192 protein-coding genes (1 of these 192 only partly in view) are annotated in these 230,686 nt (G+C 60.7%); 102 read left to right on the forward strand and 90 right to left on the reverse strand.

All coding sequences use genetic code 11. The features are described 5' to 3' along the window. Together rfbA and CLV45_RS20725 are read left to right on the forward strand one after the other, a co-directional pair. Positions 1-801 carry the 3' portion of a glucose-1-phosphate thymidylyltransferase RfbA gene (gene rfbA, locus CLV45_RS20720; RefSeq protein WP_100338398.1) on the forward strand. The gene continues 78 nt to the left of window position 1, outside the view, so only the last 801 of its 879 coding nucleotides appear in the window; its start codon lies off the left edge, out of view; it ends in the stop codon at positions 799-801. Between the two features lie 100 nt (positions 802-901). Continuing rightward, positions 902-1,426, forward strand: coding sequence for a class IV adenylate cyclase (locus CLV45_RS20725; RefSeq protein WP_100338399.1), 525 nt, complete (start codon positions 902-904; stop codon positions 1,424-1,426). A gap of 52 nt (positions 1,427-1,478) precedes the next feature. Here CLV45_RS20725 and chrA read toward each other — a convergent pair whose 3' ends face one another. Both chrA and CLV45_RS20735 read right to left on the reverse strand, forming a co-directional pair. Beyond that, positions 1,479-2,726, reverse strand: a complete 1,248-nt coding sequence (gene chrA / locus CLV45_RS20730; RefSeq protein WP_245882938.1) for a chromate efflux transporter — start codon at positions 2,724-2,726, stop codon at positions 1,479-1,481. A 181-nt stretch (positions 2,727-2,907) separates the two neighbouring features. Further along, the gene (locus CLV45_RS20735; protein ID WP_100338400.1) at positions 2,908-3,885 is read right to left on the reverse strand and encodes an isopenicillin N synthase family dioxygenase; all 978 of its coding nucleotides are present in this window, start codon (positions 3,883-3,885) and stop codon (positions 2,908-2,910) included. A gap of 136 nt (positions 3,886-4,021) precedes the next feature. On the opposite strand from CLV45_RS20735, the gene CLV45_RS20740 reads away from it, so the two are divergent. Continuing rightward, positions 4,022-4,843 carry a hypothetical protein gene (locus CLV45_RS20740; protein ID WP_100338401.1) on the forward strand — a complete coding sequence of 274 codons (822 nt, stop codon included), beginning with the start codon at positions 4,022-4,024 and terminating at the stop codon, positions 4,841-4,843. Positions 4,844-4,924: 81 nt separating this feature from the next. On the opposite strand, the gene CLV45_RS20745 is transcribed toward CLV45_RS20740, so the two are convergent. Then, positions 4,925-6,904 (reverse strand): hypothetical protein, encoded by a 1,980-nt coding sequence (locus CLV45_RS20745; RefSeq protein WP_100338402.1) that lies wholly within the window; start codon positions 6,902-6,904, stop codon positions 4,925-4,927. A 282-nt stretch (positions 6,905-7,186) separates the two neighbouring features. On the opposite strand from CLV45_RS20745, the gene CLV45_RS20750 reads away from it, so the two are divergent. Then, the gene (locus CLV45_RS20750) at positions 7,187-9,229 is read left to right on the forward strand and encodes an OmpA family protein (RefSeq protein WP_100338403.1); all 2,043 of its coding nucleotides are present in this window, start codon (positions 7,187-7,189) and stop codon (positions 9,227-9,229) included. 260 nt (positions 9,230-9,489) lie between these two features. Here the strand turns inward: CLV45_RS20750 and floA are convergent, their stop codons facing one another. Next, positions 9,490-10,467 (reverse strand): flotillin-like protein FloA, encoded by a 978-nt coding sequence (floA, locus tag CLV45_RS20755; RefSeq protein ID WP_100338404.1) that lies wholly within the window; start codon positions 10,465-10,467, stop codon positions 9,490-9,492. A 62-nt stretch (positions 10,468-10,529) separates the two neighbouring features. Continuing rightward, positions 10,530-10,997 carry an NfeD family protein gene (locus tag CLV45_RS20760; protein ID WP_157807688.1) on the reverse strand — a complete coding sequence of 156 codons (468 nt, stop codon included), beginning with the start codon at positions 10,995-10,997 and terminating at the stop codon, positions 10,530-10,532. Between the two features lie 112 nt (positions 10,998-11,109). Here CLV45_RS20760 and CLV45_RS20765 point away from each other — a divergent pair, with 112 nt between their 5' ends. The 3 genes from CLV45_RS20765 to CLV45_RS20775 all read left to right on the forward strand — a co-directional run bounded on the left by CLV45_RS20765 (position 11,110) and on the right by CLV45_RS20775 (position 12,635). Further along, positions 11,110-11,691: a Crp/Fnr family transcriptional regulator gene (locus CLV45_RS20765; protein ID WP_100338406.1), complete on the forward strand. Its 582-nt coding sequence runs from the start codon at positions 11,110-11,112 to the stop codon at positions 11,689-11,691. A 75-nt stretch (positions 11,692-11,766) separates the two neighbouring features. After that, complete coding sequence (locus tag CLV45_RS20770; protein ID WP_100338407.1) at positions 11,767-12,342, forward strand: DinB family protein; 576 nt, start codon at positions 11,767-11,769, stop codon at positions 12,340-12,342. A 50-nt stretch (positions 12,343-12,392) separates the two neighbouring features. Then, positions 12,393-12,635: a hypothetical protein gene (locus tag CLV45_RS20775; RefSeq protein WP_100338773.1), complete on the forward strand. Its 243-nt coding sequence runs from the start codon at positions 12,393-12,395 to the stop codon at positions 12,633-12,635. A 103-nt stretch (positions 12,636-12,738) separates the two neighbouring features. On the opposite strand, the gene proS is transcribed toward CLV45_RS20775, so the two are convergent. Further along, positions 12,739-14,214, reverse strand: a complete 1,476-nt coding sequence (gene proS, locus CLV45_RS20780) for a proline--tRNA ligase (RefSeq protein WP_100338408.1) — start codon at positions 14,212-14,214, stop codon at positions 12,739-12,741. 196 nt (positions 14,215-14,410) lie between these two features. Between proS and CLV45_RS20785 the strand changes: the two genes are divergently transcribed. Both CLV45_RS20785 and CLV45_RS20790 read left to right on the forward strand, forming a co-directional pair. After that, positions 14,411-15,817 carry a hypothetical protein gene (locus tag CLV45_RS20785; protein ID WP_157807689.1) on the forward strand — a complete coding sequence of 469 codons (1,407 nt, stop codon included), beginning with the start codon at positions 14,411-14,413 and terminating at the stop codon, positions 15,815-15,817. Positions 15,818-15,879: 62 nt separating this feature from the next. Then, positions 15,880-17,373, forward strand: a complete 1,494-nt coding sequence (locus tag CLV45_RS20790) for an OmpP1/FadL family transporter (RefSeq protein ID WP_100338410.1) — start codon at positions 15,880-15,882, stop codon at positions 17,371-17,373. 72 nt (positions 17,374-17,445) lie between these two features. Here CLV45_RS20790 and CLV45_RS20795 read toward each other — a convergent pair whose 3' ends face one another. Continuing rightward, positions 17,446-18,387, reverse strand: coding sequence for a hypothetical protein (locus tag CLV45_RS20795; protein WP_100338411.1), 942 nt, complete (start codon positions 18,385-18,387; stop codon positions 17,446-17,448). A 243-nt stretch (positions 18,388-18,630) separates the two neighbouring features. Between CLV45_RS20795 and CLV45_RS20800 the strand changes: the two genes are divergently transcribed. The 3 genes from CLV45_RS20800 (at position 18,631) to CLV45_RS20810 (ending at position 23,880) form a co-directional block, all read left to right on the forward strand. After that, a complete protein-coding gene (locus CLV45_RS20800; RefSeq protein ID WP_100338412.1) occupies positions 18,631-20,853 on the forward strand; it encodes a S9 family peptidase in 2,223 nt (740 codons plus the stop codon). 110 nt (positions 20,854-20,963) lie between these two features. Then, positions 20,964-22,439 (forward strand): energy transducer TonB, encoded by a 1,476-nt coding sequence (locus tag CLV45_RS20805; protein ID WP_157807690.1) that lies wholly within the window; start codon positions 20,964-20,966, stop codon positions 22,437-22,439. Positions 22,440-22,527: 88 nt separating this feature from the next. Beyond that, entirely contained in the window at positions 22,528-23,880 is a 1,353-nt protein-coding gene (locus CLV45_RS20810) for a hypothetical protein (protein ID WP_100338414.1), read from the forward strand. A gap of 6 nt (positions 23,881-23,886) precedes the next feature. Here CLV45_RS20810 and CLV45_RS20815 read toward each other — a convergent pair whose 3' ends face one another. Next, positions 23,887-25,329 carry an aldehyde dehydrogenase gene (locus CLV45_RS20815; RefSeq protein WP_100338415.1) on the reverse strand — a complete coding sequence of 481 codons (1,443 nt, stop codon included), beginning with the start codon at positions 25,327-25,329 and terminating at the stop codon, positions 23,887-23,889. Between the two features lie 89 nt (positions 25,330-25,418). On the opposite strand from CLV45_RS20815, the gene CLV45_RS20820 reads away from it, so the two are divergent. Next, on the forward strand, positions 25,419-26,960 hold the full coding sequence (locus CLV45_RS20820; RefSeq protein ID WP_100338416.1) for an ArnT family glycosyltransferase: 1,542 nt from the start codon (positions 25,419-25,421) through the stop codon (positions 26,958-26,960). Continuing rightward, positions 26,957-28,720, forward strand: a complete 1,764-nt coding sequence (locus CLV45_RS20825; protein ID WP_100338417.1) for a glycosyltransferase family protein — start codon at positions 26,957-26,959, stop codon at positions 28,718-28,720. Before CLV45_RS20820 ends, CLV45_RS20825 begins: the two co-directional genes overlap by 4 nt. Positions 28,721-28,732: 12 nt before the next feature. On the opposite strand, the gene CLV45_RS20830 is transcribed toward CLV45_RS20825, so the two are convergent. Together CLV45_RS20830 and CLV45_RS25065 are read right to left on the reverse strand one after the other, a co-directional pair. Continuing rightward, positions 28,733-29,698 carry a glycosyltransferase family 2 protein gene (locus tag CLV45_RS20830; protein ID WP_211289984.1) on the reverse strand — a complete coding sequence of 322 codons (966 nt, stop codon included), beginning with the start codon at positions 29,696-29,698 and terminating at the stop codon, positions 28,733-28,735. A 152-nt stretch (positions 29,699-29,850) separates the two neighbouring features. Continuing rightward, positions 29,851-32,157 carry a glycosyltransferase family protein gene (locus CLV45_RS25065; protein ID WP_157807691.1) on the reverse strand — a complete coding sequence of 769 codons (2,307 nt, stop codon included), beginning with the start codon at positions 32,155-32,157 and terminating at the stop codon, positions 29,851-29,853. Between the two features lie 180 nt (positions 32,158-32,337). Here CLV45_RS25065 and CLV45_RS20840 point away from each other — a divergent pair, with 180 nt between their 5' ends. The 4 genes from CLV45_RS20840 to CLV45_RS20855 all read left to right on the forward strand — a co-directional run bounded on the left by CLV45_RS20840 (position 32,338) and on the right by CLV45_RS20855 (position 36,297). After that, positions 32,338-32,868: a carbohydrate binding domain-containing protein gene (locus tag CLV45_RS20840; protein ID WP_100338418.1), complete on the forward strand. Its 531-nt coding sequence runs from the start codon at positions 32,338-32,340 to the stop codon at positions 32,866-32,868. Positions 32,869-33,122: 254 nt separating this feature from the next. After that, positions 33,123-33,662 (forward strand): hypothetical protein, encoded by a 540-nt coding sequence (locus tag CLV45_RS20845; protein ID WP_100338419.1) that lies wholly within the window; start codon positions 33,123-33,125, stop codon positions 33,660-33,662. A 178-nt stretch (positions 33,663-33,840) separates the two neighbouring features. Next, entirely contained in the window at positions 33,841-34,389 is a 549-nt protein-coding gene (locus tag CLV45_RS20850; protein WP_157807692.1) for a carbohydrate binding domain-containing protein, read from the forward strand. Positions 34,390-34,398: 9 nt separating this feature from the next. Beyond that, positions 34,399-36,297, forward strand: a complete 1,899-nt coding sequence (locus CLV45_RS20855; protein WP_100338421.1) for a hypothetical protein — start codon at positions 34,399-34,401, stop codon at positions 36,295-36,297. A gap of 36 nt (positions 36,298-36,333) precedes the next feature. On the opposite strand, the gene CLV45_RS20860 is transcribed toward CLV45_RS20855, so the two are convergent. Beyond that, a complete protein-coding gene (locus tag CLV45_RS20860; RefSeq protein ID WP_100338422.1) occupies positions 36,334-37,125 on the reverse strand; it encodes an SDR family oxidoreductase in 792 nt (263 codons plus the stop codon). A 197-nt stretch (positions 37,126-37,322) separates the two neighbouring features. Between CLV45_RS20860 and CLV45_RS20865 the strand changes: the two genes are divergently transcribed. The 6 genes from CLV45_RS20865 to CLV45_RS20890 all read left to right on the forward strand — a co-directional run bounded on the left by CLV45_RS20865 (position 37,323) and on the right by CLV45_RS20890 (position 43,367). Then, complete coding sequence (locus CLV45_RS20865) at positions 37,323-37,850, forward strand: 3-hydroxyanthranilate 3,4-dioxygenase (RefSeq protein ID WP_100338423.1); 528 nt, start codon at positions 37,323-37,325, stop codon at positions 37,848-37,850. Positions 37,851-37,976: 126 nt separating this feature from the next. Beyond that, positions 37,977-39,323 carry a hypothetical protein gene (locus CLV45_RS20870; protein WP_157807693.1) on the forward strand — a complete coding sequence of 449 codons (1,347 nt, stop codon included), beginning with the start codon at positions 37,977-37,979 and terminating at the stop codon, positions 39,321-39,323. Positions 39,324-39,387: 64 nt separating this feature from the next. Continuing rightward, entirely contained in the window at positions 39,388-40,416 is a 1,029-nt protein-coding gene (locus tag CLV45_RS20875; protein ID WP_100338425.1) for an amidohydrolase family protein, read from the forward strand. A 285-nt stretch (positions 40,417-40,701) separates the two neighbouring features. Beyond that, positions 40,702-41,991 carry a kynureninase gene (gene kynU / locus CLV45_RS20880; RefSeq protein WP_100338426.1) on the forward strand — a complete coding sequence of 430 codons (1,290 nt, stop codon included), beginning with the start codon at positions 40,702-40,704 and terminating at the stop codon, positions 41,989-41,991. A 74-nt stretch (positions 41,992-42,065) separates the two neighbouring features. Further along, entirely contained in the window at positions 42,066-42,761 is a 696-nt protein-coding gene (locus CLV45_RS20885) for a hypothetical protein (protein ID WP_100338427.1), read from the forward strand. Positions 42,762-42,767: 6 nt separating this feature from the next. Then, on the forward strand, positions 42,768-43,367 hold the full coding sequence (locus CLV45_RS20890; protein WP_100338428.1) for an alpha-ketoglutarate-dependent dioxygenase AlkB family protein: 600 nt from the start codon (positions 42,768-42,770) through the stop codon (positions 43,365-43,367). 53 nt (positions 43,368-43,420) lie between these two features. Here CLV45_RS20890 and CLV45_RS20895 read toward each other — a convergent pair whose 3' ends face one another. Further along, positions 43,421-46,147 (reverse strand): TonB-dependent receptor, encoded by a 2,727-nt coding sequence (locus tag CLV45_RS20895; protein WP_100338429.1) that lies wholly within the window; start codon positions 46,145-46,147, stop codon positions 43,421-43,423. A gap of 515 nt (positions 46,148-46,662) precedes the next feature. Between CLV45_RS20895 and CLV45_RS20900 the strand changes: the two genes are divergently transcribed. Continuing rightward, positions 46,663-48,048 carry an FAD-dependent oxidoreductase gene (locus CLV45_RS20900; RefSeq protein ID WP_100338430.1) on the forward strand — a complete coding sequence of 462 codons (1,386 nt, stop codon included), beginning with the start codon at positions 46,663-46,665 and terminating at the stop codon, positions 48,046-48,048. A 22-nt stretch (positions 48,049-48,070) separates the two neighbouring features. On the opposite strand, the gene CLV45_RS20905 is transcribed toward CLV45_RS20900, so the two are convergent. Continuing rightward, positions 48,071-48,556: a hypothetical protein gene (locus CLV45_RS20905; protein ID WP_170061909.1), complete on the reverse strand. Its 486-nt coding sequence runs from the start codon at positions 48,554-48,556 to the stop codon at positions 48,071-48,073. 286 nt (positions 48,557-48,842) lie between these two features. Between CLV45_RS20905 and CLV45_RS20910 the strand changes: the two genes are divergently transcribed. Beyond that, positions 48,843-51,485: a T9SS type A sorting domain-containing protein gene (locus CLV45_RS20910; protein WP_157807695.1), complete on the forward strand. Its 2,643-nt coding sequence runs from the start codon at positions 48,843-48,845 to the stop codon at positions 51,483-51,485. Between the two features lie 489 nt (positions 51,486-51,974). After that, positions 51,975-54,866 (forward strand): T9SS type A sorting domain-containing protein, encoded by a 2,892-nt coding sequence (locus CLV45_RS20915; RefSeq protein WP_157807696.1) that lies wholly within the window; start codon positions 51,975-51,977, stop codon positions 54,864-54,866. Positions 54,867-54,945: 79 nt separating this feature from the next. Here the strand turns inward: CLV45_RS20915 and rpoN are convergent, their stop codons facing one another. Further along, on the reverse strand, positions 54,946-56,532 hold the full coding sequence (gene rpoN, locus CLV45_RS20920) for an RNA polymerase factor sigma-54 (RefSeq protein WP_245882939.1): 1,587 nt from the start codon (positions 56,530-56,532) through the stop codon (positions 54,946-54,948). A 241-nt stretch (positions 56,533-56,773) separates the two neighbouring features. Between rpoN and asnS the strand changes: the two genes are divergently transcribed. Then, positions 56,774-58,177, forward strand: coding sequence for an asparagine--tRNA ligase (gene asnS, locus CLV45_RS20925; RefSeq protein ID WP_100338435.1), 1,404 nt, complete (start codon positions 56,774-56,776; stop codon positions 58,175-58,177). A gap of 377 nt (positions 58,178-58,554) precedes the next feature. Here asnS and CLV45_RS20935 read toward each other — a convergent pair whose 3' ends face one another. From CLV45_RS20935 to CLV45_RS20945, 3 genes are all read right to left on the reverse strand, one after another. After that, positions 58,555-58,806 (reverse strand): hypothetical protein, encoded by a 252-nt coding sequence (locus tag CLV45_RS20935; protein ID WP_100338437.1) that lies wholly within the window; start codon positions 58,804-58,806, stop codon positions 58,555-58,557. 58 nt (positions 58,807-58,864) lie between these two features. Beyond that, a complete protein-coding gene (locus CLV45_RS20940) occupies positions 58,865-59,890 on the reverse strand; it encodes a hypothetical protein (RefSeq protein ID WP_157807697.1) in 1,026 nt (341 codons plus the stop codon). Positions 59,891-60,004: 114 nt separating this feature from the next. Then, positions 60,005-60,478 carry a hypothetical protein gene (locus tag CLV45_RS20945; RefSeq protein ID WP_100338439.1) on the reverse strand — a complete coding sequence of 158 codons (474 nt, stop codon included), beginning with the start codon at positions 60,476-60,478 and terminating at the stop codon, positions 60,005-60,007. Positions 60,479-60,763: 285 nt separating this feature from the next. Here CLV45_RS20945 and uvrA point away from each other — a divergent pair, with 285 nt between their 5' ends. Continuing rightward, positions 60,764-63,688 carry an excinuclease ABC subunit UvrA gene (uvrA, locus tag CLV45_RS20950; RefSeq protein WP_100338440.1) on the forward strand — a complete coding sequence of 975 codons (2,925 nt, stop codon included), beginning with the start codon at positions 60,764-60,766 and terminating at the stop codon, positions 63,686-63,688. Between the two features lie 77 nt (positions 63,689-63,765). Here uvrA and CLV45_RS20955 read toward each other — a convergent pair whose 3' ends face one another. From CLV45_RS20955 to CLV45_RS20970, 4 genes are all read right to left on the reverse strand, one after another. Then, on the reverse strand, positions 63,766-64,446 hold the full coding sequence (locus CLV45_RS20955; RefSeq protein WP_100338441.1) for a TMEM175 family protein: 681 nt from the start codon (positions 64,444-64,446) through the stop codon (positions 63,766-63,768). A 146-nt stretch (positions 64,447-64,592) separates the two neighbouring features. Further along, a complete protein-coding gene (locus CLV45_RS20960) occupies positions 64,593-65,294 on the reverse strand; it encodes a DUF4142 domain-containing protein (RefSeq protein WP_100338442.1) in 702 nt (233 codons plus the stop codon). 75 nt (positions 65,295-65,369) lie between these two features. Continuing rightward, complete coding sequence (locus CLV45_RS20965) at positions 65,370-65,603, reverse strand: hypothetical protein (protein ID WP_100338443.1); 234 nt, start codon at positions 65,601-65,603, stop codon at positions 65,370-65,372. A 55-nt stretch (positions 65,604-65,658) separates the two neighbouring features. After that, the gene (locus tag CLV45_RS20970) at positions 65,659-66,243 is read right to left on the reverse strand and encodes a DUF4142 domain-containing protein (protein ID WP_157807698.1); all 585 of its coding nucleotides are present in this window, start codon (positions 66,241-66,243) and stop codon (positions 65,659-65,661) included. A 202-nt stretch (positions 66,244-66,445) separates the two neighbouring features. On the opposite strand from CLV45_RS20970, the gene CLV45_RS20975 reads away from it, so the two are divergent. Continuing rightward, positions 66,446-67,303, forward strand: coding sequence for a hypothetical protein (locus CLV45_RS20975; RefSeq protein ID WP_100338445.1), 858 nt, complete (start codon positions 66,446-66,448; stop codon positions 67,301-67,303). A gap of 127 nt (positions 67,304-67,430) precedes the next feature. On the opposite strand, the gene CLV45_RS20980 is transcribed toward CLV45_RS20975, so the two are convergent. The 3 genes from CLV45_RS20980 to queA all read right to left on the reverse strand — a co-directional run bounded on the left by CLV45_RS20980 (position 67,431) and on the right by queA (position 70,178). Continuing rightward, the gene (locus CLV45_RS20980) at positions 67,431-68,210 is read right to left on the reverse strand and encodes an enoyl-CoA hydratase-related protein (protein ID WP_100338446.1); all 780 of its coding nucleotides are present in this window, start codon (positions 68,208-68,210) and stop codon (positions 67,431-67,433) included. 62 nt (positions 68,211-68,272) lie between these two features. Beyond that, positions 68,273-69,016 (reverse strand): 2-C-methyl-D-erythritol 4-phosphate cytidylyltransferase, encoded by a 744-nt coding sequence (locus CLV45_RS20985; RefSeq protein ID WP_100338447.1) that lies wholly within the window; start codon positions 69,014-69,016, stop codon positions 68,273-68,275. Between the two features lie 112 nt (positions 69,017-69,128). Next, entirely contained in the window at positions 69,129-70,178 is a 1,050-nt protein-coding gene (gene queA / locus CLV45_RS20990) for a tRNA preQ1(34) S-adenosylmethionine ribosyltransferase-isomerase QueA (protein WP_100338448.1), read from the reverse strand. 202 nt (positions 70,179-70,380) lie between these two features. Here queA and CLV45_RS20995 point away from each other — a divergent pair, with 202 nt between their 5' ends. The 11 genes from CLV45_RS20995 to CLV45_RS25070 all read left to right on the forward strand — a co-directional run bounded on the left by CLV45_RS20995 (position 70,381) and on the right by CLV45_RS25070 (position 78,941). Further along, positions 70,381-71,640, forward strand: a complete 1,260-nt coding sequence (locus CLV45_RS20995; RefSeq protein WP_100338449.1) for an ABC transporter permease — start codon at positions 70,381-70,383, stop codon at positions 71,638-71,640. A 206-nt stretch (positions 71,641-71,846) separates the two neighbouring features. Further along, a complete protein-coding gene (locus CLV45_RS21000; RefSeq protein ID WP_100338450.1) occupies positions 71,847-72,710 on the forward strand; it encodes an LOG family protein in 864 nt (287 codons plus the stop codon). Between the two features lie 117 nt (positions 72,711-72,827). After that, on the forward strand, positions 72,828-73,994 hold the full coding sequence (locus CLV45_RS21005) for a lycopene cyclase family protein (protein ID WP_157807699.1): 1,167 nt from the start codon (positions 72,828-72,830) through the stop codon (positions 73,992-73,994). 487 nt (positions 73,995-74,481) lie between these two features. Further along, positions 74,482-74,913, forward strand: a complete 432-nt coding sequence (locus CLV45_RS21010) for a carboxypeptidase-like regulatory domain-containing protein (RefSeq protein ID WP_100338452.1) — start codon at positions 74,482-74,484, stop codon at positions 74,911-74,913. Positions 74,914-75,265: 352 nt separating this feature from the next. After that, positions 75,266-75,655, forward strand: coding sequence for a cytochrome c family protein (locus CLV45_RS21015; protein WP_157807700.1), 390 nt, complete (start codon positions 75,266-75,268; stop codon positions 75,653-75,655). Between the two features lie 79 nt (positions 75,656-75,734). Next, positions 75,735-76,331, forward strand: coding sequence for a YceI family protein (locus CLV45_RS21020; RefSeq protein WP_245882940.1), 597 nt, complete (start codon positions 75,735-75,737; stop codon positions 76,329-76,331). Between the two features lie 23 nt (positions 76,332-76,354). Continuing rightward, complete coding sequence (locus tag CLV45_RS21025) at positions 76,355-77,266, forward strand: DUF5777 family beta-barrel protein (RefSeq protein ID WP_245882941.1); 912 nt, start codon at positions 76,355-76,357, stop codon at positions 77,264-77,266. Positions 77,267-77,286: 20 nt separating this feature from the next. Then, positions 77,287-77,715 (forward strand): hypothetical protein, encoded by a 429-nt coding sequence (locus CLV45_RS21030; RefSeq protein ID WP_157807701.1) that lies wholly within the window; start codon positions 77,287-77,289, stop codon positions 77,713-77,715. A gap of 51 nt (positions 77,716-77,766) precedes the next feature. Beyond that, positions 77,767-78,276 carry a group I truncated hemoglobin gene (locus CLV45_RS21035; protein WP_100338456.1) on the forward strand — a complete coding sequence of 170 codons (510 nt, stop codon included), beginning with the start codon at positions 77,767-77,769 and terminating at the stop codon, positions 78,274-78,276. 204 nt (positions 78,277-78,480) lie between these two features. Further along, the gene (locus tag CLV45_RS21040) at positions 78,481-78,771 is read left to right on the forward strand and encodes a hypothetical protein (RefSeq protein ID WP_100338457.1); all 291 of its coding nucleotides are present in this window, start codon (positions 78,481-78,483) and stop codon (positions 78,769-78,771) included. A 32-nt stretch (positions 78,772-78,803) separates the two neighbouring features. Then, on the forward strand, positions 78,804-78,941 hold the full coding sequence (locus CLV45_RS25070) for a hypothetical protein (RefSeq protein WP_211289985.1): 138 nt from the start codon (positions 78,804-78,806) through the stop codon (positions 78,939-78,941). A 28-nt stretch (positions 78,942-78,969) separates the two neighbouring features. Here CLV45_RS25070 and CLV45_RS21045 read toward each other — a convergent pair whose 3' ends face one another. From CLV45_RS21045 to CLV45_RS21055, 3 genes are all read right to left on the reverse strand, one after another. Beyond that, on the reverse strand, positions 78,970-79,641 hold the full coding sequence (locus tag CLV45_RS21045) for an ABC transporter ATP-binding protein (protein WP_245882942.1): 672 nt from the start codon (positions 79,639-79,641) through the stop codon (positions 78,970-78,972). Between the two features lie 163 nt (positions 79,642-79,804). Then, on the reverse strand, positions 79,805-80,026 hold the full coding sequence (locus tag CLV45_RS21050; RefSeq protein WP_019948259.1) for a DUF2795 domain-containing protein: 222 nt from the start codon (positions 80,024-80,026) through the stop codon (positions 79,805-79,807). Between the two features lie 134 nt (positions 80,027-80,160). Then, the gene (locus CLV45_RS21055; protein WP_100338459.1) at positions 80,161-81,474 is read right to left on the reverse strand and encodes a DUF349 domain-containing protein; all 1,314 of its coding nucleotides are present in this window, start codon (positions 81,472-81,474) and stop codon (positions 80,161-80,163) included. A 508-nt stretch (positions 81,475-81,982) separates the two neighbouring features. Between CLV45_RS21055 and ettA the strand changes: the two genes are divergently transcribed. Beyond that, entirely contained in the window at positions 81,983-83,647 is a 1,665-nt protein-coding gene (gene ettA / locus CLV45_RS21060; protein ID WP_100338460.1) for an energy-dependent translational throttle protein EttA, read from the forward strand. Between the two features lie 156 nt (positions 83,648-83,803). On the opposite strand, the gene CLV45_RS21065 is transcribed toward ettA, so the two are convergent. The 5 genes from CLV45_RS21065 to CLV45_RS21085 all read right to left on the reverse strand — a co-directional run bounded on the left by CLV45_RS21065 (position 83,804) and on the right by CLV45_RS21085 (position 91,285). Then, complete coding sequence (locus CLV45_RS21065; RefSeq protein ID WP_157807703.1) at positions 83,804-84,760, reverse strand: hypothetical protein; 957 nt, start codon at positions 84,758-84,760, stop codon at positions 83,804-83,806. A 125-nt stretch (positions 84,761-84,885) separates the two neighbouring features. Next, positions 84,886-85,290: a hypothetical protein gene (locus CLV45_RS21070; protein WP_157807704.1), complete on the reverse strand. Its 405-nt coding sequence runs from the start codon at positions 85,288-85,290 to the stop codon at positions 84,886-84,888. 80 nt (positions 85,291-85,370) lie between these two features. Then, positions 85,371-86,807, reverse strand: coding sequence for a hypothetical protein (locus tag CLV45_RS21075; protein WP_100338463.1), 1,437 nt, complete (start codon positions 86,805-86,807; stop codon positions 85,371-85,373). Positions 86,808-86,941: 134 nt separating this feature from the next. After that, on the reverse strand, positions 86,942-90,448 hold the full coding sequence (locus CLV45_RS21080; protein WP_100338464.1) for a patatin-like phospholipase domain-containing protein: 3,507 nt from the start codon (positions 90,446-90,448) through the stop codon (positions 86,942-86,944). Between the two features lie 63 nt (positions 90,449-90,511). Further along, on the reverse strand, positions 90,512-91,285 hold the full coding sequence (locus CLV45_RS21085; RefSeq protein ID WP_157807706.1) for a LysM peptidoglycan-binding domain-containing protein: 774 nt from the start codon (positions 91,283-91,285) through the stop codon (positions 90,512-90,514). Between the two features lie 312 nt (positions 91,286-91,597). Between CLV45_RS21085 and CLV45_RS21090 the strand changes: the two genes are divergently transcribed. Both CLV45_RS21090 and CLV45_RS21095 read left to right on the forward strand, forming a co-directional pair. Next, on the forward strand, positions 91,598-92,218 hold the full coding sequence (locus CLV45_RS21090; protein ID WP_100338466.1) for a toll/interleukin-1 receptor domain-containing protein: 621 nt from the start codon (positions 91,598-91,600) through the stop codon (positions 92,216-92,218). A gap of 271 nt (positions 92,219-92,489) precedes the next feature. Beyond that, on the forward strand, positions 92,490-96,509 hold the full coding sequence (locus CLV45_RS21095) for a hypothetical protein (RefSeq protein ID WP_157807707.1): 4,020 nt from the start codon (positions 92,490-92,492) through the stop codon (positions 96,507-96,509). Positions 96,510-96,595: 86 nt separating this feature from the next. Here CLV45_RS21095 and CLV45_RS21100 read toward each other — a convergent pair whose 3' ends face one another. From CLV45_RS21100 to CLV45_RS21120, 5 genes are all read right to left on the reverse strand, one after another. Further along, entirely contained in the window at positions 96,596-96,847 is a 252-nt protein-coding gene (locus CLV45_RS21100; protein WP_100338468.1) for a hypothetical protein, read from the reverse strand. A 42-nt stretch (positions 96,848-96,889) separates the two neighbouring features. Continuing rightward, the gene (locus CLV45_RS21105; RefSeq protein ID WP_100338469.1) at positions 96,890-97,288 is read right to left on the reverse strand and encodes a DoxX family protein; all 399 of its coding nucleotides are present in this window, start codon (positions 97,286-97,288) and stop codon (positions 96,890-96,892) included. A 334-nt stretch (positions 97,289-97,622) separates the two neighbouring features. Continuing rightward, complete coding sequence (locus tag CLV45_RS21110; protein WP_100338470.1) at positions 97,623-99,245, reverse strand: Na+/H+ antiporter; 1,623 nt, start codon at positions 99,243-99,245, stop codon at positions 97,623-97,625. 424 nt (positions 99,246-99,669) lie between these two features. Beyond that, positions 99,670-100,188: a hypothetical protein gene (locus CLV45_RS21115; RefSeq protein WP_100338471.1), complete on the reverse strand. Its 519-nt coding sequence runs from the start codon at positions 100,186-100,188 to the stop codon at positions 99,670-99,672. 9 nt (positions 100,189-100,197) lie between these two features. Next, entirely contained in the window at positions 100,198-100,818 is a 621-nt protein-coding gene (locus CLV45_RS21120) for a hypothetical protein (protein ID WP_100338472.1), read from the reverse strand. 343 nt (positions 100,819-101,161) lie between these two features. On the opposite strand from CLV45_RS21120, the gene CLV45_RS21125 reads away from it, so the two are divergent. The 4 genes from CLV45_RS21125 to CLV45_RS21140 all read left to right on the forward strand — a co-directional run bounded on the left by CLV45_RS21125 (position 101,162) and on the right by CLV45_RS21140 (position 106,380). Continuing rightward, on the forward strand, positions 101,162-102,118 hold the full coding sequence (locus CLV45_RS21125; RefSeq protein WP_100338473.1) for an HNH endonuclease: 957 nt from the start codon (positions 101,162-101,164) through the stop codon (positions 102,116-102,118). A 142-nt stretch (positions 102,119-102,260) separates the two neighbouring features. Beyond that, entirely contained in the window at positions 102,261-103,604 is a 1,344-nt protein-coding gene (locus CLV45_RS21130; RefSeq protein WP_100338474.1) for a hypothetical protein, read from the forward strand. Between the two features lie 68 nt (positions 103,605-103,672). After that, positions 103,673-104,938, forward strand: a complete 1,266-nt coding sequence (locus tag CLV45_RS21135; protein ID WP_100338475.1) for a hypothetical protein — start codon at positions 103,673-103,675, stop codon at positions 104,936-104,938. A gap of 482 nt (positions 104,939-105,420) precedes the next feature. Beyond that, positions 105,421-106,380, forward strand: coding sequence for a DUF3592 domain-containing protein (locus CLV45_RS21140; protein ID WP_100338476.1), 960 nt, complete (start codon positions 105,421-105,423; stop codon positions 106,378-106,380). A gap of 205 nt (positions 106,381-106,585) precedes the next feature. Here the strand turns inward: CLV45_RS21140 and CLV45_RS21145 are convergent, their stop codons facing one another. The 4 genes from CLV45_RS21145 to CLV45_RS21160 all read right to left on the reverse strand — a co-directional run bounded on the left by CLV45_RS21145 (position 106,586) and on the right by CLV45_RS21160 (position 110,038). Next, on the reverse strand, positions 106,586-106,975 hold the full coding sequence (locus CLV45_RS21145; protein WP_100338477.1) for a hypothetical protein: 390 nt from the start codon (positions 106,973-106,975) through the stop codon (positions 106,586-106,588). A 118-nt stretch (positions 106,976-107,093) separates the two neighbouring features. Next, entirely contained in the window at positions 107,094-108,086 is a 993-nt protein-coding gene (locus CLV45_RS21150; RefSeq protein WP_100338478.1) for a hypothetical protein, read from the reverse strand. A gap of 67 nt (positions 108,087-108,153) precedes the next feature. Next, complete coding sequence (locus CLV45_RS21155) at positions 108,154-109,305, reverse strand: hypothetical protein (RefSeq protein WP_157807708.1); 1,152 nt, start codon at positions 109,303-109,305, stop codon at positions 108,154-108,156. 82 nt (positions 109,306-109,387) lie between these two features. Next, positions 109,388-110,038 carry a helix-turn-helix transcriptional regulator gene (locus CLV45_RS21160; protein ID WP_157807709.1) on the reverse strand — a complete coding sequence of 217 codons (651 nt, stop codon included), beginning with the start codon at positions 110,036-110,038 and terminating at the stop codon, positions 109,388-109,390. A 260-nt stretch (positions 110,039-110,298) separates the two neighbouring features. Here CLV45_RS21160 and CLV45_RS21165 point away from each other — a divergent pair, with 260 nt between their 5' ends. Both CLV45_RS21165 and CLV45_RS21170 read left to right on the forward strand, forming a co-directional pair. After that, positions 110,299-111,012 (forward strand): head GIN domain-containing protein, encoded by a 714-nt coding sequence (locus tag CLV45_RS21165; RefSeq protein ID WP_157807710.1) that lies wholly within the window; start codon positions 110,299-110,301, stop codon positions 111,010-111,012. Positions 111,013-111,272: 260 nt separating this feature from the next. Beyond that, positions 111,273-111,686, forward strand: a complete 414-nt coding sequence (locus CLV45_RS21170) for a carboxypeptidase regulatory-like domain-containing protein (RefSeq protein ID WP_100338482.1) — start codon at positions 111,273-111,275, stop codon at positions 111,684-111,686. Positions 111,687-111,735: 49 nt separating this feature from the next. On the opposite strand, the gene CLV45_RS21175 is transcribed toward CLV45_RS21170, so the two are convergent. Both CLV45_RS21175 and CLV45_RS21180 read right to left on the reverse strand, forming a co-directional pair. Further along, a complete protein-coding gene (locus tag CLV45_RS21175; protein WP_100338483.1) occupies positions 111,736-112,380 on the reverse strand; it encodes a helix-turn-helix transcriptional regulator in 645 nt (214 codons plus the stop codon). A 235-nt stretch (positions 112,381-112,615) separates the two neighbouring features. Next, a complete protein-coding gene (locus CLV45_RS21180; protein ID WP_100338484.1) occupies positions 112,616-113,527 on the reverse strand; it encodes an SMP-30/gluconolactonase/LRE family protein in 912 nt (303 codons plus the stop codon). A 200-nt stretch (positions 113,528-113,727) separates the two neighbouring features. On the opposite strand from CLV45_RS21180, the gene CLV45_RS21185 reads away from it, so the two are divergent. Continuing rightward, the gene (locus CLV45_RS21185; protein WP_245882943.1) at positions 113,728-114,675 is read left to right on the forward strand and encodes a cation diffusion facilitator family transporter; all 948 of its coding nucleotides are present in this window, start codon (positions 113,728-113,730) and stop codon (positions 114,673-114,675) included. A gap of 19 nt (positions 114,676-114,694) precedes the next feature. Here the strand turns inward: CLV45_RS21185 and CLV45_RS21190 are convergent, their stop codons facing one another. Further along, a complete protein-coding gene (locus CLV45_RS21190; RefSeq protein ID WP_100338485.1) occupies positions 114,695-115,132 on the reverse strand; it encodes a DUF2141 domain-containing protein in 438 nt (145 codons plus the stop codon). Positions 115,133-115,367: 235 nt separating this feature from the next. On the opposite strand from CLV45_RS21190, the gene CLV45_RS21195 reads away from it, so the two are divergent. The 3 genes from CLV45_RS21195 (at position 115,368) to CLV45_RS21205 (ending at position 117,546) form a co-directional block, all read left to right on the forward strand. Beyond that, positions 115,368-115,775 (forward strand): hypothetical protein, encoded by a 408-nt coding sequence (locus CLV45_RS21195; protein ID WP_100338486.1) that lies wholly within the window; start codon positions 115,368-115,370, stop codon positions 115,773-115,775. Between the two features lie 95 nt (positions 115,776-115,870). After that, positions 115,871-116,860 carry a glycoside hydrolase family 43 protein gene (locus CLV45_RS21200; RefSeq protein ID WP_100338487.1) on the forward strand — a complete coding sequence of 330 codons (990 nt, stop codon included), beginning with the start codon at positions 115,871-115,873 and terminating at the stop codon, positions 116,858-116,860. Between the two features lie 134 nt (positions 116,861-116,994). Beyond that, positions 116,995-117,546, forward strand: coding sequence for a DUF2911 domain-containing protein (locus CLV45_RS21205; RefSeq protein ID WP_100338488.1), 552 nt, complete (start codon positions 116,995-116,997; stop codon positions 117,544-117,546). 63 nt (positions 117,547-117,609) lie between these two features. Here the strand turns inward: CLV45_RS21205 and CLV45_RS21210 are convergent, their stop codons facing one another. After that, positions 117,610-117,936, reverse strand: a complete 327-nt coding sequence (locus CLV45_RS21210; protein WP_100338489.1) for a hypothetical protein — start codon at positions 117,934-117,936, stop codon at positions 117,610-117,612. 289 nt (positions 117,937-118,225) lie between these two features. Here CLV45_RS21210 and CLV45_RS21215 point away from each other — a divergent pair, with 289 nt between their 5' ends. Further along, positions 118,226-120,481 carry a pectate lyase family protein gene (locus tag CLV45_RS21215; RefSeq protein WP_100338490.1) on the forward strand — a complete coding sequence of 752 codons (2,256 nt, stop codon included), beginning with the start codon at positions 118,226-118,228 and terminating at the stop codon, positions 120,479-120,481. Between the two features lie 104 nt (positions 120,482-120,585). Here the strand turns inward: CLV45_RS21215 and CLV45_RS21220 are convergent, their stop codons facing one another. Then, positions 120,586-122,397 carry a M61 family metallopeptidase gene (locus tag CLV45_RS21220; protein ID WP_100338491.1) on the reverse strand — a complete coding sequence of 604 codons (1,812 nt, stop codon included), beginning with the start codon at positions 122,395-122,397 and terminating at the stop codon, positions 120,586-120,588. Positions 122,398-122,829: 432 nt separating this feature from the next. Here CLV45_RS21220 and CLV45_RS21225 point away from each other — a divergent pair, with 432 nt between their 5' ends. Both CLV45_RS21225 and CLV45_RS21230 read left to right on the forward strand, forming a co-directional pair. Continuing rightward, positions 122,830-125,004: a T9SS type A sorting domain-containing protein gene (locus tag CLV45_RS21225; protein ID WP_100338492.1), complete on the forward strand. Its 2,175-nt coding sequence runs from the start codon at positions 122,830-122,832 to the stop codon at positions 125,002-125,004. Positions 125,005-125,240: 236 nt separating this feature from the next. After that, on the forward strand, positions 125,241-125,918 hold the full coding sequence (locus CLV45_RS21230; RefSeq protein ID WP_100338493.1) for an SOS response-associated peptidase: 678 nt from the start codon (positions 125,241-125,243) through the stop codon (positions 125,916-125,918). Here CLV45_RS21230 and CLV45_RS25075 read toward each other — a convergent pair. The 7 genes from CLV45_RS25075 to CLV45_RS21260 form a co-directional block, all read right to left on the reverse strand. Further along, a complete protein-coding gene (locus tag CLV45_RS25075; RefSeq protein ID WP_157807711.1) occupies positions 125,915-126,154 on the reverse strand; it encodes a hypothetical protein in 240 nt (79 codons plus the stop codon). The genes CLV45_RS21230 and CLV45_RS25075 overlap by 4 nt on opposite strands. A gap of 163 nt (positions 126,155-126,317) precedes the next feature. Continuing rightward, the gene (locus CLV45_RS21235) at positions 126,318-126,533 is read right to left on the reverse strand and encodes a hypothetical protein (protein WP_100338494.1); all 216 of its coding nucleotides are present in this window, start codon (positions 126,531-126,533) and stop codon (positions 126,318-126,320) included. Positions 126,534-126,702: 169 nt separating this feature from the next. Next, a complete protein-coding gene (locus CLV45_RS21240) occupies positions 126,703-127,050 on the reverse strand; it encodes a hypothetical protein (protein ID WP_157807712.1) in 348 nt (115 codons plus the stop codon). A gap of 191 nt (positions 127,051-127,241) precedes the next feature. After that, a complete protein-coding gene (locus tag CLV45_RS21245) occupies positions 127,242-128,831 on the reverse strand; it encodes a DUF1501 domain-containing protein (protein ID WP_100338496.1) in 1,590 nt (529 codons plus the stop codon). 95 nt (positions 128,832-128,926) lie between these two features. Next, positions 128,927-130,648 carry a DUF1800 domain-containing protein gene (locus CLV45_RS21250; RefSeq protein ID WP_100338497.1) on the reverse strand — a complete coding sequence of 574 codons (1,722 nt, stop codon included), beginning with the start codon at positions 130,646-130,648 and terminating at the stop codon, positions 128,927-128,929. A gap of 295 nt (positions 130,649-130,943) precedes the next feature. Further along, positions 130,944-132,104 carry a S1C family serine protease gene (locus tag CLV45_RS21255; RefSeq protein WP_100338498.1) on the reverse strand — a complete coding sequence of 387 codons (1,161 nt, stop codon included), beginning with the start codon at positions 132,102-132,104 and terminating at the stop codon, positions 130,944-130,946. Between the two features lie 43 nt (positions 132,105-132,147). Beyond that, positions 132,148-132,735 (reverse strand): RNA polymerase sigma factor, encoded by a 588-nt coding sequence (locus tag CLV45_RS21260; protein ID WP_100338499.1) that lies wholly within the window; start codon positions 132,733-132,735, stop codon positions 132,148-132,150. Positions 132,736-132,870: 135 nt separating this feature from the next. Between CLV45_RS21260 and CLV45_RS21265 the strand changes: the two genes are divergently transcribed. Further along, positions 132,871-133,113 carry a hypothetical protein gene (locus CLV45_RS21265; RefSeq protein ID WP_100338500.1) on the forward strand — a complete coding sequence of 81 codons (243 nt, stop codon included), beginning with the start codon at positions 132,871-132,873 and terminating at the stop codon, positions 133,111-133,113. Between the two features lie 208 nt (positions 133,114-133,321). Next, positions 133,322-133,501, forward strand: coding sequence for a hypothetical protein (locus tag CLV45_RS25080; protein ID WP_157807713.1), 180 nt, complete (start codon positions 133,322-133,324; stop codon positions 133,499-133,501). Positions 133,502-133,516: 15 nt separating this feature from the next. On the opposite strand, the gene CLV45_RS21270 is transcribed toward CLV45_RS25080, so the two are convergent. From CLV45_RS21270 to CLV45_RS21295, 6 genes are all read right to left on the reverse strand, one after another. Continuing rightward, positions 133,517-135,322, reverse strand: a complete 1,806-nt coding sequence (locus CLV45_RS21270) for a hypothetical protein (RefSeq protein ID WP_100338501.1) — start codon at positions 135,320-135,322, stop codon at positions 133,517-133,519. 11 nt (positions 135,323-135,333) lie between these two features. After that, positions 135,334-137,580, reverse strand: coding sequence for a hypothetical protein (locus CLV45_RS21275; RefSeq protein ID WP_100338502.1), 2,247 nt, complete (start codon positions 137,578-137,580; stop codon positions 135,334-135,336). Then, positions 137,577-139,127 (reverse strand): BatA domain-containing protein, encoded by a 1,551-nt coding sequence (locus CLV45_RS21280; RefSeq protein ID WP_100338503.1) that lies wholly within the window; start codon positions 139,125-139,127, stop codon positions 137,577-137,579. Before CLV45_RS21280 ends, CLV45_RS21275 begins: the two co-directional genes overlap by 4 nt. Positions 139,128-139,196: 69 nt before the next feature. Then, entirely contained in the window at positions 139,197-140,078 is an 882-nt protein-coding gene (locus tag CLV45_RS21285; protein ID WP_100338504.1) for a DUF58 domain-containing protein, read from the reverse strand. A gap of 101 nt (positions 140,079-140,179) precedes the next feature. Continuing rightward, positions 140,180-141,157 carry an AAA family ATPase gene (locus CLV45_RS21290; protein WP_100338505.1) on the reverse strand — a complete coding sequence of 326 codons (978 nt, stop codon included), beginning with the start codon at positions 141,155-141,157 and terminating at the stop codon, positions 140,180-140,182. A gap of 59 nt (positions 141,158-141,216) precedes the next feature. After that, positions 141,217-141,840: a DUF4159 domain-containing protein gene (locus tag CLV45_RS21295; protein WP_100338506.1), complete on the reverse strand. Its 624-nt coding sequence runs from the start codon at positions 141,838-141,840 to the stop codon at positions 141,217-141,219. Between the two features lie 455 nt (positions 141,841-142,295). Between CLV45_RS21295 and CLV45_RS21300 the strand changes: the two genes are divergently transcribed. Together CLV45_RS21300 and CLV45_RS21305 are read left to right on the forward strand one after the other, a co-directional pair. Continuing rightward, on the forward strand, positions 142,296-142,925 hold the full coding sequence (locus CLV45_RS21300) for a porin family protein (protein WP_157807714.1): 630 nt from the start codon (positions 142,296-142,298) through the stop codon (positions 142,923-142,925). 66 nt (positions 142,926-142,991) lie between these two features. Then, positions 142,992-143,558 (forward strand): outer membrane beta-barrel protein, encoded by a 567-nt coding sequence (locus tag CLV45_RS21305; RefSeq protein ID WP_100338508.1) that lies wholly within the window; start codon positions 142,992-142,994, stop codon positions 143,556-143,558. Between the two features lie 110 nt (positions 143,559-143,668). On the opposite strand, the gene CLV45_RS21310 is transcribed toward CLV45_RS21305, so the two are convergent. The 6 genes from CLV45_RS21310 to CLV45_RS21335 form a co-directional block, all read right to left on the reverse strand. Next, positions 143,669-145,003, reverse strand: coding sequence for a TldD/PmbA family protein (locus CLV45_RS21310; RefSeq protein WP_100338509.1), 1,335 nt, complete (start codon positions 145,001-145,003; stop codon positions 143,669-143,671). Between the two features lie 56 nt (positions 145,004-145,059). Beyond that, on the reverse strand, positions 145,060-145,440 hold the full coding sequence (locus CLV45_RS21315; protein ID WP_245882944.1) for a four helix bundle protein: 381 nt from the start codon (positions 145,438-145,440) through the stop codon (positions 145,060-145,062). Between the two features lie 65 nt (positions 145,441-145,505). Next, on the reverse strand, positions 145,506-147,155 hold the full coding sequence (locus tag CLV45_RS21320) for a TldD/PmbA family protein (protein WP_100338510.1): 1,650 nt from the start codon (positions 147,153-147,155) through the stop codon (positions 145,506-145,508). A gap of 413 nt (positions 147,156-147,568) precedes the next feature. Beyond that, on the reverse strand, positions 147,569-148,600 hold the full coding sequence (locus CLV45_RS21325; protein WP_157807715.1) for a 5-methylcytosine restriction system specificity protein McrC: 1,032 nt from the start codon (positions 148,598-148,600) through the stop codon (positions 147,569-147,571). Between the two features lie 7 nt (positions 148,601-148,607). Beyond that, positions 148,608-149,918 (reverse strand): AAA family ATPase, encoded by a 1,311-nt coding sequence (locus CLV45_RS25085; RefSeq protein WP_170061918.1) that lies wholly within the window; start codon positions 149,916-149,918, stop codon positions 148,608-148,610. A gap of 91 nt (positions 149,919-150,009) precedes the next feature. Beyond that, positions 150,010-152,103: a sigma-54-dependent Fis family transcriptional regulator gene (locus tag CLV45_RS21335; protein ID WP_100338512.1), complete on the reverse strand. Its 2,094-nt coding sequence runs from the start codon at positions 152,101-152,103 to the stop codon at positions 150,010-150,012. Positions 152,104-152,318: 215 nt separating this feature from the next. On the opposite strand from CLV45_RS21335, the gene CLV45_RS21340 reads away from it, so the two are divergent. From CLV45_RS21340 to CLV45_RS21350, 3 genes are all read left to right on the forward strand, one after another. Beyond that, positions 152,319-153,644: a TolC family protein gene (locus CLV45_RS21340; protein ID WP_100338513.1), complete on the forward strand. Its 1,326-nt coding sequence runs from the start codon at positions 152,319-152,321 to the stop codon at positions 153,642-153,644. 115 nt (positions 153,645-153,759) lie between these two features. Beyond that, positions 153,760-154,188 carry a universal stress protein gene (locus CLV45_RS21345; RefSeq protein ID WP_100338514.1) on the forward strand — a complete coding sequence of 143 codons (429 nt, stop codon included), beginning with the start codon at positions 153,760-153,762 and terminating at the stop codon, positions 154,186-154,188. 71 nt (positions 154,189-154,259) lie between these two features. Then, the gene (locus CLV45_RS21350; protein ID WP_100338515.1) at positions 154,260-155,369 is read left to right on the forward strand and encodes an HlyD family secretion protein; all 1,110 of its coding nucleotides are present in this window, start codon (positions 154,260-154,262) and stop codon (positions 155,367-155,369) included. 68 nt (positions 155,370-155,437) lie between these two features. Here the strand turns inward: CLV45_RS21350 and CLV45_RS21355 are convergent, their stop codons facing one another. Next, entirely contained in the window at positions 155,438-155,824 is a 387-nt protein-coding gene (locus CLV45_RS21355; RefSeq protein ID WP_100338516.1) for a four helix bundle protein, read from the reverse strand. Between the two features lie 87 nt (positions 155,825-155,911). On the opposite strand from CLV45_RS21355, the gene CLV45_RS21360 reads away from it, so the two are divergent. After that, positions 155,912-157,483 (forward strand): DHA2 family efflux MFS transporter permease subunit, encoded by a 1,572-nt coding sequence (locus tag CLV45_RS21360; protein WP_100338517.1) that lies wholly within the window; start codon positions 155,912-155,914, stop codon positions 157,481-157,483. Between the two features lie 640 nt (positions 157,484-158,123). On the opposite strand, the gene CLV45_RS21370 is transcribed toward CLV45_RS21360, so the two are convergent. Further along, a complete protein-coding gene (locus tag CLV45_RS21370; protein ID WP_211289986.1) occupies positions 158,124-159,161 on the reverse strand; it encodes a hypothetical protein in 1,038 nt (345 codons plus the stop codon). 289 nt (positions 159,162-159,450) lie between these two features. Here CLV45_RS21370 and CLV45_RS21375 point away from each other — a divergent pair, with 289 nt between their 5' ends. Together CLV45_RS21375 and CLV45_RS21380 are read left to right on the forward strand one after the other, a co-directional pair. After that, entirely contained in the window at positions 159,451-160,674 is a 1,224-nt protein-coding gene (locus CLV45_RS21375; RefSeq protein WP_245882945.1) for an alpha/beta hydrolase family protein, read from the forward strand. Between the two features lie 433 nt (positions 160,675-161,107). Continuing rightward, positions 161,108-163,513, forward strand: coding sequence for a T9SS type A sorting domain-containing protein (locus CLV45_RS21380; RefSeq protein WP_170061911.1), 2,406 nt, complete (start codon positions 161,108-161,110; stop codon positions 163,511-163,513). Positions 163,514-163,590: 77 nt separating this feature from the next. Here the strand turns inward: CLV45_RS21380 and CLV45_RS21385 are convergent, their stop codons facing one another. From CLV45_RS21385 to CLV45_RS21395, 3 genes are all read right to left on the reverse strand, one after another. Then, positions 163,591-164,421 carry a TPM domain-containing protein gene (locus tag CLV45_RS21385; RefSeq protein ID WP_100338521.1) on the reverse strand — a complete coding sequence of 277 codons (831 nt, stop codon included), beginning with the start codon at positions 164,419-164,421 and terminating at the stop codon, positions 163,591-163,593. Further along, a complete protein-coding gene (locus tag CLV45_RS21390) occupies positions 164,418-164,873 on the reverse strand; it encodes a TPM domain-containing protein (protein WP_100338522.1) in 456 nt (151 codons plus the stop codon). The genes CLV45_RS21385 and CLV45_RS21390 overlap by 4 nt, the downstream gene beginning before the upstream one ends. Before the next feature lie 87 nt (positions 164,874-164,960). After that, the gene (locus CLV45_RS21395; protein ID WP_100338523.1) at positions 164,961-165,539 is read right to left on the reverse strand and encodes a LemA family protein; all 579 of its coding nucleotides are present in this window, start codon (positions 165,537-165,539) and stop codon (positions 164,961-164,963) included. Between the two features lie 194 nt (positions 165,540-165,733). On the opposite strand from CLV45_RS21395, the gene CLV45_RS21400 reads away from it, so the two are divergent. Continuing rightward, positions 165,734-166,732 (forward strand): sugar phosphate nucleotidyltransferase, encoded by a 999-nt coding sequence (locus CLV45_RS21400; protein WP_100338524.1) that lies wholly within the window; start codon positions 165,734-165,736, stop codon positions 166,730-166,732. 52 nt (positions 166,733-166,784) lie between these two features. After that, positions 166,785-167,426 carry a DUF4272 domain-containing protein gene (locus CLV45_RS21405; RefSeq protein ID WP_100338525.1) on the forward strand — a complete coding sequence of 214 codons (642 nt, stop codon included), beginning with the start codon at positions 166,785-166,787 and terminating at the stop codon, positions 167,424-167,426. A 10-nt stretch (positions 167,427-167,436) separates the two neighbouring features. On the opposite strand, the gene CLV45_RS21410 is transcribed toward CLV45_RS21405, so the two are convergent. Continuing rightward, positions 167,437-168,645 carry a hypothetical protein gene (locus tag CLV45_RS21410; protein WP_100338526.1) on the reverse strand — a complete coding sequence of 403 codons (1,209 nt, stop codon included), beginning with the start codon at positions 168,643-168,645 and terminating at the stop codon, positions 167,437-167,439. A gap of 315 nt (positions 168,646-168,960) precedes the next feature. Between CLV45_RS21410 and CLV45_RS21415 the strand changes: the two genes are divergently transcribed. The 11 genes from CLV45_RS21415 (at position 168,961) to CLV45_RS21470 (ending at position 184,987) form a co-directional block, all read left to right on the forward strand. Beyond that, positions 168,961-170,340: a hypothetical protein gene (locus CLV45_RS21415; protein ID WP_157807717.1), complete on the forward strand. Its 1,380-nt coding sequence runs from the start codon at positions 168,961-168,963 to the stop codon at positions 170,338-170,340. Positions 170,341-170,433: 93 nt separating this feature from the next. Further along, complete coding sequence (locus CLV45_RS21420) at positions 170,434-170,826, forward strand: hypothetical protein (RefSeq protein ID WP_100338528.1); 393 nt, start codon at positions 170,434-170,436, stop codon at positions 170,824-170,826. 160 nt (positions 170,827-170,986) lie between these two features. Further along, positions 170,987-172,435 (forward strand): hypothetical protein, encoded by a 1,449-nt coding sequence (locus CLV45_RS21425; RefSeq protein ID WP_100338529.1) that lies wholly within the window; start codon positions 170,987-170,989, stop codon positions 172,433-172,435. Between the two features lie 284 nt (positions 172,436-172,719). Beyond that, positions 172,720-176,190 carry a hypothetical protein gene (locus CLV45_RS21430; protein WP_100338530.1) on the forward strand — a complete coding sequence of 1,157 codons (3,471 nt, stop codon included), beginning with the start codon at positions 172,720-172,722 and terminating at the stop codon, positions 176,188-176,190. 625 nt (positions 176,191-176,815) lie between these two features. After that, positions 176,816-177,073, forward strand: a complete 258-nt coding sequence (locus CLV45_RS21435) for a hypothetical protein (protein ID WP_100338531.1) — start codon at positions 176,816-176,818, stop codon at positions 177,071-177,073. 75 nt (positions 177,074-177,148) lie between these two features. After that, the gene (locus CLV45_RS21440; RefSeq protein ID WP_100338532.1) at positions 177,149-178,705 is read left to right on the forward strand and encodes a hypothetical protein; all 1,557 of its coding nucleotides are present in this window, start codon (positions 177,149-177,151) and stop codon (positions 178,703-178,705) included. 177 nt (positions 178,706-178,882) lie between these two features. After that, positions 178,883-180,340: a hypothetical protein gene (locus tag CLV45_RS21445; protein WP_100338533.1), complete on the forward strand. Its 1,458-nt coding sequence runs from the start codon at positions 178,883-178,885 to the stop codon at positions 180,338-180,340. Positions 180,341-180,593: 253 nt separating this feature from the next. Continuing rightward, entirely contained in the window at positions 180,594-181,271 is a 678-nt protein-coding gene (locus CLV45_RS21455; RefSeq protein ID WP_100338535.1) for an OmpA family protein, read from the forward strand. A gap of 429 nt (positions 181,272-181,700) precedes the next feature. Next, positions 181,701-183,944 (forward strand): prolyl oligopeptidase family serine peptidase, encoded by a 2,244-nt coding sequence (locus tag CLV45_RS21460; RefSeq protein WP_100338536.1) that lies wholly within the window; start codon positions 181,701-181,703, stop codon positions 183,942-183,944. 79 nt (positions 183,945-184,023) lie between these two features. Then, complete coding sequence (locus tag CLV45_RS21465) at positions 184,024-184,263, forward strand: hypothetical protein (protein WP_100338537.1); 240 nt, start codon at positions 184,024-184,026, stop codon at positions 184,261-184,263. A 196-nt stretch (positions 184,264-184,459) separates the two neighbouring features. Then, positions 184,460-184,987, forward strand: a complete 528-nt coding sequence (locus CLV45_RS21470; protein WP_100338538.1) for a GNAT family N-acetyltransferase — start codon at positions 184,460-184,462, stop codon at positions 184,985-184,987. Here the strand turns inward: CLV45_RS21470 and CLV45_RS21475 are convergent. From CLV45_RS21475 to CLV45_RS21530, 11 genes are all read right to left on the reverse strand, one after another. After that, entirely contained in the window at positions 184,921-186,174 is a 1,254-nt protein-coding gene (locus CLV45_RS21475; protein WP_100338539.1) for a sterol desaturase family protein, read from the reverse strand. The two genes, CLV45_RS21470 and CLV45_RS21475, sit on opposite strands and share 67 nt — an antisense overlap. Before the next feature lie 540 nt (positions 186,175-186,714). Further along, the gene (locus CLV45_RS21485) at positions 186,715-187,017 is read right to left on the reverse strand and encodes a DUF4286 family protein (RefSeq protein WP_100338541.1); all 303 of its coding nucleotides are present in this window, start codon (positions 187,015-187,017) and stop codon (positions 186,715-186,717) included. A gap of 145 nt (positions 187,018-187,162) precedes the next feature. Then, a complete protein-coding gene (locus CLV45_RS21490) occupies positions 187,163-187,609 on the reverse strand; it encodes a DUF6526 family protein (protein ID WP_100338542.1) in 447 nt (148 codons plus the stop codon). A 111-nt stretch (positions 187,610-187,720) separates the two neighbouring features. Further along, positions 187,721-188,062, reverse strand: coding sequence for a hypothetical protein (locus tag CLV45_RS21495; RefSeq protein WP_100338543.1), 342 nt, complete (start codon positions 188,060-188,062; stop codon positions 187,721-187,723). A gap of 68 nt (positions 188,063-188,130) precedes the next feature. Next, entirely contained in the window at positions 188,131-189,402 is a 1,272-nt protein-coding gene (locus CLV45_RS21500) for an MFS transporter (protein ID WP_100338544.1), read from the reverse strand. Between the two features lie 49 nt (positions 189,403-189,451). After that, positions 189,452-189,784, reverse strand: coding sequence for a hypothetical protein (locus CLV45_RS21505; RefSeq protein WP_100338545.1), 333 nt, complete (start codon positions 189,782-189,784; stop codon positions 189,452-189,454). Beyond that, entirely contained in the window at positions 189,781-190,746 is a 966-nt protein-coding gene (locus CLV45_RS21510) for a cation diffusion facilitator family transporter (RefSeq protein WP_100338546.1), read from the reverse strand. Before CLV45_RS21510 ends, CLV45_RS21505 begins: the two co-directional genes overlap by 4 nt. Positions 190,747-190,934: 188 nt before the next feature. Beyond that, positions 190,935-193,397 carry a TonB-dependent receptor gene (locus CLV45_RS21515; protein ID WP_100338780.1) on the reverse strand — a complete coding sequence of 821 codons (2,463 nt, stop codon included), beginning with the start codon at positions 193,395-193,397 and terminating at the stop codon, positions 190,935-190,937. A gap of 170 nt (positions 193,398-193,567) precedes the next feature. Further along, on the reverse strand, positions 193,568-194,131 hold the full coding sequence (locus tag CLV45_RS21520) for a hypothetical protein (RefSeq protein ID WP_100338547.1): 564 nt from the start codon (positions 194,129-194,131) through the stop codon (positions 193,568-193,570). Between the two features lie 32 nt (positions 194,132-194,163). Then, positions 194,164-196,500: a TonB-dependent receptor gene (locus CLV45_RS21525; RefSeq protein WP_170061912.1), complete on the reverse strand. Its 2,337-nt coding sequence runs from the start codon at positions 196,498-196,500 to the stop codon at positions 194,164-194,166. A gap of 208 nt (positions 196,501-196,708) precedes the next feature. Further along, a complete protein-coding gene (locus tag CLV45_RS21530) occupies positions 196,709-197,014 on the reverse strand; it encodes a hypothetical protein (RefSeq protein WP_100338549.1) in 306 nt (101 codons plus the stop codon). 565 nt (positions 197,015-197,579) lie between these two features. Between CLV45_RS21530 and CLV45_RS21540 the strand changes: the two genes are divergently transcribed. The 3 genes from CLV45_RS21540 (at position 197,580) to CLV45_RS21550 (ending at position 201,315) form a co-directional block, all read left to right on the forward strand. Then, complete coding sequence (locus tag CLV45_RS21540; protein ID WP_157807718.1) at positions 197,580-198,092, forward strand: hypothetical protein; 513 nt, start codon at positions 197,580-197,582, stop codon at positions 198,090-198,092. Positions 198,093-198,289: 197 nt separating this feature from the next. Continuing rightward, complete coding sequence (gene htpG / locus CLV45_RS21545) at positions 198,290-200,119, forward strand: molecular chaperone HtpG (protein ID WP_100338552.1); 1,830 nt, start codon at positions 198,290-198,292, stop codon at positions 200,117-200,119. A 266-nt stretch (positions 200,120-200,385) separates the two neighbouring features. Beyond that, positions 200,386-201,315: a toxin-antitoxin system YwqK family antitoxin gene (locus CLV45_RS21550; RefSeq protein WP_157807719.1), complete on the forward strand. Its 930-nt coding sequence runs from the start codon at positions 200,386-200,388 to the stop codon at positions 201,313-201,315. Positions 201,316-201,383: 68 nt separating this feature from the next. Here CLV45_RS21550 and CLV45_RS21555 read toward each other — a convergent pair whose 3' ends face one another. Then, a complete protein-coding gene (locus tag CLV45_RS21555; RefSeq protein ID WP_100338554.1) occupies positions 201,384-201,743 on the reverse strand; it encodes a YraN family protein in 360 nt (119 codons plus the stop codon). A gap of 200 nt (positions 201,744-201,943) precedes the next feature. Here CLV45_RS21555 and lipB point away from each other — a divergent pair, with 200 nt between their 5' ends. The 10 genes from lipB (at position 201,944) to porN (ending at position 212,216) form a co-directional block, all read left to right on the forward strand. Beyond that, the gene (lipB, locus tag CLV45_RS21560; protein ID WP_100338555.1) at positions 201,944-202,732 is read left to right on the forward strand and encodes a lipoyl(octanoyl) transferase LipB; all 789 of its coding nucleotides are present in this window, start codon (positions 201,944-201,946) and stop codon (positions 202,730-202,732) included. Positions 202,733-202,735: 3 nt separating this feature from the next. Beyond that, complete coding sequence (locus CLV45_RS21565) at positions 202,736-203,152, forward strand: hypothetical protein (protein WP_100338556.1); 417 nt, start codon at positions 202,736-202,738, stop codon at positions 203,150-203,152. 115 nt (positions 203,153-203,267) lie between these two features. Continuing rightward, entirely contained in the window at positions 203,268-204,287 is a 1,020-nt protein-coding gene (locus CLV45_RS21570; RefSeq protein ID WP_245882946.1) for an MraY family glycosyltransferase, read from the forward strand. Positions 204,288-204,333: 46 nt separating this feature from the next. After that, positions 204,334-205,488 carry a DUF4271 domain-containing protein gene (locus tag CLV45_RS21575; RefSeq protein WP_157807720.1) on the forward strand — a complete coding sequence of 385 codons (1,155 nt, stop codon included), beginning with the start codon at positions 204,334-204,336 and terminating at the stop codon, positions 205,486-205,488. A gap of 74 nt (positions 205,489-205,562) precedes the next feature. Then, the gene (locus tag CLV45_RS21580) at positions 205,563-206,393 is read left to right on the forward strand and encodes a uroporphyrinogen-III synthase (protein ID WP_100338558.1); all 831 of its coding nucleotides are present in this window, start codon (positions 205,563-205,565) and stop codon (positions 206,391-206,393) included. 142 nt (positions 206,394-206,535) lie between these two features. Further along, positions 206,536-207,528 (forward strand): PorP/SprF family type IX secretion system membrane protein, encoded by a 993-nt coding sequence (locus CLV45_RS21585; RefSeq protein WP_100338559.1) that lies wholly within the window; start codon positions 206,536-206,538, stop codon positions 207,526-207,528. A gap of 236 nt (positions 207,529-207,764) precedes the next feature. Further along, complete coding sequence (gene porK, locus CLV45_RS21590) at positions 207,765-208,769, forward strand: T9SS ring complex lipoprotein PorK/GldK (RefSeq protein ID WP_100338560.1); 1,005 nt, start codon at positions 207,765-207,767, stop codon at positions 208,767-208,769. 110 nt (positions 208,770-208,879) lie between these two features. Then, positions 208,880-209,650 (forward strand): type IX secretion system motor protein PorL/GldL, encoded by a 771-nt coding sequence (gene porL / locus CLV45_RS21595; protein WP_245882947.1) that lies wholly within the window; start codon positions 208,880-208,882, stop codon positions 209,648-209,650. 53 nt (positions 209,651-209,703) lie between these two features. Continuing rightward, a complete protein-coding gene (porM, locus tag CLV45_RS21600; protein ID WP_100338562.1) occupies positions 209,704-211,284 on the forward strand; it encodes a type IX secretion system motor protein PorM/GldM in 1,581 nt (526 codons plus the stop codon). A 47-nt stretch (positions 211,285-211,331) separates the two neighbouring features. Beyond that, positions 211,332-212,216: a type IX secretion system ring subunit PorN/GldN gene (gene porN / locus CLV45_RS21605; protein WP_100338563.1), complete on the forward strand. Its 885-nt coding sequence runs from the start codon at positions 211,332-211,334 to the stop codon at positions 212,214-212,216. 74 nt (positions 212,217-212,290) lie between these two features. Here the strand turns inward: porN and uvrC are convergent, their stop codons facing one another. The 3 genes from uvrC to porW form a co-directional block, all read right to left on the reverse strand. Continuing rightward, positions 212,291-214,117 carry an excinuclease ABC subunit UvrC gene (uvrC, locus tag CLV45_RS21610; protein WP_100338564.1) on the reverse strand — a complete coding sequence of 609 codons (1,827 nt, stop codon included), beginning with the start codon at positions 214,115-214,117 and terminating at the stop codon, positions 212,291-212,293. 169 nt (positions 214,118-214,286) lie between these two features. Then, complete coding sequence (locus CLV45_RS21615; protein WP_100338565.1) at positions 214,287-216,614, reverse strand: penicillin-binding protein 1A; 2,328 nt, start codon at positions 216,612-216,614, stop codon at positions 214,287-214,289. Positions 216,615-216,706: 92 nt separating this feature from the next. Next, positions 216,707-219,739 (reverse strand): type IX secretion system periplasmic lipoprotein PorW/SprE, encoded by a 3,033-nt coding sequence (porW, locus tag CLV45_RS21620; protein WP_100338566.1) that lies wholly within the window; start codon positions 219,737-219,739, stop codon positions 216,707-216,709. Positions 219,740-219,958: 219 nt separating this feature from the next. Between porW and CLV45_RS21625 the strand changes: the two genes are divergently transcribed. From CLV45_RS21625 to CLV45_RS21665, 9 genes are all read left to right on the forward strand, one after another. Then, positions 219,959-220,198, forward strand: coding sequence for an AtpZ/AtpI family protein (locus tag CLV45_RS21625; RefSeq protein WP_100338567.1), 240 nt, complete (start codon positions 219,959-219,961; stop codon positions 220,196-220,198). Between the two features lie 11 nt (positions 220,199-220,209). Next, the gene (locus CLV45_RS21630; RefSeq protein WP_100338568.1) at positions 220,210-220,614 is read left to right on the forward strand and encodes a hypothetical protein; all 405 of its coding nucleotides are present in this window, start codon (positions 220,210-220,212) and stop codon (positions 220,612-220,614) included. A 33-nt stretch (positions 220,615-220,647) separates the two neighbouring features. Then, the gene (gene atpB, locus CLV45_RS21635) at positions 220,648-221,724 is read left to right on the forward strand and encodes a F0F1 ATP synthase subunit A (RefSeq protein ID WP_100338569.1); all 1,077 of its coding nucleotides are present in this window, start codon (positions 220,648-220,650) and stop codon (positions 221,722-221,724) included. Between the two features lie 52 nt (positions 221,725-221,776). Beyond that, positions 221,777-222,034 (forward strand): ATP synthase F0 subunit C, encoded by a 258-nt coding sequence (gene atpE, locus CLV45_RS21640; RefSeq protein WP_100338570.1) that lies wholly within the window; start codon positions 221,777-221,779, stop codon positions 222,032-222,034. 141 nt (positions 222,035-222,175) lie between these two features. After that, the gene (locus CLV45_RS21645; protein ID WP_100338571.1) at positions 222,176-222,670 is read left to right on the forward strand and encodes a F0F1 ATP synthase subunit B; all 495 of its coding nucleotides are present in this window, start codon (positions 222,176-222,178) and stop codon (positions 222,668-222,670) included. A gap of 84 nt (positions 222,671-222,754) precedes the next feature. After that, complete coding sequence (gene atpH / locus CLV45_RS21650; protein ID WP_100338572.1) at positions 222,755-223,318, forward strand: ATP synthase F1 subunit delta; 564 nt, start codon at positions 222,755-222,757, stop codon at positions 223,316-223,318. 4 nt (positions 223,319-223,322) lie between these two features. Beyond that, positions 223,323-224,906, forward strand: coding sequence for a F0F1 ATP synthase subunit alpha (gene atpA / locus CLV45_RS21655; RefSeq protein WP_100338573.1), 1,584 nt, complete (start codon positions 223,323-223,325; stop codon positions 224,904-224,906). Positions 224,907-225,005: 99 nt separating this feature from the next. After that, a complete protein-coding gene (atpG, locus tag CLV45_RS21660) occupies positions 225,006-225,899 on the forward strand; it encodes an ATP synthase F1 subunit gamma (RefSeq protein WP_100338574.1) in 894 nt (297 codons plus the stop codon). A gap of 216 nt (positions 225,900-226,115) precedes the next feature. Next, a complete protein-coding gene (locus CLV45_RS21665) occupies positions 226,116-226,721 on the forward strand; it encodes a hypothetical protein (RefSeq protein WP_157807722.1) in 606 nt (201 codons plus the stop codon). A 123-nt stretch (positions 226,722-226,844) separates the two neighbouring features. Here the strand turns inward: CLV45_RS21665 and CLV45_RS21670 are convergent, their stop codons facing one another. The 4 genes from CLV45_RS21670 to CLV45_RS25245 all read right to left on the reverse strand — a co-directional run bounded on the left by CLV45_RS21670 (position 226,845) and on the right by CLV45_RS25245 (position 230,429). Beyond that, on the reverse strand, positions 226,845-227,270 hold the full coding sequence (locus CLV45_RS21670; protein ID WP_157807723.1) for a hypothetical protein: 426 nt from the start codon (positions 227,268-227,270) through the stop codon (positions 226,845-226,847). Between the two features lie 365 nt (positions 227,271-227,635). Beyond that, positions 227,636-228,214: a hypothetical protein gene (locus CLV45_RS21675; protein WP_100338577.1), complete on the reverse strand. Its 579-nt coding sequence runs from the start codon at positions 228,212-228,214 to the stop codon at positions 227,636-227,638. Between the two features lie 10 nt (positions 228,215-228,224). Beyond that, entirely contained in the window at positions 228,225-229,385 is a 1,161-nt protein-coding gene (locus CLV45_RS21680; protein ID WP_100338578.1) for a zinc-dependent alcohol dehydrogenase, read from the reverse strand. Between the two features lie 426 nt (positions 229,386-229,811). After that, positions 229,812-230,429, reverse strand: a complete 618-nt coding sequence (locus CLV45_RS25245) for a hypothetical protein (protein WP_211289987.1) — start codon at positions 230,427-230,429, stop codon at positions 229,812-229,814. Positions 230,430-230,686 lie beyond the last annotated feature (257 nt).

Raw genomic sequence — 230,686 nt, forward strand, 5'->3', positions numbered from 1 at the left:
CCGGTGTACGACAAGCCGATGATTTACTATCCGCTGTCGATTCTGATGATGGCGGGCATCCGCGAAATCCTGATCATCACCACGCCCCACGACCAGGAGCAATTCAAGCGCCTCTTGGGCGACGGGCAGAAGCTGGGCTGTAACTTCCAGTACGCGGTGCAGGAAGTGCCCAACGGCCTGGCTCAGGCCTTCGTAATCGGCGCCGACTTCATCGGTGACGACAAAGTAGCCCTGGTCCTCGGCGACAACATCTTCCACGGCGAAGGCCTGGAGGAACTGCTCAAGAGCAACAACAGCCCCGACGGCGGCGTGGTGTATGCCTACCACGTGCACGACCCCGAGCGCTACGGCGTGGTGGAGTTCGACGAAAACAAAAAAGCCCTCAGCATCGAGGAGAAGCCCAAGCAGCCCAAGAGCAACTACGCCGTGCCCGGTCTGTATTTCTACGACAACGAGGTAATTCAGATTGCCCGGGACCTGAAGCCCTCGTCCCGCGGGGAGTACGAAATTACCGACGTCAACCAGGAGTACCTGCGCCGCGGCAAGCTGAAAGTGGGTATTCTGGGCCGCGGCACCGCCTGGCTCGATACCGGCACGTTTGAGTCCTTGATGCAGGCCGGCGAGTTTGTGCGCGTTATTGAGCAGCGCCAGGGCCTGAAGGTGGGCTCCATCGAGGAAATTGCTTACCGTCAGGGTTTTATAACTGGCGACGAGTTGCGCGCCATTGCCGAGCCCCTGCGCAAGAGCGGCTACGGCGACTACCTGATGGGCTTGCCCGAGTCGTTGTTGCTGGAGAAGTAAGCTGCGCGTATTGCGCCTGAGTGTCGAAAAGGCCTCTGCTATTCGTAGCGGAGGCCTTTTTATCTTTCCGGAAGTTCTCACTCCCAAACCTTAGCCCGCCGTGCCCCTGCAGCCCATGACCTATCAGGATTTCACGCTCAAAGCGCGCCTGTCTGACCGGGCCCGGGTGGAGCGGCAGCTACTGGCCCTCGGGTTCACCTACATCGGCCTAGACGAGCAGCGCGACACGTATTTTCGCGTCGGCCAAGGCAAGCTCAAGCTCCGGCAGGGCACGATTGAAAACCTGGTGACGCACTACGAGCGGCGGGTGGATAAGGCTGCCGAAAAAACTGTGGTCTACGTGTACGACCTGAACCCTTCAGCCCAGCAGATTGCGGCGCTGTATGCGGCTCACCAAGTCATCGGGGTGGTGGAGAAACGCCGGCGGATTTACCGCCTGGGCAACGTCAAAATCCACCTCGATACCATGGCTGAAGGAGCCGAATTTCTGGAAATTGAAGTGTTTGACCACTCTAATACGCGGCCGGCCCCGGAACTGGAAGCCCGCTGCCACGAGGTGCTACGCAGCCTGGAAATTACCGTCGCGGACCTGTTGCCCACGGGCTATTTCAAAAGTGGTTGTTAGTTGTCAGATATTCAGCTGCTGTCGGCTGCTTCTAACAACGGACAACTAATAACTAAAAGATAATGCCCGCTGCCAAGCCGGCCAGCACAATGACGTAGGAGGGAAATTTGTCCCAGAGCAGGACCAGAAACGTAGCCGCTACCAGGGCCAGATTCACGGGCGTATCGGGCAGGGGGTGGTAGAGCAGAAATGTAGCGGCGCACACCAGCCCGGCCGACACGGCGTTGATGCCCTCCAGCGAGGCCTTGACCACCCGATATTGCTTGAGCTGGTCCCAGAACCGGATGAGGAAGAAGATGAGCAGGGTGCCTGGCATGAAGATACCCGCCGCGGCCACTACCGCGCCCAGAATCTGACTGCCGATGCCGCCGCCGACCTGCCGCATGGCCAGGGCCCCAATGTAGGAGGCAAATGAGAAATTCGGCCCCGGCATGGCCTGCACCAGTCCTAGCCCGGAGAGAAACTCCTGGGTGGTGAGGTAGTGCTTGAACTCCACGAACTCGGCGTAGAGCAGGGGCGCCAGCACCTGCCCGCCGCCAAATACCAGGCTGCCGTTGCGGTAGAAGTTCTCAAAGAGCCGCACGGGCAGCATCCGCTGGTCGGAACGGGTGTAGTGGCCCAGTATGGCTGCACCCACCAGCACGGCCAGCCAGAGCGCGAAATTGGCCCATTCAATGTTGAGGGGCTGCTTCTTCTCCAGCACCGGCATTTTGCGGTAGCGGAAGGTGGTAATCACGCCGCCCGCAATAAGCAGCAGCGGCAGCACCGAGGGCAGCTGAAACCGGTAGGCCAGCATGGAGGCGGCCACCATCAGGGCCACCGAGGTTTTGGTATGGATGACCTTCTCCGAAATCTTGTAGGCCGAGTACGCCACAAACCCTACCGCAATGGGCTGGATGTACTGCACCAAGTGGGCCACCTGGTCTTTGTCGAGGTAAGAAATGGTGAGGCCGGCCAGGGTCATCAGGGCCACGGCGGGCAGCATCCAGACCAGCACCGTGAGGTAAGCCAAGTTGGGCCCGCCCAGGCGGTAGCCGATGGCCGTAATGGTTTGGGTCGAGGTGGGGCCGGGCAGGATCTGGCACAGGGCGGTGAGTTCCAGCAGCTCGGCGGCCGTCAGGTAGCGGCGTTTATCTACCAGCAAGCGCAGCATCATGGCCATGTGGGCCTGGGGGCCGCCAAAGGCGGTAAGGCCCAGGGCGGCCACGTCTTTCAGGAAAATAATTCCTCGTACCCGCTTCGTGCGGGCCCCGCGAGTACCCCGGGGTGGCGGTGCGAGCTGAATTTCTTCCGTTTCCAAAACGTGGTACTTAGTGGTCTGGCAAGGACGCGCAAAGCCGGGGTAAAAGCAATGGTGGGGCTTGGGAAATACGCGTCAAACCGTTGTTGATCAGCAAGAAAGCGGCCGGCTGCTGAAAGGACAACCTGGAAATTCCAGAAAGCTCACTTTCAACAACCGGCCGCTACCAATCTGCTACTACTTATTTTTTCTTGAGACCCAGCTCAATCAGCCGTTCGTTGAGGAATTCGCCGGCGGTAATGTCGGCTTCCTTCTTGGGGTTTTCGGGGGTTACGCAGCTTTCCAGGGCCGCCAGGCTCATTTCCGAGCGGGGGTGCATAAAGAAAGGCACCGAGAAGCGCGAGGAGTTCATTTTCTCGCGGGGCGGATTTACCACGCGGTGAATGGTGCTCTTGAGCACGCCGTTGGTCAGGCGCTGCAGCATGTCGCCCACGTTCACCACAATCTGGTCGGGCAGGGCCGTAATTGGAATCCACTTCCCGTCGCGGCGCTTCACCTGCAGGCCATCGGCGGAGGCGCCCATGAGCAAGGTAATCAGGTTGATGTCGCCGTGCTCGGCGGCGCGGACGGCGTCGGCGGGCACTTCCTCGGGGTTTTCGATGGGGAAGTAGTGGATCGGGCGCAGGATGCTGTTACCGTTGCGGACCTTGTCGTCGAAATAATTTTCGGGCAAGTTCAGGTACAGGGCAATGGCGCGCAGCACGTCCTTGCCGGCCGCTTCCAGGGTGCGGTAGGTCGTGAACGTGCTCTGCTGGAAGGAGGGAATTTCGGCGGGCCAGATGTTGGCCGGGTACTCTTTGCCGATGGGGTCAGTGGCATCGTCAACCTCCTGGCCCACGTGGAAAAACTCCTTCAGGTCGCCGGTGTTGCGGCCCTTGGCGTGCTCCTTGCCTTTGCTGATATAGCCGCGCTGTCCGGCCAGTTCGGGGTTTTCGTAGCGCTGCTTGGCGTCGTCGGGCAACGCGAAGAAGGCCTTTACGTCATTGTAAAGGGCTGCCGTTTGTTCGTCGGTCAGGCCGTGGTTTTTCAGGGCCACAAAACCGATGTTCTGATACGCTTCGCCGAGCTGTTGTACGAAGCGGGCCTTACGCTCCGGGTCACCGGAACGGAAATCGGCCAAGTCGAGGGAGGGAATTTCTTCCAACAATTTTTCTTCCATAGCGGAAAATCAATATACTTTTGAGCAAACCTTACGTATTGCGCAAGGTACTTAAAAAATCATTCGTCGTCCCGGTGTCGGGGCGCGGCCGGACGAGCGGTCCGGTGGTCTTTTTACTCTTTCCACCATTTCCCTCATGAAAGCATCTGCTTTACTAATGAGCAGCGCCATGCTGCTTGGTCTGGCCGCCTGCGACACGGCCAAACAAACACAGGAGTCGGGTACTCAGGCTACGTCGGAACGCGTGACCAACATGGCTTCCATGGAGAAAAACGGTATCCGTTTGACACCGTTTAACGACTCGCCCAAGAATCCCGAAGCGCAGCTGCAACTCAAGTCGCCGGTGACGGGCTCCACGGTGCCCAGCGGCAGCGTGTCGTTCGACTACGACATCACCAACTTCCAGCTCACCAAGATGACGGGGGGAATGCATTCGGAAGAAATGGCCAACTCGGAAAAAGGCCAGCACATTCACAATATCGTGGATAATGAGCCTTACACGGCCCACTACACCACCGAATTCACCAAGCCCATTGCCGACGGCCAGCACGTGGTCCTCTCGTTCCTGTCGCGCTCCTACCACGAAAGTCTCAAGCACCGCGGCGCCTACGATCTGCGCGTTATTACGGTCGGCAACGCCGCGGCCACGCCCCTGAATGCCGACCTGAAAGCTCCCCACCTGTTCTACAGCCGCCCCAAGGATACCTATTCCGGCAAGGATGCGGCCAAGGTAATGCTGGACTTCTACCTGGTAAACACGACGTTGTCGCCGGAAGGCAATAAGGTGCGCGCCACCATCAACGGCACCGAGTTTATGCTCGACCAGTGGGCTCCCTACATGATGGAAGGTCTGCCCGCCGGCCAGAACACCATCAAGCTGGAGTTAGTGGACGCCAGCGGCAACCTGATTCCCGGCCCGTTCAACTCGGTTACGCGCAACTTTACGCTGCAGCCCTAATGCCCGAGCTACTCCGGGATAATACAAAGCCCGTCGGCCCCGCGCCGACGGGCTTTTTGTTGCCAGCAATCTTCTAAACGCTCAGCTGCGGCGCAGGCCGCGCAGGCGCCAGTTGAGGGCCACTTCGAAGTAGGGGTAGAGGTTTTTGGTTTCGCGCTGCAAGTCCTCGGGCGTGTAGCTGGTGCCCACGTAGGTACCCTGGCCCTCGGAGTAGCGGTAAAACGTGCGCAGCTGCTGCAGCCACAGGCTGGCTACCAGCGTGAAGCCCGTGGTGGTGCGGCGCTCGTAGGCCACGTCGGGGCCCTGCTGGCGAGTAAGGCTGCGCAAGAAGATGAGCGTGGTGGCGCTGGGCCCGATGAGGGCCGCCCGGCCGTGGGTGCGCTGCTCCAAAAACCGGTAACCCAGGCGCAGGCTGCTCGCGCCCCGCACGCCGCTCCAGCTGTGGCGCAGGCCGGCGGCCAAGTCGTGGGTGATGGTCGTGTCCAGGGGGCTTTCCTTGAACTCGGGCCAGTTGAGCAAGCCAATGCGGTTTTCGCGGCGCACGTAGTCCAGGGATGCCAGCAGGCGGGGCGTAAACTGGTAGCCCAGGTGCTGCTGCTGCTCCAGGACCCGGCTGGCCCGGTTTTTCAGCTGCTCGCTCAGCCGGTCGCGCACCTGGTAGCTCACCCAGAGGTGGTAGGTCGATTTGAGCGTGAAGTGGCCCGGGGCCCAGGTAAACGACGGTTCCCAGTGCAGCAGCCGGTCGGTATAATTCTCGGCGCTCAGGGCGGCCCGGATAAAGACGAACTGCCGGTACTCGGCCCCAGCCGCCAGCGAAGTCCGGAACGCCCCGGCCCAGCGGCCCACCCATACCAGGCGCAGACTGTGCTGGGCTTCGTCGCGGTCCTGGGTGTTGTCCTTGCTGGGCGTATCCACGCGCAGCAGTTGAGCCGAGCCCAGCAGCGTGAGCGAGTGGCGGGCCACCGGCAGCCAGGTCAGCTCGGATTGCCAGAGCGTGGTTTTTTCGGAAATATCCTTGATCTGCTCCCGCTCGGTGGCAGCTCTAAAGCGGCTCTCCGACAGATTGCGGTTGTTGTCGAGGGAATAGTTGCGGTTCCGTTCCCGGTAGTTGAACAGGAGCATAAACTGCAGCTTTTTGCCCTGTACCCGTACTTCCTGGCGGGTGTCGAGTTCCTGCTGGCGGTAGCCCAGGTTCTGCACCGTGTCCGACTCGGCGCTGAGCTGGCGGTAACCAAACGCCCGGCGGGGTAGCGCCAGCAGGTTGTCGGAGCGGAACGAGACCTTGTCGCCGAGCTGGTAGAGCCAGCTGAGCTGGGTTGAAATCGTGTCGCTCTGAATGCGCTGCACATTGCCGGGCACGTAATCCTCGGCCCGGTTAGAGCGGTAGCCCAGGCGCAGGGAGCCGCTGGAATATTCGTCGAGCGTCCGTTCGTAGTAGCCTTCGGCCAGGGTGCGCTGCCAGATGCGCGGGCCCAGTTGGGAGCGGGTCCCAAACAGGCGCACGGCCACCGGCTGCCGGGCCTGGCGGCTAGGATAAATCAGGGTCGTAACTTCCAGGCCGTAGGAAGGGCCCGCGTCGCGGCGGCCATTGCGGGCGTCGTAGGCTCCGCCGCCAAAGAGCACGTAGCGCGCCGTCGAAAGCGTATCGAGCACCTGGGCCAGGCGCAAGCGGTGCTCGTAGCCCAGGCGGGCCAGCCAGGCCCCGGTGCGGGTGGCATTGGTGCGGCTTTGCTCGTAGTGCAGCAGCTGGCCCACCTGCCAGCGCGGGTTCAGGGCCACAGTATGCAGCAAGTTGGCGCCGTAGTCTTCGCGCACGAAGGGCGGCTCCCCCCGCTCGTCATAAATCCAGTCGCTGAGCAGGCGGTAGTCCAGCTGCTGCCGGGGGGTGAGGCGGGCCCGGCCGCGCAGGTCGGTTTGCTGGGAATAGGTGCTGATGCCCACGCGCCGGGTGCGGAAGGAAAGCAGCAACAGCGAGTCGGAACCGGCCGCCGTGGTTTCGGGAGCTACCGCCTGGGCCGCCGCAGACGGGGCCAGCGCGCCGGCCAGCCAAAACAGGAGCAAACAGGCAGCAGACAAGTAAGCTCGACGGCAATGCATGGCAAGGACACGGCCGGGAGGAACCGCAAGGCGTAAGTTAGCTAATCGAAGAACGGACTGCAACCATCGCCTAAATCTAGGTTTTAGACAAATAATCGAACTTTATAAGTATCGGAGTGCGTATTTTTGGCTCACCGGGCATGTGCTACGAAACCTGCGTGCTGTTCAGGACGTCTTGAGTGTTCGGAACTGTCGCCCCGACAGGTCCGCAAGCTCCCGCAGGCCTCCGTTTTGCCATCTAAGCTTATGATTGTTCGAAAACTTGTTCTTTCCCTCGGGTTAATTGTTGGTGTGGGCAGCTGGGCACAAGCGCAGCGGGCTATTTGGGCGGCGAAAGTAGTAGAAGTATCATCCCAGAAAGCAGAGGGGAAAGAGGCCTTTTCGCCCGATAAAGTGCTGGGGGAGCCCAATGCCCAGCCTTTGGGCCAGATCAACAACGACGCCTGGATTCCAAAAAAGGAAGGAGCCAACGAATTTATTGAGGTGCGCTACGGCAAATCCATCATTGCCAAGCAAGTGACGGTCGTGGAAAACTTCAATCCGGGCTCCATCACCAAAATCGAGCTGGTCGACACCCGCGGCACCCGGCACCAGGTATACGAAAACAAAAGCCCCGGCCCGCTGGCCGAGCCGTTTCGGTCGTTGAGCGTCACGTTTCCGGCCGCCACGTACCGCACCGTGGGCGTGGTGGTGTCGATGAACACGAAGGCTGTGGAAGGAGTCAACCAGATTGACGCCATCGGCATTGCCGACGTGGCCGAAACCATGGTCAAGAAGGAATTCGTTGCCCAGGCTGAAGGCGTCAAGTTCGACTCGGCCATGGTCAACCTGGGTACTAACGTCAACTCCAAATACGTAGACACTCACCCCGTTATTGCTCCCGACGGCAAAACGCTGTTCTTTGCCCGCCAGGAAAGCCCGCAGAACGTGGGCGGGGCCAACGACGTGCAGGACGTGTGGTACAGCACCCTGGCCAACGCCGCCAAGAAAACCTGGAACCAGGCCAAGAACATCGGCGGGCCCATCAACACGCCCGGCCCCAACGGTCTGGCTTCGGTATCGTCGGATGGCAATACGGCGCTGCTGATCAACGTGTACAACCCCGATGGGACGCTCGACCCAAAGGGCGCCAGCATTTCGCGCCGCACCAAGACGGGCTGGGGTATGCCAGTCAAGATTGAAATTGAGGATTTCTACAACGACGACGAGGAAAACGTCGACTATTTCCTGAGCACCTCGGGTAAGTTTCTGCTGATGGCCGTGCAGCGCAAGGACGGCAAAGGGGAGCAGGACATCTACGTGAGCTTCAAGAAGGAAGACGGCCGCACCTGGACCCGACCCAAAAACCTGGGCGGCACCATCAACACCAAGAAGGCCGAGTTTGCGCCCTTCCTGGCCGCCGACGGCAAAACCCTGTACTTCGCCTCCGAAGGCCTGGGCGGCTACGGCAAGAGCGACATTTTCTCCTCTAAGCGCCTGGATGACAGCTGGACCAACTGGTCGAAGCCGCGCAACCTGGGCCCCAACATCAACTCCCCCGACTTCGACGGCTACTTCACGCTGTCGGCGGCCGGCGAGGATGCTTACCTGGTATCGTCGCGCAACGGCCTGGGTGGCTCGCGCGACATTTTCCGGATCAACCTGACCCCGCAGTTCAAGCCCGAAGTGGTGACGCTGGTGCGCGGCCGGGTGCTGGACGCGGCCACCAAAAAGCCCGTGACGGCGACCATTAAGTACGAAAACCTGCTGACCGGGGAAGAAATCGGCGTGGCCGAAACCAGCCCCGTGGATGGCTCCTACACCATTGTGCTGCCCTCGGGCGCCCACTACGGCTACCGCGCCGAAGCCGAAAACTACCTGGCCGAAAGCGACAACCTGGACGTGACAGACCGGCAGAACTACTCCGAAGTCACCCACGACCTGTTTCTAGTGCCCTTCGCCGTGGGCTCGACCATCAAGCTGAACAACATCTTCTTTGCCCAGAGTAAATACTACCTGCGCGACAATTCTTACCCCGAGCTGCTACGCTTGGTGCGCATCCTGAAGGATTATCCCACGGTAGAAATCAAGCTCGAAGGCCACACCGACAACCAAGGCGACCCGGCGCTGAATCTCAAGCTCAGCCTGGACCGGGTGAACGAGGTGAAGAAGTACCTGGTATCGAAGGGCATCAGCGGCCACCGCATCACCACCGAAGGCTTTGGCGACAAAAAGCCCATTGCCAGCAACGAGCAGGAAGAAACCCGCAAGCTCAACCGCCGGGTAGAATTCCGAATCACCAAGAAATAGCGGGGTAATGTGCTAATTCATAGTGTGCTGATGTGCTAATGTGGGGAATGTGAGAATGAAGGCCTCGTGTCCTTGCGAGGAACGAAGTCATCCTTCCTCTGCGCAGCATAAACTGTCTTTTTACCAGAAAGCCCCTGACTACTGCGTGTAGTCAGGGGCTTTTCACATTAGAGGACGCAGCGCATTTCAGCGGCCGGATGGCTTCGCGTTGCTCGCAAGGACACATTCCTCACATTAACCAAGCATTAGCACCTTAACAATCAGCTTTTCGTGTTGCTGGTGGGGCCGCCGGGGTTGGCAATGGAGTCGCGCATGTCGGTGTCGGCCTGCACGTTGCGCATTTTGTAGTAGTCCATCACGCCCAGGTTGCCGGAGCGGAAGGCGTCGGCAATGGCTTTGGGTATCTCGGCTTCGGCCTGGACCACCGAGGCCTTGGCTTCCTGGGTTTTAGCGCGGTTTTCCTGCTCCACGGCCACGGCCATGGCGCGGCGCTCCTCGGCTTTGGCCTCGGCCACTTTCAAGTCGGCCGTGGCTTGGTCAATCTGCAGCTTGGCCCCGATGTTTTCCCCGATGTCGATGTCGGCAATGTCAATGGACAGAATCTCGAAGGCCGTGCCGGCGTCGAGGCCCTTGCTGAGCACGAGCTTGGAAATTTTGTCAGGGTTTTCGAGCACCTCCTTGTGCGACACCGACGAGCCAATGCTAGTCACGATACCTTCCCCGACCCGGGCCAGGATGGTTTCTTCACCGGCCCCGCCCACGAGCTGGGTGATGTTGGCCCGCACCGTAACGCGGGCAATGACGATGAGCTGGATGCCGTCCTGCGACACGGCCGCCACGTTGGGCGTGTTGATGACTTTGGGATTAACCGACGTCGTGACGGCCTCAAACACGTTGCGGCCGGCCAGGTCAATGGCGGTGGCCTGCTTGAAGTCGAGCGGAATATTGGCCTTGTCGGCCGAAATCAGGGCCTTGATGACGTTGGGCACGTTGCCGCCGGCCAGGTAGTGGGTTTCCAGCTCATTGCTGGTGATGTGCAGGCCCGCCTTGGTGGCCGTAATCAGCGAGTTGACGATGAGCGTGGGCGAGACTTTGCGCACCCGCATCAGCACCAGCTGAAACAGGCTGACCCGGACGCCGGAGAAAATAGCCGTAATCCAGAGGCTGATGGGGAAAAAGTAGAGGAAAACCAGCAGCGCAATGGCGGCAATGATAAAGGGGGCGAAGGGCACGTTCATACCAAGGGAGGCTAAGACCGGCTCCGAGTTACGAGTTTTTCCGTGGTTTTCGGCGGTAGCCGCTACGCCTGCTCTACCACAATGCGGTTTTGCTCGATGCCCAGCACCCGCACGGGCGTGCCGGCCGCCAGAAATTCGCCCCGGGTCACGACTTCGCGCCGCTGCTCATCGTCGAAGAGGGCGGTGCCGGCCGGGCGCAGCGCCGACAGGGTGCGGCCCACGGTGCCGGGTTCCACGTCGGGCCGGCGGGCGTCGCGCACACTCGTGTTGTTAACGTCGGTGAGGGCGAAGCGGTGCAGGTTTTTGGGCCGCAGCCCGAGGTAGAGCACCACGCCCGCCAGCACTGCCGCCGTCACCAGCGTGAGGTGGCCGCCGGTGCTGCCCAAGTCGCGGTAGCCCAGCCAGATGCCCGTGACCAGCAGGGCAAAGCCGACCAGGCCAACCAGCGTGGTGCCGGGAATAAACAGGACTTCGGCCAGCAGAAACAGCAGGCCGAAAAGCAAGAGCAGGGAAATGGTAATCCAGTCCATGAGCAGGGCAGTAGAGGTTACCTGAAATATACGCAGAAAGCGCCGGGCGGCGGTGAGGACAGCTCGGGTGGAGTTGCTATTTTCGGCTTCCAAACTTATTGCCCCTCCGCGCATGGCTGCTGAGCTTTCTTCCGGCGTATCAATGCTAACGGCCCTGCTCGAGCGGGTGCCGTATCTGCCGGCGGCCGAAGTAGCGGAGTTTGTGGCCCTCTGGAAACGCCCCGTCACGCTGCGCCGCCACGATTTTCTGATTCAGGCCGGGCAGGTCGAGCACAACCTGTACTTCGTGGTGAGCGGTGTGCTGCGCATCTACTACCCGAGCCAGGACGAGGAAATCTGCGTCGGGTTTGGCTACGCCAACAATATGGTGTGCTCATTTCCCTCGTTTGTGGCCAATCAGCCCTCCGACTACTGCCTGCAGGCCCTGAAGAAGTGTGAGCTGCTGGCCATTTCCCGCGCCGACTTCAGCGCCTTTGTGGAGCAGAATGCGGCGTTTGCCCGGTTTTGGCGGCTGGAGTTGGAGCGGGTGCTGGTGGGCCGTATCGAGCGGGAAATCGACTTGCTGCTGCCCGCGCCCGAGCAGCGCCTGGAGCGGCTGCTGCAGCGAAGCCCGCACATTTTTCAGCTGGTGCCCAAAAAGTACATTGCTTCCTACCTGCGCATGACGCCCGAAACCCTGAGCCGGCTACGCTAAGTCTTGATTCCCGTCAAGGTTTGGCGGGGTGCCGGGGCCCACCTTTGCCAGCAGCAAACCCAAACGTCTTTCGTCATGCTTTCCACCGCCTTTATTGCCCAGCTCGAAACCCAGGTTCAGGCGCTTTCAGCCACCGTGGACGGGCAGCTGCGCCCGTTGCCCAGTCAGGAGCTCAACTACAAGCCGACGCCCACCGCCTGGAGCGTGCTCGAGTGCCTGGAGCACCTGAACCGCTACAGCCGCTTCTACAACCCCGAGCTGGCCCGGGCCCTGCAAAGTGCGCCGGCCGGAGCGCCGCACGAAGTCGGGTTCAGCTGGCTGGGCCGCAAGTCGTACGACACGGTGAAGCCCGAAAACCACAAGCTGCAGAAAACCGTCAAGCACATGAACCCCGCCGGCAGCCAGCTCACGGCTGAAGTTGTGGAAGAGTTTCTGCGGCACCAGCAGCAGCTCTTGCAGCTGCTGGCTGCCGCCCGCACTGCCAACCTGAACCGCAAAGCCGTGCGCGTCGAGTTTTTCCGGCTGCTAAAGCTGCGGCTCGGCGAAGCGCTGCAGTTTGTAGTTGCCCATGAGCAGCGCCACGTGCAGCAGGCCCTGCGCGCGGCGCAGACTGCCCAGGCTCGTGGCCAAGAGGCCGTACTAGTGGTATAGGCCGCCGGGGGCTCGTACGCAAGGGCCGGTTTTGCGTATGCCCGCCTATGATGAAACAACGCGAAGTAACTACCCCCGATAATACCCAGTGGACCTGCGTGCAGGCCTATTCCGCCCAGGACGGCGATGCTGCCGATAAAGCCGCTACCCTCAGCCAAACCGAAGACGGCGGTGTGCCGGTGGTGTGTACGCCCAGCGGCGGGGCCCAAACCATACGCCTGGAGCTTGAGCTGGACTGGCTGGAAAATCTTTCGGATGAAGAGCTGACCCAGGCCATTCAAGCTGCTCAGTAAACTTGTATAGCGCACAGAAAAGGCCCGCTGCCAATTTGGTAGCGGGCCTTTTTTGTGAATACCAACGCGGAAATTTCTCCCTGGAGTCTGACTAATCCAGAGCCTAGTACGCCCGGGCGAAGTACACGCGCCGGCTGCTGGGCTTGCCCGTCAGGATGCAGGTACCTTCCTCCTCGGGCTCGCTCAGGGCAATGCAGCGAATCGTCGCCTTGGTTTCCTCCTTGATGCGCTCCTCGGTTTCGGAAGTGCCGTCCCAGTGGGCCACCACGAAACCGCCTTCGCCTTCCAGGGCCTGCTTAAACTCCTCGTAGGTATCTACGCGGGTCGTGTGCGTTTCGCGGAAGTGCAGGGCGCGCTGGTAGATGTTGGTCTGGATGTCGGTCAGCAGCTGGTCTACGCTGTTCACGATGTCGGCCAGCGGCAGGTTCATCTTTTCCTTCGTGTCGCGGCGGGCCACTTCCACGGTGCCGTTTTCCAGGTCGCGCATGCCCACCGCAATGCGGACCGGCACGCCTTTGAGCTCCCACTCGGCAAACTTGAAGCCCGGCCGCTCGGTATCCCGGTCGTCGAACTTCACGCTGATGCCGCGCTCGGCCAAGCCCAGCTGCATGGGCCGGATCCGCTCGGCGAGTTCTTCCAGCTGGCCGGTTTTGTAAATCGGCACGATAACCACCTGAATCGGGGCCAGCTTGGGCGGCAGCACCAGGCCTTCGTCGTCGGAGTGGCTCATGATCAGGGCGCCCATCAGGCGGGTGCTTACGCCCCACGAAGTGCCCCATACGTGTTCCAGCTGGCCCTCCTTGTTGGTAAACTGCACATCAAAAGCTTTGGCGAAGTTCTGGCCCAGGAAGTGCGAAGTCCCGGCCTGCAGCGCTTTGCCGTCCTGCATCAAGCCTTCGATGCAGTACGTATCGAGGGCGCCGGCAAACCGCTCGTTCTCGGTTTTCACGCCTTTCACCACCGGCAGCGCCATCCATTCCTCGGCAAACTGGGCGTACACTTCCAGCATCTGCCGGGTTTCGGCTACGGCTTCCTCGGCGGTGGCATGGGCCGTGTGGCCTTCCTGCCACAAAAACTCGGCCGTGCGCAAAAACAAGCGGGTCCGCATTTCCCAGCGCACCACGTTGGCCCACTGGTTGATCAGCAGCGGCAAGTCGCGGTAGCTCTGAATCCAGTTTTTGTAAGTGCTCCAGATAATAGCTTCCGAGGTTGGGCGCACAATAAGCTCTTCTTCCAGCTTGGCGTTGGGGTCCACGCGGAGCTTGCCGGGCTTGTCGGGGTCGTTCTGCAGGCGGTAGTGCGTTACTACGGCGCACTCTTTGGCAAAGCCCTCCGCGTTTTTCTCCTCAGCCTCAAACAAGCTTTTGGGTACAAACAGCGGAAAATAGGCATTCTGGTGGCCCGTGCGCTTGAACATATCGTCGAGCTGGCGCTGCATTTTCTCCCAGATGGCGTAACCATAGGGTTTGATGACCATACAGCCCCGCACGGCCGAGTTTTCGGCCAAGCCCGCGCGCTTTACCAACTCATTGTACCACAGTGAATAATCTTCACTACGCTTTGGCAAACTTTTACTCATATTCGAGGTATCTTTGGGTAAGCGAAATAGTTCCCAAATCTGGTATAAGATTTGTCCTAGGGAAAGGGCACCGTTTCGGCGCCAAATTACGTTATTAAACCGGAGCTCACCGCGCCGGTCTCTTATAAGTCAGGCAACCAATTTGGGGTTTCTCTAATCTGTTCCTTGCAAGGTCCACTTTTCAGCGTCAGCAGCCATGAAATCAATCCTTAACACTGTTTTGCCCGCCATGGCCCTGCTCGCGCTGGGTGGCTGCGCAAGCACCTCGGCTCTCACCTCTACGGAGAGCGACGGGGTTTATTATTCCTCCAAGGACCGCACTATCTACAATGAGCCCGTTGGCTCGACGGCCTCGGCGCAGGATAATACTTCCGGCGGCAGCTCGGCTACCGATGCGGAAACTAATCCGGACTACGCCAGCTCCGGCAATTCCTCGTCCTCGAAAAGCGGCGGCTCGGAGTATTACGACGACGATTATAGCTACTCGGCCCGGATTCGGCGGTTTCACCAGCCGGCTTACCGTAGCTTCAGCTACGGCTACTACGACCCATTCTACTCCGACCCGTTCTGGTATGGCGGCAGCGCCTACTCCTACTACGGGGGCGGTTACTCGCCCTACGGTTGGGGCCCGGGCTACTACGGCTCGTATTATGACCCCTTCTACAGCCCGTATGGCTACGGTAATACGGCTGTAATTATCAACATCGGCTTTGGTCGGCCCTACTACAGCCCCTGGGGCTACGGGTATGGTGGCTATGGCTACGGCCGTGGTTACTACGATGGCTACCGCAACGGCTTGTATAGCGGCTACGGCAATTACTACGGCGGCACAGTTGGCAGCAGCCGGAACGTGCACTATGGCCCCCGCACGGGTCGTAGTCAGGAAGCTACTACCGATGGCCGTGCCGCGACGGGTGTTAGCCCGGGCCGGGGCCGCACCCGTGAGGGGGGCGTAGCCAACTCGGAAGGCGGAATAAATACGACTGGCTCTGGTGCCGGCACCAGCTCCAGCTGGAACGGCCGGGGGCGGGAGCGGAGCACCGACAACCCAACCGGGGGCGTGTCCTCATCCTCGGATGTTCGGGCCAATGACGTAAATACCGGCCGCAGCCGTGACGGCAGCGAGCAGGTGCAGCGCCGCAACAACACGGCCGTCTTCACCGACGAAAACGGGACTCGGGTTCAAACCCGCAGCCGCGAAGGCGCCGAGCAGCCCCGCACCACCGAAAACGCCGGTCGCCGCTGGCGGACAGTGGAAAATACCGGTAATGCTGATGGACAGCCCGCCACGAACCCAACGTACCCCAATTACTCGGAGCAGCGCCGCAGCCGCAGCCGGGAAGCGTATAGCGGCGACCAAAGCAACGGTCAGAACAACGGTGGGCAGCAAGCGGAGCAACCAGCTCGTCGGCAGCGGACCTACGAGGCCCCAGCGCAACAGCCGACCCGTACCTACGAAGCTCCGCAGCGGACGTATGAGGCTCCCAGCCGTTCGTACGAACCCTCGCGCAGCACTACTCCTGCTCCGTCTATGGGCGGTGGCAGCAGTGGTGGCGGTGGTGGCCGCAGCAGCGGTGGCGGCGGCCGTGGCCGCGGCGAATAAGTTAGCTACTCGGAAATCTTATTGTGGCCGGCCCCTGGCCGGCCACCTTTCTTTCCCATCCTATGAAAAACCTGAAATATTTACTTGCCGTGGCCTTTTTAGGTCAGGCTAGCTACGCCTTTGCCCAATATGAAGTGGATGCGCTCCGGTTTTCCCAGACTCAGTTTGGGGGTACTGCCCGCACCCTCGGCATCGGGGGCGCAAACGTGGCCGTGGGAGCTGATCTGAGCAGCCTAGCTACTAACCCCGCGGGATTGGGGATGTATCAGCGTTCGGAATTCAGCTTTTCGCCCGGCTTAGGGCTTGGCAATACGGAAAGTACAGCCTTTGGAACTACGACTACCGACGCTCGCAACAGCTTGCACATCGGTAGCCTAGGGGCCGCCTTTGTAAACCGCCGCCCGGATAGTGACTCCAATCCCTGGCGTAGTGGCACGTTTGCCCTGGGCCTGACGCGTATTAACGACTTTAACCAGAGCTTCCGGTACCGGGGCAACCCTAGCCGGGGGCAGGATATCTTCCAGCGACTGAGCACGGATCGACGGCAGGATCTGGACGATCTGGCATACAAGACCTACCTCACGGAAGAGGATTCCAAGGGCATTTACGTGCCCTCCGACTACAGCCTCTCCCGCGGCAAGCTGACGCAGGAAGAAACGGTACTGACCACCGGCTCGCAAACCCAGTTCGACTTTGGCTACGGCGCTAGCTATAAAGACCGGCTCTACATTGGCGGCGCCATCGGTTTGGTAAGCACGCGTTTCAGCTCGACCAGCACGCTGAAGGCTATTGACCCCAATACGTATCCGGCCGGAACCGAAGGGGCCGCCTTTAGCTCCCTGACGTACCGGGAGACTTTGGATACTCGCGGCTCGGGCATTAATGCCCGCGTGGGAGCCATTTACCGGGCCAGTGATGTACTGCGCGTGGGGGCTTCCATTCAGACCCCGACGTACATGCAGCTATCCGAAACCTACGGGGCCAAGATGGATGCTGCCTATGACCAACCAATTCAGGTTGGCGGCAAAACGATTAGCTCCAGCAGCGAATCTATTGACCCCGGAGCTTTTGACTATGCCCTGACGACGCCGTTCCGGGCCTCGGGTGGGGTAGCGGCCATTATTGGCAAGCACGGCTTTATCAGCGGGGATGTGGAGTACGTGAATTACAGCAGTGCTCGGCTTAGCAATGACAACAGTGACCCAGCCGTCAATAACAGCTACGATTTTGGGCCTACCAACGATGATGTGCGCCAGCTCTACCACTCGACGGTAAACTTGCGGGTTGGCGGGGAGTTACGGGCGGATATTTTTCGTTTGCGTGCCGGCTACGCCCGTTATGGCGACCCATACAAGGAAAACTCTTTTGACCGGACTCAGAACTACTTCACGCTCGGGGCCGGGTTGCGCCAGAACAACTTCTTTATAGACGTGGCCGGGGTATACAGCACCAATAAGCGCTTCTATAGCCCCTACGTGCTGGAAACTGACACGCCGGTAGTTGGTATAGATGGCAGCCGGTATACCACCACTCTCACGGCCGGCTGGACTTTCTAATAGCCGCCTGAGTAGGCCACAAAAAAGACGCCCTGGTCGAAACCAGGGCGTCTTTTTTGTGGCCTACTCAGCTTATTTGGCAATGCGGACTTGCAAATCCAGGGTTGGAACAGGCAAGGAGCGAATTTCAACCACCGTCAGCAGCCCGTACTTGCCGTCGGCCGTGATAAAGGCAAATAGTTGATTCTTGAGCAGGGGCCCCGTGTTCGTTATTGTCTCGCCCTGGCTGTAGAGGTCCGTAAAGTTCTGCGCCGTGACGGCCGAGCTGAAGGTATTCTGGTCGGCCGGCACGCGGCGCAACTGCGTAATACGCGGATTGAGCCACTTGGTGGAATCCCGCTTGAAAGCTTTGTCGGCTAATGTGGCTAGGCTGGGCTTGCCGGTGGCGGTAGGCACGCAGATCAGGTCAACGAGCTGTTGGGCGGCGGGGTTGGTGCGCACCGTGAAGCCCGGCAGCGCCAATCCCGACGGCAAGGCCAAACAACTGCGGCTGGTCGTGTTGCGGGCTTGCTGCAGGTGCACCGTGTAGCGGTGGTACACCAGGGCTGAGTCGCTGTTGCGCAGGGTGAGGCGGAAGCCGCGGCTGGAGCTGTGCTGCTGCGTGTCGAATACTGCAAAATTCCATTGTTCACTACCCGAAGTGGTGCGGGTATTAAAGGTGAACTGGTAGGCCAGCGCATCCCTCTCACTCAGCGTAGAGTCGAGGTAAACCAGGTCCGGCTCGGCGAAGTTGTTCGGATTATAGCCCGTGGCCGGGTAGGTAATGGGATTTTTACGGGGAGAGTACCCCACCGTAATAAGTAGCCGCTTCAGCTTCGTGCTACCGGTTGCTTCGGCATAGAGCTTACTGGTGAGCGTGTCGCCGGCGGTGGTAGCCAAGCGGCTGGCGCTGACGTAGCGGGAACTGCCCACCAGATTGACATAGGGGTTGGGGCCGGTGTCCGAGTCGGGGGCGCAGGCGCTGGCCAGCAGGCCGGCCGCTACCGCAGCAGAAAGGGGAAAGCGAAGACGCATAGGGCGCAAAGGTCGGAAGTGGGCGACTAAGTTGGTCCGGAAGCCCGGCAAAGAAACCAGGTTCCTATAACGCGCCCGGCGCCGGATTCATGCCCGGTCATTAAAAAGAACCCGGCGAGGGCCGCTATTCCTGGTTTGAGGGCTCCGACGGCGCAACCCCGGCCCGGTAACGTTGACTTTAGAGCCGTCTTTTCGTGCGTAACTTGCCGGACATCCTTTCGGCCGCTCACTTTACTTGTTTCTATGAATTTTCGCTTTCTCGGACTGGCTTTCTTCCTCTCGGCGGTCAGCCCAGTCGTGTTGCCTGCTTCGGCCCCGGTGGCCCTGGCCCAGCAAAAACAGAATATCACCCTCGAAGACATCTGGTCGAAGGGTACGTTTCAGGCTCGCTCGGTGCCGGGCTTCAACTGGATGCGGGACGGCCGCTACTATTCCTCGCTCGACAATGGGGACCTGGTGCAGCACGACGTGACGACTGGCAAAGCCGTGCAAACCCTCGTGGCGGGCCAGGATTTGAAGCTGCCCGGCAGCAGCCAGCCGCTGCCGGTAGAAGGCTACTCGTTTAACTCCGACGAGAAGAAAATCCTGTTCTGGACGGCCGAAGAGCCCATTTACCGCCGCAGCTCCCGGGCCACCTTTTTCGTGTACGACCGGGCCAGCAAGCAGCTCGTGCCCCTGAGCGCCGGCGGCAAGCAGGGCTACGCCACCTTCTCGCCCGACGGCAAACGCGTGGCTTTCGTGCGCGACAATAACCTGTTTGTGACCGACCTGGCCACGATGCAGGAAAAAGCCGTGACCACCGACGGCGTGCAGAACAAAATCATCAACGGCTCGACCGACTGGGTCTACGAAGAGGAATTCGAGTTTGCCCAGGCTTTCTTCTGGTCGCCCGACTCGCGGCAGCTGGCCTTTTACACCTTCGACGAAAGCCAGGTACCGGAGTATAACATGCAGGTGTGGGGGGAGCTCTACCCGCAGGACTACCGCTACAAGTACCCCAAGGCCGGCGAGAAAAACTCGGTCGTCAGCATTTCGGTGCACGACGTGGCCGCCGGCCGCACCACCAAGATGGATGTGGGCCCCGAGCCCAACCAGTACATTCCGCGCATCATCTGGACCGAAACGCCCAACCTGCTCAGCATCCGGCGGTTGAACCGCTTGCAGAACAAGCTCGAAATCCTGCACGCCGACGCGGGCACCGGCAAAACCCAGGTAATCCTGACCGACGAGGATAAGGCCTACGTGGAAGTCAACGACGATTTGCGCTACCTCGAAGATGGCAAGCAGTTCCTGTTTAGCAGCGAAAAGGACGGCTACCGCCACCTCTACCTCTATGACATGAAGGGCAAGCTGGTGCGCCAGCTCACCAAGGGCAACTGGGAAATCACCAGCATCGACGGTTTCGACGAGGACAAAGGCATCGTGTACTACAGCAGCACCGAGGTTTCGCCCTTGCAGCGGCAGCTCTACCGTATCAGCCTGAAGGGCAGCGGCAAAACCCGGCTGAGTGAAGCCGCCCACGGCAACAACACCGTGAACCTGAGCCCCGACTGCAAGTATTTCCTCAACTACTTCTCGGCCGCCGGGGAGCCCACCACGGTGAGTTTGCGCAACGGCAAGGACGGCAAGCTGGTGAAAGTGCTGGAAGACAACGCCAAGCTGCGCCAGACGATGAGCCAGTATAACCTGAGCAAAATGGAGTTTATCAGCTTCAAAACCTCGGAAGGTGTAACGCTCAACGGCTCGATGCTGAAGCCCACCAACTTCGACGCCACCAAGAAGTACCCGGTGCTGATGTACGTGTACGGCGGCCCTGGCTCCCAAACCGTGAAAGACGACGTGGGCGGCGGCATTGCCCTGACCAACTACCTCTGGCACCAGCTGCTGGCCGAGCAGGGCTACATCATCGTGTCGGTGGATAACCGCGGCACGGGCGCCCGGGGTGCCGAGTTCAAGAAAAGCACCTACGCCAACCTGGGCAAACTGGAAACCATCGACCAGGGCGAAAGCGCCAAGTACCTGGGCACGTTGCCCTACGTGGACAAGGCCCGCATCGGCATCTGGGGCTGGAGCTTCGGGGGCTACATGACGGCCCTGGCCATGACCAAAAACGCCGACCTGTTTAAGATGGCCATTTCGGTGGCGCCCGTGACCAACTGGCGCTACTACGATACGGTCTACACCGAGCGGTTCCTCAAAACGCCCCAGGAAAACCCCGGCGGCTACGACGACAACTCGCCCGTGCAGTTTGCCCAGCAGCTCAAGGGCAAGTACCTGCTCGTGCACGGCACCGGCGACGACAACGTGCACTTCCAGAACTCCACGGCCTGGGTCGACGCCATGGTAAAAGCCAACAAGGATTTCCAGTCGTTATACTACCCCAACCGCAACCACGGTATTTACGGGGGCAACACCCGGCTGCACTTATATCGGCAAATGACTGATTTCGTGCTAAAAAACCTGTAACTAGCCGGTGCTGCGCACCGCTACCCTCAGTTTTAGCATAAGAAAATGCTGCCAGGCGGCGTTTCCTTCGGATAGTTTCGCGTAGAGTGGTCTTTATGCGCATGCTCCGAATGAAACGCCGTCTACTTTTTTATATCCTGTTCCTGTTCACCGCCGCGGCCTGCCAGCGCGAAAAGCCGGTCCAGTCGGAAGCTTCCCGGCCGGTTGAAGCCGCCCCCGCCCTGGCCGATTCCTTGCCCGACTCCCCGGCTACCGGCGCCGTCAATAGCCGCTCGTGGCACCACCTGGGCCGCCGCACTTCCCGTTCGGCCCCGCTGGTGGTGTACCGGCGCGGCGTGCTGCACGGGCCCGACACGGCTGCGCTGCCGCCCTCGGAAGCCCGCCTCCACGACCTTACCCTCAAGGCAAGTGAGTATTTCAAGATTGACCCCACCCAGCCGGCCGAAGTGCACGGGCGCGAAGGCACCGTGGTCCGGATTCCGGCCGGGTCCCTGGTGGATAACAGCAACCGCACGGCCACCAACCCCGTGTGGGTGGAAATGAAAGAGTGCTACAGCGTGGCCGACATGCTGCTCTCGAACCTGACGACGTTAACGCCCGACGGGGAACTGCTCGAATCGGGCGGCATTGTGCTGGTGCGGGCCTCGGCCAATGGGCAGCAGCTCCGGCTGGCGCCCGGGCAGGCGTTTCAGCTCGAAATGCCCGGCCCGGCTTCGCGCCGCAAAGAGCTGAAGCTGTTTTACGGGCAGGGTGGCCGCGGGCAGCAGCCCCTGCGCTGGGTGGCCGCCGGCCCCGCCGCCGACTTGCCGCCACCGGCCGCGGTAGCCAGCTCTACCGACCAGATGCCCACTTACGGCAACGGCCCGGCCGACATCAACAAGCTGGTGCGCTACCCCCAAACAGCCGTCGAAAACAAAACGGAGGGCATCGTTTACGCCTCGTTTATGGTCGATGAGCAGGGCCGGGTGGAGGCGCCGAGCATCGTGCGGGGCATTGGGGGCGGCTGCGACGAGGAAGTGCTGCGGGTGCTGCGCCAAACCTCGGGCCACTGGACCCCGGCCCGCAGCGGCGGGCAAGCGGTGAAAGTGAAAATGATGCTGCCCATCCGCTTTTCCTTCCACGAAGGCTTGGCCAACGCCGACGAAACCGCCGTAGCCTCGGCCGATACCGCCGGCCCCTCACCCGTAGCGTTGGCCACCGACGACGAGGCCGCCGAAGTGCAGGAGCAGTCGGACCGGCGCGTGTACACCTGCCGTAAGCTGGGCTGGCTCAACGCCGATAAGCCCATAGTCCTGGGGCAGGCCGTTGATTTCACGGTGCCCGTGGATGTGGAGCCTAGCACCAGCATCCGGCTGGTGGTGGAAGGCTCCGCGGCCATTGCCGAAGCCCGGCCCCAGGCCGACGGCTACGCGTTTCAGGGTATTCCCGGGGGGCGCAAGGTGCTGCTCATCGGTACCCAGTACCGCAACGGCACGCCGTACCTGGCTTTGCGCCGCACCGTAGCCGGCCAGGCCAGCAGTGAGGCGCTGGTGTTTCAGGAAACAACCTTGGAGGAGTTGGAGCGGGCCCTGGAGAAAATTCAGTAACTCGGCCTTTCGTACGCTCTTTTTCCCGCCCACGTAGGGCCTGGCGCTGTGCTGTGGGTACGGGGCCGGGCCTATTGCCTTTTTCTGCATGAGTATTCCTGGTGCGGCCCGCGGGGCCACCAGCTCCGTGCTAATAGCCGGTATCGGCCTGCTATTTGTGCTGGAAGTGCTGTTCTTCACGTATTTGCGCAACAGTCTGGGGCCGTACTGGAGCCCGGTGACCCTGTACGCTCTGAGCCTGGGCTTGTGCCTGCTCACGGCCCGGGCCGTGCTGGGTTACCGGTTTGCGTGGCCGGCCACTACGGCCGCCGTTGCCTGGCCGCGCCTGGCAGTTGCCGCCGCCCTGACGCTGGTCAGCTGGCTGATAACGATGCCGGTGTTGCGCAAGCTCATGGCCCAGCACGTGGTTAGCACCATCGGCAGCCGCTCCGATATCCTGCCGGCTCTGCAGGTCTATGTCACCCGGTTTCTGGGACCCGAGCCAGTTTACCGGCCTATTACGCTGCTGGGCTATACTTTTCTGCCCAACTATCCGCCCCTGCAATGGCTGCCCTTTGTGCCGGCCGAGGTGCTGGGGCTCGACTACCGGGCCTGGGCGTTTGGGGCCCTGCTACTGGCCTTGCTGGTAGCGTATCAGTGGCAATTGGTGCGGCTGGCGTTGCCGCGGGGCGAGTGGCTGCTCAAGGCCGTGCTGCCCGTGCTGGTGCTGCACTTCGCGGTGCTCACCGACAAATCCATGTTTGGCCTGACCGTGGAAAGCCTGATTGTGGGCTACTATTGCATACTGGCCATCAGCACCCTTAGCTCTAACCCCTGGCTGAAGGCGCTGGGACTAGTGCTGTGCCTGTTGTCGCGCTTTTCTCTGGTGCTCTGGGTGCCGCTCTACGGCTTGCTGCTGCTCCGGGAAAACCCGCGGCGGGGCTGGCGCACGGCGGGTCTGGCCCTGGCCGGCGGGTTGCTCGTGCTGGGGCCCTTCCTGCTCCACGACCCCACCATCTTTTTGCGGGCCCAGCTCGAAAACCTGGGTATTGCCGAGGGCGAATGGCAGCACATCGATCCGCTGGCGCCGGTGGCCGTGCCCATGCACCTGTTCAACGGCGTCGGGATGGCGCCCTGGTTTTACGACCTGCCTGGCACGCTCACCGAACGGATTACCCGCCTGCAATTCGCCCAATTCGGGCTCTGCACCGCCGTGGTAGTGCTGGCCGGCCTGCTGTTCTGGCGCGTTCGGCACCGCTTCGACCCGCGCCTGGCGGCCCTGCTCAGCCTGAAGGCCTACCTGGCCACGTTCTACGCCTTCCTGATTATTCCCTACACCTACCTGGCCTCCGTGAGCCTGTTCACCTCGCTGTTCGTAGTGCTGATTGTCAGCCGAAAAGCGCCCTTTCTGACGCCGTATTCGACTGCGGTTGCCATCGAGCCAGCAGTAGGAGAGGAGTGAGGCGCATTAGAGCCTGACGCAGACGTTCTGGGGCTCGGTGAAAAAGCGCAACGCTTCCAGCCCGCCTTCCCGGCCCACGCCCGAGTTTTTCATGCCCCCAAACGGGGTGCGCAGGTCACGCAGCAGCCAGGTGTTAATCCAGACGACGCCGGCGTGCAGCTGGTGGGCCACGCGGTGGGCCCGGTCCAAATCGGTGGTCCAGATGGTGGCCGAGAGGCCGTAGTCGGTGCCGTTGGCCCAATTAAGAGCTTCGTCCTCGGTGTCGAAAGGCGTGAGCGTGACGACGGGACCGAAGATTTCCTCCCGGTTGGTGCGACAGTCGGGCGCGAGGCCCTCGAATACCGTGGGCTGCAGAAAGAAGCCGTCGGCGCAGCGGCCGGGCACCTGCACGCGCTGCCCGCCGGCCAGCAGCGTACCGCCTTCCTGCCGGGCCAACTCAATGTAGGACAGAACTTTGTTTAGGTGCGCCTCGCTGACCAGGGCGCCCTGCCGGGAAGTGGCCAGCTGCGGGTCGCCGACGGCGAGGCCGGCCACGCGGGCCAGGAACAGCTCCTTGAACTGCTCGTAAATGGGCCGCTCGATGAAGATGCGGGAGCCGCAGAGGCAGATCTGGCCCTGATTGGCAAAGCTCGACTGAATGCTGGTACTCACGGCCGCGGCCAGGTCGCAGTCGGCAAAAATCAGGTTGGGGTTCTTGCCGCCCAGCTCCAAGGACAGCTTTTTGAACATGGGCGCGGCCGTACGGGCAATATGCTCGCCGGTTTTAGTGCCGCCCGTAAAGCTGATAGCCTTAATGGCCGGGTGCTCCACCATGGCCTGCCCCGCGCCCGGCCCGGTGCCGTGCACGATGTTGAGCACCCCGGCCGGCAAACCCGCTTCCTGGCACAGCTCCCCCAGCCAGTACGCCGTGGCCGGCGTGATTTCCGAGGGCTTGGCCACCACGCAGTTGCCGGCGGCCAGGGCCGGGGCAATTTTCCAGGTAAACAGGTATAGCGGCAAGTTCCAGGGCGAAATGCAGGCCACCACGCCCAGCGGGTGACGCACGGTGTAATTGAGCGACTGGCCTTCCTGAAAGTGGCTTTCGGAGGAAAAGTGGCCGATGCCGGTGCCGAAAAAGGCGAAGTTGCTGGCCGCCCGCGGGATGTCGACGGTGCGGGCCAAAGCCACGGGCTTGCCGTTGTCCTGACTTTCGGCCTGGGCCAGCCGCTCCAGGTCCCGCTCAATCAGCTCGGCAATGCGCACCAGCAGCCGGCCCCGCTTTTCGGCCGGCAACGCCCGCCACGCCGGAAACGCGGCCTGAGCGGCGGCCACGGCCTGCTGTACGTCGGTAGTGTCGGAGTCCGGAATCTGGCTGTAGACCTGGCCGGTGGCGGGTTCCACGTTGTCGAGGTAGCGGCCGTTGGCGGGCGGCACAAACTGGCCGTTGATGAAATTCTGGAGCTGGAGCATGGCGGGTGGCACGGGGGTGAGACGTCAGCAAATCTAGCCATACTAAACCACTACTTTTGTGGTTCGGGCCGCGCCGGCCTTTCCCGCTTATGAAACTTTCTTTCCTGGATGGCCACACGGTGCCCCGCTGGTTTTGGCCGCTGGTGCTGGGCCTGAACCTGCTGCTGCATCTGCCGTTTTTCGCGCAACCGCCCAACAGTGTGCACGTGTGGCGCCAAAGCAACACGATGGCCGTGGCCCGCAACCTCTACGAGGAGGACATGAACCTGCTGCGCCCCCGCGTGGATAGGCGCAACGAGTCGGACGGCGTGACGGGTATGCAGTTTCCGAGCTACGAGTGGGTGGTGGCCGTGGGCTACAAGGTGCTGGGCTTCCACGAGGCCATTCCGCGGGTCGTGACCTGGCTGATTTTTGCCGGCGGCGTGCTGGCCTTTTTTGCCCTGGTGCAGCGCCTGTCGGGTTCCCGCTGGCTGGCCGCGGTGGGCGCCTGGGGTTTGAGCTGGAGTCCGGAGCTGTTCTACCACAGCATCAACGCCCTGCCCGACGTGCTGGCTTTGTCGGCGTCCGTGGCGGGCTTGTTTTACTTTCTGCGCTGGTACCAGGAGCGCCGCGCCCTGGATTTTTGGCTGAGTTTGCTGCTGACTACCCTGGCCGGCCTGACCAAGCTGCAGTACCTGGTTATCGGCTTTCCCATTGCCGTGCTCATCCTGCGCGACCTGTGGCAGCGCCGCCTCAGCTGGCGCCGCGACGCGCTGCCGCTGCTCGTGTTTGCCGTCGTCACGGTGGGCTGCACGCTGGCCTGGTACGCCTACGCCGTGCGGCTGATTGAAACCTCCGGCCTGGCCGACTTCGGCCTGGAGCTCCGCCCCGCCTCCGACCTGGCCGCGGCTGTTAAAACCCTGACCCACAACCTGATTTCTGATATTCCCGAGCTGCTCATCAACTACGGCAACTTCGGCCTGCTGGTGCTGGGTTTGGTGGCCGTGGCCCGGGGCGGCTACGTGCGCCGCTACTGGTTTGGGCCGCTGCTGGCCTGGGCCCTGGCGTTGCTGGCCTACCACCTCATCGAGCTGCGGCAGATGAGCGTGCACCAGTACTACATGCTGCCCTACCTGCCGGTGCTGTTGCTGGTGGTGGTGGTGGGAGCGGGCTGGCTGGCCCAACAACCGAAGTGGCGCTGGGCGTTGGCCTTGCTGCTGGTGGCCCAGCCGGTGCTGGCCTTCGTGCGTATCGCGCCGGCCCGCTGGATGGGTGGGGCCCGCGAAGTGCCCACCGAGCTGTTTGAAGCTGCTACCCGGGCCGAGCTCAGCAACGCCGTGCCCGACTCCGCCCTGTGCGTGGTCGGCCCCGACGAGTCGGGCTGCAAGTACTTTTACTTCCTGCACAAAAAAGGCTTCGGCTACAACGAAAGCGCCCAGCTGTTTGCGCCCGGAGCCGGCGGACAACCGTATCTGGCCAACTGCATTCAGCGCGGCGCCCAATACCTGTACACCAACGACACCACGCTGCTAACCCAGGACCCGCGCCTGCAGCCCTACGTGGCCCGCACCGTCCGGCAGGTTGGCAGCTTCCGGGTGCTGGCTCTGCGCCCGGCTGTTTCCGCTACTCCTGACTCCACCACGTCCCGATGAACACACGTTTTTGGCTCCTGGTGCTGGGCGTACTGCTGAGCTACCTGCTCGTTTTCGGGGCTTGGACCTGGCCCCTGGCTTCGCAGCTGAGCTCAGCCTTCCCGGCCTTCGCCGACCAGGACGGCTACATGCAGCTCTGGAACGTGTGGCACTTCCGGGAGGCCGTGCTCAGCGGACAAAACCCGTTTTTCTCCAACTGGCTGCTGTACCCCGACGGCGCCTCGCTGTGGCTGCACACCTATATTCCGGTGGCGGGCATGGTCAACGTGTTCATCGGCAACGAAATGTTGGCCCTCAATCTGACCCTGGCCGCCGAGTACGCGCTGTCGGGGCTGGGGGCCTGGCTGCTGGCCCGGCGTTGGGTGCGGCAGCCGGTGCTGGCCTGGCTGGCGGGGCTCTACTTCGCCTTTTCGCCCTACAAGATGGTGCGCCTGCCCTACCATTTCGATTTGGTGCTCACGGCTACGGTCCCGTTTTATATCCTGGCGTTTCTGCGCGCGTTCTGGTTTGAGCCCGGCCGGTTCTGGCCCCAGGTCCGCAGCTGGAAAGCCGTGGCGGCCTGCTTTGTACTGGGGGTAATTACCTTGTTCAGCGACTATTACGTCCTGTTTGCCCTGCTGTATTTTTCCTTGGCCTACGCCCTGTGGTTCTGGCTGGCGCTGGGCAACATCAATTGGCGCAAGCCCCGGCCCTGGCTGATTCTGGCCGTGGCGCTAATTGTCACCCACATTGCCATCCGCCTGATTCGCCTGGCCGGCGTGCCCGATAATTCCGGCTTCTGGTGGGGCGGCGACCTGGTCGGCTACTTCCTGCCCGCCGACAACAGCCGCTGGCTCAACTTTGCCTGGGCCCGGCAGCTGTACAACGACCCCAAGGTGTTCAACATGCCCGGTTCGGTCGAAAACGTCATGTTCCTCGGCTACGCCGTGCCGCTGGTGGTGGTGCTGGCTTCGTTCTGGCCCGGGCGGGCGGCTTCCCGGCGCCACCACGATTTGCAGGGCCGGCCGCTGGCCTGGGTCTTGCTGTTTTTCGTGCTGCTCACGTTGCCCGCGCTGCGGGTATTGGGCCATGTCAATTTTAACCTGCCCAACGGGCTGCTGCACTTTATTCCCTTCTTCAACAACATTCGCTGCCCCACCCGCTGGGTGCTGCTGGTCACGCTGCTGCTGCCCATCGTGGGCTTTAGTGCCCTCGAAGCCGCCTGGGACCACGCCGCCCGGCCGGTGGCTCGGGGCCTGCTGAGCGCGGCGCTGCTGGCCGTGGTGTTGTTTGAGTTCTGGCCCGTGCCGCCGCCCCTGGATTCGTCGCGCCGGCTGCCGGCCGCCTTTCAGGCCGTGGCTAAGCTGCCCGGTGAAGCACTGTTTACCCTGCCCGTGGGCCTGGTAGACGGCTACCGGCAGGTGGGCAAAACCGAGTTGCGCAATTTCCTCTACCAGCCCTACTACCGCAAGAAAATTCCCTCGGCCTACATTTCCCGCGTTGCCGCCGAGCAGTTTGCCCAGTTCGAGGCCGATACCGTGATGCACACGCTCGTAGTGCTGCAGGAACTGCCAGCAGAATCTGATACGGTGGTAGTAGCGCCTTCGGCTACGGCTGCGGCCCGGTTCCGGCGGCGTTACCAGCCCAGCGGCGTGCTGGTGAGCCCAGCCTGGCGCAACGGGCCGGCCCACCGTTACCTACGCCAGGTATTCCCCGATTTTCGGGAGCAGAGCTTCCCGGACGGCTACGTGCTGCTGGCTCCCGCTGGGTCTGTTCGCTAAAGCGGCTCAGGCTTAGCGCGCGGGCAATTCGGCGGACTGAGCCGTGGCGTGCGTCACGGGGATATTGGTGTCGGAAATGATGTAGAGGGGGCGCTGCCGCACGTTGGCGCTCAGGCGGGCAATGTACTCGCCGATAATGCCCACGGCAATGAGCTGCACCCCACCCAAAAACAGGATGCTGATCATCAGCGACGCCCAACCCGGCTGGTAGTCGTGAGAGATAAAGCGGGAGTAGAGCGTGTAGAGCATTACCAGAAAGGCTATGCCCGAGACGATAAAGCCGCTGATGGTGGCTGCCTTCAGGGGCGCGTCCGAGAAGCCGGTGATGCCGTCCAGGGCCAGCCGAATCATCTTGCGGTAGGTATAGCCCGTTTCGCCCCCGGCCCGTTCGGCCCGGTCGTACTCGATATAGGTTTGGCGGTAGCCAATCCAGGAAATCTGGCCCCGGATAAACTTGTTCTGCTCCGGCATCTGCTTCAGGGCGTCTATCACCTTGCGCGAGATAATGCGGAAGTCACCCGTATCTACCGGAATGGAAATGTTGGTAATGCTGGCCAGTAGCCGGTAGAATAGCTTGGCGGTCAGCTTCTTGGCCGTACTTTCGCCCTGCCGGGAGCGGCGTTTGGCATATACTACCTCGTAGCCTTCCCGCAGCTTGGCGTAGAGCTCGGGAATCAGCTCGGGTGGGTCTTGCAGGTCGGCATCAATAATGACTGCCGTGTGGCCCGCCGCTAGGTCCAGGCCCGCCGTGACGGCAATCTGGTGGCCGAAGTTGCGGCTGAAGTCGATGTAGCGCACCCGCGGGTCGCGGGCGGCCAGGTTCTGCACCAGCGCCAACGACTTATCCCGGGAGCCGTCGTTGATGAAAATAAACTCGTACTGCACGCCCATTGGGTCGAGCACGCCGCCCAGGCGCGTGTAGAGCGCCGGAATGTTGGCTTCTTCGTTGTAAATGGGAATAATAACGGAGAGGTCCAAGGGCAGGGAAGGGCGAAATGAAACGAAGTCAGAAAAAGCCAGCCAGGGAAGCCAGCTGGTGGCCGCCGGATTCAGAACCGACGGCCACAACCGAAAGCTCCACTGGTAAGCCGACCACAAAGGTAGCTAATCGGCCTGCACGACGAGCCGACCTAGCGCGCCAGCGGATACGTGTTCAGCACCGGCTGCCGGCGGCTGTCGTACCAGTACACATCCGTGGTCAGGGGCCGGATCAGCAGGTCATCGGCCAGGATATCCCGGCCCCCAAAAATAACCTGGATTCGGTTGACGCCCGGGGCCGGCCGGAAAACCACTTGCAGGCGCACCCAGTCGCCGTCCACTTCAGTTGTCAGGCGGCCATCCACGGCGTGGTCACTCACCTCGCTGTTGCCATTAAACTGCTTGACCCGCAGCACGCCGTAGCCGTAGTCGAGCTTACCATTCACCCATACGCTGGCCTCGTAGCGGGCCGTATCGGTGGGCGTGGGTAGGGGGCCGTCGTAGAGCACCGTGTTGGCTTCTTTGGGTTCGTACAGGGCGCCGGGGGCCAGCCGGCCGCGCCGGTCGGGCTTATCCGCAAACGACTCGTAGACCACACCCCGGTCGGTGGAGGTGTACAGCCCGCCGGGGCGCTGGGGCAAGGTGGGCAGCAGGGCCGCCGCTTTGGCACGCTCCTGGGCCAGGCTGGTAGCTCCCAGCGCCGCCACCGGCAGCTCGTAGAGCGTCACGTTTTCGACCGTCACCAACCGGGTGGCAATGCTCACCAGGCGCTGCTCGGCCGGGGTCAGGGCGTCGGTGGTTACCAGCAGCAGAATGGGCTTGTCCGAGGGAAATTTCTGCAGCAGGGTCTTTTCCACCAGCGGGCTGCTCAGCAACTGCACGTGGCGCAGCATGTGTTCCACCGAAGGCCGCGAAACGTAGGTCGATAGCTCCGGGAGGCCCGTGGCCACGGCCAGGCGGTGGGCCTCATACGTGGCGGCCGCCGAGCCGCTCAAGTCGATTTTGTCGCTGCCCTTGTTCATATAGGGCAGGGGCATAATGGCCTGAAAGTCTTTGGGCGAGCGGCTGGCCCAGCTTAGCTGCTGCACCAGGTTGTTTTGGGGGGCCAGAAAGGCGGCAGCTCCGAAACCCTGCTTAGCCGCTTGGGCTTTCGACGAAATATTAATCCACGCTTCGCCGGCCCAGAACAGTAGGAGCATCGGCACCCAGGGCGCGGCCAGTATGGGCAGGCGCCGCAGCCGCTGGTAGCGCAAGAGCCGGTACAGATAGTACGCGGCATAAGTGCTCATCACGTAGTAAAAAGGCCAGGCAAAGCGGCCCAGCGCCCGGAACTGCTTGAGCGGCCCGAGGTAGTCAATCCAGTGCTCGAAACCGGGAAAGGTGAAGGGAATAGCAAAGGAAAACAGCAGGAGCAGGGACGCCGCGCCCAAGCCCGCCGACAGGTGGGGCGGCATGAGCTGGCGGGCCAACAGGCGGGCCGGGCGCTGGCGCAGCTGCCAGGCCCGCCACAGCAGCAGCAGGCCGGCGGCCACCAGCACACCCGTGGCCACCAGCCCCACGTACGACATCGACTCGTAGCTGATTTCCTCAGTCGGAAATACGGATTGCCACAACCCGTGCAGGGGCTCCAGACTAGGTGTGAACACGCCGCGGGGCGTGGCCATGTACACCAGGAAGCCGTACGGGTTTGGGGGCCGGTCGGCAGTGGGGTCAATGGCCAGCATCCACACCCGGAATACGACCAGGGGCAGAATAGCCGTGAGGGCCATGCGCCAGATCAGGGCCAGTGGGCGGGGGCGCCGCAAGCTCAGAATGACCACGTGACCCAGCAGAAAGAAGCAGCCGCAGGTCAGGAAGTACAGCATTACGCCCCCCATCAGGAGGCTGCTCACGCCAAAAAGCACGTACCAGCGCCACTGCCGGGGGGCCTCCTGCATGCGGATGATAAAATACCACAGCAGCGGCACAAAGCACGTGTAGCTGAGCGACATATGGTCGCCGAGACGTTGAATCTGGGGGGAGAGGAAGCCAATAATCAGGGCCAGCACCGCCGCGTACCCCACCGACATGCGCGTGCGCCGCAAAATGGCGTACAGAATCATGGGCGTGACCAGCACGCTGGCCAGTGCCACCAGGTTGGTAATGGCAATGGTGTGCTGCCCGGCCGGCACCCCCAGGCGCTGCAGCAGGTTCATCACCCAGGCAATCAACGGCTGCAGGTTAGGGTAGTTAAAATCTTCCCCAAACGGGTAGTTCATCCCCGAAAAATGGCTCCCGGAGTCGTACAGCGCATAATAAGCCGTGGCAAAATAGCTCTGAATACCGTCGCCCCCGGCCTGGAAAAAGTAATCATCGGGGTGCGCCAGGGCAAAGGAGAACAGAAAAGTCAGAATGGCGGCCGTAGCCAGTCCCACCCCGGCCAGACCCAGCCAATGGTAATTTCGACGAGATAAAATCATGCAAAGAAAACTAACGTGCCACCCGCAAAAAGCACCAGAATACGAGCAAACTAGAGGGCCAGAGCTCGGCCACGGGTTGGCGCCGTCAAAACTACAGGTTTAGCGGCATAATAACCCTTCGTATGTCGAACAGCTACTCTATCTTTGCCGAAAATTCGCCCGTCGCAATCTGTGCTTACTATGCGCTGTTTTTACTTCTTGTTTGTGCCACTTTTCCTGACGGCGGCCTGCTCCAAAAAATCATCGGATGAAACGGCCGGGCAGCAATCGCAGGTACTGGTACGCAACGGGTTTGAAGATTTGGACGGCTGGGTGCCCAACAACCCGTCGCTGACCAAGGAAAAGCCGCACGCCGGGCAGTATTCGGTGAAAGTCGACCAGAATATCGAATATGGCCTGACCTATATCAACCAGATCGGGCGCCTGTCGCCGACCCGCATCAACAAGATTCGCCTGACCGCCTGGGCCTACCAGGAGAAGCCCGGAAAGGCCGCCGTGGTGGTGCAGATCAACAGCCCGGTGCCCAACGCGCCGGGGGTATTCTATCAGAAAATTGATATTACCGAGGTCGGCAAGTGGACCAAGCTCAGCCAGGTCCTAACGATGCCTGCCGTGGTGGACCCCGCCAGTGAGATTCGCATTTACCTGTGGCGCCACGAGGCGGGCGGCCCCGTGTACATGGATGACCTTGAGTTGAGTGTCACGCCCTAAAAAATTACTCGATTTCGTGTTTCTACTGGCTGGTTTTCCGGCCGCTTACTTTTGCCCTGCCCTGGTTGCTAGCTTAGTGCTTTGGGTAGTTATTCCTTCCTGGCCAGGCACTGCCGGGGCTCCGCACCAAAGGAGCCGACCAGCAGCCACCGGGAGGCCCAATACAAACGAAAATCGGACTTGGTTGATGTCTGACACGGCATCCATCTTCTGATAATCACATACTTAACCTCAAACCTTTTTCATATTCCCCGATGCGTACTCTTACCGCCTCACTCGCCCTGCTGCTAACTGGTCTGACGCTGACAAACTGCGGCAGCGACAAGAAAGCAGATGATGGCAAGACCCTGATTAACACTTCGTTCGACGAGTTTCAGGGCTGGATCGACAACTCTAGCGGCACGCTGAGCAACAAGGTTGCTCACAGCGGCCGCTATTCCATTACCGTGGGTGGCGGTAAGGAGTACGGTCTGACGTTTAAGTCCCCGCTGGGGCAGATGATTGCGGCCAAGCCCCGTAAGCTGGCCCTGGAAGGCTGGGTTAGAACCGAAGAGGCCAACACGCCCGCTCAACTGGTGGTGCAGGTTACGAAGCCCGGTACCGACGAGAAGGTTTTCTGGAAAGGCATCAGCCTGGCCGAAGGCACCAAGCCCGGGGAGTGGACCGAGCTGAACATGAACCTGGACCTGCCCGATAATGTGGCTTCCGACCAAGTGCTGGGCGTGTACCTGTGGGGCAACAACGCCGGCAAGCCGGTGTACCTGGACGACCTGCGCATCACCAACGCAGACTAGTTACAGTAGAGCACCTGCGGGGGCCTGTCGGGAAGCTGGCAGGTCCCCGCAATTAGTACCGGGGCTTAGGTAACCTGGTCCAATCAGGCGTAGATTACGAGCAAATCCTGGGGCCCTTCGGCGCCGGGCGGCCGGGTATATTCACCGGCGTACTGTATTGTGATTATTTGAAAGCTGTATGAAATCAACGATTTACACGTATTCTGGCTGCGCTTTGCTACTGTTGTTGCTGGGCTGCCAACAAGCTGCTCCCACCGCCGAAAAGTCGAATGCCCTGATGGCCAACGACTTTGAAGCCAGCGTGGGGTGGAATGAGGCCAAGGAAGGCTCTCTGACCACGGAAAAAGCCCACTCCGGCGGCTGGTCGGTGCAGGTGCAGCCGAGCACCCCGTTTAGCTACACCTTCGTGCGCCAGCTCGGCCAGCTCGACCCCAAGCTGACGCGGAACTATCAATTGAAAGGCTGGGCTTTGCGGGCCAGCACCGGCAGCCTGGGCAGCCTAGTCGTGCAAGTCAATAAAAGCAGTGCCGACACGGCCAAGGTGTTCTACGGCGCCTTGCCCCTGGCCGACGCGGTGAAGTCCTTCAACAAGTGGGAAGCCGTTTCGATGCCTTTCACCCTGCCTGCCTCGGCCACAGCCGAAAATGTGGTGAAGATTTACCTCTGGAATGATAAGTCTACCGCCCCCACGTACCTCGACGACCTGGAACTGACGGCAGCCCAATAATTCCTGATTATGCCCGACTCAACCCCCGTCGTCCAGGCATCCCGGAAAGCCGTGTGGAGCGGGCTGGCCCTGGTGGTGCTTTTCATCCTGATGGTGCAGGCTCGTTTGTGGGCTCCTTATTGGGATACGCATAACGTACAGGCCATTCTGACCTGGGACGCCATGGGGTATTACCTCTACCTGCCCGCGCAGTTTATCTACCACGACCTGTCGCACCAGGCTTTTGTGGCCGACATTATGCGGGAGTACAACCCTAGCAGCTCATTTTACCAGGCTTTTCAGGTGCCCGGCGGGCCTGAAGGCGCTCTGGTAATGAAGTATACCTGCGGGCTGGCCATCCTGTTTATGCCGTTTTTCTGGCTGGGTCACTGGGCCGCGGGGCTGCTGGGCTACGCCCAGGACGGGTTTTCGGCTCCGTACCAGATTGCCATTGCCTTCGGCGGGCTGGTGTATGCGCTGCTGGGCCTGGGGCTGCTGCGCCGGGTGCTGCTGCGGTATTTCTCCGACGTCATTACGGCCCTGGTGCTGGTAGTGCTGGTGCTGGGGACCAACTACCTGCAGTACACCGTCTTTGATGGGGCTATGGCCCACAACTACCTGTTTACGCTTTATGCCCTGCTGCTTTGGCTTACCATTCGGTGGCACGAGCGGCCAGGGCGGGGCGGGGCGGCGGCCATCGGCCTCACGCTGGGCCTGATGATTCTGATTCGTCCCACCGAGGCCGTAGCCATTCTGGTGCCCGTGCTGTGGGGCGTCAGCTCCCTTGCTACGGCCCGGCAGAAGCTGCAGCTGTTGCTGAAGCGTTGGCCCGACGTACTCGTGCTGGGGCTGGGCATCGGGCTGGGCGTGCTGCCCCAACTGCTGTACTGGAAGTGGGCCACCGGGCATTTCCTGTTTTATAGCTACCAGGAACAGTCGTTCAATTTTCTGCATCCGCACACGTACCAGGTACTGTTCAGCTACAAAAAAGGCTGGCTGCTGTACACGCCGCTCATGTTCCTGGCACTGGGGGGCATGGTTGTGCTCTGGCGCCGCCACCGGGCCCTGGCCGTGCCCGTGCTGGCTTATTTTCTGCTAAACCTCTGGATTGTGTCGGCCTGGGACATCTGGTGGTACGGCGGCAGCATCGGGCAGCGGGCCTTGGTGCAGTCGTACGCGGTGCTCAGCTTGCCGCTGGCCTGCTTTCTGGCCTGGGTCAGTGAGCCCCGCCACCGGGTAGCGCTGCGCATGGCCGTGGTAGTAGGAGTGGTGCTGTTGGTTGATCTGAACCTGTTTCAGCACTGGCAGTATATGTACTCCATTATTCACCCCGAAGAAATGAACCGGCAGTATTACTGGTCAATCTTCAACAAAACCAAGCCCGGTCAGGCCGACTATGCCCAGCTCGACGTGCCCACGCGCCTGCCCCGGGCCGAGGCCGAGTACGACCGGCGCTTTGTGGCCAAGCTCGACTTCGACACGCCGCCGGCCACGCCCGAAACCGGCATTACCGCCGATTTGGGCTACTACAGCAAACAGTCGTTTCGCACGGAAGCCAGCCGGCAGTATAGCCCGGCCCTGACGATGACCGTGGGCGAGGCCAAAGTACAGCCGGGCCAGTGGCTGCGCGCCTCTTGCCAGGTCTATTCCGACTATGGCGCCTGGAATACAAAGCTCGTTATGTCCATCGAGCGAAACGGGCAAAACGTGCAGTGGAACGGGGTGCGGCTGCAGAACAATCTGAGCATCAACCGCAAATGGAACCAGGTATGGTTCGACGCTCCCGTGCCCACCGACGCGCAGCCCAATGATGTAATCAAGCTGCTGGTCCTGAACGAGAACGGGGCGGCAGCTTTTGTGGATGACGTGCAGATAGAAGTGTTTTCGCCCAAAACTCCGGGCGCCAACCTTGCCGTAGCTACCGAGTAAGCCGTCCGGTAACGGGCCGGTAGACGGCGGGCGGCCTTACAGGTTGCCGGTCCGCCCGCCGTCTACCGGCACGTTGATACCGTTGATGTAAGCTGCCGCCGGGGAGGCCAAAAAGGCGACGGCCGCCGCGACTTCGGCGGCCTGCCCAAAGCGCCCGGCCGGAATACTGCGCAGCATGGTGGCCTCTATTTCGTCCACGCTCTGCCCGGTTTGCTCCACGCGCTTCTCAATTAGGGACGTGTGGCGCTGGGTAACGGTGGCCCCCGGCAGCACGTTGTTGACGGTAATTCCGCTGCCGCCCAGCTCGTTGGCCAGGGTCTTGGCCCAGTTGGCCACCGCCGCCCGAATGGTGTTTGAGACACCCAACCCCGCCAGCGGCTGCTTTACCGAAGTGCTGATGATGTTGATGATGCGGCCGTAGCCGCGCTCTTGCATCCCGGGCACCACGGCCTGGGCTAGCAGATGGTTACACACCAGGTGCTGCTCAAAAGCCGCCCGGAAGGCATTCACCGGCGCGGCCAGAATCGGGCCGCCCGCCGGCCCGCCGGTGTTGTTGACTAGCGTATGAAACCCCTCGGGATGAGCCGCCAGGTACTCCTGCAGACGGCTGGCCAGCTGATCCGGGTCAGTAAAGTCGGCGACGAGGTAGTCGTGGGCTTGGCCCTGGGGGCGGGGCAGCTCGGCCACTGCTTGGCGCAGGCTGGCTTCGTTGCGGGCCAGCAGCGTAACGGTAGCGCCAAGCTGAGCGAGTTCGTCGGCGACGGCGCGGCCGATGCCTTGGGTACTGCCGCCGACAAGGGCGCGATGGGAGGTAAGGTCGAGTTGCACAGACTGAAAGTAGGGTTTACGGGCCGAAAATACCCAGTTCCGTTGTTTTGCGTAAGTTGAGTACCGAAGTGCGTTTGTGCAATGGTGAAATAATGGGTTTTTGTTCGGGGCCCGCCGTGCGGCGCCAACCAACTTGCAGCTCGTTATTTCACTACTTCCTAAACTCACCATTTCGCCATCTCACTATTTCGTCGCACATGCCCGTTACTCGCCCTTTTAACTTTCAGCGCTGGATTGAGGAGCACCGTCATCTGCTGAAGCCGCCGGTCGGCAATCAGCAGGTCTTCAAAGACAACAAGGACTTTATCGTGATGGTGGTGGGCGGCCCCAATGCCCGCAAAGACTACCACTACGACGAAGGCGAAGAGCTGTTCCTGCAAATCGAGGGCGACATTGTGGTCAAGATCATTGAGGACGGCAAGCCGGTGGACATCGAAATCAAGGCCGGGGAAATGTTTTTGCTGCCCGGCGGCGTGCCCCACTCGCCCCGCCGGCCCGCCGGCACCGTGGGCCTGGTGCTGGAGCGCTACCGCACGCCCGGAGAGCTCGACGGCTTCCAGTGGTACTGCGAAAACTGCGGCCACAAGCTCTACGAGGAGTTTGCCGAAATTACCGACATCGTGCAGCAGCTGCCGCCCATTATGAATGCCTTCTGGCAGAACGACGACCTGCGCACTTGTAAGAACTGCGGCACTTACATGGCCGCCCCGGCGCCCGTGGCCTAACCCGGGGCCGGTACCGCCGCCGAGTTTTTCTTTCATTAATGTCAACTAGTCGGGGCTTTATCGATTCCTTTGTAAGTACAAAGGACAGCTCAGTGCTGGCCGTTAGACCATCGAAAGTTGAATTGAATGAGTGCTTTAGGACAACGACTGGGTAAACTGTTCCGCTTATCGCACACCAGCTACGTGCTGCTCTGCATCGGAATGCTCATGTTGGCTGCCATCTGCAAAGAGCCGCGTTGGGACCGGAACGACGTCTTCGTAAGTGACCGGGGCGGGTATTACATGTACCTGCCCTCGGCCTTTCTGCTGCACGACCTGGGCGACGGGACCTGGGTGACGCAGGCGCGGGTAGCGTCCCGTCCCGACATTGACCCCCAGTGGGACTTTGTGAAGCTGCCCAATGGCAAAACGGTCTTTAAGTTTCCCATGGGCATGTCGGTAGCGTACTCGCCCTACTTCTTTCTGGCCAAAACCGCCTACCAAGTGCAGGGCCGGACCGGTACTACCGGCTACGAACGGGCGTACCAGTACATGATTTCGCTGGGCTGCATGCTCTACGTGCTGCTGGGCCTGCTGCTGCTGGGCAGGGAGCTGCGCCACTTTTTTGCCGACCACGTCGCGGCCCTTACGCTGCTGGTGCTGGCCCTGGGCTCCAACTTGTTCAGCTACGCCACCCACGAGGCCCTCATGGCGCACGGCACGCTGTTTTTGCTCAATACCCTGCTGCTGATATTTACGCGGCGCTGGTACGAGCGGGGCCGCCTGGCCGACGCCGTGGCCCTGGGCCTGACGGGCGGCCTGATGGTGCTGGTACGGCCCTCGGAAGTATTGCTGCTCACGGTGCCGGTGCTGTATGGCCTCACGAGCTGGGCGGCCGTCGGGGAGCGGCTGCAGCTGTGGCTGCGGCGCTGGCAGCACTGCCTGCTCATCGGCGCCCTGATTCTGGGAGTCGGGGGCATGCAATTCGTGTTCTGGAAGCTGGTGGGCGGAATGTGGGTAGTGCCCTTCTACGCCGGCGAAACCTTCCACTTCAACGACCCCCACGTGCTGGAAGGCCTCTTTAGCTTCCAGAAAGGCTGGCTGTTGTATTCCCCCCTGATGGCGCTGGCCATCGTTGGCACGCTGTGGGTGCGGCGCTGGGCCCCGGCGGTGTTTCCCGTGCTGCTGATTCTGTTTCCGGTGTTCGTCTACGTCACGTTTTGCTGGTGGAACTGGCAGTACGGCGGCAGCTACGGCGGGCGGGCCATGATTAGTATTTACCCGGTGCTGAGCTTTGGCCTGGCCGCTTTCTGGCAGCGCTTTATCGGCCAAACCACCCGCCTGGGCGTTGCCCCGGTGCTGTTGGGCACGCTCACGCTGGCGTTGCTGCTGCTGAGCCTGACGCAGAACTACCAGTTCAGCCGCGGTATTATTGACTGCTGCTACGAAACCAAGGAAATGTACCTGAGTCGTTTCGGGCAGCTCAGCTGGTAAACTTGCTGTCCTTCTGCCCGTAGGCACCGCCCACCTTCCTTCCCACCCATCCCACCCCGCTGGCGTGCTCAAAATCGACATTCACACCCACATTCTGCCCGAAACCTGGCCCGACCTGCGCGAGCGGTACGGCTACGGCGGCTTTATCCGGCTCGAACACCACAAGCCTTGCTGCGCCCGGATGATGCAGGACGACAAGTTCTTCCGCGAAATTCAGGACAACTGCTGGGACCCCGAGGTGCGGATGCGCGAGTACGACCAGTTTGGCGTCGATGTGCAAGTGCTCAGCACCGTGCCCGTCATGTTTAGCTACTGGGCCAAGCCGCTGGACGCGCTGGATTTGAGCCGCCTGCTCAACGACCATATTGCCGGCGTAGTGGCCCGCTACCCCGACCGATTCGTGGGCCTGGGCACTATTCCGATGCAGGCCCCGGATTTGGCTATCAAGGAGCTGGAGCGCTGTGTGAAGGAGCTCGGGCTGGCCGGCGTGCAGATTGGCTCCCACGTCAACGACTGGAACCTGGACGCGCCCGAGCTCTTCGAGGTCTTTGCCGCCGCCGAGGAGCTGGGCGCCTGCGTGTTTGTGCACCCCTGGGATATGATGGCCCAGCAAAAAATGCCCAAGTACTGGCTGCCCTGGCTCGTGGGGATGCCCGCCGAAAGCACCCTGGCCCTGTGCTCGTTGATTTTCGGCGGCGTGCTGGAGCGCCTGCCCAAGCTGCGCGTGGCCGTGGCCCACGGCGGCGGCTCGTTTGCCTCCACCATCGGCCGCATCGAGCACGGCTTCCACGTGCGCCCCGACCTCTGCGCCGTCGATAACCCGGTAAACCCGCGCGAGTACCTGGGCAAGTTCTGGGTTGATTCCTTGGTGCACGACCCGCTGATGCTGGACTACCTGGTCAAGACCATGGGCGCCGACAAGATTGTGCTCGGCACCGACTACCCGTTTCCGTTGGGGGAGCTGGAACCCGGGCAGCTCATTGAGTCCATGCCCTACCCCGACGAAATGAAGGCCCGCATGCTGGGAGCCAATGCCCTGGAATGGCTGGGTTTGCCCCAGCAGAGCTTCACTAAGCTTCTGGCCGGCCGGTAGAGCTTGCCCAAATACCTCTCGGTAAAAGGGCTTTAGCAGCACCTTGCGCACTTTAGGCTCCAAATTGGTGCTGGTATACGAATTGCTGTATATGGGCTATGTGTTTACAAAGCTTGATTTCTTGTTGGGTATGCGTGAATAATTTTTATTAATACTTGTATACCATATTGGTATTTATGTTTAATAAAAGTTAAAATATGTATACCATTTAACAAGGCTATAAACTTTTGGCAATTCTGGCCTAGTACTGCCGCCTAGCGGGCCAGCCGCCTATCTTTACCCCCAATGACTTCCTTTCAGCCCACTGCCGAATTTGCCGCCGAGCTTGACGCTCAGGATGCGCTGCGTGACTTTCGTAACCAGTTTCACATTCCGCTGGCTCCCAACGGGCAGCCCAGCATCTACCTCTGCGGCAACTCCCTGGGTTTGCAGCCCAAAGCGGCCCGTGCCGCCGTCGAGCAGGAGTTTGAGAGCTGGGAAAAGCTTGGCGTGGAAGGCCATTTCCACGGCACTTCGCCCTGGATGCACTACCACGAAACCCTCACCGCCAGCACCGCCCGCCTCGTGGGAGCCAAGCCGGTGGAAGTGGTGGTGATGAACAACCTGACGACCAACCTGCACCTGCTGCTGGTGTCGTTTTACCAGCCCACAGCCACTCGCTACAAGGTGCTGATGGAAGGTGGCGCTTTTCCGTCCGACCAGTACGCCCTGGAGTCGCAGGCCCGGCTGCACGGCCTGGCGCCCGATGAGGCCATTGTGGAGCTGCGGCCCCGCGCCGGCGAGCATACCCTGCGCACCGAAGACATTGTGGCCACCATTCAGGAACTCGGCGACTCGCTGGCCACGGTTATTCTGGGCGGGGTCAACTACTACACCGGGCAGGCCTTCGACATGGCCGCCATTACCCGGGCCGGCCACGCGGTGGGCGCTATGGTGGGTTTCGATTTGGCCCACGCCGCCGGCAATCTGCTGCTGCACCTGCACGACTGGGACGTGGATTTTGCCTGCTGGTGCTCCTACAAGTACCTCAACTCGGGCCCCGGCGGCACCTCGGGCGTGTTTGTGCACGAGCGGTTTGCCGAGCGGCCCGACTTGCTGCGCCTGGCCGGCTGGTGGGGCCACGACCCGGCCGACCGGTTTCAGATGAAAAAAGGTTTCCGGCCCATGACGGGCGCGGCGGGCTGGCAGCTGTCCAACGCCCAGATTTTCCCGATGGCCATTCACCGCGCGGCCCTGGCCCTGGTGGATGAGGCCGGGGGCATGCCCGCCCTGCGCCGCAAGAGTGAGCAGCTCACCGCCTACCTCGAATACCTGGTGCGCCGCCTGGAACTGCCCGCCACGGTGCTCGAAATCATTACGCCCGCCGACCCCGCCGCCCGCGGCTGCCAGCTCTCGATGCTGGTGCACCAAAATGGCCGGCAGCTGTTCGACTTTCTGGCCGCGGCCGGCATCATTGCCGACTGGCGGGAGCCCAACGTAATCCGGCTGGCGCCGGTGCCGCTCTACAACTCGTTTGGGGACGTGCAGCGCGCCGGGCAGGTGCTGGCCGAGTGGGCCGCCGGGAAAGCCAAATAGTTGTTCGTTTTTTGTTGCCCATCTTACGTAGAAGCAACAGTAGTTTCTGATTACGTTCTAGTTCCTGTAAAATCATGGCCGAAGAATACGCGGATAAAATGGCCCGCAAAACCGACGCCGAGCTGCGCCAATACGTGACGGGCCGGGACCAGTACCGCGACGATGCCGTGCTGGCCGCCTTCGACGAGTTGCGGCGCCGGGGCCAGCCCCACCCCGACGAGGAGCTGGTGCGCCCCGCCCTGGAAACGGCCGTGCAGGCCCAGCTAGCCCGGGAACAGGCCGCCCGGGAACTGGCCGAGCAGGAAGCCCGGGCCGCCGACCCCGCCACAATTTCGGCCGCGGTACCCGAGCTGTACTCGCCCAGCTCCATTGCCATTTTCTCGATGCTCCCCATGTCGATGCTCGGGGGCGGTGTGCTGCTGGGCATGAACCTGTTTCGGCTGGGCCGCAAGCGGGCCTTGCTGGGCCTGCTGCTCTTTATTGTGCTGTACCTGATTGTGGCCGGGCAGGCGCTGCAATGGGCCGTGTTTCAGCAGGGGCTGCACCCGTTTGTGGGTACGCTGCTGTTCAACGTGCCGGCTATTCTGGTGTATCTGCTCTGGTTTTGGCCCCGCTACGTGCAAACTGAGCAGTACCGCAGCCGGGGCATCATCATCCCGATTCTGGTCAGCTTTGCCCTGGTCTGGGGGCTGCAGCAGGCCTTGCCCTACCTGATGAAGCAGCAGCCCAAAAAAGTGCAGGCCGAAGTGGAGCAGCTCCTGAAACGCTAGCTGCCCGTGGCCCTGACCTTGCTGCCGCTGCCCGCCGCCGAAGTGCTGCTGGATACCGAATTTCTGCCCGCCCCACTGGCTGAGCAGCTGCTTACGGAGCTAACCACCGGCATTGCCTGGCGGCAGGAACCCATCAAGCTTTTTGGCAAGCAAGTGTTGCAGCCCCGCCTCACGGCCTGGTACGGCGCCGCCGGCGCCCAGTATTCCTACTCGGGCCTGACCTGGCAGCCCCTGCCCTGGACGCCGGCGCTGCAACGGCTGCGCGGGCAGGTGGAAGCCGCCTGCCACACTAGCTTTAATAGCGTACTGCTCAACCTCTACCGCGACGGACAGGACAGCATGGGTTGGCACGCCGACAATGAGCCCGAGCTGGGCGCCGCGCCGGTTATTGCCTCCGTGAGCCTAGGCGCCACCCGCCGCTTCCGCCTCCGCCCCCGCGACCCGCAGCGCCCCCCGCACGAGCCGCTTACGCTGGAGCTGGCCTCCGGCAGCCTGCTCGTCATGCGCGGGCCCACCCAGCAGCACTGGCTGCACGCCGTGCCCAAAACTGCCCGGCCCGTGGGCTCCCGGCTCAATCTTACGTTTCGCCGCATCATAACGGCATAAAAAAAGCTCTTCCCATTACGGGAAGAGCTTTTTTGTTAACTCTGGCTGGTCGACTATTTGATGTCTATCAGCAGGCCGGCGAAGAGCAGACGACCGATGTTCGGGCCGCCGTACACCTGGGTGTTGGTGGCGTTGAACAGATTGGAGCCGCCCACCTGAATCGTGGTGTAAGCCTTCGGAATAACGTAGCCCACGTAGGCGTCCACGGCGCTGTAGTCCTGCAGGGTGCCCACGGCAAACGGCATTTCGTACAAGTGGCCCTGGGCCCAACGGTAGTTTACCGAGTAGTTGAAGTGCTTTGCCACCAGGCCGTTGGCGCCCACGTTGTACTTGTGCTTGGGCGTGTTGAAATAGGTCTGGAAGCCCTCGGGCAGCTTGTCCTTGTCAATCAGATTGAGCGAGTAGTTAGCCGTGATGGTCAGGGGCCGGGCTACGTTGTAGCTCAGGCCCAGCGCCGCGCCCTGGGTTTGTACTTCCTGGCGGGCGTTGGTCCACACCTGCAGAATCCGGGTGTTGCCGCCGGCGGTTTGCAGCGTGGCGGCGTTGGCGCCCAGCTGCTGGGCGGTGGGGCGGCTGCCGTCCCGGTTGCCCACAAAGCGCTGGGCCCCGATAAAGTCGTTGTAGTAGCTGCGGAAGTAGTTCACGTCTACTACCATCTTGTCGTTGAACGTGCCTTTGTAGCCTACTTCGTAGGTGCTCAGGCGCTCCAGCTTCAGGGGTGCCACGCTGTACTCATACTGGGTCAGCACGGCCGGGTTCGACTGCGCAGCGCCAATAACCTGGGCGTTGGCGGCAGCCAGCGTGTAGCCCTGGAAGCCGTTGCCCACGTTGCCCAACAACAGCACCTGGCCGATGTCGATGCGCACGTACTGGTCGAGCTGGGTGGGCGAGCGGAAGGCGCGGCCAAACGAAGCGCGGAAGTTGTGCTGCTTGTTCTCGCCGGCCGAGTACACGGCCGAGGCCCGGGGCGAAAGGGCCGGGCTGAAGTTCTTGAAGTCATCCACGCGGCCGGCCAGGGCTAGCTTCAGCCGGTCGCCCAGCATGGTGTGGGTCAGCTGGGCGTAGCCGCCCAACTCGTGGTTCTGAATCCGCTCGTTGTCGTCGGAGAAAAAGTTGCCGTTCGAGCCCAGGCGGAATTTGCGGTAAGCCGCGCCCACAATCAGGCTGGTGTTTTCGGCCAGGGTGAAGTTGTACTGGGCGTTGCCTTCGTTCAGGTACGAGCTGGGGCTGAGCTTGGCACCCAGGCCCGGCCGCGGGTCGTTGATGATGCGGCTGCGCAGCTCGCCGAAGCGGGCACTGCTGGGGTCGAGCTGGGTGGCGTTGGCCTGGGCCTGGGCAAATGCCTGGGCCTGCTCCATCGTCTGGCCCTGGGCGCGGGCACCTTTGTAGGCAGCGTTATAGGTGCCAAAATACTGGTCGACGTAGCGCACCGTGCTGCCTTCAGCCACCGGCGAGGTCTGAATAAACGAGCCCAGGAAAGTCAGGTCATACGAGTTGCCCCCGAAGTCCTGCACCGACTGGCCGCGCAAAAACCACTTGTTGCCCTTGATTTCGCCGTGCAGCTGGTTAATGCCAAAGTCGCGCAGGCGGTAGCGGCTGGCGCTCTGGTAGCTGGCCGTGCCGCGCGAGTAAGCGTAACCCACGGTCATCTTCACGTTGTCGGTTACCAGGTACGAAAGGCTGGGATGCACCTTCAGGGCCTTGGCCTGGTTGTCGTTGGCAATCAGCGTCGACTCGGTGAAGCCCGGCATGAAGACCGTCTTGCCCACCAGCTCGGCCGATACGCCGCCGGGGAAGGGCTGGGTGCTGGTGTAGGTGTTGCCCACGTCGCCGTAGCGGTTCACGGCATTGTAGCCGAGGGCCGAGCCTTCGGCGTTGTTGGCTCGCTCGATAAGGGGGCTGGTGGCCGAGTAATTGCTGGCCAGCCAATCGTTAGCCTTCGTATAAGAGCCCACCACTTTGAAGGCCAGCTTTTCACCCAGCTTCTGGGCGTAGCGCAGCTGTCCGTCGAAGTAGCTCCGCTCACCGCCGCGCACCCGCACGCTCAGGCCTTCGCTTACGAAGGGGTCCTTGGAGTTAAGCAGCAGCACGCCGTTGAAGGCGTTGGCGCCGTACAGGGCCGAGGCCGGACCGTGAATGATTTCCACGCTTTCCACGTCCAGCTCGGGCAGGCCCGTCAGGTTGCCGGCGTTCAGGTTCAGGCTGGGACTCTGGGTGTCGAAGTAGTCGGTGAGCTGAATCAGGCGCTCCGACTTGGCCGAGTTGAAGCCGCGGGTACTAATTGAGTTCATCAGCAGGCTGCTGCTGTTCACGTCGATGCCCTTGTACTGGCTTAGGCCGCCTTGCAAATCAGCCGTGGTAATGCGCTCCACTTGCTGGGCATTCAGCTTTTCTACCGTCACGGGGGCCTGCAGAATCCGCTCTTCCACGCGCGAGGCCGAGGCAATTACCTCACTGGTCAGCACCGAGCTGGCCTTGAGCTGTACTTTCACGGCCCGGTCGGGCTGCTGCAGGGTTACTTCGCGGCTCTCGTAGCCCACAAACGATACCGACAGCACCACGGGCGGCGTGCTAAAATCGGCCCGAAGCTGAAATTTGCCGTCCCGGTCGGTGCTGCTACCAATGAAGGTGCCTTTGACAAATACCGTAGCGCCCGGCAAGGCTTCGCCGGACTCAGTTTGTACTACTCCGCTAACGGTTACATCGTCTTGGGCCCAGGCCCGCGGCGCCGCCAGTAGCAGCGCAAATAAAAGCAGAAGGAAATGGTAAGGTTGCTTCATAGAAAAGTGTGCAAAAGGTGGGAGACTAGGAAAAAAAAGCGCAAGAAATTCGGCAAAAATAAAGTAGTCATGCCGAACATCCAAATTGGAATGCGCCGTTGGTAAATGGGTTTGCGGAGGAGGTTAATTGAATATTTGCGGCATAGGGCCTGTGTTATAGCTCTAAAGCTGAATGTTTCAATAAGGAAAATGTTCAATTACACCGCCTCGAGTCTGCCTGCGCCGGGCTAACAGAACACAAATCTGCCAATAGCCCGCGCTGAAGAGCTTAGCCGGAAACCCAGCTGCCGTGGATAGTTGAATGGAAGGAGGAAAGTCAGCCCGTGTACCGTGCCCTTCGTTGCTGTCGACTTAACGCTGCAAGGTACTGACCCAACCGGGGGAAATTTTCGTATTTCCGTCCAACCTCGGTTTCTTACCCGTCGAAGGCGGATAATTTCCAGCTTAATCAACCCACGGGAAAAGGCTTACTTGCGCCCGTATTCTTTCCGCTCTCCGTCCCCGTCTTGCCTGCCATGTCCTCCCAGCCTGTTTCTGCTCCCGATTCCGCTACTGCCGAGCCGCTTACCATTATGGGTGCGGGCTTGGTCGGCTCGTTGCTTTCCTTGTTTTTGGCCCGGCGCGGCCACCAGGTCGACGTCTACGAGCGGCGGGCCGATATGCGGCGGGGTGGGGCCGTGGAAGGCCGCTCCATCAACCTGGCGCTGTCGGACCGGGGCTGGCGGGCCCTGGAGGCCGTGGGCATCGGCGACGAAATCCGGCAGGTGGCCATTCCCATGTACCGCCGGGTGATGCACGACGTGCACGGTAACCTGAGCTTTCAGCCCTACGGCAAAGACAACCAGGCCATTTATTCCGTGTCGCGGGCGGGCCTCAACCGCACCCTGCTGACGCTGGCCGAAGCCGAGCCCCGCATCCGGCTGCACTTCAACCAGCAGCTGACCAGCCTCGACCCCCGCCACCGCCGCCTGGAGCTGCGCGACACTGTGACCGGGCAGGAGCAGGAACTTGCTTTCCGCCGCCTGTTCGGCACCGACGGGGCCTTTTCGGCCGTGCGCAGCGCCCTGCAGAAAACCGAGCGCTACAACTACTCCCAGAGCTACCTCGACTACGGCTACAAGGAACTCAACATCGAGCCCGGCCCCGACGGCGAGTGGCTGCTGGAAAAAAATGCCCTGCACATCTGGCCCCGGGGCCAGTACATGATGATAGCGCTGCCCAACCTCGACGGCTCGTTCAACTGCACCCTGTTTTTCCCCTACGAAGGCAAGCACTCCTTTGCTTCGCTGCAAACGCCGGCCCAGGTACAGGCCTTCTTCGAGGAAATTTTTCCCGACGTGGTGCCCCTGATGCCCGAACTCACCGACGAGTACTTCCGCAACCCCACGGGCTCCTTGGTCACCATCCGGTGCTTTCCCTGGGCCTTCGACGATGATGTGCTGCTGCTCGGCGACGCCTCCCACGCTATTGTGCCCTTCTACGGGCAGGGCATGAATGCGGGCTTCGAGGACTGCACCGTGCTCAACGAGCTCATGGAACAGCTCGGCGACGACTGGCCGGCCATCTTCAGCCAGTTTCAGCAGCAGCGCAAGCCCAACGCCGACGCCATGGCCGAGCTGGCCGTCTACAACTTCGAGGAAATGCGCGACCGGGTCGGCGACCCGCGCTTTTTGCTGCAGAAGAAGATTGAAAGCAAAATCTCGGCCCAGTACCCGGATCAGTGGACCCCACTCTACTCCCAGGTCACGTTTTCGCACACGCCCTATGCCGAAGCCTGGCAAAGCGGCCGGGAACAGGAGCAGATCATGAGCCGCCTCATGTCCCACATCCAGACCGAGACCGACTACGACCGGCCCGAGGTGCAGGCCCTCGTGGCCCAGGAAATGGCCGCGCGGAGTTAGGCCCGCGCGGCCCGGGGCGGTTTTAAACCGGCAGCCACACCCCCAAGCTCATACCCGCCACAATACCCAGGCCCAGGCTAAGCCCGGCCCAGACTTGGGTTGGGGTGTGCGCGTCCAGGGCCAGACGGGCGCTAAGTACGGCGCCGGCCAGTATCACCATTACCAGCAGCGCCCACAACGCGGCGGTAGCCGGCGCCAGCAAGTAAAACCGCAGGAGCAGCCCCAGGCCGCCGCCCACCCCCACGGCGTGGGCACTGATTTTCCAGCGCAGCGAAATAAGAAAAGTCAGGAACACACCGGCCGCCATTCCCGCCATCAGGTGGCTGAGGAGCGGGTCAAAAACGGCGGGCTGGTAGAGCACAATGGCGGCCATACCAAAGCTAAACGTGGCCAGCAGCAGGGGTAGGGGCCGCTGCGCCCGTTCGCGCAGGAGCAGGGAGTCGACGTGGCCAAACCAAAACAGCGCACCCGTGCCCAGGGTCGGCAACAGAAAAGAAAAGCCGAACACAATAGCCAATACAACCCACCGGTCGGGCTGCGCGGGCAGCCAAAGTACCCCCGGCAACTGATAACATATCATATAAAAAAGATACGAAGGCAGTAAAAGCGGGTGAAGAAACCCAGATAATATATTGGCAATCAGCTTATTCAAGTATTAAGCAAAAATTAATGTGGTAGGGGGTAGAACGCCAAAACTACCAAAAGCATTATATTTATTCCTCGCTAAGGCTAGTTAAGCCCAGCAGTTCACCCAATAACACACCTTCCTTTTGTTCTATTTTACTCTCTAACCTGTGAAATCATCTACTTCACGTACCCGGCAGTGGTGGGCTATGCTCTTGTTGGGCGTCACCACCGTTTCCGGCGGTAGCCTGTACCTGTGGCAGCACGGCGGCACCAAGGCCATGGCCCAATCCCTCGAACAGCGCCTGGAGGGCGAAGAAGAAGAGGAAAACGAAGACCGCCCCGATCTGGCCCTGGAGCAGGACGTTGAGCGCACGCTCGATCCGGCTCTGGGTACCGTGCCCCGGGAGCGGCTGCTAGTAGCCCAAGAATACGCCCAGCAGCTGCTGGCGCAGCGGGCCTCCCGCCGCCTGCCCGTGAGCAGCCTTACCCAAACGACGTGGGTAGAGCGTGGTCCTAACAACGTGGGCGGCCGGATCCGGGCCCTGGTAGTCGACCCCGCCGACGCCACCGGCAACACCGTGTGGGCTGGTACCGCTGGTGGTGGCCTCTGGAAAACCACGACCGGCGCTGCCACCACCCCCATCTGGCAGAGTGTGGATAACTTCTTCGCCAACCTGGCCGTGACGGCTATTGCCTTCCAGCCCAGCAACACCAACATCATGTACTTCGGTACGGGTGAAGGCTACTACAATGCTGACGCCGTCCGCGGCCTGGGCATCTGGAAATCGACCGACCACGGCGTAACCTGGACGCAGCTTACCAGCACGGCCCGCAGCGCTAACTTCCAGTACATCCTTAAAATTGCCGTCCACCCGGTTACCGGCGACGTGTACGCCGCTACCCGCGCGGGACTTTTCCGCAGCACCAACGGCGGCACGAGCTGGGATAAAGTTCTCGGGGCTGGTACCGGCGCCGTTATCGACCGGGTATCTGACATCGAAATCAGCGCCGACAACAAGATCTACGTGGGCATGGGTATCCAGGCCGGCGACGCCATCTACCGCTCTACTACGGGCAATGCCGGCAGCTGGGTAAACCTGAATACGGCCGCCAACTCAGGTTTGCCAACGACCGGGTACGAGCGGATTGAGCTGGCCTGCGCCCCGAGCGATGCTAACCGCGTGTACGCCATGTTCCAGAGCACTTCGGATGCTCTGCTCGATATCTACCGCTCCAACGACGGTGGTGCTACCTGGACGGCCCTGAACAAGCCCCGGTGGGAAAACTCCGACGACTTCACCCGCGGCCAGGCCTGGTATGATTTGTCCATCGGCGTAGCGCCCAACGATGCCAACAAGATTTACGTGGGCGGAGTAGACCTGTTCCGTACCCTGGACGCCAGCGCTACGCCCGTGGTGTGGCAACAGGCTACCTACTGGAGCACCGCCAAAACCAACCCGGGCTACTCCCACGCCGACCAGCACGCGGTGGCTTTTGCCTCTAACGACGGTAACATGGCCTACTTCGGGAGCGACGGGGGCGTGTCGCTTTCCACAAATGCCTTCGACCCGAGCACGACTCCGGTATTCAAACAGCGTAACAACGGCCTGAACGTAACCCAGTACTACGCTGCTGCCATTCACCCCACGCTGCCGAACTACTTCCTGGCCGGCGCGCAGGACAACGGCACGCAGAAGTTTACGGCGGCGGGCCTGAATAATACCACCGATGCTTCGGGTGGGGATGGTGCTTTCTGCTTTATTGACGAGGACGAGCCCCAGTTCCAGTTCACGGCCTACGTGTACAGCAACTACTACCGCTCTTTCAACAGCGGTGCAACCTTCCCGCGGGTAATCAACAACAACAACGGTTCGTTTATTAACCCCACCGACTACGACAGCAAGCACAATACGATGTACGCTGGCTCTACGGCCGGAACCTTGTTTGTGTGGCCCGAGGCAACAACCAAAAACGTGACCACCACGCTGACCCTGCCTTCGGGTGCGGGTACCGTAACGCACGTAACGGTTTCGAAAAAAGTGGACGACCGGGTGTACGTTGGTACCAACACGGGTAAAGTAATCCGCATTGATAACGCCCTGGCAGTAGCTCCGGCTACTCCCACCTTTACCGAAATCCGCACCGGTACGGGCTCGGTTTCCTGCGTGGCCGTAGACCCCAACGACGAAGCTCACCTGCTGCTGACTTACTCTAACTATGGCGTGGTTAGCGTGTGGGAAACCACCAACGGTGGCACCGCATGGCGCAACGTGGAAGGCAACCTGCCGGATATGCCAATCCGCTGGGCCATTTTCGACCCCGCCAACGGCAAGCGGGCCTTGCTCGCTACTGAGCTGGGCGTGTGGGGTACCGATGACCTGTCGGCTACTGGCGTAAGCTGGGATCCTGCCAACACCGGCATGGCCAACGTGCGCGTCGACATGCTGCGCATGCGGACTTCCGACAAGCAAATCGTAGCCGCTACCCACGGCCGGGGCCTGTTTACGACGGATGCTTTCCTGGTACTGTCTAACAAAGGAGCCATAACGGTCAACAACAAGTTTATCGGCAGCGTGTATCCCAACCCGTTTGTGCAGACGCTAAACGTAGATCTGAGCCAGGCTGCCGCCGCCGGCACCACGGCTACTTTGACCGACCTGCAGGGCCGCGTGGTGTTCAAAGCTGACGTGAAAACGGCCGAGCGCCAACTGCGGTTGAACGTACCCGCCAGCCTGAGCGCCGGAATGTATACGCTCACTGTCCGCGACGCGAAGCAGACGGCTACTCGCCAGGTGATGCTGCGCCGCTAAACGCCAGCCGTTTACCCAATAAAAAAGGGAGCTCCGCACTGGGGCTCCCTTTTTTATTGGGTAAACGCGGCCTACTGCCTTTGCCATTCAGCGGGTAATGGGAAGGAATATGCAAATACCAGCCGGGGCTCCCGCTATAGCTGCCAGGGTCGGAGAATTTGGGGAAGATATAATTTTGCAAGGATGCACCATTAGCAGGTACCGAACTCAATTTAGGACCTATCCTTAGTAAGAACTACGATTTGTTCATTAAGCAGTGCATGATCAGAACAATACATAGAAAGGTCTGATACAGCATACTAATATTTTTAATACAAAAATTAAATTTTTCTAATGGCAGCAAATAGATATATTTGTAGTTAGCCAATTCCATTTACCTTTTTTCTCCCCCTGTTGAAAACACTTTACTCTAATTTGCGCCGGTGGCAATGGGCTATTGTCGGTGCCCTAACTTTAGGAGCTGCGGGCAGCTACTACTCACCCCAGCAGGTGTCTTCTCTGCTGACTTCAGTTGAGGCAGAAGAGGAAGATGAGGAGGATGAGGACCGGCGGGACCGTCCGGATCTGGCCATGTTGCAGGAGTTCAACCGGACGCGGGACCCTGCCACCGGTACCGTACCCCGCGAACGGCTGATTGCGGCCCGCGCCCGGGCCGAAGCGCTACTCTCCCAGCAAGCGGCCCAGCGGGCCGTAGCTGGTTCGTTGGCCTCTGCCAGCTGGACGGAAAAAGGACCTTCCAACGTGGGCGGACGAGTACGTGCCATTCTGATTGATCCGGCCGATGCTACGGGCAACACCGTATGGGTGGGCTCGGTAGGTGGTGGCCTGTGGAAAAGCACCAATGCTACCAGCGCTACACCCACCTGGGTGAGCGTGGATGGCTTTATGGCCAACTTGGCTATTACGTCGCTGGTATATGATCCTACCAACCCGGATATCATGTACCTGGGCACGGGCGAAGGCTACTACAATGCCGATGCCATCCGGGGCCTGGGCATCTGGAAATCGACCGATCATGGCGTGACCTGGACCCAGCTGGCTAGCACCTCACCGTCCACCAGCCAAGACTTTTACCGGGTGCAGCGCCTGGCCGTGCAGCCTAGCACGGGCTATGTTTTTGCCGCCACCCGCACGGGGCTGTTTCGCAGCAAAGACAAAGGAGCTACCTGGACGGCCGTGCTGCAGCCCAGCGGTATTAGAATGGCCGACGTGAAGATCAGCGCCAACGGGACGATTTTCGTGGGCGCGGGTATTTTCCAAACCGGCGGTATCTACCGGTCCACCGACAACGGCGACACCTGGACTAACCTCAACACCCTGGCGGGCTCGGGGCTGCCCACCACGGGCTACAGCCGTATTGAGCTGGCCTGCGCCCCCAGCGACGCTAGCCGCGTGTATGCCATCGTTACGACGACTGCCGACGTGCTGATGAACATCTACATGTCGAAGGATGGCGGTACTACCTGGGGCACGATTCGCAAGCCCGGTGGCAACTCCTTTGACTTCACCAGCGGGCAGGGCTGGTACGCGCTGGCTATCGGCGTATCGCCCACGAGCCCTAACACGCTGTACGTAGGCGGGCTCGACTTATGGATTACAACCAATGCCGATACGCCTCAGTCGGGTAACCCCAATTCGGGCGCTACCTGGACCCAGACATCTATTTGGTATAACCCCAAAACCAACAGCGACTATGTGCACGCCGACCACCACGCCGTGGCCTGGGTGCCTACCAGCTCGGGTACCGCAACGAAGGCATTTTTTGCCAGCGACGGAGGTATTGCCTACTCGGCCAATGCCAACTCGACGACGCCAACCTACGGGCAGCGCAATACCGGGTTGAACATCACCCAGTTTTATGCCCTAGCCCTGCACCCCAGCGACGTGGACTACTTCCTGGCCGGTGCGCAGGACAACGGTACGCAGCGCTATACCAAAACTGGCGGCCAGGTTACGACGGAAGCTACCGGCGGCGACGGGGCTTTCTGCTTTATTGACCAGAACGAACCTCAATTCCAGTTTACGGCCTACGTGTATGCCCAGTACCGGCGCTCCACGAACAGCGGCGCCGCGTTTACCAACCTGAACTTGAGCAGCTCTGCCGGACAGTTCATCAACCCGACCGACTACGACAGCCGCAGCAACACGCTGTACGGGGGCTGGACGGTTGACCGGTTTTTCCGCCTGCCCAACGCCACCACGGCTGCCGCGTCGGCGGTGAGCAACGTGCTGCTGGCCACCGGGGCTGGCATGGTAACCCACGTGACGGTTTCGCCCAACAACCAGGACCGCCTGTTTGTGGGCACCGAGCCGGACTTTTCGGCGACTACCCCCGGCCCCGGCCACCTATACCGCGTCGATAACGCCGCTTCGACCACGCCCACGGTGACGCTGCTGTACACGGCTCCGGCGGGTTTGTCGATATCGAGCGTGGCCGTGGAAACCGGCAACGACGCTCACCTGCTGATGACCATCTCGAACTACAGCGCCACCGAAGCCAAGGTGCTGGAAACCAAGGAAGGCACGAACACCGGTAGCGCTACGGTAGCCGCTGCCACCTGGACCAAGCGCCAAGGTGACCTGCCCGACATGCCCGTGCGCTGGGCCGTATTCGACCCGACCAATAACAAGCGCGCCATGCTGGCCACCGAGCTGGGCGTGTGGAGCACCGACGACCTGACAGCTGCCAGCCCGGTGTGGAAGCCCTCCAGCACCGGCCTGGCCAACGTGCGCGTCGACATGCTGCGCATCCGCGCCTCCGACCAGCAGGTTGTGGCCGCTACCCACGGCCGGGGCCTGTTTACCTCCGATATTCTCAAAGACCAGCCGCTGCCAGTGGAGCTGACCAGCTTCACGGGGCAGATGACCAGCCAGGGCGTGGCGCTGCGCTGGAAAACGGCTTCGGAGAAAAACTCGCTGCGTTTCGAGGTGGAGCGGGCCGCCAAAGACCAGAGCTTCCAGCTGCTGACCAAGGTAGCCGCCGCTGGCACGACCAGCGTGGCGCACACGTACGCCCACACCGATGCTACCGTGGGAACCGGCCTCTACTACTACCGCCTGCGGCAGGTAGACCAGGACGGCAAGACGTCGTACTCGCCCGTGGTGACGGTTGACATCAAACCCAGTTCGGCCCCTTTGCTGACGGGCTTGTACCCCAACCCCTTCGAGCAAAACTTCACGCTGGAGCTGCGCGAGCCTATGCGCGGCGACATCCTGACCACGCTGACCGACATGCAGGGCCGTCTGGTGTTCAGCGCCACAACCCAGAGCCCAAGCCGAGTGTTGCCCGTGACAGTGCCTGCCACTGTGAAGCCCGGCAACTACGTGCTGACGGTGCGCGCCCAGGGCCAGCAGGCCACCCGCCGCGTAATTCACCGGTAGCCGCCATTCTGGCTAATAACCCAAAAAGGCCGCTGGAGCAATTCCAGCGGCCTTTTTGGGCTTTAAGCAGTCAGCTGGCCTACAACTCCTTGCGCAGGCGGGCTACCGGAATATTGAGCTGCTCCCGGTACTTGGCCACGGTGCGCCGGGCAATGTTGTAGCCGCGGGCGTTGAGCATCTTTTCCAGCTTGTCGTCGCTCAGGGGCTTGTTTTTCTGCTCCCCCTCAATGATTTCCTTCAGGATGTGCTTCACCTCCCGCGAGCTGGCGTCCTCGCCCGAGTCGGTGGCAATACCCTCGGAGAAGAAGTACTTGAGCGGGTAAATGCCGAATTCGGTCTGCACCGATTTGGAGTTGGCCACCCGGCTCACGGTGCTGATGTCCATGCCGATTTCGGTGGCTATGTCCTTCAGAATCATGGGCCGCAGCTTGCTTTCGTCGCCTTCCAGGAAGAAGTCGTGCTGGTAGCGCACGATGGAGTCCATGGTGCGGAGCAGGGTTTGCTGGCGCTGCTTGATGGCGTCGATAAACCAGCGGGCCGAGTCGAGCTTCTGCTTGACGAAGGTCACGGCCTCCTTCATCTTCTTGTCCTTCTTGGCCGCCTTGTCGTAGGTCTGGAACATCTCGGTGTAGGCCGGGGCCACCCGCAGGTCCGGGGCGTTGCGCGCGTTCAGGGTAAGGTTGAACACGCCGTTGTCGTTGGTCAGGATGAAGTCGGGGATGATGTACTGCACCTTGCCCATGCCCACCGGGCCGGTGCCGCCGGGCTTGGGATTAAGCCGCAAAATCAGGGCAATAGCTTCCTTGAGCTCATCGTCCTCCAAATCCAGCTTCTGCTGAATGCGGGGGTAGTGCTTCTTGGTAAACTCGTCGAAGGTTTCGGTCAGAATCCGCTCGGCGTGCTCGGTTACTTCGTCCTGGTGGCGGCGCTCCAGCTGCAGCAGCAGGCACTCCTGCAAGTCGCGGGCGGCAATACCGGCCGGGTCGAAGCTCTGAATCACGTGCAGCACGCCCTCAATTTCGGCTTCGTCGGCCTCGATGTTCTGGGAAAAAGCCAGGTCGTTGGCAATGGCCGACAGGTCGCGGCGGATGTAGCCGTCGTTGTCGATGGAGCCGATAAGCTGGCGGCCAATGGCTTCCTGCTTTTCGTCGAGGTCGGCAAAGCCCAGCTGGTCGAGTAGGGCGTCGGTGAGGGAGGCGCCGGTGTCGGCCAGGGGCATTTCCCGGTCGTCGTCGGGCTCGCCGGGCCCGTCGCCCTGCATCTTATAGCCGGCTATTTCGTCGTCGTTGAGGTAGTCGCCCAGGTCCAGCTCCTCGTTGTCCTTGGTAGCTTCCACCGGGTCGTCGTCCTTGGTCGGTACCTCGATTTCGGGCTGCTCCTCGCTGCCCGCGTCGAAATCCTCATCGAGGGTATTGTCGTCGTTGTCGAACTCGGAATCCGGGTCGTCGTAGTCGTCGGCATCGTCCGAATCGTCGTCTTCGCGCTCCTGATCTTCGAGCTCGTCGTCGGTGTTTTCGTCGCCTTCTTCCAGGGCCGGGTTTACTTCCAGCTCTTCCTTGATGCGCGCCTCCAGCTCTGCTGTCGGGATTTGCAGCAGCTTAATGAACTGTATCTGTTGGGGAGACAACTTCTGCGAGAGAAGCTGCTTCATGTCAAGTCTTTGCATACTCTGGAAAGCGTGGTGCGTCACAAAAATACAAGGTGGCGCGCTTGTCAAATATAGACCTTTCTGTACTTGAGTTAGGTCAAAAAAGTTGAGGCCGGGGCCCCACATCATTTTGGCAAAACAACGCCGAAGGCCCCGATTCACAAAACAAACGACGCGAAACGGCTAAACTGATTTTTACGGCCCGCAAAACTCCTACCTTTGCCGACTTAACGATTTTAATTACCGAAAGCTGAGTCCGATGTCTGTTAGAAGGTCGAGTGTGCAGGAGCTGCTCCACAGCCAGGAGCTGGAGCGCGAAGTAGTAGTGAAAGGCTGGGTGCGCACGCGCCGCGGCAATAAGTACGTGCAGTTCATTGCCATCAACGATGGTTCCGGCTTTAATTCGATTCAGGTGGTAGCCGACGCCGAAAACTTTCCCGAGGAAAAGCTCAAGGCCGACGGCGTCGAAAACGGCGCGGCCGTAATGGTGCGCGGCAAGCTCGTGGCTTCGCAGGGCAAAGGCCAGAGCGTCGAAATCCAGGCCTCGGAAATCAGCGTTTACGGCAAAGCTGACACGGAAACCTACCCGCTCCAGAAAAAAGGCCACTCGCTCGAATTCCTACGCGAAATTGCCCACCTGCGCCCCCGCACCAACACGTTTGGAGCCGTGCTGCGCATCCGGCACGCCATGGCTTTTGCCGTGCACCAGTTCTTCAACGACCGGGGCTTCTACTACGTGCACACGCCCATCGTGACGGGCTCTGATGCCGAAGGTGCCGGCCAGATGTTCCGCGTGACCACGCTGCCCGACCAGAACCCGCCGCTGACCGAGGACAAGTCGGCCGTGGATTACAAGCAGGACTTCTTCGGCAAGCAAACCAACCTGACCGTATCCGGGCAGCTGGAAGGCGAGGTTACGGCTATGGCCCTGGGCAAAGTCTATACCTTCGGCCCCACGTTCCGGGCCGAAAACTCCAACACCGCCCGCCACCTGGCCGAGTTCTGGATGATTGAGCCCGAAGTGGCCTTCAACGACCTGCAGGACAACATGGACCTGGCCGAGGACTTCCTCAAGTACCTGGTGCGCTACGCCCTGGACAAGTGCCAGGACGACCTCAAGTTCCTCAACGAGCAGTACGACAAGGAGCTGCTGGGCCGCCTGCAGTTCGTGGTCGACAACGACTTTCAGCGCCTGAACTACACCGAGGCGGTGGAAATTCTGAAAACGGCCAAGCAGAAGTTCGAGTTCCCCGTGGACTGGGGCACCGATTTGCAGAGCGAGCATGAGCGGTACCTGGTGGAGAAGCACTTCAAGAAGCCCGTTATCCTGACTAACTATCCCAAGGATATCAAGGCCTTCTACATGAAGCTCAACGACGACGACAAAACGGTGCGGGCCATGGACGTGCTCTTCCCCGGCATCGGCGAAATCATCGGTGGCTCGGAGCGGGAAGAAAACCTCGAGAAGCTTACCAAGCGCATGGCCGAAATGCACGTGCCCGAGCACGACCTGTGGTGGTACCTGGAGCTGCGCAAGTACGGCACCGCACCCCACTCGGGCTTCGGCCTGGGCTTCGAGCGTCTCATCCTGTTCGTCACCGGCATGGGCAACATTCGCGACGTTATTCCCTTCCCCCGCTTCCCCAAGAGCGCCGAGTTTTAGGCCGGGAAGCTTTATAGTTTGAGTAAATCAAAAAATCGGTGGTCTGTAGAAGGCCACCGATTTTTTTAGTCCTTATGGTGCCGATTAATAAGTGCAAACGATGACTGAAATACCTCTTAGAATTTTATTGTTCATAGCTTTTTGGCTGCCAATAGTGGGCATAAATCAGATAATGGTGGCATATGATCGTAACAGGTACAAGAAGAATAAACAGAACAAGGAGTATAAATGGGGCGTCATAAATTGCGTTACCTCCTTCATCCTGTACTGTTATCTGCTGTATGAAATTGAATTGGTAGTTCTCATTGTAGCAATTCCAGCACTGCTCGTAATCCTATTTATGTGGCTTTTTGATTGATAACAAAGTGCTAGCAATACTAGCAGTAATTGCGCAGCTCCTTGTCATCCACGGCTACCAGCGCGTCCAGCCGCAGTTCAAAGCCGTCCTCCAGGCGCAGGTATTCTACTTTTTCTTGAATGAACAGGTCGGTGATGATGCCGGTATAGGTGCTCGGGGGCGTGTCGGGCTCGGTGCGGTAGAGTAGGGTGCACACCTGGCGCGTGGTGGCGCGGGCTTCGAGCTCGTCGTAGAACGAGCAGCTGATGGGCTGATACTCTTTAGAGGCCATAATCCGTCGGAAAATAGAGTGGGTGGGAAGTATCTTACGTGTATCAACCCGCCCCGGGCTATTCTGTTTCCGGCAGTGGAGCCAAGCCCGCTACCCGGCGCCACGGCGCAAACAGCGGGTGCCGGTCCAGAATTAGTGCCACCGCTACGCCGACGACCGGGCCCGCCAGCAACCAATTTGTTTCGCCCCCCAGCAGGACCTGGCCCAGCACGGCCAGCAGTAGCAACAGGGTAGGCACGGGCCGCAACGGGGCAAGCCACTGGCGCATAGCTGCCAAACCGCCCCAGCCGCCCGCCAGCAGCACCAGATTAAACGGGAAAAACGCCCCGGCGCCAGCTAACAGTCCGCCCCAGTTGCCGGCAAGGAGGTGACTATAAGCCAGGACGGTTGGATTACTACCCGCCGCCGGGGTCGGAGCCAGCAGCGTATCTACCGCCCAGTGCCCGGCCACTAGCAGCAGCAGGCCGGCGGCCAGAGCCAGCAGCCGCAGCCCCCAACGCGCAAAGCCGCCGCAGAATAGCACCACGGGCAAAAACAGCAGAAAAGATTCGGTTAGCAGCGGGCCGAGCACCACGGCCGTGAGCAACGCCGGCCCCGAACGGGCGAGAATGGCGTAATACAGCAGAGCTACCACCAGCACCAGGGCGCTGTCTACCACCAGCCGGCCCGCCACGTAGGTAGCAGTGCCGCAGGTGAGCAGGGCGGCCGTGCCCAGCAGCGCCGAGCTGGGGGCTGCCCCGGTGGCTACGGCGCTCCGGAACGTCAGCAGCCCGGCCCCGGCGAGCAGCAGGGTGTTTACCAGAAAAAAGCTGAAGCCAAACGGGGGCTTGTCGGCCGGCGAAATAAGATTGGCCAGGCCCCGGGCCCCGTAAGCCAAGCCCCTGGCCAGCAGCGGCACCACCACCTGGTAGCGGAGCGGGGCGGGCACTTCGAAGTCGCCCTGGGCCATGCGCAGGTAGCTCAGCTCGGCCGGGGTATGCGCCGCCGGGTGGTTGACCAGCAGAAAATACGCGTTGCTCCAAAGCAGGGCGAGGGCCAGCAAATAGACGAGCAGCAACGACTGACGGGAAAGCGCGGGCGGCATACGGCGGGCAGGCCGGGAAAAGTACGGCCGGCAATGTTACGGGAGTCCGGGCAGATTCAACAAAAAAGGCTCTTCCCCACGGAAGAGCCTTTCTCAATCTTTGGCAGATAAGGCTTAGTGCTTGCCTTTGCCGTGGCCGTTGCCATGGCCTTTCCCATTCCCATTACCGCGGCCGTTACCATTGCCCTGGTAGGCGGGACCGTTGACAATAACCGTCTGGCCGCCGCGCATTTTCTTGGCCTGGCCGGGCGGCATGCCGTGGGGGTGACCCTTGTACTTGGTGCGGTATTCCTCGATGCGGACCCAGGGCTGGGCGCCCACATAGTCAACCACGACGGGGTGGAAGGTGCGCGGGTCGTAGCCGGGGTTGGCCACGCGGCCCCAGCGGCCGTCGCGCAGCAGCACGTACTGCCGGTCGCGCACGTCGTAGTAGCCGTCTACTTCCGGGATGTAGTAGTACTGGCTGTTGGGGCCAATAGCCGGGCCCCAGGAAGGCGGCGCGATGTTGATATTAACCTGGGCCTGGGCCGTGGTGGTGTGCAGGGTGAGGGCAAACAGACCCGCGGCGGCAATTTTGAGCAGTTTCATGATGCGGTGGGAGTAGAGTGAATGGCCCCCAAACGGAACCATAGCGGAGCCAAGGCAAATACGGCGCCAATCCTATCCGGTTCAGGCTGGCCCCGGCTTCCCCGATTTATTTAAAAGTGGCGGGACAATCTGCCGGGCTTGGCTGTTATACCTCCTCCGCCGGGCCACTCGCCGCTCGGAGCCTCCGAAGCCGCTGCCCGCTAAAACCACTGGCAAATAAGCTATTCGGGGTAGCCAAAGGGCCGCGTTTTGCGTACCTTTGCGGACTTATTCGACTTGCTTTGCATGGCCAAGAAAACGACTGCCTCCCGTACTGCTGTTCCATCACCCGCCGCGGTGGCCGCACCCGTTGCTCCGTCCCAACGGGCGGCCGATGTGGAAGCTCCCTTTATTGAGGTATACGGGGCCCGGGAGCACAACCTGAAAAACGTATCGGTTCAAATTCCGCGGGGCCAGCTGGTGGTATTTACCGGGATTTCGGGCTCGGGCAAGTCCAGCCTGGCCTTCGACACGATTTACGCCGAAGGTCAGCGGCGCTACATGGAGACGTTTTCGGCCTACGCCCGCTCCTTTATGGGCGGCCTGGAACGGCCCGACGTGGACAAAATCGAAGGCTTGTCGCCGGTTATCAGCATCGAGCAGAAAACCACCTCGCGCAACCCCCGCTCCACGGTGGGCACCATCACCGAGATTTACGACTTCCTGCGTCTGCTCTACGCCCGCACCGCCGAGGCCTTCAGCTACGCCACCGGCCAGAAGATGATCCGGCAGAGCGACGAGCAGATCATCAACTACATCCTCAAGCACTTCGCCGACAAGAAGCTGGTGGTGCTGGCCCCGGTGGTGAAAGGCCGTAAAGGGCACTACCGGGAGCTGTTCCAGCAGATTGCCAAGCTGGGCTTTACCAAGGTGCGCGTCGATGGCGAGCTGCTCGACATCACGCCCAAGATGCAGGTGGACCGCTACAAAATCCACGACATCGAAATCGTCATCGACCGCCTCAAGGCCACCAAGGAAGACCGTTTTCGCCTCTCGGGCTCGGTGCAGAACTCCCTGACCCACGGCAAGGGCACGATGCTGGTGCTGGATTCGGACTCGGGCAAAACGCAGTTTTTCTCGCGCTTCCTGATGGACCCCACCACCGGCATTGCCTACGACGACCCGGCGCCCAATACCTTCTCGTTTAACTCGCCCTACGGCGCCTGCCCCACCTGCAACGGCCTGGGCGAGGTGCAGGAGATTACCGAGGAGAGCGTAATGCCCGATAAGAAGCTGAGCATCAGCCGCGGCGGTATTGCGCCCCTGGGCGAGTACCGCGACATCTGGATTTTCCAGCAGCTCAGCACCATCCTCAAGCGCCACAAAGCCAGCCTTTCCACGGCCCTGGATAAGCTGCCCGCCGACCTGCTCGACAAGCTGCTTTATGGAGTGGAGGAAGAGGAAGGCAGTGACCCCAAAAAGGCCGGTTACGTGGAGCCTTTCGAAGGCATCATCCCGTTTCTGCGCCGCCAAATGGACTCCGACTCGGAAAACATCCGGGCCTGGATTCAGGAGTATACCCAGGCCAAGGAGTGCCCCGAGTGCCACGGCTACCGCCTCAAAAAGGAGTCGTTGCACTTCAAGATTGCCGATAAGAACATTGGCGAGCTGTCGGTGATGGACATTGCCCAGCTGGCCCAGTGGTTTGAAGGCCTGGAAGACCGGATTTCGGACCGTCAGAACCTGATTGCCCGCGAGCTGCTCAAGGAAATCCGCAAGCGGATCGGCTTTTTGCTGGAAGTGGGCCTCGAATACCTGAACCTGCACCGCTCGGTCCGGACCTTGTCGGGTGGGGAGTCGCAGCGCATCCGCCTGGCCACCCAGATTGGCACCCAGCTCGTGGGCGTGCTCTACATCATGGATGAGCCCAGCATCGGCCTGCACCAGCGCGACAACGAGCGGCTCATCAAAGCCCTGCAGCACCTGCGCGACATCGGCAACTCGGTCATCGTGGTGGAGCACGACAAGGACATGATTATGAATGCCGACTACGTGCTCGATATTGGCCCCGGGGCCGGTATTCACGGCGGCAGCATCGTGGCCCACGGCTCCCCCACGGAGATTTTCCAGTCGGGCAGCCTGACCTCCCAGTATTTGAGCGGGCAGAAGCACATCGAGCTGCGCCGCCAGAAGCGCAAGGGCGACGGGGGCCAGCTGGTGCTCAAAGGTGCCACCGGCCACAACCTGAAAAACGTCACGGCCAAATTCCCGCTGGGCAAGCTGGTGGCCGTAACCGGCGTGTCGGGCTCGGGCAAGTCCAGCTTGATTCACGACACGCTCTACCCGATTCTCAACCAGCACTTTTTCAACGCCAAGCGCGACCCGCTGCCCTACCAGAGCATCGAGGGCCTGGAGCTGATTGACAAAGTAATTGAGGTCGACCAGTCGCCGATTGGGCGCACCCCGCGCTCCAACCCAGCCACCTACACCGGCGTGTTCACCGAAATCCGCAGCTTGTTTGCCTCCTTGCCCGAGGCCAAAATCCGGGGTTACGGACCGGGGCGCTTTTCCTTCAACGTGAAGGGTGGGCGCTGCGAAACCTGCGAGGGCGCCGGTATGCGCACCATCGAAATGAACTTCCTGCCCGACGTGCACGTGCCCTGCGAGAGTTGCAAAGGCCGGCGCTACAACCGCGAAACGCTGGAAGTGCGCTTCAAGGGCAAGAGCATCACCGACGTGCTCGACATGACGGTGGAAAAAGCCGTGGAGTACTTCGAAAATCAGCCCCGGATTCTGCGCAAGATTCAGGTGCTGAACGAAGTAGGCCTGGGCTACCTGACCTTAGGCCAGCAAGCGACGACCTTGTCGGGTGGCGAGGCTCAGCGCGTGAAGCTGGCTACCGAGCTCGGCAAAAAGGACACTGGCAAAACCTTCTACATCCTCGACGAGCCCACCACCGGCCTGCACTTCGAGGACATCAACCATCTGTCCGACGTGCTGCAGAAGCTCGTCGACAAGGGCAACACGGTGCTCATCATCGAGCACAACCTGGACCTGATTAAGGTAGCCGACCACATCATCGACCTCGGTCCTGAGGGCGGCGGGGGCGGTGGCACCATCGTGGCCCAGGGCACGCCCGAGCAGGTGGCCAAGGTCAAGAAAGGTCACACGGCCCGCTTCCTAGCCGAGGAGCTCAAAGTCAGCAAGTACGCCGAGGAGAAAAAAAGCTAAGCCAAGCTGCTGCGCCAACAACGCAAAGGCCCGTACCAACTGCTGGTACGGGCCTTTCTGCTGAATGAGAGTCACACTTAGGCCAGCACGGTAGCGCCGTGCTTGCCGTGGTAGGCGGCCGTCAGGCGCTTATGGCGCTTGCGGTTCAGGAAGGCCAGCAGGGGAAAAGCCACGGCCGGAATCATGCGCAAAGCCAACGGTGGCAGCACGAAGGCCAGAGCAATGCTGCTGATAAACACCACCGGCGACATCAGCGGCCGGGCTATATCCAGGTCGGGATGCTCGTGCTCGGGGTGGGCCACCAGCTTGTGGCGGGCATTGCTCAGGTGGCGCTGCAAGGCAATCTGCATCAGGCCGGTAAAGGCAATGTTGATGCTGTACAGAATCCAGGGCGTGCGCAGCAGGCTATACTCGCTCTGGTAAGCCGTGGTGAAGGGCATCAGGATAATGCTGAGCAGAAACACCAAATTCAGCCACAGCAGCCGGTTGTCGAGGCGGCGCACGAAGCGGAAGATGCGGTGGTGGGCCGTCCAGTAGATGGCAATGATGAAGAAGCTCAGAAAAAAGCCCACGAACTTCGGAATCAGGTGGGCCAGCACAACCTGCACGGCCTGCTCGGTGGGGTGCTCCAGCTCCGGTACCTTGATTTCAATGACCAGCAGCGTAATAGCAATGGCAAAAACAGCGTCGGTAAACAGAATTACCCGTTCAATCTGGAAAGCGTCACGGTTGTGCTGGGCTTTTTCGTTGCCATCCATAGTCTAGTTGCGCCGGCCATAGTAAGCCGGATGGTCAAATATAGAGCATGGTCTATAAGCCGCCAACCGCGGGGCGCGGAAACCCGCAAATGCAAAAAGCCGCTACGAACCAGTCGTAGCGGCTTTTTAGGAGAAGCTCAGCCCAGTTACATCTTCATGTCGCTGTGCTGCTTCGACATATCCAGGTGGCTTTGCACCACGGGCGTTACTTTGGTAATAAAGCCCTGCAGGTCGGCATCCTTGGTCATCGTCTGGTGCGCTTTGAGCGTGTTCAGGGTTTTCTGGTGGTCAATGACCATCTGGTCCATGAACTTGGTTTCGAAGTCCTTACCCGATAATTTCTGCATCGTGGCCGCAATGGCCTTGTGCTCGGCGTCCATGTCGGTGGGCAGGGTCACCTTCTTCTTGGTGGCAATGGCCTTCAGGTCGGCCGTCGACTTGGTGTGGTCCTTAATCATCATGTTGGCGTGGTCCTTGGCCGCACCGGTTACGCCTTTTTCGAGGGCCAGCTTGCTGAGCTGAATCTCGTTTTGGTCGCTGTGAGCCGCCGACATCATAAACTCGGGGTCGGTGGAGTGGGGGGCTGTGTCGCCGGGGCCGGGACTGCCGTTCATGTCGGCCGGGGCCGTGCGGTTGGCCGCCGCGCTACCGGCCTGGGTGGTGTCGCCGGGCATGCTGGTCGAAGCCGTGTCGCCGTTGGTGGCGGCATTCATGTAGTTGTCACCAGCATTGCCGCCCGCCTCTTCCGAGTTTGTATTCGTATCGGTCGTGGTGGTGCTGTCGTTGCTGCTGCAAGCGCCCAGGGTAAGCAGGCTGGCGCAGAGCAAGCTGAGGGGAATCCGTTTCATAGCGGTTGGTTTGGTTGGTAAAGAAAAAGGGGGCAGGAAAAATCAGGGCGGATTAGGTAGTAGGAGCGGGGGCGGTTACTTGGCCATCGTGGTGTCGGCCGCGGCCGAGTCGGCGTTGGCCGTTACCGTGGGGCCGGCTTCGTTGTCGATTACCGTCGCGTCGGCCTGGACGCCGCCTTCGTCAGCGGCCTTGTCCATGTCGCTCACGGCTTCGCCGGCGGTGCCGTCGGTACGCTTCTCGGCGTTGTTGCAGCTGGAGAAAGACAGCACGGCCCCCAGGGCCAGTAAGGAGAAAAAGCGGATTTTCATGGGTAATTAGGTGTAGGTTGGTTGAGAATACGAGAATAGAAATGCGGGTGGGAGGCTAGGGAAGGTCTTCTACCTGCTCATTGACCTGCTTGGCCATGTCGAGGTGTTGTTTCAGCACGGGCGCGTATTTGGCCGCGAAGCCACGAATGTCGCCGTCATAGGCGTCCTCGCTCATGTCCTCGAACTCGTCGACGTCCTTTTTGTGGTCATCGACCATCGTGGCCATGTACTGCTTGTCGAACTGGGTGCCGGTCAGGGCGGCCAGCTTGGCGTAGGTATCCTGCTGCTCCTGGCCCAGACCCGCGGGCAGGGTCAGGCCTTTCTGTTCGGCCAAGGCTTTCAGGGCGCTATTGGCTTCGCCGTGCTGCTCTACCATGTGCTGGCCAAAGTTTTTGACGGCCGGCGTGGTGGCTTTTTGCTGGGCCAGCTTGCCCAGCTCCACTTCCAGCAGCCCGTCACTGGCCCCATCCACCATAAACTCGGCGTCGCGCTCCTGCTTTTCGGTCACGTTTTCGTCGCCGATGCGCTTCTCGTTCTGAAACTGCGCTTCCGCAACCGGGTCTTTTTTGCTGGCATCCGGCGAGCAGGCGGCCAGTAGCAGGGGAAAGGCCAGGGCCAGAATTCGGGAAGAATAGTGCATAAGGAAGTGGCCTGAAGGGTGGGGATGAAGAGGAGCTTCCATCTATACGGGCCGTTTGGCCGGCGGTTCAATTCAAAATAGTTCCGGCTTTTGAAAAAAAGTTTGCTGCGTGATTAAACTACGGCTTGGCTTTGACCTCTAACCGCTACAAAACCACCAAGTACCACACCTTTTTCAACCTCCCATTCCCATTTTCACTCCCATGACTACTGCCACACTCCGCTCCCTGGGTCTTGCTGCGCTGGCCAGCGGCCTGCTCTGCTTCACCGCCTGCAACAAAGACAAAGACGCCGCCCCCGAAAACCTGGAATCGGCGGAGGACAATGGCAATGCCGAGGATGAAAACGCCAACATCGGCGACATTATCGAAGTAGGGGCACCCGACAACGAAAAGCTCTCCAACGGCCCCGTGCGGGAGCCGGCCGACGTGGCCCGGGTATTCGGCACCTGCGCCACGCGCACCTACAACGCCGAAACCCGCACGTTGACTATCGATTTTGGCACTACCAACTGCCTGTGCCCCAACGGCAAAACCCGCCGCGGCAAAATCGTTGTCGTCTTTGGCGGCCCTTACCGCCTCAATGGCGTGGTGCAGGCCGGCGCTACGGCCACCGTCACGTTGGTCAACTACTTCGTCAACGATAAGCAGCACACCGGCACCCGCGTCTTTACCAGCCTGGGCAGCGGCTCCTTCACTCTCGACGTGCAGAATGCCAGCATCATCACCCCCGACGGTACCCACAGCTGGACCTCGCAGCGCACCTACACCCGCACGGCCGGTTTTGGTACGGCTACCATTCAGGACGATAAGTACCAGGTGACGGGCCAGGCCAGCGGTACCAACCGCAAAGGCGTCGGCTACACGGCCCAGATTCAGCAGCCTTTGGTCAAGAACTTCGCCCTGGGTTGCGCCCGGCACTTCACGGCCGGCACCGTGAATATCAGCAACGCCAAGGGTCAAAGCCTGGTGCTGAACTACGACCCGACCGGTACCGAGGCCTGCGACAATATTGCCAGCGTAACGGTAAACGGCGTGACGCGCACAATTCGCCTCAAGTAACCTTCGTTAGTGCCCCAGTCTTACTTGCCGCCATCGGCATGTACATAGTAAAAGCGGCCCGGTATCCGGGCCGCTTTTCTTTTGTCGGGGGCTGGTAGTTGAAGTTCCGCGTGGCGGAATGAGACGCTTATTCGCCGCGGAACGTGGGCTTGCGTTTTTCGGTGAAGGCCGCCACGCCCTCCCGGTAGTCCGCCGATTCGCCGGCCGTTTGCTGGCAGTCGGCCTCGTAGTCCAGCATTTCATCCAGCGTGGCGGTGCCGGCCTTGTTGAGCATCTGCTTGATAAGGCCAATGGATTTGGTGGGAGCCGAGGCGTAGCGCGCGGCCAGGGCGGCCACGGCGGCGTCCAGCTCGGCCGGGGCCACCACCTGGTTTACCAAACCCAGGCGCAGGGCTTCGTCGGCCGTCACCTTCGAGCCCAGGGTGCACAGCTCGAAAGCCTTGAGCGTACCCACTAGCCGCGGCAGAAAGTACGACGAGCCCGAATCCGGCACCAGCCCGATGTTGATAAACACCTCAATTAAAGAGGCTTCCGACGAAGCCACCAGCACGTCGCAGGCCAGGGCCAGGGAGCAGCCGGCCCCGGCCGCCACCCCGTTGAGCCGCCCGATAATGGGCTTAGGCAGGTTGCGCATGGCGCGGATGATGGGGTTGTAGCGCTTGTGCAGGGTTTCGGCAAAGGAAAAGTTTTCCTCGTCCTGCGTCGCCTTCAAATCCTGGCCCGAGCAGAACGCCCGGCCGGCCCCGGTCAGCACGACCACCCGCACCGAGTTGTCGTCGGCCACGCGTTGCAGGGCATCCTGCAGCTCGTAGCTCTGCGGGTTATTGAAGGCGTTGAACACCTCGGGGCGGTTCAGGGTAATAGTCGCAACGCCGTTTTGAACGTCGTACAGCAGGCAGGTATACATAAGCGGAAGTTCGGGAAAAAGGATGGGAGCCGAAAAGTACGCCGAAGCCGGCAAACCTGGCCCTACTGAGGCTGCTGAGCACCTTGCTCAGCCCGCAGCAGGGCCTCGGCCACAATCAAATCTTCGGGCGTCGTGATTTTGAGGTTGCGGTAGTCGCCGGCCACCATATAAATGGGCTGCAGGTCTTCCACCACGCTGGCATCATCGGTGAAGGTGGGCAGCTCGGGCAGCTGGTAGGCCCGCCGCAACAGGTTTAGCTCGAAGCACTGCGGCGTCTGAACCAGGCGGAGCCGGCTGCGGTCCAGGGCGTAGGAGCCCTGCTGGGCCAGCCCGCGCACCGAGTCTTTGGGGGCCACCGCCGCCACCGCCGCGCCGTGCTGGCTGGCCGCCGCAAACGTCTGTTCAATCACCACCGCCGATACCAGGGGCCGCACCCCATCGTGCACCGCCACCAGACCGGCCGGGTACTGCTTGAGCTCCGCCAGCCCGTTGCGCACCGAGGCCCAGCGCGTTTCTCCGCCGGCCACCACCCGGTGCCGAATCGTTACGTGGTGCTGCTGGCAGAGCTGCTCCCAGGTGGCAAACTGCTCGGCGGGCAGCACCACCACGCATTCGGCAAGCTGCACGGCCGGGTCCGTAAAGCGGCGCAGGGTGTGCAGCAAGACCGGCTCCCCCAGCAGGTTCAGAAACTGCTTGGGCCGGTCGGCACCCATGCGCGAGCCGCTGCCGCCCGCCACCAGAATGGCGTAGCGCGGCACGGCCGCCGAAGAGGAAACGGGAAGAGCGGAAGTCGAGGTCGAAGTCATGAAGGGGAAAAGGGCCCAAGCGCTGCCCGAAGGTACTTCTTTGCCAAAAGAAACGCCGGAGCCATTACGAGAATGACTCCGGCGCAACCGGTTTTTTAGCAAACGACGAACTCTACAGAATCAGCATGGCGTCGCCGTAGGTGAAGAACTTGTACTTCTCCTTAATGGCGGTTTGGTAGGCTTCAATCAGGAATTCGTGGCCGGCAAAGGCCGAGGCCATCATCATCAGCGTGCTTTCCGGCATGTGGAAGTTGGTCAGCAGCGCGTTGGCAATTTTGAACTCGTGGGGCGGGAAGATGAACTTGTCGGTCCAGCCCTGATTTTCCTTCAGGCGGGCGTGGGCCGAAACCGACGACTCCAGGGCGCGCATCGTGGTGGTACCCACGGCGCACACGCGCTTCTTGGCGTCCAGGGCGCGGTTTACTACCACCGCCGACTCGGCCGGCACGATGAAGTTCTCCGAGTCCATCTTGTGCTTGGTCAGGTCCTCCACGTCCACGGGGCGGAAAGTGCCCAGACCCACGTGTAAGGTTACTGGCACTACATCCACTCCCTTGATTTCCAGGCGCTTCATTACCTCGCGGGTAAAGTGCAAACCGGCCGAAGGCGCGGCTACGGCACCTTTGTGCTTGGCGTAAATAGTCTGGTAGCGCTCCTTGTCGGCCGGCTCCGCGTCGCGGGTGATGACCTCGCGGGGCAGGGGCGTCTCGCCCAGGTCGTTCAGGGCCTTATAAAACTCCTCGTCGGAGCCGTCGAACAAGAACTTAATCGTGCGGCCGCGGGAAGTAGTGTTGTCGATTACCTCGGCCACCATGTCGCTTTCGCCGAAGTAGAGCTTGTTGCCCACCCGGATTTTACGGGCCGGGTCTACCAGCACATCCCAGAGGTGAATTTCCTTGTTGAGCTCACGCAACAGGAACACCTCAATTTTGGCGCCGGTCTTCTCCTTGTTGCCGTACAGCCGCGCCGGAAACACCTGAGTATCATTCAGAACAAACACGTCACCGTCGGTGAAGTACTCGATGATTTCCTTAAACACGCGGTGCTCGATTTTACCCGTTTCGCGGTGCAAAACCATCAGGCGCGATTCATCACGAGTTTTGGCCGGATGTTGCGCCAGCAGGCTTTCGGGCAAGTCAAATTTGAACTCGGACAGTTTCATGGGCTAAACAAAGGCAATAGGAGGGGAATCTAACAAAATTTTGGGTTGGCAAAAGTACGTACAATGGCCGGATAAATCGTTACTTTTCGCCCGGAAAGGTGAAATGGAGAAGTTGTGAAATTGCGTGTTCCTGTTCTAGCCGCTCAGGTTTGCGCCATCCAACCATCAACCTCACAATTTCACCACCTCACAACTTCACCGCATGAAAACGCTGCGCCTGACTCTGGAAAGCTTCCGCTTCGCGTGGCAAGCTCTCAAATCCAACCTGTTACGCACGATTCTGTCGCTGCTGGGCGTCACGGTGGGTATCTTTGCCATCATTGCCGTGTTTGCCGTCGTCGACTCGCTCGAGGCCAACGTGCGCAAGAGCATGAGCTTCGTGGGCGACAAGGTGATTTACGTCGGGAAGTGGCCCTGGGCCTTCGGGGGCGAGTATCCGTGGTGGAAATACTTCAACCGGCCGGTGCCCTCGGTGCGCGAATTCCGGGAGCTGCAGAAAAACCTGGGTCCCAACAACAAGGGCGTCGCCATTTTCGGAGCCGTGGGCGGCAGCGTGCTCAAGGCCGGCAGCAACAGCGTGTCGGACTGCGCCTTGCAGGGCGTGAGCTTCGACTACCGTAAAGTCTCGGACGTGCCCATTGCCGAAGGCCGCTATTTCACCTCCCAGGAAGTGGATGCTGCCCGTAACGTGGCCATCATCGGGGCTACCATTGCCGAAAACCTGTTTCCGAACGGCAGCGCCATCGGCCAGGAGTTCAGCGCCAAGGGCCGCAAGTTCGTTATCATCGGGGTGATGCAGAAGGAAGGCAAGAAGCTGCTCGATACGCCCAGCAACGACACCAACTGCCTGATTCCCTTCGGCATGTTTACCAAGATGTTTGCCCTCAACACCGGCGGCATGACCGGCGTGACGCCCACTATTGCCGTAAAGGGCTCCGACGATGACCCCGGCCTGCTCGACCTGGAGTACGAACTGCAGGGCGTGATGCGCAACATTCGGGGCCTCAAGCCGCGGCAGGAAGACAACTTTGCCCTGAACCGGCCCGAAATGCTGGCCAATGCTATTACCCAGCTGTTCTCCATCATTGGCATTGCCGGCGCCGTCATTGGCTCGTTTGCCATGCTGGTGGGCGGCTTTGGCATTGCCAACATTATGTTCGTCTCGGTAAAAGAGCGCACCAACATTATCGGAATTCAGAAGTCGTTGGGAGCCAAGAACTTCTTTATTCTGTTCCAATTTCTTTTCGAAGCCGTTTTTCTGTGCTTAATTGGCGGCGCGGCGGGCATCTTTCTGGTATTCCTCATCACGATGATACCCCAGGATTCGTTGCCGTTGTTCTTATCGGCGGGCAATATTGCGTTGGGGCTAACCGTGTCGGTGGTAATTGGGGTCTTGGCCGGGATTATTCCGGCCGTGCTGGCCTCCAACCTGGACCCGGTAATTGCCATTCGTTCGAAGTAAGTCGCCAAGCAGGGTATTCTCCGGCAGGGGGTTAGGCTATTGTTAACAAATTGTTAACTTGCACGCCCCAATTTTTAGTCGCCCTGTTTCCGCGGGGCGGCTTTCTTTTGCCCCCACTCTTTTTTAATTTTTCACTAGCGGGTCGGCTGTACCGCTACGGGCAACGTCGTTGCCTCCGGCTGACCCTGCAATTCCCATGTGTAGCCATGACGAAACTCAAAAAAACCAGTCGGACCAAAGCCTCCGACGAGGCCCTCAACGCGGGCAGCGGCCAGACCATCGTTCAGCCCAACGTAAACGATAACAAAGTCACCAGCATCAGTGACATCCGGGAGCAAACCCACGGGGAGCGGACGGTGCAGCTCGACGACGAGCAGCGCATCCGCAAGGCGTTTGTCGATAAGGACTGGAACGAAATCAAGATTGCCGACTCCTGGCAGATCTTTAAGGTGATGGCCGAGTTCGTGGAGGGCTTCGAGAAGATGTCCAAGATTGGCCCCTGCGTTTCGATTTTCGGCTCGGCCCGCACCAAGCCCGACAACCCGTACTACCAGATGGCCGAGGAAATTGCCTCCAAGCTGGTGCGGCACGGGTACGGCGTTATCACGGGCGGCGGCCCCGGCATCATGGAAGCCGGCAACAAGGGCGCCCGCGCCGAAGGTGGCAAGTCGGTCGGTCTGAACATTGAGCTGCCCTTCGAGCAGTTCCACAACATCTACATCGACTCGGACAAGATCATCAACTTCGACTACTTCTTCGTGCGTAAGGTGATGTTCGTGAAGTACGCCCAGGGCTTCATTGGCATGCCCGGCGGCTTTGGTACCCTCGACGAGCTCTTCGAAGCTATTACTCTGATTCAGACCAAGAAAATCGGTCGTTTCCCCATCGTGCTGGTGGGTACCAAGTACTGGCAGGGCATGTTCGACTGGATTCAGCAGGCTATGCTGGAAGACGAGCACAACATCTCGCCCGAGGACATGGACCTGGTGCAGCTCGTGGACGACGCGGCTTCGGCCGTGAAAATCATCGACGATTTCTACTCCAAGTACCTGTTGTCGCCTAACTTCTAGGCCCGCAACGCTACTGCTCAGAAAGCCAGGCCCCGCGCCTGGCTTTTTTTGTGCCCTGCCGCCGGGCTTTGCACCAGGTCACCGAACAATTCGGGAGCGGGCTGCTTTCTTTACTGCGTGAAGCCTGACTTTGACTACCTACTCGCCGGCGGCGGCGCGGCCGGCCTGAGCCTGGCCTACCACCTGAGCCAGGAGCCCCGGCTCCGTGACCAGCGCGTGGTGCTCATTGAGCCCAGTGCCAAAGATCAGAACGACCGGACCTGGTCGTTCTGGACGGCTGCGCCCACGCTCTTCGATTCGATTGTGGCCCACGAGTGGCGGCAGCTGGCGTTTCGCAGTCCCACGTTCGAGCAGGTATTCCAGCTGCAGCGCTACCGCTACAAGATGATTCGGGGCCTGGACTTCTACCAGTTTGTGCGCGCCGAACTGGCCCAGAATCCGCAGTTTACCTTCGTGCAAGCCACCGTCGAGGCCCTGACCAATACGCCGGAGGGCGTGATGGCCACCACCAGCGCCGGTGTGCTTACTGCCCGCTACGCCTTCGATAGTCGGCCCCCGCAGCTGAATAAGCAGCCCGAAAAGCACCGCTACCTGCTGCAGCACTTTGTGGGCTGGGAGGTGGAAGCGGAGCACGACGTATTTGATCCGGCGACGGCCGAATTCATGGATTTTCGGGGGGCGCAGCATCAGGAAGCGCGGTTTATCTACGTGCTGCCGTTCAGCCCGCGCACGGCCCTGGTCGAGTATACGCTCTTCTCGGAAGAGCTGCTGCCCAAGGCCGAGTACGAAGCGGCTATGGCGGACTACCTGCGCAATACGCTGGGGCTGAGTTCTTACCGGATTGTCAGTGAGGAAATTGGGGCCATCCCCATGACCGACCATGCGCTGCCCGTCCAGCAGGGAGCCCACATCATCAACCTGGGGACCCGCGCCGGCCGGGCCAAGCCCAGCACGGGCTACGCCTTTATGCGCATTCAGGAACACAGCGCCCGGCTGGTGCAGGCCCTGGCTACCACTGGCCAGCCGCCCCGTGACCTGACCGGCGACCAGTTCCAGTTTCACCTCTTCGATACGCTGCTGCTCGACATTATGAAGCGCCGCGGCGAAACCACCCGCGACATTTTCACGGAATTGTTTCAGCGCAACCCCATCGAGCGGATCCTGGCTTTTCTGGACGAGCGCACCGGGTGGCTCAACAACTTCCGCATCATGAACTCAGTGACGCCCTGGCCCTTCCTTCTATCCATCTGGCACGTGCTGCGGGGCCGTCCAGGCCGCCGGTAAAAATTGCAAACGGGTCAGGTCAAGCCGTACTCAGGCCCAGCTTGCTTTTGTCGTATTACAACTACGAACCCAATTAAATATAGGGGCCAACAGCGCCAGAATTACAATAGGTACTACTCTATTCATAAGCGCCTTATTTATTCGTATGGTTGAGCTTATGGTATTATTTGTAGCTCAACAATAAAACATTTTGTTTAAGCTTTTGTCTGTATAGCCTAAACAAACCCCGGGAAGCACCGTATCAAGCGGACCAGAATTCGTTTTGGGCTGTGGTTCAGCCGAGCAATTGCTGCGTTTAAATCTGTCGGCCTTACAGCTTACGTATGATTGCCCATTGCTAGGCTGCTTTCCAATACAGCCAGCGGTTGAGGCAAATAGCCAAATAAGTGACGGCAGGTCGAGCTCAGTTTTTCGGCCCACTAGTCTCCTGGTACAAGCAAACGGATGGCTCACCGCGTCTGGATCTACAAACATTAAGTCTCTTTTTATGCTGCACATTTCCACATTGATAGGCTTGGTCTTACTGTTTACTGCGCAAGATGCTCTGGCTCAGAGCTTGGTCAGTATGGATGCCGACAGGGAGACGGGTGCCGAAGTCTCCACCCGGCTGAATTGCCAGCCGCTGGCCGGGCAGGTCGTCGATGCCATGGGGCAGCCTATAATCGGCGCAACATTGCTTCTAAAAGGCACGACTAATGCCTATATCACCGATGGCAAGGGCAGTTTTGAGATTACGGCGCCTGTGTCGCAGAAGCAAGTAGTGGCCGTTGAGGCGGCGGGCTACCTGCCCGCAATGATAACCCTGACCAGCTGTGCGCTGTCGGACATCGTGCTGGAGCGAGACCCGGCCGTGCGCATTAAGCGCGGTGGGAAGAAAGCCGGGCAGATAGTACGCTACGGTGATGCGTACCGGCAGTAGCTGGACTGGGAGTGAGTTGCAATAATCCCAGACTGTTGTGGTGCTACGTGGGGGCTTAGTAAGGAGCGAGGTTTGATTAATACAATTAATATAGACCTGGAGCTATATTAATGATATATCATCTGCTACGCCATAATACTAGCTTGACAGCAGCCAAATTGCTGATTTGGCGCTAAAAACGCAGTTTTTTTATAAAGAGGGATAAGTTCCCTTTAACGAGTGATTCTTGAGTTTCACCGAATAGTAATAAATGAAGTAGATTATTCATTTTATCTTTCGGAGTTAAAAATCATTTGCCGGTTTTGTCCTAATCCTGGACAGGTACGCCTGTTTCCGACCTTCCCACCGCCTGATGCAAAAACGTATACTCTCGTTGCCGACCCGGGCTTTTGCCGGGGTCGCCGTAGCTTTTCTTGCCCTTGCTACCGCCTGCACTTATTCCAAGGGGCAGGAGCCAAGCCCGTGCGCCGATACGACGCCGGTAACGTACCAGGCGGTTATTTCCCCCATTTTCGATACCAACTGCCGGGCCTGCCACGGAGCTGGCGTTTACCAGCAGCTGGGCGGCGGCAACGACTACAGTACGTACCAGGGAATCAAAAACCAGTCGGCTTCGCTGATTCTGGGCTGCATTCAGCACCAGCCCGGCTACGACCCCATGCCCAAGGGCCTGGCCAAGCTTTCGACCTGCGACATTGCCAAGATCAAAGCTTGGATTGACGCTGGTCAGCCCAACAACTAGGCGCGTGCTTCCCCGCGGAGTACCGCCGCTTGCCCCGCCCGACTCTCTTCCTTCCCGCCGCTTATGCCCCTTTTCCATGATGAGGCTCGTGTCCTTAGTGCTTATTCCATTGCTTTTAGTGGCCGCCCCGGCCAGCTTTGGGCAAAGCAAGTTCATGACCAAGACGGGCCGGGTTACTTTCTTCTCCACCAGCATCATCGAGGACATAGAGGCCATTAACAACGCTACGGCCGCAGTTATTGACCTTAATACTAGTCAACTAGCTTTTTCAGTGCCGATTAAGGATTTCACGTTTAAGCGCACCCTGATGCAGGAGCACTTCAACGAGAACTACATGGAATCGGGGAAATTTCCCCGGGCCACGTTTACCGGCCGTTTTGTGGGCCTCGACGTGAGTACGCTCAGCACGGCTGGCACCCATCAGGTGAAGGCCGAAGGTGATTTGACCCTGCACGGCGTAACTCACCACGTCACGGTGCCCGGCACGCTGGAAATGAAGAACGGGCAGCTCCAGGCCTTTGCCCTGTTCAGCGTAGCCCCAGCCGATTACGGAATCGAAATTCCGCTGCTGGTGCGCGAGAACATTGCCAAAATAGTCAGTATCCGGGTCATTCTGATTGGCGACCCGGTAGGCGGCTCAGCAGCCCCGGTTTCGCGCTCGGCTTCTCCTAACTAATTCAAAAACAAGTTTTTGTTTATATGAAAACACTTCAACGCACGAGTTCTTTTTTCTTTAGCCTGGCAGTGCTGCTGCTGGCGGTGCCCCTGGCGCACGCCCAGACCGATTTGCTGGGGCAGCTGGAAAAGGAGACGGTTGACCCGCAGAAGCGCGAGGTAGTGGCCGCCACTTTCAAAGGCACGCACATCATCAACTCGCAGTCGGTCGAGACGCCCGGGAAAGGTACCCTGGCCTTTCTGATTCAGCACCGCTTTGGCACGCTCAACAGCGGGGCCTACAATTTCTTCGGGCTCGACCAGGCCGTGCTGCGCCTGAGCTTCGAGTACGGCCTGACCAGCCGCCTGGCCGTGGGCGTGGGCCGCAGCTCGCAGGAGAAGACTTTCGACGGGTTCGTAAAGTACCGGGCCATTCAGCAGTCAACCGGCACGCGGGCCATGCCGGTTTCGGTGACGTTGTTTGCCTCTTCGGCCATTACCACGCTGAAGTTTAACGCGGCCGAAGACCGGAACCGCACTACGGCTTCGCGGATGACCTACGCGTACCAAGCCCTGATAGCGCGTAAGTTCAGCCCGGAGCTGTCGGTGCAGCTCATGCCCACGCTGATTCACCGCAACTACGTGGCCACGGCCCCCGAGGAAAACGACGTGTATGCGCTGGGCGGGGCTCTGCGTCAGAAAATCACCAAGCGTACGGCCCTGACAGCCGACTATTACTATCTGTTTGGGGGCAACACGGCCAGCAATTTTCGCAATGCCCTGGGCCTGGGCGTCGACCTGGAAACTGGTGGCCACGTGTTTCAGCTGCACGTGACGAACTCTCTGGGTATGACCGAAAAGTTTTTCGTGCCCGAAACCACCGGCAAGTTCTTCTCCGGCGACCTGTACTTCGGTTTCACGGTAGCCCGCAACTTCACGGTTAAGTCCCAGATTTAAGGCTGCCTCCGCTTCTGGCTATGAAATTACGGCTCCTTTTGCGTCCTCGGGCGTGGAAAGTGGGGGTATTGGCTGTGCTGGCCCTGCTGGTTTGGAGCAGCTGGACCGAGCCTAGCCTGCACGAGTATGCCCCAACTACTGAATTTATTACCCTGAGTGCCCCCAGTCTGCACCCGGGCCCCGCGGCCCAGCAGCTGCAGGCCCGGGCCCAGGCCCTGCCCGGCGTAACGGCCTGCGCCCTGCGCCCCGATAAGCAGCTGCTGACCCTGGCCTACCATCCCGACGAAGTGACGGCCGACGAAGTAAGGCGGCGGCTGGGGCTGAGGCCCCTGGCGGTGGCCGCCCCCGACCCTTCGGAGCGGCAGTGCCCGGTGCCGGCCGGCTACGTGCTAGCCCTGGAGCGGGTGCGCTTTGCCCTGAATCTGCGCCGACTCTTCGTGTCGTTGTAGGCGGCGGCCGGGGTTTCTATCCGTCTTCCCCAACCATTTTTACCACACTTAATGAAAAACACCTTACTCCTGGCTGGCCTGCTGGCTAGCACTCTGCTGTTGGGCTCTTGTGGCAGCAAAGAAGAAGAAGCTCAGGCCACGGCCCCCACGCTCTACGACCGACTGGGCAAAACGGAAGGCATTGCTAAAATCGTGGATGGCCTGATTGCCAATGTTGGCGCCGAAACGGCCACGGCCAACTCGGTGATGCTCCGCTCACACAAGCCTATGCTCGACGCCGTGAATGGCGTGAACGGCCAGGCTCCTACCGACCCAACCCGTCTGCAGCGCCTGCGCAACAACTTTATCGACCAACTGGGAGAAGCCGCCGGCGGCCCGCTGACGTACAAGGGCAAAAGCATGCTCGTGGCCCATACCGGCATGAATGTGACGGCCCTGGAATTCAGCGTGTGGCACAAGCAGCTCGAGGCCTCCCTGGCTTCGAATGGCGTAACGGAGTCCGATAAGGCGGCCGTGTACGCCATTGTCGACAAGATGCAAGGCGACGTAGTGGGTCACTAAACCCGCCCCACTTGGTCCCGAAGGTCGGCGGCGGATGCGGCCATCGGGGCCAAATTGGGGTGGGGAAGGGGGGACCTGGGCCACTCTGCGCAGTGCGGGCCGGCCGCGTTGGGAATGTCCTTCTAAACGCAAGACTTCCCTAGCTCGGCCGCGCCGTCGGTGGCGTATCCGAAAGTGCGGTACACACCATTATACATTCAAGGCATGGACGATTTGCGCGAACCAAGTGCTGAAATGGCCGCTGCGGCGACGATTCAGAAGCTGGAACATGCCTGGGAGCAGCTACGACGGGAAGAAGTGCGGCGCTACGGCAAAAAGCTGACGCCCGAGGAAGCCATGCTGCTGGAAGAAATGACGAAGTCCTTGCTGCAAAAGGTGCTCAGGCAGCCCGTGCAGCAGGCCGCTGGCCACCGGGGCGAAACCGGTGCCTGGATTAACTCTCTGACCGAGTTGTTTGACCTGGAAAAACAACCTGCTCCCCTGGCTCGGCGGTGAGCTTGCCGGGCTTATTAAGCTGCCGCATGAAGATGGAGGACGTAGAAGAGCTAATGCGGCGGGCGGCCGACCAATACCCGGAGCAACCCGACGCGGATACTGGCTGGCAACTGCTGCTGGCGCGGTTCGACTTACCCACATCATTGCCCACCGAGCTTCGGCCCGATTAACTATTCACGGGCAGTATTGCTATCTGCCTCAGCGGGCCGGGGGCACCGCCAAACTGGCCTCACTTTCCAGAAATTCCCGCTCGGCCTGCACCACGGCGGCCGAAAGTGGCTGCAGCTGGGGCTCAGGCCTCGACAGATTGAGCAAGTAGCCCGGCAGGGCCGCAAGGTTGTCAAGGTCGTGGGTGATGCAGAGGATGGTTTTGCCGGCCTGCGCCACCCACTCGTGGAGCAAATCGAAGATGCGGCGGCGGTAGTACACGTCGAGCTGCTGGGTGGGCTCGTCGAGCAGGTAGAGGCCCGCATCCTGCAATGCCAATTGGGCCAGCCACACCAGCTGCTGCTCCCCGCCCGAGAGCTGGGTAAAGTCGCGGCGGGAGAGGTGAGCCGCGCCCACGCGCTGCAGGGCCGCTTCGGCCAGCTCGTAATCCCGCTTGCTATAAGAGCTCAGAAAGCGGTGGTGGCGAAACCGGCCCATGACCACCAGCTCCCGCACCTCAATGGGAAAGCCCACCGAGCTGCGCTGGGGCAAATGGGCCAGCAGGCCGGTAGCGGCGGGGCGGCGCACCTGGCGCAGGTCGTGGCCGGCAAGGTGGACCGTGCCCTGGTAGGGAATCTGGCCGGTCAGGGCCCGGAACAGGGTGGTTTTGCCGCAGCCGTTGTGCCCAATAATGGCTACGAAAGCCGGCCCGGGCAGGCACAAAAAAAGGTTGCGGAGCAGAACGCGCTGTTCGTACCCCGCAACCAGATTTTGAATGTTGAGTGCTGGTTGTTGATTGTTGCCTGGTTGGTTACTCAAAATGGAGTCTACAGCCTGCATTCAACAATCAATCTTTACTAATCAGCAATCAACAATCATCATTTCCTTAGTATTCGTCCTCGTTGAACATGAAGTCCTCTTTGGTCGGATAGTCCGGCCACACTTCTTCGATGTTCTCGTAAGGTTGGCCATCATCTTCCAGGGCCTGCAGGTTCTCTACTACTTCCATCGGGGCGCCCGAGCGGATAGAGTAGTCAATGAGTTCATCCTTGGTGGCAGGCCAGGGGGCATCTTCCAGATACGAAGCCAGTTCGAGGGTCCAATACATAGTCGTGTGTGCTACAAAAAAAGGTTGGCAAAAGTAGTGTTAAAAAGGAATCGGTGAGCCGCCTACTTGCAGAACACGGCTCAGGTGGAATGGTTGCTTCAGCAGGACAACGTAAAATACCGCTGAATGTTGGGCTACGCAACTAAGCGGCGCCGTAAGATTTCGATGAGCTCGGTTTTGGTCCGGATTTTACGGTCGAAGGCCCGCACTTTACCCTGCAGCATGGTTCGGAACGTGTCGTTGCCGGGAGAGTCGCTGAGCTTGCCCAGGTTTTCTTCCAGCGTCAGGCGCTCCTGCTGGTCCGACTTGATAAAGTCGCGCAGGGCCTGAATCCGGGTGTTTACCTGCTCGTCTTTGGTTAGCACTTCGGGGTTGCTGGCCTGCCGCTTACGGATGAAGTGCTCCAGGGCACTCATTTCGAACACCTTGTCGCAGGCCAGGATAAAGGCCTCCCACACCCGGTCCGACTCCTCACCGCGCACGGGGCCCACCTTCTTCCAGGCGGCCTGCAGCTCTTTGGCCCGGGCCACGGCCTCGTTCATAGGGCGGTTGAGCAGGGCGTCGGCTTCGGCTACCAGGGCCCGCTTGCGGCTCAGGTTGTCGTCGGGGCCGCCGCTGCTGGCCGTCACGGTTTCGACGCGCTTGGTGCTGATGTGTTCCTTGAGACGCTCGAAGAAGTGGTTGTGCGCCGCCCGGAAGCGGGTCCACAGCTCGTTGGCCTGCTTGCGCGGCAACGAGCCCCCGACTTCCTTCCACTCCTGCTGCAGCTGCTTGAGCTTGGCGGTGGTGCCTTCGAAATCGTCGGAGTTCTGCAGCGCTTCCGACTTGTGAATGAGCTCTTTGTACTTGTCGAAGACGCGGTTGGTCATGGCCTTTTTCTGGGCCATAAACTCCTTTTTCTTGACAAAGAACTCCTCTACTGCGTCGCGGAAGCGGGTTTCCAGCTCCTCGGTAATCTGCTTGTCCACTGGGCCGGTCTTGATCCAGGCCTGGCGCAGGTCCTTGAGCTTGTCGCCGGCGGCCTGCCAGTCGATGGAGTCGCGCAGGGCTTCGGTTTCCTGAATCAGGCTGATCTTGGTGGCCAGGTTTTTTTCCCGGTTGCGGGCAATGGTCACCTTGATATTTTCCTCGGCCTCGGTCAGGCGGCGGTGCAGGGCCTCAAAGTCACCGAGGCCGTCGTAGGTGGCGGTTTGCTCTTTCAGGTGCAGGGCCTTCATCAGAAAGGAGCCCTTGTTTTCGGACTCCTCCATCTTGTGCAGGAGTTCGTCGACCTTGGCGCGGAAATTTTCGAAACGCTGGGCAAAATATAGCAGAGCGGCTTCCTCAGTGTCTTTTACCAGGCCAATTTGCCGGGCCGGCAAATCCATAACGGGTTGTAGCCACACCTGGTCGCCCTCGATGTAGCCATATCGGCGAGCTTCGGCCAGTAAGTGGTCTTGTGGTTCCATAAACTAATAACGCAGGGCGAATAGGGTGAAGTGGGGGTTCAGAGCGGAAATATGTACAAGATTTACGGCATGCCTAACAGTTCCATTGGTTTTTTGCCGGCCGCCGGCCAATTGGCGGAATCTTAGGCCGGGCTGCCTACCTTTGGAGAACCGACTTGACCATTTGGACGGCCCGGGAAGCCGAACTGCAAGAATGCTCTCGAATGGTAGGCTACGCACTGGCAGCCTGCACGGTTATGACATTCACGCAACACGCCGCCGGCTGCTAAGGGATGCAGCCACGGCAAACAGAACAGGTTAGGGTACCGCAATGAGCCCGCAAAATATCGAGTATTACCAAATACCCAACTGTTTACCGTTTTCGGCGGCCTTGCCCGCCCCGTTTTACGGCCCAAACCCACGCCTTGCGCCCCGGCTGGCCGGCCGCAGCGGCGCCCTTGGGCAAGTGCCCCTCTCTTCGTACGTTTACCTGAGGCCCTGAGGCCCTACTACTTCCAACCACCCCTCCATGAGCGACCAGACGATTATCTTTTCGATGGCCGGCGTGACTAAAGTCTATCCGCCGCAAAAAACAGTTCTCAAAAATATTTACCTCTCGTTTTTCTACGGGGCCAAAATTGGGGTGCTCGGCCTCAACGGCTCGGGTAAGTCTTCGCTGCTCAAAGTCATTGCCGGCGTCGACAAGCAGTTTCAGGGCGAAGTCGTCTGGTCGCCGGGCTACACGGTGGGCTACCTCGAGCAGGAGCCCCAGCTCGACCCCACCAAGACGGTGCTGGAAGTAGTGCAGGAAGGCACCGCCGAAACCGTGGCCCTGCTCAAGGAGTTCGACGAAATTAACGAGGCCTTCGGGGCCGAAGATGCCGACTTCGACAAGCTGCTCGAGCGTCAGGGCACCGTGCAGGAGCGCCTCGACCAGCTCGACGCCTGGAACCTCGACTCCAAGCTGGAGCGGGCCATGGATGCCCTGCGCACTCCCGACGCCGACGCCATCATTGGTAACCTCTCGGGCGGGGAAAAGCGCCGGGTGGCCTTGTGCCGCCTCCTGCTACAGGAGCCCGACGTGCTCTTGCTCGACGAACCCACCAACCACCTCGACGCCGAGAGCGTGCTGTGGCTGGAGCAGCACTTGCAGCAGTACAAGGGCACCGTCATTGCCGTAACCCACGACCGGTACTTCCTCGACAACGTAGCTGGCTGGATTCTGGAGCTGGACCGCGGCGAAGGTATTCCGTGGAAGGGCAACTACAGCTCGTGGCTGGAGCAGAAGTCGAACCGCCTGGCCCAGGAGGAAAAGACGGAAAGCAAGCGCCACAAAACCCTGCAGCGCGAGCTGGAATGGGTGCGCATGGCCCCGAAAGCCCGCCAGGCCAAGAGCAAGGCCCGCTTGGCCAGCTACGACAAGATGGTGAACGAAGACGCCAAGGAGAAGGAGCAGAAGCTCGAACTCTTCATCCCCGATGGTCCGCGCCTGGGCTCCCAGGTAATCGAGGCCGAGGGCTTGACCAAGGCTTTCGGGGAGAAGCTGCTGTTCGAAAACCTGAGCTTCTCGCTGCCCCAGGGCGGAATTGTGGGCATCATCGGGCCCAACGGCGCGGGTAAAACCACGTTGTTCCGTCTCATTACGGGCCAAATGCAGCCCGACGCGGGCACGTTCGAAGTGGGCCCCACGGTGCAGACGGCCTACGTGGACCAGCAGCACGACACGCTGGAGCCCAACAAATCGGTGTTCGAAACCATTTCGGGCGGCACCGAAACCATGCTGCTGGCCGGCCGGCCCGTGAATGCCCGGGCCTACGTAAGCAATTTCAACTTCCGCGGCGGCGACCAGGAAAAGAAAGTCGGCAGCCTCTCGGGCGGGGAGCGGAACCGGGTGCACCTGGCTACGACTCTGAAGCAGGGCGCCAACCTGCTGCTGCTCGACGAGCCCACCAACGACCTGGACGTGAATGCCATCCGGGCCCTAGAAGACGCGCTGGAGAACTTCGCCGGCTGCGCCGTCATTATCAGCCACGACCGGTGGTTCCTGGACCGCCTGGCCACCCACATCCTGGCCTTCGAGGGCGACTCGCAGGTGGTGTGGTTTGAGGGCAACTTCTCGGACTATGAGGAAGCCAAGAAGAAGCGCCTGGGAGATGTCGAGCCCAAGCGGGTTCGGTACAAGAGCCTGGGGTAAGACGGTTAGTAATGCCAGCTACAACACAACGAGCCGCCGAAAATTATTTCGGCGGCTCGTTGTGTTGTAGCCCTATTGGGCGTGGGTAGTTTTGGGCCAGGTTGCTCGTGCGGCAGTGCGTGGCTGGGCACAAGAGCCGAGGAAAAGCCGTGCTGTTTAATCCTTTTGGGAAACGGCCCATTTAAGAGCTGTCTTAAACCCAATAGTATTACGATTCAAATCCTTGGCGAATTCGCTGTATAAGGACAAGTGCAGCCAGAGGTTTTCGGTTAGCCGGGGCTCTAGTACCGCCGAAATGAGCCCGGCCACATCGGTAGGCGGAGTGCTGCCATCGGAGGTTTTTACGTCACGGTGAGTAAAAGTGGCCGCGCCTTCCAGCGAAGCCTTGACCGAGCCGAAGCTACCCCGAAGTCGCAGACCAGTTAGGAAGGTGTTTTGCGAGTAGGTTCCGCCCAGCTTATTGGTATTGACGACCTTCTCATCCCACCGGCCCCGGGCGTGCAGAATGCCCTGCACGGTACTGCCCAAGCCGTAGCTCACGGACGTCCAGGCCGCGAAGCCGTTGTATTGTAAGTCGTTTATCCGGCTTGAGTCGCTACGGCTGCTCAGGGCCGCTGCGGCCGTCCACGCGAAACCCTGCTCGCCGGTTTGGCGGAGTTTGGCGGCCTGCTCCTCCTTCAAGCGGGCAATTTCCGCGTCCTTGGCCCGAGCCCCTTTCTCATCGGGGGTGAAAATAATGTTGGCCATTGCCTGGGCATCCAGCTTGTCGTAAAAGTCTAGTACCGCATCGTCCAGGCGGGGGTCACTGGTGTTGACAAGGGTAAAGTGAATCCCGAGGGCACCCTGCAATGCTTCGTCGACGGAGCTTTGGCCTTTGGTGGTGCCCAGGGAAAACTGGGTATTAGCAAAAAAGCGCCGTACCGCGCTGGTGCGGTATTGCTGCAGCGTAGTAGTAGCCATGAAAGGCGCCGCATCGATAGCTACTCCGTTCTGGATACGCCCCCGCTGGTCGATGGCGTCGGCTAGGGAGGCGGCAAACAGGCGGGGGCTAATCGGCCGGACCACGTTTTCGGGCGCCACCCCCAGCGTGACAAAGGCTGGGGAGGCAGGCACCGAAAAGTCTAGGCTGCGGTTGCTGGCGGGGCTATTATCCCCCTGGTGCTGGGCCCCCGCATGCCGGGAAAGCAGAACGCCAAGGAGGAAAAAACTGGCCGTCGAAAAAGTGCGGGTACGGTTGTTCATACGGCCAAGTCACAAGAACCATTAAAGCTTTTGGATGGCGCATCGAAGGAGCCACGCGCCGAAATGGGCGGAACCAAGACGTCCTGGTCGTTCTGGGTGATGCGCAGGGTGAAGTCGTAGGGCTCCTCTGAATTATCACTGAAGCCGAAAAAGGTAATGGACCAGCCCAGCTTCCAGCCTGCCATTTCCTTGATGGCGTTGACTTTGGGCTCGTGAGGCGGAAAGATGGTGGGGTCAAGCACTACTTTCCGCAGGCTCTGCTGGTTGTCGCCCTGGTTGATTTCAACCCATCTGCCACTGCCCGGCGCCTGTACCAGGAAGTGAAACTTGCAGTAAGAAATACCGCCCATGGAGAGCTCCACAACGGGCATTGGGCCAGCCGGGTCGAAGGTTGCAGTCATAGAAGCCATAGCTGTTGAAGGATGAAAAAGTGAGAAAATAGAACCACGGTATTGGGTGCGGTGGGCCAGCGGCGGCACCGCTAGGACTTCTGAGGCATCCGCGGGGGCTTGATGCCCAGGTTGCGAATATTGACGACGCGGCAAAGCAGATCAAACCAGAAGGGGGCGCCTACCGCCAGCAACAGGGCCGTAATAACCCAGCCCAGCCAGGTTTGCCAGCCTTGCTGCACCTGGTACTGCGGATTAAACCAGTGGCTTTGCTGGGCCTGACTGCGCCGGGCTGAATCGGCCTGGGCTGCTTTTCGCAGCTCGCTCAGCTGTTTTTGCTGCTCCGCGGCTAGCCGGGTCGGGGTGCGGTTGCTGCTTTGGGCCAGTTCTTTGGGCAGAGCCCCCGGAGTTTGAGGCAGGGAGCTGATTTGCCACCGGTAGCCGGTCACGGCCAGGTCGCGGTCGAGCAAGGGCAGGGCCTGGCGCTGGTAGCGCCGGTAGTGCGCCGGCACCGTCACCAGCACCCAGGTGTCGCCGGAAGCCCCGGCTGCTTTGCTGGCTTTGAGCTTACCGTCTTTATCACGCAGGCGGGCCTCGGTGCGGGCCGCAATTTCTTCGTAGAAATCCGGAAGCGTGGTGCTGTCTATTGGAGCCAGGGCCACTTTGCGCGCCCGGATGGTGTCTCGGCTGGGCCGCCCGATGGGGAAGCCATACCCGCGCAACTGCGTGGCCGCGTCGGCAATGGTTTGCTGGGTGGCCTGGACGTAAGTCACCAGGCTGTCGGTGTTGGCCGCTACTTTGGGCGGCGTAATGGGGCTGCCCTGGGCGCTGGAAGGCAGCTTTTGGGTAATCAGCGTCGAAATCTGGCCCCGCTCGGCATCGTGGGTGCGCAGGTACTGGATAATGTAGGGCGTGTCGATGTTGCCCAGCGCGGCCACCAGTACCCCGATGAAAAAGAGCCGGGGCCGCACCCGGCGCTTGTACCAGCCGGTGAGTCGTTCCCCGTAAGCATCGTACCAGGCAGCAATGTTGCGCTGGTAGATTTCCAGCGCGTCGGGCTTGGTTTGGTCAACGTTGCTCAGCAGGTCGGCCAGGAGCGTGATGGCCGGCGGATTGAGCGTTGCCGGCGGGGCGGCCAGGGCCGCCGCCACGGCCTGAATAGGAGTAGCGGGAGCCACGGCCGCGCCAGCAGTGGGGGCCAGCAGGTTCAGCAGGGTTTTGGCAAACAGGTCTGGCGCGATGTAAGCGGGCAGGCCATCTTTGCCAAGCCACCAGCTGAGCGGGGCCGTAGCCGCCACCACGTTCGGAGCGGCCTGGTCTGGCGGCGACAACAGGGCTACCGGGGCGTTGGCGTACAGGGCGTTGGCCGTGTCGACGCCGAGTGAGCCTTGCAGCTGCTCGTAGAGAAATTTGCCCCGCACGTTGCGGTAGCCGGCCCACAGCTCGTAAATTGACAAGACCACCTGGCTGCAGATCAAATACAGAAAAGCCATTGCAATAGCTATTTCGAGTAGCATGGCCAGCGTCATAAACCGAGTAGTGAGCAGTGGAAAATAATGCCGAAATGTAGGGTAAGCTCACGCCCGACTTTTCCGTGCCACCACTGAACTTTGCCCTGCCGTCTCCTGGCCCGCGCCCCTGAAGAAACGTCGGGGGGTAAGCTTTAATGGCCGTTGGGCTGGGCTGAATTTTGTTCCGAGTTTGTTTTGAGCTGCGCAAAAATGCCGGGTAGGCTGGCTGAAGAAGCCGGCGTAAACGTGCCGCCGCTGGTGGCCAGCTCCTGAATAATATGCATACCCAGGCGCCGGTAACTCTCAAACTGGGGCTCACTGAAGAACTGGTCGGCGGTAGACTGGTGGGGAAAGGCCGCATTTTTGTCGGCGTACTCCCGCACGTCGGTTGGCTCCTCGCCGGTGAGCGAGGTTTTTAGGTAAAGGAGGTAGCCCGAGGGCTGGTTCGGTGGGTCGTCGGGGTAGTTGATGGTGCCCACGGCATAGTGCCGGCTGGAAATTCGCTTGGTTCGGTTCGTGATTGGCCTTACGTCAATTTTTATTTCAACCCCGAAATCCACCAGGCAGCGCCGAATAGCATTGGCCAGACCCTCGCAGGTAAACAGGTGGTCTTCTTCGCCGTCGCCCAGAATAATGTAGCGGCAGCGGCGGCGCACCAGCTCGTAGAGGCCCATATTATCGAAGTGCCCTCCGTCGGAGAGATTCACAAACCAGTCGTCGGTAGCGGAGCGGCCCACCAGATCCTTGAGCAGGTAGAGTAGGCCCAGACCCGGCCCCGAGCGGCGCCAGGTGTCTTGCTGCCGCGGATTGCCGATCCACCAGCCCAGGCGAATGTTGAAGAGCGTCAGCAAAAAGGCCGAGGCCGGCGAGGAGCTGTAGCCCCGGTTCGGATTCACGGCCGCCCCAGAAATGGTGAGGGCCGTGCCCAGGCCCGGGCCATTGCTGTCGGGGTAGGCGTACTGCCGGGTCGGGCGGTAGCCAAAGTCGTAGGTGGGCACATTGGGGTTGATGGCCCGGATGCGGCTGATGTCGAAGCCGCAGTAGTGCGCCGTAAACACGAAGGATTCGGCCTTGCGGTCCTGCCGGTCCAGCTCCAGCTCCGAAATCACCGTAGCATTCAGGGCCGTGTTGATGATAAGGTAGGGCCCGTCGTAGGGCGTGGTGAAAGTCAGCGGGTCGTGGCGGCGCAGGCTGCAGAGCTTCACGTCGTCGCGCCGGTCGAAGCTGGTGAAGGGGTTGGCGGTGAAGGCCCGCTCAGTGCGGCGGCGCGACGCGCCCAGGTAGGCCCGGGTCAGGCGGTTGCGGTAGAAGTGGTGCAGGGAAAACTCGTTGACATCGACGCGCCAGGCGAGCAGCAGGGCCAGCAGGGCCAGCAGGGCGCAGCAAACCAGGGCGTGCTGCTGCTCATTGCCCAAGCCCCAGTTGAGGCCTAATACCGCCTGCAGGGCGTTGGCAACCAGCAGCAATACGCCCAGGCCGAAAGCGTAAGGCCCGATGCTGAGCAGCGTGTTCAGCCAGGAACTGGACTGTTGTTGGTCGGGCTGAGCCGGGGTCCGCTCACTGTAGGCCCAGCGCAGGGCCGCCAGTACCAGCGCCACCCAGCCCGTGGCGGCTACCTGGGCCCCCAGGTGTTTTTGAATAACGCCAACCAGGTCATTGCCGAGCAGGATGCAGCCCGTCAGCACCAGCCACAGCACCACGGCCAGGGTGATGACGGCACCCATGCGGCCCCACCACTCGCGCCGCTCATCGGGAAAGTTGCGCCCCAGCAGAGCCATGCGGGTGACGACCGTCACGGCCAGGGTTTCTACTACCACTGGCAGGCCCAGAATAAAGGCGACATTCCGGTACAAGGTCGGATTGGAACCAGCCTTCTTAACCGGGTACTGCAGCGCTGTATAGAGCGTGGCGCCCGGGGGCTGAGAAAAGGAGCCAATCTTGACCAACTCCCGCACTTGCTGTTGCTGCACGGAAATGCTGGTGTGGAACAGCGCGTGCAGCCCCTTCCAGGTGAGCACCAGCGCTATTAGGCCAACCAGAGCCGCCAGCAGGCTGCCCATAAAAATCAGGACCCAGGTCCCGATCCAGGGCCAGAATTTGAAGTCATCTTCCTCAGCGGCGGCGTCAGGCTGGCCGTAAAAGCACCGGTCGTAGCGCCCGATGATGGCCACCAGCAGCAGCACGGCCAGCAGCGTGGCAGCTATCCAGGCGCATTCACGCCAGATACTCACCCAGAATCCGACAAAGCCCAGGTTAAAATCGGGCGGGGTATGGTGCACCATCAGGGCGCTGCCAATGCCGCCCACGGCCAGGCAGCAAACCAGTGTGCTCGTAACCAGGAAACCCACGCGCGCCTTTGGCGGCCAGGTGTGGCCCGCCCCGTACATGCTCATGCCCAGGCCCCCGGCCGTACCGGCCACCACCGCCAGCCCCGAAAGCAAGCTGGTCCAGAACCGCGGGGAGTAGTTATCGGCAGAGAGGGGAGTCTGCCAGCAGTGCCGCAGCCACACGCCCAGGGCCAGCACCGAGCCCAGGGCCAAAACCAGAATCAGCTGATTGAGCACGGTGTTGCGCAGCCAGGTCAGGCCCAGCGTCCAGGAGTCTTTCGACATGATGCTGGGGTTGGGGGCCAGGTAGTTGCTGAACATGCGCAGCCAGCGGATGGGGCGCACTTCTTCCGCCCGGGGCTCGGGGGCAATGTTGGGGCAGAGCCGGTCTACCACTTTGCTGAGTGCGCCGGCCCGCTTCACCCAGGCCGTAAACCAGGCCCCCAGGTAGCTCCCGCCCGACACCGTGGACAGATAGTCGACGTGGGGCAGCCAGCCGTAGCTGGCCAGCATCTGCAAAATGCCCAGGTTGAAGGTAGCCGACCGGATACCGCCGCCCGAAAACGCCAGGCCGCACAGCTCCAGGGTGCGGGCCCGCTCAAAAACGTCGTAGCTGGCCGGCAGCGGCTGGCCCGGGCCGCCGTGGCGCCGGGCTTCCACTTCCTGCAGCTCGCACCGTAGGATTACCTCGAAGGGCAGGGCACATTCGCCTTCCCGCAGTACCTGGTCCCGGGCGCTGTCGTCGAGGAGCAGGAGCAGGCTTTTTTCCGGAGTCAGCGCCTCCTTTTTCTGCAGAACTTCCTTGGCCTTGCGCACCATAACCGGCTCGTAAGGAGCCAGGACTTCCACCATGGTTTGCCGGACTTGCGGCTCGTTGTAGAGCAAGCTCCGGATGGCGTAGCGCCACTGCTCGGGGGGCGGAAAGTTCTCCGGCTTGGTTCCCAGGAGGTGGGCTCGTTTGTGCAGCCCTTCCAGCAGCAGCTTTCGTTTGGGCAGCAATAAGGTTTGAAGCAAGCCGAGGGCCTGGTGTACAAAGGTTTCCAGGCCTTGGGTCGGTGGGGCGCTGGCTTGGGTAGAAGGATACTTTTCGGGCGCGGCCAGCTCTACCGCCCCGGCGGCCAAATCGGGATAATCGGTAAGCGTGGTGCGAAGCTGCCGCTCAAACCCGGGAAGATTGTCGTCCGTCAGCTCCAAGGCCAGCAGGGCAGGGTACGCCGTGGGCGTAGTGGGCGGAGTAGAGGTCAGCGTCTTGGGCGGCATCAGGACCAGCGCATCCTGCAGCAGGCCCACGTACCCGGTTAGGCGCGCTGCTAGTTCCGTTACTACATCCATAGCCGCTGCTGGTTAAGAAGTTACATCAAGGAGTTGTCGGGCTGGCCCGGCCGGCTAGGCACCTTAGTCGTGCACGTAATACTTGGGCTGGGCCCGGTGGAAGCCGTCCTTGATGTGGCCCATGTTGAAATTGATGCCCCCGGCCTGGGCGCAGGCGGGACCCTTGTCGGTGAGCTGGCCCGGGCGGATCACGGCCGTGTGGCCGTGACCTCCGCTGGGATTTTTCCAGAGCGCCACGGCTACTTTGCCCAGGTTGGCCTGGTCCTGGGCCTGGCTGGCGGTGGCCAGCTGCCAGGCGTCGTGCGGCACGCCCTCGGTGCGCATCCACTCTACCGTCGCGTTGATGTTGAGCTCGTGAGCGTGCGGCTGGAAGGGCGCCGCCGCGTGGCCCCGCGGGTCAATCCAGTGCGGAATCTGGCAGCCCATGGCCCGGGTTACGTCCCAGAGAAAAATATTGCAGAAGGTGTCGGTGCTGTTGCGCAGGTAGCGCGGGTTGTGGGCCACGGCAAACTGGTTGATGACCTGCTCGTAGATGCCGGGCTTGCGGTGACCGGGCAAGTTGGTCAGCGGCGGCTGCACAAGGGCCGCGCGGTTGGTGGAAATGGTAGAAGGAGCCGGGTGGACGCCGTTGAAGCTCTGCGCCTGTCCCGGCAGCTTGGGCGGCATGGGCAGGGGCGCCGGAGTCGGAATCTTGATGAGCTGGCCAATGAGCACCAGATTAGGATTGGTAATCTGCTGGTTGGCGTCCAGCAGCTCGTCCAGAGTGAGGCCGTGGTGCTGGGCCAGTTTGGCCAGCGTGTCGCCGGCTTTGATTTCGTGAATAGAAGCTACGGGCATAAGGCAGGGGATGTAAGGTGACACACAGGCAGTAGGACAGGGCCGCCAAGGTCCGGAGCTCCACGGCCCGGCAGCACCTACGATTTGCGCATTCCTGCTTGCTTTTGTGTCCGTACTACCACTGAAATTTGTGCAAGTGCGCTGCCAGTCTGCTAGTTGTACCACGCCGGTTGCCAGTGCTGCGGCCCGGTTCCGCTTGGTTGGCTCCTCGGCCGGCTTCCCCATTGAAGACTTACCGGAAGAAATATTTGCTAATTAAATTAGTTATTGCTAATTAGCTTGGGTAAAACCTTGCTCTATCTTTTTCCCGCTATGAAAACCGCCCGAACCAGTGTATTCATCAGTTACAGCCACGCCGATAGTCATTGGCGGGAGATGCTGACCATTCATTTACACCCCCTAGTGCGCGACCAGCACGTGCAGATCTGGAGCGACTGGGACATGCACAAGGGTGAACGGTGGCAGGACCGGATTCGGCGGCAGCTGGCCCAGGCCAAGGTGGCCATCTTCCTGGTCAGCGCCGATTTTCTGGCTTCCGATTTTATCCATGCCGAAGAGCTGCCGCCCTTGCTGGTGGCCGCCGAGCAGGAGGGAGCTATTCTGCTGTCTATCATCGTGCGGCCCTGCGCCTTTCGGGATTCGCCCCTGAGTCGGCTGCAGGCCATGAACAGCCCTAGTCAGCCCCTGTCGGGAATGAGCAAAACCCAGCGCGAGCGGGTCATGCTCAGCGTCTACGAAGAACTGCGGAGCGTATTCAGGCCCCAGCCCGGCTTGGCGGAGCCCCCGGCAGCTCCCTTGGGCGCAGCTAGCAAAAAAACGGGCCGGCTAGCTGCGGCCAAGCCAACTGCCAACCCGCCGGCCGGGCCGGCTGCCTCACCTGCGGCCAAAAAAACGCCGGCCCGCCCCAAAAACAAGCCTGGGCACGTGGGCTGAGCGGGCAAGAAAAGCAGCCAGTACCGGGGCCCGTTGCCGGAGTGGCCGGGTAGCCCCATAGGGCTGGGCCTGGCTGAGCAAACGGGTGAGCTTGGCGCCAAAAATTGAGACGGATTGGCTAGCCAACCAGCAGATATTGGGGAAGTACTACGGAATGTGCTGTAAGTCCTTTTTAAGAATTTTCTAATCAATTATCTGCTTATCCGCATATAGTAAATTATCAATACGGTTAGTAGTTTTGCGATTCGCTCTCAATCCTTTACACCGTTGCATGAATCGTTTTTATTTATCCCAACTCCTGGTGGGGCTGCTCCTGCTGGGCTGCTGGCTTAGTCCGCTCGGGGCGCTGGCCGACCAAACCACGCCCCGTATCATTCGCTCGGCGGCCAACGGCAACTTCTCAGCCGCCACTACCTGGGTGGGTGGCTACGTACCCACCAACTACGACTACGTCATCATTGACCACGCCGTAACCCTGAACCAGAACTTCTCCGTCGGCGGGCTGGCCAACAGCATCTACGTGGGCGGGCTGGTCGTCAACAACGGGGCTTCGCTCACCGGGCCCTACACCGTAACCGTGACGGGTGGGTCGAGCTTCACCTTCACCAACAACGGCACGCTGAACGTCAGCAACGTGGCCTTCAACGGTAGTGGGGCCACCTTCGTCAACAATGCCACGGCCACGCTCAACGGCAACCAAAGCTGGAGCAACGGCGGGCAGGTCATCAACCGGGCCTACCTGACCGTGAACGGCAACATCAGCCAGGATGCCGGCGGGCAGCTGCTCAACGACGCCATCAACGGCACGCTCACCATCACGGGCACGATGCTGCTGAACGGGGCCGTGCTCTGGGAAAACCGCGGTACCATCAGCTGCTCGGCCACCGGCGACCAGGCCCTGACCATGTACGGGGGCAGCGTACTGTATAACCGCCCTACGGGGCGCTTCAAGATGGTAAGCGGGGGCGTATACCAGCAAAATAACGCCCTGGTAGCCAATGACAACCTGTTTTCGGTGCGGCGCTACTTCAGTGAGGGCGGCCCCACCCTGAACTCCGACTCACTCCTGATCAGCGGGGCCCTGATTAACACTGGGGCCTTCACCAACGCCCGCAGCGGCTACGTGCAGGTGGGCACCAGCACCGCGGCCGGCTCCCTGACCAACCAGTACAGCTCCAGCGCCGTCATCACCAACGACGGCCTGATCCGGATCTATGGCAACCTAGCCAACAACAGCGGCCTGCTGACCGGTACGCTGGGCGGCTTTACCATCAGTGGCAACTCCTCCAACAGCGGTAGTTTGCAGGGCAGCATCTCTGTCTGCACGGCCGGTACCACTACCAACTCGGGCACTGTGGCCAGCACCGTTACGAGCTGCACCTACGTACCCGTAACTAATTCCCTGCGTCCCAACGACCTGGACGGGCCGGAGCGGATGTGCACCTCGGGCACCGGCAGTACCAGCGTATTTTCGGTGGCGGCCGTGAGCGGGGCCTCGTCCTACACCTGGAACGTGCCCGCCGGCTACTCCATCATTAGCCCCAGCGGAGCTACCAACGGCGGCCGGACGCTGGCCAATACTACGGCCCTAAGCGTCACGGTGCAGGCCGGCTCGGCTACGGGCATCATCACGGTGCAGGCCAATGGCGCGGGTAGCTCCTACAACGCCACGGGCCGCCTCATTCGCCTCTCAACCGGCGCCCCGGCCCAGCCCACGGCTATTCAGCAGCCCGCCACGGTGCCCTGTCCCAATTCGCAGGGCCACGTATTCAGCGTGGTGCCGGTAATGGGCGTGGTCTATAACTGGACGGTGCCCAGCGGCTGGATTCTCAACTACGGGCAGGGTACGTCCACCATTTCGGTTACCGTAGGCTCCACCGGCGGCGACGTAACGGTGGCGGCCGTGAGCGGCTGCGGTACCAGTGCAGCGCGCAGCACGAGCGTAGCCCCGCCCACAGCCCCGGCGGCCGTGAGCTTCACGGCGGGCCCCACGGCCATGTGCAATAACAACAACAGCGCCACCTACACCGTGAATGCCGCGGCCGGTACCACCGGCTACCGTTGGGTAGTAACGGGCGGCACAGTAGGCACCTACACGCCCACGCCGGGCGTGTGGTCGACTAACTCGGTTACCATTTCCTTTAACACGGCCGGGCAGCAAACCGTGACCGTAACGCCGCTGAACAGCTGCTCGGACGGTCCCAGCACCGTCTACAACGTGCTGGTGAACCAGAACCCCGGCCAGGCGCAGTTTGCCGCAGCCAGCGGCATGACCAATGCCGCCGCACCCTGCGCCGGCAACCCCGGCTACATCTACCGGGTGACCCCCATTACCGGTATTGCCCAGTATTCTTGGAGCGTGCCGACTGGCTGGGTCATCACGTCCGCTACCACTCCCGACCCCAGCAACAGCAGCCGCTACATCAGTACCGGCCCCAGCATTACGGTTACGCCTGGCACCACGGCCCAGAGCGGCCAGATTAAGGTTACGGGCGTGAGCCAGTGCTCCGGCGGCTTCGACAACTCGTTGAACGTGGCGCCCATTGCCTCGCCCACTACGCCCGCCGCCCTGGCCAGCAGCACCGGCAACCTGGCCAAGTACTGCCCCAATACGGCCGCCACGTACTCGGCCGCCATGCCTACGGGTACCGCGGCCGTGTGGACGGTGCCCACCGGCTGGACCATCAACTCGACTACGCTCTCCGGCGGCACGGCTACGCTGAGCGTCACGCCCGGGGCCGCTGCCCAGGATGGGGCCGTAACCCTGCAGGCCCGCAACGCCAACGGCTGCCTGAGCCCGGTTTCGACTACCGCCACCCTCACGCCGACTTCCCCGCCGCCCGTCTTTACCGCCACCACGGCCAGCACCAACCCCGGCGCCGTCGTGGCCGGGCAAAGCTATACCTACCAGGTAAGCAGCACCGGGGCCGGCAGCTACGAGTGGCGCGTGCCCAGCGGCTGGGCGATTACCGCGCCCAGCGGGGCTACCAACGGCGGCCTCCGCCTGGTTACGAGCAGTAACACCATCACCGTCACGGCCGGCACCTCCTCCGGCGACGTGACGGTGGAGGGCACCACCAGCGGCTGCGTGAGCAATCCGGCCACCCGCGCCGTCGTGGCCGACCAGCTGGCCACCTACGCCGCCCAAGCCTACAGCCCAGCCAAGAAGGTGAGCTGCTACGCGGTAGGGCAGGTGCTGTACGCCGTAACCGATGCCAACGGCGGCGTCAGCAGTGCGACCATCAGCAGCGGTAGCCTGCCCGCGGGCGTCGAGCTGAACTCCGACACCGGTGAGCTGATGGTGGCCGGCACCCTGGCCGCCAGGCCCGCCTCCGGTAACGTTGGGACTCAGTCTAGAAGCAGCACTACGTTTACCGTGCAGACGACCGATGCGCAGGGCGGCGTAACCAGCACCCCGCTCACGCTGACCTTTAACACCGACCAGACGGCCAGCGTCGTCACGGCGCCTTCCAAGAATTTGCAGCTCTACACCGCCGGTGAAGTACTGGCTACCTACACTGACCCGGACGGGGTCATTACCAGCGCTACGCTGGCCAGCGGCATTATTCCCTACGGCACGGCGCTGCGGGCCCGCAACGGCCTGGGGGAGCTCTACGTGGCCAATACCAGCCAGCTCACGCCCGGCACCTACACCTTCACCACTACCTGCACCGACGCGGGCTGCACCGTGGGGCTAAGCCAGACGCCCGCGACGCTGTCCATCGGCAACAACCAGGCCCTGCCCGTCAGTCTGACCAGCTTTACGGCCCGCCGAGCCAATGGGGGGCCGGTGGTGCTGAACTGGAAAACGGCCCAGGAAGTCAACAATGACTACTTCGCCGTAGAGCGCAGCCTCGACGGCACCACTTTCGTGGAGCTGGCACGGGTAGCCGGGCAGGGCACGACCTCGCAGGCTCACACCTATCAGTACTCGGATGGGTATGCTCCCGCCACGCTGGCTTACTACCGGCTACGGCAGGTTGACCTGGGCAGCCCGGTGGGTAGGTATTCGCCCGTGCAAACGGTAACGGCCGTGGCTGCCGGGGTGCGCCTGGCCGCGGCGGCCCACCCCAACCCCACCACGGGCCGCGTGCTGCTGGAGCTGGGTACGGCCTCGGCCGAAGCCCTGCACGTCGTGGTGACGGCGCCCGTGGGCACCCGCCTCGGTACGCACGTTATGGCGCCGGGCCAGCCGCTCCACCTCGACCTGAGTGCTTACCCTGCCGGTCTATACCTGCTCCACCTAACCCAGGGCGGCCAGCAGACGGTACTGCGCGTGGTGAAAGAATAAGCCCGGCTCTGCTACCGAAAAGCCCGCTACTGGCTCCTGCAAAACACGTGTAGGAGCCGGTAGCGGGCTTTTTGCTGGGCCGCCGGCTAGCCGCCGTAGTGGTGCGCCACCAAAGCCGGCTCGTCGGGCAGGACCTCGGCCTGGAAGCCGGCCGCGCGCAGCAGGGTGATAAGCTCGGCGGCGGGAATAAAGTCGGAGGAGGTTTCTACCCGCAGGATATTGTCGCAGTCGTCGAGGTCGAAATTGGCCCGGTACTGGGCAAAGGTTTGGTGGATCTGCTCCACCAGCCGCCGGGCGTGGCGCCGGGCCCGGACGTTGGTTTTAAAGACTTCTACCATAACGCAGGAATAGGAAGATAAGCGCTGGAACGGGCCGCCGGCTCAGGCCACGCTGAGCTGGGTCTTCGGCTCGGCCGGGGCGGCAGCGCGGCGCTGGTTGGTGCGGTACGATACGGCAATAACCAGGAAGAAAACCAGGATTGGCAGCCACTGGCTTAAAGGGGCGCCGATGGCCAGGCCCGAGTACAGGGCCCCGGCCAAATCGAAGACGAAGCCGGCGTAGGCCCACTCACGCAGGCGCGGGAAGCCGGGCACCAGCAGCGCCAGCACGCCCAGCAGCTTGGCTACGCCCAGAAATGGCAGCAGATAAGCCGGGTATCCCAGCTGTTTGAAGCCTTCCACCGCTTCGGGTACGCTCAGCGCATTACTAATGCCCGAGAGCAGCATCAGGGCGCAGAGCAGGCCGGTCGAAATCCAGTAGAGAATGTTGGTCGTTTTCATGGCAAAAAGACGTTTGGGGTTGAACGGATGGAAGAGTTAGCGCTCCAAAGCTCGATCTGGTGCTAACGGGAGTAGTGCTAAGGTGTCCGGCGCGGGATTTGATTGCCAACAAATTTAGTAAGACTCGGGCCCCGGCAGCAGGGCTAATTCCGACTTATTGCGGGTGCATTGCGACAGGTAAATATTCGGCGGCCCGCCCGGGCCCCGCCGCCTCGCGGCTGGCCCAAGACTGCAGAAGCCGGCCCCACCCCAACCAGTTCGCCGAATCCTTTCCGGGGGCCGGTTGGGGTGGGGCCGGCTATATCCAGGGCCAAGCCGCCACCTGCGGGGGCCGCTAGTGCGGCATGTGGCTGATTTTGGCTTCGTCGAGGTCGAGCTGGGCTTCTTGGTGGCGCAGCATTTCTTCCTCAAACACGTCTTCCTGGCGCAGCACAAACAGCTCCTCCCGCTGCACCTGCAGCACGTCGAGCAGTACCTGGTGGTAACGCTGCAGAGCCCGGCGCTTCGACTCGTCGTAGTCCAGGGCTTCGAGCAGGTTGCCGGTGCGCTGGGCCTCGGCCTGCATGCGGTGCTGCAGGGCGCTGATCATCTCATTGTCCCGGATGTCGGCTTCATAATTACGGGCCAAATGGGCCAGGGCCACGTGGCGCAGCCGCAGGCGGATGCCCGCCTCCTGCTCGTCGGTGGGCATGCGCTCCTCGGTATCGGCCACCCGGGTCAGGCGGATGATGGCCGGCAAGGTCAGGCCCTGAAACACGAGCGTGACCAGAATCACGACGAAGGTGATGAACAGAATCAGGTTGCGCTGCGGAAAAGCCTGCCCGTTGCTCAGCAGCAGCGGCACCGACAAAGCCGAAGCCAACGATACCACCCCGCGCATGCCGGCCCAGCCGATGATAACCGGCCCCTGCCAGCCCGGGCTGACTTCCTGGGTGCGGATACTGCGAAACAGCCAGCGCGGCACAAAGGCCGCCGGAAACATCCACAGCAGCCGGATAACGATGACCATGGCGCTGATGATAAGCCCGTAGGTAATGGCCTGGCGCAGGGAATAATTACCCAAGCCCTGCACGGCCACCGGCAGCTCCAGCCCAATGAGGATAAAGACCAGGCCGTTGAGGGCAAAGCCCACGCTGCTCCACACGCTGGCCGTTTGCAGGCGGGTGTTGGCGTCGAAAACCCGATGAGAGTGGTAGGACAGCATCAGGCCCCCGCTAACTACGGCCAGCACGCCCGAGAAGTGGAATTCCTCGGCCAGCAGGTACATCACGTAGGGCGCAATAAAGGTGAGCACCGTGTTGATGCTGGGCGTGGTAGGCAGATACTTATGAATCAGGTAGAAGCCGTAGCCCACGGCCAGCCCGATGACCAGCCCCAAGCCGCTGGCCAGCACAAAGCTGGTGGCCGCCTCGTGCCAGGAAAAGGCGCCCGATACCACCGCCGCCAGCGCAAACCGGAACACAATCAGGCTGCTCGCATCGTTGATCAGGCTTTCGCCCTCCAAAATACCGGTTACCCGGCGCGGCACCTTCACGCCCTTAAGCACCGAAGTGGCGGCCACCGCATCGGGCGGGGAGATGATGCCGCCCAGCAGAAACCCCAGGGCTAGGGTGAAGCCCGGGATGATGCTGGTCGAGACGTAGGCCACGATGGTGGAAGTGAAAAATACCAGCCCGAACGCCAGCAGGGCAATGGGCCGCTTCCAGCGCCAGAAGTCCTTCCAGGAGGTGTCCCAGGCGGCCTGATAGAGCAGGGGCGGCAGGAAAATCAGGAAAATCAGGTCGGGGTCGATGACGATCAGCGGCAAGCCCGGCACGAAGCTCAGCGCCAGCCCGGCCAGCACCAGAAAGATGGGGTAGGAGATGCGCAGTTTCTGGCCCAGCATCACGAGCAGCAGCATGGCAAACAGCAGACCCAGAACCAGCAGTATCGTTTCGTGTAGGGCGTTATCGTGCATCAGGAAAGCAGCTAAGGGCCGGGGCTTCCCCAACCTGGACCGGAAGGTAGCCGCTGCCGGCTAAAAACGCTACTGGCGGCGCTGCTGGGCGCCAGGGCAGGGGCCGGTGTAAGCGGAACGTCATTCCGAACGAAGTGGGGAATGACGTTCGGTGTACATTCGATAGCACTTTCCGTTAAGGGCGTGGGGGCGTAGTCGGTTAAGCTGCCCCGACAGCAGGGCAGCAACCAATGCTTTTATCGGCCCGAAAGTAAGGGAAGCGGCGACTCACCACCTCACCCGATTTGCGGCGCTAGCCCCGAAGGCAGCCCCGGCGCCCGGGGCAATGCGTAAAAAGCCGAATTTCCGTGCCATGCTTCGGTGAAACGGCATGACACGGAAATCCTGAACGGCTTTAATAAGTGCTGCTGGCAACCGGGATTAGCTAGGGTACTGACTGGTAATCACAATCGGCGTTTCTTGGAGTGGGGATGGATTTGGTGCAAAGACCATCAATGTGCACCTTGGCTACGTGGTCTTTATCCGGATTGCGGCAACAATAAACCCGCGTATAAAGTACCTCGCTGCTCTGCATCGCGCCAGTTGCGGTAGAACGATAAATTACCTGCGCTTTTGCGGTATTCCCGCTGGGGTCTACCTTTAATCTTACCCGCTCAAACTGCGCATCATCCAGGTCGATATTTGCTGACCGATCCTTTATTCTGGAGTTTTTCGTGGGGATAGCAGCTCCCGCTGTGCTTTTGTCACGCAATACCTCGACCCGGGTACCATCAATGCCTATTTGCTCAGGAGCATTGTCACCGATGGTTTGCTGCTTTTCGGCCTTCCAGGTACCTTGTATGGGTGCGGCGGGTTCGGTTTGCGCATAGGCACAAGGTGCGGTCAGCACCAACAAACCGACTAGTAAGAGGACGAGAGCAGGAGCTGCGCTGAGCGTTTTCATGGGTGTAGTTCAAATTGTGGGTATCGATGGTAGAGCAGCGGAGGTCGAGTCAGTACTCCGGTCCTTAAGCAGCTTGTCTATGAATCTTTTAGGGGCTAATCCAACTATAAAAACCTCGAGTAGGGCCGCCCCGGTTACAGAGTTTATTCTTTCAATAGGAATATGGCTGAGGAGCGAATCGGAGGCCACTGAATTGGCCAGCGTAACAAGCCAGAGCAGCATAGCTGCGGCTCCAATGATGAGGCCCAATAAGGGCCCGAATAAAATGGCCGACGGTTTGACCTTTTCAGCTTCAGTTATCCCATACAGAATCTTTGTAACGATACCGATGAGCCCGCCCATGGCACCAAGCAGCAGCGCCGCCCCAAAAGCGTCCTTATTACTGCTCCAGGGCCACCAGGAAGTTTGCTGATCATCGGTGGCAAACTGACAGGACTCCTGAATTTCCTGCCGTAAGAGCTTGTCCTCGCGCTTGTCGCCGTGCTCTTTCATGATTGGTATCTTGGTTTCCTCATCGCAGTAGCGGGCTAATGAAAGGGCCTGATACGCACCGGAGCCAAAATAAACAGCCGTCGTCATCCAAAGCAGCAGCCATAGAAACAGTATTCTGTTGTCCCGTAAAATCGCCATAGAAACTAAGCTGAGAAAGTGAGAATTAGATAAGATATATTACCATATCGGCTGGTAGTATGTATCAGTGGTAGCACGGAATTTTAGCCGCGGTATATACCTGGCGTATGCCACCGCCATTGGCTCATCTTCTGTCACAACGCTGCCGCCGACTTTAACCAAAGTACCAGCAAACGCGTCCATATCAGGCGGCAGTGCATACTGGCATCTGCTTGCTATTCCGGGGCCAAAAAGGAGGTAAGGAGCCACACGTGCAAATCTGGGGTGCTCAGTCCTCTTCAAAGCCGTAGGCAGGGTAAGACGTGCCGCCAGAACGATGCCTGCGGCTATCTTGCCCCGACCTATGACCGACCTGCCCCACTACCTCACCCGTTTCCGCAAGCTCAAGACCAGTAAGCTGGCCGGCGAAGAAGCGCCCTACAAGCCTGCCTTACTGCTGGCCGTGCTCGAAGGCCTCGAAGATGGCAGCGTCCAGGCCAATCAAATAGTCATTACGCCCGAGCTGCTGGCTGCCTTCCAAAGCAACTGCCGCGACCTAAGCACCTCGGGCCGGTTTCGGGCCAACAACTTCGCGTTGCCCTTCTACCACCTCACCGGCGACGGGTTCTGGCACCTGCGCACTCACTTTGGCCAGCCCCTGGTTCTGACCTCCTCCGGCTCGCCCCGCAGCCTGGGCCACTTGCGCCAGGTGGTAGCCTACGCCAGCTTCGACGAGCCCCTGTGGCTGCTGCTCCAGGACAGGGCCACCCGCCACGTGTTCCGCGACGCCCTGCTCGACCGGTACTTCCCCCAGACCCGCCTCCGCTACCGTCCCACGGCCGGCCCCGAGGCCCTGCGCGTGCTGGGCCAGCAAATGCTGCAGGAGCCGGCCGCCGTCTACCAAACCCATATTAACCTGGCCGACGAAGTAGAAACTGCCGTGCGCAGCGCCGTTTTCAAGCGCGAGGTGCTCAAGGCTTACAACTTCACCTGCGCCATTTCCGGCCTGCAGCTCATCAGCACCAGCACCACTGCCCCGGCCCCGCTGCTCGATGCCTGCCACATCGTGCCCTGGGCCATCAGCCACGACGACACCATCGGCAATGGCCTGGCCCTGACGCCCACCCTGCACCGCGCCTTCGACCGCCACCTCCTCCGCATCGACCAGGACTACCGGGTGCGGGTAGCTAGCTCCTTCCGGGAGCTGCGCGGTGCCGAGCATGGGCTGTTGCAGTTCGAAGGCCAGAAGCTGCGGCTGCCCGAGCGGCGGGAGTGGTGGCCGCGGAAGGAGGGGTTTGGGGTTGGGGCTGGCAGGTACTAGTGAAGCCCTGATACTTTCCGGCAACTGTGGGGCCGTGGGGCTGATGCCTCCGGTAGCAGGCGGCCCCACTTATTTTTCTTGCCCGCCGCCGATAAATCGGTCTGCTGGTGTAGCTTAGGTGCTCATCCCCAGAGCTAGCCCCATGAGTGACCCGGCCCCCGTTTCGCGCAGTGCCCAGCGCCACCTCGACCTGATTCGCCACCACGAGGAAACATTGGCCCGGTACCAGGCCGACCCGGCCGTGGCCGAGTGGCTACGGCAGTTTCGGGGAGACGGGGCCCGATTTCTGGAGCGCTATGCCACCGAGCGGGCCAGCGCGCTGGTAGACGGCCGCTCGTTCTGGGATATCAACCAGCGCGAAGAAGCCGACCTGGTGCAGGAGGCCACCGAGCGCCTGTGGGAGATTCAGCAGCGCAAGCTGTTTGAGCTGCAATGTCGCTGGCGGGCCGAGGAAGTACGCCTGCCGGCGGAGCTGGTCGTGCTGAGCCAGGACTTCGAGCGCTGGGGTGCCCGCATTGAGCAGTGCCCGCTGGTGCCGCCCATTGCGGCGGCCGAGGTAGAAAGCTACCTGGCGTACCTGCTCAGCGACGCCTGCACCGATGCCGATGATGACTCCGGTCGTCCCCGCGAATGGCAGAACTACGAGCGGTTTCGGCGCTACCTGCTGCTAGAGGCCGAAGGGCAGGACCCCGAACAGGTGCGCCGCGAAGCCGGCCGGAACCCCGAACCGGGTTTGGGCGGCCTGATGGGCATGCTCGCCGATTTTTTCCTGGACTACCCGGCCTGGTATGCTCACTGTGATGCCGTGGCGGGCCCGCCCAACCTGGTGCTGTACCTGCCCGACCTCCGGGGCGAGAAAGAGGAATACTACCGGCATTTGGGCCGCACGGGCAAAGCGCCCGACGTGTACGAGGAGCCCGACGGCGGCGACGAACCAGCGCCCGTTGACCCCCCACTCACTGCCCCGGATGCCGACCCGCCCCTGCGCTACCTTAGTTACAACCAGTTCGATAGCCTTACGGATACCCTGATGCGGGAATTTGAGACGCCGGAGCTGCTGCGCTTCCATGAAGCCCTGCTGCATGAGCCCACCATGGCACCGGTAGCGGCCCCCGGCACGGACGACGATGACGACGATGATTACGAGCAGGACGACGAGAACGAGGCCGCACTAGCTGAGCTAGGCGCCGAGGCCGGGCGGGTGCTGCTGGAAATTCCGGAGCGCCTGCCCATCGAAGCCCACCCCGACTGGCGCGTGGCCCTGCACCGTACCTGGCTCGGCTGGCGCAAGCAGCGGCTGGCCACGGCCCTGCAGGCGGCCTACGCCGACTACGCCGCCCGCGAGCAGGCCGGTCAGCCCCATCCTTCGCCCTATTCAAAATCGGACGACCTCAGCGACCTGGCCCGGAAGTCCTGGAAGCAGGTGCGCAAGCTCATCCTCAAGGGGCGGGAGCGGGCCGGCGAGCCCCGCGACTTCAACTTTTAGCGGCTCACGGCGGGCGGCGTTGGCCGGCCGGCGTGGCACATTCATTCACTAGTTATCCTTCGTTTGTTATGGATTATCATCATGCCGCCCTGGCCCGCGAAGCGGAGCTGGAGCAAGTACGTCTTGCCACTGAGCACGCCCTGCGTACCGACCCCCGCTACCAGCCCTACTTTGCTGGCTACACACCCGCCAGCATCGAAGCCTTTATTCAGCACTACGCCCGCCACAAGGTGAGCTGCCTGGAACAGGGCCCCGGCATGGTGAAGTTCCGGCTGCACCAGGTCATCGAGTACCAGGAGGAAGCCTACGAGCGGCTTTTCGACGTGCAGCGCAAGAAGCTGTTCGACTTGCAGGTGCGTTGGCGGGCCGGTGAAATCACTCTACCCGGGGTGCAGACCTACCAGCAGTTTGAGGCCTGGCAGCGCAACGGCATTCACCGGTGCCCGTTTCTGCCCCCCATCACGCGGGCCGAATACGAGCTCTACCGCGACTGGCTGGCCAGCGACGCCTGTCAGGAGTTTGCCAACCACCAGGACTACTACCGCAACGACTCGGAATGGCAGGACTACAACGCCATGCGCGCCGAGTGGGTGCGGGCCCAGGCGCCCCCAACCCCGCCTACCGAAGAGAATAAGCGGCAAGAATACATCGAATACCCCGCCTGGTTTGCCTACTACGATGCCCGCACCGGGACCCCGGCCGGCTACCCTTTCGCCACCCATTCCAACCGCCGGGGAGAGCTGCAGGACCACTATATGGACCTGGCCCGGGAAGAGAGATGGGCCCTCAACCCGCCCAAGCCCTACGTGCCCGACCCGCGCCCCGACGTGATGAACCTCCACAACGAGCCCGATGCCTTTGCCGATGCCCCCGACCGCTACCTGACCGAGGACGACTGGCACTTCGCCGAGTTTACCCGCCGCTTCGACCCGGACCCGGAAACCCTGCTGGCCTACCGCCGGGCCATGCTGTGCGTGTACAACGGCAACTACAACAACGTGCTCAGCCACACCAGCCAAAACCTGGAGCTGCTGGCCGATGCCCGCGGCCCCTGGCCCGTGCCCACCCACGCCGACTGGCGGCAGGGCATCTATGCCGCCGCCGCCCGACTGCACCGCGAGCTGCTGCTGGCCGCCCTACCCGCCGTGTTCGAGGACTATGAATTCCGCCTTCAGGCCGGCCTGCAACCCGCTCCACCCGACGAGTACCGCGCCTACCACGACGACAAGCCCGCTGAAGACCCCGCCAAGGAGTGCCGCATTATGCCTTACCTCAAAGAAGGTATTCTGCGCGGCCGTGAGCTGGCCGGTGAGCCCCGCAACTTCAATTATTGAGGCGTAGCGTCCGGCCCAGCGGTGAGCCTGGGTGGGCCTAACCGGCGAAGTGTATAGGTTTATGCGAGTCGCACCTTCACGCGCGTAGTGCTGGCGGGCCTGCACCTACCCCATTGTGCCCTGGTTTCCCTCCTCCGATTCCTCAGCAACCCGCAGTGCCGCGTACGGGTAGCCAGTTCGTTCCGGGAGTTACGCGGTGACGAACACGTGCTCTTGCAGTTCGAAGGCCAGCAGCCGCGTCTGCCTGAGCGGTGGCAACGGCGGGAGGGGTTTGGGCGATAATAAGCCAATGCCGCACTGCTGTTATAGCTTGGGGAACAGTCGGATAGAAGCAATACGCATTAAATACTATATTTAGCTAGGTGCTCAGCAGGGCACATCCCACGTAGCACCGCCGGTTGCGGAGGGCAGTAACCGGCTGCTCAGCGGCTATGCAGTTATACACCGGGAGTTACACCAGAAACTATTCCTCGTCCGGGCCTATGTTGCAGAACCTGTTTCGCTTGCTGGGCCGCGTATACCGCCTGCTCTGGACTTGCATCTTGGTGGCCCTGCTAAGTGTAGCAACCCTGTTGACCTGGCACTTCTACCAGCAGGAGCACCTTGCAGCCCAGCTAAACGCCGGGGGGCAGCCCGTGACGGTGCGCGTTGAGCGGGCCGATAGGGCACCGCGGGCCTTGTGGGATGGGCTGGGCAACTTCGTCTACGTCGGCTTCCGCTACCAGGGCCGCCCCTACGAAACCCGTTTCGTGAACGACACGCTGTGGCTGTCGGAAGGCGACCGGGTGACGCTGCTCTATCAGCCCCGGCTCGACGTGTTCGGGCAGGCCCCGGTCCAGCCGGTTGCCCGGCCCGACCGGGTGGTCTCGCGGTTGATTGGCTGGACGGCAGTGGCCGATTTTACCCGGGAAACCAAGGCACTGGCCCTCTTCATCCTGGTTAGCGTCGCCTTGTTTTTTGTGGGGAGCGGGCTGCTGGCCTCGCTCACCGGCCTGACGGTTATCCAAGCACTGGCCCGGGGCGTTCTGGTCATCTGCCTGGGCATGGGCGCCTTGTTCTTTACCTACAACACCGTGCAGTACTACCGGTACGCGGCCCAGCTCCAGCGCCACGGGCAGCCGATGGAAGTAACGGTGGTCGATACGGACCGGGTTTCGCACGGCCGGCGCACCAGCTGGTACACCTACCAGGCCACCTTCCGGTTCAAAGGCCAGGAGCGGGTCGTGCCCATTGAGCGGGCCGACTTCGAGCGCCTCAACGCGCAGAACTCCCGCCTGGCCGTGCGCTACGACCCCACCCTGAACGACTTCATCTCCGCCGATTACGACCCGGGCCTGTCCGAGCTGGTACCGCCCCTGTTTCTCGGGCTACTCCTGGTGCTGGCTATCAGACCAGTGCGGCCCCGCCCGGTCGTGCCGGCCGCAGGTGGGGGTGCTGGTTAGCTGGCTTGAGTTCGAAGGCTAGCCGCTATGGCTACCCGAGCGGTCCAAGTGGTGATTTAGTAGGCAAGGATTTGGGGCCGGGTGGCGGGCATGTTGTTGGTCCCAAACCGAACAAGACCCCACGGCGGATGCCCGTGGGGTCTTGTTACGGATAGATTGCCTCGCTGATTGCTTCGCCTACAACTTGGTGCGGCGCAACCAACTACTACTGGTTGTTGGCGTCGTCAATCTTGCCGCCATCGTTGGCGGTGCTGGGCGTCTGGCCGCCATTGTTGTAGGCGGTGCGGTCCTTGGTGGTGTTCTGGGAGTGGTGGTTGGGCTTGCGCTGGTTGTCGTCGCCCCCGCCGGTGTTCCGGGATTCGGCGTTGGGCTCGTCGCCGCGGTGGCTGCTGCCGCGGGCGTCGCGCACCAGCTCGCCGCCGTCGTTGCCGTGGTTGCCGCCGTGGCGGCCGGTGGTATCATTGGGGCCGGCAGGCGTCCGGGTGGCGTCGCCCTGCTGCTGGGCGCCGGCGCCTTGGGTGTTTTCGGGGCGGGAAGTGTTGCTGCCGTCGTTGGCCACTTCGGCCTGGGTGCGGCGGTGCTCGTTCTGGTCCATAGCGTGGGGTGGTTAGTCGTGGAATAGAAGATTGATATAGGTTATACGCGCTGAGGGATAGGGCGTTTAGTTAGATTCAGTCCCTTTGCCAGGATGGATTACGCAGTTCATTCAGCGACTAGCGGCTCTTTTTCTCCCCGCGGCTCAGCCAGACCTCGATTTGGCCGGGGGGCACGGTGCCGGCCAGCTTGCGGCCCGTCAGGGAGAGCAGCGTAGCCCGGGGCGTGCCGGGCAGGGTGTTCAGGAAGGCCTGGGTGGTGCGCAATACCTCGGCGGCGGTGGCGGAGTCGGCGGCGAAATAATACCGCACGCTGTTGCCGTACTTGCCGTCGACGCGCTCCACGCCGGGGGCCTCCCAGCCTTCCTGCTGAAACCGCTGCTGCAGCTGCTGGGCGGTGGCCCGGGGAAATTCCCGAAACTGAATGTAGCAGGTGGGCGGGGTGGTTAGTATGGCCGCGTCCTCGGCCGGGGCACTGGCGGGGGCCGCCGCGGACGGGTCCAGCAGGGTCCGGTTTTCGGGGGCAATGGGCAGGCTGGGCAGCAGGGCGGCGGCCAGCGTCACCGACGAGTCGGCGTTGGCTGAGGAGCGGGTCCGTTCTTTGGCGGCGGCGGTGAATGAGGCAAGCAGGGCCGCGGCTCGGTCTGGGTCGCGGCGGCCCATAATCCGGGCGGCCAGGTTGAGGCGGGCCAGCACCTGGGCCGTGTCGCCGGGCCCGACGGGGGTGGCCATCCGGGCCCGGTAGATTTCCTCGGCAATGTTGAACATCAGCGAATCGTCGGCCTCGTTTTCGGCCGACCCCAATACGGCGGGCTGCCACCCGGGCCGGGCGTGGGAGTAGAGCCGGTCCAGGGTTACCAGGGCCAGGTTACGCTTGGTAATGTCCTGGCCCGAGTCGAGGCTGGCCAGCGCGGCAGTCAGCTCGTCCACGCGCTTGGTGCGCTCCATGTTGTGGGTGTAGTCGTCGACGCTGCACTTGGCGAAAAATCCCAGCAGCGTCACCAGAACAAACTGGGCCAAGCTGTTAAGAATCGGGATGCGGGCGTTGAGCTTGTCCCAGCCATCCGGGGGCGGGTTGGGCGGCAAGGGGGCTGGAGTATCGGGAGCAGTCATGAGCGGAACAAGCGTAAGGGAGTAGAAACACCAGCGTCGGGTAGGCGGCCGGGTCGGGGCGCACTACCTATGGCTGGCCGCCCTGCTGCGCCGCTTTGTTTGTCTCAGTACGTTTGGTTAAGGGGGCTGGTGCGTTAGGCTTTGGGGCCTTGATTGAATCGGTGCCCGGCTGCTTCTTTACTGGCGGGGCAGCGGCTGTTGTCGCCTGGCGGGTAAGCTCCTGTTGGGAGTAAGCCACCAGCTCCTTGAGAATGGCCGGGTTGCGCAGCCGGTTAAGCCGGGGCGGCATCATCTCCCTGATGCAGTCGATGGTATCCTGCTCGGTCATGGAGCGCACGGCCGCCGTCGAGCCCAGGCCGGCCGGAATGCCGGTCGGGGAAGCCAGGGATTTGGCCTTGTCGGCCACGGCGCGCTGAATGGCCTCATCCCAGCGTTTGGCGTCTATGTCAACTGAAACGATGTTTTGGTATTTGTCTCGTTGCGGCTTAAAGATGGTGGGATAAGCGCTGAGGGCACTGGCCAGAAAGGTGGGCGACTTGTCGGAAGCCAGTACGCTGCTGATCGTGCCAAAATACACGGATGCCAGCGGCAATGATGTGCTGCGGTAACGCTGCACGATGCGGGCGCAGCAGCGGTACAAATCGGCGCACAGAGCATCCCGCACGAGGGAGGAGTCACCTAGTCGTAGCCCCAGCGTCTCCCTGTCGAAGGCGATGAGCTGCAAATCCTTGTCGTTGTTGTCCTGGCCCATTTCCAGCAGCAGCCGGTCGGTGCGGGTGTCGCTGAGGTTTATGGCCGAAACGGTCGTGCGCATGGTCGGGTCGCTCATGCCGAACTGCTGCCGGATCTGTTTAAAGCTGATTTGTTCCCAGCCGTTGGCCCGCAGCAGGTACACAACCGAATCGTGCAGGGTTCTGCGGGCCTCTTTTTTACCTAACTGGATAACTCCCCAGCAGCCAAAAACAAGTACTATGCACACAAATAGAATAGCAAAGTCGGTGCCTTGGGTAGTTACTCCCGGGGAGGTAGCAAGCAGGGTGGTTTGCTTGAGCACGGTGTACACCGCCCCGAACAAGACGATAGTAATGCCCAGGCATACCAGAAATAACTCCCCAAAAGGCGCAAACCAGAAGTAATCCGTGAGGGCGCCAGCTGTGGGCAGGTCGAAATTCAGGCCGGGCAGGGCGCTGAGTAGCAAGACGGGGGGGAGGGCAGGCATGGCAGAAGGGCTTTGGCACAAGAGGTTAGGCCTCGAAGTTGCCCATCGGTTTACTCTCTTGCGTCCGTACCACCACTGAACTTTAGGCTGCCACCCAGCCCTGGCGCATGGCGCACACCACCAGGCCCACCAGGGTGCGGGCCCCGGCCTTATGCAGCAGGGCTCGGCGGTGACTTTCCACGGTGCGCACGCTCAGGCACAGCTCATTGGCAATGTCCTGGTTGCAGTAGTCGGCCACCACCAGGCGCAGCACTTCCAGCTCCCGCCGGCTAAAAGGCGTGGGGGGCGGCAGCAGGCGGGCCGCGGGCCGAACCGAAGCTGCCGGCAGAGGTCGGCTGAACGCGCGGCTGGGGGCTAAGAGGATGCGCGCGGCGGCCACTACTACCTCCGGGGCCGCGTGCCGGGGCACCAGGGTCAGCTCCCGGGGGCGGGCCGGCAGGTGGCGCAGCTCAGGGGCCTGGCGCGGCCCGGTCAGTAGCAGCAGGTGCTGGTGGGCCCGGGCCTGGGCCAGTTGGGCCACCAACTGGGGCAGGGGTGGGTCGGGCAGCAGCCCATCCACCACGACCAGGCCGTAAGCGGCCTGCCGCAGCAGGGTCGGGGCCTGGCAGGCATCGGCCGTGAGCACAAATTCCAGAGTTGGCCAGGCTTGTTGCAACGTCAGCAGCAAGCCCTGCCGGTAGAGGGTAGGCGGACCCACAATCAAGATGGGCCCTGAGCCTGAGGAAGATGACATGACGAAGAGAATAGTTAGGGCATAGAAAGTAGGCGGATAGGGTAGCAATAGGCAGAGGGGAGTAATCAGGGCGGGGCAGCTGCGCAAGCAACACCATAAAGTACACAAATAGGATGATATTATAAATAATAATCAGAATAATTATATATTAAAGCTCCGGCGCCTTTTCGTGGGCGTGGCTCGGGAAATAAATGCCCCGCCAGGCAACGCCCCGGCCCGTGGCCTCATCTACCGGTTATCAGCACCAAACCCTTTTCGCTATGAAAACCGCTATTCGCCCCTTGCTCCTCGGAGCCCTCCTCTGTAGTGCTGCCGCCGCCCAGGCCCAGGTCCGGCAAAGTCGCCCCGTTGAACCCTTCCAGGCCGTGCAGGCCGGCGGTGGCATCGACGTTGTGCTGACCCAGGGCCCGGCCGCGGCCGTGGTCGTAGATGCCGCCAGTGAGGCCCAACCCCACGTGGTTACCAGCGTGAAGAACGGCGCGCTGACCATTGGCTGGGACACCGACCGGTCGTGGCGCAGCCTGCTGGCGGGGCGCAAGCTGGGCCCCGTGCGCGTGTACGTGACCTGCCCCCGCCTCACGGCCCTGTCAGTCAGCGGCGGCTCCGATGCCCGGAGCGAAACCCCGCTCACGGCCGAGGACATTCGCCTCGGGGCCAGCGGCGGCTCGGATATGCAGCTCACGCTCACGGCCAAAAACATTATCTGCAACGTCAGCGGCGGGGGCGACATGACCCTCTCGGGCCGGGTGGAGCGCCAGAAGGTGGCCGTCAGCGGGGGCTCCGATTACCACGCTTTTGCCCTGCAGAGCACCACGGCCGAAGTAAGCGCCAGCGGGGGCTCCGACGCCAACATCAGCGTGGATGGGGAATTGGTATCCAGCGCCTCGGGCGGCTCCGACGTGCGTTACAAAGGCGGGGCCCGGCTGGTCAGCTCCCAGGCCAGCGGGGGCAGCAGCACCCGCCCCGCCCGCTAGCCGCCGCTTACGGCTGAGCCTGAAGTACCACCGCCGCCCCGGTAGCTGCCGCTGCCGGGGCGGCGCCGTTGGGAGCCGGCGCCAGGTTCCGCGCGGGGCAGCCGCTATTTGGGCCAGACTGAAACCAAGCGGCGCAGGGCAGCGTTGCGGGCAAAACCGAGGTTTTCGCGCGGAAGTCGGCTGCCGGCCGGCGGCTTTGCGTAGGAATAGCCTGTGGTTACGCTTGCTGCTCTCTCTTCGTCCTGATTTTCCTCTCTCCCATGCTCCGTCCGCGTACTTTCCTCTCTGGTCTAGCTCTGAGCCTGTTTTCCGGGGCCTGTCTGGCCCAGCAACCCGTCACGGCTTCGGCTCCCGCGGCCTCTCAAGAATGCTCCACCCTGACTGGAGTAGTAACCGACGAAAACCAACGGCCCCTGACCGGGGCTACGGTTGTCATTGTGGGCGTCAATGATGCCTTTAGCACCAATTCGGAGGGGCAGTACATCGTGAGCAGCCGCAAGCCCCTGCCGGCGGCGGCGCGGCTGCAAATCAGCGCCGGCGGCTACGAAACCCAGACCCTGGTCCCCAGCGGCTGCCAGCTGCCCACTGTATCGCTGAAGCTGCTGCCTGGCACCCGCTTCAAGCGCGATGGTCGAATCAAGAAGACGACGTCGACCGGTAAGGTGCGCTATTAGCGGCTGCATTCCAGTACTAGCGGCCGAGCCGTAGGGGCCAAACTCTTGCTCAGAGGCTGACTTCCGTCGTTGTTACCCAGCCCTGCTTTACGGCCTGTACCACTAGGCCCACCAGGGTGCGGGCTCCGGCTTTCTGCAGCAAAGCCCGGCGGTGGCTTTCCACGGTGCGTACGCTCAGACACAGCTCATTGGCAATGTCCTGGTTGCAGTAATCAGCCACCACCAGGCGCAGCACTTCCAGCTCCCGCCGGCTAAAGGGCGTAGGCGGACCCGCGGCCGCGGCGGGCAGGCTTGGTTTCAGGGCCCAGGCGCGGGGCGGAGTATGGGCCAGCAGCTGCTCGATGGCGCCGCTCACTTCGTGCGGGGCCGCGGCGTGGGGCAGGATAGTCCAGGGGCGGGGATACAGCAGCGGGGGCAGGGCACTAGAGCCCGCCTGACTAAAGCACAGCACGTGCTGGGTGCTGCGCACGGCGTAGAGGCGCTCCAGGAGCACGAGCAGGGGCCGCGTAGTCAGGGCTTCGTCCAGTACCAACAGGGTATAGGACCGGTGCTGCAGAAAGTTCAGCAGCAGGTCGGTATCCGAAACCAGGCAGATGGTCAGGCCAGGGCAGGCTTCGCGCAGGAGAGCAAGCAGGCCTTGCCGGTGCAGAGTGGCAGGAGCCGCAACAAGGGCGGCCCCGAAGTTCGACGACATAGCAGGAGTAAACTTATAACCATGAACACGGGATTATCAGTGAAGCAATAGGGGAAAAAGCGTAGTAGCAGGGCAGGGCGGCAACTAAGCCGGGGGGCTGAGTCGGCAGCTAAAATGGGAGGTCTATTCAGCTTTAGCAATACCCACTTCTGGGTATAAATCAATGCGTTGACCGAAAAACAAAAGCCCCGGCCACTTCTTCTGGCCGGGGCTTTTGTTGAGCAGGGCCTTTCGGCTATTGTACGCCTTTTACCAGCATGGGTAGGGTGTAAAGAGCTTCGGAGGCGGTTATAAACAAGGTTTTGCGGTCCTTACCGCCGAAGCAGACGTTGGCCGTCCACTCGGCCGGAATATCGATGTGGGCAATCTGCTGGCCGGCGGGGTTGTACACCGTCACGCCCTTGCCGGTCAGGTACACGTTGCCCTGGTTGTCGATGGTCATGCCGTCGGAGCCCTGTTCCACGAAGAGCTGCCGGCCGCTGAGCTGGCCGTCGGCGCCAATCTGGTAGCGGTAGGTTTTGTTGGCCTTGATGTCGGCCACGTAGAGCTGCCGGCCGTCGGGGGTGCCGATGATGCCGTTGGGCTGCTCCAGCTTGTCATCCACGGCCACGGGCTCCTTGCGGCCCTTGCCCAGGAAATACACTTTCTGGCCCCCGATGGCCGGATCCGGAGTTTGGCGCTGCCAGTACTCGCGCTGGTAATACGGGTCGGTGAAGTAGATGCCCTCGGTTTTGGGATTCACCCACAGGTCGTTGGGGCCGTTGAGGCGGTGGCCCTGCACGTTGTCGAGCACCACGGTGGCCTTGCCGTCGGGTCCGATGGACCAGAGCTGGTTTTGCTCGTCGGCGCAGGCCAGCAGGCGGCCTTTCTGGTCGAAGTAGAGCCCGTTGGAGCGGCCGGCTTTATCCAGAAAAACGCTCAGCTTGCCGTCGGTGCCGTACTTCCAGATCTGGTTGTTGGGCTGGTCGGTGAAGAACACGTTGCCGGCCTTGTCCACGGCCGGGCCCTCGGTAAACTTAAACTGCTTGCTGACCAGCCGGGGCTGGGCCTGGGCGGCCATAATGGGGCTGGTTTGCTGGGCGGCGGCCGGCAGGGCTACGGCCAGGCACGAGGCCGCCAGCAGACCGGAGAAAAACGGGTTGGTCATCGGAATAGAGGAATACGGGAAAGTAACGGTAGGGCCGGGGCCCGGGCCCAAGCGCCGCCTGAAGGTACAAGCTTGGCGCAGCAAAGCGCAAAATATCCGCCGCCGCCGAGCTACACCGCCCGGCCTTCCAGCGTATGAGTAGGCCAACGGGAGCCGGCCAGCTGGTTCCCGGCTTGTTCACCCGCTAGCCTTTGTTGCCCGTGCCTACTGATATTTTTCCTACGCCCCCGGTGGAGGCGCCGCCATCTTCCAAGCTGGCCATTGTGGCGGCCCTGGCGGCCAACCTGGCCATTGCCGTCATTAAGTTCGTGGCTGCGGCCTTCACCGGCAGCTCGGCCATGCTGGCCGAAGGCATTCACTCCGTGGTGGATACGGCCAACGAGTGGCTGCTGCTGCTGGGCCTGCGCAAAAGCCAACGGCCCGCCCACGCCGGCCGGCCGTTCGGCTACGGGCGGGAGCTGTACTTCTGGTCGTTTGTGGTAGCCATCTGCATTTTTGCCATTGGCGGGGGGATTTCCATCTACGAGGGCATCGAGCACCTGCGCCACCCCACGCCCCTCGGCGACCCAACCTGGAACTACGTGGTGCTGGGCCTGGCTTTTCTCTTCGACGGAGCCTCGTTTCTGGTGGCCCGGCGCACCTTCAATGAGCAGCGGGCGGGCCGGCCATTCTGGACCACGTTCCGGGAAAGCAAGGACCCTTCGATCTTCGTGGTGCTCTTTGAGGATGCCGCCGACTTGCTGGGCTTGCTGGTGGCGTTTCTGGGCGTGTTCCTGAGCCATCAACTGCACAATCCCCGCCTCGATGGGGCGGCTTCCCTGCTTATCGGCGTTATTTTGCTGGTGGTGGCGGGCCTGCTGCTGCGCGAAAACCGCAGCCTGCTGCTCGGGGAGCCCGCCGGTACCGACCTGCTCGGCCAGATAACGGCCCACGCCCGGGCCGATGCGGCGGTAGTGGCCGTGGCCGAGCCGTTGTCGTCCTACCTGAGCCCCCACGAAATTCTGCTGGTGCTGCGCGTCGAGTTTGTGCCCCGGCTGGCCGCCACCGAGCTAACCCAGGCCGTGGAGCGGCTGCGCACCAGCATTCAGCAGCAGTTTCCCGACATTCGCCACGTCTTTATCCAGCCCGCCTTTTTGCAAAACGCCTGAGCAGAGCCGCCCCGGGGCGCTACTTCCGCATCGAAATGGTTACCACCTGGGCCGCCCCGTTGACGACAAACTTGCACTCGTCGAACTCCGGCGGGGCCAGCTTGGGGCGCACGTTGTTGGAAAAGGCGTAGGGCTCGGTCGGGATACCCATGAAGTTCTTGTCCACCAGGTCGTTGTCGTTCAAGTCCTGGGTCAGGGCCACGGCCCACTCCCCGTTGGGCAGGTCGATGGGCAGCGTAATCTGCTTGCTGCCCCCGGGCTTCACGTACTTGAGCAGGGTGTAATTGCCGCGCTTGAGAAAATTCTCCTTCACGTTGTAGAAGTACAGCTTCACTGTGGCCTTGGTGGAAGGCAAATCGGTGACGACTACCTGCACCGGGGCCGAGGTAGTGGGCGACGTTGCGGCGCTGAGCAGGGTGCAGCCGGCGGCCAGAAAAGCTACTGGGAGAATTTTCATGGAAGCGGGAAGGCAAGGTGTGAAGAGCGTAAAACCGGGGGCTACCCACGGGCCAAGAACGGCCAGCGGCCGGGCGCGGCGGTGGTGCCTGCCTAGACACGGCCCCGGCGGAATAAGTTTCGCCCCACCCGCCGGGCCGGCCTGGACTTTAGGGCGGCAGTAGTACTATTCCCGGCGGGCCGTATCTTTGACTAGCCAGGGCTGCGGACCACTGCCGGAGCCGCGGGCCCTTTCTATGCAGCTGCAGCCCCTGATTGACGAGCCCCGAATCTACATCGGCTACGACGCCCAAAACCAGTGGCTGTATGCCGACTGGAAGGGCGAGCATAGCCAGGATTCGTCGCAGGAGTGCTGCCTGCTGCTGCTGGACTGCCTGCGGGCCTGGCCCTGCGCCAAAATCCTGAACGATAATTCCAGCATTACCCGCACCACGGTAGAGCTCACCGAGTGGGGCGCCTGGTGGCTGCAGGAAATGCGGCGGGCCGGTCTGCAGTACGTGGCCTGGGTGTTTCCGCGCAACTTTGCCGCCCGCCAGGCCACTGAAAAGGTGTTGGGCTACATCACCGAGCCCTCCGTCGGGGGCTTCGACGACGTGGCCTCGGCCTACGTGTGGCTGCTGCAGCAGCCCGTGCGGCCCGCCTAAGGCTGCGGAGTGAGCTTTACCGGGAGCTACGCCGTAGAAAGACGCGGAGGCGGCTGTGGAGCCGTCCGCTGCGTTTCTTACCGACCCTGCCCGCTATGTCCGCTACCTATCAAAACCCCATTCTCGACGAGGATTTCCCCGACCCCACCATTATTCGAGCCGCCGATGGCTACTACTACGCCTACGGCACCCAAACCAAATATCAAGGCCGCATCATCAACCTGCAGGTGGCCCGCTCCCGCGACCTGGTGCAGTGGGAGCTGTTGCCCGATGCCCTGCCCCAAAAGCCGCAGTGGGCGTCGGCCACTCAAAAAATCTGGGCGCCCCACGTCACCGAGCACGCCGGCCGCTACTACCTCTACTACTCGGCCCTGCCCAACGGCACCGATACCTACTGCCTGGCCGTGGCCACCGCCGAAACGCCCGCCGGACCCTTCACCGATATTGGCCAGCCCCTGCAGTGTGGCCCGGGCTTTCTGAACATCGACCCGATGGTATTTGACGACCCGGCCACGGGCAAGTGCCTGCTCTACTGGGGCTCGGGCTTCGGGCCACTGCTGGTGCGCGAGCTGGCCCCCGACCGGATTTCGTTTGCCGAGGGCAGCCAGGTGAAAGAGCTGGTGCAGCCCGTGCCCGATGATGACCCTGCCAACTACCAGCGCCTGCTCGAAGGCAGCTGGGTGGTGCTGCGCGAGGGCTGGTATTTCCTGTTTTACTCGGGCAACAACTGCTGCGGCGACGATGCCCACTACGGCGTGATGGTGGCCCGCTCCCGCCACGCCACCGGCCCTTTCGAAACCCTGTCCCAGGCCACCAGGCAGGGCCACAGCATTATCCTGGAAACCAACCAGCACTGGCGCGCCCCCGGCCACAACTCCATCGTAACCGACGCGGCCGGGCAGGACTGGCTGGCCTACCACGCCATCGACCCGCAGCAGCCCACCTTCGACGCCATCGACGACGCGCAGGGCTACTCCCGCCGCGTGATGCTGCTCGACCGAATCGAGTACCACCAGGGCTGGCCCCGCATGGCCAATGCCGCCGCCCCGTCGCGCACGCCCCAGCCCGCCCCCGTGGCAGAGTAAGCCCAGGGCGTGGGGGTATAGTAAAGTGCCTATATTGCCCACGCAACCCGCTCGGTTCAAACCGTGACTTTGCCAATGCCGGTCGTGGCCGGGCTTCGGTTTTCCTGTTTCACCCAACCCTTATTTTGCACGCAATGAAAAATTTCCGCCCGCTGCTCCCCCTGACTTTGCTGCTCGTGAGCCTGCTCTCGGCTTCCCTCAGCTGGGCCCAGACGACCACGACGACGCCCGCAGCTCCCGCGGCCAAACCCGCTCCCGCCAGCCCCGCTGCCACGGCTACCGGCAAGATTGGCGGCGCCAACGTAACCATCAAGTACAGCAGCCCCAGCGTGAAAGGCCGGCAGATCTACGGCGGGCTGGTGCCCTACGGCCAGGTGTGGCGGGCCGGTGCCAACGAGGCTACCACCGTCGAATTCAGCAAGGACGTGATGGTGCAGGGCAAAAAGCTGCCCGCCGGCACTTACGCCTTCTTCGTCATCCCGACCGAAAAGGACTGGACCGTCATTTTCAACAAGACGGCCAAGCAGTGGGGTGCTTTCAAGTACGATGAAAAGCAGGACGCGCTGCGCGTAACCGCCACCCCGCGCAAAACCACTGCCCCGGCCGAAAGCCTGGCCTACGACGTGACCAAAGATGGCATCGTGCTGCGCTGGGAAAACCTGGAGCTGCCCGTGGCCATCAAGTAGTAGCGGGCCTTTTTGAGCTTGTTCAAAGCCCCGCCGGTTAGTCCGGCGGGGCTTTTTTTGCGTTTAGAGCCATTCCGGGGGCGTCGGTTCGGCGCTGAGCCAGACCACGGTGCCGGGCGGCACGTCCAGCGCCTCGGCGAGGTGGAGCAGCAGGGCCGGTTCGGGCGGGGGTAGCGGGCCGTCGGCGGGGCTGGGGTGGGCTACTTCCTCCACGCTGGCCGTGGTGGGGTGGCGCCGGCCATCGGCCAGTTCCAGCTCTACGGGCAGCATGGTGTACAAGGCAAAGCGGCGCAGAGCTTCGGCGGGCTGGCCGGCGGCGCTGCGCACAAGCACGCCCAGGCCAGTCAGCACGAAGCTGGAATCAATCGTCAGGAGCTTTTCGGAAGGCATGGCGGGCAGTAAGTCAATAGGGAGCATACGGCGGGGGCTCTTCGGGGGCCTAGCCTCGCACTCACGGCCTCGCACGGAGGTGTTTCCCCGCTGCCACCCCAGCGCCCGTGGCCTGCTGATGGGCCGCGGTATTCCGAATACCTCTTCCGGCAACGTTGCCGGCAACGTTTGCATAACTTTAGTCAGGCCCCGGTCTTGTTAAATTCTTATTTTCTGAAACTTAAAGGTAGGTTTGTGTGAACCGCTCCGCGGCTCATATCCGCTATTTCCCACCCCAAAGTTCCCGATTATGAAGCAGTTGTTTACTCTGCTATTACTGTTGTTTCCGGTGGTCCTGCGCGCGCAGGCGCCGACCGTCTTAGAATCATCCGGTTGGCTGGAGTCGGCGTACGTGAAGTGGCAGCCCCTGGCCAGCGCGCAAAGCTACAATGTGTACTACAGCGGTGGGGGCGTGGTCAATCAGAAGATTGACAACCAGCTGATCCGCAGCTACGGCTCCTATTACCGGGCCGACGTGCTGGGTCTTAGCCCGGGCGCCTACACGCTCAAAGTCGTGCCCGTCATCTCGGGGGTGGAAGGCACCGCCGCCACGACCAGCGCCCTGACGGTACAGGCCCAGGACCGGACCGGGTTTGCCTTCAGCAATGGCCGCGTGCCGGGAGCTTACAATGCCGACGGCACCGTGAAAAGCAATGCCGTGGTATTGTACATCACGCAAAACACCAAGAACACGGTTTCACTCAACGTGAGCGGGGCCAGTGTGAATCCGTGCGTGGGGCTGCAAACCATTCTGGATGGTTACAAGAAAGGCAAGGACACGCGGCCGTTGCTGGTGCGCTTGGTGGGGCAAATCACCGACCCGAGCTACCTGCTCGCCGGCGACCTGGTAATCGAGAACAACAACTTTGCCTCCAGCTATATCACCCTCGAAGGCGTGGGCAACGACGCCGTGGCCGACGGCTGGGGAATCCGAGTCAAGAATGCTTCCAACGTCGAAATCCGCAACATCGGCACGATGAACTGCGACAGTGACGAGGGCGACAACATCGGCCTGCAGCAGGACAACGACTATATCTGGGTGCACAACGTCGACTTCTTCTACGGCCACGCGGGCAGCGACGCCGACCAGGTCAAGGGCGACGGGTCGCTGGATTGCAAAAAGTCGACCTACGTGACCTTCTCCTACAACCACTTCTGGGATTCGGGCAAATCCAACCTGCTGGGTCTGAGCGAGGCCACCACCCAAGGACTCTACATCACCTACCACCACAACTGGTACGACCATTCGGATTCGCGCCACCCCCGGGTGCGTTTTTATTCGGCCCACGTCTACAACAACTACTACGACGGCAACTCCAAATACGGGGCCGGCTCTACGGAAGGCTCCTCCGTGTTCATGGAAGGCAATTACTTCCGCAACTGCAAGTATCCGATGCTGACCTCCATGCAGGGCACGGATGTGTACAACCCCGCCACGCAGAAAAATGACTACGTGAACATGCCCATTTTCTCCAAGGAAGATGGCGGCACCATCAAGGCCTTCGACAACTACATGGTGGGGCAGCAACGCTTCGTTCCGTACGGCGCGGCCGGCTACCCCAATTCCACGGTCGACTTCGATGCCTACGTGGCCTCAACCCGGACCGAGGCACTCAGCAGCAGCATCGTGTCGGCGTATGGCAAAACCCCCTACAACAACTTCGATACGAACCCGGCCGTGATGTACGCCTACACGCCCGACGGCCCCGAAGCGGCCAAGGCCGAGGCCACGCAGTACGCGGGGCGCATAACGGGTGGCGATTTTAAGTGGGCCTTCGACAACGCCGTCGACGATGCGTCGTCGGCCATTAACGTGCCGTTGCAAACGGCGCTGGTAAACTACAAGACCGGCCTGGTTTCGGTTCAGGGTGATGGGGCCCCCACCGGCGGCGGCACGGGCGGCGGCGGAACCACGGCGGCCGATATGGTGCACAACTTCACCTTGTCGGGCACCACCAACACGTTCTACACCATCACCGGCAACCTGTCCACTTCCCAGGGCACGGTGCAGTACAACGGCCTGACCCTAACTCAGTGCCTGAAGCTGGAGTCGTCGACGGCCATTGCCTTTACGACCACCGCGGCCGCCACCCTCACGCTGGTTTTCAACGATGCCTTTAGCGGCACGGTAAAAGTGGACGGCGTAAACCAGACCGTCAGCGCGGGCCGGCTCACGATGAGCCTGCCGGTGGGCACTCATCAAATTGCCAAAGGCACCACGGCCAACCTCTACTACATGAGCACGGTGTATGCGGCGCCCTTGGCCACCCGCCGGCCGCAGGAGCTGCAAGCAGTCAACGTGTACCCCAACCCGGCGGCTGACCAAGTGCTGGTGGAGTGGAAGAGCAAGCGGGAGTTTTCACTCTACACCACCACGGGCCGCCTGGTGAAAACGGGCCTGACCAATCAGCCCGTTGACCTGAAAGACGTGAAGCCCGGCTTGTACCTCATCACGATTCAGGACGAGGACGGCTACCAGCGGACGAGCCGCTTGTTTAAGCAGTAATTCCGCAAACAAACACGCCGCCCCTCCTGCGCAGCTTGGCTGTGCTCGGGAGGGGCGGCGTGTTTGTGTAAGGGCTTTATCCTACGAGTAGCGCACCGGGCCGCCTACAGATTTTTCAGCCAGGCCTGGCGCAGGGCCAGCTGGGCCGGGGTGGCGTCGGGGAGCACGGCGAAGTTGTAGCGCTTGATCTGCTCCTGCTGAATCAGGCGGCAGCGCACTTTCTGCTCGGTACCCGCCCGGCGCAGGGTCAACTCGTACTCCTCGCCGGCCTTGCGGGTTTGCAGCGCCATCAGGGTGGGCTTGATCGAGGTGGGCGTAATGGCTGTGCCGTTGATGGCTACCAGTTCGTCGCCCACGGCCACGCCGCAGCTCTGCCAGGTGCTGGGTATTTCGGTAAGCTGCACCGCATTGCCCGCGTAGCGCACCGACGGATTGGCCGTGCCCACGGCCACCACCTGCTGGCCCGTGTGCAGCACCGGCGTGTAGCGGATGCCGACTTTGGCGTAGTACTCCTGCAGGGGCAGGGGCTCGGCCTGCTTCACGTAGCGGTTGAAGAAGTCCTGGATTTCGGGGTAGGTCAGCTTGGTAAACTCGGTGAAGAAGTCTTTCTCACTGAAGGGCTTGTTGGGGCCGTAACGCTTGGTCAGCTCGTTCATCACCTCGCGCAAACCCCGCTTGCCACCACTGAGCTCGAGCAGGCGCAGGTCGAGCAGGGCCGCCGTGAGGGCGCCGCGCTGGTAGATGTTGCCGTACTGCCGCTGACCTTCATCGGTAAAGGAGTTTAGGCCCAGCTTGCTCAGGGAGTAGGTCGTGTCGGTCTGGGTTTGGGCGTACGCCACTTTGCCCGACATTTCCTGCAGGTACTCGTCCAGCGTGACCAGGGCGCCGCGCAGCTTCATCATGCCCGAGGCCCACTCCGTGGTGCCCTCATACAGCCACAAATGCTCCGAGCCGGTGGGCTGCACGAAGTTGAACTGCTCGATAATCTCGGAGTGAATATTGAGCGGGGTCACGACGTGGAAAAACTCGTGGGCGGCAATGCTGGTCACCAGGTTGGCCGACTCGGGCGTGAGCGGAGTTTCGCGCAGCACGTACTCCGAGCTGTAGGAATGCTCCCAGGCCCCGAAATTCTGGTCGTCGAAGTGGTAGAGGAAGGTGTAGCGCTTCACGGGCAGCTGCACCAGAAAAGCCTGGGCTGCCTGCAGCATCTGCTGCATGTAGCCCAGCAGGGGCTCGGCCTTCACCTGGTCGGTTTTGGAGTAGCAATACAAGGCCACTTCCGCGTCGCCGAGCTTGGTTTTGGCCTCGGTGAGCCGGCCCAGCAGGAAGGGCGAGTCCACGGCCTGGTCGTAGGTGGCGGCCGTGTAGTAGCCCTGCTTGTCGGTGGTCAGCGGCGTCCCGATTTTCCAGTCGGCCGGGTAGTTGAGCTTGATCCGCAGGGGTTTACCTTGCCAGCCCTGCAGGTAGCCAAAGATACCCTGCCCGTTGAGCAGGGCGTGGTCGGCTTCCAGGGAAGTGCCGCACATGCGGTACACGCGGTGCTCCGTCACGGGCGTGTCCCAGGTTTCGGCAATGGTGTAGCGGATAAAGCGGGTTTTCTCGGGTTGCAGCAGCTGCCACTGATTCACGGAGGCCTGCTTTACTTCCAGGGGCTTGTTCTGGGCGTCGAAGGCCTCAAACTTGCGCACGAAGCGGCCAATATCCATGACCTGATAGGTGCCCGGGGCAGTAGCGGCAAACTGGTAAATGCTCTGCTCCTTGTGCAGCTTGGGCACTTCCAGCTGCACCTGAAACAGGTTGGCGTCGGTTTTGGGGTCAATGTTGACGGTGTAGGTCAGGGCTTTCTGGGCCTGGGTCAGGGTGGTGGTGGCCAGCAGGAGGCCCCCGGCAAAAGCGGCAATGCGCGAGGCAGTCATAAACAAAAAGAAAGGATAGTGGGCCTAAGGGATGCCGAAAGTACGCAAGTGTTGCTTTTGCTTGCCCGCGGCCGGGTGCCAAAACGTAACCCCGCCCGCGCTGGTGGGAACTGAGCTCTGGTGGCTTGCCGAGGGCATCAGTCAGGCTTAATTGAATTAAACCCGTTTCGGAAGCCACATGGCTTCGGTGCTAGAGTTACGGTTCGGCCGGGCCGGCCACCAACCGAGAGGCCAAGGAGAGGGCTCAAAAAATGACGATTTCATAATAGGATATTATTAGTAAATAAATGTAATAAGCTAACTAATTGCCTTTTTTATTGCACTTATAAAATATAGTTGTTGCACTGCATATTGTCTTTGCGAAGTTTGTGTCGTTTTATTGTATACCTATTGCATACGCCGCTCCATTTCCAATCCTTCAACTCATGTGCTATGCAAGCAATTTGTACTTTTTCTCTGGCCCGCGCTACTGTCCGGCGCTGGCATAAAACCCTGTGGGCCGTGGCGGGCGGCTTGCTGCTGGCCTCGGCGGTGCAGGCCCAGCCGGCTTTTCCGCGTAATGAGACCTTCAAGGGCAGCACGGCTTCCAACTTTACCTTCGGGGGTGTGGCTCGTCTGACCGGCACGGGTGGCACCAACGACCCGGTGGGCAGCGGCTACCTGCGCCTAACCGATGCGGCAAACAACCAGGCCGGCTACGCCATTGATAACGTGGGTTTTCCCTCGTCGGCGGGTTTTACCATCTCCTTCGAGTTCTTTTCCTACGGCGGTACTACGCCCGGCGCCGACGGCTTCAGCGTGTTTCTGGTCGATGCCGCCCAGCCTAGCTCCGGCTTCCGCATTGGAGCCACCGGCGGCTCGCTCGGCTACGCCCAAAAAACCGTAGACCCCGTTGCCCCCGGCGTGTCCAAGGGCTACATTGGCATTGGCCTCGATGAGTTCGGCAACTACTCCAACGGGCAGGAAGGCCGCTCGGGCGGCAACACCGAGTTCGATGCCAACGGCCGGGTGCCCAATGCCATTGCCATCCGCGGGGCCGGCGACGGCTCGGCCACGACCGACTACCCCTACCTGACCGGCACCGACCCCGGGGCCCTCGACTTCTCCCTGGACGTGGGTACGACCCGGGCCCAGGCCGGCTCCGACGATTACCGGCGCGCCTTTATCGACGTGGTGCCGACCACCGTGGGCACGGTCACGACCTACCGGATTTCGGTGCGCATCCAGCACGGCAGCTCCATCCGCACGGCCATCGACAACTTCGTGGTGCCCACCCCGCCCCAGAACCTGCGGCTGGGTTTTTCGGGCTCTACGGGCGGTAGCACCAACATTCACGAGATTCGCAACCTGAACATCGTGCAGGTGCCCTTCGCTAATACCGACTTGGCCACCACGCTCTACAACGCGCCCGTCACGCTGAACGTGCTCAGCAACGACGTGGCCCCCGGCAGCAGCATCGACCCTACTTCCGTTGATCTGGACCCCGGCACCGTTGGCATTCAGTCCACGCTGGAAGTGCCTGGTAAAGGCCGCTTTGCCGTGGATGACGCTGGGGTAGTGATGTTTACGCCTTCGGGTACGTTTGCCGGCACCGTGGTGGCGCCCTACACGATGCGCTCCATCCTGGGCGAAGATTATACCTCCAGCCCGGCCAACATCCGCATTACGGTGCAGGGCGCCGATATAGTAGCTACCATCGGCGGGCCCGCTTCGGCCAACCGGGGTGCCGCCGTGACCTACTCCGTCATGACGGCCAACCGCGGTGCCACCACGGCCCTCAACGTGGTGCCCCGCCTGCAGTTGCCCGCCGGAATGCCGCTCTCGGCCGTAACGGTCCCCAACGGCAGCTACGACCCGGCCACCGGCTGGGTGACCTACAACACGATTACCTCCCTGACCAACGGCGCCGCGGCAGTCGTCAACACGGCCGTTTTCCGGGTAACTAATAATCAGCCCGCTACTCTGAACAATCAGGCCTCGGCCACTTCCGCCGTGCCCGACCCCGATTTGAGTAACAACACGGCCTCGATGCAAACCAGCGTTGGCGCACCGCTGCCCGTAGAGCTCATTTCCTTCACGGCCGCGGCCGACAACGCGGATGCGGTGCTCAACTGGAAAACGGCTTCCGAAAAAAATAACGCCCGTTTCGAGGTGGAACGCTCCTTTAATGGGGCCGAATTCCAACTGGTTAAGACGGTCGACGGGCACGGTACTACCAGCAGCGCCACCCAGTACCAGCACCGCGACGTGCGCATCGGGGCCGCCGCCCACCGGCTGGTATACTACCGCCTGCGGCAAGTAGATACCGACGGCAGCGAGTCGTTTAGCGCCGTGCGGACCGTGCAGTTTACCACCGCCCGTAAGCTGGCGGTGAGCGTGTATCCCAATCCGAGCCCCGGCACCGCCACCCTCGACCTGACTGGCCTGCCCGCCGGGGAGTGCCGCGTGCTGCTCACCGACCTGACCGGGCGGGTGCTGCGCCGCTACGTGGCCGCCGGTGCCCAGGAGCAGCCGCTGGAAGTGGCTAACCTGGCCCCCGGGGCCTACCTACTCCAGGTGCAAAGCCCCACCTCGTCGCCGCTGGTGTTTCCCTTCGTGCGGCAATAAGTTCTTGTAGGTCGGACAAAAACCAAAGCCGCTGGCACTGCCAGCGGCTTTTTGGTGTTTAAAGAGCAGTAGAAAGGAAGCTTGCCTCACATGCTTATGCGGGTAGCGCGTCGGCTGGGTGCTGACTGAAAGAGGCTTTCCGGTGGCTAAATGCCCGAAAACTTGCGTGGCCCCGGCGGCGTACCTTACTCAGCTTTCACCTGCGGAGCTGATGCTTCGTTTTCCCCTTTTAGCGTATGTGCGGCCGTTATACCTTTACCTCCCCCGTCCCCGTAATCGAGGAGCGCTTCGACGCCAGCTTTTTGGAGCCCATGGACCCAACGTATAATGCGGCTCCGTCTCAGCAGTTGCCCATCATTACCAACGCCGAGCCCGGCCGCATTCAACTGGTGCAGTGGGGGCTGCTGCCGGGCTGGGTAAAAGACGTAAAGGCCGCGCCCAAGCCCATCAATGCCCGCGCCGAAACCCTGACCGAAAAGCCTTCCTTCCGGCAGCTGCTGCAGCGGCGGCGCTGCCTGGTGCTGGCCGACAGCTTCTACGAATGGCAGCAAACCGCACCGGCCAAAAAAGGACCCAAAACGCCCCACCGCATTTTGCTGCGCAACGAGCAGCCCTTTGCCTTTGCGGGGCTCTGGGATGAATGGGTCGACCGTTCGTCGGGGGAAGTCGTGCCCACGTTTACCATCATTACCACTGAGCCCAACGAGCTGATGGCCTCGCTCCACAACCGGATGCCCGTTATCCTGCCCGACCGGCGGGCGGAACTGGCCTGGCTCGACGACGGCCACTCCGTGACCGAACACCAAACCCTGCTGCAGCCCTACGCCGCCAGTCTGATGCAGGAATACGTGGTCAGCACCCTGGTCAACTCCCCGGCCAATAACGACCCGAGCGTACTGGCCCCGGCCGCTTAAGCTACGTAGGTATAGGCAGCCGGCGCTGGCACCGGCAGAATGCCCAGGCGCCGGTATGCGGGCCGCGACTTGCGCTTCTTGCGGCGCTTGGCGGCGTCGCGGTTGAAAATGCGGGCCTCCACTGATCCAGCCGTTATGGTGAGGGTGGTAGAAGTCGATGGGGCGGAAGTCGACATGGCTTCGGCTGCTTCAGCGCCGCATACGGCCAGGATCAGGAGTAGAGCAACAGTTTTCATAGGCGCAGAGTAGAAGTGTGCAAATAATTAGTAGAAGATTTCGAGGTCAATAATACGAGCTGTGCTTAATAAGTGCAAATAAAAAGAAGTTAATTGAAGTAAAAAGCTCTGCCGGGGTGCTTGTGCTACCCCGGCAGAGCCAATAGAATTGAGCTAAAAAGGCTTATCGGCCAAACAGCCCACCGCGGTGGTAGCGGCTACGGCTAGGCTTGCGCCGCTTCTTGTTCTTGTACTTCTTACGCTTAAACAGGCCCCAGTCGGAAGCGGTGTTGGCATCAGCGCTAAGCGTGGTAGTAGCCAGGGCGGTGGGCGCTACGCTGGCTTCAGCCTGCGACGAGAGAACCAGCGTGGTGAGCAGAAGAGCGACAAATGTTTTCATAGTATGTTGTATTATGGTTTGATGTTTTTGTCTTTTGGTGTTGCAATATTAGACAATTGTATGAGATAGATGCAATAAATAAATACCACATGATAATGTGAAAGCAAAAAGCCCCGGCAGCCTGAACGAATTCAGTCTACCGGGGCTTGCGAATCGGGTAAGGAAAAGGCTAGTGGCCTTGGTGCGCCTGGTCGCCTTTGTTTTCCTGATTGCCTTTGTTAGCCGCCGCCTTGGGTTTGGGCTCTTTCACGGGCTCGGCGGAGGTGTTGGCGTCTTCAGGCGCGTCGTCCTGGCTCATGGAGCGATTCACCACAATTACGCCCACGGCGGCAATGGCGGCAATGCCCAGAATGAGCTGGGTGGGGGTAAAGCGCTGAGCGGCTTTTTTGAGCAGCGTGCCCCCGTGTTTCAGCAGGTCGTCGATATGGTCATGGTCGCCCTGGATAAGCACGTGGTAGGCGCTTTCGAAGGTACGAGCCAGATCTTCGGGCATAATTTTCTCCAATTGTTGTTCCATCTGGGATTCCATAGCGGAGGTGTAGGTGTTGGTGGAAAAGTCAGTACAGAGTAGCGTGGCGCCACTGAGAAGCCTGTACGCAAAAAGTCCCGGGTCGGCTACACTTTTTCACCTGGCGTTTCGCAATTGTCATTTAACCGTTGCGCTGGTAGCTGAACGGTTAGATGGCAATTGCGAAACGGGAAATGGCCTTACCGCTCCACCGTCAGCAGGCGGGAACTGGCCCGGCTGCCCTCCTGCACCTGGCAGTAATATGCTCCTGCCGCCAGCCCATCCGGGAGCAGGGGCAGGCGCTGCACACCCCGGGGCAGGGGCCGGTCGAGCAGGCGGCGCACTTCCCGGCCCAGCATGTCGTAGAGCAGCACCTGCACGTGGCCGCCGTCGGCCTCAAACTCGATGGTGGCTTGCTCCCGCACGGGGTTGGGATACACGCTGAAGCCCTTGATGCTCATATCGGTAGCCGAGGCTACGCCGGTGGCCACGCCCGGCCGCAGCACCGGCACGTAGGGGAAAGAGGCGCCAGCGTGGGGCAGCAGGGCCTCAATGGTAGCTTGCGGCACCCGAAACCAATCCAGCAGCAAACTGCCGTAAATGGCCCGGAAATCGAACTGCATGGGCACGTTGTCGTTGACGCCAGCCGTGGCGGGCAGCACGGGGTTGGTGCCGTGAATCATAGGGTTGACGCTGCTGCCAAACACGATGAGCGGGGCCGCCGCGCCGTGGTCGGTGCCGTAGCCGGAGTTCGACTTGATGCGGCGTCCAAACTCGGAGAAGGTCATGCCCACCACCCGGTCCTGGACCTGCAGGCGGCGCAAATCGTCGAGGAAGGCTTCCAGAGCCTGGGAGATTTTGCCCAGCAGCGTGGCGTGGGTGCCGGTGGCGGTGCTGCCCGTGGCCGGTACTTGGCCCGCGTGGGTATCGAAGCCGCCCAGGTTGCAGACGTAGAGCCGGGTTTGCAGGCCCCCGGCCACCAGCTGGGCCACAATCTTGAGCTGGTCGGCCAGGGAGTTTTGCCCGGCCGCGGGGTAAAGCGGCGAGAGGTTCTGGGCCCGGCCCGCCGCCGTTTTGATGGACGTATTATACACCTGCGTCTGCTGGACCACCTGCCGGATAAAGGTTAGCTCGTGGCCGGCCGGCGTGTTGGGGGCCGTATCCACGCCCCCGGTCAGCAGCTGGTAAAACGAAGCCGTGCTGGCAATGGCCATGCCCATGTTCACGCTGGGGCCCTGCACGCAGTTGCTCACCACCGAGCCGATGCTGATGGCCAGCGGGTCGGGGGCCTGGGCGTTGGGGTAGCCGGTCGGGAAGTTGGGATACTCGCCGTTGAGGTAGCGCCCGGCCCAGCCCGAGGTGATGGTTACGTTTGAATCGGAGGCCGACGTCCAGATGTCGGTGGCGCGGAAGTGGCTGAAGTTCGGGTTAGGGTAGCCCACGCTCTGCACCACCCCGATTTTGCCGCCGTCATACAGGTTTTTCAGGCCCGTCATGGCCGGGTGTATACCGGTAGCCGAGGTCAGGCGCAGCACCTGGCTTTCGGGAATGGCAATGTTGCTGCGGGCATTCATCAGGGCCGAGTACTGGTCTAGGGGAATAACCATGTTCAGCCCGTCGTTGCCGCCGTTGAGCTGAATCAGCACCAGCACCCGGTCGGTTTGGGTAGCGGCATTGGTCAGGGCGGCCAGTTCGGGTGAGTAGCCGTAGGCCCCAATGGGAAAGCCACCCAGCAACGCCGGCAGCACCGACGCCGCGGCCGTGGTTTGGAGGAAGTCTCTGCGTTTCATCAGAAATAGTGAAGTGGTGAAATTGTGAACTTGTGAATCGGTGGCGCGCGAATCCGGAACGGGATTCACCACTTCGCCACTTCACAATTTCACCTTTAGCTGAGGTGGTATTCCGCCAGGCCCATCATCGTGCGCAGCAGGGCCTGGAGCTTGGTGGTCACGGCCGTTTTCTTGGCCGTATTGGTGGGAGCTGCCAGGTATTGGGTCCACTCGTCGGTCCACTCAAAGTCGGGCAGGCCGGGCAGCAGCACGTCGTTGAGGAAAGCCAGCTGCCCGGTCGTTAGGCTGATGGGCAGCAGCAGGCGGGCCAACTCGGCAATGAGCAGGTTAGGCTCCTGGGCCGTGGCCGCGGGCAAACTTTGCACCAGGGCCAGCACGTCGATGTTGATTTTGAAGCTGTTGCGGGTGTAGCCCGTGGTGCTGATCATCTGGTCCGTAAACTGGTTGCGGCGGGGCAGGGTCACGGCGTTAATCCACATTTCGTAGTACTGCGGTGTTTGGTAGTAAGCCGCCCAGCCCGCCACGTTGGGCGGGTCGCCCACCAGCTGCTGCTGCAGGTTGGTCAGGCTGTTGAGGTAGTCCCACATGCCGTACTGGGCCACCGGGTTCGAGGCCGGTGGAAAGGTAATCTGCAGCTGCCGGCCCACGGTCAGGGTAAAGTCCAGGGGGCTCTTAATCAGGCAGCCCATGTTCACGGCGTCGTAGAAATGCTCACTCGAGAGCAGCGTGCGCAGCACCGGCGCCACGTTGTAGCCATTCTGAATCAGGAGCTGGGCCAGGGGCTCAATGACGTTTTGCTCGGTGGTGGCGTCAATGACGTAGTACACCAGCCAGCGGTAGAGCTTGCGCACCAGAAACCGCGCCGTTTCGGGCTGATTGAAAATCAGGTCAATCAGCGTTTTGTATTCCTGGTCGCCACCGTTGGGGATGGTGGCGTTGCCGAAGGCGGCCGAGAATACCTTGGTGCCCGTGTCGTGGCGGGAGGCGGTGTAGTAGCTACTGATGGTGGCCTGGTTGTCGCGCCAGCCGGTCAGCACCCGGGCCGCGGCCTGCACGTCGGCCTCAGTGTAGGTAGTGTAGTTGCCGGCTCCAATCAAGGGCCCTTTGCCCACCGTAAACAGCTCCAGCAGCTCCCGGCCGTAGTTTTCGTTAGGCGCCGAGGCCGTGCTTTGGTTGCCGTTGAGGTAACGCAGCATGGCCGCATTCACCGTCACATCCTTGGCCAGCTGCTTGATGTTGCCCAGCGCGTGCTGCCGCAGCAGGGCCGTGTACTGGTAGGCGTGCCGGGCGTCGTTGATGTCGCCAAACTCGATGACGAAGTGGTTGTGCCAAAACAAGGTCATCTTCTCCACCAACGACAGGTTCTGGGTCAGCATCTGGCCCAGCCACCACGCCCGCAGCGAGGAGCGTCGCACGCTCTCGAAGTTCTGGTCAAAGGGCTGCGTCACCCAGGTTGAGCCGATGGCCACGCTGGTATCCGTCGCCGACACATTCACCGGTGGCGCCGGAGCGGCGGGCACGGTCAGCAGGTCATTCACCACCTGGGTCAGGCTGCGCCCCGCGGCCGTCACGATTTCCGTCCGGGTCGGCCCAAACAGCGTGCGGCGCAGCAGGTGCGCGGCCTGCTCGTAACCCCAGGTGCCCGTGTAGGGCGCAATGCCGGCCGTGGAGCGGGCCGTGCTCGGCAGGGCGGTGTTGGCATAGCGGCTGACGGTTTCTTCCTCGGCCCCGCCCGGTTCAGCAGGCCGCTCAGCCAGCCCGGTAGCCGGGGCCGTCAGCACCGCAGTGTTTTTGCGTAGAAATGTTCTTCGGTCCATGCGCGGCGTGGTTTGAAAAGCTTCAGAAAGGGCGAACAAGCTCTTGTAAGGTAAGCGTTTAGCCCCTGTTTGACTAGCGTTTCAGCTATAGACCATAGAGAATAGCCAACGTTTAATGTTGTTTTCTAATCGGAGTCGCACCCAATCTTGCCTGGGTGCCATATGCGTCCGTTGGGTGGGCTGGTAGTGTGGCAAAAGCCAAAATTTTATAAGCCGGCTGGGCTAGCCGAGCAACACAAAAAAAGCCCCGCTGCAGCAGCGGGGCTTTCCAAGGTGAGGCGGGGCGGAACCGGGTCTATTCGTACACTTTCACCACGAATACGTAGTCCTGCAGCTTGCGAATCTGCTGGCGGCGCGAGGTGCCGGCCAGTTGGTTGGAGCGCGGTACGTTGTAGGGCGTCGCCGTTCCGGCATTCGACAGCGAATCGACCAGGCGCATCAAATACGACGACTTGGTAGCAAAGGCGGCGCTCTGCATGTCGGCCTGCCGCCCGCTGATGATGCCAATCAGGTTGCCCCGGTCGTCGAGCAGCGGGCCGCCGCTGTTGCCCGGGTTCACCGGAATCGAAATCTGGTAGAAAGCCGTGTCGCCCTCGAAACCCGAGCGGGCACTCAGCGAGCCTTCGCCAAACACGACGTCCTCGCGCGGGTAGCCCAGGGTAAACACTTTCTCGCCTAGCTCGGCCGTGCCGCGCTTAAACGAATAGGGCAGGCGGCCGAAACCGTTGAACTTGTGGTCTTTGATGCGCAGAATGGCTAGGTCGTGGGCCACGTCGGTAAAGACGGGCTCGGCGCGGTAGCGCTGCCGGTCCCGGCTTTCAATCAGCAGCGAATCGGCCCCCTGAATGACGTGGTAGCTGGTCACCAAATAGCCATCGGCGGTAAGGGCGAAACCCGTGCCGCTGAACTTGCCGGGGTTTGCCTCCGCATCGGGCTTGACGCCGTCAATCTGGTTGATGGCCCGGTTCATAGCCTTCTGGGTTTGCTTGATGCGCTCCACCTCACGGCGCAGCACGGTGTAGCCGTACAGCGAAGGCCGCTGGGCGGTGCGCCACCATTCCAGGCCGAGCAACGTGGCAAATACGGCCAGCACCGCTACCGAAGCGGCCACCATGGCCGTAGCCCGGTGCTTGCCCCAGAATTCCCGCAGCTTGCGCTCCACCGGCGAAATATACACCTGCGGCATCAGCGGGTTGCCGGTTTCCACCGTCTCCCCGTCCAGGCGCACGGCCGCTTCGGCGTCCATATCGGCCTGAATGGCGTGGAGCTTGCGGCGCGTGGCCAGCCGCTCCCCGTAGCCGTGCAGCGTGCTGGTCAGCTGGGTGAAGTCGGCAAAATTCTGGGCAAAGTTAGGATCCGCGGCCAGGCGGCGCTCCAGGTCGGTGCGCTCCCCAGCCGATAACCCACCCGTCTGGTAGGCTTCGAATAAAGCGTAATAGTCAGCTTCCGTTTTCATAGTCTGGCGCAGAGTGGGTGCTCTGCTGGCTTCCCGGGGCCGGTCAAAACGACTCTTCCTCCTTGTAATGGGCGAAGAACAATTTTTTCAGGCGCACCAGGCACTTGTATTTTTGATTCTTGGCGTTGTCGGCGTTGGTGTAGCCAAATTCCGCCGTAAGCTGCTGCATAGACTTATCCAGCAGGTAAAAACCTTCTAAAAGCGAACGACAGGGTTCTCCCACTCGTTCCAGCGCCTCGCTCATCGTCGCGAAGCGCTTGTCGCGCTCCTCGGCCAGGGCCAGGTCGGCCTCGGCGCCGGTTTCGAGGTAGGGCTCGTGGTCATCGAGGCGGCCGCCGAAACGGGTTTTCTCGGTGAGGCGCTTGAGCCAGAGGCGGCGGCACACGGCGTAGAGGTAGGTTTTGATCTGGCAGCTCAGCTCCAAAGAGCCTTCGCGCACTTTCTCATAAAATACCATTACGCCCTCCTGGTACACATCCTTGGCCTCGTCTTCGGTTCCGCTGTTTTGCAGAACGTAGTGCGAGACCATCGGCAGGTGCAAACGGTAGAGCTGTGCCAGCGCCCGGTCGTCGCCCTGGCGGATAGCCGCCACGAACTCTTCGTCGGTGTAGGAAGGAATTCCCTTACCCATTCGCTTTGTCGGTTAATACAGTGCGGGCCCTTTGGTAACCCGCGAAAAATATTTTTTCTACGGTCGGGTTACCTTCTTTAAAAGACGGTATGAAGGGCGTTTTTCAGACTAAAATTTTCCAAACGTAACACCAAAATGAAGAATCTCCTGAAGGTTTCTGCCCTGGCTCTCGTATTCGCTACCACGCTTGCTTCGTGCGAGTCGAAGACGGCTGAAACCACCGAGACGACGACGGTTGAAGCTCCCGCTACGGAAGCTACCACCACGACTACGGATTCGGCTTCGACCACGACCGTAGCTGCTGACACGACGGCTGCTGCCGCTCCTGCTGCTACCACCGAGACGTCGACGACCACCACGACGACCGAGCAGAAGTAATTACGCGCCGGCTCTGGCTGGCATGTAAACGCTGCAAACGGCCCGGCTGCCCACTTGGGGAGCCGGGCCGTTTCTGTTTATCAGAGAGTTAAGTGAAAATTAAAATACTGAATAGGTTAAATATTTAAGTATTTTAATGCAATATTTGCAACTGCATTTTTCCAAGCTATTATTATCCGCCTTGCCGAAGACACTACCATCCACTCCCGTGCCCGTGCGCTTTGCTGAGGCCCAAGACCGGGCCGGGACCAGTGGGCCCAGCCCAGCGTCCATGGCGCCGGAGGCTGAACCGGCAGCACCCGTGGCCCGCGTACTGGCCGTCGGTGAATATCTGGTGGGAGATGCGGAAGATACTCTGCTCAACGGCCACCCCGACATTCGCTACTAGCCGTGCCGTTAGCAGCTACAGCTTTTCTTCGAGCCACAGAAAGCTCGCGCCCAGTATAAACAGCCCAAAAAACCAGATGGCCGGATATGGCTGCTCGGTAGTAGTAACCGGCGCCGCAGCTCCGGCCCCCAGAGTAGTATAGAAGTGCGCCGCGGCTTGTTGCCGCCGAGCTAGTTCGGGCCCTAGCCAATCATTCAGAGCAAAGACGTAGAAGGAAAAGGGCCGCGGCCCCGCAACCCGTGCTTGGTGCCAGCCCACTGCGCGGGGCCAAAACTTTCCAACGTGCCACTCGGGTAACTCCGCCTGCTGCTCCAGCGCCAATACTGTCACCGCCATTGATGACGCCCCCGATGCCACCGTTGTCGAAACGGGCGCAGTAGCGGCTGTGAGCCGCAGCTGAACCGGCTGGTCCGGGCGGGGGTAGGGCGTCAGCAATTGCCAGTAGGCCTGAGGCGGCTGGGGCCGCGCAGTGGCCTGTAGCAGTTGGCTCCAGTAGCTGCCGTAGATGGCGGTGGCGCCTTGCAAAAACCAAGGAAAGGTCTGGGCTACCACTGATACCGTAACGAAGCCCAGGCCGGTGCGCTGGGTAGCTACCAAGGCGTGACGTTGGTGGTCAGTGACTAGAACCTGAGCAGTGGGGGCCGGCCGCAGAGTGGCGGGCACCAGGGCCTGGGCCACGGCAGGGGCGTCTGGCCACTGAATGGGCAAGGGCCGGTCGGTACTGCCGGCCACGCGCGGAACCACTGCGAAGCTGGCCCGGGCTGGCAGCGGGCGGGGCAGGGCTGCCGCATCGGCCAGCACGAGAAGGCCAAGTCCGGTGGTGCGCACTGCCGTGGCCAACGCCTGGGACTCGGTGGCGGAAAGGGCGCTTAGCACGGCGCCATCGGTTATGACAGCGTCGTAGCGGGCCAGGGTGTTACTAGTTAGCCGGTTGAGGTCGTGGGTGGGCTGGTTGAGAAACTCGGTTTGGAGCAGCCCCCGGCTGATGCCCGTGCGCAGGGCCACGCGGTGCTGTTGGGCACCGAGGTAGTTTTTCAGAAACTTAAACTCAAACGAAGCCGTGCTGCTCAGCAGGAGCAGGCGTAGAGGCTGCGGGGCGGTGACTTCCAGCGGCACGGGTTCGGTGGCAACCAGCTTGCCCGCCCGGCGGGCCCGGAGCTGGTACACCGTAGGGCCCGTTGCCTTGGGAGTTACCCACAGCTGAAAAGCAGTTTGACCGGGGCCCAGGCGCACCGAATCGGTGGGGCGGCCGGCGCCGTGCAAACTGATCCACACGGGGGCTGCCGCGGCCGGGCCGGGCGCAAACGTGCCGGCAACCCGTAAGGGCTGACCCAGTTCGAGCTGGCGGCTCCAGACGGCCTGTTGGAAGCCGGTGAACGGCCCATTTTCGTGCAAGACCAATTGCAGCGGCCCCAGGTTTGCCAGCTCTTCGGGCAGCATGCCCTGCCCCAGCACGTGCAGGCGGCGCAGACCGGGGCATTGCTCCCGCAACAGCAGTAGGCTAGGCAGCGTGGGCGTATCGGAAGCCGTGGTGAAGCCCAGGCGCCACACTGCGGTAGCCGGCCCGAGGCGGCGCAGCACCTGGCGGAGGCTGTCGGGGTGATAACCGGGCGTCAGCAGCACGGCTTCCCCGCTGGTGCCCGGCACGTGGTGGTGGGGAGGAAAGGCCGTAGCCCACAAGCCCAGCACGGCCAGCCCACCCGCCACCAAGCGCAGCAGTAGATGCTGCCGGTTGGGCCGGCGCAACGCCGCTACCGTGAGGCCCAGGCCCAGCAGCAGGCAGAGCAGCAGCAATACATAGAAAGTAACGGAGTGCGACATACAAAAAGTGGCTACCGGCTTAGCGCCTGGAAATAACGCCGGGCCAACCGGTCGGGGCCGGCGGCGCGGCTGGGCGCCGGGGGTGGGGTGGGTAGCAGGTCCGTCAGCGCCGATTCGACGGTGGCGGCGCAGGAGCGGCACGGAGCCGCGCCGGCCCGGATTTCGGCGGCCAACTGGCGCAGGTAGCGCACGGCCGATAAGTAGCGGCCGGGGTTGCGCAGGGCCGCCTGGGCTACCGCCGGGCTAGCCCGGTCGAGCAGTAGGGCGTCGGCCGGCCTGGTAGCAGCACCCTGGTGCAGGGTCGCCAGCAGCCGCAGCGCCGCCTGAATGGTGGTCTGGCTGGCTGGGGCGGGCAGCTGAGCTTGGCGCTGGGGCGGGGCCGCGCCTTTTAGCTCCCCACTGAGCCGGGTGGTTGATTCGGGAATGACGGGTGGCTCAAAGCCGGATTTGCGGACGTAGAGGCGGGTTTGCTGCTGCACTTGCTTGAGTAGGCGCAGGGCCCGGTATTCGTAGGGTAGGGCTTCGGCGGGCCGGGCCGTGCGCAGGCGCAGCTCGGCTTCCCACATCTGGCTGAGCACCCCGCGGAGCTTGGCCTTGACGGCGGGCTCGAGGAAGTCGGCGGTTTCGGAGTCGTCGTGGTGGTGCACGTAGGGGTCGAGCAGGGCTTCCGACTCGGCCGTAACGGATGCTTCGGCCGCTGGGGCCGCTGCGTGTTCGTGGCCGGCTTCCTCACCCTCGGCGTGGGCCGCTTCGCCGGCATGGTCGGCGTCGGACTCGGCCACGGGCGGGCGGGTAGCACTTTGGCCAAAGCTTTCCTCAAACTCCTCGCCCAGGAACTTGCCGTAGCGCAGCCGCAGTACTTTCTGGTCGTGGCCCAGGTCGTTGGAGCGGGTCGAGAAGCTGCCGGCATCAAGCTGTTTCCGCTCGGCCAGCAGCTTTTCGGTATCGATAATAACCTGGCGCTGACTCCGGAAGTAGGCCGGCACCACGTTGACGCCCATGGCCATGTCGGAGCCGGACTCGTCGACGGTAGTGTCTTCCCACTGCACCAAATAGGTGTCGGAGCGGGTACTGTGGCGGTTGTTGTCCCAGGCCTGCACGTAGAAATACACCTCGTCGCCGTAGGTCAGGCCCAGGGCGGGCAGGCGGAGCAGGTGGCGCAGGCTGGCCTGGGTGGGCTGCCCGCGCAAGCTGGCGCTCAGGTCGGTGGCAACTTCCTTGAACTTCACGGCCTCACCCTGGCCCTGGGCCACGGTGGCCACGAGGCGGGCTCGGGTCAGGCCATAGTCGTCGCTGAGCGCGACCTGCACGTTGACCTGGGGCTTTTGGCCAAACTCAACCAGGGTGTAGGGTTTGGGCGTGCGAATCTGGATGGCCGGGCCCCGGTCGGGCTGCACTTCCACGGCGTAATCATCGGAAATCTGGCCGGCAAAGCGGAGGCGGTATAGCGTGGAAGCAGTAAACACGTGGGCCGCCGTAAACGTCAGCGGCTGACCGGTCACCGGCTGCAAACGCTGGCGCCGGCCGCCCACTTCCAGCTCGGGCGGCCCGCCAGCCGCCCGGGATACCTGCACCGTCCACTGTACCCGGGAGCCCTGGGGGCAGCGAAACGACGGCTCGGCGACCGTGAATCCGGGGCGGCGGGTGTAGGCCGGCGGCGCAATCTGAATGCGGGTTTCGGTGATGCGCGGCGCGGCGGGCCGGGCAGCCTTTCCGGGCTGAGCCGGGAAATGCAGCGCCACGCTTGGTCCGGCCTTGGGCCCGGCGGGAGCCGGCGGGGCCGGCCAGAACTGCAGGCCCAGCAACGCCAGCAAGGCCACGGCGGCAACTAGCAGTGCGGGCCTGAAAGAGACAGGCAGCACGGGCCGCTTCTGGTGCTGCAGCTGTTCGAGCCGGGTAGCCACGTGCGCCTGCTGCAGCTGCTCCAGCAAGTTGAGCTCGGCCGCGGGGCGCAGCAGCAGGCCGGTGCTGTCTTCGAGCTCGGCAAATTCGCGGTCCAGCCGCTGGGCTACGACTGGGAGAGGCTGGCGCCAAATCAGCCACAGCCGCCAGGCGCAAAAGGCCAGGCCCGCCAAACCAAGTCCGGCCAGCAGGGGCAAGGCCCCCGAAAAGCGTTGGGCCAACCCCAGTAGCAGGGCCAACCCGGCCGCCACGGGCAGCAGCACCGCGGCCGTGCGTCGCCCCTGCTGGGCCCGCCGAATCTGGTGCAGTGCCAGGCCGCCGGCGGTTAGCGCAGTATGGTTCGTAACGGTACTCATGCGGACTGGACTTTAGCGGCAAAAGTACGGGTGGCTACCACGCGCTCCAGTCCCCAGAGCACCGCCGCCGCCACGACCAGCCAAATACGCAAATCGGTGTCGGTGGGCGCGCTGCGGCGGTTGCCGAAGCTCGTTGGAGCAACTGTGGCACGGCCGGTAATCTGGCACGGGGCCAACTGCCGCTGGTCGTGCGGGTCGGGAGCGGCCGGCCGGGCGGGCTGCAGCAGGTCCAGCAGCAGGAAGGGCAAATCGGGGCTGTCGGCCAAGCGGCTCCAGGCTGGGTGCAGGCGGGTGTGGAGCCGGTAAGCAGCGCCCGGGCCAGCTACCCGGCGGCTCAGCACCGGCCGGCCGTTGGCGGCTTGCCAGAGAATATCCGTCTTGCTCTGGTCCGCTACGGTGTCCAGGCGAGTTATGGCATAGCTGGCAGTATAGGGCGCTACGGTAAAGCTGGTGGATTGGGCTACGCCGGCCGGGCGGGCGTCCTGCCACAGCTGTAGGCCCCGGGCAACGTGCTGCTGCCAGGCGGCGGGCACCGGAGCATCGGCGAGCCAGAAAAGCCAGTGCAGCGGCGCGCCGGCCTGGGGCGGGCGGGTAGAAACCGTCAGCTCCAGGCGCGGGCCCAGGCCCAAAGCCGCCGCCCGCAGCGCCGCCGCTACGTAGCGGGCATCCAGGGTGTGGTCGGCATCGTGGTAGAGCCATACGCGCAGCGGCTCAGTCAGAATCGGCACCCGCGACGAGTCGGGCCCTTCGACTTGAATAAAGCTGCGCCCGGCCACCGAGGAGTAGCGCAGCGGCGGCAAGCCCGGCACGCGGGGCAGCTCGGTGGCTGACTGGGTCGGCCGGGCCACCGTTACGGCCCGGGTCAGCACGGCGTCTTCCGTGCTTCGGCTGATAAGCAGGCGCAGACTATCGGGCGCCGCGAGGTGGGCGCCGCGCAGCCAGGTAGTTTCGGGCGTTGGCAGGGGCACGGTTTGCCAACGCACGGCGGCGGGCAGCGCCGGGCGGCGGCCCTGGAAATGGCGCAAAGTGGCGGAAGTGTACACGTACAGTGGCTGGCCGGGAAATGAATCAGCGGCCTGCTGCACGCGGGGCCAGAACGAGTAGCTGGCCGCCGCGGCCGCGGCGGCTGGTTGCGTAGCCAGTCGTTGCCACACCGTATCCGACACCCGGGCAAAGCGCGGCCCGAGCTGCCGCAGCACGAAGCCCCGGCGGCGCAAAGAGTCAATCGTGGGGCGCACGGCCGCTACCGACGCCGAGGTCAGCAGGTCGGGGCTAATAAACACTTGGCCACGGCGGGGTGGGGGTGGCTGCCGCCATATGGGGTTAGCCAAGGCCAAAGCCAGCACTGCTACCACCAGAATGCGCAGCAGCAGCAAGGCTATTTGCTCCAGCCGGAGGTTGCGCAGGCGGCGGTTGGCGGCATCGAGCCAGCGGATGCTGCCCACCTGCACCGTGCGGCCCGGCCGACGGTTCCAGAGGTGGATGGCCACGGGAAGAGCTACGCCCAGCAACGCCAGCAAACCGGAGGGAGCAAGAAACGTGAGCAACGCGGCGAAAGGTTAAAAATCGAAAGAAAGAATACGGCCCGGAACCGGCCGGCGGCGCAAAGACACCGGCTAGTGGCCGGAAGTGGCTTGGCGGCGGCGCAAAAATTCCCGCAGGGCCCCATCCAGCGGCTCGGCGGTGCTGAGCTGGAAGTAGTCGAAGCCCTGGCGGCGGGCCGTGTGGGCGGTGCTGCGCAGCCACTGCTGCAATTGCTCCTGGTAGGGGCGGCGCTGGTCTTCGGCGTTGAGCTGCAGGGTCTGGCCGGTTTCCAGGTCTTCGAACGTGACGGCGCCCCGGTAGCTGAAGGCCAGCTCGTTGCCGGCCATCAAATGCAGCAGCAGCACCTCCCCGGCTACGGTGCGCAAGCGGGTCAGCAAGGCGTTTATTTCGCTTTGCTCCTCGTACAAATCACTCACGCACACGGTCAGGGCGCGCTGGCGGCGGGCCAGGAGCGGGGCCAGCTGGGTGGCCTCGGGAAAGCGGCCAGCGCCAGTCGTATTTTGCAGGGCCTGGTAGAGGCGGGGCAATTGACGGGCGTCGGCGCGGGCGGGCAGGTGCACCAGGCCCGCGGGGTGCAGAATGCTCAGCGACACGGCATCCCCCTGGTTTTGGGCAAGGTAAGCCAACGCCGCCAGCAGCAGCCGGCCGTAGTCGAGCTTGGTCAGGCCGTTGTCGTCGCGGTGGTTCATCGAGGCGCTGGCGTCGAGCAGCAGATGCACCGTGAGGCTGGTATCCACTTCCGACTCGCGGATATAGTACCGGTCGGAGCGGGCGGCCAGGCGCCAGTCGAGGCGGCGCAGGTCGTCGCCGGGCTGGTAGGGCCGGTACTGGCTGAACTCCATGCCCGCCCCGCGGCGCCGGCTCAGGTGCTGGCCCGCCAAAAAGCCCTCGGCCGCCTGTTTGGCCGCCAGTGGCAGGTTGTGGAGCGCATGAAGAAGTTCGGGAGTCAGCATTCTTTGGTTAGTTGTCAGTTGTTGGTTGTTAGTTGTCAGGTGTCGGTTGTTAGGTGTTCGTGATAAGAACGACCTAACAACCGACACCTAACAACTAGCAACTACACCACCACGTCCCGCAGCAATGCCGCCACGGCGTCGTCGGGGGTGAGGTTTTCGGCTTCGGCGTTGAAGTTGAGCAGCACCCGGTGGCGCAATACCGGCGGAGCCAGAGTGTGAATGTCGTCCAGGGTAGCGGCGAAGCGGCCTTGCAGCAGGGCCCGGGCTTTGGCGCACAAAATAAGGGCTTGTCCGGCCCGGGGACCCGCGCCCCAACGGCCGTATTCCTGAATAAACTTCACCGGCGACGTCGCCGGCCGGGTGGCGCGCACCAGGCGGTTGACGAAACCCAGCAGCTCGGGACTCAGGCTCACCTGGCGCACGAGCTGCTGCAATTGGCGGATATCCTCGCCGCCCAGCACGGGCTTCACCTCGGCCCGGGCCGCGCCGGTGGTGCCGCTAAGCACGGCCAGCTCTTCCTGCTCGGTGGGGTAGCCAATGCGGATGTAAAGCAGAAACCGGTCGAGCTGGGCCTCGGGCAGGGGGTAGGTGCCGCTTTGCTCAATCGGGTTTTGGGTGGCCAGCAGAAAGAAGGGCTTGGGCAGGGCGTGCTCCTGACCGGCGTAGGTCACGTGGCCTTCCTGCATGGCTTCGAGCAGGGCGGCCTGGGTTTTGGGCGGCGTCCGGTTGATTTCGTCGGCCAAGACCAGGCTGGCGAAGATGGGGCCCTGGTTGAACTTAAAGGAGCGGTGGCCGGTGCCGTGGTCTTCCTCCAGCACCTCGGTGCCCAGAATATCGGTCGGCATCAGGTCGGGGGTGAACTGGATGCGGCGGAAGGGCAGGTCGGTGGCCGAGGCCAGGGTGCGCACGAGCAGGGTTTTGGCCAGGCCCGGCACGCCTTCAAGCAGGGCGTGGCCGCCGGCCAGCAGTGCCACCAGCACCTCGTCCAGCACCTGCTGCTGGCCCACGATGATTTTACCGATTTCCTCCCGCAGCGGCGGCAGCTTGGCCAGCAGGTGGCGTACGTCTTGTTCAGTCATGCAAATAGTATTTCTCGCAGCGGTAGGCGCAAAGTTGTGCTTGGAAGGAGTAGGGAATTTTAGGCCGTCAGGGCGTAGAGCAGGATATTGACGCCGAACTTAGTATTGTCTTCGGCCAGGAAGCGTTTGTTGCGGAAGTCGTAGTCCCACTCGCAGCCGTAGTCCTTGTTGGAGTAGAGCACCCGCAGCTTGCCGTCAATTTCGATGCCCTTGAGGTAATCGTGCACCAGGTCGTCGCCCCAGCCATTGAGCTCGAAGGAAGTGGGCGGCGGGCCGTCCGGAAACTTGAAGAACTGCGAGTAGATGGGGTGGTTTTTGGCAATCTTCTTCAGGGCCCCGGCCCCGAAGCACTGCCGCATCTGCTCCTCGAAGGAGCGCGCAAAGAGCCCGTCAATATCGTGGTTGCAGTCGTCGACGAACACGAAGCCGCCATTGCGCACGTACTGCACGAAGTTCTTTTTTTCCTGGGCCGAAAACTGCACTAGCCGGTGCCCCGAGAGGTAGCAGAACGGGTAGTTGAACAGCTCCGGGCTGTCCAGGGCCACGGCCTTTTCTTTCTGGTTGACGGGCACCGTGGTGTACTGAATCAGGGAGTGCAGTAGGTTGGCGGGCATTCTTTCGTCCACCCCATCCCAGTCGCCGGAGCGGTACTGAAGGCGCACGAAGGTAAACGGAACGGGCATGCAGGGATGAAAAAAGCGAAGCGGCGAAAGAACAACGGGCTAAGGACACTTTGACGAGCCTAAGGTGGCTTGGCCCCCCGAAAATACGTGACGGCCTGCTGGCGGAACCAGCCACCACCTGCTGGCGGAATTACCTCCTCCGCAAGTACGGTTAGCCAACTTCCCGCTGCAACTGCGCTTACACCAATACGGCCAGTCAACTTTCCATAGGAAGTTGCTTCTACCGCAATGCGTAGGAGCAGGTTCCTATCGGAAGTTGTCTTTACGCAAGTACGTGGCAGCAACTTCCACTGGCTAGTGCCCCGCGGCGGCCTGTCCTGCCGGGGAGTGAGGTACCCGCCCCGAAAAACGGGCTCGGCCACAGCCTTCCGGAAAAAATGAGCGTACGAATAGGGGTAAAGCCGCCGTTAGGGCTCTTACGACTATATCCACTCTCTTTTTCACTCCTACTTGCTATGAAACGACTTGCGGCTGTATTTCTCTTTAGTGTCTTTTTTGCGGCTTCGGCCCACGCTCAGCTCGGCGTAAAAGCGGGCCTCAACGCGGCCGTGCTCCAGGGCACCGTGGGCACCGACGCCACCTACCAAACGTCCTACCACGCCGGTATTTTCTACGAAATGAAGGTCATTGACCCGATTCTCTCCATTCAGCCCGAACTGCTTTACTCCCTGCAGGGCACCGAGCGGAAGTCGGACCTGGTTAACTACCGCTCCAAGCTGCACTACCTCAACCTGCCGGTGCTGGCCAAAGTAACCCTGGGCCCGGTGTACGCCGAAGCCGGGCCGCAGGTGGGCTTTCTGCTCAAGGCCCGGGAAGACGGCGTGATGGTCGTCAGCCAGGAAGGCAACGGGGAGGTGCAGATTGCCAGCAACGACCGGAGCTCCTGGAACGACTACAAGAAGCTCGACCTGGGCTTTGCCGTGGGGGCGGGCGTCAAGCTGCCCCTGGGCTTTGCCCTGGGCGCCCGTTTCAACGCCGGCATGAACGATATCAACAAGGTTAAGTCGGTGCAGGGCGTGAATGATCCGCAGCTCAAAAACCGCGTGTTTCAGGTGTACGCCAGCTTCCAGCTCCCCGGCGACTAGCCCCGGCGCCCGGGTTGGATTTCTGCGGGGAATAGCCGTGCTTTGTCGCGTTTATTCTTCCGCTATATGACCCCAAACGTACTCTTTTACAGTGCTTGCGCCCTGGCCCTGGTGGCGCTGCCCGCCGCGGCCCAGTCGGGCGAAGGCACCAAGCTGGGCCTCAAGGCTGGCGCCTCGGTGGCCACCCTCGACGGCGTGATTAACGCCAATTCCAAGTTCCGCACCGACTTCGTGGCCGGCCCCATGCTGCGGCTGGCGCCTACCAAGCAGCACTTCACCGTGCAGCTCGAAGCCCTCATCAGCGGGCAGGGCGCCGACCTGGAGCTGCGCAACGGCGCCACGGAAACCCGCAAAATCTATTACCTGAACGTGCCCGTGCTGCTGCGCCAGTACATCGGCGGCGCGTTCTACGTAAACGTAGGCCCGCAGCTGGGCGTGTTGCTGGGCTCCGGCACGGGTACCTACAAATCGGTGGAGGGCGGCGTAGTAGGCGGCATTGGCGTCGAAACGGCCGGGGGCTTCGTCGTCGACCTACGCCTCAATTACGGCCTGAGCGACATCAACGACGATGCCGCCGAGCGGGCTTTCCGCAAGCAGCTCGGCCTCGGCGGCCTGCACAACCGCGTCATTTAGGGCTCGGTGGGCTACTTGTTCGGCAAGAAATAAGCAACTGGCTAAACCCCAAAAAAGCCCCGTATTCCGGCCGGAATACGGGGCTTTTTTGGGGCTTTCTCGAAACGTATTTACACCGCGTCGGAGAGGCTGGTGAAGGTAAAGTCCCGGATTTTCAGCGGGGGCACCATGTTGCCGCCCACGCGCTGGGGCTTGCCAATGGCCTCCAGGTTGTTGAGCATGATGATGGGGCTTTCGTTGAAGCGGAAGTTCTTCACCGGGTGCTTGATCTTGCCGTTCTCGATGTAGAACGTTCCGTCCCGGGTCAGGCCGGTGTAGAGCAGCGTCTGCGGATCCACGGGGCGGATGTACCACAGGCGGGTCACCAGAATACCTTTCTGGGTGCCCTTAATCATGTCCTGCACGCTCTGGGTGCCGCCTTCCATAATCCAGCCGCCGGGCGGCGGAATGTCGGGAATACCGGCTTTCTGGGCCCAGAAGCGCGAGGTGTACAGGTTCTTGACCACGCCTTTCTCAATCCAGGTCACCTTTTTCTGCGGGCGGCCGTCGCCGGAGAATACCAGGTCGGGAATGTCGAGGCTGGTGGGGTCGGAGTAGATGGTAACCCGCTCGTCGAACAGCTTTTCACCTTTCTTGTTGCCGCCGCCTTTCTTGCTCAGGAAGCTGCGGCCTTCGTCGGCCGAGCGGGCGTCCATGGCGCCCATCAGGGCCTGTAGCAGCGAAGCGTCGGTGTTGGCCACCAGGGCCGCCGGCTCCAGAATGACGGTGTACTTGCCGGGCTCAATGGCTTTGGCATTCACCGAGCCGGAAGCTTTATCGGCCGCAATCTGGGTTAGGCGGCCGGCGTCAAACTTGCTGATGTCGTTGTAGTCGGCCGTGGCGTAGCCCGAGCCGGTACCGTCGGGGGTGCGCACCGTCACGGAGTATTCCAGGTTGGTGGCCGCCTGGTAGGCTTCGAGGCCCTTGCTGTTGCGCTTGGCCACGAAGCTGGCGTTGTCGGTCAGGAAGCCGGCCGAGGAGAGCTTGCGCTTTTCGCAGAGCTGCAGGCTGGCCGCCGTTTGCTGGGCGCGGTAGTCGGGCGTAATGTTGGCCGTGTTCTGGGCAAAGGCCTTGGAGCCGTCGAGGTACTGCTGGGCCCCGAGCATGGGCATGTATTCGGGGCTTTCGGGGGCGAGCTTCGCAATTTCCTCGGCCCGCTGCACGCAACGGCGCAGGGTGGCGTCGTCAAACTCGTTGCAAGTGGCTATGCCGCTGCGTTTGCCAAACCGGGATTCTACAATCAGCTGCACGTTTTCGACGGCGCCGGCGGTGCTGATGGCGTTGCGGGCCGAGCGGACGTTGCCGCCCACCTGCCCCGTTAGCGTGGCCTCGCACTCATTGGCCGTGCTAAAACCCAGCACCTTTTTCAGGATGGTCTGGGCTTCGTCTTTGGATAGTATTGCCATGTTGGTTAATGTGCTGATGTGGGAAGGTGCTGATGTGCTAATGGATAATGTGCTTTTCAACTTGGAGTGATGCCGTTGGCCTTGCTGCTGCTGATAATTCGGGACAGAAGCCGTTGGATATCAAGGAGAGTGGCAAACAATTCCGCTGGTGGCTCCGGATAGGAAGGTGTGTGCTTGCAGAGCAGGAGCCAATATTCCGTTTCGGCGGCTTCCTTGGCGGCTACTTTGCACTTGTGGACGAAGTCGGCCCGGCTTTCGGCGTGCTGGGCTTCGCGCACATTGGCCCCAATAGAAGTACCGCTGCGTAACAGTTGCTGCGCAATGACGAAGCGCCGCACCTGCTCTAGTTCCTGAACATAAGCTAATGTCTGCAGAGCGAAGTCGAAGGAAATGCGGACGATGGGATTATCGGCCGGCATCGAATCAGACGACTTCATTACTTCGGAACCAAGCCAGTCGAAAAAAACACATTAGTCACATTAGCACCTGAGCACATTAAATATTACCCGATCTTACGGGCCGTATTGATGATGTTGACGCCGTTGAAGCGGGTGGTGGCGGAGCCGTGGCTCACGGCCGACACCTGGGGCGGCTGGCCTTTGCCGTCGAAGAAGGAGCCGAACAGGCGGTAGTCCGACTCGTCGCAGATGGCCGCGCAGCTGTTCCAGAATTCCTGGGTATTAGCCTGGTAGGCAACATCCTCGAGCATGCCGGCAATTTTGCCCTTCTCAATGGCGTAGAACACCGTGCCGCCAAACTGGAAGTTGTAGCGCTGCTGGTCGATGCTGAACGAGCCGCGGCCGGCAATGTAGATGCCCTTGTCGACGCCCTTAATCATGTCGTCGACGCTCATCTTCTGGGTGCCGGGCTTGAGGCTGATATTGGCCATGCGCTGGAACTGCACATCCTGCCACGACTGGGCGTAGCAGCAGCCATCCGACTCATTCTGGCCCACGATGGGCGCCTGGTCCCGGATTTTCTGGTAGTCCACCAGCATGCCGTCCTTGATGATGTCCCACTGCTTGGTTTTGACGCCCTCGTCGTCGTAGCCCACCGCGCCCAGGGAGCCGGGCTGGGTTTTGTCGGCAATGATGTTGACCAGCTTCGAGCCGTAGGGCTTGTTCTGCTTTTTCCACTCCAGAGTGGCAAACGAGGTACCGGCGTAGTTGGCCTCGTAGCCCAGCACGCGGTCCAGCTCGGTGGCGTGCCCGATGCTTTCGTGGATGGTCAGGCCCAGGTGGTTGGGGTCGAGCACGATGTCGTACTTGCCCGGCGTCACCGACTTGGCCGTGAGCTTGCCTTTGGCCTGCTGGGCGGCCAGGGCCGCGTCTTCCAGCATGTCGTAGCTGTTTTTGTAGCCAATCAGGCCCGTGCCGCTGGGGCCGGCAATCTTGTCGGCGGCCTTGGGCATCAGGTACTCGTAGCCCATGCCCATGGGGGCGCTCAGGGCTTCGCGGGTCCGGAACTTGCCGGTGGTGCGGTCCACGGCCGTCACGCCGAACGTGGGCCAGATGCGGTGCACGTCCTGGTCGATGTAGGAGCCGTCGGTGCTGGCGAAGTACTTCTGCTCGTTGATCTGGAACAGGGCCGAGTTGACGAAGTTGGCGCCGTTGTCGAGGGCTTTGGCGTTGGCGGCCAGCATGAGTTCTACTTTCTGGGCAATGGGCACCTCGAAGGCGTTCTGCACAATCGGGGTTTTCCAGCTCACCTCGCCGTAGCCTTTCTGCGGGGCCAGGTTCACCTTGTCCTTCTGTACTTTAGAATTGGCCTTGGCAATCTGGACGGCCAGTTGGGCGGCTTTGGCCAGGCCGGCTTCGGTTACGGTGTTGGTGGCCGCGAAGCCCCAGGTACCGTTGGCCAGCACCCGCACCCCGGCCCCGAAACTCTCGCCGCTGGCAATGTTCTGGACCTGCTTTTCGCGGGTGAAGATGCTCTGATTCAGGTAGCGCCCGATGCGCACGTCGGCGTAGGAGGCCCCCGCCGACTTAGCCGCGTTCAGGGCGGCGTCGGCCAGACGCTTTTTCAGGGCGGGGTCCACGCCTTCCAGCAGCCGCTCCGGGTCAACCGGAGTGCCACCGAAACCGGGGAAACTGGGCAGGAACAGGGCGCCGGCCGCTAAGCTGGTCAGCCCGACAAAGTCGCGTCGTTTCAAGGGGTAGAGTTTTAGATAGAAGAAGGGGAAGCAGTTTAGGCAGAAATGCAGAAAAATTCAATTTCAATAGACCACGTTGCCGCGGGCAGGCTGCACGAAGTGAAGAAAAGGTGAAGGAGGGGAATGTGCTCAGGTGCTAATGAGGAGAATTGCTAATGCTTAATGTGCAAAATGAGGTTGAATGTGGGGAATGTGAGAAATGAAAAAACGTGTCATGGCGCAGCCGCAGCCGTGGCCATCCGTCCGCTGAAATGAGCGGAGTGTTCTACGTGAAAAGCCCTTTACTCCAACTGGAATAAAGGGCTTTCTGATAATAGGGCATTTGTCACGGGCAGAGGACGGCTGGCTACGACTGCGCTCCGCCATGACACGAGTCGAAGAACGACAACTCACCAGTTCACCAGTTCACAAGTTCACCGAATCAGCGCCAGCAGATCGGCGGCGATGCCGGGCCAAGGCTGGTTGAGGTCGATGGTAACGACGCGCACGGGAAAGCCGCCCAGGGTGTAGCGGGCCGCTACTTCCTGTTGGGCGGCGGGGTAGAGCAGGATGCCTTCGAGCTGCTGCCCGGGCAGGGCCGGCTGATTCTGTAAGTAGGCGTAGAGCTGGTAGAGGTGGGGCGAAATGAGCTTCTGCTGGTCATAGCGCGGGCGCAGAGCCGCGGTGTAGTACTTCGTGTCGAGGATGATTTTGCGCTCGGGGGCTTCCAGGGTGGTGTCGGTTATCATCACCGGCAGCAGGGCCATATCGGTGGGCTGCTCGGCGGCGGCCTGCCAGGCTATGGTTTCGGACAGTACCCGGAAGTAGCGCTGCTCGTGGCGGTAAAAGTTGCGCACAAAGGCCTCAAAGAGCTGGGCCATGAGCCGCTCGTCGCGCCGGAAATCCCGAAACCGGGCGCGCCCAGCCGCGTCGGGGGCGGGCAGGGCGCTGTCGTGCAGCAGGGTGCAGATATTGAGTAGAAAAGCTTCCCGGCCCGAAAGGCGGAGCCGCCGGACCTGCCGCAGCGTGTGCCTGGTACAAGCCGTGGGCGTGATGGAAGCCGGAAAGCGCCGCTGCACCACCCGCACTTGCTGGCGCAAGGCCGTGGGCAGACTGCGGGTGCGGCCGAGCTGCTCAAGCTGGCCCAGCAGGAGCTGGTTGAACGGCGTGTTGGGCCCTAGCTCGTCGTAGGCGCACACGGCCCGGCCCCGGCGCAGCAAGTCCCGGCTGAGCGAAGGCGCCAGCAGCAGCCGGCCCCGCAGCTCGGGCAGTTCTTCTTCGCGCTCAGTGTAGGCCGTTTCCAGGCCGTGGCGCAGCAGGCGCTGGGTGCCCGAAAGCAGTACCTGAGTCAGCAACTCCAGGGGCTTATGAAACGGGGCCGCGGTTATGGCCTGCAGCTCCACTTGCTCGGGCAGGCGGTTCCAGGCGTAGCAGAGCAGGTAGTACAGGTTCTGAATCGGAATCATACCGGTGCTAGGGCCGCAGCAGCTTTTTGCGGTGGGCGGCGGCCTTGGCGGGCTGGTCGAGCCAGTACTCATCGAGCAAAGGCGCAATTTCCTGGGTCAGAACGGCGTCGAGCCAGGCCGGGGCTGCGGCCGGGTCAGTCGGCGGCTGGCAGAAGTAGCTGTGGCCGAGCTGAAAGTCGGGGCCCAGCTCGGGGTCGTCGGTTATGGCTTGGTTGAGCTCCGTGAGGCGGGCCACTACGCGGCTGATAACGGCGGGTGGTACTTGCTGCGCCGCCAGAAACTCCTGGAGTGGGGCGCCAAACTCGGGGGGCAGGGGCAGAAAGGCAAAGCGGCGGCGCAGGGCGTAGTCCAGGGGCGCCAACGACCGGTCGGCCGTGTTCATCGTGCCGATAACGAAGAGGTTGTCGGGCACGAAAAACCGGGCGGCTTCGGGCGGGGCGTAGGGCAGGCGCACGGCGTTGTGCGGCCCGCGCTTATCGGCTTCGAGCAAGAGCAGCAGTTCCCCAAAAATCCGGCTCACGTTACCCCGGTTGATTTCGTCAATCAGCAGAAAGTAGGGCTGGCCGGGCTCCTGGGCGGCCCGGCGGCACAGGTCGAGCAGCACGCCCGGCGTCAGCCGAAAGGCTCCGGTAGCGTCGGGCCGGAAGCCCTGGATAAAGTCTTCGTAGCTGTAGCTGGGGTGAAACTGCACCAGCTCGATGCGGCGCGCATCGGTGCTGCCCAGCCCCAGCCAGGCCAGGCGGCGGGCCAGAAACGTTTTGCCCGTGCCCGGCGGGCCCTGCAGGATCAGGTTGCGCCGCCGCTGCAGGGCCGCCTGGGCCTGGTCCAGCGTTTGGGCCGAAATAAACAGCTCTTGCAGGGCCTGGTCCCGGGTATAGGGCAAAGCTGGCGGCAGCTCGTAGGGCACCAGGGGCTCAGCGGCCACGGCCGCGGGTTTCTTGGCGGGCTTGGCGGCTACCGGTTCGTGCCCGTTGCCGGTGTAAAGCTCCTGCATGGCTTCCTGGGCGGCCAGCTCGCCGTCGTGGGGCGAGTTGGCCAGCACCGGCCGCTTAGTGGTCACCGTAAAGTCGAGGCGCTCCAGCAGGTTGTTGGTGGGGTTGCCGGCCAGCAGGGGTAGAGCGGCGTCGGGCTGCCCGCTGGCCAGGCGGAAGGCCAGCTGCAGCACCGGCCGCGGCGGGTAGCGCCGGCCTTTGTACACCAAATCGTACACCGTGCTAGGCGGCAGCGGCTGGCTTTCCCGGTCAATCTGGCGCAGGGCGCGCAGCACATGGTCACGGGTAAGCTGGGCGGGCGTAAACGGGGCGGCGGAGTCGGGCATCAGGTCGGAAAGTACACGCAAAACGCTAATAAACCGCCCCGGGTTCGGCAGCTAGCCGCGGCGCGGCGATTCAGTAAGTGCGCGTTGCTGCTTATTCGGCTACCTGGTGCTCGCGCCGGATACCGAGCTTTTTCATCCGGGCTTCCAGCGTTTTGGCGTTGATATCGAGGATGGCCGCCGCGCCGTTGGGGCCGCTCACCCGGCCACCAGTGCGCTTCAGGGCCGCCAGGATATGGTCCCGTTCCTGCTCCTTGAGGGTTTTGAGCGGCTGGTTCTGCTCCAGAAACGACAACGACGGCCCGGCCTGGGCTGCGGCGGCCGAAAAGCCGGCAAACTCCAGAAACGGGCCCTGGCTTACAATGACGGCCTGCTCCAGCACGTGTTCCAGCTCCCGCACGTTGCCGGGCCAGGCGTACTGCTGCATGGCCCGCAAGTCCCGCTCCCGCAGGCCGCGCACGGGCTTGCCCATCTGCTTGGTAAACCGCTCCAGAAAGTGGCGCATCAGGGGCTCGATATCCTCGGGCCGCTCCCGCAACGCCGGTAGCCGGATGGGAAACACGTTGAGCCGGTAGTACAAGTCGGCGCGGAAACGGCCCGCGGCTACCTCGTCTTCTAGCACCCGGTTGGTGGCCGCAATAACGCGCACGTCGGTGTGAATCACGCGCCGCCCCCCGATTCGCTCAAACTCCTTTTCCTGGAGTACCCGCAGCAGTTTGGCCTGCAAATCAAGGGGCAGCTCGCCTACTTCATCCAGGAAAATAGTGCCGCCGTCGGCCAGCTCAAACTTGCCGATGCGCCGGTCGTGGGCCCCGGTAAAGGCGCCTTTCTCGTGCCCAAACAGCTCACTCTCGATAAGCTGAGCGGGCAAAGCGGCGCAGTTAAGCTTAATCAGGGCCCGTTCCTGCCGGGGCGACAGGTTGTGCAGGGCCCGGGCCACCAGCTCCTTGCCCGTGCCGGTTTCACCCGTAATCAGCACCGTGGTATCGGTGGGGGCCACTTGGCTGATGCGGGTCTGGACCTGCTGCATGATGGCGCTCTGGCCCACGAAGTCCTCGAACTTGGCCGTGGTGTTGATTTCGTCGATGAGGTAGGTTTTTTCCCGCTCCAGCTGGGCCCGTAGCGCTTCAATCTGCTCGAAGGCGTACAGGTTCTGCATGGCCAGCGTGATTTGCGGGGCCAGGCTCATCACCAGGGCCAGGTCGTCGGCGGTGAAGGCGTCGGGGCGGCGGGCGGCCAGCACCAGGGCTGCGGCATGCTCGCCCTTGTTCCAGAGCGGTACGCCCAGCATCGAGCGGGTGCCGTTTTTTTCCATAGCGTACTGCAGCATGCGGTAGCGCCGGGCGGCCAGCTCAAATTCGGGCCCGGTAAAGATAACCGGTTCGGTGAAGGCCCCGATGATTTCGGCCTGCATCTGTTCCCGCTCGGGCACGCCTTCCCAGCGGCTTTCATCCAGGAGCAAAAATGTGCCGTCGGGCTGCTTCGAGAATTCCACGAAGCCCTGGGTGCCCGTGGCCGGCCGCCGTATCCGGACGCCGAAGTAGTCGATGGCCACAATCCGGTCAATTTCCTCGGCGACGGTCAGAAACAGGGCCGCCCGGTCTTTGCGGCTGAGTAGGGCGTTGTTTACCGTGAGCTGCAAGGACTTTTCCCGCTCCCGCCGGGCCACTTCCTCGTAGGCCATCGTGTTGCTGACGGCCACGGCGACCAGGCTACCAATCTTTTCGAGCAGGGTAAAATCCTCCAGGGTAAGCTCGGGCCGGCGTCGGGCCGCCATCGAGAGCAGGCCGATGAGCTGCCCACCGGTGCGCAGGGGCACGAAGGTGGAGAAGAAAATACCCCGCTGCTGCATGAGCAAGAAAGGCATAAACTCCGGGTAGTCGGAGGCCAGCTCCCGGATGTCGACCACCTGCACGTGCGGGTCCCGCACGAACAACTCAGTGGGCGAGCCGGCTACCGGCGTAGCCTGGGCCATCTGTTCGGCGTAGGGCGGCACGTCGCCCATGTAGTCGCGCATAAATAGGCGCTTAAACTGGTGCGTAGCGTCGAAAGTCACCACGGCAATCATGTCGAAGGGAAATATTAGCCGGAGTTTTTCGGTGACAATCTGAAACAGCTTTTCCTTACTCCGAGTAGTAGCAATAGCCTCGTTCAGATACAGCAGCAAGGATTCATCCTGGTTAGGCATAGTTGTCGGTTATTCCTGAAATATCAGGATTTGTTTTTAGGATTTCCTGAAATATCAGGATAACAGTCCATCCTCCGCATAGTTTTCAAACCCAGTTAACAAAAAAATAAACCTTGATTCTACGCTACCAGGGCCGATTTTCAGAAAAATTAATCCGGCTTTAATGGGTTGGCACAAGGTTAGGTAAAGGCCGCTCACCAACAAGTCGTATTCTGATGCTTTCCCGACCAACAATTGCCGTTCCGCTTCTCGCCCTCGGGCTGGTTTCGGTAGCCGGTGCGGCCCACGCGCAGGGCCCGATTATTTCCGATTCTCTTTCCTTAGACGGCACCATCCGCTCGGTATTAGACGCCAACCCCGCTATTACCACCCTCGAAGAAGAGGTAAACGCGGCCACCAGCCGGGTAACCCAGAGCCGGGGCGGCTTTTTGCCCCAGGTGACGGGCACGGCTACCTACACCCGTATCGACCCGGTCGTGAAGCTGCAAATTGCGCCCGACGCGCCGGCCTTCCAGTTTCAGCCCAACAACAACTACGACGCCCACATTACGCTGCAGTACGGGCTGCTCGACTTCGGCAAGAAGGATGCAACCTATAACCTGGCCGAAAGCCGCCGTATCACCGCCGTTGACAACATCAACGTGACCCGGCGCGACCTGGCGTACTCGGCCGCGCAGGTGTACTACAACATTCTGTTTGTGCGCGAGAGTATCAAGGTGCAGGATGCCCAAATTGCCTCCCTGCGCCAGCACCAGCGCGAAATGGAAAAGCGCGTGGAAGGCGGCGTGAGCACCAAGTTTGACGTGACGACCACCCAGGTGCGCATCACCCAGGCCCAGAACACCCGCATCGACCTGGTAAACCAGCTCCAGAACCAGCAGGTGCAGCTGGCCCGCCTGCTCCACAAGCCCGAATACGTGAATGTGCCCGTCCGCGGAGCTTTCACCTACAACCCCCAGGCCGTGGACGTGAATGCGGCCCTGAACCAGGCCGTGGAAAACCGCCCGGAGGTGAAGCTGGCCCGCGACGCCGAGCAAACAGCCAACCTTAACCTCAAGCTCATTGAGCGCAGCAACATGCCCGTGCTCGGTATCGGCGGACAGGTGGGGGCCAAAAACGGCTACCAGCCCGAGCTCAACCGGATTCGGCCCAACACGGTGGGCGTGGTGCAGCTGAACGTGCCGATTTACGACGGCAACAAGAACAAAAACCAGCGGGTTGAAGCCCTGGCCAATATCCGTGGGGCTCAGTCGCGCATCCAGGACACCCAGGAGCAAATCCGGGCCGATGTGCGGCAGGCCGCCAACAACATGCAGGCCAGCACCGCCCGCTACGAAAACTCCCAGCTCCAGATTTCGCAGGCCTCCGACGCCCTGACCCGGGCCCAGGCCCGCTACCGCTACGGCGTTGGCTCCAACCTCGACGTGCTGGACGCCGAAACCTCCCTGGCCCAGGCCCGCCTGGCCCGCCTGCAGGCCATCTACAACTACACCCTCGGCCAATACCAGCTCAAGCGCGCCACCGGCGAGCAGATTTGGTAGCGGTGAATGAGTGAAATGGTGAATGAGTGAAGTAGCCTCCGGTACGGTACTGCACCCATCGAATATTTCCTCCCATACCACTTCACTCATTCACTCATTCCCCACTTCACCAGTTATGACACTTTCGCTCATTTTTTGCCCAATTGACTTCTCGGTGGCTACGGCGTCGTTGGTGGCGTATGCGGCTACCCTGGCGGCGGGGGCAAAGGCTGAGCTGCGGCTGCTGCACGTGCTGCCGCAGCCGGCCCTGGCCACCGACAGCACCGACCTGGCCCTGGCCGCCCAGATGGCCCACCACCGGGCCGCGGCCGAACAGCTAGGCGCCCAAGTCACTACCAGCGTGTTGCGGGGTGAGGCGGCCCCCGAAATCGTGGCCGCCGCCCGTCGCCACGCCGCCGATTTAATCGTAATAGGAGCACACGGCCAAACCGGGCTGACCCGCTTTCTGATGGGCAGCACCGCCGAAGCCGTGGTGCGCACCGCCCCGTGCGCCACCCTGCTCGTCAACACGCAGAGCTCCGGCGAATACCGGAAGTCTGCCTGAGGAACAGCCAGCAACCTCGGCTTTCCGCTTCAACCTCAACTCAACGAACAACTACTTACCGACCCATTTCCATGGCAACTCCCGTTCACCAAGATCAGGCCACGGCACCTCACCCCACTTCGGCTCCCGCCTACGAGCCGGAAGTGGAAGAGCAGTCGGGCCGCTCGAAGCGCCCCATTATTTTCCTTGTTTTAGCCCTCATATTGCTAGTTGGCGGGTATTTTGGCTACCAGCGTTATCAGTTTGGCCAAACCCACGAAGAAACCGATGACGCCCAGGTTGAAGGCGACATTTACCCCGTGCTGCCCCGCGTGGCCGGCCCCGTGCTGACGGTGAAGGTAGAAGACAACCAGACCGTGAAGAAGGGCGACGTGCTCGTAACCCTCGACCCGGCCGACTACCAGCAGCGCATCAATGCTGCTGAAGCGGCCCTGGCTGCGGCTCAGGCCAACGTGGTAGCGGCCCGGGCCGCCGTGGGTACGGCTTCGGCCAACGTCAGTGCGGCTTCGGCCACCATTGGCGTGAGTGATGCCAACCGTGCCCGCCTCGAAAAAGACCTGAAGCGCAGCGCCTTCCTGCGCAAGGAGGACATCATCCCTCAGAGCGAGTACGACGCCGTGCAGGCTAACCTGAAGTCGACCAGCGCCCAGCGCGCCACGGCCCAGCAGCAGGTAGGCGTGGCCCGCCAGCAGGTGGCCGCCGCCCAGCAGCAGGTAGCCGTAGCCCAGGCCGTGGTGAAACAGCGCCAGGCCGACCTCGACAACGCCAAGTTGCAGCTCAGCTACACCACTATCGTAGCCCCGGCCAATGGCGTGGTGAGCCGCAAGAACGTGCAGCCCGGCCAGGTTGTAGCGCCCGGTCAGCAGCTCATGGGCCTGGTAGCCTCCGAGCGGACCTGGGTTATTGCCAACTTCAAGGAAACCCAGCTGGAAAACATGAAAGTGGGCCAGCCGGTAGCCGTGGAAGTGGATGCCTACCCCAACGAGGAGTTTGAGGGCCATATCGAGTCGCTGTCGGCCGCTACCGGGGCCCGCTTCGCCCTGCTGCCCCCCGACAACGCCTCGGGTAACTTCGTGAAAGTAACCCAGCGCGTACCGGTCAAAATTGCCCTCGACAAGGTTGACCCCGACCATCCCCTGCGCGCCGGCATGAGCGTGACGGCTACCGTTAAGGTGAAATAGTGAGATGGTGAAATTGTGAAAGGTGAAATTGTGGCTTGTTGCTTAGGCAAGAAACTCAATCTCACCTTTCATGACTTGCTCTGCTGCTTAGCTTTCTTGCGAATGGAAGCTAGAATGGAAAGGATTTCTCCATACTCTTTCTGTAAGGCCGTCATGCGGCTTTTTGCTACAATATTGGCATCGCCCAGCAGCTCCAGCCAGAACAAAGTTTCATCAGCTTCCTCTACGCAAATACATAGCTTGGCGTACCACTCGGCCGATGAGCGGCCCCGACAAGAAGCTCGAAAATTGGCGGCTACCGAAGTGGCTGAGCGCAATAATTGCTTACCAATAATAGCTGCCTCACCCGTGCGAGGCAGGTGCTGAAAAAGATAGATTACTCGTAACGCGGCTTGCTTAGTTCGGCCTCTCAAGTCTTCATTGAAGGATAGCAAATTGGCCGATAATACGTCCATATAAATAGGTGATAAGAAGTAGCGCTTCTAATCTAACCAATTAAGAACGCACAACTTCACCATTTCACAACTTCACCATCTCACCGCATGGAAACTGGATTTACCAAGTGGATCATCGTCATTACGGTGGTGCTCTGCTGCTTATTGGAGCTCATCGACACGAGTATCGTGAACGTGGCGCTCACCCAAATGATGGGTAACCTCTCGGCGACCCAGCAGGAGGTGACCTGGGTAATTGCCTCCTACGGCATTGCCAACGTAATTGTAATCCCGATGACGGGCTTCCTGGCCGAGCAGTTTGGCCGCCGCAACTACTACTTCGTGTCGGTGGTCATCTTCACGCTGGCCTCCATGGCTTGCGGCCAAAGCACCAACATCTGGGAGCTGGTGGCCTTCCGCTTCGTGCAGGGCATCGGGGGCGGCGCCTTGATGGCCACGTCCCAGGCTATTCTGATTGACACCTTCCCGCCCAAGCAGCTTCCGCTGGGGCAGGCTTTGTTCGGCATGGGCGTCATCATTGGCCCCACTATCGGCCCCACGCTGGGCGGCTACATCGTGGACAACTACGACTGGCCCTGGATTTTCTATGTCAACGTGCCTGTGGGCGTGCTGGCCGCTATTTTCACCATCCTGTTTATCCGGGACCCCGAGCGGATCAAAAACGCCATTCCGCGGCCCCTGCGCGAAATCGACTGGGCCGGTATTTTCCTGCTGATTCTGGGCGTGGGCTCGTTGCAGCTGGTGCTGGAGCAGGGCGAAACCGAGGACTGGTTTGAAAGCACCTACATCAACAGCTTCGCCGTGCTGGCCGCCATCGGCCTGATCGGCTTCGTGTGGCGGGAGCTGACGGCCAAGCAGCCCATCGTGGATTTGCGGGTGCTGGGCAAGAGCCGTAACCTGGCCGTGGGCGCGGTGCTCTCGTTCGTGCTGGGCTTCGGCATGTTTGCTTCGGTGTTCATCTTCCCCATTTTCACCCAGCGCATTCTGGGCTTTTCGGCGGCCCAAACCGGGTTCATGCTGTTGCCCGGGGCTCTGGCTTCGGGCTTCATGATGCCCGTCATCGGGCGGATGCTGCAGGCGGGCGTGCCCCAGAAGTTCATGATTCCGGTGGGCTTCCTGATCTTCTTCGTCTTCACCTTCTGGATGGCCCAGATTATTTCGCCCACGGCCGGGGAGTCCGACTTCTTCTGGCCCCTGATGGTGCGCGGCCTGGGCATGGGCCTGATTTTCCTGCCCATCACCACCATGAGCTTGGCGGGCCTCAAGGGCAAAGACGCGGGCCAGGCCGCCGGCCTCACCGGCATGATCCGCCAGCTCGGCGGCTCGTTTGGGGTGGCCATCGTGGGTACCTACCTGGAGCGCAGCATTGCCCAGAACCGTATCAGTCCGCTGGCTCACATCTCGCTCTACGATACCAACACCGTGCAGCGGATTCAGGCTTTCACGGCCAACTTCATGTCGCGCGGCTTTTCCTTCGACCAGGCCCAAAAGCAGGCTTACGCCGCCCTGGAAGGCATTCTGATGAAGCAGGTATCCATCATCACCTACTCCCAGGTGTTTTCCATGATTGGCCTGTTCTTCGTGGTTTGCCTGCCGTTGGTGCTGCTCATCAAGCGCGCCAAGACCAGTGAGAAAATCGACCTCAACGCCGCGCACTAGCGGTGAGGTGGTGAAATGGTGAGTTTGACGTTCTTCTTTCGGCTGTCATCCTGAGGCGGAGCCGAAGGACCTTCCTCACCTAACCCACTACAGCTCCTGCCAACGGCTAAAAGCCCTTTTCCGCTTATGCGGGAAAGGGCTTTTTGTGTTCCTGCACTGCGTCGGCCCTACCGGGTGGGCACTCCACTTGGTTTGAGCGGGCCACTCACTTGCTCAAGGAAGCCTTGTCGTATTCGAAAAGCGCCTCCCGTTTACTCGGGAAGGGCTGCACAAACTACAAAAGTGCTTCCCGAGTACGCAGGGAGGGCTACACTGTTTACAAAAGTGCTTCCCGTCTACTCGAGAGGCGCTACACTATTTACAAAAGCCCCTCCCGGGTAGACAGGAGGAGCTACATGAATTGCAAAAATGCCTCCCGCCTACTCAACAAGGGCCTCTTGGCTGGTCAGCACGGGCTACCGGAGTTATGGAAGCACCTGCTGACCAGCCAGCACGCCCTGTGGCGGTGGCCGAAAACGGCGACGCAGAAGGCGCACTTCATCCGGCTCCAACAAAAAAGCCCCGTCGTGCAGCACGACGGGGCTTTTCGATAGGTAAGACAAGCGCCAGAACGACAACTCACCATTTCACAACTTCACTACTATTGGTACTGGATGTAGAGAGGCTTGGGGGTGAGCTGGGTCAGAACTTCCACCGGGGTCATCAGGTGGTGGGGCTTGGGCTTGGGGTCGTACTCGTAGAACAGCTTGAAGCCCGTGTACTGCACCGGCTCGGTCTGGATGTAGTCGTGGTAGGAGTCCTTTTTCAGGGTGGGCTCACCGTGGCCGTCCATGTGCATCACGACCTGCACGCGCGGGTCGAGCTTGATGTTTTTGTAGTTGGTGAGCATTTTCCGCGTGAAGCGGTGCACCGTCAGCACCTTGGGCGGGAGGTTATTCTCGCTCACGATGCGGGCCAGGAAGTTGATGGTGAAGTTCACGTCCTTGGCGTCGAGGGTGCCGATGCGCTGGTTGGGCCGGATGCCGGGCATGGTGGCCAGCGAGAATTCAGGGTCGATGCCGAGGTGAATATCGGGCTGCTTGAGGTACTGCTCCAGCTTGGGCAGCTCGGCTTCCAGGGTGCTGTGGCCGGGCTGCACGTCCAGGAACAGGATGCACTTATGCTCGCGGGCCCAGGAAATAACTTCCTCGATGGTGGCCTTGGAGTTCATCAGGCGCCATTTGCCGTCCTTGCCGGCGGTACCCTGGGCGGTGATGGTCACGTTGTGCAGGGCGGGCTGCACCGGGATGCTGGGGTCGGCGGCCTGCCACTCGGCCAGGACTTTCTCAAACTTGCGGAACATCTGCTCCTTGGGCTCCCGGCCCAGAATACCCATGCCTTTCGAGCGAATGTTGCCGTAGAAAGCTACAATGCGCTTGCCCGGCAGGATGGCGCCCGGCAGCTGCCCGCTTTTGCGCACGATGGAGTCGGCCTTGAGCGAGTCGCGCAGCATGGCCTGCTTTTTCAGGGCCGCGCTGTCGATAACGACGGGCTTGGTGGGCACTTCGGCCGTGGCCTTGGTATCGGCCGATTCGCCGTCGGAGCGGGTGCCGCAGCTAGCAAAGGCGAGGGAGAACAGCAGGCCCAGAGCGGGGAGAAACGGGCGGGAAAAACGGGTAACAGAAGAAATGGACGACACTGAAGCAGGTGATGTTGAAGGCAAGACTGGTCAGCAAGTTACGGCTTTTTGCAGGGAAGCAAGGCTGAAAAAGTCAGCTTCGACGGTGCCAGCGGACCGCTTCCGGTTTTCCCAAGCCCGGTTCAGGCCCAGCTCCTTCCGGCTCAAAAGGTCGGTTAGGCTGGCCGTAGCGGGCTTTTTTGCCCAGGGCCGCCGTTGGTTGTGGGGCGCCGGATTTTCCTGAGAAGCCGAGGAAATCTTTTAAGCCTCACGGTGTTATGCAGGGGCTAATCAACTGTTTTACTCCGACGTGATTCTTAAGAAATTCAATCTTGGCCTGGCCCGTTTCACCTTCCTGCTGTGGGCCGGCATTAGCACGGTATCAGGCACGGGCTGTAGCAAAGATGCCGCCGCCCCGCAAACCGAAACGACCGAAACTACCCCGCCTGCTGCCCCTCACTTAGTCAGTAGCACCCTGATTGGGGAATACTCGCCCGCTCAGCTGGCTGGCCGGGTCAAGGACATTCCGCTGGTGGGCGCCCTGGTGCGCTACCCGATTCGGGTGTACCGCCTCACCTACACCACCCCCGACGCCACCGGGCAGCCAATTACGGCTTCCGGGGCCCTGCTGGTGCCGGTGACGACCCAGGCCATGCCTTTGCTCAGCTACCAACACGGCACCATCCGGCCCGACGACGAGGACCGCGCCCCCTCATACTACAGTTCCAGCAGTGAGGTGTACTCGGCCGTGTCGGTGCTGGCTTCCACGGGCTACATCGTGTCGGCCCCCGACTACATCGGCTACGGGGCTTCCAAAAACCGGCCCCACCCGTACGAGCACGCCGCGTCGTTAGCCTCGGCTTCGCTGGACATGCTGCGGGCCGCCCGCGAATTTGCGGCCAAGGAAAAGCTGGCCCTCAACCAGAAAAACTTCCTGCTGGGCTACTCCGAGGGCGGCTATGCCACGCTGGCCTTGCACAAGCTAATGGAGGAAAAAGCCGCCCAGGAGTTTACCGTCACGGCCAGTGCCCCTGGCGCCGGGGCCTACCACAAGTCGGCCTTCGCCGAGTACATCCTCAAGTCGGATGAGCCGCTGAACTTCCTGAGTACCTACGTGTGGGTGCTCGACACCTACAACCGGACCTACAGCCTGAACCGGCCCATCAATTACTACGTGAATGAGCCCTGGGCCACGCAGCTGCAAACCAACCTCTACGGGGAGGTTTCCAGTCAGGCCAAGGAGCTGTTTACGGCCAAGTTCCGCCAGGGCATTCTGGATAAAACCGACGCCCAGATGCTGGCCGCCTTCCGCGCCAACGACATCTACGACTGGCAGCCCAAGGCCCCGCTGGCCCTATTCCACGGCACCGCCGACGACTACGTGCCCTTCTTCAACTCCCAGCACGCCTACGACGCCATGAAGGCCCGGGGCGCCACCCAGGTCACGCTGCACCCGATTCAGGGCGGCAACCATTTTTCATCGGCCCCAAGCTACACGCTGCAGGCCTTTGCCTTCATTTCGCAGTACTACTAGTCTAGTATAGGGCATGGATAGCTTCTAGGGCTATTCAAAACCTGCCGCAAGGTGGCAGGTACCTTAATTAACGCGGTGGTACTGCAGGCAGGCTCATAGTGCCTGAATTGGCATTGATTTGACAAGAGAAATACCCAGTACCCGTTATGCAGCTTGATTAAATCGGGCGGCATAACGGGTATGTTTATTAATGCTTGATGTACGTGGAATGCGTAGCAGTGACAGGAGTCCTGACTTTACAACTACAACTGCTCTATGGGTCGCCAGTGTCTCAGCAGGTGAGGGCAGAGCAAATACTTCACTCAACAATAATTAGTACTAGAGTTTAGTCATATGATATGGGCTATATTGGATGATGTTTCATTCATTTTTATAGCACAATATGAAATTACTATTGTCTCCTTTTCTACTCCTAGGCCTAGCTGCGCTACCTATGAGCACTGCCCAAGGTCAAGCGCTGGACCTTACTTTTCAGACTACTGCGTTGTATCAGCCGGCAGGCACTACCGCTGCCGTTGTTCAATCTGATGGTAAGCGTGTGGTATTAGGCAATTTTACTCGCACCGATGCCGGCGTAGGTACACAATTGCTAGTGCGCTATAATGCTGATAATACCGTTGATCAGGCGTTTTTTACTAACGTGACCACACTGCGTGGTAGTATCAGTAATGTACGTGTGCTGGCTTCTGGCAAGCTGTTACTCATCGGTGATGGAACGGTGACCCTAAATGGAGTCGTTCGTCAAGATCTGCTGCTACTCAATGCCGACGGCACAGCTGATCCTAGTTTCGACGCAGGGTTGGCCAGTGGTGCAGGCCGGGCTCGAGTGTCGGCTGTGCAGACTGATGGTAAGATATTACTCGGCGGTACTTTTGTTACCTACAATAACGTGCCAGCCCAGCGTATTGTGCGACTATTGCCTACGGGGGAAATAGATGCGACTTTCAGCGCGGGTACCCAGTTCAATGACACCGTTGATGAATTGACCCTGCAGCCTGATGGTAAGATTCTGGTTGGTGGTGCTTTCGACTCGCCCGCAGCAGTAGCGCGGCTACTGACCAACGGAACGCTAGACCCCAGCTTTAGCTCACCCCTGAAAACAGACGCACGGATTTCTTTGATCGGCGTACAGCCCGACGGTAAAATTCTATTGAGCAGCTCCGTGTTCGAGCTAAACTTTCTTAACGGCAACAAGCGCATTTTAGGGCGTTTATTGGTCAATGGCACTGCTGACCCGGCGTTTACCGGTAGTGATGTCTCTATTAGCAGTGCTAGAACACTTAATTCAAACGATGCTAGCGAGTTCATTCTGCAAACCGATGGGCGGTTTGTTGTACCACTTACCGGATCAATCAATGGTGTACCAACAAACGGCCTCGTGCGCATCAACACGAGTGGAACTCGGGACAACAGCTTTACTTCTCTCTTGCCTGGAGATATTACAGTAACCTCCCTGCAACGTGAAGCCAGCGGCCAGCTATTAGTCGGTGGAAATGGGTTTCGGCAAAGTGGCCGCCGTAATAGTCTGCTAGTACTCGGTGCAAACGGGGCCGCTGCCACTACTTTTAACCCGGTACTACTGACTGACGGAGCATTATCCAGCATTGTTCAACAGCCTGATGGTAAGATTGTAGTCGGTGGTCGTTTCGATGAGGCGAACGGGGTAAGGGCCAATAACCTAACGCGGTTTAATCAGGACGGCAGCGTGGATACTTCATTTCCCACCCAAACGGCTAACAGATTTGCTGTAGTCAAAGTAGGCTTGCAGCCCGATGGCAAAATACTGGCTTGCGGGACCGAGTCGGTGACAGGAAGTGCTATAACTCAGCGGTTGGTCCGGTTGTTACCATCCGGAGAGGTCGACAATACTTTCCAGGTGCCCACAGATTTGGAAGTAACGTCGTTTGCGTTGCAGCCCAGCGGTGCTATTGTCACGAGTAGCTTTTCTAGTATGAGCCGATTATTAGCTGACGGACAGCTTGACTACAGCTTTGCGGTCAGCAGACCCAGCGGTTCCATCATTGCGTTAGCTACGCAACCCGATGGCAAAATATTGGTTGGGGGCAGGTTTCAAGGCTACAATGGGGCATTCTTGTGGGCATTAGTGCGGCTTCTGCAAGATGGGAATCTTGACCCTACCTTCAGCACCCCTATTCAGACCACGGCGGAAACGACGATAAGTGAAATTCTGGTGCAGCCTGACGGTAAAATCGTAGCTGGGGGCTGGGTTAACGATACATATCCAGCCACAAGAGCGTTTGGATTGTTCCGCTTGCTACCCAGCGGGGCTACAGATAACGCCTTTTCGGCGACCCTGCCTACTGTCAATGGCTTAACCTCCGTACGCGGGCTAGCCTTACAGCCTAATGGTCGTATTCTAGTAGCTACCTCAAACAACACACTACTGCGCCGGATGCCTGATGGAGCAATCGACAATTCCTTTAATGATGTGTTATCCAATGCCGTTGTCGAAGATATTGTGGTACAGCCCGATGGAAAAATTCTGGCAGCGGGCTCTTTTACCACTGTCGCTGGTCAACCGGTAGTGGGCCTGGTCCGCCTGATGGCCTCCAACGTGCTGCACGTATCCAACACCCAGCTTGAAGCCCGCACCCAGGCCTGGCCCGTGCCCGCCCACCAAACCCTGAACCTTTCCCTCGACGCTACGGCTCAGCCCGAATCAGTGCAGCTGCTCGACAACTTGGGCCGCACCGTTCTTACCCGGAAGGCTACGCAAGCTGAGTTGAAGCTTCCTTTACGGGAAGTAAAAGCCGGCGTGTATCTGCTCCGCGTAAACTACACCAGCGGCCCCGTAACGCGCCGCGTGGTGGTCGAGTAACTGCCGCAATGCCCAAGCAAAAAGGCCTGAACCACCGCGGTTCAGGCCTTTTTGCTTGGGAAGAATACTTCGTGTGTTTACCAGCTGCCGCTGGCCCCGCCGCCGCCGGAGGAACCGCCCCCGAAGCCGCCGAAGCCGCCACCGCCACCGCCGCCAAAACCACCGCCGAAGCCGCCTCCGCCGCCAAACACGCCTCGGCCCCCGCTGAAGTCACCGAAGATGATGGGCGGAATCATGCCGCCCCGGAACCCGCCGCCCCGGCCGCCCCGGCCCCCGCCGCGGCTGCTGATCAGGATAAAGAGCACGATGCCGCCGACAATCAGCCAGAACATCCAGCCCGAGCCGCTCGAGTCTTCGCGCTGCTGCCGCACCGGAGCCTGCTCGGCCTGGTACTCACCCTTGGCCAGGGCAATGAGCTGGTCGGTGGCCCGGTCGAGGCCCTCGTAGTAGCGTTCCTCTTTGAACGCCGGCACGATGGTGTTGGAAATGATGCGCTTAGCCAGGGCGTCCGGAATGGCCCCTTCCAGGCCGTAGCCGGTCTGGATGCGGGCCAGGTGCTCCTGCTGAGCCACCAGCACCAGTACGCCGTTGTTCTTGCCCTTCTGCCCGATGCCCCAGCTTTCGTAGAGGTTCTGGGAGTAGTTGGCAATGTCGTCGTCGCCGAGGCTGGGCACGGTTACTACCGCAATCTGCGAGGAGGTGGAGTCGTTGTAGGCCACCAGCTTCCGCTCCAGGGCAGCTTCCTCGTCGGGTTGCAGCATGCCGGCCAGGTCATTGACCAGGCGGGGCGGGTTGGGGCGGGGTGGTACCTGCTGGGCCCAGCCGGCTACGCTCAGCGTGAGCCCAACAACAAGCAGCAGGAAACGAAGCCAGTGCCGCAGCACGGGCGCAGGGGAGAGGTTGCTCATACGCGGGGCGGCACGGAGTCGCCGTAGGAAATAGAGTCGTCGAGCTCGTTTTTGTCGGTTTTGGCGTCGTAGGGGAAGTAGCGCTTGAGCTGCTCGCCCACCATACGCACGCCCCGCTCCAGGCCCACCACGTACTTGCCAGCCCGGAAATGTTCCAGCACGGTTTCCTTGGTGATTTCCCAGAAGTCGTCCGACACGGCCGCGTTGATGCCCGAGTCGCCGATGACGGCAAACTGCCGGGTTTGCCAGGCCAGGTAAAACAGCACGCCGTTGCGCTGGGCGGTATTGTGCATGCCCAGCTCGGCAAACACCTGGGCGGCGCGGTCCAGGGGCTCGGGCGTGGGGCAGGTATCTTCCAGATGCACCCGAATTTCCCCGGAGGTGGTGATTTCGGCTTGCCGGATGGCGGCCACCAACGCGGCTTCCTGCTCCGGGGTAATAGGATTGGTCATGGTATGCTGTTTTTGGTGATTCGTTTGCGGTTTTTGGCTTCGGCCAAGAAAAGGGCCAAAACCAAAAACCAGAAGCCAAAAACGACCTTAGAACTGCACAGTGGGCGCTTTCTGCGAAGCGGCGTCGGCTTCGAAATAGGGTTTCTCCTTGAAGCCGAACATCCCGGCGAAAATGTTGTTGGGGAAGGACTTCACCGTGCCGTTGTAGTCATTGGTGATGGTGTTGAACTTGTTGCGCTCCACGTTGATGCGGTTTTCAGTGCCCTCAATCTGGGCCTGCAGCTCCTGGAAGTTGGCATTGGCCTTCAGCTCGGGGTAGTTTTCCGACACGGCCAGCAAACGACCCAGGCCGGAGCTCACCTGGCTCTGGGCTTCCTGGAATTGCTTGATGTTCTCGGGCGTCAGGTTTTCGGCCGAGAGCTGCACGCTCGTGGCCTTGGCCCGGGCATTGATAACGTCGGTCAGCGTCGATTTTTCGAAGTTGGCAGCGCCTTTCACGGTGTTCACCAGGTTCGGAATCAGGTCGGAGCGGCGCTGGTAGGCACTCTGCACGTTGGCCCACTGGGCTTTCACGGCCTGGTCTTTCGACACCATCGTGTTATAGCCGCAAGACGATTGGCTCAGCAGCACGACCAGCCCGATTAGGTACAGAAGAAGACGTTTCATGAGAAAAGGGAATAGGGAGTTGGAAGAAAAAGAGGAAAGAAGGGTGTCAGGCAAATGGGCCCATTAGCCAAACTACCGGCCCAGGGCGCGGTTGCTGTCGGGTTCCCAGTACGAATTCAGGTCATTGCGGTTGTATTATGGTCCGCTCCCACAATGATTCACTATTTTGCGGACTTACGCATGTTTCATACCGCATGAAAGCTGTTATCCCTGTCGCTGGTATTGGTTCCCGCCTGCGCCCCCACACCCACACCCAGCCGAAGTCGCTGGTGCCGGTGGCCGGCAATACCATTCTGGGTCATATCATTGACCGCCTGCAGGACGCCGGAATTGAGGAATTCGTGTTCATCATCGGCTACCTCGGCGAAAAAATCGAGAGCTACGTGCGCCGCTACTATCCGCAGCTGCGCTCCACCTTCGTCATTCAGGAGCCGCGCGAGGGCATCGGCCACGCCCTGTGGCTGGCCCGCGACACCTTCCGCCACGACCCGGACGGCGTGCTCATCATGCTCGGCGACACCATCGTGGACGTAGACCTGCGTCAGTTATTGCGCACCGAGGGCAACGTGCTGGCCGTGAAGGAAGTCAAGACGCCGTCGATATTCGGGGTGGTCGAAACCAGCAACAACGGCCGGGTGACCAAGGTGATTGAGAAGCCCCGGATTCCGAAGTCGAACTACGCTCTGGTGGGCCTCTACAAGATTGCCGACCCGGCCTGGCTGGCTTCGGCCCTGGAGCGCATCATCGAGCAGGACTTGCGCACCCACAACGAATTCCAGCTCACCGACGCGCTGATGCTCATGATTCAGGACGGCGCCCAGATGACCACCGCCCCCGTGGACCACTGGTTTGACTGCGGCCGCAAGGATTCGTTGCTCGAAGCCAACGCCAAGCTGCTGAACCGGCCCGAATTCCTGGGCAACAAGTACCCTGAGTTTCCCGACACCATCATCATTCCCCCGGTTAGCATCGGTAAGGACTGCCAGATTTCGCACTCCATCATCGGGCCCAACGTGGCCATCGGCGACCGGACCATCGTGAAGAACACCATCCTGAGCGACTCCATCATCGGCTCTTACTCGGAGCTGCGCCAGGCCGTGATGCACGACTGCATCGTGGGCTCGGATGCCTCATTTCGGGGCCTGAACCACAGCCTGAACATCGGCGACAACACCGAAATCGACTACAGCTAGGGCGGTGAAATAGTGAGTTTTAGGTTCTGGCGCCGCCGATAGTACAAGTAATATGACCGAGGAGTTTAAGTTTCAAACCAAGACCGAGTCGGAAGGCAAGGTGCTGATGCTGGGTGGCCGCGTCTGCGACTGGCTGCCGATTCTGGACACGCCAGCCGTGCGCGCGGTGGCCGAAGTGCAGGGCCGCATGAGCGTGCTGAACGCGCTGATCTACATCGGCTTTCAGGCCCCCGTCGATATTATCCGTGACTGGCTGACCCGGCACGATTTGCTGGTGTTTCTCTCGGCCGAGGAAGAGGCCCTGCTGCAAAAGGACAACGCCGCGCTGACCGAGCAGGAGCTGATCAACCTGCGCTGGAGCCTGGAAAGCCTCTGGGCCCTGATGTGGGCCACCGGTATGACCAACGAGCTGCAACCTACCGAGTGGTGCGGCGACGACATGGCCACGATGCTCCCGGATCTGGAGCGCAACGAGGACAACGCCAAGCTGGCCCAGCCCTTGCTGCTACGCCCCACGGAGGAGCTCTACCGCATGCTCGACTACTACTACCGCCTGCACTGGTACTGCGTGGATGAGCGCCTCAACGGCCGCGAAGCCGTAATATCGGAGAGCCTGGTGTACGAGCGACGCAAAGCCCTGGAGTGGGTCTTCAACCGGGCCGCGGACTGGGACAACGTGGAGATGAGCACCTAGGCGGCTCTTGCTACTCGTACTTGGGCGTAACGAGCGAGTAGCGCACCGCGCTGCTACTCAGCGTGTCGACATACAGCGTGAGGTGGCCACCCAGGCTGGGCGTCAAATGAAAGCGGACCTCGGTAGGCTGCCGGGGCGCCGCAAACTTGCGCAGCTGGCTCAGGCTTATCGGCCGGTGCGCTAGCAGATTGTTGCGAGTCAATACGAGCAGAACCTTATTACCCGCGTCGAACAAATAGTGGGAGCGAGTCTGGGCCAGGTACTGGTGGGTGAAGGCGTAGCCCATTTCAGCTTGCGTGCCGTGGAAGTTGAAGCGGCCGGTTTCGCGGCCATTCAGGTCGAGCAAATACGCATTAGGACCGTTTATTTCCCGGCTGGTCAGGCCACCATCCGCGTCCAGATAGGCTGTGCCTTCGTACACGGCCAGCACCGCGTTGTCGTCTACGAGAAGTGCGCCGGCCGCCTCCCGGTCTTTGCGGGCCAGGCTTACGTGGCGGCCATCGGCATGCACTATTTCGTAGGACGTGACCAGGGTGCGGCCGTCCGGAGTCAGCGTTATGTGGTCTTTGGCCCCGAAGGCCCAGCCTTGCCTTCCAATGTGGCGCACTTTGCCGGTGGCCGCGTCTAGCAACAGCAGAGCCTCACCGCCATTGTCGGAGTCGTGCAGGTAAAACGGGACGACAAAGACCAGGGCGTTGAACCCGGGCAGGTAGCCGTAGAAATCGGGGGCCGCCGCCGCGGACTCGTTGACGTGGCCTTGGCTCATGGCGGCAGCAAAGTCGGCCTTGTGCAGCGTGGTGGCAAACCGGGACTTGCCATTGGCGGCCACTAGGCGCACGGTATATTCCACGTCGTAGCCGTAGCTGCCTTCCAGGGCCCAGGCCTCGGTCTGACCAGTGGCCACGTCGGTCGAGTCCTGCGGATTGCTGGGCACCGGCAGGTGGCGGCGGGGGTTAGTTTTGGCGCTGGTCAGCACCCGGTATTGCTGCCCCCCGAGGCTGACCAGCGGCGGCCGGTGCGTCGAATCGGTCAGGGAGTGGAGCGTCACGAAGGGCGCGGCCGTATCGGCTACGGCGGGCCCCGGGCGGCGGGCCGGCACGGCGGGAGCAGCAGATTCCGCGGGGGCGGTAGGAGCCGAGGTGGTAGCCGCGGGCTGGCGCGACTCGCAGCTCAGCAGCGCGGCGCTTAGCAGCAGGGCCGCCAAAAATGATTTGCACATAGCTACAGAATAATCACCCAGGCTCACCAACAGACTCCAAGCTGGACGCTACAAGATGCGCAACGGCTGCCAGATAATCCAGCCGGTCGGGGCAATTAGGAGCCATTGGTCAGACTCATTTAGTCCGGCTGCCGCGTTTTGGCACAGTTTTAAGCCCCTGACGGGTACGGTCTTGCTCCGGTTGCCGGACCGGCGTGCGGTTTTTGCCGTAAAATTTTATAGCCTTACGTACGTTCCACCCACAACCTGCCGGCCGTGCTGGCAGTACGCAGAGGGCGGCGCTTTGTCGACGGCTCTTAATTTGTTCGAATGCATTTGACCAGTTCTTTCCGTCTGCTTCCGGCTCTGGCCCTGGCCCTGGGCCTGCTACTGTTGCCCGGCTGTTACTCCCGCAAAGATATCAAGGAGGAAACCGGGGCTGAAACGCCCACGGAGGTGCCGCCCACTGAAGCTCCCGGAGCCGTAGCGCCCAAAGAAACGCCGGCTGCGGCAGCTACTCCCGCGGCGGCCAGTGCCGGCCCGCTCACCCAGGTCAACGTGTTTCTGGAAGTGTCGGGCTCGATGGAAGGCTTTATGCCCAAAACCGGCGCCAGCGGCTCCAACACCCGCTTTCAGCAGCACGTAGCGCAGTTTTTGTCGGAAGTAAACCGCAGCCCGGCGGCCCGCAAAACCTTTCTGCGCATCAAGGAGAAGCCCTACCGCGACTCCTACCAGCAGCTCTCCCAAACCGTGCGCGGCGGGATTCAGCAGCCGGCCAGCAGCACTGATATTCCCACGGTGCTCGACACGCTGGTGGCCAATTACTACGCGCCCAACTCGGTGAGCGTGCTGATTTCGGACTTTATCTACTCGCCCAAAAACGCCGGGGCCATTCCCTACATCAGCACCGACATTACCGACGCCCTCAACCGCGCCCAGCGCCCGGACCTGGCCGTGTCGGTGTACGGCTACGCGTCCGACTTCCGCGGCACCTACTACCCGGCCCTGACTTCGAGCGTGAAGCGCATCAACAGCTGCTGCGACACGGATATTCCCTACTACTTCTGGGTAATTGGGCCCGCCGACGCCGTGCGGCGCTTCGATAACGCGCTGCTGGAAAAGCAGCCCGCCCAGCAGGCCCACTTCGGGGTGAAATACCCGGTGCCGGCCTCGTCCCTGCTCAGCCGCTTCCAGAACGTGGGTTCCTGGTACTACGGAGAGAAAGACGCCAGCAAACGGGCCGCCGGGGCCAGCTACCACACCGTAGCCGTGAGCAGCGTGTCGGCAAAGGAGCCGGTGGAGTTCGTCGTCGGCCTGGATTTGAAAACGCTGCCGGGTCTGTACCGCGACGTAAAGTATCTGAAGCCCAATCTGAAACTACAGGCCCAGGACACCGACGCCAAGATTATCGACGTGTTTGCGGCCACCGACCAGACGAAAAACAGCAGCGGGGCCGAAAATCAGTACACGCATTTTGTCAAAGTGCGCGTTACCAAGCTCGGCAAAGCTGCCCGCCCGCTCCAGCTCGTGCTGCAAAACCAGCGCCCGGCCTGGATTGGGCAGTGGACCACCAAAAACGACGGCAACATCAACCAGGCCGGCGCTAAGACTTTTGCCCTAAGTTCCCTGCTCGACGGTGTAGAAGCCGTAACGACTTCCGGGCAGGACAAGGCTCCGGTTTTTACCATTCCGCTCATCCTGCAGCCGGCAGATTAATATACAAGTTGATTGTTGGGAGCTGATTGGTGACTTTTTTAACAATCAACCCCTAACAATCAACAACCAGCAGTCAACTCCCAATAATCCCCCATGAAAGGCTTCTTCCGCTTCATCTACGAACTCATCGGCTCCCCCCAGCCCCCGTCCGAAACGCCGGTGTACCGGGAGGTGATTTTCCCCAACGTGGGCCTGCTTACCCTCGGCGTTTCCCTGGCCATGGTCCTGATTTTCTACTACCTCATCAACCGGGCCATGGGCGTGGCCACCTTTAACAAGGTGCGGCACTGGGTTACTTTCCTGGTTATCAATGCCCTGCTGGCCTTTATCATCGGTATCTGGCAAGCTAATTCCCAGGCCGTGGCCTCCCACAGCTACATCTACTGGATGTCGACCTGGAACGCCATTTTGGGCCTGTTCTGGTTTTTCCTGTTCTCCGTCATCCTCAAGCGCGGCTCCACCAACGCCAGCACGACTCCTTTTTAAGGCCGAACGAAACTCCCCTCCTTGTTGAAAGGAGGGGTGCCCGAAGGGCGGGGTGGTTGAAACGTCAGAACTCTGTCGTGCAACTAACTCCGCAGGTCTTCAAACTGCATCATCCCCACATCATCTCTACCGGGGAGATTCGTCAAACTTCAACTCCAACATGGCTAAACTGTTCATTTTCGGCATTGGCGGCACCGGTTCCCGCGTCATTCGGTCCCTGACCATGCTGCTGGCCTCGGGCGTGAAGCTCGCCAACTGCGACCGGGTGGTGCCCATCATCATCGACCCCGACGCCCACAACGGCGACATGAACCGCACGGTCGATATGCTCAAGAGCTACCAGCAGATCTACCAGCGCCTGGGCAAGCGCGACGAGGGTTTCTTCCAGACCGACATCAGCACGCTCAGCAGTATCTCGGCCGACAGCAACGGCGGCGTAAAAGACACCTTCGTGTTCGACTTCGGCGGCATCAACCAAAGCTTCCGCCAGTACCTGAGCTACGACCAACTTTCCGTCGATTCCAAGGGGCTGGTCGAGCTGCTCTTCACCCAGGACAACCTGGAAAGCCCGCTCACCATCGGTTTCCGGGGCTCGCCCAACGTGGGCAGCATTGTGCTGAATAAAGTGGTGGAGTCGCCGGAAATCCGGTTTTTCGCCGACAACTTCCAGGCCGGGGACCGGGTATTCTTTATCTCCAGCATCTTCGGCGGTACCGGCGCGGCCGGCTTCCCGCTGCTGCTCAAGAACCTCAAGGATCAGAATACCCGCCTGAGCAACGCCCGCTACCTGCGCGACGCCCTCACCGGGGCCGTGACGGTGATGCCCTACTTCGCCCTGCAGAGCGAGGACAACTCCATCATCGACTCCAATTCCTTCCTGACCAAGACCAAGGCCGCGCTCAGCTACTACGAGCACAACCTGCAGGGCCTCGACGCGCTGTACTACCTGGCCGACACGCCCGACACGCCCTACGAAAACCAGCCCGGCGGCACGGCCCAGCGCAACAAGGCCCACCTCATCGAGCTGCTAGCCGCCCTGAGCGTGGTGGATTTCATGCAGTATACTGATGCCGAGCTGCGCAACGGCGGCCCGCACTTCCACGAGTACGGCCTCGGCGTGGACACCCAGGAGCTCAACTTCAGCCACCTGCCCGACGAGTCGCGGGAGCTGATTGCCAAGAACCTGACCCAGCTGCTCTACTTCTCGCGCTACCACAAGCAGCACCTGCCCACCGACAAGGCGCCCTATTTCGACAACCTGAACCTGGACCACGCCCTGCGCAACGAGCCCATATTCAAGGAGCTCAACAACTTCCTGCACAGCCCCGAGTACGGCGTGGACGAGTGGCTGAAGGAGCTGGCCCAAAACCGCCGCGCCTTCCGTCCCTTCGATTTGACCACCGACGACTTCAACGCCATGATTGCCGGCAAGCCCGTGGAAAAGAAGTGGAACGACTTCTTCAACAAAGGACTGAGCCAGAACTACTTCCTCAACCAACTCAACGACGCGGCCAAGTCGGTGCAGGAACCCGACAACTTCAAGAAGCTCGTGGCTTTGTTCGATAGAGTGACGGACAAAGCCTTTGAGGAAAAGGTGAAAGTGGTGTAGTTAAACGACAAGCTCCCCTCCTCAGATGAGGAGGGGACGCCGTGCCGAAGGCGCGGCTGGGGTGGTTGACGTCGTTGCTGATGTTGTTTGGTTGAACTACCAATCAGAACGTCATGCTGAGCGAAGTCGAAGCATCTCTACCGCTTCGTTGAGCTGCTAATCCAACGAAACAACGCCAAACCACCCCGCCCTTCGGGCACCCCTCCTTTCAACAAGGAGGGGAGTTGACGCCCTCCTGCCGCACCCTTTCAGCGGCTCTACTTACCAAAGACAAACTCCCGACAATGCCCAAAGTTCTTCGTCTTCATAACAACGGTTCCCAGCAGGTGCAGGGCTGGCAGAAAACCGCCCCCATTACCAGCACCGAAATCAATACCGTAACCGACCCCACGGGCGGGCGGGCCAAGAACGTGGCGGTCAGCATCCCGACGCCGTTTGCGCGGATGCACCTCTTCGAAACCGCCTTCGATTTCCTGGCCCGGGAAGGGCAGCGCAACCCCGGCTCGGTCTACCACGAGTTGGTGTCGCACTTCTGGGACCTGTTTGAAATCCTCTACAACTACAACCTCTACACCCAGGCCGGCCGCAAAATCACGCTGCGCCGCTGGAACGTGGAGTCGGAGCTGCGGCGGATGCAGGGCGACGAAGGTACCCGCCTGCTGGGCGAAACCCTGCGCCTGTTCCTGCAGGATGACCGGTTCCGGGACTTCTCGGACATGTACCTCGTGTTCTACGAGTCGCCGAACCTGCCCGGCGGCCCGCAGTTGCTCGGCGGTACTTCGCCCTTGACGATGCTGTTCACGGCCCCGGCCGTGCGCCAGCTCGACTTGGAGCGCGCCCAGGCCCGCGGCCACTATTTCGACAACCAGGTGGTGCTGCTCGAAGACCGTTCCCCGGCGTTCCGGGAGTTTGTGTATGAGCTGTTTCTGGCCTATCCGCAACTGCAGCGTCGCGACTTTGCCGGCAGCGTGTTTGCCGGCCTCGACCGCAACATCATCAACCAGATGCAGATGCGGGGCGACCATACGGCCCAGCAGTTTGCCACCAAGTACCCCGCCATTGCCGACTTCCAGGGCAACTTGGCCAGCGTGAAGCACGTGCCCCTGCCGAGCCGCGCCGACCAGTCGGCCGTGACCAGCTCGGACTTGTTTATTGCCCCGACGCGGCAGACCAACCAGAGTCGGCCCACGCCGCTGGTACTGCGCCCCAACCTGACGATGCAGGGCGCCAACTACCTCAACGGCCAGCCCTGGGACGACCGCACGCCGGTGCCCTACGCCGACGAGCTGACCCTGGAAAACCGCGTGCTGCCCGGCAAAGGCTTCAAATATCCGTATTTGACCGTCGGCGACTTCCTGGAAGATGCCCTGGTGGAGCTGCCCTACGAGCTGAATTCCCAGCGCTTCCACACCGGCAAGGTCACGTTCCAGTACGGGGCCGATACCCAGGGCCGGGCGCGCTTTCCGTACCTGCTGCCCCTGCGCCAGACCTTCTTCGAGTACTTCTCCGACCACGACCTGGCCGAGCTGCTCACCTTTACTATTGACCTGAACCACGTACGCATCGCGCTGCGGATTCCGGTGCAGGGCGGCCGTTTCATCACCTTCGAGCGGAGCTACTACCAGAACCCGCAGAACCCCAAGGATGCGCAAGGGCGGGAAATTCCCGAGAAGGGTCGCATTGTGAAGGCCAACATCGGCCTTGGCGTGTTTCCGTTCTACAAGATGCGCGCCCAACCCGAGTACAACGACTTCTACAAGGTCATGCTCGTGGACGCCGACAACTCGCCCACGATGCTCCAGCGCCGCTACGACCTCACGTTCTTCGTGAATGGCGAGCGGCTGACCGACCAGGGCGCGGCCAAGAAAGCCACCAAGTTTGAGCGCACCCAGAAGAGCGTGTCCACGGCCGGCAGCACCTACTACGAAATCACCGGGACCCACTTCGACCTGGCTGAGCTGACCTGCCCGCCTGCTTTCCACGGCGCGCCGCCGGCCCGGGGCCTCATCGTGCCGCGCTGGCGGGAGCTGGACCGCGGCACCCGCCGCTTCACCTTCGCCGTCGACTTTGGTACCAGCAACACCCACGTGGCCTACGCCGATGGTCCGGCGGCCCACCCGCGCCCATTCACCATTGGCGAGGCCGATTTGCAGATGGAGCTGCTCAACGCCCCGCTGCCCGATACCGGCTACTCGGCTTACCAGCGCTACATGCGCGGCCCCGGCCAGCTGTTCGATATTCCGCTGATTCAGAACCGCGAATTCGTGCCCAGCATCATCGGCGAGGCCGGCTCGGTGTATGAATTCCCGATCCGGACGGCCGTGTGCGAGACGAACTCCTACGCCAACGAGCCGAGCAAAGTGCTGAGCAACATCAACATCGGCTTCAGCATCAACACCGAAACCGGGCAGCCACCCCAGAACCGCTTCGTGACCAACCTGAAGTGGAGCGCCGAGCTGGACCCTCAGGGCGTGAACCGTATTGCGGCCTTCTTCAAGGAAATATTGCTGCTGATGAAGCACAAGGCGGCCATGCAGGGCGGTATTCTGGAAGATACCCGCGTGGTGTGGTTTGCCCCACTGAGCTTTGACATGTTCCTGCGCAACCAGTTCCAGCAGGTCTGGGACGAGGCCTTCCAGCAGATTTTCCGGGCCCGCCGCCCCACCCAGTGCATTTCGGAATCGGTGGCCCCGTACTACTACCTCACGGCCACCAACCAGGTGGTGCCCAACCGCGACGAAAACGTCATCAACATCGACATCGGCGGCGGCACCACCGACCTGCTGATTTTCGCCGAGCAGAAGCCTGCCTTCAGCTCGTCGTTCCGCTTTGCCGGCGACGACCTGTGGGGCGACGGCTACGCCCGCGTCCAGGGTGCGCCCAAGCAGAATGGTCTGCTCCGTCTCGGCGTGCAGTACGTGGAAAGCCTGCCCGACTCGGAGGAAAACCAGGAGTACAAGGGCTATCTGCGCGCCGCCCTGCAAAACCCCGACTTCGGCTCGGCCGACGTGACCAGCCTGCTCTTCACCTATAACGACGCGCTGCGCTTCACCCAGAGCCTGGGCCTGGGCAAGGGGCGGCAGCTGCGGGTGCTGTTTTACCTGCACTACACGGCCATCGTCTACCACGTGGCTCAGCTCGTGCAGCACCTCGGCCTCAAGCCCCCGCGCTACCTGTGTTTCTCGGGCAAGGGCAGTTTGTACCTGCGCCTGCTCAGCGGCGGGGCCAGCATGGCGGCCATTGAGAAAATCAGCAAAGCCGTGTTCAAGGCTGCTACAGGCCAGGAGGCACCCCAGAACTTCCGCGTAATCTTGGCCGACAACCCCAAGGAAGCTACCACCAACGGCGGGGTGCTGTTCGAGGAAAGCGCCACCAGCGCCGCCGACTTCGACCAGATTCGCACCGTGAAGCTCAACGGCGCCACCGAAGGTCAGGATATCGACACGGCCCGCCTGAAAATGCCTCAGGTGGATGCCGACCTCAAGCAGAGCGTCATCGACAACACCCGTCGCTTCCTGGAAATCGTGCTCGACAACGACGACGTGGCCCCGCTCATGCGCGAAGTCGGCGTGGACGTGGACCGCACCCGCATCAAGGAAATGCTGCTGCGCGAAATCGAGGACAGCCTCAACCTGGGCCTGCACCAGATTGGCCGCAACCTCGGCCAGGGCGAAACCCTCCCCGAAACGCTGTTCTTCTACCCGCTCAAGCAAGCTTTGTATAACCTGAGCCGGGAGCTGATTTCGAACGGCTAGAATATGCCAGTGAAAAAGGCCATCTTTTTCCTGCTACTTGCCGTGGTTGCCTATTTTCTAAGCTGGTTAGGGGATGATCCGAAGGAATATGCCACCCAGCTTAGAAAAGGGTATACCGGGGTAGTAATCGAGAAATACTACCGTAAAGCCGACCATATAAAAGTCAGGACTGATGGAGGCATTATTGATCTGGCCACAATGAGTCTTGCTCTTAGTAAGAGTGTGCATGTTGGGGACTCAATAAAGAAACCGCCTCGTCGAAATGAATGCGTGCTGCTACATGATGGCAAAGCTGTGACCATGAGTTACATGTTTATTCCTGCCTCTAGTCGCAATGATAGTAGGTGGCCCAACGACCTACTGTCAATACAGGCTTCTAATTAGGATACATAGTCCTAATCATTTCGAACTGCTTGAATCCTTTCTGAGCCCGCCCCGAAGCCATATGACTCTTTCCCGCCGCGTCGTTGCTCTGCTTACGGGCCTGCTGCTTCCTCTCAACTCATGCTTTTGGGGTAATGAGAACAACGAGGAAAATGTCGTCGGTAACTTTTGGATTAGAATGAAAGCCGATGAACAGGACTACCACTTATACTATGACAACTAGGGCGAGTTTGGATTTCCCTTGATTCGTAGCCGTGTTGCGGCGGCTGGGCATAATGCCCGGGTTGTTATTGTTAAGTCTTGTATTGGCTACTATATCATTCCGCTGAAGAGCATTCAAGACCAAGAAATGAAAATTGCTGAGGTACACTATGTTAAAGTGGATGTTCGAAGCAATATAATGGGGCCGTTTACCAAAGCCGCCTTTAACCAACAGCTGGTATTATTAGGAGAAGATTCACTTATGCGCTTCGACCAACAACTAGCTGATTGCCAATAGCCGCACTACTGCACGCTGACTTTCCTGCCCATGAATCGTTTCCTTCTTTCTGCCCTGACTGCTTTGTGTGTAGCTGTGGCGTCAATTGCTGCTTCCGCCCAAACGCCCCTCGGCCAGCCCACGCTCGATGAGCAGAAGGTGCAGATCTGGTGCGCTACGGTGCGCTACGTGTATGACGACAACAACCGCCCCAACCTGAAAAGCAGCCTGAACTGCGGCGGGTCGTTGCCGGATTTCGTCACCAGCATCAAGGCCGACAGCCAGAAGGTGTACAGCCTGCTCTACCAGCCGCTCGAAGGCAAGGGCACGATGTACAAAGGGTTGGGCTCGGATAAGTCGCGGCTGCAGAAGCTGACCACCGAAATCATCAACAAGCTCCAGGCTTCCCCCGCCCGCAAGGCCGATGCGGAGCGTATGGCTCGGCTCAACGCCCTGAAAACGCAGCTCGACACCTACCTGACCAACGGCACCCCGCCCGCCGACCCCAACAGCGACGTTACGGCCGGCGCCGTTGATACGGAGGATACTTCCGTAGCCGACGACGCGTCTCTGACTGCTTCGGATGCCGGAGTAGGGCAGGGAGCCGTGGAAAGCAATGCCGCCGTAGCGCCGCGCCCGGCACCTGCTAGTGAAAGCCTGATGAGCAAGCTGTTTGCCCCGCTGGCCCTGATTCTGTCTTTGCTCAGCATCTTTCTCTACGTAATGCTGCGCCGCAGCATCAGCGCCCTGGGCACCCGCGCCGACCGGCACCGCAGTGAGCTGGAATCGGTGAAGGCGGTGGCTATGAGCGGCAGTGTGCCTTCGGCCGGAGGGGTAGCGGCGGCTGGCTCGCCCAAGCGGATGACGCCGGAATTACAGCGCGAGATTGAGCGAATCGTGCAGCAGCGGGTAGCCGAAGAGCTGGCCAAGCAGCAACCAACAACGCCGCCCGCCAAAGCGGAGAAACCGGCTCCGCAGCCGGCCACGGGTGCGCAACCCCGGGCAACTAACAACCCGGCCCGGCCTGTTGCAGCCGCGCCAACTCAATCTCCTGCACCGACTCGCCCAGTAGTGCAGGCTCCGGCTCCAATACCGGTGGCGCCTCCCGCCGCACCGGCTCCAAACCAGTTTCAGAACATCGAATCGGCCCCGACGAGCTATGCCCCGCCGGTGCCCATGCACGAAACAGCCCAGCCGCCGATGCCCATCCCTTCTGGCTCTCCCGCCTCGGCTCCGCGCGACGATTTCGACAGCCTCGTGCCGCCCGTGCAGCTGCCCGGTCCCGAAACCTGGGAGGCTCCCGCGGCACCCGTAGCCGCCCCGGTTCCCCCTGCCCCGTCGCGCTACTACGTGAAGGTGCCCGTCAACGGCGGCTTCAGTGAGTATGACCTGCAGGACCAGCCCCAGCACGACAGTATCTACGAAATTACGCCCGACCCGCGGGTGCCCGAGCGGGCTACCTTCCGGGTGACGTCCAACGTCGGCGTCCACGCCTACGCCATTCAGAGCGCCCAGTACTCCTTGCGCGAAGCCTGCGCCTACCAGCAGCCCAACGGCCCTGTTTCACGCATCGTGACCGACAAGGATGGCACGCTGATTAAGAGCAATGGCGCTTGGCAGATTGAGCAGAAAGCCGCTATTCACTTCGAGTAAGGCAAATAATCAACTTCAGAACGTCATGTCGACCACCGGGAGACATGACGTTCTTTTTTACGTACCGTGTAAGCTATACCCTGGCATTAGCAACGGTATGGCGCGTTTTTTTGCATATTGAGTGGCGGGTCAGCGGTTTTGCGCTGACCTTTGTGCTTTCTTCCCGTTGAAGTTTTCATGCTCGAAATAATCCTCGAAGTCGTTGTCGTTGCCATTGTCGTGGGCCTGCAGATTCGCACGTTTCTGCAAACCCGCTCCCAGGCGCTACGGCTTAGCCAGCTTTATCCCGCCCGCGACGCCCTGCGCGTGGAGCGCCGACTAGTCACCCCGGCCGGCATCGATTTGCCCGACTACGCCGCCGACGCCCCGGCCGACTCTTTTCTGGTCGACATCATCAAGGTGGACAACGTGTCGGAGGGTTTCCGCGAAATCGTCGACGACACCAACGGCTACCTGCGCTACAACAAAGGGGCGGCCGACTTCAGCATCCTCAAAGACATTTCCGAGCGGCAAAGTCAGGTACTGGAAAACGCGGTGCAGGCCAACGTGGCCACCCCGCTCTACCTGGGCTTGCTGGGTACGTTTCTGGGCGTAATCCTGGGCCTGGTGGGCATTGCCCGCAACGGCGTATCCGACGACGAGGCCCTGACGCCCTTCCTGACCGGCGTGCTCATTGCCATGACCGGCTCCTTCGTGGGCCTCTTGCTGACCTTGCTCGGCAACGGCCTCGTGCGCAACGCCCACCAGAAGCTTGACCAGGCCCAGAACAATTACTACACCTTTCTGCAAGCCCGCCTGCTGCCCATCCTGCACTCGGATATGGCCGGCAGCCTCTCAAACCTGAAGGCCGTGCTCGACGCTTTCAACCAGGATTTCGTTAGCAAGGTCACCATCTTCGAGCCCGTCATCGGCACGCTCACCGAGAACGTGAAAGTGCAGCGCGACTTCCTGATGCGGCTCAACGAAATCGGGTTCGACAAGATGGCCAGCGCTAACGTGGCCGTGTTTGAGAAGGTGAGCCAGTCGGCGGAAATGTTCGGGCAGTTTGTGGGCTACCAGGAGCGGCTCAACCAGATGCTGGAGGACGGCACCGAAACGGCCCGGGCCGTGAGCAGCATCCTCGACCGGCTCGTGGGCTTCGAGCGGGGCATCAACAACGTGGGCCAGTACATCGGCCAGCACGACAACCTGGTGCAGGCCCAGCTCGACTTCTTCCAGCGCCACCAGAAGGAAATGGGCAACCTGGCTTCCCGCACCGAACAGTACTTCGACCAGGCCACCGGCCGCCTCACCGACCTCATGCAACAGCGCCTGAGCTTCCACGAACGGGACGCCCAGCAGGCCTACGAAAAGTGGCAGCAGCACTTCCAGAAGCTCAACGAGGACAACGTCTTCGACCGAATCCGGCAGTACCTGGAGCCCTTCAAGAACCTCAACGCCCAGCAGGATGTGCTCGGCCGGGAAGTATCGGCTACCCAGCGGGAGCTGCTGCGCAAAATCGAGCTGGACTCCCAGATTCAGGCTAAGCTCTTGTCCGAGCTGTCGAACCTGAACACGGTGCTGGTCAAGGCCACGTCCAAAAACCGGTTTCAGCGGTTTATGGACAGCTTGTTTGGGGGCGTCAGGCCGCAGTAGGTATTTGCTGTTCGCCGAGCAATTTTAGCAGATGCCTATTTCACTCATCATCGTCTACGCGGGCCTAATGCTGCTCTACGCGGCCGTGGTGGCTTTGAGTTTCTTCTTTCTGATTCTTAAGCCGAAGAGCGGAACTTGGCGTAGTTTTTTACTCCGTCTTATTGCCTTCCTCCTAATCAGTGGCTGGCCTATAATGATGGTCTGGAGCTTGATTCTTAGTGCTGAAGAAGACCGTCAATCCATTTAATTACCCATGAACGACTCGCAAAACCGCTCTTCCAACGACTTCTTCTGGCCCAGCTACGTGGACCTGATGACGTCGCTCTTCGTGGTGATGCTGGTCTTGTTCGTGTATAGCTTCAAGCTGTTCAAGGACCGGGAGCACGACCTGAAAACGGCCAACGGAGAGCTCAAAGCCAAGGCCGAAGAGCTAGAGCAGATTACCAAAATCCGCAACTCGCTGAAGCGCCTCGAAGGCAAGTATTTTAAGTACGACCCCGCCCTGGAGCGGCACGAGCTGCTGGTGCCGGTGCAGTTTAAGTCGGGCCGCGACGAAATTCAGGAGGCCTACAAGCCGGCCCTGTTGCAGGCCGGCCGCACGTTGCGCTCGGTGCTCAAAACCATCAAAACCGAGCAGCCGGTGCGCTACCTCGTCATCGTGGAAGGCATGGCGGCCCGCTATACCGGCAACGACGCCCGCAACCGGGCCGAGGAGCAGCTTACCTACCAGCTCAGCTACCGCCGGGCCCTAAACCTGCTCAACTTCTGGAAACAGAACGGCCTCGACTTCAGCCAGGACAGCGGCGTGGAGCTCATTATCGGCGGTAGTGGCTTCTTCGGTACCGGCCGCTACCGGGGGGCTCAGGAAGGCCAGAATAAGCGCTTCCTGATCCAGGTCATTCCCAAGATTGGGCGTATTACCAGCCGGTAGGTGAGGCCGCTCGTCTCTCATGCCGAGAGGAGCTGAGGTATCTTGCGTGCTGTCGTTGCCGCACTCCCTGCCGGCTTTCCCCTGTCCTCCTGAGGCGGAGCCGAAAGACCTTCCTCGCCTGTCCCGCAGCAGGTAGAACCAACGGCCCAAAGCACTTTACTACAGTAGCAAAAGGCTTTACCACATTGAATTGCGCTTTGTCACTCAGGTGAGGAAGGTCCTTCGCAAAGCTCAGGAGGACAGAGCAAACAATGCTAAAGGCCTCGATTTTGCGCGAAGTGACTATTTATATGCCCGTATTGTCGCAGACGAAAGCCAGAATTAGTACCGTTACAGAGAAGAGGAACCCAAACAAAATCCGGAATCCGCGCAGTTTGCGGGTTCTGGGTTTATATTCGGCCCCATCCTCCTTTCTTCGTTCTGTATCGTATGCGCAAACTATCCTATCCGCTATTGGCGCTGACGGCCCTGGCCGCCTGTAAATCGACCCAGCCCGCCAACGACCTGGCCACCCACCGGCCCCTGACGGAAGTGCCTACTGCTGAAACCAATGGCCCGAGCCGGCGCAGTGCGTCGGCGGCGGCCGACTTGCCCCGACTCGCTGTGGAATACCCCAAGACCCGCAAAATCAATCATACCGACGACTACTTCGGTACGCCCGTCACCGACCCCTACCGCTGGCTCGAGGACCTTGACTCGCCCGAAACCAAGGAGTGGGTCACGGCCCAGAACAAGGTGACCTTCGGCTACCTGGAGAAAATCCCGTTCCGGGACCAAATCAAGGAGCGCCTGACCAAGCTGTGGAACTACGAGCGGTTTGGCATTCCGCAGGTAGAGGGCGAGCATCTGTACTATTCCAAAAACGACGGCCTGCAGAACCAGGGCGTGCTGTACGTGCAGCAAAATGGCCAGGAAGGCCAGCCCGACGTGCTGCTCGACCCCAACAAGTTCTCGGCCGACGGCACGACGGCCTTGGCCGGCACGTACTTTTCCAACGACCACCGCTACCTGGCCTACGCCACTTCCGGCGGCGGCTCGGATTGGCAGAAAATGAAGGTGCTGGACCTTAAAACCCGGCAGCCGCTCAAGGACGAGCTGCAGTGGGTGAAGGTGTCGGGGGCGGCCTGGAGCAAGGATGGCTTCTACTACAGCCGCTACGACGCCCCCAAGGCGGGTCAGAATCAGTTGTCGGGCAAAAACGAGTTTCACAAGGTGTACTTCCACAAGCTGGGCACGGCGCAGAGCGCCGACAAGCTCGTGTACGAAGACAAGACCATGGCCCTGGGCTTCCGCACGGTGGGTACTACCGAGGATGAGCGGTTTTTGGTGCTTTACACCACCGATGGCAAAGCCGACGGCAACCGCCTGGCCGTGCGCGACCTGACCGACCCGAAACAGGCCACCAAGTTTACCACCCTTATTTCGAGCTACGAGCACAACAACTCGGTGATTGGCAACGTGGGCGGGCAGCTGCTGGTGCTGACTAACTACAAGGCCCCACGCTACCGTATTGTGCTCATTGACCCTAAAAAGCCCCAGGAAGCCAACTGGAAAGAGGTCATCAAGCAGGGTGAGAACAAGCTGGAAAATGTGGAACACGTGGGTGGCCGCCTCATCGTGACTTACCTCAAGGACGCCAGCAGCCAGGTGAAAGTATACTCCGAGAAGGGGGAGTTTCAGAACGACGTGGAGCTGCCCGCCCTGGGCACGGCCTCGGGCTTTGGGGGCCGCCGCGACGCGAAGAGCGTATACTACGCCTTCACTTCGTTTGCCTACCCCACCACCATCTACCGCTACGACCTGGAATCGAAGCAAAGCACCGTGTTTCGGGCCCCGACGGTGGACGTGAAGCCCCAGGACTACGTCACGACGCAGGTGTTCTACGCCAGCAAGGACGGCACGAAGGTGCCGATGTTTATCGTGCATAAGAAAGGGGTGAAGCTCAACGGCCAGAACCCGACCTACCTCTATGCTTACGGCGGCTTCAACATTTCCCTGACGCCGGGCTTTAGCGTGGCCCGCATGCTGTGGCTCGAAAACGGCGGCATCCTGGCTATTCCCAACCTGCGGGGCGGGGGTGAATACGGCGAGGCCTGGCACCAGGCCGGCATGACGCCCAACAAGCAGAACGTATTCGACGACTTTATTGCCGCCGCCGAGTACCTGACGGTGCAGAGCTACACCGACGCCCGGCACCTGGCCATTGCCGGCGGCTCCAACGGCGGCCTGCTGGTGGGCGCCATCATGACCCAGCGGCCCGAGCTGGCCCACGTGGCTTTCCCGGCGGTGGGCGTGATGGACATGCTGCGCTACCAGAAGTTTACTATCGGCTGGAACTGGGCCCCCGAGTACGGCACTTCCGACAACTTCGAGCAGTTCAAGAACCTGTATAAGTTCTCCCCGCTGCACAACCTGCGGGCCGGCACGACTTACCCGGCCACGATGATTACCACCGCCGACCACGACGACCGGGTGGTACCCGCCCACTCGTTCAAGTTTGCGGCCACGCTGCAGGAAATGAATGCCGGGCCCAACCCCCAACTCATCCGCGTCGATGTGAATGCCGGGCACGGGGCGGGCAAGAGTACGGCCCTGCAGATTCAGGAGTGGGCCGACGTGTGGTCGTTTGCTTTCCAGAACATGGGCGTCAATCCGTATCCAATGGGGCGTTGAGCCGTAGGTAGGTTTCGCGGGCCTCGCTTCGTATCTTGCGGCCCCAAAGTCCCAAACGCCTGTCTTATTTCGGCTTACTATGAACAAAAAGTTCCTGCTCGGTCTGCTGACCGGCGCTTCGCTGCTGTCGTTGACCGTTACCTCGTGCAAAAACCCTGATTTCGAAACCAACGAGGATGTAGCCACCGAGGCCCTGCCTCCCATCCCGGCTGCTCCCGACACGACCGGCGGTAAAACGGCTCCCCAGAACGCTGCAACCCGCGAAATCAACTCGGTAAACGCTACCGAGGACATCAAAAAGATGCAGCCCCAGATGTAATTTCAGCCTTCGGGCTTTTCTGCCAACGCCCACTTGCCGTAGTCTGAGCAGGTGGGCGTTGGTGTTTTGATTAGGCTTATTACCGTCTGTCATCCCGAGCTCCGCGAGGGACCTTATTACGCCAGAACAAGTCGTTGGTATCCCATAAGGTCCTTCGCTAAGCTCAGGATGACAGACGAATAAAAACTACATTCCCATGGCAAACATTACCATCCGGCGCGGTACGCCCGACGACCTGGCCCGCGTGCACGAGCTGATTGTGGAGCTGGCTATTTATGAGCGGGCCCCCGAGGAAGTCACCAATACGCTGGTGGATATGCACCGCGACGGGTTTGGGCCGGAGCCCATTTTCGGCTTTTTCGTGGCCGAAACGCCCGAGCAAGGCATTCTGGGCATTGCCCTGTTTTACACGGCTTACTCCACCTGGAAAGGCCGGATGCTGTACCTGGAAGACCTGGTGGTGACCGAAGCGGCCCGCGGGACGGGCATCGGCAAGAAGCTGTTTGACGCCGTGGTGGCCGAGGCCCGGCGCACGGGGGCTTACCGGCTGAAGTGGCAGGTGCTGGAGTGGAATGAGCCTGCCATTGGCTTCTACAAGCGCATCGGGGCCAACCTGGACCCGGAGTGGTTCAACGGCAACATGACGGCCGAGCAGCTTCAGGCGTATGCGTGCGACGCGGCCGTAGTGGCCGCCGTGGAGGAAAATACCCGGCGGAACGAGTAGGCCCACACGAGCGACACCACCAGCCAGGCCGTGCCAACGGCTGCGGCGGTTATAAACAGGTCGGAGGTGCGCAGGGCGAATACTAGCAGGGCCAGGGAGGCCAGAATGCGGACCGGCTCCAGGAGGTAGCCGGTCCGTTTGGCTTCGAATAAGGCCCCGCAGGCCACGGCCGTCCACATGCACCAGGCCGCTACGGCGTAGCGCACGGCGGGCTCCATGTCTTTCTGGGTGAACATGAACACGGCCGCCACGCCCAGCAGCACCACGTACTGGAGCAGCACGTAGAAATTGACGGTGCGCGGTGCGCTGGTGGTGTACTTCTGGATGGTAGCGGCACTCACTTCCGGAATCTGGTAGGGGCCGCCCAACGCGGCGGGGCGCCAGCCGGGCCGGCCGAACATGACGCGCACTTTATTCCACAGCCCCGGCGTTTGGCCCAACTGCTCCCGCATCTGGAAGTAGTGGCCAAAGTTGACCCAAACCGGGTTCCAGGACCGCACCGGCGTGGTGATGCCGTAGACCGGGGTTTCCTCTTCCTGCTGGAACGTGCCAAACATTCGGTCCCAGATGATGAAGGTGCCCGCGTAGTTTTTGTCGATGTACTTGGGGTTGCGGCCGTGGTGGACGCGGTGGTGGGAGGGAGTGTTCAGCACCCATTCCAACGGGCCCATTTTGCCGATAAACTCGGTGTGAATCCAGAACTGGTAGAGGGTAACCAGGGCCGAAACGTAGACGAAAAACTCGGTTTCAAAGCCTAGGATGGCCAGCGGCAAGTAGAAGAGGAAGGTGAAAAAGCCCTGCAGGGAGCTTTGGCGCAGGGCTACGGAAAGGTTGTAGTCCTCGCTCTGGTGATGCACCACGTGGCCGCCCCAGAAGAAGTTGATTTCGTGGGAGTAGCGGTGGGCAAAGTAGTAGCAGAGGTCGGCCAGAACGAAGAGCACGATGCCCCAGGCCCAGGTTTGGGGGATGTGGAAAAGGGCAAAGTGAGTGTAGAGCAGCTCGTACATGCCGATGACGCCGACTTTGAGCAGCACGCCCGAAATCTGGGAGGTCATGCCGCAGCTGATGTTGGTAATGGCGTCGTGGAAGCGGTACCGCTCGGTGTGCTGCAGCCGCTCGACGAGCAGCTCCACGCCGATGAGGGTGAAGTAAATCGGGATGGATAAGACTATTGGATTGATACTCATGGGTGGGAATAGTTGGGGTGGGAGAGGCAGGTTGGAATCTGAATATACTATTTGTTCGGGTAGCCGGCACCCGGCGGCTTGCACCCCGGCGCAGATCCGGAGAGTGAATAGTCTGAAATCATAGCTTGAATTCCCGCGGCGAGGCTTTTACTGGTTGGGGCCAGGCTTTGGGCCCTGGTGACCGGGCTTTGGACGATTGGGACCGGGCTTTGGAGAATTGGGACTAGTGTTTGGACGATTGAGGCGAAGCTTTGGGGTATTGTGACCGGGCTTTGGACGACCGAGGCGAAGCTTTGGATGATTGAAGCCAGGGTTTGGCGCACTGAAGCACGTGTTTGGACGACTGCGGCCAGGGTTTGGGAGGTTGAAACCAGGGTTTGGAACACCGGCGCATCGCTTTGGCGGTTTTGCAACCATAGCCCGCGGTGTTGACCTACCAGAGGGGAACTGCTGCGGCTCCGGAATCAGCCCGGGAAGGCAATAAAAAGGGCCGCTCCTGGCAGGAACGGCCCTTGTAGGCAGCAGTAGTAACGGCCGGTTCTAGTCCACTACTTCCAGCATGGTGCGGAAGGAAGCGTAGCGGCCCCCGAAGTGCTTTTCCATTTCCCGAATCAGGGCTGGGGCGGCCACTTGCTGGTATTCCTCGAGCTGCTCGAGGCTTACGCAGTAGTACTGGGAAGCGTAGGTGACGCCGTTGTCCTCTTCATTGAGCATGCGGCACAGCTGGCTTTTCAGGAAAAAGCCGGTGGCCATTACTTCGGGCATGTGCGTGTCGCGCATGTAAACCAGCCATTCTTCGGCAATTTCCGGGTCGAGGCTGGTCGTGACGTTGTACAGAATCATATGCGTTATTAGGGTACTAAAAAGCGCGGTTTCGGAAGTTCAGGCGGCAAAGAGCCGCAGCCGGGAGCCGCGGCGAAACAGGCTAACACAAAAGTCGGCGGAAAAATCCAACTCGCTGAATACTTCCCCCGCTAGCTCCCGAAAATCAGACCCGCAGGTGGTCGAACTGGAAGTCCTGAATACGGGCCTGAATGTCTTTGGGGCTCAGATTGTCCTGGGCCGCGGCGTCGACCAGGGCCGGCAGCTCGGCGTCGCCGGCGAAGCGCAGGGACAGAATCTGCTTCATCTGCAGCCGGGCTTCGTAGGCGCGCAGGCTTTTGCCGGTCAGCTCGAAATAGCGCTGCCGCACTTCCAGCCGAATCAGGCGGTCCTGCAACGCCAGGGCGTAGTGCTGGCGCAGCATGATGAGGGTGCCCAGGCTCACAATGGCCAGGAACATGACGGTAAACCAGAGGCGGGAAATTTCGTCGTTGCCGGCCACGTTCAGGTAGCGCCGAATCCCGTAGCCGGCCAGCACCAGGGCGGCGGGCACCAGCACGAAATGGTGCCAGGGGTAGTACATGGGTTTGTTTTTGGTCGGTTGGTCGGCCATAGGAACGGAGGAAAGAAGGAGTGAAGGGGTAAGGAAAGGGTGAAGGAACACAAAAAACACTCCGACCCAAGGGCCGGAGTGTTGAAACGAGGCGGGAGAGGCCGGAGCTGCTTACGATACTTTGGTAGCGGCTTTGGCGGCCCGGGTGCGCTTTTTCTCTTCTTGCAAGGCTTGCTTGGCGGCTTTTTCCTGGGTACGAGCCTGCTTGGCGGCTAGCTGCTGCTCCTTGAGCTGGCGCTTCTGCTCCTTGAGCTGGGCCTTGGTGTCGGCGACGGCGCTGCTGGTGGAGGACGACTGGTTTTTCTGGTCGTTGAGCGTAGCCCGGGCGTTGGCGGTGCGCTGCTGCTGCAGTTGCAGGCGGGCCTGGGCGGTGTCGGCGGGGGCGGCGGTTTGGGCTTGGGCAGCGCCGGTGAACAACGTGACGGCGGCGAGTATGGCGAATATCTTTTTCATGGCTGAGGGGAGAAGTTACGGTTTAGGCTGTAACGGCCCCTGGGTGCCATAGTTGAGATTTTGCCGACTTATTCCTCCAGATAATCAAGGTCTTTGCCGTAGCTCTCGGGCAGGGTGCTGACGGCCCAGAAGGCAATGAGCAAGGACACCACCCCAATAATGGCGGCGCTGCCGATAATGCCCAGCGGCTGCCCGCCCACCTGCAGCCCCGAAAGTCCTTTGAACAAGGGTACCAGCATGACTACCGAGCCCCGGGCAAAGTTGGGCGCCGTGGTGGCGACGGTAGCCCGCAGGTTGGTGCCAAACTGCTCGGCGGCCACCGTCACGAACAGGGCCCAGAAACCCACGGTGAAGCCCAGCACGAAGCACACGACGTAGAAAGCCGTGGGGGAAGCCCCGCGAATGGCAAACAGATACACCGCGCAGAGCAGGCCGCAGAGCACCAAAAATAGCTGTAGGGCCCGGTTGCGGCTGCGAAAAATCTGGCTGAGGGTGCCGCTGGCAAAGTCGCCGAAGACGAGGCCGAAGTAGCACCAGAACACGCCCAGGCCGGCCGTAACCTCGCCGGTAATGCCCAGGGCGCGGCCAAACTCGGGGGCCAGGGTAATCAGGATGCCGACCACGAACCAGAGGGGCACCCCGATGAGCAGGCACTTCAGGTAGCGGGCCAGGCGCGGGCCGTTGGTAAAGAGGCTCAGGAAGTTGCCCCGCTCGGTTTCCGCCTGCTTGGCCTGTTCAAACATGCCCGACTCGTAGACGCCCACCCGCAGGGCCAGAAGCGCCAGACCCAGGCCGCCGCCCACGAAATAGGCGTTGCGCCAGCCCAGGGCCTCGCCCACCCAGTAGGCCAGCATGGCCCCCGACACGCCCACGGTGGCCACAATCATGGTGCCGTAGCCGCGCTTTTCCTTGGGCAGCGTCTCGGAAACCAGGGTGATACCCGCGCCCAGCTCCCCGGCCAGACCTACGCCGGCAATGAGACGGAGCCAGGCGTACTGGTCGATGGTCTGCACGAAGCCGTTGGCCAGGTTGGCCAGGGAGTAGAGCAGAATCGAGCCGAAGAGCACCGAGAGCCGGCCCCGTTTGTCGCCCAGAATGCCCCAGAGAATGCCGCCGAGCAGCATGCCGCCCATCTGCATGTTAATCAGGAACAGGCCCTGATCCGTCACGGCCGCCGCGGCGGTGATACCCAAGTCGTTCAAGCTTTTAACCCGCACGATGCTGAACAGAATCAGGTCGTAGATGTCGACGAAGTAGCCCAGGGAAGCCACGATGACGATGGCGCTGAAGAGGGAGGCGGTTTTGGGGGCGGAATCTGGGCGGGGGGAAGTAATGGCCATGTGGGAAAGGAGCGGAAGGAGCGGGATTAGGAACGCAGATTACGAAGATTTACGCGCTCCGCAACTGGTGATACTGGCGGCAGCAGTCTTTGATTATGGCCTCGGCTACGTCATAATCCATCCAGCTGGCATCGTACTTACCCGGAACCGAGCCAGAAACCAAGAAGCCGTAAGCTTCACCACCCTCAAAAGACTGCATATCTACGGCGTCCATAAGGCTAGTTTCCGCAATGGAAAAAGCCCACTCCTTCCACCGGGCTCGGAAGTAAAACGGATAGGCGTTTACCGTGCCTTCGGCCTGGACGGGGCAGTAACCCTCAAGCGCGCCCACCAGCTTTAATTGTTCGTCGTCAATCTTGCGGAAGTGCTCTTGCGGTATCACAAAGATTTCTCTGATGTAGCGGTGGCCAGGGTTTCGGCGTCGCAGCAGCCGTGGTGGCCGGCTACGGCGGTATCCTGCTCGATCTGGATGGTGCAGTGGCCGATGTTGAACTCGTGGACCAGGTCGTGCTGAAGGTTTTTGAGGAAGTGGTTGGCATCGGAGCTGCCGGAGGGGCGCACCACGTGGGCCGTTAGGGCGGTGTCCTGGGTACTCAGGGGCCACACGTGCAGGTCGTGGACCTCTACCACGCCGGGCTGGGCCAGCAGGAAGGTGCGCACTTGGTCCAGGTCGATGCCGGCGGGGACGGCCTGCAGGCTGAGCTGTACCGTTTCGCGCAGCAGGCCCCAGGAGCTATAGGCTACCAGGGCCAGGATGCCGAAGCTGATGGCTGGGTCGAGCCAGAGCCAGCCCGTGTAGTACACCAGTCCGCCGCCGATAACGACGCCCACTGATACCAGCGCGTCGGTGAGCATGTGCAGGTAAGCCCCGCGCACGTTCACGTCGCCCTTCTGCCCGCTGCTGAACAGCCAGGCCGTGAAGCCGTTGACGAGGATGCCCAGGCCGGCCAGCAGCATCACCATTTTGCCATTCACCGGCTCGGGGTGGCGCAGGTGCTCAATGGTTTCCCACAAAATGGCACCCAGTGCCGCGTACAGCAGGGCGGCATTAACCAGCGCGGCCTGAATAGTGACGCCCTTGTAGCCGTAAGTGTAGCGGGCCGAGGACCGGCGCTTGGCCAGCAGGGCCGCGCCCCAGGCTAGGGCCAGGCTTAGCACGTCGCTCAGGTTGTGGCCCGCGTCGGAAAGCAGGGCCGAGGAATTGGCCCACAGCCCGCCGGCGGCTTCGGCGGCCACAAAGAGCAGGTTCAGAGCAATGCCCCAACCAAAGGCCCGGCTGAAGTTGCCGTCGGCGGGCGGGCCGTGGTGATGACCGGCGTGGTCGTGAGCGTGCGAGGAAGCCATAGCGAGCAACGGAATAAAAAAAGCAGTTGACAGCAAGATACCCACTTGCTGTCAACTGCAGTTGTACGGAGAAGAAGTCTGGCAAGTCGGGCCAGTAGGTTATTGCGGGTGCTTCGAAACCCACCCAGGTAGCTTTGCAGTGGACTGCTGGGCCGCAGCCGAGCAGCCAGCACCACGGGCCGCCGGGCTTAGTTGAAAGCCAGCGGCACGACCAGCTTCAGGCTCACGTTGCGGCCCATGTTGTAGACGCCGGTGCGGCCGTTGCTGACGTTGTAGGCGGCGTACTTGAGGCGGCTCAGGTGGCTTTGGTAGCCCACGTCGAAGAGGTTATTGGCCGTCAGGTAGAGCGAAAACAGGGTTTTGGCCCGGGCATTCACCACGTCGGAGCCCAGGCCCAGGTTGACCAGGGTGTAGCCCGGGGTACGGGTTTCGGTGTCAAAGGCCGAGAAGAAGCGGTTCTGGGCGAAGGTGTGCTCCACGCCGGCCCGGGCGTAGAGGTTGTTCAAGCGGGAGCTGCCCACTTTGCGGAAGTTTACCCGCACGGCCGACTGCAGCCGGTCGGCGGGAATAAAGGGCAGGTACTGCTGGCCCTCGGGCTGGTTGAGCTGCAGGGCCCGCACCATGGAGAAGGAGTTTTCGAAGTGCAGCCAGTCGAAGGGGTGGGGGTGAATATCGAGCGAGGCCTCGCCGCCGGCCAGGCGGGCCGTGCCCTGGGTGTACTGGAATACCGGGTCACCCTCGGCACTAATGAGGCCCTCAATCCGCTCGGGAAACACGTAGTTTTGAATCTGGTTGCGGAAGGCGTCGAGGCTCAGGCTGATGTGGTCGGTGGTATAGCTCACGCCGCCATCGAGCTGCAGGCTGGTTTCGGCCTTGAGGTTCGGGGTTCCGATTTCGTAGCGGATGGTACCCTCGTGCTTGCCGTTGGAGGCCAGCTCGGCAATGTTCGGGGCCCGGAACCCGCGCGACACGTTGGCCTTGAGCAGCAGCTTCTCACTCACGTTGTAAGACCCGCCCACGCTGCCCGATACGTTGCGGAAGGTGCTGGTGAAGCCCCCAAATTTCTGCTCGCCTTCCCCGCTGCCCACGGGCTGGCCGGTATCGGGGTCGAGGTAGAGGGCGTCGGCCGTAATGCGGCGCAGGTCGTAGCGCAGGCCGCCGCTGAGGTCCAGGTTGCCGAAGGTTTTCTTGGTGACGGCAAACACGCCGCCGTCGAGCAGGCGGTAGGCCGGAATCAGGAATTCGACGCCCTTGTTCACGTTTTCCTGGCGCATGCCGCTCAGGCCGATGGTGGTGCTCCAGCCGCTCATTTCGGGCAGGAAGTAGCGGGCGGCGTAGTCGAGGGTGCGAAGCTGGAAGTACAGGGAAGGGTCCTTGGGCAGCAGCACGTCGCCAAACTCCCGGCGCAGGTTCTGCTGCCAGCCCACGTTGAGCGTCAGCCGACTCTGGCCCAGGATAAAGTTGTTGTCGGTGCCGATGCGCAGGTGGTTGACTTGCTGCTGGGGCACGTCGAGGTCGTAGCCGCGCAGGTCCTGGTCGGTTACGGGCCGCTCATCGGCATACTGCCCGCCTACGTTTACCAGCTTCAGAAACTGGCCGGTTTCTTCGTCCCGCTCGCCTTCCACCAGGCCCAGCTGCTGGTTGAAGGAGTTGAAAGTGAGGTGGGAATAGCCCCAGCTTTTGTTGATGCCCACGTAGCCGTTGCCGTCCAGCTCCCGGAAGCCGGAGTTGTAAACGCGCCCGTCGTAGCGGTTGCGGTAGGCGCCGGCTATTTTGCCGCTGCCGCGCACCAGCCAGTTGAAGCCGTTGCGGTTGCCGGCATTCATCAGCGAATAGCCCTGCAGGTGATTATTGGTTTGGTAGTTGGCCGCCACCGAGCCCAGCACTTTGCCTTCCTCCACCGGGTCGGGGGCCAGGAAGTTGACCACCCCGGCCATACCGTCGGAACCGTAGAGCAGGCTGCCCGGGCCCTTGATAATCTCGGCCCGGTCGATGGCGTACTCGTCGATTTCGATGCCGTGCTCGTCGCCCCACTGCTGGCCCTCCTGCTTGGCCCCGTTGTTCAAGGTAATCACCCGATTCGAGCCCAGGCCCCGGATAACGGGCTTGCTGATGGCAGCTCCGGTCGTAATCTGGGCCAGGCCGGGCGTGTGGGCAATGGCATCAATGGCATTGGTGGAAGCGGCCTGATTGAGCTGGTTGCGGTCCACGACCGTGGTGGGCACCGGGGAGCGGCGCATTTCCGTGGACGCCGACACGCCCGTGACGACCACCTGCCCGATTTCGGTGGCGGCCGTGGCCAAGGCGGCTTCCAGCGGCTGCCCCGAGCCGGTATCCACCGTCTTGACGAAGGTGTTGTAGCCAATAAAGCGAACCTGCATCAGGAAGCGGCCCCGGGGCAGGTTGCTAAAGCGGAAAGAGCCGTCGGGGCCGCTGGTAGTGGCCTGGCGCAGGTCCGGAAAGACGATGGTGGCGCCGGGCAGCGGCTCTTGGGTGGCCGCGTCGAGTACCCGGCCGGTGGTGGGCGCGGTGGCCACGCGGGCGGCGCGGGGCGTAGCGGTTGGGGGAACAGGTTGCTCCGGGGTTTGGGCCAACACGGAGCCGGAAACAGCAAACAAAAGCAGGCCGGGGGCCCAGGAAGAAGGAAGCATAATGACTACAAAAACGCCGTAGCGCATGAACGGGAAATGAGGAGAGAAGATGCAGCCCGGAAACAGGAAAACACCGGCCAGCAGCCGATGTCTTCGTTAAGCTCTCCAAAACCAAACCAATTGGAGACGTGAGGCCCCGCCGAAACCGGGCCTGACTACTGGATTTTGCCCTAGCGGACGGCCGTCGGGAAGGAGACTTCCACGTCGGTGTCGCCGGGGGCAAACGTGCCGTTTTTCGCGCCGGGCTGGTGGCGCAGCGTAATTTTGAGGGTGCCCGTGGTGCCGGTGGCATTAGCCGAGCCGGCTACCACGCGGGTATCGAGGCCCACTTCGAGGCCCTTTGGGTCCTTGTCGGTGCGGGTGATGGTCAGGTTCACATTGCTGGGCTCGAAGAAGAAGATGTGCTCATCGGCTTCCTCCTTGATTTCAGCGGAGGTATCAACTACCGGATTCTTGGTTTCGTCGAGCAATACCAGCTTGCCGGTGTAAGTAGTGCCGGCGGCCAGCGTGAGCGTGCCGATAACCGGGGCCGCGCCCCCGTCGCCGTCCGCGTCGCGGTACTGCACCGTCACGGGCGTGCCGCCGCCCACCGGGGTCAGCTCGTAGCGCACCGTCGTGATTTGCTCGTTGTCATCGTCGGGCTGCGGGTCGTCATCGTCTTTTTTGCAAGCCCCGAGTAAGGGAGCAACCAGCAACAGGGCCAACCAGGATTTCTTGATCAAAGGATGCGTCATACGTGAAAAGCGTAAAAAATGGAAAGGAAGAACTAGTGAAGTTTGTGGGGCAGCTCCAGCGGGATATGCACCCGCAGGCTCACGTTGCGGCCCATTTCGTCGGTGAAGTAGCGGTAGCGGTTCAGGTAGTCGCGGTAGCGCTGGTTGAGCAGATTGGAGCCCGTCAGGCTAACCTCCACCGGTAGGCGGCCCCAGCGGATGGTCGTCCCGATTTCCGCGTTGAGCAGGGCATAGCCGGCCGGCGGGGCCAGCAAGTCGCGGGCCTCGTAGTGGTCGGGCACCCGGGTTTGGCGGGCCACGGCGTACACGCCGGCCTGGGCGTAGCGGCCCGCCAGCGGGCCCCGGTCGTGGCCCCAGGTGTAGCGCAGGGTCGTTTCGAGCCGGTCGGCGGGCATCAGAATCTGCCACTCGTCGGCCCGGGTGTCGCGGGTGCGCACCACCGAGCCCTTGGCCGACAAGAGCCAGTCGGCGGTGAGCTGGTAGCTGGTGCTCAGGTCGAGGCCGCGGAAGGTGGCGTCGGTTTGCAGGTACTGCCAGCTGATATGGCTGCCGCGCACGGTTTGCACGGGTTCGGTCAGCGGCACCTGGTAGATGAAGTCCAGAATCCGGTTCTGGTACACCGTCACTTCCCCGTTGAAGCGCGGATTGGCGTGCCAGTTCACGGTCAGGCCGGTGTTGAGGGCCGTTTCGGGCAGTAGCGGCGTGGCGCCGGGTATCAGGTCGTTGCCTAGCTCATACATACCGTTGTGCACACCTTCGCTAAACCGCTCGTTGGCCGCCGGAGCCCGCCGCGTCAGGCCCGTATTCAGGCTGAAGGTGAAGTGGGCCGAGGGGTCGTAGGTGGCACCCAGGGAGGCGGCGGGAGTAGTGTACTGAAACCGGCTGCGGTCCACGAAGAAAGCGCCGTTGGCGGCCCGGTCGCCGCGCTTCACGGCCAGGTCACGCCGGTCGAGGCGCAGGCCGCCTTCGAGCAGCCAGGCGCCCCACTGCCATTTTTCAATCCAGAAAGCGCCACCAATCAGGTTGGTGTAGTAGGGAATAAACTGCCGGCTACCGTTGGCGTAGCGGTTAGCCTGGTAAGTGCCGGCCAGGCCCACGCTGCCCCGAAAGTAGTGCCAGGGCTTGTGCTCCCACAGCAGCTCGGCGGTGCTGGTGCGGTTGGTGTAGCTCAGCTCGGGCTTGTTGAGGCTGGCCAGGTTGTCGTTGCGGGGCCGGAACTTGTCGTACTCGTCCCGGAAGTCGGTTTGCTGAGCTAGGGTGAGCTGGAACTGGCCCGCCGCGCCGGTCTGCACAAAGCCCGTGAGCTTGGCCACATCGTGGCGCACGTGTTGGTAGGCCCGGTCAATGGCGTAGCTGAAGCCGGTGGTTTCCAGCGGCTCGGTCCGGGCAATGGCCAGCAGCAAATCCGTCTTGCTTTCGGCGTGCGACGCCGGCAAAATGCCAATGCGGGTGTTGAACTGGCTGTAGAAAACTTCCAGTCCGTACGTCGGCTTACGCCAGCCCACGGCCCCGGAAAAGTTCTGCTCGGCGAAGCCGGAGTTCTTCAGGTAGTAGTCGGGGGTGCGCATGGTGCCGGCGCGCCGCAAAGAGCCCTGGGCCCGCCAACTCAGGGCCGGCAGCCGGCGCAGATTGCCGTCCAGCGTGGCGGAGGTGGCGCCCAGGCCGTTGTTGCTCATACCCACCAGGCTCAGGTCGGCGCTGATGCCGGCCGAGTCCCGCAGCGGCTTGGGCTCTACCAGCACCACGCCGCCAATGGCGTCGGAGCCGTAGCGTACACTGGCCGCCCCCTTCACCACCGTGAGGCGGGAGGCAATGAAGGGGTCAATTTCCGGTCCGTGCTCCACGCCCCACTGCTGGCCTTCCTGGCGCACCCCGTTGTTGAGAATCGTGACGCGGTTGGAGTGCAGCCCGTGCACCATGGGCTTGAAAATGCCCGGCCCGGTCTGAATAGCCGTGACGCCCGCCATCTTCTGCAGAGCTTCGCCCAGGGCCTGACCCCGGGTCTGCTGCAGGGCCTGCCCGGCCAATACCGCCGTGGGCTGGGTGGTGGGCGCGGCCGTGCGCTGGCCCTGGACCAGCGCGCTGTTAAGCAGAATGGCGTCGGGGTGCAACTGAAAATCCCGAATGACGGCCCCCGCCACGCGCACTTCGGCCGCCTCCGGGCTGTAGCCCAGGTAGGAAACCTGCACGTGGTAAAGGCCCGCGCAAACGTGGAAGTGGTAGTTGCCGGCCGCATCGGTCTGGGTAGCCTGCTGCGTTTCCAGCAGCACCACCGTAGCGCCCGGCAGCCCCTCCCGCGACTCGTGGTCGGTGGCGTGGCCGCTCAAGGAGAGCGTGCATTCGGGCACCTGCTGGGCTGCCTGCGCCACGGCGGTTGCAGCTAACAGCCACAGCCACAGTGCACACGCTGCCCTAGCAACTGCCAGGAAGCGAGAATCCATAAAAGAAAAGGGAAGCCAGTGGGTAAAACCACTGCTGCGCATGGGGCGTCTCAACGGCGCTGGGCCACGTTGAGGTTAGGCCCCAGCCGGACGCCAAAGCCCGGCCGGAGCTAGCAGCAGCTCATTACTCGAACGTTTACCCTTGGCTGGGCGGGCCGCGCAAATCGGCCGTCGACGGGTGGGTGGCCAGCCATACGGAAGTGCCCCGCTCGGTGGTGGGGGCGGCATAACCCGTAAACAACGTAAACTCCAGGGGCGTGGCCGCCTGGAAAGGCACGTCGTAGAAATGGTCGACGGCGCAGTGCTGGTGCTTGGCCGAGAGCAGGGCTTTGCCTTTGGGCGCGCCGGGCTGCTGGGCGGCTTCTTCCGTGGTGTGCTGGTGCGCGTGCAAGGCCAGGACCCACGTATCCGGCAGCAGCACCCGCGTAAAGCAGAGCAGCAACAGAATAGCTAACCGGGACCGAAGTGCGTGCATTTGCAACAATGTGTCAGGAGTGGCCCAAAGGTAAAACAAATTACGAATCAGCAAAACCAGCAGGGACCTTCTTGGCTAAGGTCGGTAAGTATTGCTGCGGGGATATATTAAACGATTTTAAATGAGCAGCTTGTGAGCAAATGGCAGCAGCGGTACGACGCCCTGGCTTGCTTTATTGCTAACGCCGTCGGCAGGAGGAGCAATGGTTGGCCTGGGGTTGGAAAGGCTGGAGTTCGGAAACCAGGTCTACTGCAAATTATATGTTTACTATTGTATAAGTACAATAACGTACTGGGGCTCAAATTGAATAATAATATATTCTGGCCCTGTAGGGTTGTCAATAAGTGCAATTTTATATAAGTTGCTGGCTCTATTGCTTTTCTGATTTTCGAACCCAAATTTAGCCGGCCGGTTACAAAGCGTAGTTAAGCAGGCAAGCTGGGGCCGTAGTCGAAAAATTATAGATTTGCACTTTGCTCAACTTACCTTTGTTGTATTGCCAGCTACCAGTTCGTAGTTGGAGTTGCCTAGTATGACCAAGCCCGATTCTCTTTTTCTTCATTACGACAAAGGCCTGCGCCTGCTGCGCTGGCAATGGCGCGGTCCTATTCAGGCAGCCCAGTTTCAGGCTGCCTTCTATCATTTGGTAGAACTTTCAGAAAAAGAGAAGGTTAGACGCTGGTTGGTGGATACAACCGATATGCCCGTCGTGGGTATCGACGAGCAAGCCTGGCTGAGCGAAACCTGGCTGCCGCTGTTTGCCCGGCTGCAGGTAACCGACATTGCTATTATTCTGCCGACCAGCCTGCACAATCAGCTGGTGGTGGAAACGGTACTGGCTGACGGGCAGCGCTACGACTGTGGAGAAATTCAATTCTTTTCCGATGTCACTTCCGCCCTCGACTGGCTGACCAACTCCTCGGGCCGTGGCCCTGAGCTGGAGCAGGAATGGCTGGCGGTGAACTTCGCTGAGCTAGAAAAGTTAAATAAGCCGGCTACTGGCAAAGCCGTGGAGTCAGCTAACCACTTCTCTGATACGTTCTAATTGGCCCGCCCTGGCTGAAGAGAGTCGTCCCGAAAGGGGCGGCTTTTTCTTTTTCCGGAAGTAAACAATTGCGCTGTCAAACTGGCAGGGCAGAAGTCGTGGAACAGGTTTTGAGACGGGCCTTGGTACGGAACGCGGGCTGCGGAAGCTGGCGTTTCGTCCGGATTCTTAATTTCAAACCCTTTTGCCAACGCGCTATGCAAGAGAAAGGTAGCATCTCGATTCACACCGAGAATATCTTCCCCATCATTAAGAAGTTTCTCTACTCCGACCACGAAATCTTCCTGCGGGAGCTGGTTTCCAACGCCGTAGACGCCACCCAGAAGCTCAAGAGCCTGGGGCAGCTGGGCGAGTTCAAGGGGGAGCTGGGCGAACTGAAGGTGAAGGTGAGCGTGGACAAGGAAGCCCGCACCATCACCATTTCGGACCGCGGCCTGGGCATGACGGCCGAGGAAATCAAGAAGTACATCAACCAGATTGCCTTCTCTGGCGCCACCGAGTTTGTGGAGCAGTACAAGGAGAAGGACACGGCCGCCAAAGACCAGATCATCGGACAGTTCGGCCTGGGTTTCTACTCGGCCTTCATGGTGGCCGACAACGTGGAAATCTTCTCCAAGAGCTACAAGGAAGATACCGAAGGCGCCCACTGGACCTGCGACGGCAGCACCGAGTTCAGCCTCGAAACCACCGACAAAGCTGACCGGGGTACCGACGTGGTGCTCCACGTAGCCGCCGATTCCGACGAATTCCTGGAAGCGGCCCGCCTGCGCACCATCCTGACCAAGTACTGCAAGTTCCTGCCCATCGAAATCGAGTTCGAGGGCGAGGTTATCAACCAGACCCAGCCGATTTGGGCCAAGCAGCCCGCCGAGCTGACCGACGAGGACTACACCAAGTTCTACCAGGAGCTGTACCCCTTCTCCGAGCCGCCGCTGTTCTGGATTCACCTCAACGTGGACTATCCGTTCAACCTGACCGGGATTCTCTATTTCCCCAAGGTGAAGGACGAGCTGCAATTCTCGCGCAACAAAATCCAGCTGTACTCGCGCCAGGTGTTCATCACCGACGAAGTGAAGGACGTGGTGCCCGAGTTCCTGATGCTGCTCCACGGCGTGATTGACTCGCCCGATATTCCGCTGAACGTGTCGCGCAGCTTCCTGCAGGCCGATGCCGCGGTGAAGAAAATCAACACCTACATTACCAAGAAGGTCGCCGATAAGCTCAGCGAGCTGTACCGCAAGGACCGCGCGGGCTTCGAGGAGAAATGGTCGGACATCGGGCTGTTCGTCAAGTACGGCATGCTCTCCGACGAGAAGTTCTACGACAAGGCCAAGGACTTCGTGCTGCTGCAGAACACGGCCGGCAAGTTCTTTACCCTGAGCGAGTACCAGGAGTTCGTGCAGGCCAACCAGAAGGACAAGAGCGAGCAGACCGTGGTGCTCTACACCACCGACCCGGAAACCCAGCACAGCTTCGTGCAGGCCGCCCTCGACCGAGGCTACGACGTGCTCAAGCTCGACACCGTGCTCGACTCCCACTTTATCGGGCAGCTGGAGCAGAAGCTGGAGAAAGTCACCTTCAAGCGCGTGGACGCCGACACCATCGGCAAGCTCATCGAGAAGGACGAGGCCACTGAGAGCGTGCTGTCAGACGACGACAAGACCAAACTGCAGGAACTCTTCACCAAGGCCATCAGCAACCCGAATATGAACGTGCAGGTGGAGGCCCTTTCGCCCCAGGACGCGCCGGTCATTATCACCGTGCCCGAGTTTATGCGCCGGATGAAGGATATGCAGCGCGCCGGTGGGGGAGGAGGCATGCAGATGTTTGGCTCCCTGCCCGATACCTACAGCGTGAGCGTAAATGCCAACCACCCCGTGGCCCAGCGCGTGCTCAGCGCCGATGATGAAGCCAGCCAGAAACTGGCCCGCCAAGCCTTCGACCTGGCTTTGCTGGCCCAGGGCCTGCTGAAAGGCGAAGCTCTGACGGCCTTCGTCAAGCGCAGCGCCGACTTGCTGACGGCTTAGTGGTGAACTGGTGAAGTGGTCAAATGGTGAGTTTGTCGTCCAAACGCAGCCATTTGACTTTTCTGTAACAGCAATAGACAACGGCTCTGGTGGCATTTGCTGCCGGAGCCGTTTGGGTTTTAGGAACTAGCCGAACATCAAACTCACCATTTCACTACCTCACCACCTCACCGCTGGGGCACTAATTCCCTATATCTTTACGTTCGACCCTTCGAATTCTGTCAGCTTCGTTGATGCGCCCACCTCGGTTTTCCTTTCTGCCCTTTTTGCTCGCTCTGGTTTTGCTCGTGGTGGCGGCCTGCAGCAAAAAGACGGTTTCCTTTAACAGCAAACCCGAAACGCCCGGCCTGGCTACCATCCGGCCCGACTCGCTGACCAACCTCAGCGACACGACCAAGGCGCCCTCGTTGGACACCAAGCGCCTGGCCATGACCAAGGAGCAGGAGCGGGCCGCCAAGGAGAAAGAGAAGGCTGCCCAGCGCAAGCCCAAGAAGAAAAAGAACGTGTTCCTGGGCGAGAAGATCAAGAAGAGCTTCACCAAGTCGGGGCCGAAGGGGCGCAACCAGATTATCGAGCAGTTCTACTACCTCAAGACCTTTCAGCAGCCCAACGAGTACGCCCCGGCCCTGTATTACTTCAACCCCAAGAAGCGCAAGATCTTTAAGTCGACGGCTGAGCTGAACCCGGCTACCGACAAGGTGCTGCACGGGCCCTACAAAAAGCTGCAGGGCGGTAAGGTGGTCGAAACCGGCTACTTCGCCCTGGGCACCCGCCACCTGCGTTGGGAGCGGCTCAACAAGGACAATGAGTTGCTGACCAAGACCCATTACGAAATGGGCTTCCCCCGCGACGCGGCCGTGACCTACTACGACGCCGAGAAGAAGAAAATCAAGGAAGTCATTCCCTACGTGGCCGGTAAGATAGAAGGCGACTACGTGCGCTACCTCGAAAACGGGCAGCGCGACTGGGACGGGCAGTTTGAGAACGGCAAGAAAGTCGGCGTCTGGACCAAATACTGGGGCTTCCGCAACCGCCGCCACTACGAGTACCAGTACGGGGCGTCGGGCTACGACCCCGAGGTGGCCGAGCCCGAGCTGGTGCGCGAATACAACCGCAACTCGGTGCTGGTTTACGACAAGGAAAAGGGCATCGACAAGCGCGACGCCGTTTCGGACCGGCCCGGTGCCAAAAAGTAGGCGGGCTTCCGGATAGTAGTACCAAGGCTCATCCCGCGCGGGATGAGCCTTTTTTGTGCCTGCTTAGGTTAGTAAAAGGCGTCCTCGAAGTGCTCAATCCGAAACCCGGTGCTCGAGGGGGTAAGGGCCACGATGTCGAAGCGGATGTCGCCCTGCCAGTTGGTTTCGAGTTGGAACTGCTCGGCGGCCAGCCGAAACAGCTGGCGCTTGCGCTCCGTCACGAACTCCTCCGGAAACCCATACTGCGTCGAGGAGCGGGTCTTTACTTCGACAAAAACCAGCAGGGCTGCTCCGTGCTGGGCAATCAAGTCGACCTCGGCCCGGCGGTAGCGGTAGCCTTGCCGGAGCACGGTGTAGCCCAGGCCGGTCAGGAAGGCGCTGGCGGCGGTTTCGCCGGCCTGCCCGAGTTCGTGCGCAGCGTGGGTCATAGGGGAGCAAGCAAAGTCAGCCAATTGGGGTTGGGTCTAAATCTAGTACCTTTGCGCGCTTTCTGTAGTAGCGCCCGACCGGAATTACCGTACGTGGCTGAGCTGGCTGGCTAGTTCCAAAGTGCGGCCGTTTCGCCTGGCCGGTCATCATCCGCTCTGCCGCGGAAGCGTCGGTTGTTTGGTCTTTCCCTGAGTTGATTATGTCCCAATACAGTTCCTGCACCGCATCAACTCCTGAGTCCTCGCCCGTGGCCGCCGCGCCGCTGGTGCCGGGCCGGTGGGTGGAAGTCCGCTCCCTGGGCCTGGCCGACTACGAAACGACCTGGGCCTACCAGGAGGAGCTGCTGGCTTCCACGCTGGCCATCAAGACCCGCAACCGTCAGGCGGCTGAGGAAGGCCGGGCCCCCGAGCCCACGCCCAACTACCTGCTGCTCTGCCAACACCCGCACGTGTACACTCTGGGCAAAAGTGGTAAGCCCGAGCACCTGCTGCTCGACGCCGAAGGCCTGGCCCGGCACGGCGCCACGTTTCACCGCATCAACCGCGGCGGCGACATCACCTACCACGGCCCCGGCCAGCTGGTGGGCTACCCCATTCTGGACCTGGAGAATTTCTTCACCGACATTCACCGCTACCTGCGCCTGCTTGAAGAAGCCGTTATCCTGACCCTGGCCGACTACGGCCTGTCGGCCGGCCGCATTGCCGGCCTCACCGGCGTCTGGCTCGACTTTGCGGAAGGCGCCCCCAACCCGCGTAAAATCTGCGCCATGGGCGTCAAGTGCAGCCGTTGGGTGACTATGCACGGCTTTGCCCTGAACATCAACTCCGACCTCTCGTATTTCGGCTACATCGTGCCCTGCGGCATCACCGACAAAGCAGTGACGTCGCTGCAGCAGGAGCTGGGCCGCGCGGTGCCGTTGCCCGAAGTAGAGCAGCGGCTGGTACGTCATCTGGCCCACGTCTTCGGCGCCGAATTCTATGTTGCCTGATTCATGAAAGAACATATTTCCTTCGACCCGGTAGAGGGGGTATCCATTGCCATTGTTCCCGACCAAGTGGGCGCTGCTGAAGAAGCAGTGGCGACTTGGCAGGTGTACCTGCTCAACCACAACCCCTATCCGCTGAGCAACGTCATCGTCAGTTCCAACGGCTACGGAGTGCAGAGCGACGGGGAAAACGTCCGAACCTCTACGCTGCGGCACGTTATCCTGGAAGTCGAACCGCATACGGCCGTGCCCATTGAGCCCATCGACCCCGCGTTGTTTCACCTCAACAATCAGTACTGGGTAAGCTACTACCGGGGCTCCCAGATCTTCGACAAGAAGTTCATCTTCGTTCCCGATTCGATAGTTGCCGCCAACCTGATTCATATTGCTTTGCTAGACCGTGAAGGCGTGCTGCATAGCTAACCTACTATTCGCAGACGGCGGGAGGTGAAAAGTCCTGGCTATTTGCTTAATTTTGAGCCGATACGTGATGAATGCACTCGGAATTCAGTTGGGGTTGTCCTTTCTCTGGGCATTTTTGGTAGCACTGTTTGCGGTGCCGTCCATTATTTACATTGCCCACCTGAAGAATATGCTCGATACGCCCAACGTGCGTACCGTGCACGAATCCCTCACGCCCCGGCTCGGCGGCGTGGCCGTGTTTGCGGGGTTCATGTCGGCCCTGACTATTTTCGCCGACCTCGGCAACGGAATTCAGCAGCTGCTGGCCGGTTGCATCGTATTGTTCTTCGTGGGGCTGAAAGATGACTTGGTGAGTATTTCGGTTTCCAAGAAGTTTGTGGGCCAACTGCTGGCCACCGGCGTGGTCATGATTATGGCTGATATCCGCGTCACCAGCTTTCAGGGCATCCTTGGCATTCACGAGCTGCCCATTGGCATCAGCTACGCCTTCACCTTTCTAGCCATTGTCGGCATTACCAACGCCATCAACCTCATTGATGGTCTCGACGGCCTAGCCGGTACCATCGTCCTGATTATCACCAGCACCTACGGCTACTACTTTGCCCGCTACGGTGGGGCGGGGTACGGCAACTACGTCTTCGTATCCGTCTGCCTGATTGGCGGCATGCTGGGCTTTCTGCGCTATAACTTTCACCGGGCCAGTATCTTCATGGGCGACACAGGCTCCTTGGTTTGCGGCTTTATCGTCTCCATCCTCACGATTCAGTTCATCGAAATGGGTTTGAAGGTGGGTGGGCCTTTTTCTACTTCCTCCCCGGCCGTGGCCATTGGCATTTTATTCGTGCCTCTATTCGACACGCTGCGGGTATTTATCGTGCGCATGATGGCCGGCCGCTCGCCCTTCTCCCCGGATAAAAACCACGTGCACCACCGGATTCTGGCTATGGGCTTCCAGCAAATCAGCACCGTTATGCTACTTGGCTTGCTCAACCTGGTTGTAATTCTGTTTGTCATCAACTTCGCGGCCCTCGGCAACATGCTGCTCATTGGTTGCTTGGTAGGGTTTTCCGTGCTGATCAGCATCTTTCTGGGCGTCTACCAGAGCCGTAGTGCCCAGCAGCGCGTTGCTTCCTAAGCACCCACCTCTAGCGCAAATGGCTGGTTCGAGTTTCTCTCGCTACATGCGCTGCCTGCTAGGCCTGCTCCTGGCTCTTACATGCGCCACTGGCTTGGCCGCCGAGTACCGGCCTCTTCCTCCAGCTGCCAAGGGTGGCTTATCATCCGACTGGCTGATCCACGACGCGGCGCGCAACCGCTTAGTACTTTACCTGCCCGATTATCACAGCCCGGCCCTGGCGTATTACCAATGGGTTTCCGTGCGACCCAGTCGCCCCTTCTCCATCAGCTTTGCCGCTCCCAAAGGCCTGAGTGTTTTTCTGGACAATCGGCTGGTTTTTTCTGCGGCTTCTTCCGCCTCCTACACGCTCGACGTTGCCCGGTTGCTGCCAGCCGGTGCAGGCCCCGGCCCGCATTTGCTCTGCGTGTGGCACCCCGAAACGCCTCCCAACCTATCAACTTTCACCAATGCCTTGCCCACTGTGCGCACGGCCAACAAAAGCGCGGCCCCAGCCGTTGCTGTGCAGCCCTTGCCGCGGGGGCACCAGGGGCAGAATGTTTTTCTGTGCTTCCTGCTGCTTATCGGTTTGCTCTACGGCAGCATCCGTTCGGCCTACCAGCCCGGCTTTGCCCGCATCTACCACTTCGAAGGGCTGTGGGGTAAGCCCACTAATGACCAGGACTTCCTGACCAAGCCCACCGTAACCTGGCTCAATCTGCTGCTGGTGATGGTGTTTTCGCTGTCATTTGCCTTGCTTTTGGTGGCTATTCACACCAATATTCAGAGTATTATTATTCTGCGTCGCCTGTTCGACGTGCCCGAGTCGGCCATTGTAGTGCGCGTTTTGTTCTACGCCATCCTGATTGCCTCCTTTGTGCTCGGCAAATACTTATTTCTGGAGGTAATGGGCTACATTTTCGACGTAACCCAATTGGTCATGGTGCAGTACCGCGAGTTTATGCGCACCATTTTGTTCATGGGACTTTTCCTGCCGGGGGTCATGCTCCTCTACCTCGGACTGAACCAGACCTTGCCTGAAACTGTCTTGTGGGTATCCAACGGGGTGGTTTCCTTGATGTTGATTGGTACGGTCATCCGCATTGGGCGCACGTTGCACCGGCGCGCGTCTTTACTAAATCTGCATTTGTTTTCGTACCTTTGCGCCACAGAAGTGATTCCCTTGATCATTCTGCTCAAATTGATTGTATTTACTTACTAATCTCTCTGTCGCAGAAGCTCTTCTACTACTTCAACGCCGCCTTATTGCCTTAGCTTTACTCTTTCTTTTACCCTATGGCCGAGAGCACAGACAAACCGGGGACGGGCCGTCACGCGAAGCGTATTTCCAGCATCCTGGTTACCCAGCCTAAGCCCACAAACGACGTCTCCCCCTACTTCAGCATTGCCGAGAAGTACGGTATCAAAGTTGACTTCCGTGAGTTCATCCAGGTCGACCCCGTTTCCTACAAGGACTTCCGCAAGGAGAAAGTCAACATCGCCGAGCATACGGCAGTTATTTTCACCAGCCGCAATGCCGTCGACCACTTCTTCCGCATTTGTCAGGAAGCCAAGCTGGAAATGCCGGCCGAAATGAAGTATTTCTGCATTTCGGAGCAAACTGCCAATTACTTGCAAAAGTACATTGTGCTGCGTAAGCGCAAGCTCTTCGTGGGCCAGCGCACGGCCGCCGACCTGTTTGATGTTATCAAGAAGCACAAGGGCGAAAAGTTTCTGTATCCCTGCTCCGATATTCGCAAAGACGATATTCCGGAGTTTATGCGGGCCAATAACTTTAAGTTCACGGAAGCCGTCATCTACCACACTGTGGCCAGCGACTTGTCCGACCTCTCGGACGTGAAGTACGACTGTATTGCGTTTTTCAGTCCTTCCGGCATTAGCTCCCTGTTTATCAACTTCCCCGATTTTGAGCAGAATGGGACGCGTATCGCCGCTTTTGGACCTACTACCGCCAAAGCGGTTTTAGATGCTGGCCTAGAACTAGATATTGAAGCGCCGCAGCCCAATGCTCCGTCGATGACGGGGGCAATAGAAGCTTATATTCGCCTGCATCACGGGCCTGATGTAGGAAAAGAGAAAAGTAAAAGCGGCAAACAAAACGCTTAACACGTAAAACAAGCGGACGGGCACTAAAAAGCCCGTCCGCTTGTTTGTTTCACAGATTTGTTACAGAGGGTTTTTTGTATACATTTGGAAAGAGCTACTTTGGCCCGCCCCAGCCCTAACAGGCCATAAATCAGACAGTTCGATGAAAAGAACTCTACTTTCTATACTGCTGAGCTCCGCAACTTTCTCTGTTGCCTTTGCTCAACAACAGCCGCAGTTTAGCCATTATGGCTTCAACGGGATGTACCTGAACCCAGCCTATGCTGGTATAAAGGGCCAGGGAGAAATTACAACGCTTGGGCGCTATCAATATCTGGGATACAATGCCACCTTCGACGACGGCGGCTCGCCCCAGACCTATACCCTTAGTGCCTCCTTGCCAGTTGCCGCTGTTGGGGGCGGCATTGGGCTTAGCGTGTTCCGCGACAGAATAGCGCAGTCGAGTATTACGAACGTGCAGCTATCATACTCCAAACACCTGAAGGTGGGAGAAGGTAAACTAGGTATCGGCGTTCAAGGCATCTTCAATCACCTAAGCAAGGGCCAATACCGTCCGGCCGATGAGAAACCGGATGCCGCCGTACCCCGGGATGGCTCAGATCAAAAGTTCGATGCTGGCATAGGGGTCTGGTATGAGTCGGATAAGCTCTATGCCGGTCTGAGCACAAACAACTTGTTGCGAGCCGAATACCGGTTTAAAAGTGAGGGAGGAACGAACAGCGCCAAGGTGATTGGTGAAAATCACGCCTATCTGACCGCTGGCTACAATATCGAGGCTTCTCCGTCCGTTGTCGTTACCCCCACGGCTCTTGTGAAGATGGTATTACCCGGGAAGTTTGGTGACAATAACAAATTCACTTTCAAGAACAACTCGTACGAAGCCGGCGTGCGCGCTACGCTCAACGATAAGTTCTGGGGAGGAGTGGGGTACCGCTACGATGAGTCAATTACAGGCATGTTAGGCATGAGCTTTGCTAAAGACAATGCTTTGCGCTTTGGCTACGCATTTGACTTTATTGCATTTAATCAAGAAGCACGTGCATTCAGCTCCCACGAAATTATGCTCTCTTACCGGCTGCCCAAGCCCGGTCCAGCTACCCGTCCAGCTATCCGTACACCCCGATACAGCTTCTAATTTCGGGGGGATAATTTAAGATTGTTGGTTCGTTGGTAGTGAGAATGGTTAATTTGTGGGGCTTTTACACTAACTCTCTGCTTTCCATCGTTTAACCGGTATCTACCCCGGTTCGTAGACAAAAGCTAAGCATTGGGCGACGGGCTTGCGAACGAATGTAATATTCGCTAGATTTGCCGGCTCGTTAAATTGTAATCTTAGGGTATCGCCGCCTGAACAGTCTTTTTTTCCTTAACATGAACAAGTTTCTCGTATTGCCTCTCGTAGCCCTGTCGGCGCTGTTTCTGGGAGGCTGTGGTTTCGGCAAAGGACCGCAAGGCGATTTGGTCGGAGCGGAGGACCGCCCCGAGTTCAATCCGCAGGAAGTTCCCTTTGGCATGGTACCCTGCCCCGGCGGGACGTTCCACATGGGTCAAACCGATCAGGACATCTCGGCGTCCATGGTCAACATGAACAAGCAGGTGACTATCGCTGGCTTCTACATGGATGAGACGGAGATTACCAACAATGAGTACCGTCAGTTCATGAACGCTATCCGCCAGGACTCTATCGACGTGCTAGGCGAGGAGTATGTGATGACGGAGCTCTATCCTGACACTACCGTATGGGTTCGGGACTTCACCTACCACATGGGTGATCCGCTGATGGAGTACTATTATACTCACCCCGCTTTCGACGACTATCCGGTAGTTGGGGTTGACTGGTTTGCCGCCAAGTACTTCTGCAACTGGCGCACCAAGAACAAAAACGCTGCTAACGCCGAAGCTGGCTTGGCTCCTACGCCTAACTTCCGCTTGCCTTCCGAGGCTGAGTGGGAGTACGCCGCCCGCGGTGGCCGCGACTTGGCTACCTACCCCTGGGGCGGTCCTTACCTGCGTAACTCGAAAGGCTGCATGCTGGCTAACTTCAAGCCAGGCCGTGGCGACTACGCTAGCGATGGGTATGCTTACACGGCTCCCGTTGGCGCCTTCTTCCCGAACGACTTCGGCCTGTACGACATGTCGGGCAACGTAGCCGAGTGGTGCGACGATGCCTACATGGAGGCCTCGGTACCGGTAGTATGGGATATGAACCCCACGAACCCCGACGACAATGAGCCCCGCAAAGTAGTACGTGGCGGCTCTTGGAAAGACATTTCTTACTTCCTGGAAACTGGTACTCGCAACTTTGAATACCAGGATTCCGCTCGCTCCTACATTGGTTTCCGCACGGCCATGATTCAGATTGGATCGGCTCTCTAGGAAAACTCAATACCCACCCCCCTCCCTCGCTTTTACATCATCACTCAACAAATTCTTTCAATCAAATTCAAATGGCAGCAAAAGGCGGTAGTTTCCTGTATGACGTGGTTATGCCCAAGGTGTACGGCATCGGGGCCGCAGTCGTAATCGTCGGGGCTTTGTTTAAAATTCAGCACTGGGATGGCGCTAGCGAAATGCTCATCGTTGGTCTCGGCACTGAAGCATTGATTTTCCTACTCAGCGCATTCCAGCCTACCTCGCATGAGCCCGACTGGTCGCTGGTTTATCCCGAGTTGAGCGAAGGATATGATCCTTCGACGGGCAATAAGAGCTTTGCCGCTACAGACAACAACAGCAAGGGTCTGACCAAGAAATTGGACGACATGCTGAAGGATGCTAACGTAACGCCCGAAGCTATTTCTTCCCTGGGTGCTGGCCTGAACCGTCTGTCGACGACCACGCAGCAGCTTTCTTCCCTGGGCGACGCTACCAACGCTACCGAGGAGTATACGACCAAGGTTCGTTCGGCTGCTCAGTCGCTGGAGCGCATCAACGATGCTTACTCGAACACGGTAGAAGCCATCACCGCTATGTCGAGTGCTACGGCCGATGCTAAAGAGTACCACCTGCAGGTGCAGAACGTGACCAAGAACTTGGGCGCTCTGAACGCAGTGTACGAAATGGAACTGCAGGATGCCAACACGCACCTGAAGTCTATGAACAAGTTCTATGGCACCCTGAGCCAGGCCATGGAGAACCTGACCGAAGCTGGCAAGGAAACCGACCAGTTCAAGCAGGAAGTGACTCAGTTGACCAGCAACCTGGGTTCGTTGAACCGGGTGTATGGCAACATGCTCAACGCTATGCGTGCTACCAGCTAATCATAGCGTAGCAATAGTTTCCGTCCAATACATATAGACTAGGCACGACCACGATGGCGGGAGGAAAAGAAACTCCAAGGCAGAAGATGATTGGCATGATGTACCTGGTACTGACTGCCCTTCTGGCCCTTCAAGTAAACTCAGCAATACTGCTCAAATTCAAGTTCCTCGACGACAGCCTTTCTGCTATCAACAATAAGGTTTCGAAGTCGAACGATGGTACGGTAAAAGGCATTCAGGCTCAGGTTGAGAAAAACCGCAACCAAGCCAGTGACCTTGCTGTGCTGAAGCAAAGCGAAGAGATTCGCAAGACTACCCAGGATATGATTGCTTACCTGGGCACCGTTCGTGAAAAACTCCTGGCGGCCACTGAAAACAAGGGCAAGAACGAGTTCAAAAACATGAGCGCCGAAGACAAGGTGGCCGAAACCATGTTGGGTGGCAAAAAGGACGGTGTAGCTTATGAGATGAAGAACAAGCTCAATGAGTATTCTTCGTACATCGGCAAATTCGTTCCTGGTATCGCTCCTCTGGCACTCGATGCCAAAGAAGATCCAATGGTTACGGACAAAGAACAGCGCAACAAGAACTTTGCTGAGTTGAACTTTGAAAACACGCCCGTAGTAGCTGCTCTGGCTACCCTGGCGCAGAAAGAAGCCGAAGTACTGAAGTACGAGTCAGACGCTCTGGCTGCTCAGTCGGCTAAGGTTGGTGGCAACATCATCGTATTCGACAAGGTTGGCGCTTTCGCCAGTGCGGAGTCCAACACGGTGGCTGCCGGTACCAAGTACAAAGCGGAGCTGTTCCTAACGGCTTCGGCTACTGGCCTCAAGCCTTCGATGACCCTGAACGGCAGCCCGCTGGCAGTTGGTCCCGATGGTAAAGGCAAAGTAGAATTCACGGCTCGCCCCGGCTCGTTTGATGCTTCCGGCAACGCCAAGGCCCAGTGGACTGGTACCATCCGCTTCAAGCAGAATGGCCGCGACACGACCTTCAAGGTGACGGTTCCTTACACGGTAACCAAGCCCGTAATGCAGATTCAGTCGGCTTCGGTGCAGGCGCTGTACTTCAAGTGCGGCAACAAGCTGAGCGTACAGGTACCCGCTTTGGGTGCGCAGTACAAGCCAGGCTTCTCGGCCTCGGGTGCTTCGGTTATCAGCGGTGCTAAAACCGGTGAAGTAACGCTGGTGCCTAACTCGCGCGAAGTAACCCTGAACGTAAGCAGCGGTGGCAACGCAATTGGTTCGCAGACCTTCCAGGTTCGTCCGATTCCCAAGCCCGAGATTAAGTGCATCGTCGGTGGCCGCGAGGCTAACGAGAAGCAGGGTACGCCCATCACGGCTGTTCGCAACATGAGCCTGAAAGCGGTTCCGGATGCTGGCTTTGCCACTTTCCTGCCTGAGGATGCTCGTTACCGCGTAACTCGCTACGAAGTGACTCTGGTTCGTGGTAAGCGTCCCGCTATTCCGACCCGCACCATCAACGGCCCCGAGGCTAACCTGAACGACGTAGTAAACTCGGCCCGCGAAGGCGACCGTCTCTACATCGAAGTGAAAGAAGTTCGTCGCTTGAACTTCCAGGATCAGCAGGAAGAAGTAAACGTAGCGAAGCAGTTCAATATTCCGTTGCTGTAAGCGTTATTCTTCTGAACTAACCGCAGCGCTTTTTTGATTACCACGGTATGAACAAATTCCTCTCCTTCGCCGCTTTGGCGGCCAGCCTGACGCTGTCGGTCTCAGCATCGGCTCAGGAACAAGCTACGACCGCCAGCAGCAACGGCTCGTACCGCCCGATTCCGAATTCGGACATCATGTTCCGCAAGACGATCTGGCGTGCGGTTGACCTTCGCGAAAAGCAGAACAAGCCCATGTTCTCGGAGGGCAAAGAAATCAGCCGGGTAATTCTGGAAGCCGTGAAGCGCGGTGAACTCCAGGCCTACCGCAATGACTCGCTGACCTCTACCTTTACTCCCACGGAAGTATCGGGCCGGATGTCTTATGTAGAGGCTAGCGCCGGTCTGAGTGAAGAAGAAAAGGCTGCTGGTTTCACCGACGAAACCTCAGACGACGATTGGGGTGCTCCTAAAAAGAAAGGCAGCAAGAAGACGGCTTCTAAGCCGAAAGCTCCCGCTGCTCCGCCAAGCTACGAGTACCGCTACAAGGACTTGTACCAGATGGAATTGAAAGAGGATATGATCTTTGACAAGAAACGGTCACGGATGTATCACGACATCAAAACCGTTACGTTGCTCGTTCCTTCCACGCTGAGCTCGAACGTATCGGGTATTGAAACGCCGATTGGCACTTTCAAATACAGCGACCTGGTGCGCGTATTCCGGGCTAATCCGGATAAAGCTATCTGGTTTAACTCCCAGAACGACGCCCAGCACAAAAATCTGGCGGATGCTTTCGAACTGTGGCTGTTCAACTCCTACATCGTGAAGGTTTCGAACCCGAACGACTCACGTCTCGACGAAGTATACGGCGGGCCACAGCAGGGTATCCTCGCTGCCCAGCAGGCTGCTTCGGACCTCATCGAGTACGAGTACAACCTGTGGAGCTTCTAATAGCTTAGCTTACTGATTAGCAAAAAGGCCCGGCGCATGCGTCGGGCCTTTTTGTTTGCTTACTAGTTTAGTAGCTACTCCGCTGCCGGGCTAGTTTCAGCAGCTTCTTGCTCGCTGAAATAATTAAGTAGAATCCGGGCTTTGGCTTTGCCAACTTCTTCAATCAGCTGGGCTTCGGTTAGCTCCTTGATTTTCTTGACGGACTTAAACTTGGTCAGCAGCTTTTCGGCCGTCACGGGGCCCAGGCCTTTCACGTCGGTCAACTCGGTTTTGAGTGTCGCGGCGTCGCGGCGGCTGCGGTGGAAGGTAATACCGAAGCGGTGCACTTCGTCGCGCATGCGCTGAAACAAACGCAGGGACTCGCTTTTCTTGTCGATGTAGAGCGGCAGTGGGTCATTGGGAACGTAGATTTCCTCCAGGCGCTTAGCAATGCCGATGACCGGAATCTGGCCCCAGAGGTTGAGGTCCTTGAGGGCTTTGACGGCCATGCTGAGCTGGCCCTTGCCACCGTCGACAATGACGAGTTGGGGCAGCGAGGCGCCTTCATCGACCAGGCGCCGGTAGCGGCGGGTGACGACTTCGTACATCGAGTCGAAGTCATTGGGGCCCACGACGGTCTTAATGTGGTAGTGGCGGTAGTCTTTCTTGCTGGGCTTAGCGTTGCGGAAACACACCATAGCGGCCACCGGATTGTCGCCCTGGAAGTTGGAGTTGTCAAAGCATTCGATGTGCTTAGGAAGCTCCGTAAGGCGCAAATCCTTCTTGATGGTTTCCATGATGCGCACCTCGTTGAGGTCCTTGGACCGGTCGTTCATGCTTTCCTTCTCCTTGCGCAGGTACATGACGTTCTTGATGGAGAGCTCCAGGAGCTTGCGCTTGTCGCCGATCTGGGGCACGGTGACAGTGGCATTGGCAATGGGCAAGTCGGGCAAGGCTACGTTAACCAGGATTTCGCGCGACTGGCTTTCGAACTCCTCCCGCATCTGCATAATCATTGGGGCCAGGATTTCAGCGTCGGTTTCGTCGAGCTTCTTCTGCACTTCCACCGATTGGGTCAGGATAATGGCCCCGTTCATCACCTTGAGGTAGTTGATAAAGGCGCTTTTCTCGTTGGCGGCAATGCTGAAGACGTCGATGTTGGACAAGGAGGCGTTTACCACCGTCGACTTGGCCTGGAACTCATCGAGCCGGTCGAGCTTCTGCTTGAATGAATGGGCCAGCTCGAACTGCTGGTCCTGGGCGGCGGCCATCATTTTCTCCTTGAAGTAGGCCTTGGGCACGCTCAGGTTGCCGCTCAGGATATTGCGGATCTGCTGGATGTTCTGGTTGTAGGAATCCTCATCGACCAGGTTTTCACACGGGCCTTTGCAGTTGCCGAGGTGGTATTCCAAGCAGACCTTGAACTTGCCGGCTTCTACGTTCTCACGGGACAGGTTGTAGGTGCAGGTGCGCAGCGGGTACAGGGCCCGAATCAGCTCCAGCAGGATGTTCATGGCCGTCAGGTTGGCGTAGGGGCCGTAGTAGCGCGAGCCGTCGTTGATTTTCTTGCGGGTGGGCAGCAGCCTGGGGAAACGCTCGTTGGTCAGGCAGAGGTAGGGGTAAGTTTTGCCATCCTTGAGCAGGATGTTGTACTTGGGCTGATTCTGCTTGATGAGGTTGTTTTCCAGCAAAAAGGCATCCGACTCACTATCCACGATGGTAAACTCGATGCGCTTGATGTTGCGCACCAGCTGCTGAGTCTTCTTGTTATGGTCCTGCTTGTTGAAGTAGCTGCTGACCCGCTTGCGAATGTCGATAGCCTTGCCGACGTAGATAATGCCTTCGTCGTCAAAGAATTTGTAAATGCCCGGCCGATGGGGCAGGTGGCGGATTTGTTCTTGCAGATGGTCTTTGGCAGCCATAGGAAAAATAGGACGGGAGCGGAGTAGGGATGTAACTCCTAAAACAAAGCAGAGGTTGGGATAATTCGGTCAGGCAAGGATAGTATACGGCCGGCTCAGAAACGCAAAGTGGCAGACGAAAACCGCCTGCCACTCTGAATTTAGACTCTTGCGAAGCTACGGGCTTGGTTTAAATATCTTCCTCGTCGATATCCTGCAGGTCGGTTTGGTTGAGCTTCTGGTCGTAGGGAATCGTGTCGCGCTGCCCGCCGTAGTACTTGCTGCAGTCGATTTCGATGGACAGTGGCTGCTCGGGCTTGGGGAAGGGGCTGGTGCTGACGCCGATGCTCTTATCGGCGTACACTTTGCGCATGAACAGACCGTAGATGGGCAGTGCTGCCCGGGCGCCCTGTCCGTAGGAGCCGTTGCGGAAGTGAATGCTGCGGTCTTCGCCGCCGACCCACATGCCGCACACCAGGTCGGGTGTGACGCCCATAAACCAGGCATCGGAGTAGTTGCTCGTGGTACCGGTCTTGGCCCCGATTTCGTAGGGAAACTTGAAGCCCGTCTTAAGAATAACCGAAGTGCCGCCCTGCTCCGTGGTGGCGGCCTGCAGCATGTAGGTCATCAGGTAGGCCGTTTCCTCGCTGAGGGCCTCGCGCGTCTGGGGCACAAATTCGCGGAGTACGTTGCCATTCTTGTCCTCGATGCGCGTTACCATCATCGGGGCTGTCCACACGCCCTTGTTGACGAAAGTACTGTAGGCCCCGCTTAGCTCGTAGATACTCACGTCGCTGGAGCCGAAGCCCACGGCCGGTACGGCTTCGATGGGGGAGGTGATGCCGAGGCGCTTGGCGTAGGAAACTACTGTTTCGGGCCCCAATTTCTGCACCAGCCAAGCCGTAATCGAGTTCATGGACCGGGCCAGGGCCTGGCGCAAGGTAAAGGTACGGCCGGAGAAGCCGCCTTCGAAGTTCTTGGGCGTGTAAGGCGCGCGGCCCGCTACGGCCGGAAAGGTCGTGGCAATGTCGGGGCGCTGGTAGCAGGGCGAGTAGCCTTGGTCGATGGCCGCCGTATACACAATTGGCTTGAAAGTCGAGCCGGGCTGCCGCTTGCCCTGCTTCACGTGGTCATACTTGAAGTACTTGAAGTTAGTACCACCCACCCAGGCCTTGATTTGGCCATTGAGCGGGTTCATGGCCATAAATCCGGCGTGCAGGTAGCGTTTGTAGTAGGCCAACGAGTCGAGCGGCGACATCAGGACTTCCTTCTCGCCCTTCCACGAAAAGACCATCATCTTATACTTCTTTTTCAAGTAGTAGTTGATGGAGTCCTTGTTGCCGTCGAAGCGGTTGTCGAGGGAGCGGTACCGCTCGGTGCGCTTAATCGAGGTTTGCAGGAAGTTGGGAATGATACGGCCATTTTCGTCGCGCCAGGGCAGCTGACCTTTCCAGTGGGCGTCGAAGAGCTTCTGCTGTTGCCGCATGTGCTCGGCCACCGCCGATTCGGCGTACTTCTGCATCCGGGAATCCACCGTGGTGTAGATCTTCAGGCCGTCGGCATACAGGTCGTGGTCAGTTTCCTTGGCCCACTGCAGCAGCGCCTTGCTGACCTCGGCGCGGAAATAGGGCGCAATGCCCTTGTTCGAGTTTTCGACGCTGTAGTGCAGCACAATGGGCTTGGCGGCGGCCAGGGCATGCTCCTCGGGCGTGATGTAGTTGTACTTGCGCATCTGGTAGAGCACCCAGTTGCGGCGCACCTTGGCCCGTTCGGGGTTCTGCACCGGGCTGTAGCGCGAAGGCGCGTTGAGCACCCCCACCATCAAGGCCGACTCTTCCAGAGTCAGGTTTTTCGGCGACTTATTAAAGAACGTCTTGGCGGCCACATTGATACCAAAGGCGTTGGAGCCAAAGTCATTGGTATTAAGGTACATGCGCATGATTTCGCGCTTGGTATAGCTGCGCTCCAGCCGCACGGCCATAATCCACTCCTTGGTCTTGATGATGAGCATGCGCAGCCCGGGCACGTCATTCAGGGTGCCGTCGTTCAGGTCGCCGCGGGTGCGGAACAGCACTTTGGCCAGCTGCTGGGTGAGGGTGCTCGAGCCCCGGCTCCGGCCGGTAGCTACGTAGTAGGGAATGGCAAACAGGCCTTTGAAGTCGATGCCGGAATGGCCCTCAAAACGCACATCTTCGGTGGCAATCAGGGCGTCAATTAGGTTCTGGGGCAGATCTTCGTAGTCGACGGGCGTGCGGTTTTCGCGGAAGTATTTGCCCATCAGCACGCCGTCGGCCGAGTAGATTTCGGAGGCCAGCTCACTTTTAGGGTTTTCCAGCGTCTTGAGGTTGGGCATGCGCCCAAACAGGTTCAGGAAGTTGACGCTGACGGCCAGGATATACAGAATCAGGCCCAGTACGCCGCCCCCAAACAGAAACCAGAGGGTGCGGGTAAGGCCGGTGAAGCGGCCCGGGCGCTGGGGTTTGCGGATATTCTTGGGCTTGGTGGCGGGGTAGGCCATTTAGGGAATGTTGAATTATGAATGGGGAATTATGAATCGAGCTTGGCCTTGTGGAGTAAGGCAATTCAGCCTTCAGGATTCACCATTCAGAATTATTTGTAGGTCTTCTCGTAGAAGCGCTGATACTCTTTTACATCCTTGCTTTGCAGCAGCAGCGGCAGGTTATCAATACCAATAATGAGGGTTTGGTAACCCGCCCCGCGCAATTTGGCCAGCGGCGACTGGGGCCCGCGCAACTTGAGGGCGTAGCTCTGGGCCACTTTGGCGCCCGGCAAGGATTGTACCACCACCAGGTCCATCGTGTCGCCGAGCACCACCTGCTGCACCTGCAAGTTATTGACGCGGTAAAAGCGGCTGTTGTAGGTTGCCAGCTGGGCGGGCAGCGCCTGGGCGGGGGCAGCGCCTTTCGGGAAGGCCAGTACTACGGCGTGCCCGGCGGCCAGGTTAGAGGCGTAGGGCGTGGCCGGCTTCACCGGTTCCGGGGCGGGCGTGGCCGGGGCCGTCGGGGTAGGGGAGGGCGTAGTCGTGACGGGCTCAGCCAGCGTAGTAGTGGCGGGGGCAGGGGCAGTTGCCGGCGCGCCTTTTTTGGCTGGGGCCTTCTTCGAAACGGGCTCCTTCTTGGTCACCGGTGCCTTGGTTTCGGGCGCGGGGGGTGTTGCTGCTGGAGCGGGAGTAGCTTTAGACGCTGGGTCGGTTGCCGGAGCCGGCACCGTGGGCAGGGGCAGGGCAGGAGCAGGGACGGTTTTGGGTGCCGCCGAAACCTCGTCGTAGTATATCCGCATCCGGTTATCTACCTCGCCGGGCCGGAACATGGAAACGACGGGCTTGTCGGTTGAGGCCAGCGCCCCGGCAATTTGCCCTTCCTCGTAGCGCTTGTAGCTGGCCAGCAGTTCCCGGGCCTGCCCGCTGAGCGGACTTTCCGGATACGTCTTCGAGAACTTCTCCACGGCCACTTTGGCCGCCGCCGGGGGCTGGGTCCGGATAACGAGCAGGGTGCTCAGGTAATCCACCCGGTCATTCAGGTCACTGACCGGATTCTGCTTTTTGGTCCGGGCCAGGACGGCCGTGGCCTTTTTAAACTCCTGCTTCTTGTAAAAGGCAAATGCCGAATCTAGCTGCACGGCCACCTGCTCGTTGGCAATGGAGGTGCGCCGCAGGTATTCCGGGTCGGCCACCAGGCGGGCATACGACGAGTTAGGGTACTCCTGGCGCAGGCGCTGGGCGTAGGCCTCGGCCTTGGGGTCGTTCAGCTCTTTGTACAGCAAATACAGGCTGTAGAAAACCTCTGGGTTGTGCTTGCTCTGCGGGAAGCGGGTCACCAGCTTCTCGTAGGTTTCGGCGGCCCGGGTCGGCTCCTTCAGCTGCTGGCTGTAGATGGCCCCCAAGGCAAACAGTGCCTCCTCCACCAGCTTCTGCGAGGCCTGCATCTGGGCTTCGGTCAGGGGCAGGTTTTGGCGGTAGGTGGCTGCCAGTTGCCGGGCCTGGGCTTCGGGGTCCACGGCGGCGGGCAGCGTAGCATCCCCGGCCGGGTTGACGCGGGTGCTGCTGCCTCCGGCAATGGATAAAGGTACGTTGCCGCCCTGGACCGTAGCCGGCGACGACGAAACCTGGCTGCTCGTGCGCCAATTATCCTGCAGCTGCCGGTCGCCCCAACGCCGCACAAACTCGGCCTTGGCCGTGCTCAGTGCTGTTGGGTTGTCAAAGTAAAACAGGGCTCCCCCCACGCCGTTGGCCAAAGCCAAAGGGTCCACGGTCGATTCGCCGGGCCGCAGGGAGTTTACGCCACTGGCGGCCTGCTGCTCCTGTCGGGCCGTGAGTTCCTGCTGGGCTGCAATCCGGTCGGCTTCCTTTTTGCGGGCCGTTACTTCGGCCGTGGCAAAGGTCAGCAGCTGGGTGCGCAGCGCCGCCGAGTCGAGCCGGGCCAGGGTCTGCAGGCTGTCCTGGGTTTCGATGGTGGTAATCTGCTTGGCGAATTCCTTGAGAATGTCGCTTCGCTCGGCCGTGGCTGCATATTCGGGCGCCGCGCGGTCCATGTTCTGCACCGTGCTGTCGTAGTAGGCGGCGGCCAGGCGGTATTTCTGCAGGTTCTCGTAGTAGATGCGGCCCGCCAGCAGGTAGGTGTAAGACTTCTGCGCCCGGTTGCTGCCGTTGGCCCGGGCGGCTTTGCGCAGCAGGGTCAGGGCTTTGTCGTACTGCTGCTGCCGGTATTCCAGCCGCGCCATTTCGTAGTATATCTTGTCGGTATACTCCTTGTTCTTGGTGTCCTTGAGCAGCTTGGCAAAATACTTATCCAGGCGGGCCCGGTCGGTGGCGTTCAAATCCGACACCTGGCCCAGCATCAGCTTCGAGAAGAAGTCCAGCTCGTAGGGTGGGTTTTTCTTCAGAATCTTGTTCAACTGGGCGTAAGCTTCCTTGTCCTGCCCGCCCGCCTGATACAGCTGGGCCAGAATGTAGCGCGTGCGCGACTGTTCATTCTTGGGCGAGATATAAGGAATGGCCTTTTCCAGGTTGACGATGGCCTGTTTCTGGTCACCGGTCAGCAGAAAGTACTCGGCCCGGGTCAGGAACAGCTCCCGGGCATTTTGCTCCACCCCTTGCTCTTTGTCCAGAATATCCGAAACGGCGGCGGCATTGTCGTACTCCTTCAGGGCCAGAAACGTGCGCATCAGCCAGATCAGCGCCTCGTGCTTGGCGTTGGGGTCCTTGGTGGTCGTGTTGACGTACTTAAAGGTCTTGCCCGCGTCTTCATACTCCTTCTTATAGAAGCGCGCCTTGCCAATTACCAAATAGCTGTCATCGGTCCAGTCGGAGCCGGGCCGGTGCTGAATCGGTAGGGAGGCTTTCTTGATGATGTCGTCCAGGTCGGCCGTGACCCGGCCCACGGTAGCGTCATCCAGGGTCGGAAACAGCGGCAGCACCCGGTTATAGTCGTTGACGCGGGCTTTGTATAAGGTTTCCTCGGTGGCGCGCAGCTTTTCACGGGCCAGGAAGAAGCCATTGTCGCGGGCCACGACGTTCTCGTAGGCGTGGCCCACCAGGGACTTGCGTTCCGAAGAGCAGGCCGCCACGCCCAGCAGCAGGGCAACCGGGGCAAAAAGCAGGCGGAAAAGCGGATACTGTGTCAAAGCAGATAGTGGGGTCGAGGCCTGGAGGTGCAGATTCAAACGCGCAACCTCGGCCGATTCGTTCGTTCGGGCCGGAGGGCACTGCTTCTACAACGCAGCACGTTGGGTAAAATTACGGTTTTTCCGTAGCCGCCGCCCTTTGCCTGCGTATCTGGCAATCCGGCCGCGCGTCAGCGGCCGGAAAATCAATACTTTCGCACCCCCAAACCTGCTCCCGCCATGGCCGCTGCTCCTTCTTCGCCCCAAGACCCCAACGAAACCGACCGGCTACGGGCCTTTGCCAAATATTCCGGCCTGGGCTTTCAGATGCTGGCTATAATAGGCGTCTGCGCTTGGGGCGGCGTCAAGCTCGACGAGTATACCCACAACGACAAGCCCTGGTACACCATCGGCCTGATGGTCTTCGGCCTGATTGCGGCCACCTACCAGGTCATTCGCTCCCTTTCCCGCAACGAATAGAATTCTACGCCGTGCAGTTTCTCCGCAACTTCTTGATTTTCTGCGTCGTCCTCTGGGCCATTATGTACGGCCTGCAGATGCAGTTCGGCGCGGCCGTCATTCACCCGCTGGCTTACTACGTCTTCGGCTTCTTCGCCGTGCTTACTGCCCTGACCTACTGGCTGACGGCCCTGCTGCTCAAAGCCAACCCCGACGGCTTTATGGTGGCTTTTTTCGGGGGCATGGTCGTGCGCCTGCTCTTGTCGGTGGCCCTGGTCATGATCTACCTATATAAAGGAGGTGCCAAAGAGGGGCACGGCACCTGGACCTTCCTCGGGAGCTTCTTCCTGCTGTATTTCTTGTTTGCCGGGTTTGAAATCTGGAGCATCCTGAGTAACTTGCGCCCGTTTTCAAAACCGGGTGAAAGCCAATTGTGAAGGTTTTGTGAGCACCACCCTAACCCTCTTTGAATGAAGCGTTTACTGATAGCTCTCTTCTGCATTCTTTCGCTTCCTGTGTTTGCCAACGAACCCGTCGCAACCCAGGCCGAAGCAACCGACAAGGAGGCCTTCAGCCCCGGGGAGATGATTCTGCACCACATCGGGGACGCGCACGAATGGCATTTCGCCACCCTCGGCGACGAAGAGCACGGCACGCACTTCACCATTCCGCTGCCCGTTATTGCCTACCAACCCGCCAAGGGCCTGAGTGTTTTCTCGTCCTCGAACCTGGCCGAAGGTAAAGTCTACAACGGCCTGAAGCTGGAGCACGAGCACCTCGTAGCCGAAGACGGTGGCAAGGTATACGATTTTTCGATTACCAAAAACGTGGCCTCGCTTATTCTGAGCGGTATCATTCTGCTGCTCGTGTTTACGGCCGTAGCCCGTGGCTACCGCAAAAACCACGGTGGTGCCCCCCGCGGCGTGCAGTCGTTCTTCGAGCCCATCGTCGTGTTCATCCGCGACGAAGTGGCCAAGAAGTCCATCGGCCCCAAGTATGAGCGCTACATGCCCTACCTGCTGACCATCTTCTTCTTCATCTGGTTCAACAACCTGCTGGGCCTCATGCCGGGTGCCGCTAACCTCACCGGCAACATTGCCGTGACGATGGTACTGGCCCTGATGACGCTGATCATCACCCTGGCCAGCTCCAATTCCAACTACTGGCACCACATCTTCGCCACGCCCGGCGTACCGAAGGCCCTGCTGCCCATCATGATTCCCGTGGAACTCATCGGCGTCGTGGTAAAGCCCTTCTCCCTGATGGTGCGTCTGTTCGCCAACATCACCGCTGGCCACATTGTAATCCTGAGCTTCATCTCGCTCATCTTCATCTTCAAGAGCATTTTCATCAGCCCCGTGACGCTGGCTTTCGGCCTGTTCATCAACGTGCTGGAGCTGCTGGTCGCCATTCTGCAGGCCTACATCTTCACCCTGCTCACCGCCATGTACATCGGCGGCGCCGTGGAAGAGCACCACGATGCGGACTACCAGATGGGCGGCGGCGACGGTGCCGACGAAGCCCACGCTGCTCGCGCGGCTCACTAAGTTTTCCTCACCCTGATTTTTTCGTTTTTCACTTCTCTCTAATTTCTGTTTTATGCTTCTTTCTCTGTTGTTGCAGGTTGCGAATTCTGTTGGTCTGGCTGTAATGGGTGCCGGTATTGGTGCTGGCCTGGTTGCTCTGGGCGTAGGCCTGGGTATCGGCCGTATCGGTGGTAGCGCTATGGAGGCCATCGGCCGCCAGCCAGAAGCTTCCGGCAAAATTCAAACGGCTATGCTGATCGTAGCGGCTCTGATCGAAGGTCTGGGTCTGTTCGCAGTAGTAGTTTGCTTGCTGATTTCGTTCAACCTCTAGAGCTAGGGGCAATGCTAAGCAGCCCGCTGCGCATCGCTTCGGCGCACGGCGCGGCGGGCTGACTTGGCTTTTTTGGGTTGCTGGAAAGGCTCGTAAGCAGCCTTTCTTCTCCTCGATACTCCCACTTTCTACTCTGAGTATATGGAATTGATAACCCCCAATATTGGTCTGATCTTCTGGCAGCTGGTGATTTTCCTCATCGTGCTGTTCCTGCTGGCCAAATTTGCTTGGAAACCCATTCTTGGCTCCCTCAAAGAGCGCGAGGATTCGATTGAAAGCGCCCTGCGCATGGCCGACCAGGCCAAGCTGGAAATGCAGCAGCTCAAAGCCGGTAACGAAAAACTCATTGCCGAAGCCCGTATGGAGCGCGACAAGATGATGCAGGAAGCCACCATGATGGCCAACCAGCTCATCGAGCAGGCCAAGAGCAAGGCCACCGAAGAAGGCAGCCGCATGATCATGCAGGCCCGCGAAGCCATTCAGAACGAGAAACACGCTGCCCTGACGGAGGTGAAAAACACCGCCGCCAAGCTTTCCATCGACATTGCTGAGCGCATCCTGCGCCGTGAGCTGGCTGATTCCGGCTCCCAGCAGCAACTCGTGGACTCGTACCTGAAGGATGTAAAGTTGAATTAGTAGTGAGTACTCGGTACTGAGTAGTCAGACGGTTTTCCGACTTGCTTCTCCGCACCAACTACCAGCTACTCAATACTAAGAACGATGTCAGAACAACGAGTTGCCTCCCGCTACGCCAAGTCCTTGCTGGATTTGGCCGAGGAGCGTGGAACGCTGGAGCAAGTAAAGCTCGACATGGACCTGTTCCGCAAAGCGCTGGACCAGAACCGTGACCTGCGCTTGCTGCTGCGCAATCCCATCGTGAAATCCGATAAGAAGCTGGCGATTCTGCGGGCCATTTTCGGCGGCAAAGTGACGGAAATGACGGAGAAGTTTTTCTCCATCATCACCCAGCACAAGCGCGAAAGTGCCCTCGAATGGGTAGCTACCGAGTTTCAGTCGCAGTACGACGCGCTGCGCGGCATGCAGGTAGCCCAGGTTACCACGGCCGCCCCGCTAGCCCCCGAGCTGCGCGAGCAGCTCAATAAGATTGTTCGCGAACAGTCGGGTTTGCAGAACGTTACGCTCGAAGAAACGGTTGATGAGTCGCTGATCGGTGGCTTCATCCTGCGGGTCGGCGACCGTCAGCTCGACGAGTCGGTTCGCAACAGCTTGCGCAAGCTGCGCAATTCTTTTAAAGAGAACCCCTACCAACACCATATAAATTAACAACATGGCAGACGTGCGTCCGGATGAAGTATCCGCCATTCTGCGGGAGCAGCTGTCCAACTTCAAGACTGAAGCCGAACTCGAAGAGGTTGGTACGGTTCTGCAGGTTGGTGACGGTGTAGCCCGCATCTACGGGCTGGGCAATGCCCAGTCGGGGGAATTGATTGAATTTGAAAACGGCCTGCAAGCGCTGGTTCTCAACCTGGAAGAAGACAACGTAGGGGCCGTAATGCTCGGCGACTACAGCGAAATCCGGGAAGGCGCCACCGTAAAGCGGACCAATAAGATTGCTTCGATCCAGGTTGGTGAAGGTATCATCGGGCGCGTAGTGAACACGCTCGGTCAGCCGATCGACGGCCGCGGCCCGATTGCCGGCGATACGTTCGATATGCCCCTGGAGCGTAAGGCGCCCGGTGTAATCTACCGTCAGCCCGTAACCGAGCCCATGCAGACCGGTATCAAGGCTATCGACGCCATGATTCCGATCGGCCGGGGCCAGCGGGAGCTCATCATCGGCGACCGTCAGACGGGTAAGTCGACGGTAGCGCTTGACGCCATCCTGAACCAGCGCGAGTTCTTTGAGCGCGGCGAGCCGGTTTTCTGCATCTACGTAGCCGTAGGCCAGAAAGCTTCGACCGTAGCCCAGGTCGTAAACGCCCTGCAGCGCGGCGGCGCCATGGATTACACCGTGGTAGTAGCCGCTTCGGCTTCCGACCCGGCTCCGATGCAGTTCTTTGCTCCCTTCACCGGTGCCGCCATCGGCGAATTCTTCCGCGACACGGGTCGTCCCGCCCTGGTGGTGTACGACGACTTGTCGAAGCAGGCCGTAGCGTACCGCGAAGTGTCGCTGCTGCTGCGTCGTCCTCCCGGACGTGAGGCCTATCCCGGTGACGTATTCTACCTGCACAGCCGTCTGTTGGAGCGCGCCGCGAAGATCAACTCTTCCGACACGATTGCGGCCGATATGAACGACCTGCCCCCGAGCATCAAGCACTTGGTGAAAGGTGGTGGCTCGCTGACGGCTCTGCCCATCATCGAAACCCAGGCTGGTGACGTTTCGGCCTATATCCCGACGAACGTAATTTCGATTACGGACGGTCAGATCTTCCTCGAAACCAACCTTTTCAACTCGGGTGTGCGTCCCGCCATTAACGTTGGTATCTCGGTATCGCGCGTAGGTGGTAACGCCCAGATCAAGTCGATGAAGAAAGTGGCCGGTACGCTGAAGCTCGACCAGGCTCAGTTCCGCGAGCTGGAAGCCTTCGCCAAGTTCGGCTCCGACCTCGATGCCTCGACCAAGCTCACCATTGAGCGGGGCCGTCGCAACCTCGAAATCCTGAAGCAGCCCCAGTTCTCGCCCGTAAAGGTGGAAGATCAGGTGGCCATCATCTACGCCGCCACCAACGGTCTGCTCGACCAGGTGCCCGTAGACAAGGTTCGGGCCTTCGAAACCGAGTTCCGTCAGGTGATGCAGTCGCGCCACCCCGAGGAGCTCAAGGCGCTGAAGGCTGGCAAGCTGGATGACAACATCACCGGCGCCATCCGTCAGGTTGCCAAAGACCTGTCGGCGGTTTACGCTTCTAAGTAATTGGTTGATTGTTGGTTGTTGATTGTTAAATGAGTCGCGCCACAAGCCGAGTCGTTCAACAATCAACAATCAGCAACTAACAATCAACATTCAACGCAAATGGCTAGCTTAAAAGAAGTCCGCAACCGCATTGTATCGGTGCAGAGCACGCAGCAGATCACCAAAGCCATGAAAATGGTGGCGGCGGCCAAGCTGCGGCGCGCCCAGGACAACATCCTGCGCATGCGCCCCTACGCCCAGCGGCTCAACAGCATTCTGAGCAACCTCACCAGCCTGGCCGGCGACGACGTGGTAAGCGAGTACGGTGTGCAGCGCGAGGTGCGCCGCGTGCTGATTATCGCCATTACGTCGGACCGGGGCCTGGCCGGGGCTTTCAACAGCAACATCTTCAAAGGGGTGAATGCCCTGATTGCGGAGCGGTATGCTGCTCAGGCGGCGGCCGGTAACATTACGGTGCTGGCCATCGGCAAGCGCGCCCACGAGTACTTCGTGAAGCGTGGTCCGGTGCTGGGCAACTACACCCACGTCTTCAGTCAGCTCTCCTTCGACACGGTGCGCGCCGCGGCCGAAGAAGCTATGGAAGGCTTCCGCACGGGCCAGTTCGATGAAGTAACGATGGTCTACAACGAGTTCAAGAACGTGGCGACGCAAATCGTGCGGGCCGAGCAGCTGTTGCCCCTGGTACCAGCCGAAGCTCCCGCTACGGCCGCCGCTGCTTCGAACGTGGACTACATCTTCGAGCCCTCGAAAGAAGAAATCGTGCAGACCCTGATTCCGCAGTCCTTGAAAGTGCAGCTCTACAAGGCCGTACTGGAAAGCAACGCGTCGGAGCACGGGGCCCGCATGACGGCCATGGATAAAGCCACCGACAACGCCGGGGAGTTGCTCAAGTCGCTCAAGCTGACTTACAACCGCACGCGTCAGGCGGCCATTACCACCGAGATTCTCGAAATCGTGGGTGGGGCCGAAGCCCTGGCGGCCAGCCGCGGCTAAGGATACGCTGTTACAAGTTACGCAAGGCCCGCTTCCGCAAGGAGGTGGGCCTTGTTTTTTGGGGTGAAATTGTACCCCAGTTTTTATTAGGCTGCGGCGACAGTTGCCAGGGCAGCGGGCTACCGATTTGCTCGTTCTGCGCAGGCACCGGATGCGTGAGCCGCTACTACTGCCGGGCTGCTCCGTATAACAGGTCTCCACTACTGCTCAACCTCCATGGACCGCTCCTGCTTGCTCGTTGTCTACAGTTTGCTGCTGGCAAGCCCGACTGCTGCCCAAACGCCCACGTCGCCGACGCGGGTGCCTGCTCCGACCGCGAGTCAGGCTGCCGCGCCCATGGGCTTTAAGTGGCAGCTGCTGCCGGAGGTGAAGGCGGCCATGCTGCTACCCTACACCTGGAACTACAAGGCCGAAACCAGCCGCGACGCCCAGGCCTACTTTCTGACCCGGGAGCGAATCGTGGCCGGCGGCCAGTTTCAAACCGGCATGTCGCTGAACGTGGTGCGGCAAATGACGGTCAAATCCAAGCAGGCGGCGGCGGCTTACGCCCAGGCCTTCAGCGCCAGCAGCGGGCGCAAGGCCGGGCAGCAGGTGTTGGGCCAGGAAAGCAAGTCGCAGGGGCCCCTCCGGCTGTTTGGCGTGCGTTACCGGGTGGCCAATGGGGCCGCCGGCGCTAAGATCATTCAGCAATGGGCCATTGCCAATACGGTTACCGACACCTTCTACTTGCTGCTTTTCGAGAGTCCCGAGAAGGATTGGCCCCAGGCCTGGAAGCTAGGCGAGGAGATGATCAAGCAGCTCCGGCTCGACGCGGGCGTGTAGCCAACGGCGGCTCAGCCCGTCCGGCTATCATCGTTCGTCCCCAAAACCCAAAACGGCCCGCTTCCTGACTAGGAGGCGGGCCGTTTGGCGTTGCGGATAGGTATAGTGAATAACGGTGATGGGTTAGGCTGCCAGCGTGGCACGGTGAGCCGTGACTTCTATAATGGCCTGCTCCAGCTCGGGAACCTGCACCTGTACCTGGCGCACGTCTACGGCTTGCAGAAAGACATCCACGGCGGTGTGGGTGCCGGGTGCGGGCGGCAGGCTCAAATCCTGGACTCGGCGCGTGGCCTGGGTCAGCAGCCGGTCGAGGTAGCGGTGCTCCCGGGTGCCGGCCGTCATGGCGGCCACCTGTGGGGTGAGGCGCGTCACCTCATTCTGGGCCTGCTGCAAGGCCTTGGCCCGGTCATCGGCTCGCTCCACCGACTTGTCGGCGCGCAGATCGAGGACTTGGTCGTTGAGAACGAACTCGCGCAGTTCGCGGGTAAGGGCTGCCTTGGCAGCGTCGCAATCGGCGTGATTGCGCAATAAATGGACAGGAAACGACATAAATAAAATAGGATTGAGGTGGCAGAGTTGCCGAGTATAAGGTAATTGTAATATTCAGCTTTGCTAGTATATGCGCGAGAAAAAATGAGGCGGCAGGCTTAGGGCCTCTACCGCAATCTTCCGAACCAAGGGGAGTTCAGGAAACTCATCGCCATTTTGAGTTTTCTGAACGTTGCAAGGTGAACCAGTTTCGTAAACTCAATCTGGGCCGTAGAGCACGCTTAGTAGTCAGGAATCTCCTTCTGTGCAGTAGTTCAGAGAAAGGAGGATTTAAAACCGGACCGTCCCTCCGTAAAGGTGGCGGTCCGGCTTACTGGATGCTTCCGTGCGGTCGCCGCCCGTAACCACGTCACGCCCTCTGCTGCTTAGCGGTAGCGTCCGGCGGGCAACCGTTCTTTTCTGCGGTTTTTTCGGGTCAAGAATACGACGGCGCCGGTGACGGCCAGCGCGCCCACGGCCATTTTCTGAATCATGCCGGCGCGGTTCACCTTCCACTCGGCCCGCCAGCCCCGCTCCACCCACGGGTTGGGGATGATGCCGTGGGCGAGGTCTTCGAGGATGCCTTCATACACGTTCACCCGGTCGGCCAGAATCAGCGTCATCCAGTGCGTGGCCGTGGCTTCGCTGTACCGGTAGGCAAACCGGCGGATGGCCCCGCTCAGGCCCTTCGGGGGCGTGGAGGTGCCAAACACCCGCGTGACGTTCGGCCGCTCAATGGAATGCAGGATTTCCATGTCTACCGGCTGTTGCGGGGCCTTTTCGTAGTCGAGCCGCTGGTGGTCGGCCCCGTTGGCATGCTTCATCGGGTAGGTCGGGTCGTTTTCCGGGTCCGCGTCCATCCCCCAGCCGGGAATGTCTTTGGGCTGGGCGGCGATGCGGCGGTCTTGGTTCGCCGGGATGGTCGTTTCTAGTGGTCTCCGGCGCTTTTTTACGTTCGTTTCCATGCCAGTGGGGTTAAGCCGCGTACGCGCGCGGCGGGATGAGCAAAGGTTTGATAATGTTGTCGCGTTTGGCCGAAAACATATGGTAGGCATCCGGCACTTCTTCCAGCGGGACGCGATGCGTGATGAGGCCCTTGGGGTTGAGCCGCCCGGCCATCACGTGGTCAATCAGCTTCGGCAGCAAGCGTTTCACCGAGGCCTGGTTGCCGCGCAGGGTAATGCCCTTGTTCATCAGACTGCCCATGGGCACTAGGTTCCAGGGCGGGCCGTACACGCCGATGACCGACACGATGCCCCCTTTTTTTACCGAGTTGATGGCCCAGTGCAGGGCCGTCGCGCTGCCGGCCTCGAAGAGGAGCTTTTTCCCCAAAATGGTTTGCAAGGCGTCGCCGGAGGCTTCGCAGCCCACGGCGTCGATGCAGACGTCGGCCCCGTACCAGTCGGTGGCTTTTTTGAGGAACACCACCGGGTCGTCCATGTCCTTGAAGTTGTAGGCCTCGCACTTGGCGTAGTTGCGGGCAAATTCCAGCCGGTACTCCAAATGGTCGATGATGATGACCCGCCCGGCGCCGAACAGCCAGGAGCAGCGCGCGGCCATGATGCCCACCGGGCCGGCCCCGAACACCACCACCGTGTCGCCGGGCTGGATGCCGCCCTGCTCGGCGGCCTGGTAGCCCGTGGGGGTCACGTCGGTCAGCATCACGGCGTCCTCGATGTCCATGCCTTCCGGAATCACGGTCGGGCTCACGTCGGCGTAGGGCACCCGCACGTATTCGGCCTGGCCGCCGTCGTAGCCCCCGGCAATGTGGGCGTAGCCGAAGAAGCCCCCCACCGCCGTGGCTTCGGGGTTCGATTCGTGGCAGTTGCCGTAGAGCTCCTGCTTGCAAAACGGGCAGCTGCCGCAGGCAATGTTGAAGGGCACCAGCACATGGTCGCCCACTTTGAGCTTTTGCACGCCGGAGCCGACGGCTTCCACGATGCCGGTAAATTCGTGGCCGAAGGTCATCCCCACGCGCGTGTCGGGCACCATGCCGTGGTAGAGGTGCAGGTCCGAGCCGCAAATCAGGGAGCGGGTCACCCGCACAATGGCGTCGTTGGGGTGTTTGATTTCGGGATCGGGCCGGTTGCGGTCCGCGCGGATACGGAAGGGCCCGCGAAAATTCATCGCTAACATAGACCAACAAGGTTAAGGGAGGTTGAAAAAGGCAGGGGGTGAACCCGCAGGGCTCACGCAGCACAAGAAATCCTTCCGCCTGCTCCGAAGAGGCGTAAACCCGCAATGGCGAACGAGACAGAAGGCCGAATAAATTCTCCCCCAAAGGGGCGCCGAGCGTCAACTACCGGTAGAATCTTCTTGTACGAGCGAACCGGATGGAGCTGTAGACCCGGAAAACACGGATTTGTAGCAGTTTTTCTACGGAATATTCGTGTACCAACTGGTTTTTAACACTGGCTGAACAGGGTGTTGGCCAGAGGGCACCCACTGGGACATAGCGAGTTTAACAAAACGGTCGTTTCATTAAAATAGGATTGGTGCCGGGCCCTGGGCTATGCCTTCCGTTGTTGAGAAGTCACTACTAATAACGAACAGGCCCGGTACCTACGCGGAAGGCAGCAGGGCCAGCGTGGCCCGGAGCCCCGCCACGCGGGCGGCCAGCAGGCGGCCGGCGGTGGCCGTCGCTACCGGGTCGGGGTCGGCCAGGGCCAGGTCGGCGGCCAGCTCATCGAGCCAGCGGGCGTAGTGGGCGGCCTCGGCGGGGCCGGGAGGCGGGGTGGCGGCCCGGAGCAGGGCCAGCCCCCGGCGGCGGTGGGCCAGGGCGGCGGCCTGCCGCTGCAACAGGGCCAGGCGCTGGCCTAGTGTGAGCAGCTGTAGCTGATAGTCCCGCCAATGACGGCGCAGCTGCTCGGCAGCGGCCGGCTCGGCGGGGGGCAGTGGCACGAGCGGGTCGGGGGCGGGCAAGGCCGTCAGCGGGTCGAAGGGCGCGGCTGGAGCTTCGGCAGGCGGCGGGCCCTGCCCCAGCGGCGGGGGCAGCAGGCCACTGAGGTGCAGCAGGCGGGGAACCCGCGCCGGCGGCAGGCCCTTGCGCCCGGCCTCCACATGCGACACAAACCCCGTGGACACGCTCAAGTAGCGCGCCATTTGGGGCATCGATAACCCAAAGTGGGCCCGGACGGCGGCCGTCAGGCTACGTGGCAACACAAAAGCATCAGTAGTCATAGCGCAAGCACCATCTACCTACGAAGCGCGGATGCATACTTGGTAGAAGGGGAAGGAAGATAAGGCATTGCCTTCTACCTACCTGGGTAGAAGGACTGCCCATTATTATTGGGTCCTTCTACCCAGGTAGGTAGAAGCCCTTCCCTCTGCTGCTGACCGCTTCTACCTAGTTGGGTAGAAGCGGTGCGGCTCGGTGTTCTGGCCTTCTACCTAGCAGCCAAATGATGGGCTGGGGAGCGGGCTGCGCGGGCTACTGG

The organism is Hymenobacter chitinivorans DSM 11115 (assembly GCF_002797555.1).
Lineage (GTDB): Bacteria > Bacteroidota > Bacteroidia > Cytophagales > Hymenobacteraceae > Hymenobacter > Hymenobacter chitinivorans.

Coding starts and splice junctions, on each gene's coding strand:
- CLV45_RS21140 (WP_100338476.1), top strand. CDS start 105,421: ATGTTGCAGAACCTGTTTCGCTTGCTGGGCCGCGTATACCGCCTGCTC.
- CLV45_RS21135 (WP_100338475.1), top strand. CDS start 103,673: ATGGATTATCATCATGCCGCCCTGGCCCGCGAAGCGGAGCTGGAGCAA.
- CLV45_RS21670 (WP_157807723.1), bottom strand. CDS start 227,270: ATGTCGTTTCCTGTCCATTTATTGCGCAATCACGCCGATTGCGACGCT.
- CLV45_RS21445 (WP_100338533.1), top strand. CDS start 178,883: ATGCTCGAAATAATCCTCGAAGTCGTTGTCGTTGCCATTGTCGTGGGC.
- CLV45_RS21335 (WP_100338512.1), bottom strand. CDS start 152,103: ATGCCTAACCAGGATGAATCCTTGCTGCTGTATCTGAACGAGGCTATT.
- CLV45_RS20845 (WP_100338419.1), top strand. CDS start 33,123: ATGCGTACTCTTACCGCCTCACTCGCCCTGCTGCTAACTGGTCTGACG.
- CLV45_RS21175 (WP_100338483.1), bottom strand. CDS start 112,380: ATGTCGTCGAACTTCGGGGCCGCCCTTGTTGCGGCTCCTGCCACTCTG.
- CLV45_RS21035 (WP_100338456.1), top strand. CDS start 77,767: ATGAAAAACACCTTACTCCTGGCTGGCCTGCTGGCTAGCACTCTGCTG.
- CLV45_RS20850 (WP_157807692.1), top strand. CDS start 33,841: ATGAAATCAACGATTTACACGTATTCTGGCTGCGCTTTGCTACTGTTG.
- CLV45_RS21115 (WP_100338471.1), bottom strand. CDS start 100,188: ATGAAAACGCTCAGCGCAGCTCCTGCTCTCGTCCTCTTACTAGTCGGT.
- CLV45_RS21170 (WP_100338482.1), top strand. CDS start 111,273: ATGCTCCGTCCGCGTACTTTCCTCTCTGGTCTAGCTCTGAGCCTGTTT.
- porL (WP_245882947.1), top strand. CDS start 208,880: ATGCCCAAGGTGTACGGCATCGGGGCCGCAGTCGTAATCGTCGGGGCT.
- CLV45_RS21405 (WP_100338525.1), top strand. CDS start 166,785: ATGACCGAGGAGTTTAAGTTTCAAACCAAGACCGAGTCGGAAGGCAAG.
- CLV45_RS20840 (WP_100338418.1), top strand. CDS start 32,338: ATGCGCTGTTTTTACTTCTTGTTTGTGCCACTTTTCCTGACGGCGGCC.
- CLV45_RS21205 (WP_100338488.1), top strand. CDS start 116,995: ATGAAAAATTTCCGCCCGCTGCTCCCCCTGACTTTGCTGCTCGTGAGC.
- atpE (WP_100338570.1), top strand. CDS start 221,777: ATGCTTCTTTCTCTGTTGTTGCAGGTTGCGAATTCTGTTGGTCTGGCT.
- CLV45_RS21565 (WP_100338556.1), top strand. CDS start 202,736: ATGAAAGAACATATTTCCTTCGACCCGGTAGAGGGGGTATCCATTGCC.
- CLV45_RS20800 (WP_100338412.1), top strand. CDS start 18,631: ATGAATTTTCGCTTTCTCGGACTGGCTTTCTTCCTCTCGGCGGTCAGC.
- CLV45_RS20785 (WP_157807689.1), top strand. CDS start 14,411: ATGAAATCAATCCTTAACACTGTTTTGCCCGCCATGGCCCTGCTCGCG.
- CLV45_RS21130 (WP_100338474.1), top strand. CDS start 102,261: ATGAGTGACCCGGCCCCCGTTTCGCGCAGTGCCCAGCGCCACCTCGAC.
- CLV45_RS21430 (WP_100338530.1), top strand. CDS start 172,720: ATGCCCAAAGTTCTTCGTCTTCATAACAACGGTTCCCAGCAGGTGCAG.
- CLV45_RS21395 (WP_100338523.1), bottom strand. CDS start 165,539: ATGAAACGTCTTCTTCTGTACCTAATCGGGCTGGTCGTGCTGCTGAGC.
- CLV45_RS25075 (WP_157807711.1), bottom strand. CDS start 126,154: ATGAAAACTGTTGCTCTACTCCTGATCCTGGCCGTATGCGGCGCTGAA.
- CLV45_RS21510 (WP_100338546.1), bottom strand. CDS start 190,746: ATGGCTTCCTCGCACGCTCACGACCACGCCGGTCATCACCACGGCCCG.
- atpB (WP_100338569.1), top strand. CDS start 220,648: ATGAAGCGTTTACTGATAGCTCTCTTCTGCATTCTTTCGCTTCCTGTG.
- CLV45_RS21410 (WP_100338526.1), bottom strand. CDS start 168,645: ATGTGCAAATCATTTTTGGCGGCCCTGCTGCTAAGCGCCGCGCTGCTG.
- CLV45_RS25245 (WP_211289987.1), bottom strand. CDS start 230,429: ATGACTACTGATGCTTTTGTGTTGCCACGTAGCCTGACGGCCGCCGTC.
- porN (WP_100338563.1), top strand. CDS start 211,332: ATGAACAAATTCCTCTCCTTCGCCGCTTTGGCGGCCAGCCTGACGCTG.
- CLV45_RS21475 (WP_100338539.1), bottom strand. CDS start 186,174: ATGAGTATCAATCCAATAGTCTTATCCATCCCGATTTACTTCACCCTC.
- CLV45_RS21345 (WP_100338514.1), top strand. CDS start 153,760: ATGACACTTTCGCTCATTTTTTGCCCAATTGACTTCTCGGTGGCTACG.
- CLV45_RS21275 (WP_100338502.1), bottom strand. CDS start 137,580: ATGAGTACCGTTACGAACCATACTGCGCTAACCGCCGGCGGCCTGGCA.
- CLV45_RS20885 (WP_100338427.1), top strand. CDS start 42,066: ATGGCCGAAGAATACGCGGATAAAATGGCCCGCAAAACCGACGCCGAG.
- CLV45_RS21355 (WP_100338516.1), bottom strand. CDS start 155,824: ATGGACGTATTATCGGCCAATTTGCTATCCTTCAATGAAGACTTGAGA.
- CLV45_RS21220 (WP_100338491.1), bottom strand. CDS start 122,397: ATGACTGCCTCGCGCATTGCCGCTTTTGCCGGGGGCCTCCTGCTGGCC.
- CLV45_RS21120 (WP_100338472.1), bottom strand. CDS start 100,818: ATGGCGATTTTACGGGACAACAGAATACTGTTTCTATGGCTGCTGCTT.
- CLV45_RS21625 (WP_100338567.1), top strand. CDS start 219,959: ATGGCCGCTGCTCCTTCTTCGCCCCAAGACCCCAACGAAACCGACCGG.
- CLV45_RS20775 (WP_100338773.1), top strand. CDS start 12,393: ATGAAACAACGCGAAGTAACTACCCCCGATAATACCCAGTGGACCTGC.
- CLV45_RS20955 (WP_100338441.1), bottom strand. CDS start 64,446: ATGGATGGCAACGAAAAAGCCCAGCACAACCGTGACGCTTTCCAGATT.
- CLV45_RS21380 (WP_170061911.1), top strand. CDS start 161,108: ATGAGCACTGCCCAAGGTCAAGCGCTGGACCTTACTTTTCAGACTACT.
- ettA (WP_100338460.1), top strand. CDS start 81,983: ATGAGCGACCAGACGATTATCTTTTCGATGGCCGGCGTGACTAAAGTC.
- CLV45_RS21200 (WP_100338487.1), top strand. CDS start 115,871: ATGTCCGCTACCTATCAAAACCCCATTCTCGACGAGGATTTCCCCGAC.
- CLV45_RS21500 (WP_100338544.1), bottom strand. CDS start 189,402: ATGGCCATTACTTCCCCCCGCCCAGATTCCGCCCCCAAAACCGCCTCC.
- CLV45_RS21465 (WP_100338537.1), top strand. CDS start 184,024: ATGAACAAAAAGTTCCTGCTCGGTCTGCTGACCGGCGCTTCGCTGCTG.
- CLV45_RS21180 (WP_100338484.1), bottom strand. CDS start 113,527: ATGACCAACCCGTTTTTCTCCGGTCTGCTGGCGGCCTCGTGCCTGGCC.
- CLV45_RS21210 (WP_100338489.1), bottom strand. CDS start 117,936: ATGCCTTCCGAAAAGCTCCTGACGATTGATTCCAGCTTCGTGCTGACT.
- CLV45_RS20935 (WP_100338437.1), bottom strand. CDS start 58,806: ATGGCCTCTAAAGAGTATCAGCCCATCAGCTGCTCGTTCTACGACGAG.
- CLV45_RS21100 (WP_100338468.1), bottom strand. CDS start 96,847: ATGGTAGAAGTCTTTAAAACCAACGTCCGGGCCCGGCGCCACGCCCGG.
- CLV45_RS20960 (WP_100338442.1), bottom strand. CDS start 65,294: ATGAAACGGATTCCCCTCAGCTTGCTCTGCGCCAGCCTGCTTACCCTG.
- CLV45_RS21215 (WP_100338490.1), top strand. CDS start 118,226: ATGAAGCAGTTGTTTACTCTGCTATTACTGTTGTTTCCGGTGGTCCTG.
- CLV45_RS21160 (WP_157807709.1), bottom strand. CDS start 110,038: ATGTCATCTTCCTCAGGCTCAGGGCCCATCTTGATTGTGGGTCCGCCT.
- CLV45_RS21250 (WP_100338497.1), bottom strand. CDS start 130,648: ATGGACCGAAGAACATTTCTACGCAAAAACACTGCGGTGCTGACGGCC.
- CLV45_RS21325 (WP_157807715.1), bottom strand. CDS start 148,600: ATGATTCCGATTCAGAACCTGTACTACCTGCTCTGCTACGCCTGGAAC.
- CLV45_RS21360 (WP_100338517.1), top strand. CDS start 155,912: ATGGAAACTGGATTTACCAAGTGGATCATCGTCATTACGGTGGTGCTC.
- CLV45_RS21285 (WP_100338504.1), bottom strand. CDS start 140,078: ATGCTGACTCCCGAACTTCTTCATGCGCTCCACAACCTGCCACTGGCG.
- CLV45_RS20815 (WP_100338415.1), bottom strand. CDS start 25,329: ATGCTCCAGCTCCAGAATTTCATCAACGGCCAGTTTGTGCCGCCCGCC.
- CLV45_RS20945 (WP_100338439.1), bottom strand. CDS start 60,478: ATGAAACTGCTCAAAATTGCCGCCGCGGGTCTGTTTGCCCTCACCCTG.
- CLV45_RS20900 (WP_100338430.1), top strand. CDS start 46,663: ATGTCCTCCCAGCCTGTTTCTGCTCCCGATTCCGCTACTGCCGAGCCG.
- CLV45_RS21575 (WP_157807720.1), top strand. CDS start 204,334: ATGCGCTGCCTGCTAGGCCTGCTCCTGGCTCTTACATGCGCCACTGGC.
- CLV45_RS20985 (WP_100338447.1), bottom strand. CDS start 69,016: ATGACTTCGACCTCGACTTCCGCTCTTCCCGTTTCCTCTTCGGCGGCC.
- CLV45_RS21165 (WP_157807710.1), top strand. CDS start 110,299: ATGAAAACCGCTATTCGCCCCTTGCTCCTCGGAGCCCTCCTCTGTAGT.
- CLV45_RS25085 (WP_170061918.1), bottom strand. CDS start 149,918: ATGCCCGACTCCGCCGCCCCGTTTACGCCCGCCCAGCTTACCCGTGAC.
- porM (WP_100338562.1), top strand. CDS start 209,704: ATGGCGGGAGGAAAAGAAACTCCAAGGCAGAAGATGATTGGCATGATG.
- uvrA (WP_100338440.1), top strand. CDS start 60,764: ATGGCCAAGAAAACGACTGCCTCCCGTACTGCTGTTCCATCACCCGCC.
- CLV45_RS20760 (WP_157807688.1), bottom strand. CDS start 10,997: ATGGACTGGATTACCATTTCCCTGCTCTTGCTTTTCGGCCTGCTGTTT.
- CLV45_RS21520 (WP_100338547.1), bottom strand. CDS start 194,131: ATGACGCATCCTTTGATCAAGAAATCCTGGTTGGCCCTGTTGCTGGTT.
- CLV45_RS21025 (WP_245882941.1), top strand. CDS start 76,355: ATGAAAACACTTCAACGCACGAGTTCTTTTTTCTTTAGCCTGGCAGTG.
- CLV45_RS21495 (WP_100338543.1), bottom strand. CDS start 188,062: ATGAAAAAGATATTCGCCATACTCGCCGCCGTCACGTTGTTCACCGGC.
- CLV45_RS21070 (WP_157807704.1), bottom strand. CDS start 85,290: ATGACTGCAACCTTCGACCCGGCTGGCCCAATGCCCGTTGTGGAGCTC.
- CLV45_RS20790 (WP_100338410.1), top strand. CDS start 15,880: ATGAAAAACCTGAAATATTTACTTGCCGTGGCCTTTTTAGGTCAGGCT.
- floA (WP_100338404.1), bottom strand. CDS start 10,467: ATGAACGTGCCCTTCGCCCCCTTTATCATTGCCGCCATTGCGCTGCTG.
- CLV45_RS21195 (WP_100338486.1), top strand. CDS start 115,368: ATGCAGCTGCAGCCCCTGATTGACGAGCCCCGAATCTACATCGGCTAC.
- CLV45_RS21485 (WP_100338541.1), bottom strand. CDS start 187,017: ATGATTCTGTACAACGTCACGACCAGCCTCGACCCGGAAATTGCCGAA.
- uvrC (WP_100338564.1), bottom strand. CDS start 214,117: ATGGCTGCCAAAGACCATCTGCAAGAACAAATCCGCCACCTGCCCCAT.
- CLV45_RS21190 (WP_100338485.1), bottom strand. CDS start 115,132: ATGAAAATTCTCCCAGTAGCTTTTCTGGCCGCCGGCTGCACCCTGCTC.
- CLV45_RS21075 (WP_100338463.1), bottom strand. CDS start 86,807: ATGACGCTGGCCATGCTACTCGAAATAGCTATTGCAATGGCTTTTCTG.
- CLV45_RS21350 (WP_100338515.1), top strand. CDS start 154,260: ATGGCAACTCCCGTTCACCAAGATCAGGCCACGGCACCTCACCCCACT.
- CLV45_RS21050 (WP_019948259.1), bottom strand. CDS start 80,026: ATGTATTGGACCCTCGAACTGGCTTCGTATCTGGAAGATGCCCCCTGG.
- CLV45_RS21290 (WP_100338505.1), bottom strand. CDS start 141,157: ATGACTGAACAAGACGTACGCCACCTGCTGGCCAAGCTGCCGCCGCTG.
- CLV45_RS20865 (WP_100338423.1), top strand. CDS start 37,323: ATGCCCGTTACTCGCCCTTTTAACTTTCAGCGCTGGATTGAGGAGCAC.
- CLV45_RS21295 (WP_100338506.1), bottom strand. CDS start 141,840: ATGCCCGTTCCGTTTACCTTCGTGCGCCTTCAGTACCGCTCCGGCGAC.
- CLV45_RS21235 (WP_100338494.1), bottom strand. CDS start 126,533: ATGAAAACATTTGTCGCTCTTCTGCTCACCACGCTGGTTCTCTCGTCG.
- CLV45_RS21105 (WP_100338469.1), bottom strand. CDS start 97,288: ATGAAAACGACCAACATTCTCTACTGGATTTCGACCGGCCTGCTCTGC.
- CLV45_RS21125 (WP_100338473.1), top strand. CDS start 101,162: ATGACCGACCTGCCCCACTACCTCACCCGTTTCCGCAAGCTCAAGACC.
- CLV45_RS21645 (WP_100338571.1), top strand. CDS start 222,176: ATGGAATTGATAACCCCCAATATTGGTCTGATCTTCTGGCAGCTGGTG.
- atpG (WP_100338574.1), top strand. CDS start 225,006: ATGGCTAGCTTAAAAGAAGTCCGCAACCGCATTGTATCGGTGCAGAGC.
- CLV45_RS21225 (WP_100338492.1), top strand. CDS start 122,830: ATGCAAGCAATTTGTACTTTTTCTCTGGCCCGCGCTACTGTCCGGCGC.
- CLV45_RS20825 (WP_100338417.1), top strand. CDS start 26,957: ATGAACACACGTTTTTGGCTCCTGGTGCTGGGCGTACTGCTGAGCTAC.
- atpH (WP_100338572.1), top strand. CDS start 222,755: ATGTCAGAACAACGAGTTGCCTCCCGCTACGCCAAGTCCTTGCTGGAT.
- CLV45_RS21460 (WP_100338536.1), top strand. CDS start 181,701: ATGCGCAAACTATCCTATCCGCTATTGGCGCTGACGGCCCTGGCCGCC.
- rpoN (WP_245882939.1), bottom strand. CDS start 56,532: ATGCAAAGACTTGACATGAAGCAGCTTCTCTCGCAGAAGTTGTCTCCC.
- CLV45_RS21145 (WP_100338477.1), bottom strand. CDS start 106,975: ATGGACCAGAACGAGCACCGCCGCACCCAGGCCGAAGTGGCCAACGAC.
- CLV45_RS21420 (WP_100338528.1), top strand. CDS start 170,434: ATGAAAGGCTTCTTCCGCTTCATCTACGAACTCATCGGCTCCCCCCAG.
- CLV45_RS21095 (WP_157807707.1), top strand. CDS start 92,490: ATGAATCGTTTTTATTTATCCCAACTCCTGGTGGGGCTGCTCCTGCTG.
- CLV45_RS21555 (WP_100338554.1), bottom strand. CDS start 201,743: ATGACCCACGCTGCGCACGAACTCGGGCAGGCCGGCGAAACCGCCGCC.
- CLV45_RS21665 (WP_157807722.1), top strand. CDS start 226,116: ATGGACCGCTCCTGCTTGCTCGTTGTCTACAGTTTGCTGCTGGCAAGC.
- CLV45_RS20795 (WP_100338411.1), bottom strand. CDS start 18,387: ATGCGTCTTCGCTTTCCCCTTTCTGCTGCGGTAGCGGCCGGCCTGCTG.
- CLV45_RS21010 (WP_100338452.1), top strand. CDS start 74,482: ATGCTGCACATTTCCACATTGATAGGCTTGGTCTTACTGTTTACTGCG.
- CLV45_RS21150 (WP_100338478.1), bottom strand. CDS start 108,086: ATGACTGCTCCCGATACTCCAGCCCCCTTGCCGCCCAACCCGCCCCCG.
- CLV45_RS21085 (WP_157807706.1), bottom strand. CDS start 91,285: ATGCCCGTAGCTTCTATTCACGAAATCAAAGCCGGCGACACGCTGGCC.
- CLV45_RS21040 (WP_100338457.1), top strand. CDS start 78,481: ATGGACGATTTGCGCGAACCAAGTGCTGAAATGGCCGCTGCGGCGACG.
- CLV45_RS20855 (WP_100338421.1), top strand. CDS start 34,399: ATGCCCGACTCAACCCCCGTCGTCCAGGCATCCCGGAAAGCCGTGTGG.
- CLV45_RS21265 (WP_100338500.1), top strand. CDS start 132,871: ATGAAGAATCTCCTGAAGGTTTCTGCCCTGGCTCTCGTATTCGCTACC.
- CLV45_RS20765 (WP_100338406.1), top strand. CDS start 11,110: ATGGCTGCTGAGCTTTCTTCCGGCGTATCAATGCTAACGGCCCTGCTC.
- CLV45_RS20980 (WP_100338446.1), bottom strand. CDS start 68,210: ATGTATACCTGCCTGCTGTACGACGTTCAAAACGGCGTTGCGACTATT.
- CLV45_RS20740 (WP_100338401.1), top strand. CDS start 4,022: ATGAAAGCATCTGCTTTACTAATGAGCAGCGCCATGCTGCTTGGTCTG.
- CLV45_RS21080 (WP_100338464.1), bottom strand. CDS start 90,448: ATGGATGTAGTAACGGAACTAGCAGCGCGCCTAACCGGGTACGTGGGC.
- CLV45_RS21260 (WP_100338499.1), bottom strand. CDS start 132,735: ATGGGTAAGGGAATTCCTTCCTACACCGACGAAGAGTTCGTGGCGGCT.
- CLV45_RS21305 (WP_100338508.1), top strand. CDS start 142,992: ATGACCCCAAACGTACTCTTTTACAGTGCTTGCGCCCTGGCCCTGGTG.
- CLV45_RS20940 (WP_157807697.1), bottom strand. CDS start 59,890: ATGCCGCCCGCGCTTTCCCGTCAGTCGTTGCTGCTCGTCTATTTGCTG.
- CLV45_RS21230 (WP_100338493.1), top strand. CDS start 125,241: ATGTGCGGCCGTTATACCTTTACCTCCCCCGTCCCCGTAATCGAGGAG.
- porK (WP_100338560.1), top strand. CDS start 207,765: ATGAACAAGTTTCTCGTATTGCCTCTCGTAGCCCTGTCGGCGCTGTTT.
- queA (WP_100338448.1), bottom strand. CDS start 70,178: ATGAAACTGTCCGAGTTCAAATTTGACTTGCCCGAAAGCCTGCTGGCG.
- CLV45_RS25070 (WP_211289985.1), top strand. CDS start 78,804: ATGGAGGACGTAGAAGAGCTAATGCGGCGGGCGGCCGACCAATACCCG.
- CLV45_RS21270 (WP_100338501.1), bottom strand. CDS start 135,322: ATGTCGCACTCCGTTACTTTCTATGTATTGCTGCTGCTCTGCCTGCTG.
- CLV45_RS21675 (WP_100338577.1), bottom strand. CDS start 228,214: ATGGAAACGAACGTAAAAAAGCGCCGGAGACCACTAGAAACGACCATC.
- CLV45_RS21400 (WP_100338524.1), top strand. CDS start 165,734: ATGAAAGCTGTTATCCCTGTCGCTGGTATTGGTTCCCGCCTGCGCCCC.
- CLV45_RS21340 (WP_100338513.1), top strand. CDS start 152,319: ATGCTTTCCCGACCAACAATTGCCGTTCCGCTTCTCGCCCTCGGGCTG.
- CLV45_RS21255 (WP_100338498.1), bottom strand. CDS start 132,104: ATGAAAACGGAAGCTGACTATTACGCTTTATTCGAAGCCTACCAGACG.
- CLV45_RS21155 (WP_157807708.1), bottom strand. CDS start 109,305: ATGCCTGCCCTCCCCCCCGTCTTGCTACTCAGCGCCCTGCCCGGCCTG.
- CLV45_RS20735 (WP_100338400.1), bottom strand. CDS start 3,885: ATGGAAGAAAAATTGTTGGAAGAAATTCCCTCCCTCGACTTGGCCGAT.
- CLV45_RS21615 (WP_100338565.1), bottom strand. CDS start 216,614: ATGGCCTACCCCGCCACCAAGCCCAAGAATATCCGCAAACCCCAGCGC.
- CLV45_RS21425 (WP_100338529.1), top strand. CDS start 170,987: ATGGCTAAACTGTTCATTTTCGGCATTGGCGGCACCGGTTCCCGCGTC.
- CLV45_RS20805 (WP_157807690.1), top strand. CDS start 20,964: ATGAAACGCCGTCTACTTTTTTATATCCTGTTCCTGTTCACCGCCGCG.
- CLV45_RS21585 (WP_100338559.1), top strand. CDS start 206,536: ATGAAAAGAACTCTACTTTCTATACTGCTGAGCTCCGCAACTTTCTCT.
- CLV45_RS20995 (WP_100338449.1), top strand. CDS start 70,381: ATGAAAACGCTGCGCCTGACTCTGGAAAGCTTCCGCTTCGCGTGGCAA.
- CLV45_RS20895 (WP_100338429.1), bottom strand. CDS start 46,147: ATGAAGCAACCTTACCATTTCCTTCTGCTTTTATTTGCGCTGCTACTG.
- atpA (WP_100338573.1), top strand. CDS start 223,323: ATGGCAGACGTGCGTCCGGATGAAGTATCCGCCATTCTGCGGGAGCAG.
- CLV45_RS21385 (WP_100338521.1), bottom strand. CDS start 164,421: ATGAGCAACCTCTCCCCTGCGCCCGTGCTGCGGCACTGGCTTCGTTTC.
- CLV45_RS21515 (WP_100338780.1), bottom strand. CDS start 193,397: ATGCTTCCTTCTTCCTGGGCCCCCGGCCTGCTTTTGTTTGCTGTTTCC.
- CLV45_RS20975 (WP_100338445.1), top strand. CDS start 66,446: ATGACTACTGCCACACTCCGCTCCCTGGGTCTTGCTGCGCTGGCCAGC.
- CLV45_RS21680 (WP_100338578.1), bottom strand. CDS start 229,385: ATGTTAGCGATGAATTTTCGCGGGCCCTTCCGTATCCGCGCGGACCGC.
- asnS (WP_100338435.1), top strand. CDS start 56,774: ATGTCTGTTAGAAGGTCGAGTGTGCAGGAGCTGCTCCACAGCCAGGAG.
- CLV45_RS20970 (WP_157807698.1), bottom strand. CDS start 66,243: ATGCACTATTCTTCCCGAATTCTGGCCCTGGCCTTTCCCCTGCTACTG.
- CLV45_RS21490 (WP_100338542.1), bottom strand. CDS start 187,609: ATGGCCGACCAACCGACCAAAAACAAACCCATGTACTACCCCTGGCAC.
- CLV45_RS21240 (WP_157807712.1), bottom strand. CDS start 127,050: ATGGAACAACAATTGGAGAAAATTATGCCCGAAGATCTGGCTCGTACC.
- CLV45_RS20820 (WP_100338416.1), top strand. CDS start 25,419: ATGAAACTTTCTTTCCTGGATGGCCACACGGTGCCCCGCTGGTTTTGG.
- CLV45_RS21000 (WP_100338450.1), top strand. CDS start 71,847: ATGACGAAACTCAAAAAAACCAGTCGGACCAAAGCCTCCGACGAGGCC.
- CLV45_RS21020 (WP_245882940.1), top strand. CDS start 75,735: ATGAGGCTCGTGTCCTTAGTGCTTATTCCATTGCTTTTAGTGGCCGCC.
- CLV45_RS20965 (WP_100338443.1), bottom strand. CDS start 65,603: ATGAAAATCCGCTTTTTCTCCTTACTGGCCCTGGGGGCCGTGCTGTCT.
- lipB (WP_100338555.1), top strand. CDS start 201,944: ATGTCCCAATACAGTTCCTGCACCGCATCAACTCCTGAGTCCTCGCCC.
- proS (WP_100338408.1), bottom strand. CDS start 14,214: ATGAGTAAAAGTTTGCCAAAGCGTAGTGAAGATTATTCACTGTGGTAC.
- CLV45_RS21470 (WP_100338538.1), top strand. CDS start 184,460: ATGGCAAACATTACCATCCGGCGCGGTACGCCCGACGACCTGGCCCGC.
- CLV45_RS21030 (WP_157807701.1), top strand. CDS start 77,287: ATGAAATTACGGCTCCTTTTGCGTCCTCGGGCGTGGAAAGTGGGGGTA.
- htpG (WP_100338552.1), top strand. CDS start 198,290: ATGCAAGAGAAAGGTAGCATCTCGATTCACACCGAGAATATCTTCCCC.
- CLV45_RS21315 (WP_245882944.1), bottom strand. CDS start 145,440: ATGAAGTCGTCTGATTCGATGCCGGCCGATAATCCCATCGTCCGCATT.
- CLV45_RS20770 (WP_100338407.1), top strand. CDS start 11,767: ATGCTTTCCACCGCCTTTATTGCCCAGCTCGAAACCCAGGTTCAGGCG.
- CLV45_RS21540 (WP_157807718.1), top strand. CDS start 197,580: ATGACCAAGCCCGATTCTCTTTTTCTTCATTACGACAAAGGCCTGCGC.
- CLV45_RS20810 (WP_100338414.1), top strand. CDS start 22,528: ATGAGTATTCCTGGTGCGGCCCGCGGGGCCACCAGCTCCGTGCTAATA.
- CLV45_RS21090 (WP_100338466.1), top strand. CDS start 91,598: ATGAAAACCGCCCGAACCAGTGTATTCATCAGTTACAGCCACGCCGAT.
- CLV45_RS20750 (WP_100338403.1), top strand. CDS start 7,187: ATGATTGTTCGAAAACTTGTTCTTTCCCTCGGGTTAATTGTTGGTGTG.
- CLV45_RS21580 (WP_100338558.1), top strand. CDS start 205,563: ATGGCCGAGAGCACAGACAAACCGGGGACGGGCCGTCACGCGAAGCGT.
- CLV45_RS21055 (WP_100338459.1), bottom strand. CDS start 81,474: ATGGAACCACAAGACCACTTACTGGCCGAAGCTCGCCGATATGGCTAC.
- CLV45_RS21245 (WP_100338496.1), bottom strand. CDS start 128,831: ATGAAACGCAGAGACTTCCTCCAAACCACGGCCGCGGCGTCGGTGCTG.
- CLV45_RS21310 (WP_100338509.1), bottom strand. CDS start 145,003: ATGGCAATACTATCCAAAGACGAAGCCCAGACCATCCTGAAAAAGGTG.
- CLV45_RS21110 (WP_100338470.1), bottom strand. CDS start 99,245: ATGCACGATAACGCCCTACACGAAACGATACTGCTGGTTCTGGGTCTG.
- CLV45_RS21390 (WP_100338522.1), bottom strand. CDS start 164,873: ATGACCAATCCTATTACCCCGGAGCAGGAAGCCGCGTTGGTGGCCGCC.
- CLV45_RS20870 (WP_157807693.1), top strand. CDS start 37,977: ATGAGTGCTTTAGGACAACGACTGGGTAAACTGTTCCGCTTATCGCAC.
- CLV45_RS25065 (WP_157807691.1), bottom strand. CDS start 32,157: ATGATTTTATCTCGTCGAAATTACCATTGGCTGGGTCTGGCCGGGGTG.
- CLV45_RS21015 (WP_157807700.1), top strand. CDS start 75,266: ATGCAAAAACGTATACTCTCGTTGCCGACCCGGGCTTTTGCCGGGGTC.
- CLV45_RS21455 (WP_100338535.1), top strand. CDS start 180,594: ATGAACGACTCGCAAAACCGCTCTTCCAACGACTTCTTCTGGCCCAGC.
- kynU (WP_100338426.1), top strand. CDS start 40,702: ATGACTTCCTTTCAGCCCACTGCCGAATTTGCCGCCGAGCTTGACGCT.
- CLV45_RS21300 (WP_157807714.1), top strand. CDS start 142,296: ATGAAACGACTTGCGGCTGTATTTCTCTTTAGTGTCTTTTTTGCGGCT.